Below are 223,565 nucleotides of genomic sequence, written 5' to 3'. Positions count from 1 at the left end.
TAAACCACCAACTACAACCAGTAGGAGGATCAGTTTTTTCATAGTCATACCCTTTCGTTGGGTACAACTAGAACACGAGGTGGAATCGCTGACAAACAAAAAGGGCGACACCCCTGCCGCCCTGATACCCCAAGGACGTTCCGGTTAATGACGCCGGAACATCCAAACCCTGACACAGCTTTAGGCAATCGTCAGCATAAATTCGTTCTGGCCGATTTCGGCGCGCATTAGGTCAATCGCCATCCGGCTGTCGGTGACCATCGACTGTAGTTGTGTGATCTGAAGGCCGAGGCCAGGCAGGATGCAGCCCAGCGTGTCTTTGTGGGTGTTCCCCGAATGGATTAGGATGGCGTCGCGTCCCGGAACGCTTAGGAGCTGCCAGACGCGCTTAAACTTAACCGGACTGTTAGGCTCCCAGCCATGGGGAATACAGCGATATGTTCCGACCGGGATTGCGCTGTTGCCCCGCGCGTTGTTTCGCCATTCGTCCTCAAGCGTGTAAATCAGTTTAGACAAGCCATCCAAACGTCCGACCACCGCTCCATTGGCGGTGATGTGTCGGGTAAGCTTAAGGGTCTTCATCCGAACAAAGCCCGTCCAATGGCTTTCAAGAATGACGGGTTGGCGATGGAAGCGCCCGTGATGGCACCCCCACCGCCGATCCCTGCCATCCATCCCCAGAACCGATTTTCGTAGCGGTCGATCCTGGTATGAGCGCTTTGGGCAATAACCCGCACTTCCTCAAGTTCGTCGTCGGTGTCCTCTTTGGTGCGATTCATATCGGCGCGGATGGCGGCAGTCTGAATGTGCATTTCATTGCGGAGTGCGCGCACCTCTTCGAGGATGACGTGGATCAGTGATGGATCGTTGCGAGTGTTCATTGCTCAGTTTGCTATGGGTTATTCTTCTTCCGGCGGCGGGGGCAGGAACAGCATGTCTGTATCGAGGATGTGAATAGCGTTATCGCTGAACATCTCATACCAGCGCTCATATGGCTCATCATTGAGAAGGCGGGCCGGGACCACATACATGTTAAGAAGGGTACCAAAGCCGAGAAGGTTCGACAGAGGATTGTCGATCTTGCGCGGATTTACTCCCGCGTCGGCGTAGTTGAGTAGCATGGCCGCAGCACGTTCCGTGGCATCCAGGACGATGAAAGCTTGCACTGGCATCGTGAGTTCTTTCGTTAGTTTGCACCAATTGCCGTCAGGTAGTCTTTGATGGCATTACACAGAGCCAGCATTTCGGCATCTGTCATTCCCGCACCAGCGAAAGCTGCCGCAATGCGTCGGTTTGAGAAATTGGAGATAGTGCCGTTGTTATTCCACGCACACATGACCGCCGTAGTTGACAGCGGCACTACGCTTGGCCGAGAGACTGACTCCACGAAAGCTCCGTTCCTATAGGCTGAGAACGACCCTGCGCTGTTTCGTGTGGAGGATGACAAACCTAGGCCGCTCGCCATGGTGGTGACGGTACTGTTGGAGTTCGTCGCCGACGAACGGAAGATCATTTTCTGGGTCAGGTCGTAAGCGCCCACATTGTGCAAGCGAGATCCGAACTCACGGGTATCAGCCGCGCCAGGGTCAGTGTTCGTGTAAACGCCGATGCTGCAACTGTCTCGTTGGAGTTGAGGTCCAACGAGCGTGTCGTAGCCAGTATCAAGATAGCTGCTTGAGCCGTCGCCTGTGTAGCCCCGATCCACCGTGAACGCAGGACTATTCATAGGTGCCAAGGTGGAACTGCCATTGAGCAAATTAAGCCTAGCTGCTTGGCTGTCATGGGCAGCGGTGAGGTAAAGAATATCCAGCTTTGGCCACACGCCGCCGCTTTTCAGCGTCTTGATGAGCGTTTCGATCAAACCAGCGCGCGCGGGGCTAGGCTGGACTGTCATCCTCGCAACGAACGCAGCCGCGTCCGGATCGAGAGCAGACCCAGCCTGCGGGTTCTCAGGATACCAGATGCTGATGCCGACGCCGCTCATTAGAACTCGGCAATCAAGCCTGCGGTGGCGGTGGTGCCGGTCTTGATGAACTTGCTCACTTGAATATCGTGGCGGGTTCCAGCCAATACAGCATAGGTGATTGACACTCCAGGATTTCCCACCAGCTCAACCACGAGGTTGCCCGCGCTGCCGCAGTAAACCGTCCGCGTCGGCTTATTGGTGGGCATGGATTGATCAGCGGAGGAAAGGTCCACCGGCGAAGCTTCGCGGATGGATTGTTGGCGGTCAAACATGGTGTGGTACTTTCGTTACGCAATTTACGCACGCAACCGCGTTTCGCGCAACGATCTTAAGATGCGCGCACGCGACGTAGAGTAATATTACCAGAGGCAACGTTCCCAGCTAAGAATCGGAACCGCACAGCGTTGATTTTTGCTGCCTGGTCGAACTGAGCCCAAAGGCGCCGCTCATTCATCAACGGCGTCGCGTTCATCCAGAATGCCCGGCTTTCAAGCTGCTTGAAGCTCGTCGTGGACGCGAAATTGTAGGTTCGAATCCAGCCGTTGAGAGTGTTCGCCGCGGTGGAGTTGAATGGGCTGCCAGAGTTATGGGTTAGCGCCAAGTACGCGATGGAGGCCTGCCCGGAATCGTCCGCCTGCTGGTAGCCGGAATTGATCCACGACGTTCCGTTGTTGATGGAGTATTCCATAACGAAGACGTTTGAGCCGGACGCCATCGGTCGAATGCCGACGATATCAAATTCGAGAATACTGTGATTGTCCGGGAGATTGTCGAACAGAAGAACAGGCGAATTGCTCGCTGTTGCTTTTCGATATGGCGACACGCCGACAACCTCCGGCGCCGTCCCGTCCCCTTCAGCCAGAGCGACTGGATTATCACGAAGGCCGCGAGCGACGGACTGCGTGAACGGCCTGTCCTGCGCGAGGGTGGTGTCGGGGATGTTGGTGAAGGTCGTCACGGTAGAATCTTACTTCAGTTGGTTCATATGCGGCAATTACGTAATGGACGGCCCAGCACTGCCATCACTCATCAGCCCAGCGTCATTACTGATGAACATGTAGGTATTTCGCTGCTCAGTGGTGGCAAACGGCCAGTCAGGCGTCGCGTCCGGCGCTATAAGACGGGCAACCCCTTCTGTGTCTGCGACCTGCAAGAGCGTATAGCTGTAGTGACTCCCCTGCTTACTCGGGCTGCACTCGGTCACAAGACAGCGAATAAGGCGGGGTGCGCCGTCCTCCGCTTGGACAAGACGGGATGAAATATCCACCAATTGGCCCGTGCGGAGCGTGGCGTCCTTGGCATCGAGATCAACGGTTATCTGGCGGGGTGTCTCGCGATAGCGACGCAGAAGTCGTAGGCCCACCTCGTCAGCGATCTGCAGCGACGGCACCCAGCGGTTGAGGATGGTCCGGGCGTTGGATGTGCCGTAGGCGTCTTCACCCTCCCCGGTCGCGTCAACCTGAAGCGACACGGCGCGGAAGTTCTCTGCTTTAAGGTCAACAGTTCGACCCGTGGGCAGGAAGTACATAGCGACCTGGCTGGTGCGTTCCTTTGGCAGATCCTTCACCGTGATGGAACCGGCGAGGAAATGCTCCATCTCATTAAGCATTGGCGGTAACGCTCCGGGCAATGGTCGAACGATAGCTTTGAACTTGATCTGGGCGCCAATGTCGTCCCACCAAAGCGCAAACCCAGCGCCCTCAATGATCTCCTTCAGCAGTTCTTTCACCCCGGTCGGCTTGCTCAGAAGGACGGAGGGTACAAAGCTACCAAGCCATGTAACGGCTTCGTCTTCCCATTCGGCGAGCGGAATGTATTGCGGATCAGGACCGGCGTACGTCACGAACAGATCATAAAGGATTGTGGGGATGCCCTTATCCTCGTACCGGACGCATAGCTGAACGGTATCGCCAGCATCATGTTCGTCGCTTTCGGTGCCCTCCGCCGCCCGCCCCAGCCCCATGAGGATGTCGCCGCTCTTCGTGTCGTAGGTGATGATCTCATCGTTCACCCGAACAGTCCCGGAAGCTGGGTAGCCCGATCCTACGCCTGCCGGGACTAGGGTGAGTACACTGGCATCGCCGGGGAGTTTGGCCGACAACACGCCTTTGCTAACGGCAGGAGCCTTCGCTTTCTCGGCGTCGGCAAAGCGCAGTGCGTCTTTTCCAAAAATGCGCACTCGCCCATTGGCGTCCGGCCCCTCTATCCGGTCAATGAAGTAGGTGCGCGTCCGGCTGTAGATGGTTCGGTCGTCATCGACATAGCCTTCTTTGATGCGCATGACCCGGTTTTCGGCGTACTTGTTCCGACCGCGCAGCTTGCCAAAGAAAGTGCCGCGCTCGGAGGGATCATAGGTGCGCTCACCTACATAAGGGTCGATACCCCGATCATGGTATGGGAAATCCCGCAGTTCGACGGACACGGAACCGCTGACGGCGAAGCCTTTGGTGTCGATCTGTACCGGCGCAAGGTCGATATCGGTGATGCAGGGGAAGATCGTTTCGCCAATCGGCAAAAATGAGCTTTCGGAGGCGAAACGGTAAGTCTTTAGCCCTTTGGCATAATGAGCCGTATCCTGACAGGTCGGATAGGTGTTGAAGCATTTCTGGGTTCCGGTGAAGCCGACCGCAGCGGCGCAAGGCGCCACCCCATAGACATTGGTGCAGAAATCCAGATCGAGTTCCACCACCGTCACCGGACGGCGGCCAACACGAACGCGGAGGGTGTCGAAATTCGTCATTCGACCATCCCCAAGATCGGAATGCTGACCCCCATGAAGCCATAGGCGTTATGGGACGGTGACGGAAGATTGCCATCCTCCACATACGCGAAGACAGCCTCGTTAGACTGCGTCACTATGTTCGGCGCGAAGAAGAAAGGCTTTCTCTCTGCATGATCCACAAACTTGAACCAGTTCGCGCGCATCCACGCATCCGACGCATAAGCGATGTTCACCGAGCTGCGCACGCCCTTGGATACGATGCTCCGGCCAAGGAAGGCGCCACCCTCTGACACGCTGTTGGTGACGGTGGTGTTTCGCCCGAATTTTGGCGGCGTCCAACCAAGGTACATGCCATATTCCAGCGACAGACGTGCCCCGAATGAGACGCAGGCGAGGTTGAACACACCCGTGCCAGTTATAACGATCCGCCAGCGGTTCGATGTTTGACTGGTGAACGTCACCAGACGCGGCGTGTTGTCGGTCGGCGTAATAGCAGCGAAGCAATTAGCCCAAGCACTACCCGTCCAGTATTGAAGGCGGATGGTTCCGGCCACTGAAGGAAGGTCGTGATTGAAGAAGGCGAAGTAATCGGCGCTGGCGGCTGTGGCCAAGGTCAAGTCGATATTGATCGTACCGCCCGCCGCAGGCCGGAAGAAATCGCAGGTAATCCAGTCAAAGAGGTTCGCAACCGGAAAGGATGGGTTCTGGCTGGAGGCCACGACTGCCCCGCGCTCCAGCAGGTTTTCGAAGGCTAAGATGGCGTTGGAGGTTGGCATTATGCACCAACCGCGATCTTGAGGTTGCTGCCGTCACCGAGGGCGTCGTTGATGCTTTCGAGGAGCTTGCGGATATTATTCTTCGAGTAGTAGGTCGCATCATCACCATTCAAGGTGATGAAAACCGATTTGTTCTGGCCTGAGCTTTCAAAGCCATTACCCGAGGACGACGTATAACCGCTTCCAGATGCACCGCCATAGCTACTACCGCTCCCGGAATTGCCACCACCGCTCCCCATCGTAGCGAGTTGGGCAATACCAGTAGCGGCGATCAAAGCGACGTTGGCATACCCCATTGCGGTCACGCGCGCCGACGTGGCGCCGGTGGGGTCGTACTTCAGCGCGGCGGCGGCGGCGACGTGGGTTTCGATGGTGGCCTGAGCAATCGCGCGAGCCTTGTCAAACACCAGCATAGCCATGGCGATGGCCTTGTTCTTCCCGGCGAACACCTGAAGCAGCGCCATGGTGCTGTTCAGCACGTTCTCCCGCATGCTGACTTCGAGCTGGCCCGCCCGCTCCCGCATCTCGATCTCTTTTTGGGTCGCGTCTTCACGGATGCGCGTCAGCTCATCTTGATAGGCGATCTCAGCTTCAAGGCTCAGGTCGCGGTACTCTTGCTCGGTGATGGCTTTGGCTTCGAGCGCTTCTTCCAAGACCTTCTGCTGCTTCTCGATATCGAGCGCGGACTGCTCTTCAGGGTCAGCGAACCCGTAAGCCATGGAGTCGACCTGCCCGCGCAGGCGATCACGCATCTGTTCTTGCTGCTTCGCTGCCTTTTCACGGGCCTTTTTCTCATTCTCGGATACGCCTATCGGCGCGACCGTGCCAAGCGTGTAACTTCCGCTTACGGCCGGAGCCTTCACTTGCGTCTGAGCAGCCGCCGCAGCCTTTTCGGTTTGCTGCCGGGCTTGCTGGATCGCTTGCGTCCCGGCCGAACCGAACAGTGCGCCGAAGGCGGAGTTGCCCACCGCCTCAATCATACGGTTGGCGGCGGCGACCACGCTGCCGATTGCAGATGCGGCCTTCAACGCGAACTCCGCGATCTTCGCCATCCCGCTGATGAGGGTGCCCAGACCGGATGCAAGTTCCGGGTCGCTTATCGCTGCGGTGAGGCTGTTGACCGATTCAACGACGACATCGAGCAGGCCGCTTGAGGCGATCTGCGTCTGCATCTTGAAGAACGCATTGCCCAGCCGGTTGAACGCAGCCTGCGCCCCTTGGCTGGCTTCTTCTACCGCGCCACCCATTTCGCGCCGTACCGCCTCACCGAAGCGGGGGAGGAAATCTGCAGAGATCACTTGGCCGTCAGCGACCCTTTTTGAGAATTCCGCAGCGGTCTTGCCCATGGCCTTTGCTGCGATTTCAAACGCACCAGGCAGTGCGTCGCCGAGCTGTCCGCGCAGCTCTTCCATGCTCACCACGCCCTTACCGGCCATCTGCTCCAGCGCTTTGAACACCAGATTCACCTGCTCGGTCGGCAGGCGCAGGGAGACAGCGGCTTCGGTCACGCCGGTGAAAATGTCTTTCGTTTGCTGGAGCGTCAGGCCGGCGCGGAGCGCGGAGGCTGAGAAGCCAGCGAAACCATTGGAGGCGGATTGGATGTCGATGCCAAGCCGGTCGGCTTCCGCAGCGACGTAGGCCAGAGCGTCGGCCGCGACATTGGCGTCACCCGTGGCCGCAAGCATCCGGCTGCGCATCGCCTCCAGTTGCACACCGGCATCCACTATACCCTTCCCGATCTCGAATGCTTTCCATGCCAAGCCGAGGCTGATGATCGCCGTACGGGCGCGGATGATTGCGGCTTGGAAGCCGTCAACATCGGACGAGGCCTTGTTGCTGAAACGGCTTACGTCGCTCGCGGCAGTCTGGAGGGAGGTCTGGAGGCCCTTGATGTCGGCCCGAAGCTCAACGACGAGGGCTTCTAAGGTTTGGCTCACGCATCGGACATTCTATTGGTTTGTATCCGGGCTTCTTCAGCCGCCTTCGCCGTCAGGTACTCGTCGCGCGTCACCGGCTCAGACATGTCGACGCCAGTGGATTCGAGGTGTCCCTTCATGGCGGCGGTGTATTCGTAGAACACTGCGTTCCAGAACACGTCAGGCGGCCACTTCAGGATGCCGAGGGCGGTGGACATGATGTCCTCCCACGGTAGCTCCGTTACTGGGGCGCCGCCGCCCCCTCCGGCTTTCCCACGGTTACACCGTTCAGCGAACGGCTGACAAACTCCACCACCGGAATGCTGACGGCACCCATGCCAGCTTCGAGGATCGCGTCGCCAACCTGTTCGAAGCTCAAGCGGGTGTCCTTGTTGCCGACCAGGCCGTGGTAGATGATCAAGGCAGAATCCGTGATCGAGATGTCCCCGGCCGCCACCTGATTGATGATGGCGGTCATGCTCTTGCCCAGCGCTTTCTCGATGGCGAGGATGGCGGAGAAGGATGCGCGCATGATGCGCTTCTCACCGGCGAGGGTGATTTCGATTTCGTTGCGAAGAGCGTTGTCCATTAGGTGATTGTCACCACGCCAGCGGATTCAAGCGTCAGATTATAAGTGACGCTGCCGTTGTAAGAGCCCGCCTCTTCGAAGGAGGCGATCATGAATTCCCCCTCATAAGTCTTCACGGCGGTGCCCGGCACGACGACCTGGAATCTCTTATGGACGTTGGTGTTGGCGGCGACGCGGATGGCGGTGGCAGCGGCGTCCTCGATATAGATGCCCTGCAACTTGATGCTGGTGGAGCTGACACCCGCATTTTCCAGCAGCTTACGGATACCGGAGTCGTCTGAGTTGGTGATGTCTACCGGCTCGTTATTGATGGTGAGTGTAACTTCGCGGGAGCCACCAATGGTCACGTACGTGGTGCCGGTGGTGTTGAATTTGACGAGCAGCAGCCGTCCTTTTTGTGCAGGCACTGGAAATATACTTTCGTTATGGTTGTAGATTAAGGCGCAAACACCCTTGGTTGCAACTTAAATCACGACAACTTTCAGCTCGCAGACGGACTGCCACGTCTTCCCGTCATCTTCGATGAAGGCATCACTCAGGCCTGAATACTCGCACTTGATGAGGTCGCCTTCTTCCAGCACGAGTACCGCTTCATTGCGGTCGAGCAATTCGACCGCAGCCTTGCGGATCTGAAGCGCCTCTTTGGAGCCGGGCTTGCGGCTGAAAGCCTGAATGCGGAGCTGGTGCGTCTGTCCGCTAAAATCGTTGGCGGCGAAAGGCTCGCTCTGGACGGACACGACAATGTACGGGAATTCTTCCCGTTGCGGCACGTCGGCGAAGACACGCTCGCTGACCAGCGCGGCGACGGCCGGTGCTTCCTTCAGTGCCTTAATGGCGGCCTTTATGACTGCGAGAGCGGTATCAGCCACGGGCGGCCTTTCGCAGCGCTTCGTCAACCGCCGCCTTCACCCTCGCCACCATCTTCTCTTCGTTGGCCTTGAATGTCGGCCGCAACCACGGGCGGGCCTGCATCCGACTAGTCCCGTATTCGAGGTACCGGCCGTAAGCGAGCTTGGTACCGAAGAAGGCGCGCAGCTTGTCGGACGAGAGCTTGAAAAAAAGCGAGGCAACCAGCTGGCCGGTGTCGCTCTTCGGAAACTCCCCTGGTGCAGAGGCCTGATGGCTCACCGTCCGGCGCCGGTAAACCCGGCCACCGCGCCCACCGCCCTGAATCTTCTGCTTGGCGTGGGCATCAAGGGCGATGACGGAGCCAGCCAGCGCGGCGCCAATGCCCGAGCGGGCATCTAGCGGCAATTGCTGCAGCTTGCGGATCAGCTTGACGGCGTTGCGGACGGTCATGACGGCTCGCCCTCCACGCAGAACAGCTGCTGGAATTCCGTGCCTTCCGTCTTCATGTCGCCGGACAGGTTGCGGACGGCGGTGATGTTGTAGGTACGGGTGCCGACCTTCACCCGGTTCTTGGCGGCTTGGGTCGTGTCGGACAGGTCGGCGCGGTAGCGGATGGTGATGCGGGCGTCGACGCGGCTTTGCAGCTGCGCGTTTACGTAGATTTCGCGCCCCGCCATGGGCTCAACAACCGCCCAAGCGGAAAAGGCGTCCTGCCACGTTTCCTCACGCCCACCGGCGTCGTCGTCGGTCGCAACGAACGACTGCACCGCAATTCGCGTGTTGGCGGATGAAGCGAAATCGGCACCGCACTTGCACATTAGTAGGCGCCGAATGCCCCAGCCGCCCGGAACGGGTCATACAGCGCTTTGGCGCCCTCGGGGATCTCGGCGCACACCTTGTTGGAGTAGCTGGCGGCGACGTGCTGCAGGATGCCTTGGCGGATCGGCTCGGGCACCTCTTCAGCACTCTCCCAACCAGCGACGAATTCAATGGCGACGGCCGCACGATCGCGGAGGCTGGTCGGCCAGCTCTGGCCTTCGTTCAGCAAAATCTCATTGTCGGCCAGTGTGTAGGTGGCGGCAGGTACGGGGGCGGCCACGTTGCCGGAGTTGGTAGTGGCGATGCTGGAAATCTCTTGGATGGGACCGCGCGAGAGCGCAATGGCGCGCATCCCGGCGCTAAGGTACGGCGGCAGGCCCGGAACGCTGCACTCAGCGGTAAAGCTATCCATGGTCAGGCGCCATTTCTGGGTAATGAAGGACCGCTTGGTGTATTCCTCGCCCATGCGGCGGGCGGACTTGATGAGCATCGACATAAGGCCGTCGTCTTCGTTCCCGTCGATGCGGAGGTACGTCTTCACGTCAGCCAACGCCACCGGCTCAAGGGCGGGTGGCGTTAGCAACGTGTAGGCACGGGCATTGAACAAGTTTAGCGGGCCTTGTTCTTCGGAGCGCCGAGAATCGCCTTGTTCTGTGGAGCAACCGGGACAGCCTTGGCGTCAACGGCGGTGCCGTCTTCCTTCAGCTTGCCCTCTTTGATCAGTTCGGCGCGCTTCTCGTCGCTCACCTTCTCAATCGGCAGGAGTTCAGCTTCGGTCTTGCCGGTCGGGATCTCGCCGATGAAGACGGCGCCGTCCTTGTCGGTGTAGAGCTGGCCGGCCACGATAGGCTCCACGGTGGTAGCGTCATCGCCGGCCTTCTCGGCTACCTTTTCTTCGATGAAGGCGTTGCCGAGAGCTTCAGACACCTCATAGGTCTCGTCCTTCTCGTAGAACTTGGTGGTCACACCGTCATTGCTGCCGAGCTTCCCGGTCAGCATTTTCACTTTCATGTTCATCGCATGATGCTTTCGTTGTTAAAGCTGGGGCGGTTTCCCGCCCCTACCCCGCTTAGGCGACAGGCCCGACAGTCGGGCGGCCGAGCAGTGCGGTCGCACCAACAGTCGCGCCAGAGGTGACGCCGGTGCTGGTGACGTTCAGGCGCACGTAGCGCTTGTTGCCGACGTAGCCGAACTTCTTGATCGTCTGGGCGGCGTTGATGGAGTTGCCGCCAGTCGGCGCGATCAGGTCGTCAGCAGCCGGGGTGGCGGCATCGGACAGATCAGCGGTGTCACCGTGCTGGATAGATCCAGCAAACGTCCCATCGGTACGGGCGCCGACGTTCAGGAGGAACGTCAAGGCGTTGAACCCTTGGGTGTCGATGATGATGCCGTTAGTGGTGACATTGGACGCGATGGCCGCCGTGTTGAGAGCAACACGGGGGGCCACTGCGCTAGCTTGATCGAACTGCATAATTCGAGACTTTCGCTGTTATTGTTTGCGGGAGGCTTAGGAGACGGACATCCGCAGGAGCTTGATCGCTTCGAAGTTGGTCACTTCGCCGCCAGTGCGCTTCTCGGAGTAGAACTTCGTGGTACCTGGAGCCGTCACCTGGTCGCGCATCATGGACACGGCAGTGCGGTCGATGATGGTGTACGCTGCGCTGAAGTCACCATAGGCGATAGCCAGAGCGTTCGTCGCAATGACCGGCATGTCGTCGGCCAGATACACTGGCTTTTCGAGCAGCGTCAGCGTCGGCCCAAGGACGGTGCCTTGCGGGCCGGTGTGCGGCTGAAGGTTGAAGAAGCGGAATACGTTGGTGCCGGACAGCTTCAGGATTTCCACGAAGGTCGAGCGCTTCATCATGAACGAGGCGCGAGCCTGGTATTTCTCCTTCAAGCTACCCATCAGGCCGATAAGACCCTCTTCCGTCACCTTGGTGGTGCTGCCGTTGGCGATTTGCTCGATGGCGCCGCGCTGATACTGACTAGCAACGCTCCAGTTCGGGTAATTCAGGATCCCGCGCGGGCGGCTCACACCGTCGCCGGTGATGAAGGCGGTGTTCTCGGCGCGACCGAACTTGTCGGAGAGCTTACCGGCAAGCCACGCTTCCACATCGATGGAGCTGTCAGCCAGCATTTCGTTAGTGATGCGCGGATAGGCGGCGAGCTTCTTGGCAACGATTTCGAGGCGGCCGAGGCTCGGAGTACCGGTCTCGGTGATGACATCGCCTTCACCCAGCCAAGTCGCGCCAGCCTCATCATCATCAATGATGATCTCGACGCTCTTGTTGTTCGTCTTTACGACGTTGGCAACCTGACGCATCGGGGAGGTTTCGAACACGCGGGTCTGGATGATGCCGAGCATCTGCGTGTGAACCAGATAACCACCGCTGGCGAGGTTGTCCGTAGACATTGCCTTGACCATGTCGGGGGTCATCAGGTTGGTGTCGCCGCGCTTGCGGAGGAAGTCGCTGAAGGCTTCGCGCTTGGCACGGGTTTCGGCGTCTTCGCCCTTGTGCCCGCTTTCTAGCTCACCGCCTACGCGCTCAAGAACGGCCTGAAGGACGCCTTGGCTCTTTTGCAGCTCGATGATCTGGTCCGCGATAGCATTCGCGGCCTTATCGACCTCACCCTTGATTTTGGCGTCCGTGTCAGCCGCAGCTTTTTCTTGGGCTTGCTGGAGTGCAGCAAAGCCCGTCTTCAGCTCATTACCGAGCTGAGCAATCTTCTCCATGTCCACGAGGAAGAAACTTTCGTAATTGGTCTATAGCGCCTTGCAGCGCGTCCTGAGCCAATGCGGCTTCCCCACCCTCACGGTGTCTCTGCAATGCATTGAAGCCTTTCGAAGCGATCAATTTCGCCTCCGACTGGCTGTATTTGCCTGCCTCTCGCAGGAAATCTTCAAAGTCCCGGATATTTCCGGGGGCCGACTTAACGGCGGAAACTGTGGCGTCCTCATTCGCCGGGAATGTCACGATGGACACCTCGTAAAGGCGCACCTTCTTGAGGTGGTTTACGCCGGTTTCGCGGTCTACCTCTTCCTCTAGCGTGCGGTAGCCGATGGACAGGCCGGAAATGGCGCCCTGCTTCAGGAGCGCATAAGCCTCGCGCGCCGCCTGCACTTCGAGGTTAAGCTGCCCTTTGACAAACAGGCCATGCTCGTCCTCGCGAACCTCAACGTAGATGCCGCCGACCATCCAGCTAGAGTGCTGGAGCAGTAGTTTCGGCATCCCATGTTTCTCAAGGCTTTCAGTAAAAGCGCCACGTTCGACAACATCGCGGTAGCTGTCCACGGTGCCGAATACGGAGCCGTAGCCCTCAAACTCACCGCTGTTATCACCGCCAATGGCCTTGATCTTGGCGTCGAGTTCGAGATGCTTATGCTTATTCATAGGTGTATTACGCACACAACGCTCAACTTCTGGCAACATCTATTCTTCTTCCCGATACGTGAGGACACACCGGCAATTGATGCAGTTGGCTGCACCACCCCGAGGGTCGCCGGGACGCTTCATGAGCGCGCTACCTACACGAAAGTCACCATCAAGTGGCACGGGTGGGTGCGATGACATGACGGCGTGGTTGGAGCGCGTTCGTTCGTCATGCACCGGGAGCCAAGCCTTGAGCAAAACCAGCCCGTTATCCCGGCCGAGCTTCGCCGCCCCCTCCTCACTTGCAAACATCATGGCGCCGTGGATCTCGGTGCGGGCAATTGTGTCGGCACGGTAGGCGCTGAGGGCCTGGACGCGGAGCAACCTGGCAGCAACCTGCACCGGATTAAATTCTTCCTCCGCTGAGAGAGCCTGCTGGATGATGCGCTGCATGTCGCTGCGCGTCGTGGCCGCCGTCTCCCGCGCTCGCTGCGCACCGAACTCGGTGATCCAGCGCCGAATGAGGAACAGCCACAGCTTCTCCCAATCCTCTTTCCGTTGGAGTGGCCGTGAGGACTTGATGCCCCCCTGCACCTCTTTCAGCGCGAGCCGGATGGCTATGCCGTCATATCGAGCGGCGATGCTGGCCATGTTGCCAGCGTGGGTGTCGAAACCGATGTCGGAAAGCTGGCGGGTAATGGGGAAGTTCGCGGAAGCTTCGGCGATGTACCGATCCTTCTCCGCCTCCACCGCCTTGGCGAACGGTCCCTCCACGGCGCGCATGAGCTTGTCCCACCGTGCGAGCGGGTCACCAGCCTTGCGACAAAAGAGGATCAATTCAGGCGGCTTTCTTGCCGCCAAAATCGAGAGCGAGACAGTCGGCCACCTCTTGAGCAGTGAAGCCCGCCGCCTTCATGGCCTTCACCAGCTCGTCGGCATCTTTCCCCTCCTCTGCCCCCATGGGTTTGAGGGAGCCAGGCACATACAGAACGTCACCACCGTCGAGGGCATCATATCCCATCTCGGCGCGGGCTTCGTTCGGGGTGAGTAACCCACCACCCACCGCGTTCTTCATTCGGGTAAACATACGCTCCCGTTTTGCCTCAAGCGCTGGAACGCTATCGGCGTTGTACTCAAGGCTGATGTTTTCCTTGCCGTGATAGAACAGCGGCGTAAGGAAATCCGACAGCTTGCCGATCATAACGTTCAGCAGCGGCAGGACGGTATCCGTCCATAGCCGCTCTTGAGCGGCGTCCATATTGGAGAAGGTGGCCGCTTCCATGGTGAGCAACGGGAGAGGCACGCCGTAGACCAGACCCATGTTCTTCGCAGCGGCTGACATGCTGTTCTGGAAATCCATGTCCTTCGGGTTGAGCGACAGGGGCGTGAACTTCACCCCTCCGGTCAGCAACGGGATCTCACCAGCATTCGCGCCGCCTTGGAACGAGCGTTTAAACCACTTCCGCAGCTGGTCCACGGTGGTTTCGTTCACGGTTCCGGTGGCCTCTAGCACACCGGACGGCCGCGCGCTGTTCTCAAGCAGGGCGTTGTTCCACTTGGCCCCCGAATTGTGGATGTCCACGTCACGAGCGGCCGGGCTGAGAGGCGACAGGCCACGCCATGGGTCATTCGGATTGAAGGTCTTGATGTGGAGGATCTGGCTGGTGCCGTCCACGATGTTCACCGGGTAGCGCTTCTTCGCCTCCCCGCTCCCGTACACGTAGGCTTTCGGCACATTGCCCATGGTGGACTTCTCGACCCCCATGACGGAGGGGTTGAGGATGTGCAGCTCCTTCGTCGGCCCCTTTTCCGGCAGCCGGACAATGAAGACCTCACCGGCGACCAGATACCAAGCCACCATGGCCTTGGAGAATTCCTCCCAAGTCTGCATGGGGTTGGGCTTGGCCAGCAGCTTCAAAAGCGGGCCGTTCAGCGCGACATCCTTCTCGCCCTTCTCGCTGAGGGTATGAACCTCCAGCTTCACGCTGGCGGCGGCCTCCGCAATCTTGGCGGCGCAGGCGAATACGATGGGGTTCTGGGCATAGCCTTCGGTGGCATATGCTTTCAGCTCCTGTGGGAGCGTGCCGAATAGACCGTCGATGAAAATGGAAGTGCCAGAGAGGTTCGGTGCAGCTTTTCCAAACAGCCGGTCAATAAATCTCACGCTATAGAACAATCACTTGTGGTTGGGCGGGACGGCGGCTGTAGCCATAGACTGCCAGAGCGAGCGACATGACGCAGTCGTCGTGACTGCCTTCTGGTGCGCTGTATCTCACGCCTGTCCGGGTGTACTCGTACTCGAAGCTTTCCAGCTCGGAGACAATTACCCCATCAGGATACTGCACGGTCCCCTGCTGGATGGCAACTGATAACCCCTCCATGAGCATCTGCTTGCTGGCGGAGCTGAACTTGAACCCTTGGAAGTTGCTGGCCTCCCCGCCCGTGTCGCGCTGAAGCTCTTCCACGATGGGATCGCCGACGCCGGTGCTGTCGATAAACGTGGGAACTTTGCCGCAGATCATGCGGATGCGGCCCATGGTTTCCTTCCACGGCAGCTGAAAGCGGGCGATGAAGCAAACCCGCCCATCTTCGTCCAGGCCGATGATCACGGTCCAGTCCACCGACTTGGCCAAGTCTACTCCGAACACCACCGGTGGCTTGTTCGATTCCAGTGCAATATTCTGATGGATGAACTTCAGCCCGAACGGGTTGCCGCCGTCGTCGGACGCCTCGCACAGGTACAACTCCTTGAACACCGCCTCCGGCAGCGCGCGCCGGGCATCGTCCAGCTCTTCCATAGGGAAAACACCGGCAGCGACGGCATCGAGTGCGGTGATCTTCCGGTAGATGTGACCCGGCTCATTCGCCTCAGCCTTCCGGCACCCGATGAAAAACCAGTTCTTCCGGCCCTTCACGTTCCCAATGATGCGGACATGGCCGCGCGTGGCGGTCAGGGTCGATCGGATGGCGTGAAAGGCCTCCACCCGCATACGACTGGCTTCGTCCAGCACCGCCGCCCACACGTCTTCCCCATACAGGCTGTCGGTCTTCTCCCCTGACTTGAACCGGATGACCGCCCCGTTGATGAGGGTGATGCACTCTTTCCCCTCTGACGCGATGATGCTGCGGATGTAGAACGGGGGAATGCCGCGCTTGAGGCGCTTGAAGGCGATGGACGCCACCGCCGACACCGGCGCCACCCACCAGAACTCCCGCCCCTCTTTCCCGATGAAAACCGCCTGCTCCACGATCCACGCCATGCAGGACACGGTCTTGCCGGACTTGGTGCTGCCCTCAATCCACGCATAGCGGAAGTCGTTGAAGAAAGCCTCCGACTGGAGCTTGTAGAGCTTCGGGCGTTCGTAGGTGAATGCGGCCACGGGGCCGGACTAGCTGTTGTCGATTTTCAGCGTGAAGACCGGGGGCGCGTCCTTATCGGCAGAGTGCTGAACCTCTTGCTTGTCCTTCCAGTTATGGAAGCGGTTCTTCTTATTGAAGATGTAAGTGGTGGCGTTGAAGTCCTTACCGAGGAAGATGCCACGTTGACCTGCGGCCGCCCACCACGCTTCGGCAAGCAGCCTCCCCTCTTTTACGGCTTCCGAAAAGAGGGGCTCACGCTTCTGAAGCGCGTCAAACAAATCATTGCTCATGGCACGAGCAGGAGGGATGGCTAAAGCAACCTTCACCTCGGCATCAGAGCCACCGTCACCGTAGATGGCGTGCATCACGTCTCGCCAATTGGGGATCAGGTCATCGAGAACGACCGCAGGACGCCCAACGGCGTTTTCCTCAGCAGCAGCGGTCTCATTACTCACAGGATAACGATGCCGCACCCCTCGATACTTGGCAACAACTTCTGATAAGTTACAGTGATTCAGTACAGCGGGCGGGGCACCATGAGCGACGACAATAATTCCGATTACATCTTCCCGTTGCCACCGGAAAGCCCATGGCAGCGTATAGTGCGCCTGCTCCAGAGGACTCTACCATCGACCCTCACTACCTTCGCGCTTGCTTTTACCGTCTTCACGGTTGGAAATTACCTGGTCGACCGGACAACCGAAGCTGAGAAGTTCTGGCAGTTGCCGAACGAAGAATGGGAAATGACCCTGACGAAGCTGGATGCGACCAACAAGGCACTCAGCGAACTTGCTCCTATGCTCCAGTCAAACCCTGACGCGTTGAAGCTATTGGAAGCATCGCGTCTGAACGTCGCAGACTCCATCAGCGTATTGAGGTCGCTACCGTATGTCGAACGGCGTGCGGAGATTATTCCGTCCTTCGTGTCTACCGCTTATGCGCAGGCGGAGGCAACGGCGGAGCGTGCTACCAAAGACGCGACCTTGCGCTGGATCGCATTCGGACTGATTGGCTTCGTTGCCACTGTCTATGTCGTTACGCTCGTCATGTACGGTTTGATGAAAGACAAGACGAAGTACCCATTCATGGAGCGCACGCTTAATCAGATCATGGGTTTCTTACTTGGCCTGATCACAGGCGTCCTTTCTGGTCAATTGGGATAGAACTGACTGCCGAGGTACTTTTTATGAGCAACTATTTGAAGCGGCTTGCCATTAAGTTTGCCATGCTGAAGCCAGCGCCTGATCGTATTCCTTTGTCCAACATGGAGCGCGTAAGACAACGCGACTATTTTGTGGTGAATTTCGGCCCGAAGGGAGATAATCAGCGCTTCCTTGTGCGCGAAGTTCTTCCCCAAGGCTTTGGCGGCTTATGGTTCTTAGGAAGCGGCTCAGAAAGCGAAGAGCGAACGATCCCCAACTCAGACCTGCGCCTATACCAAATCAGGATCACCCATTACTTTGGGGAACTGGAAATCCGGTACACTTCGGCTATTGAGTTTATTCTGAAACATGCCATCCGGTACGAATACATTCCGTACTGGCGCGAACGTGCAGCGCGGTTCTTCTTTAACCGGAGGCCGTTGGATGAAACGCGGCGGATACTGGTTCTCCGACTCATGCTCGACCGTCACCTGAACGGTAATCCGCTTGGGTCGGCACTCGACGTGATGTCTGAATTCTATGGGCACAGGTGGCACCACCACCCACAACAGGCGCAGCTTTACAGATATTATGAACTGATGTTGGCGTCGTTCGTAGAGGCTGGAGAGTTGACGATGGGTCAGGGCGGCAGGTTGGAGGTCGCTGCGACCGCACTCAATACTCTACATTCCTTCAACGAAGACGAGCGGCGACACGGCGGAACAATGTCTGTTCAAAGATGGATGCTTATTGTCACGGCTATGGTGGGCATCGCTACGGCAGCACAGGCTTACAGTGCCTTGTTTCCACCACCGCGAGGTGATGTCATTTCTACACTGGATTAAACGCGCTGCCCCCTCGTATCTCGATTGAGGTTCCTATATTGTTCACGGGTTGATTCACGCTCAGGAGCCAGCATGACCGAACGTCTGTATGTCGTTACCGCTGAATTCATAAACGTCGAACAGGATGGGCAAGATCCGCAGGACGGAAGCCCCCTGCAAATGGCCTACAAGACCCGAGAAACTTGGGCATTTCCCGCCACCACCCCGATTGGAGAAATCATGGATGCGGTGAACGAGGTCAGCTACGCCAGCATCTCGGTTACAATTACGGAGGATCGGGTGTCCGCTAAAAAGATCCGAGATGAAAAAAGCGCCGCGTTCCGCGCCAAGAATCCTGAGTTCGATCACTAGGGCGCTGCCCTGCGCTCGCATCAAGTCGCTTTCGCCCGCAAGCGGTTCCCCGCAAAGTAACTTGACGCTTGCCACCCGCTACTCGCCGTGAGGCAGGATTGTATGGGCAAACCCTTGCCTGTTTCAGAAGGGGTCTTGGCCTGCCTTTACCTTGGCGATGACGCCCGCAATCATCTTTGGCTCCTCCTTCTGGGATTCGTTCAAATAGCCTTGCGCAAACGCCCGGCTTTCTATTTTGGAAATAGCCTCGTAGAGCGCGTAGCGAGTGGAGTTGCAGGCAGATGAGGCGATGATTCCCAGCTCAAGCGGCGAGCCTTCAGCCTTAGAATAAATTGCGCTCTGGCGCCCAAGGCACTTTTGATGCTCTGCGTACTCCGGCAGGGAGTTGACGCTGACCTTTGGCCGCGCCTCCCCGCTGGTTTCACATCCCGCCAGCGCAATGGCGACGAACCCCAACGCAACAATTTGCTTCATATCTTTGCCCAATCAGCTCGATTCCACTGCAGCCTAATTCCCATTGGGGCACAAGCCATCGCATCCTTCGAGATCCTACATAGTAACTCCTGAATCAAATAAGACTCCTTCATGGAGCCCTAGGTGTGGAACCAGGATTCATGCAGATTCGCTGGGCATGTCCTGAGCGGGTCAGTATTCAACGGTGACGTATGGTTTATGGCCCAGAAGCTTGAGGTGATCTGGTCTGAGGTACAGCTTGGTCGGAAAGTTATCCATGAGGTCGTATTTCCGTATCAAGGGTTTGAACGCCCGCCCCTCTTCCATAAGGCTGTTGTAAAAGATGATGCCGGTCTCGTAGTTAGAAAGCTGCGCCCTCAAAAGCCGGACGTAATGTTTCTTCTCGTCATCCGTCAGTGTGCTCGCATCAATCGACTTAACGATGTTGAACACGACCCGAAAATAATGCGGAAGGATGTGCGAGAAGACTCCGTACACTGTTGCGTAGGCACGGCCGACCTTCTCGAACTCGCCCGAAACCATCGACGGGCCGTAATTGTTGCGAAGTATGATGTGCATGTCGCGGAAACAGTCTTTGCCTTTCGCGACCCGCTTATGATCTTCATCAACGATCTCAAATTCGTTCACCATTGAATTAAGCAGGGTCACCATCTGAAAGAAGGACGCGTCAAACATTTGGCGAGCAGCCTGGTCCCGCGCCTCCCTGGTCGCGTCCTGCTGCATGACGATGGTGATGAGAAGACCAGCAATAGTAAGGAAGCTCAGAATCGGGTTCGTTACGCCACCAAAGAAATCACCAAACTGACCGGGCTCCCTGCCTGCTAAAGTGATCGCTGCTGTGACGCAAAGCATAACAATGACCAGACACCCCGCAAATACAAAAAAGAATAGAAGGAATGGACGGTAATTTTTATCCGTCGGATAAAACATTGCCTCGCCTACACGCTTAAACGCAAAAACGACGGCCGCAACGGCGCCAATGGCGACTGACGCCAAGGCTATGTAAGCAATGATGATTTGCACTATTATCTACCCCTGAGTAAGCGTAATAGGCGGCACCATGCACAACCTTCGTGTGCATCAGATTAATGCCTTATCGCGATGCGGCCCTTTTATCGCCCTACCATCCGGCAGGCTTATGGGAGCGGTAGAGTGACCAGGCTAAGTCAAGAACCCAGCAGCACACGGCGAGGCGCGGGGTGTTGGCGATGAGGAGCGGTTGCTTATCCATTTACTTCCCCTCCATAAATTTGTCTTTGCGCACATAGACGATGCGCTTTTCGAGGCCGAGGTGGTCGAGGATCTGCGGGTTTGGCAGCTCCCGGCCATTCACAAGCTGGGACACAGCCTGGTAGCGGACGCCCATCTCATTAGCGGTCGCGGTCGTGCCGCCCTTCCCGTTCTTCTCCACCATAGCGCGGACGTGTGCCGCCACATCTTCGGCGCTGGTGCATTTGATAGTTTGGAATTTCAAGTCTTGGTCTTTCGTTGATTATTTCAGCCAGTCGCCGCGCAGGTCTTCCGGGTCGAGCCAGAACTCTTTGACCAGCCCCCCGCTCTTGGACTTAAAGGTGCGGCACTTCACCGTGACGCCTTGCTGGCGGAGGTGCTTGCGCACTTCGCGGAGTCGGCGATCGGCTCCCATGGCTGACAGAGCTGTGACGCGCTTACCCTTTTTCAGCATGTCCAGGATGACGCCGCATTGGCTGTTGGCAGAGAAGGAGCGCACCCGCTGTTGGGATTCCGCCTCGCCTGCCGCGTAGTCTTTGGGGCAGCGCTGGGGCTTATGGAAGAAGATGCTCAGGAGGGATTTGAGTTTCATCTACTTGCCCTCAGCCTTAGCAATGGCGACAACGACCTGACGCGCAGTTGCAGATACACTGCTTTCATTCCAGTCATGGAAATCACGCGCGGCCTTTAGCGCAGCAAGCAATTCATCATGCGCGTTGCAGGCACGGACGATGAACGCAGCGTTAGACTTGCGCTCTTTAACTGTTGGAGACGTTGGTGTTCCATCAAAAAGAACCGCAATATGTCTTCCATCTCCTTTTACGAAATCCTGAGCTTCGTTCAGAAACCAAGGCGTCGGAGTGTGTGTGGTAGTCATCACGCCAGCTCCCCGTTCAGGCCGTGGCCTTCGAGAACGTCGATTTCAGCATAACATGCGACATTGCTAAAATTATCAGCTTTAGCGGCCTCAAGCGTCTTGTAGATATGTGAACAACAAGCGACCAAAGAGTGATCACCGCCTTTTGCCCAAATCGCTACCCACCCCTTGATCCGCTTCGGCTCGACCCATTCTGCTACGAGGTCAAGACGGTGTTCGAGTTCTAAAGTAAAGGCGCCATTCAAATCCCAACCCTGAACGCCCTCATCAACGACTACTCCGATGGCGCGTATATGGCTTCCGTCTGGGAATGGGTTAATCCCCGATACAAACGCCTTCCTCCCATCACGCGTCCGGTAAAACTTCCCTGCTTCTAACGTCAGGGCTTGTGCTTCATTCATGTCCTCTCTTTCTCTTGGGGTTGATTAGATGGCCAGCGCCGCAAGCAGCAGGCCAGCGCACACAGCCAGAATGATGCCGGTGCGGTTCTTCTTCGTCGCTGGGCGCAACGCTCCGGCATAAGTGAAGATGGGTTGGTTGATGTCGTACATAGTCGTGAGGCTTTCCTTGGTTATGGATGAATCCTCACACGTATATTTTAAGTTGTAAATCTTTCTTTATTCTTTTTTTAGTTGAACAATACATCAACCCGGCGCAATATACTTTCGTGCCGGGCGCACACCCCAATAAACCAAGGAAAGAATACTATGTGAGCAAGACAGCAGAGGCGTTCACTAATGGAACCGCCAACGTCACAGAGGCCCTGATTGCCATTCAGGCGAAACTCGAACCACTCCGTGCCAACGCCAAAAGCCACCACGGCGCTTTCGCCAACCTTCAAGGGGTCATGGCAGCACTTCAACCGCACCTAGTCGAACATAAGCTGGCAATTATTCAACGGCCCGTCGCAAGCCCGTCAGGAAGCTGCACGCTGGAAACCATTCTGCGGCACGCACCAACCAGCGAAGAAATCGTCAGCACAATCACTATCCCCATGCAGCGTCAGAACGACCCGCAGGCATATGGTGCGGCCATGACCTATGGACGCCGCTATTCGCTCCTTTGCCTGTTTGGCATGGTGACTGAGGACGACAATGCGGATTCTAGCTCCTACACGCTGGAGAAGCTTTTGCGTGAGCTTTCGTCTGCCGCGAACATCGATGAACTGAACAACATCAAGCAAAAGCATTTCGAGGCGGGTTTATTGTCCGACCGCTTCTGGAGCACGGTCTACAAGGTTCTGTTTGACCGCAAGTTCCTCAACCTGTCCCGTGCAGCGCAGGACGAATAATGGACAAATCCGCTCAGATCCGCGAATGGGCCGAGACTGCTTTGCAGACCTTGGCCCCAATGTCGCTAAATGATCGGCAGCTATGGATGGCGACCGCCCACGCCGGAGAAAAGTATTTCAACTGGCGCAAGGTTTCTTACGCTTGCAGCCTTTTCCCGGATTTACGCGAACGATTTACAAAACTGGGAGTCGTTGTGCGATGAGCGACACATACACACTGTTCAAACGCCGATTTGAGCGTCGGGCGTTGGCCCGTCTGATTGATGAAAAATACAATAGTCTTTACGGGTTTTCGCGAGACATTGGTGTGGCTAATTACCGTGTGCAGGATTGGTTCTTGAACGGCAAGAAACCTAGTCCGAAAACAGTTGTCCGTATCTGCGAAGTCTTACGATGCAGTGTGGACGAAATAGCGCCCAAACTGGATGCGCCTGCCTTACCAAATAAGAAGTCAGAGATTTACTTAGGTCGAGCCAGGTACTTTCAAACCGGACGCGCCTAGCTTCTCCCGCGTGGCTTCCAACAACTCCCGCTGGGAGCCATATTTTTTCTCCCACGGTTTCTTGCCCATCATGTGAATGGCGTTTCGGGAGTGTTGGTGGTGATTGTCGCACAGCGGAATGACGCAATCGTCGGGAGCCTTCTGCCCCATACCGCGCCACTCAATTCCAATGGGATGATGGCAGGTTATGCGGCCACCGCACTCATGCCCCCAATCCTCCGCGACCGCACACGCCAAAGCGGCGACGCGTTCGAAGTGGGCTTTAGAGGATTTCACCCAAGGATTTTGACGAGTTCCTTCTGATCGTCAAGCGTAAGCATGTTGCGCGGGAGCGGAGACATATAGTCTCGTTTGCCCATCCGCCGCTTCACCGTGCGGGTTTCGTCCTCATCAAAGGCGTAGACAGAGCGCCTGCCCTGCCCGATCACGGCGTCATTTATGTCGCGCATCAGGCGGCTGAGCGGTATTCGCTGGAGTCCTCGCCCTATTCCGTGATTCATAAAAGCCACGAAAACGAGCCGAGGACTGAGTGGCAGGGCAAAATGGCCATCAGGCCGACCAAGACCGTTGCTCATGATCAGCGGATGGTCGGAGGTGAGAATTTTCCTGTTCGGCCTCGTGGATGTGTCGAGTAACCACCAGTCGGCGCCGCTCATTAACTTCAACACATTCTGGTTCTGGATAAGCTTGGTAATCATGATGACGGCCTGCCTCTCCGGTAGTGTTGGACTGCGCTGAAGCATGTATTCTTCAAGCGTCGGCGGCCAGCCGTCTTTCTTCAGCTCTTCGTATTTTCCTTGGAACTCAGGGTCCGGGGAGAGGAAATCCGACCGCACCTTGTATTTGAAGGCTTTCACCGCCTCCGGCGTCCGCATGACGAGGGAGAGTAGGAAGCGCGCCCAGGCATGGCGAATGTGCGGCTCCGTGGGGATATTCCCGGCCAGCATCATGTCCCGCGCGGTCGCAGCGTGCTTGTCAACGGCGCCCATAAAGATGCGCTCAACGTTTTGTTGGGTCGCTTTGGTTGCACCGGGCACACGGTAGAGGTTCTCCACGAAGCCGGTTTCCATCTTCCCGCGCCGCTTGATTTCAAGCCTTGGGATCTGCTCGTGCGGGTACTTTAGCCGCCTAAATTCAGTCAGCTTGTTATCGGTTTCCCGATTTACCCATGGCTCAAGGTAGAACTGCGGAATGTAATGGTGTTTCAAGGGCGCCTCCCAGCGCTCCCTTTATACCATTTATTCCAGTTGACGCCTTTACCCCGTTCGCGTGGATCGAACCATTCTCCACCGTATTTTTCGAGGAAAGCTTCAGCCCCCTGCTTCGTGGCAAAACAGTGAATGTTGTAATGCTCATCTTCAAAGAAGACCGAATGCCCTCTGTCGCACCGCATCAGGCGGTTCTTGTGACAGAACTCGGCCATTTCCGCCCACCGCTTTCGCGAAGAGAGGGATTCCCGGAGGGCGATTTGATGGGGCCAGCCGCGATCAATGGCGCTGGCGGTGAGTTCACCTTTGCGTCTGTTCATCCTCCTCTTTGTTCACTTTTTGTTCTTTTAGTCAATACTCTCTGGACCTTGTACAAAGCGTATTTCCATCTTATCTCGCGCTGAGCGGAGGAGATGAGCATTGATAACAAGCTACCTTGATTTGATGGCAAGCGGATTCCCCGTCGAACGTGCTGTAAGAGTGGTTCGGCATGAGGTGGGTCACTGGATTGTGGGCCAGTATCATGGGTTCAAGAGTGGTCCTATTGAAATCACAATGCTGCGTGGGGACGGGCACCGTGGAAGCGCTCAAATTGAGACCGATTGTGACCTACGATCCGTTGAACTGCTCGACAGCTACCTTCGGCGCCGCATCAGTACGTTATTCGCAGGAGCGCTCGCGGAATCGCTAGGCGAAGACGGAAAGGTCAACAACCAATATGCTGCGAGAGAACTTGAAATTGGTGGCGCTCAAAACGACCACAAAGGCATCCGGGAATTGCTGCGCGTTCTGCGGGGCATGACTTTTGGTGCCCCGCCCTCCGATGAAACAAAGGCCAACAAGCAGCTACAGACACTTAGCGACGATATCTGGAAAGACACCGCTGAAATCATCGAGACTAACCACGAACTAATCGGCGAACTAACTCGCACGATCATGGAACGGGCCGAGAAAGTGGACAAGAAGTTCGGATATCGTGCGCCCACATTTCGCAAGATACCCGCGCTGGCGGCTTGGATCGAGTCACTGCCCAAGCACTAAGCCGCCGAAACCCACTGCTGCAACAACAGCCTCCGGCCCATCACCTGGCTACCCGCCGCTTGCCGCACGCTGGTAATGAACGCAGCCAGCGACGGCATTTTCGAATCGCCCCGAATCGCCCATCTAGCAGCCTTGCGGATGGCGTACAGGGGGAATTCGCCCAGTTGCTCGCCCCACACCTCAACCTGGGCGACGGACTTGGCCGTGTCCCCAGTGTAGATGTTGAAGGCGGCAAACAGCTTCGCGATCTCTACGCCGAGTTCAGGCCGGCGCTTGCCAGCAGGTTCCATAAGCTCAGAAAGGGATCTCAGTGCCGTCGAAACGATGGTCATCAACTCCGCTGTCGCCTCCGGCTTGGGAACGCGAGGAAATACCTCCATCCCCGTCCGGGCTTTGGTTTCCTCCGCCGCGAGCCACAAAGCTACCGAGGGCGGCAGCAAGTCCCCCACCAGCAGCTCCGCCAGCTTGGCGGCTTCCTCCGCCGTTCTGGGCTTCTCTATCGCACCAATTCTCCCAAGTGCCACGCCAGTCTTTCTTGAGGGGTTTGCGGCAATCAACGCTGTTCCAGTAGCGGGAGAAGGCACGCCAGACGACGTTGAGGCGGGCAGCGTCCCATCCGTATTCGTTGCGGGGATAGGTTGCCCATTCGGCTGGTGGGAGGCCTCCAGTGTCTTGGAGAAACTGGCTAAGGCGGATTGCAGGCATTGCACGGGAGGATGCTTTCGTTTTGGGAGATACAGAGGGATCTTCGTCAGTATTGTTTTGGTCAGTATTACTAGTGGCGGGTTTTCCGTCGCGGGTTTCCCGTGACGGGTTTTCCGCTACGGCTCCTACGTCACGGCTAGTCATCAGCTCGTAATCGTAGGCGGTGAAGCGATTGGTGCCCTCCTCCCGGCCACCCGAGCGGCGGAGCCAGCCAGCCTTAACCAGCTCATCGAGACCAGAGCGAACAGCTTCTTTGCCGTCGCGGCTCTCCTTCGCCAGAGCGCCTTCGTAGAACGTCCAGCCGTCCGGCTTGCTGTACATGAGGGCATAGAGACCCTTTGCTTTGAAACTGATGCACGCGTCAGTCAGGAGGTTGTTGGGCACCTGAGTGAACGGTGCCCTCTGCTTGGTCAGCTTATTCATCAGCGGCTACCCGCTTGAATTCGACCGCCCATACCCATGGGTTGGCGTCCCAGCTTCCTTGGCCGTTTGCGCAATTTAACTCAGTGGCAAACCACGTCTTGGCTGTTTCGTCTCGGTCGATATAACGTCCGGCCCATTCTGCGGGGTATGGGCACCCTTCTGCACGGGCATCCTTCTCTGAAATATCTTGCAACCGCTCCACCCGCACGCTGACGATTTCAAGCAGGATGCGGGAGGCCCAGCGTGGCATTTGGGAGCTTGAACACCAGTCCCATTCCCCAAGAAAGTTCACGCGCTCATCAGCCTGGTAAATGAACGCTCCAGGGAATAGTGTTTGCGTGTCTTGAATTGAAAAGGTGCCCTGCTGCGGCATCCAACTCCAAGTCTCCCGCCCCCACAGGCGGTCGCCTACTTCTCCGAACGGACAATCGAAATGGCCGACTGCAACGACCATGTCCGGTCCGTGGCCACCTTGCGTCCATGCCATGCGACCGGAGCGTAGGCGGCGCTGGAACACCTCTTTGCAGAATGGCTGAGGTTTGATGATACGGCGGAGCTGCGTTTGTCTGCCGTCTAAGATGCCACGAACGTCGTGGGCTTTAAGAATGATGGATCGTTCCACATCCCGATACTTTCTTTGTTTTGCCTCCCGAACGGCAGTCAATTAGGCGGGATGCGGGTTCGGGTCCGCACCCCTTGCCCGTCACGATGATTCAGGTTGTGGATTACGGCAATAGAAAACAATCCACAGGCGCAACGCCGAACTAATATGCTAAATAAAACAAGGTGGCTTCGCGGGGTGTGCTTTGGACTGGCAGACGTTTTCATCGAGTTGGGGCTTTAACTACGCGGCACTGCTTGGATTCTTGGTAACCGCAGGGCTTGCCCTCTGGACTTACATATCGCTCCCAAGGTCCCGACTGGCGTATGACATGCAACACTCCATCATCATCGGTCGAAACCAGACCGCGTTTTCTGGCGATTTAGAGGTGACCTATCGCGGTGCCCCGATCACGCGAGCAACGCTGACTCGCCTTTACATTTGGAATGACGGCAACCAAACAATTAGACGCGGGGACATCGCGCCAAAATTCCCGCTGGTGGTTTCCGTTCCGGGAGGTGAGTTTTTCTTGCGCGCTCAGATCTCGCAAGTTGCCCACGAAGCGATGGACGTCAGCCTTACCGATGGCGATGAAGCTTCTGAATCCCTTACCTTCGAGTACATTGAGCCGCGCCAAGGTTTCGTGTGTGAGATTCTCCACACTGCATCGCCAAAGGATTTCGCGTTCTCTGGTATCTTGATAGGCGCTAAAGAACCTGTTGCAAAAGAACTATCACAAGCTGCGACTTCCCTTCCAGTCGCGATTATGGTGATCATTCTCTCTATAGGGATGGTATTCGTGCTGACCACGCTCCACGGATCGATGTTCAAGGGTGATGAAAGCTTCTCGTCCTACCTATTTGGCACCGGGGTCATGATCTTGTTCGGGTGTTCCTTTCTATTTACTTGTTATCGTATTGTTCGAGACGCATTACCCAAAGCCAACTTTGGTAAGACGCTAAACACTACGAACCACTAAGCATCGCTAAACCTTTTGACTGTACGCTCCCTAAAGCGCAGAATCACGATGTAATCCTTTAGAGGAGACGCATCATGAATACCCTTTTCCGCGAAGCAATACGCGATGATCTAGAAGCTCAGTTCGAGCTTCCATACCTACCTCCCCCACTTACGAAGAACCGCGCGAAGGATTTTACTTGCTTTCCCGGTCCCGGAGCCTGCGACGAATGCCCCCGCCGTCCTCGTATTATATGCAAGGCGGATCGAAAGGAGCGTGATCTGATCTAGGCAACAGGAAAGACGCCTATACCTGTCCCTTTCCGCGTTGGGGGTTATCAATGCGGCCAGATCCCCGCCCTGTTCCTCCCGATGAGGCGGGCTAACCTGCCCCGCAGCGCAAATGCTGTGGGGCTTTTTCGTTTAAGGAGCCACAAATGCGAATGTTTCTCTATCTCGACAAAGAAGGTGCCATGAAGCCGGAAAGGTATGACTACTACCTGTCCCGCATGGGGATCTTTACTCCTGCCCTCCCGGATGGTCTGCCGATGGGTGGTGAAGTGACGGTAATGCTGGAGGCTGACGAAGATCAACAGCCATTCCCGCCTCAGCAGGACGCTCTCCGTCAAATGCTGAGCCTGTGCCGTCACGAGGTCAATTATGCCTTTCGTCCCACGGTCTATGAAATGCAGGACAGTGAGGACGGTTGGTATAGCCGGACATACCCATGATTATCGTGGTGTTCGACTCCTGGCGTCCCTACCCGCGCAACTTTGATGTGTTCATCACCCACGAAGGAAAGGCACTGGAGCAGCTTGCGGCGTTCTGCGAGGACGACGGCATCATACAGGTCATACTTGAACGTGGCCCGGTTGAGTTTCCGAGCTATGCTCAGGTGGACGCCCTTGGTAAGTTGATGCGGGAACACGGCATTAACCAGAAGAACTTCATGGCCTTCTATATGCAAGGCGAGGTGATGTTCTGATCGCCCCTTTAATACCCCTTTACCGAGATTCGGTTGAGGGGTATTTCTGGCTTCTTTTCTCGGAGCGCGGCAATGATTATCGAGCTTTATGATAGCAGGAAAGATTTTCCCAGAGGCTTTGAGTTCTTCATCACAGCGGAAGGTGACCTTATGTCGAAAAGCCCGTCACCCGTTATAAAGCGCGACTTGATGCAAGTGGTTTTGGAGCATAGAACTGATGAGTTTCCAACATACCAGCAAGAATTGACCCTTGTGAGGCTTGAAAGCGTTTATGCGGAATATCGACCGCTTACTGTGGCCTTTTACAATAAGGAGGAGTGGAAGCCTTAAAGGGTTTAACTCTGTCGTCTTATACCCTTGACGGCGAGTCAGACAATTGCGATTCTGCGGACGCACTGTGGCGCAGAGTTTATATGCGCGGGCGATGGTGTCGTACGCACCGACCGTAGAGGCAGCTTTTGCCGGAGTAACGACCGGATAGTGCATCTGATTAAGGCCCCATCCTCTGCCCACCTTATGAGTGAAGCAAGTTGGGGCTTTCTGATTCCACGAGGTTCATGATGGAGCTTATTCTTGGCCTGTTGGCCGTTTACCTGTTCGTGCAGGCCGCAGCCATTCTGGTAGGTGCCCTTGAAGGATGGGGGCTGCTTATCGTGATTAGCGTGCTCGTCTTGATAGGTATGTATCTGTCACCGGGTTAATGCGCCCGTGCCCTTTGGGCACCCACCCACACCGCCCAAGCGGGCGCAGTGGGCAGAGTCCGGGGCTACCCCGAGTTATTAGCCGCCAGCCGCGTGTCTGGTGGCACCGTCAAGCTTTGAGCTTGAATCGATCCATTCCGGCGCGGTCTTTAACGCCGTACTTCTCAGCCCACTTCGGCACTGCACCTCGACCCATCCACGTTTCCCCATCCGGCCCACGATGCGTCACCTGTGGTGAAGAGCGTTTCGCAGCGGGCTTGGAGGACGAGATAGCATCGAGTGCGGAAAGCTCTTTCAGGAGCGCGGCGCGCTTCTCCTCTACCTTTTGGTCACGGAGCCGGGTGGCTTTCTCGATCAGGTCGTTCAGTTCTTCCAGACCAAGGCCGGAAAGGTCGATGCTTGCCATTGGGCGGCTCCCTATGAATCGTTGCTTATAGGTATCATGGAATCCTGAGAGCGCAAGAAACACGCCAGCTATGGAGGGCGCGTGCTTCTTGCTTGTGCCTGCCCGGTACAACTGTGGATATTTTATTATTCTTTTTTCTTTACAACTTAAAGTATATGTCTCACTATCCTTTCACCAAGGAAAGAAACCCACCATGTACTGCCCAGACCAAGCCAACATCGACCCGCGTAATCCAAACAACTACCCCGTATCCGAGGTCAGCTTTATTGTTGCCGACTACAAAGCCGGAAGCGCTGGCAACGTCACCATCATCGACGTTCTGAACAAGCCTTTCTCTAGCCAAGAAGACGCGGTTGCCGCCATCCAACAACTCATCACCTTCCACGGCGACGAGCTTGATGTGGTCGAATGCGCCGAAGATGACCAGATGGTTGTCGAGTGCTTCGAGTGGGACGCCGACACAAGCCGCTATTTGAAGGCTTAGGCCATGAACGACGCCAGCTTCTTCCACCTACTCACACTAGAGGGGAAGGCGCTGGCTCCCCCTCCTCCCGCAATGACGCGGAATGAGAAGCTGGCTTGGCTGGAGGAGAATACTAAGCGTCACCGCATGGGCGCTGTAGACCGCACCGAGTTCCTGGAGGAGCAGGTGCAGAGAATGAATAATGAAAGAATGAGAAGTGAGTAAACAAGACCCTGCACCAAGCTGCGTTGCCTGTCCGTGGTGCAAAACAAAGCCAGTATTTGAATTTATGCGAGACCCCGGTGATAAGCATGACGTTCTGTATTGTCCGAACTTTGAAAACGAGGATGAAAGCAACAACTGCCGGGTGATGCCGATGATTCGACAAGGCATTCGCGAGGAGCGAAAGCACATGTCTGACCGGTGGAATGCGCTCTACGATATGGTTCCCCGCTCCGCAGAGGCGGCGCTTGCGGCGGACGTGGAGCGGCTGCGGACAGCAATTGGGTATGCGACTGCTCGCCTGGAGGATGATGAGATTGACCAAGCGCTGAACACTCTCAAGGTGGTACGCGGCGACAATGTTCGTGACCACTACCCTGACGATAACAGTCGGACAGCCGTCAAGCAGTTGCAGGACGCGGTAAAAAGATTAGCGGCACCAATCGACTACGCTGACGCGTTATTGCGGTACATCGAACAATTGGAGCGCCGAGCCCTCTCATAACCGAAGCTGGAGTGCTAGGACGCATTGGACCACCTTGATGTAGGTCTCACCAGAGGTGGTCCGCGCCTATTCACATCACGAACCCGGTCGATGGTTCGATCCCGAGGCTGGAAGAGTATGGTAGACCATCTTCCCTGCCTGTCGCCGAAATAACAGACGCCCCTTCCCCGATTTTACGGTTCTACCCATCAGGATTTCGCCCTGAAGCTCTAACGCACCTACCAAGTGCGATTCCCGGAGAGCGATGGTTATCTCCCTTTGAGGGACTTTGCCGGGTCAATCAAAATGTTGGCCAAAATAACCTCCTTTGTTTGACGATTCCGATTTGGGAGCGGCTTGTGGGGCTTTCAAGTACTCGGAGGGCACAAGTGTAAATCATCTTATATTTTTCCGACGGCGGGCATCCCGCCCAAAGGAAAAAGAGATGGCATACGAAATCTACGAGAATGGAAAGGCCACTGGCCTGATTTACTCCGACCGCGAGGTGGCGAGAGCCATAGCCCGCGACATGGAGCGTGAAGGCTCTAAACGCATCGAGGTCCGACCGGCGTAACGCAAGAAGCGCATCACGGAGGGAAAGCCGTGGTGCGCTTTTTTTTGCCATTGGAGGTCGGCAAACTGCTGGCGCGCAGGTGGCGCGCAAACATGCGCCACCGGGTGAGTTTTGGTGCCCCTTTGTGCACTTGCGCGCCACTTAGGACATTCTAATATTGTAGCATTAACAACATACTAGTGTTTCACAATCTGTATGCAATGCTATCGTTCCAGAAGCGATCGAGGCGCTGCAGCAGCTTGTTCATTTCGGAGAACTCACCGGTGCCGATGCCGCCGACCTTTTCGATCGAGCCGACGTGGCGTTCATAAAGGCGGGCAACCGTTTCGGCGATTTCCTGGCCCTTTTCGGTCAGGCTGATGCGAACCGAGCGGCGATCGACGCGAGAGCGCTGGTGGTTGATGAGACCAAGGTCGACCAGCTTCTTGACGTTGTAGGAAACGTTTGAGCCGAGATAATAACCACGCGAACGAAGCTCGCCGGCGGTCAGTTCAGAATTGCCGATGTTGAACAGCAGCAGGGCCTGAACGGCGTTGACGTCATCGCGACCCTGACGGTCGAACTCATCCTTGATGACATCGAGGAGACGGCGGTGGAGACGTTCCACCAGATGCAGCGACTCCATGTAGAGCGAGCGGATGGTATCTTCATGTGCATCGGCAACAACGGCCTGGGGCTTAACTTTGCTATTGATCATGACTGCCTCACTGTTTTGTTTGGCGGTGTGTTTGTTTGTCTCCCGCCTTGAGTGAGAACCTAATCAATGCGCATAAAATTCTACTTAAAAGCTACGATTAACAAATGGTTACCTGCATTTTGCCTGGAGGCCCCAACTTGTGGCGAAGCGGGAATGCCTGACAGGCGATCGTTATAAATCAATGGGTTAAATATGAAATTCGGCCGCAAATCAGGCCGAATTGCTTTATTCTTATGGTAAATCAATTCTTGCCCGTTCTTCATTCTGGCGCTGATCCAGCCAGAAAGCGACCAGGAATAGTATATAAATGGTTGCCACGAGACCGTGCATGACGGGCACCAGCGTGTTGGCGCCGAAGATGTGGGGCCACACCTTGTACATCGCGATCTGCGTGCCCGCGCCCATCACCCACATGACAGCGCCCCAGGAGGCGCCGAGCCAAAGGCCGAGCGCCGCGACCGGGAAAATGACGGCAAGCGCGCTGCCGGCCACACGCCAGGGCAGGTTCAGCATATCGAACCTGCCGTGACCGCCCAGAGAATAGCCCGTCAGCATTGCCCAATATTGCAGCCCGAACCAGAAACACGAAACCGCGACCAGCCTCATGAAGACCAGAAACAGGATTTCAGTGAGCGGGCGCTTCGGCAAAGGTTGAGAATCAGGTTCCATGGCCGGAAGATACGGTCTCGACGAACGGGCGACCAGCCCATATTGAATTCCGCCGCCTGCCTTGTCAAAGCATCATCGTCATTGCCGGACGGCAATGAGGGAAGATTGTCGCATTCGCATGCGCCGCGCTTCATGGTATGCAGCCTTCCAAATTTGATCGAAGGACATTCTGACATGCAGGACAAAACCCACCTGGTCGACGAGATCACCGGCCATCGCCGCATGCGTCGCAATCGCAAGGCGGATTGGACGCGCCGTCTGGTACAGGAAAGCCGCCTCACTGTGGACGACCTGATCTGGCCGGTCTTCATCGTGCCGGGCAGCAATATTCTGGAGCCCATTCCGGCGATGCCTGGCGTCAACCGCATGAGCGTCGACAGACTGGTCGAAGCGGCGAAGGAAGCCGCCGATCTCGGCATTCCGGCAATCGCCACCTTCCCGAATGTCGAGATGGAATTGCGGGACGAGACCGGCTCGAACGCGCTTGAGGCCAATAACCTCATCAATCAGGCGACAGCCGCCGTCAAGAAAGCCGTTCCCAATATTGGCATGATCACCGACGTGGCGCTCGACCCATTCACCAGCCACGGGCATGACGGCATTCTGCGCGGCAACGAGATCGTCAACGACGAGACCGTGGAACAGGTCGTCAAGGCGGCGATCCTGCAGGCGGAAGCCGGATCGGACATTATTTCTCCTTCTGAGATGATGGACGGCCGTATCGGCGCCATCCGCCGCGGCCTTGATGCGGCCGGGCACCAGAATGTCGGGATCATGGCCTACGCGACAAAGTTCTCATCCGGCTATTACGGCCCCTATCGCGAGGCGATTTCCACCGCCGGCCTGCTGAAGGGCGACAAGGCAAGCTATTACATCAGCCCTGCCAACGGCATGGAGGCCATCCGCGACGCGGCGCTCGATGTGGAAGAAGGCGCGGACATGCTGATGGTCAAGCCCGGCCTGCCCTATCTCGACATCTGCTGGCGGCTGAAGGAGAATTTCGGCCTGCCGACCTTTGCCTATCAGGTCTCCGGCGAATATACCCAGATCAAGGCTGCGGCGATGAACGGCTGGATCGACGGCGAGCGGGTGATGATGGAAACGCTTCTCTGTTTCAAGCGTGCAGGTTGCGACGGCATTCTGACTTATTTCGCCATCGAAGCCGCACGCAAACTCAACAGGGGCTAAGGCCAGCGCTTATTGTATTCGGTGGTTCCTTACCCATATTGTTGCTGACACGGCACTCATGCCGAGCTGTCAGTTCTTTCAGGAGAAAACGACCGATGAGCCTCGACCAGAACCCCACCTATGCCGCACCGGATGACTGGCGCGCCTATAGCGGCGTCCTGAGCCGGCGGGTCTTTGCGTTCCTGATCGATTACGCAATCGTTCTCCTCCTGTGCATCCCGGCCGCCGTGATTGTCATCTTCCTCGGCATTATCACGCTGGGTCTCGGCTTCATTCTCCTGCCTTCGCTCTTCATTATCGTTGCGGTACTCTATTTTGGCATGACGCTCGGAGGCCCGTCGCAGGCCACCCCCGGTATGCGGGCGATGGGGATTGCGATGGCGCGCATGGACGGGCGGCGAATCGATTTCCTGCTGTCCACCGTTCACATCGTGCTTTTCTGGGTCATCAACTCGGTTTTGACGCCGCTGATCCTGCTTGCCGGCCTGTTTACGGAGCGCTCGCGCCTTGTTCACGACTTCCTGCTCGGCACCGTCATCGTCAGAACACGCTAATATTACGGAATGCCACGGAAACGTGGCTTTCACGCCGCCAAATACCTCATCCCGCAGTTGACGTTTTCCGTCATTTTGCCATTCTGTGACATTATGCATGTCGCTTGAAGCGCCGCCGTCAGCCCCGTGAAATCGCGGCGCGCTTTATAACAGACGCAGGAGGCGATCACGGTTCGATGAACACGCAGGCGACGCCCTCTCCACAATTCTATCTTACGGCGCCGGCCACCTGCCCCTATCTGCCGAACCAGATGGAGCGGAAGGTCTTCACCCATCTGGTTGGCCCGCGCGCCTCGGAAATGAACGACCTTCTGACCCAGGGCGGTTTCAGGCGCTCGCAGAACATCGCTTATCGTCCGGCCTGCGAAAACTGCCGCGCCTGTGTTTCCGTGCGGATCCTGACCGAGCAGTTTCAACCGACGAAATCGATGCGACGCGTTCTTGCCGCCAACAAGGATGTCGTCGCCACGGTGCATGCGGCCGAGCCTTCCACCGAACAGTTTGCCCTGTTTCGCCGCTACCTCGACCACCGCCACCAGTCTGGCGGCATGTCCGACATGTCGGCGCTGGATTATGCGATCATGGTGGAAGACACACATGTGAACACCCGCATCATCGAATACCGCGTCCGCGAGCCCGGCTCCGGCATCGATTCCAGCAAACGCGGCGAGCTTCTGGCCGTGGCGCTCAGCGACGTGATGAGCGACGGCCTGTCGATGGTCTATTCCTTCTTCAATCCGGAACTCGAGAAGCGCTCGCTTGGCACCTACATGATCATCGATCATATCACCCGCACCCACGCGCTCGGCCTGCCACACGTCTATCTCGGCTATTGGGTCGATGGCTCTGAAAAGATGGGCTATAAGACCCGCTACCACCCGCAGGAGCATCTGACGCCGCGCGGGTGGGAGGTTTATACGCCGGATCCAGTTTGATCGAAGTATTGCAACTCCGTTGCGACAGAGACTAAGCAATGTTATAACGCCGTTATAACATGGAGTCTCTAGCTATGAACGTGACGGTCCGCAGAATTGGTAATTCCGAAGGCATCATTATCCCCAAGGAAGTTCTGGAACGCATGGGCGTTAAGGCAGGCGACACGCTTGATCTTAACGAAAGCAACGGTGAACTGCGTGTGCGCGTTGCAGACGAAGCCTTCGCACGTCAACTAGAACATGCACGTATCTTCATGGATAAATACAAGGTAGCCTTGAAGAAACTTGCTGAATGACAGAGTTTATTTTCCTAGACGTCAAGACCGTCAAGCAGCTCCACAAAATGCAAATCGACAATTTCGGGGGCATTCATGGACTGCGTGATGAGGGCATGCTGGATTCAGCCTTAAACCGACCCATCAACAAAGCTGGCCATGGCAGCAACCACGTCTGCGATCTCGCGGCGGCCTATCTTTTTGGACTGGCGAGAAATCATGCGTTTCTGGATGGCAATAAGCGGATCGCTATCGTGACCGCCGGTGTTTTCCTGATGGAAAACGGCTTCATGATCCAAACGGAAGAAGCACATCTCTACCAATTCGTTATGGCCGTCGCTTCTGGAGAGATCGATGAGGATGGCGTGAGCCGGTTCCTCAAAGATCATATCGTTCCATACCCGTAACTCTTACCCACCAAATTTCCCGCTGCGCGGAAAGCCCTTCGGCACGGTGCGGCCGGCGGTGGCGCGGTCGGCAAGCCATTCGCGCAGTTCTTCACCCACCTTGTTGAAGAGACGCCCGGCCGTGTCGGACCAGCTGAGGCCGTCGGCAAGCGCGAAACATTTCACATCCACGACGCCGCCGTCCTTGTAACGCTGCAGACGCACGCCCTTGCCGCGCGACATTTCCGGGACCTGCGCCAGCGGGAACGCCAGGAGCTTGCGGTTTTCGCCGACGACAGCGACGTGGTCGCCGGTAACGGGAACCGCGAGCTTGGCCTCATCGGGCATGGATACGTTCATGATCTGCTTGCCCTTGCGGGTATTCGCGACCATTTCGCTTTCCGCCACGACGAAGCCGTTCCCGGCCGTCGAAACGAGCAGCAGCTTGCGCGACGGATCATGCACGAAGGCGGTGAGGACATCCTGATCGTTTTCCATATCGACCATGATGCGGATCGGCTCGCCATGGCCGCGTCCGCCCGGCAGCTTGTCGGCGCCGAGCGTATAGGCCTTACCGCCTGTCGTCAGCAGCAGCAGCTTGTCGGTCGTCTGCGCCGGGAAGGCAAGCTTTGGACCGTCGCCTTCCTTGAAGGTCAGGGTCGAGGTGTCGGACATGTGACCCTTCAGCGCCCGGATCCAGCCCTTCTGCGAGATAACGATGGTGACCGGTTCCTTCTCGATCATCGCCTGCTGAATGGCCTCGATATCGGCGTCAGGAGCGTCGGCAAACTGCGTGCGACGGCGGCCGAGTTCGGTCGCCTTGGCATATTTCTTTTTGACCTCGCCGATTTCCCAGGCGATGGTCTGCCACTGTTTGTCATCAGAGGCGATCAGCGCTTCGATCTCGGCCTTCTCATTCGTCAGTTCGTCGAATTCCTTGCGGATTTCGAATTCCTCGAGCTTGCGCAGGTTGCGCAGCCGCATGTTGAGGATGGATTCGGCCTGCAGGTCCGTCAGCGACCATTTCGCCATCATCACCTGTTTCGGCTCATCCTCCTCGCGGATGATGCGGATCACCTCATCAAGATTAAGATAAGCGACGAGCAGGCCGCCCAGAATTTCCAGTCTGCGGTCAATGGCGGCAAGGCGATGGCGGGAGCGGCGGACCAGCACGTCCTTGCGGTGCGCCAGCCACTCCGTCAGCACCTCGTTCAGCGCCATCACCTTTGGCACCTTGCCGAGCGACAGCACGTTCATGTTGAGCGGCAGGCGGCTTTCCAGATCGGAGAGACGGAAGAGCGATTCCATCAACAGCGTCGCATCGACGGTGCGGCTCTTCGGAACCAAAACGATACGCACATCCTCGGCGGATTCGTCCCTGACATCTTCGAGAAGCGGCAGCTTGCGGGCAATCAGCAGCTCGGCGATTTTCTCGATCAGCCGCGATTTCTGCACCTGGAACGGAATTTCGGTAATGACGATCTGATAACCGCCACGGCCGAGGTCTTCCGTTTCCCATTTGGCGCGCACGCGGAAACCGCCGCGGCCGGTCTTGTAGGCGTCGAGAATATTCTCGCGGCTTTCAACGATCACGCCGCCGGTCGGCAGGTCGGGACCGGGAATGAATTCCACCAGCTTTTCAACGGTCGCATCGGGATGCTTGATGAGGTAAAGCGCTGCGTCACACAGTTCATGCGCATTGTGCGGCGGGATCGACGTCGCCATGCCGACAGCGATACCGGAAGCGCCATTCGCCAGCAGGTTCGGAAACGCACCGGGCAGAACGACCGGCTCGGAATTGGACTCGTCGTAAGTGTCGCGGAAATCGACCGCGTCCTCACCGATACCTTCCAGCAGAAGCTCGGCCACCGCCGTCATCTTGCTTTCGGTATAACGCATTGCGGCGGGGCTGTCGCCGTCGATGTTACCGAAGTTGCCCTGCCCGTCGACCAGCGGATAACGCAGCGAGAAATCCTGCGCCAGACGCGCCAGCGCATCATAGATCGCCTGGTCGCCGTGGGGATGGTAGTTACCCATCACCTCACCGACGATCTTCGCGCATTTGCGGAAGGCGGAATTGGGTCTCAGGCCCATTTCGCTCATCGCATAGACAATGCGGCGATGGACCGGCTTCAGGCCATCGCGGACATCCGGAAGCGCACGATGCATGATCGTGGACAAGGCGTAAGCGAGGTAGCGCTCTTCGAGCGCTGCCTTCAAATCGACCGGATGAATATTATCGTCTCCGCCGGACGGAGGTACAAGATTTTTTCCCATGGTGCTTGACTAGCGGAAATGGCGATTCCCGGCAAGAAACACAGGGGTCGCGGCTGTGGATGAAACCATCCCTTCCATGCGGTTTTTTGTTAACCGCGCTGCAAATGCCGCAATGCCGCCGTCATGGGAATCGATCTAAATACCCTAGACCTTTGATTATCAGCGAATATAAGTATCACCATTAGCATTAAGGCTCGGTTTGCAGCCGTACGTTGAGGGAAGAAACATCATGAGACTGAAATCCACCCGGCAGGTTCTTTTTGCGAGCGCCGCGCTTCTTGCCCTTTCCGCGCCGGCTTTCGCGCTGGATGGTGGGGATGTGCTGAAGAAGATCAATGCGGCCTATGCCGCGCAGGGCGGTCAAATTGATGCAGGCTCCGTCGCCGTCAACGGCTCGACGGTGACGCTGAACGACGTGACCCTCAGCGCCGCTGCCGACCCGGCCAAGAAAATCCCGGTTGGCAATATCACGCTTGATGGCGTCGAGGAAAACAACGGCGGCTACAAGATCAAGAACGCCCGCTTCGACAATATCGACTACAAGCAGGACAAGGTCGAGATCAAGGCCAGCGACATCTACATGTCCGGCCTTGTCATCCCCGCTGATGCCACCACCGGCACCGTCGATGCGCTGATGTTCTACGACGAAGCCCATAGCGGCCCGATTTCCGTGTCCGTCGACGGCAAGCAGGCTTTCTCGCTCGAGGAAACCAGTGCGACGATGTCGGTCAGCGACGACAAGAACTCGATCGGCTTTGACCTCGACGCCTCCGGCTTCAAGGCCGACCTCAGCGACGTCACCGACCCCGCCACCAAGGACGCAATCGAAAAACTGAAGCTGCAGGCGCTTTCCGGCGACATGACCATGAGCGGCAGCTGGGAAGTGGCTTCCGGGACTGTCGATGTCGAGGAATACGCGATCGACCTCGATGATGTCGGCCGCCTGAACATGTCGTTCGGTTTCTCCGGCTACACGCTCGCCTTCATCAAGTCGATGCAGGAAACGGTGAAGGCGCAGGCCGCCAACCCGAACAAGGAACAGGCAGACCAGGCCGCGAGCCTTGCCATGCTCGGCCTGATGCAGCAACTCTCCTTCGTCAACGCCGAGATCAGCTTCGAAGACGCCAGCATCACCAAGCGCGCGATTGACTATGCAGCAAGCCAGCAGGGTATGACGGGCGACCAGCTTGCACAGACCATCAAGGGCATGGCGCCGATCATGATGGCCTCGCTCAACGTTCCCGAATTGCAGAACATGGTGTCGGCGGCGATCAACACCTATATCGACGATCCGAAGAACTTCTCGATCACGGCAGCGCCGGAAAAGCCGGTCCCTTTCCCCATGATCATGGGCGCTGCCATGGGCGCGCCGAACACCTTGCCGAAAATGCTCGGCGTCACGGTGACGGCAAACGAATAAGACGAAAGAGCCCCGGTCCATTGCACCGGGGCTTTCCTTTTGTGCTCAATTAACATCCGGGAATGTCGTCAGCTCCCGATAACTTATCTCACGATCAACGCCAAAAGCGGGTCGCAGCTTGCGTCCCGCTTTTGGGGGCGGCAGTGGCGCTCAGGCCGTTTCGCCCTGTGCGATTATCCTGCCCTCACCTGCAGTGCCCGCTCCCGACCAGTCAACGCGGCGCGTCGCAAACATTGTGGCGGCTATGGCGATGAACGAGATTACCGCGCCGGCCAACAGCGCATATTCATCTTCATTCAGCACCAGATACATGACGCTGTAGGCGAGTGAGAGCACGCCGAACAGGGCAATGCCGTTCCTTCGGCTACGGGTTGCGCTGCCGAGATAAAAGGAGATCAGGACCGCTGTTGAAAGTGCGGCGGCGACATAAGCAATGGTGAATCCCGTGTGCTCCGAAAGCGCCAGGAGAAGTACATAAAAAACGATCAGCGCCAGCCCTGTCAGCACATATTGTAGCCAGTGCACGATGGTGCCGCCCTTGAGTTCGACGATAAAGACGGCAAGGAAAACGAGAGAGATGAACCCGATCGAATATTTCAGTGTCCGCGCGATGATCTGGTAAAATTTCACTGGCTCTACGAGATTGATTGTCATCAGACTGTTGGAGAGCGGCAATCGCGGGCCTTCAACAACCCGATCCAAGCCCCGTGCGAGATACGGAATGGTCCAACTGGCATTGAACTCCGTGGCGGTGATCGTTTTTTCCTCCGGCAAAAACAGGCCTTCGAAACCCGGATGTGGCCAATTGGCTTTTGCGGCAAAACTCGTCGTCTGACCTGCCGGCGCGACGGCGAAACTGCCCGACCCGTTCAGCGAAAAGGCGATATCGAAGGCAAAGCCGGTTTCAATGAGGCTTCTGTCAATCTGCCTATGCACTCCGGCATCGGACATCATTCGCGCCTGCGGGTCGTCATGCGTTGCCGTTGCGGACATGTCCCGCATGCCGGGATCAAATGGCAGAACGGGCCCGCCGTCTATCCGGACCCCTGCGCTGGACCGGATGCCTGTCATGTCAGCGATATTGAGAACCAGGACGGCGTTATCGAGACGGGGCGTGCCAGCAAAACGGGCGAGATCCGTCAGGATGCCGGAACCAAAGCGACCGGCAAGCGCGAGATCGCCTTTATAAACGGGCAAGCTATAGATCGACAGCTGCTTTTCCTCGGTCTTGAGATCAGCCGTGACCTTTAGTGTTTCCGGCATGACAAGCACCCATTCCGTCACACGATCAACGACGCTTTGGCCATTGACCTCGCGGCGGCGTTCCACATCGAAGGGCACGGCAAGATAAGGTCCATTCACCACCTGATCGCCACCCCATCCATGGGCGATCCGTCCGGATACCTCTTGTGCACGCGAGGCGCGTTCTTCCGTCAATGCCCAGACCAGCAGGAGCGGCACCAGCAAGACCATCGAAATGAAGCCGATCATGACAAATTTCGCGCCCGGCGAGCGCAGCCCGGCCGCGAAATGAGTGCGGTGCGTGGCCGGATGCATATGCCCGGCCGCGATGGCAGGGTCTTTTTCCGTTTGATGAACCATTCTGAAATCCTTACCAATATTATCGCGCGAACCGGATTCAACGTTCGGTCGGCGCCGCCCCAAGTTTAAAATCTGCGTTAGACTTGCATCCCCCTGGTGGACGCAGGGCTATACTGGGATCGGATTTCGGCTGATTATGTGCGGAAGTGGGTTCGACTCGCGGTAAAATTGTGTCTTTGCCGCGTTCGCGAGAAAAAGACGGAAAATTCCTCATCCACCAGTGGTGACGGCTAGAGTTTCAGCCGCTCGCGAAAGAAGACCAGCGCTACGGTGACCCCGGTCGCGACACCCACGATCACGTCGATGAAGCGGACAAGGCCGGCAACCTGCGGCCCCATGAGGAGCACGAGCATGGCGGAAGCACCAGCCTGTATCGGTACGACTGGCGGCAGGCCGAACATGGAGGCGAGGATCATTGCGATGAAGGTCGCCGAGGCCAGCCTGATTTCGGCGAAATCATGCGGGACCAGGAGGGCTATTTCCCCGACGAGAATGCCGACGGTGACGCCCACCATCAAGCCGAGGCCCTGACGAACATGGCTTGGAATTCCCGGCGCCAGACAGATGAGCGCGCTGATCGCCGCGAAGACGGGTTGCGGATGGCCTAGCCAGCCATGCGCGACCCAGAACGCAAAAGCGGCCGCAAGTGCGGCCGCCAATGCACGGGTGAAGGCTGCGCGAACACGGTCGAGCAGCGTCTTCAACACGATCAGTCTTTCTTCGACGGAACGACGCGCAGCGCCAGTTCGCGAAGCTGCGTCGGCGTTGCCGGCGACGGCGCGTTCATCAGGAGGTCCTGCGCCTGCTGGTTCATCGGGAACAGCGTGATTTCGCGCAGGTTCTTCGCACCGACCAGCAGCATGACCACACGGTCGATACCGAAAGCGCAACCGCCATGCGGAGGCGCGCCATACTGGAAGGCGCGGTAGAGACCGCCGAAGCGCTCTTCAACGTCGGTCTGCGACAGGCCAACCTTTTCGAAAGCCTTGACCATCAACTCGGGCGACTGGTTACGGATCGAACCGGAGGCGATTTCGAAGCCGTTGCAAACGGCGTCATACTGGAAGGCCTTGATGGAGAGCGGGTCCTGCCCTTCCAGCGCTTCCAGACCACCCTGCGGCATGGAGAAGGGGTTGTGGGCGAAATCGATCTTCTTTTCTTCTTCGTTGTATTCGAAGAAGGGGAAGTCGACGATCCAGCACATTTCGAAGCGGTCGCGATCGATCAGGTTCAGCTCGTCGGCGGCGCGGGTGCGCGCCTCACCGGCAAACTTGTAGAACTTGGCGGGATCACCGGCGACGAAGAAGCAGGCATCACCTGCCTCAAGGCCGAGCTGCTGGCGCAGCGCCTCGGTGCGTTCCTCGCCAATGTTCTTGGCAAGCGGGCCGGAACCGCCGACCTTGCCGTCCTCTTCCTTCCAGAAGATGTAACCAAGGCCGGGCTGACCCTGAGACTGCGCCCAGGCGTTCATGCGGTCGCAGAATGCGCGCGAACCGCCGGTCTTGGCCGGAATTGCCCAGACCTGAACCTTCGGGTTGGAGGCGATCATGTTCGCGAAGACCTTGAAGCCCGAACCATCGAAATGCTCGGTCACGGCCTGCATGACGATCGGGTTGCGCAGGTCCGGCTTGTCGGAGCCGTATTTGCGGATCGCTTCATCATAGGGAATGCGCGGCCACTCTTTGGTGACAGGCTTGCCTTCGGCAAACTTTTCGAAGACAGCAGTCATCATCGGCTCCATCGTGGTCCAGACATCTTCCTGGGTCACGAAGCTCATTTCGACGTCGAGCTGGTAGAATTCGCCCGGCAGGCGGTCGGCGCGCGGGTCTTCATCGCGGAAGCACGGCGCGATCTGGAAGTAACGGTCGAAACCCGCCACCATCAGAAGCTGCTTGTACTGCTGCGGCGCCTGCGGCAGCGCGAAGAACTTGCCCTCATGAATACGCGACGGCACGAGGAAGTCGCGTGCACCTTCCGGCGAGGAGGCCGTGAGGATCGGCGTCGTATATTCGGCAAAGCCGGCATCGGCCATGCCGGTGCGCATGGCGGAGATGATCTGCGTGCGCTTGACAATGTTGTTGTGCAGCGTTTCGCGGCGCAGGTCGAGGAAGCGGTACTTCAGACGGACATCTTCCGGATAGTCAGGCTCGCCGAAGACCGGCAGCGGCAGTTCCTTGGCGACGCCGAGAACCTCGATCTCCTGAGCATAAAGTTCGATCTCGCCGGTCGCCATGCCCTTGTTGACGGTGTCTTCCGAACGCGCCTTGACGAGGCCGTCGATGCGGATGACCCATTCGCCGCGCACGGTTTCCGCAACCTTGAAAGCCGGGCTGTCAGGATCGGCAACCACCTGGGTGATGCCGTAATGGTCGCGAAGGTCGATGAAGAGAACGCCGCCATGATCTCGCACGCGATGAACCCAACCGGAAAGGCGAACGGTTTCGCCGACGTCGGACTTGCGGAGAGCGGCACAGGTGTGGCTGCGGTAACGATGCATTTTTTTATCCTGGAACGTGTCGTGGGCCCGTTGGAGGCCAGATGGGCGGCACTGTCGAAATTTGCCGGAAAAGCGCATGGCCAGCCCGATTTGTCAAGGCAAAGCGCAACAATGTCGCCTTCAGCCTGTCCTTTCCCCCGCCTTGGCTTTAGATAGTGCATATTCAGCCCGCCAAACCGAGTCGGCCCGCAATGAGCCAGATCAGACCCCTCATCCCGCTTCTCGTCACCGCCGGCATCCTGATCGGCGGCAACGGCCTGCAGGGAACCTATATTGCCCTGCGTGGCATCTCCGAAGGTTTTTCCGCCAGCACCATCGGCGTCATCAGCGCCGCCTACAGCATCGGATTCGCACTCGGCTGCGTTTCAGTGACGCGGCTTCTGCGAAAGATCGGTCATATCAGAACATTTGCCACCATGGCAGCGGTCGCCTCGGCCGCTTCCATCGCCATGCCGCTCATCATCCACCCGCTATTCTGGATGCTGATGCGTTTCGTCATCGGCATTGCCGTCGCCTGTCTTTTTGCGGCCATCGAAAGCTGGATCAATGCCCAGGTGACGAATTCCAATCGCGCGCGCACGCTTTCCATCTATCGTTTCGTTGATCTCGGCTCCGTGACGCTGGCGCAATATGTCATTGCCGTGATGGGTGTCGAAGGCCCGGTGGTGTTTTCGCTGATCGCGATAGCGCTGGTGCTGTCTCTGGTGCCGATCTCGCTTGCCGACAAATCCAACCCTGCCCCGCCGAAGCAGATTCCCTTCAACCTTTTCGCCGTCTGGCGAATCTCCCCGCTTGCTGTCGTCGGTTGCGTGGCAGTCGGCCTCAGCATGGCGGCCTTCCGCAACATTGGCCCGATCTATGCCGAACAGATCGGCTTTTCCGTTACCGCCATCGCCACATTCATGAGTGCGGGCATTATTGGCGGTGTGGTGCTGCAATATCCGCTTGGCGTTTATTCCGACCGTTACGACCGGCGCATCATCATTCTCGCCACCACGGCGGCCTCTGTCATCGTCGGGCTGTTTCTCGCTTTCTTCGCCGGTACTGATGAATGGAGCAATATCATCGGCGTCTTCATCTTCGGCGCCTTCGCCCTGCCGCTTTATTCGCTGAGTTCGGCGCATGGCAACGACCACGCCAAGGAAGGCGAACATGCGATGATGTCAGCCGGACTGCTGTTCTTCTGGTCGGTGGGCGCAACCGTGGGGCCGCTTCTCGCCTCCGTCCTGATCGATCAGTTCGGTCCGAAGGCGCTGTTCAGCTATACCGCCGCGATCCAGATCGTTTTCATCGCCTACACCATATATCGGCTGCAGGTGCGCGAGGGCGTTCCGCTTGAGGAGAGGAACTGGCGTTTCAGTTCGCTGTTGCGCACCTCGGCCTATTTCCAGAAGCTCGCCGCACCCGCACCACCTAAAAAGAATGGGTCGGAGCCCAATCCGCCGGAGAAAAACGATCCTTAGGCCTTCAAAAACGGGCTTTGTATTGACATGCGCCCGGCAAAGGGAAAGTAAGACGGATAATTTTCACGAGTGGCCATTTGCAATGATTGAAACGACTGCCGCCCTCGCCGAGGCCTGCACGGAACTGGCGAAATCGGAATTCATCACCATCGACACCGAATTTTTGCGGGAAACCACCTTCTGGCCGGAACTCTGCCTCGTGCAGATGGCAAGCCCGACTCTCGAGGTGCTGGTCGATCCGCTGGCGAAGGGCCTCGATCTTACGCCGCTTTTCGAGTTGATGGCCAATCCCGACGTCGTGAAGGTTTTCCACGCGGCGCGACAGGACATCGAAATCATCTACCATCTCGGCGGGCTTATTCCGCATCCGATCTTCGACACGCAGGTCGCCGCCATGGTCTGCGGTTTCGGCGATTCGATCTCCTACGACCAGCTGGTTCAGAAGATCAAAAACGTGCAGATCGACAAATCCTCGCGTTTCACCGACTGGAGCCGCCGCCCGCTGACCGAAAAGCAGCTGGATTACGCGCTGGCCGACGTGACCCATCTGCGGGATGTCTATCTCTCGCTGAAAGCCCAGCTCGAGCGTGAAGGCCGCTCGCTGTGGCTGACCGAAGAGATGGATATTCTCGAGTCTCGCGACACCTATGACATGCATCCCGACGATGCCTGGCTGCGGCTGAAATCGCGCCTGCGCAAGCCGACCGAGCTTGCCATCCTCAAATTCATCGCCGCCTGGCGCGAGCGTGAGGCGCGCTCCCGCAATGTGCCGCGTTCGCGCGTGCTGAAAGACGATGCGATCTTCGAAATCGCCCAGCAGCAGCCGAAGGATGCCGAGGCGCTGTCGCGGCTTCGCACCATTCCCAAGGGCTGGGAACGCTCCGCGTCCGGCAACGCCATCGTCGAGACGGTGAATGCGGCGCTGGCGCTGCCGAAAGAAGAAATGCCGAAGGCACCGCGTCACAGCCACGCGCCGGAAGGTTCGGGCGCTGCCGTGGAACTGTTGAAGGTTCTGCTGAAGCTGACGGCGGACAAGCACGGCGTCGCCGCCAAGGTCATCGCCAATAGCGACGATCTGGACAAGATCGCCGCCGAGGGCGAAAAGGCAACGGTGGCGGCACTGACCGGTTGGCGGCGGGAGCTTTTCGGCAATGTGGCGCTGAAGCTCATCAATGGTGAGGTCGCCCTGCGTTTTGCCGGCAAGAAGGTCGAAGCTGTAGAGGTTGCGGCGAACGAGTCGTAACCCTCGCTCTTTCCGCGACCTTCTCATACCGCGTATCGCCTCATTCGCTAGCGCTGCATCTGAATGGCGCTGGCCGAACACCCGAATCGCCCGACAGCGCGTCGGGCGACAAAATCGGTGAAGCCATCGACTATACGATATCAACTTAGGCGGGGTGCGGGCCCCGCCCGTTGCGGCAACCGGGCAACAGGCTTTCCGATCCTTTATGCAACCTTACCGATTGCTCACTTTTTCCAGCGCTTTTTCCACATTAATGTCGCATATGACCTGAACAGAAGCTTTGCCCGCAAGGAGCGACGGGCCTGCCCTTCCCGAGATCAAGAATCGACATGAGAAAATTGCTGCCCATTCTGGATTACGTGGTGCTCTTCGTTGCCGTGGCCGGCAGCGGCGTGGCCTACGCCTTCCTGGAATATGGCGGTGGCGCGCTCATCGGCGCGACCTATGCGCTGTTTGCCTGCGCGCCAATCCTCGCCTTCGAGCGCGGTTACATCATGCCCGGCCTGTCGCGGCAGGTCAGCGCCCTGCCGACACCGGTTTACATTGCCGTCGGTCTTGTCATCTATGCCGTTCTCGTCTTCTGCGGGTTCGGGCTGGGCGGCACGATCCTGTGGCTGAGCGGCATCTTTCCCGGCACCTGGAAACGCGCCGTTCATGCCGAAGTACAGACGCTGGTCTTCACGCTCATCGTCTGCGGCATCATCGTCTTCATCATGCGCGTGCGTGAACTTCTTGGCCGCGATATCTTCATCGACCTCATTCTCGGGCGCTATCGCCGACCGGTGAGCGAAGACCGCGTCTTCATCTTCATCGACCTTGTCGGCTCCACCTCCTTCGCCGAAACCCATGGCGACCTGAAGGCACAGGAGTTTCTCGGCGAAATCTTCGCGAGCTATGCCGCACCGGTCAGGAAACACGGCGGCGTCATCGACGATTACATCGGCGACGCCGCGATCATCACCTGGCCATACCATAGGGCGATAAGGCGCGCGGCCTGCGTGCGCTGCGTTTTCGATATTCAGGCGACCATCGAGGAAAAGCGCGACATGTGGCTTTCCCGCTTCGGTGAAGTGCCGCGCCTGCGCTTCGCCATCCATGGCGGACCTGTCATCACTGCGGAAATCGGCGTCGACCATCACAAGATCACCTATTTCGGCGATACGGTGAACACGACCTCCAGACTCGAATCGCTGAGCAAGATGCTTGGCCACCCCGTGCTGATTTCCGCCGACCTCGCCCATCAGCTGGTGCTTCCCAAGGGCGTGCGCAGCGAGTATCTCGGCGAGCACGCGGTCAAGGGCCGTGGTCAGACGCTCGGTGTCTGCACGCTCAGCCAGTATCAGGCCCCCGCCGCTTAGGGCGAAGCAACGTCGCCGTCACCTTCGCCAGCGGCCGCCGTCATCAAAATTCATCAAAGCTTCAAACGGCAATCACCTCTCTGTCATGTGCTGCCCCTATCGCGTCAATCCTGTCTTCAACAGGTACTGACAGGGGTCTCAACATGAAGCACGTTCTTTTCGCCTCTTGCGCGGTTCTCGCGCTCGCTTCCGCATCGCAGGCAGCGGAAAAGGAGTTTCCGGCAAAGCTGGTTTCACATGCCATTCTGCCGGCCAACACCATCATCGCCGCGCCTGCCGATGCGCCGGCACATCTCAAGACCTCCGCCAAGTTCACCACAGCCGACCGCAAGCGCGCCGAAGGCCTCGGCACCGTGCCCGGCAAGGACGGCGTGCGCCTGACGGGCCTTTCCATGCCGTTCAACGGCCAGCCCATGCAGGGCTTTTCCGGCATCAAGGCCATGCCGGACGGCAGCTTCTGGAGCCTTTCCGACAACGGTTTCGGCTCCAAGCTCAATTCGAGCGACGCCATGCTGATGCTTCACCATCTGAAGTTCGACTGGGAAGCCGGCAAGGTCAATGCGCTTGAAACCGTGTTTCTCTCCGACCCTGACATGAAATCGCCCTTCCCCATCGTTCTGGAAGGCACGGAAAAGCGCTACCTGACGGGCGCCGATTTCGATGTCGAATCCATTCAGCCTGTTGCCGACGGTTTCTGGGTGGGTGAGGAATTCGGTCCTTACATCCTGAAATTCACCCGCGACGGCAAGCTGACCGATGTGATCTCCACCAAGGCCGGCGATATCGAGGTGAAGTCTCCCGACCATCCGGCTCTCGCACTGCCTGGCAACCCGACTCAGAAAATGCCCGCTTTCAACCTGAAACGCTCCGGCGGTTATGAAGGCATGGCGCTCTCCAAGGACGGCTCAAAGCTCTACGGCCTTCTCGAAGGACCGCTCTATATGGCGGACGGGCAGGTAGAAAAGACCGAAGACGGCGCGACCGCGCTGCGCATCATCGAACTGGACACCGCCAGGAAAGAGTGGACCGGTCGCAGCTGGCTTTATCCGCTGGCGGAAGGCGGCGAGGCGATCGGTGACTTCAACATGCTGGACGAGACCACTGCCCTCGTCATCGAACGCGACAACGGCGCCGGCACGGCCGACAAGGCCTGCGCCGACCCGAAGGCTCCCACTGCGGACTGCTTCGCCCGCCCAGCCAAGGTCAAGCGCATCTACAAGATCGAATTCAACGACGCCAATGTCGGCAAGGCCGCCCGCAAGATCGGCTATATCGACCTGATGAAGATCTCCGACCCTGATAACAAGAAGCGCCAGGGCGGCGGCAACGGTTTCTACGACATGCCTTTCGTCACCATCGAGAATGTCGACCGCGTCGATGCCACTCATATCATCGTCGGCAATGACAACAACCTGCCTTTCTCTGCCGGGCGGGCGCTGGACAAGGCTGATGACAACGAATTCGTTCTGCTTGAGGTCAAGGACCTGCTCGAGGCGAAGTGAGGCCACGGCTGCCGTCATTTGCATTGACGGTCACCAATGATCCGGACGGAGCGCTGGCAGACACGAACGTCTGCGCGGCGCTCCTTTCCGATTTTCCGGCCGCGACAGAAACATGCTTGCGGAAAAGAAGACGTTTCATGCAGGACCATGCCGAAAGACTGTACTACGCCCTGAAGAGAAGCTGGTCGGGCGAGACCAGCGGCCTCTGGTCGCGCGAAAATCCAGCCAGGGGGCAAGGAAGCGTCACTGCCCTGGTGGTTCAGGACATTTTCGGCGGCGAACTTGCGAAAACCGCTGTCAGCGGCGCGCAACACTTCTACAATATCATTGATGGCGTCCGCTGGGATTTCACCTTCACCCAATTTGATCTGCCGGTGGGTTATCAGGATCATCCCGCCAATCGGACCGAAGTCATGGCGACGATAACGCCGCTGCAATATGCCTATCTCAGCGCCTGCATTCGAAAGGCACTCGGCCACGGCTGAACGGCTTGCAAAAAGGACAGCCCATTGCTGTCGATCCGCACGGCATGGAGGTCAACCGGCGCGCTACACTTCAAGACCAAGATTTATGTTTCCCGCAAAGCGGACACAATCCACGCGATAATATTGCTTGGCGAAATGGCTGTACCGACAGGAGAGACATTTAATGAGCGAGAGTTGTCCGGTTCTGACACCGGCAGAACGGCAGGTTCAGGATATATTGGAACGCAACGAAGCGGCGATGATGGCGAGTGTTCATGCAGCGGTTGAGCGCGCCAGCAAAGAAGTCGCCGAAGCATTCGAGGCGACCGGGTCAGACATGCAGCCACCACCCCGGGATTATTTTGCCGCGGTCGCGCATCAACAGCTCTTTTTGTTGTTATGCGGGGCCGACCCGCAGACCTTTGAGGGCGGCGACCCAGAAATCGCCGGTCACATCATTCGGAATGCTCAAAACATAACGGAGCACTATTGGAAACGATAATGCGCCCGAATGTCGCCGGCAGGTGACGCCGATCTGTAAGGAGAGAATGTCACACGAAGCAGAGACGTGGTCTGAACTTGAGAGGGTATGCCGGTCACGGACGGACTGCTCCGCCGTCTCACGTCATAGGGCCTTCATCATGCCCGGTTAAGCAGGCGCAGAATCGGGAGACTGCAATGGATTCGACCGCACAGATCAAGCGCCCTAAGCTCGCAGAGACCGTCATTCATGCAACAGCCAGCGCAAGAGACTCGAGCATCGGCAGATGCTGCGAGATTTTGGCCGATACCTCGCTGCATAATGTTGAGCTCGGAGACTACTCTTATCTTGGTCCCCGCTGCATGGTGGGGGATGCGATCATCGGGAAGTTCTGCGCCATCGCGGCGGAGGTCAGGATAGGCGCTCCCAACCATCCGATGGACCGGCCATCCATGCACCGTTTCAGCTACTGCCCGGAATATTACTCGGTCGATGCAGTGCGCGACGATGCCTTTTTCGCGCAGCGGAAGCAGGATCGCGCCGTTATCGGTCACGATGTCTGGATCGCGCACGGGGTCATCGTCCTGCCGGGCGTCAAGGTGGGACACGGCGCGGTGCTGGCCGCCGGCGCCGTGGTGACCAGGGACGTGCCGCCCTATACCATCGTCGGCGGCGTACCCGCAAAAATCATTCGCGAGCGCTTTTCACGATCGATTGCGCAGAAGCTTACCGCTATTGCCTGGTGGGACTGGCCCTTCGAGACGATCATGGCGCGGCTTGGCGACTTTCAGTCAAACGATATCGAAGCGTTCTGCGAGCGCTGGTCCTAGCACGGGGCCAATGTCGTTTCTGTCGTGAACAGAAACTCCGCCGCTCCTTATTCGAACACGAAGGCCAGCCGCTTGCCCGTCAGCTTCGCCAGTTGCTGCAAACGTCCGTCCAGCCGCTCGCCGGCAAAATCGCAATAATCATGCGGCACCACAAATTCCAGATCGAGATCCGGATTATCTGTCTTGCGGAATTTCAGGTGATCCACGACACCCGGCATGGAGGCTGAAAAAAGATATACGACGCGCAGCAGGCCGCCCAGCAGTTTGGCGAGTTCCTGCAGACGCTCCCCCGCCATGGCGGCAAGCGGCTCGGTGGTGCCGTTGTCGTTCAGGCCTTCAAAGCGGTAATAATTGGCAAGTGCAATATAGGCGCGCCCGGGATGGGTGATCGCCACGAAGGACGAGTGGGCGATGATATTGAGCGCCTGCAGACCGCGGTAATCGGGATGCGCACGCCAGCTGATGTCGGCCAGCAGGCAGGCGGCCTGCCGATAGCGGCTTTCCTCTTCCGTCTCGTCAATGCCGAAAACCGGGAAGGTGCGACCGCTCCAGTCCGCCAGTTCTCGCGCATGCTCCGGAGAACGGGCGCGCAGAATGGCAAGTTCGTCGGCGGCAACCAGCAGCGGATCGGATTCGCGCTCCGCCTCCGTCAGCAGCGAATAAAGGTAACCCTCGCGTACGCCCTGTGCGGAAAAAGCGATCCTGGCCGGCTTCATCATCTTCAGAACTTCGCGCATGGCGATGGCACCGAATGGCAGGAGCGAGCGGCGGTTCTTGGAGACCGCCTGCCAGGCGGGATCCTTGCTATCCCGGGAGACGATGACCTCCTCGAGGAAATTCAGCATTTCCTCCAGCGGCAATTCATAGCCCTGCATCATGTGCAGGGGATAACCGGATATCTCCATATGCAACTTGGCGATATTTCGCCAGGTGCCGCCGACGGCGTAAAAGGTGCGCCCCTCACCCGCCGCCAGAAGTTTGGCGAAGGATTTGACGTGCTTTCTGGCAATGGTCGCCGCTTTTTCCAGCGAGCCGTCCGATTGCTCCGAAAGCCGCAGACCGCCAAGCGGCAGGGTGATGCCTTCGCCGCAGCTCTTGCCCTTGATGTCGATCAGTTCCAGCGAGCCGCCACCGAGGTCGCCGGCGATGCCATCAGGATCATGGAAACCGCTGATCACGCCATAGGCCGAATAAAGCGCTTCCTTCTCACCCGACAGAACCTCGATCTCGCAGCCGAGGATGGCTTCGGCCTCATGAATGAAATCGGGACCATTTTCCGCTTCTCGGGCCGCGGCCGTGGCCAGCACATAAAGCTGCTGCGCCTGCGCCTGCTCGGAGAGGGCGTGAAAACGCCTGAGCGCCAGGAGCGCGCGGCTCACACCTTCCTCATGCATGCGCCCCGTCAGCGCCAAACCTTTGCCAAGCCCGCAAAGCACCTTTTCGTTGAACAGCACCGCAGGCGCGCGGGAAAGACCTTCATATACGACAAGACGAACGGAGTTCGAGCCAATATCTATGACGGAAACGGGGGCAAGGCCGGTCAGCCGCCCCTGTGCTTCTGATCGAGTCATTCAGCCTGTTTCTTGCGGGACGAAATCAACCCGGCAATCAATTTGGGCGCACTGGATTTCAGGGCTTCACCACGTCCGGAAAGGCTGGGATTGGTCATGAAATAGTGCTGCGCGTTGAACGGTTCTTCGCCTTTACGCACCTCGATGCGCCTCGACGTTCCGTCCGCAAGTATCTCGTAGCTCTGCTGGTTGTCAATGAGATTGCCCAGCATAATCTGTGAAAGAACCTGCTCATGCACGGTGGGATTGGTCAGCGGCACCAGCGTTTCCACGCGGCGGTCAAGATTGCGCGGCATCATGTCGGCGGAGCCGATATAGACCAGCGCCTTGTCCGACGGCAGGCCGAAACCATTGCCGAAGCAGAAGATGCGGCTGTGCTCCAGGAAGCGGCCGACGATGGATTTGACGCGGATATTGTCCGACAGGCCGGGCACCTGCGGGCGCAGGCAGCAGATGCCGCGCACGACGAGGTCCACCTCAACACCGGCGGCGCTGGCATGGTAGAGCGCATCGATAATCTCTGGATCGACAAGCGAATTCATCTTCATCCAGATCGCCGCCGGCGCGCCGCGCTTGGCGTGCTCGATTTCCTCGTGAATATGCTTGAGGATGCGCGCGCGTAGCGTATAGGGCGAGACGGCCAGCTTCATGCCCTCCTCCGGTTCGCCGTAACCCGTGATGAAGTTGAAGATATTCGCCATGTCGTGGGCGATCTTCGGGTTGCAGGTGAAGAAGGACAGGTCGGTATAGATCTTCGCCGTGATCGGGTGATAGTTGCCCGTGCCAAGGTGGCAGTAGGTCCTGAGCTTGCCATCCTCGCGGCGCACCACCATCGACATCTTGGCGTGGGTCTTGAGTTCGATGAAGCCGAACACGACCTGCACGCCGGCGCGCTCCAGATCGCGCGCCCAGCGGATATTTGCTTCCTCGTCGAAACGCGCTTTGAGCTCGACCAGCGCGGTGACGGATTTACCTGCTTCCGCGGCGTCGATCAGCGCGCGAACGATCGGGCTGTCGTTGGAGGTCCGGTAAAGCGTCTGCTTGATGGCGAGTACTTCGGGATCGCGCGCAGCCTGCAGGAGGAACTGCACCACCACGTCGAAGCTTTCATAGGGATGGTGAACCACCATGTCCTTTTCGCGGATAGCAGCGAGGCAATCGCCGGCATGTTCACGAACGCGCTCCGGGAAACGGGCATTGTAGGGCTCGAATTTCAGGTCGTCGCGCGGGGCACGCACGATTTCCGAGATCGTGTTGAGCGCGAGAAGACCGGGCAGAACCGCGACGCGATTATCCGGCACACCGAGTTCGTGCACCACGAACTGCCTCAGCGACTGCGGCATTTCACTGTCGGTCTCGATGCGGATGACGGAACCGCGGCGGCGGCGTTTCAGCGCGCTTTCAAAGAAGCGCACCAGATCTTCGGCCTCTTCCTCCACCTCGATATCGCTATCGCGGATGATGCGGAACGTGCCGGAACCGCGAACGGTATAGCCGGGATAGAGCCGGTGAATGAACAGACCGACCACATCCTCGAGCGTGATGTAGCGGATGGCGTTCTTCTCATCCGGCAGCCGCACGAAGCGGTCGAGCGCCGGCGGCAGGCGCAAAAGCGCCGTCATCGGCTCGCGGCCGTTGACGCTGTCCAGCTGCAGCCCCATGGAAAAGCCGAGATTGGGAATGAAGGGGAACGGGTGCGCCGGATCGATGGAGAGCGGCGTCAGCACCGGGAACATGCGTTCCTCAAACTCGGTCTCCAGCCAGTTGCGATCCTCATCCGAAAGCGCAGCCGGGCGTACGATGTAGATTTCTTCCTTGGCAAGATATTGCTGCAGAACGGCAAGCGAGGCCTGCTGCTCCATCTGCAGGTTGTCGATTTCCTTCAGAATATCTTCGAGCTGTTCTGCCGGGGTCTTGCCGTCCGGGGTCCTGACGGTGATCTTCTGGCGCACCTGGCCTTCGAGGCCGGCGACGCGAACCATGAAGAACTCATCGAGATTGGCCGCCGAGATGGACAGGAAACGCAGCCGCTCCAGCAGCGGGTGATCGGTGTTCAGCGTTTCCTCAAGGACACGGCGGTTGAACTGGAGCCAGGAGAACTCGCGGTTGATGAAACGCGCGGGGCTATCCCAGAGGTTCTCGCCCTCGGTCTGCGGCTGAACCTTATTGAAATCTTCCTGCGCGACAGCGTCCATGCCCTGTTCCATCCCCTGACCAATTTCCAATCCGTGATCCTGCTGCATCCCGCGATCGTCCTTCTTGCCCGTATAACAGTTTGACGACGGAACTGTGACAGTCAATCGTCGTCCGGTCCGTTATGTCTCTCGGCATTGTCCATCGCGTTGAGGACTTCCGCGACCAGTGGGCGGGTGATCCTCGTTCCGCGCGAAAGCGCCAGCCTGTCGATCCGCTCTACGATCGTCTGCGCCGTATCGAGCGAACGTTCCATTCTGTTGACGATGTAGCCTATGAGTTTGTCATCCATGTAAAGCTGCCGGTCAGCGAAGAGCTTCACCAGCACCTGCGCCAGCAGCGCCTCGTCCGGTTCACCCGTTTCCACCACCGTCACGGCCTTGAGGCGCGAGCGCAGATCCGGCAGCGCGACCGGCCAGGCCGACGGCCATTGCCGGCTGGTCATCAGAAGCGTTGTGCCATTCTGGCGTACGCTGTTGATGACATGGAAGAGTTCGGTATCGTCAAAACCACGCCGATCAGCGTCCTCGAACAGCACCGCCCCCCTTTCGGCCGCGCGCGCGGCATCCGCGCCCGCTTGCGGATGAATCTCGCGGGCCTCGCTGATATTTTTCCAGATATTGGCAAGGTGCGATTTTCCGGAACCGGGCGGCCCTGCCAGCACGACCACCGGCGAGGGCCAGTGCGGCCATGCGTCAACGAGGCTGACGGCGGCCTCCAGCGAAGCCGACACGAGGAGATCGTCCCGGCCGGAGGCGGACGGATGCGAAAATGCGAGCGGCAGCTGCTCGGCCTTCGACCGGGCGTTGTCGGTTTTGATTGGGTCAGTCATTGTCAGCTCTGAGAGTCAACCTTGCCGGAGGACGTTTCCCTTTCTTCCAGGGTGAGGTTGGCTTCCCAGGGAAGGTTGGCGGCGTGCCCGTGGTAAAGATCGCTTTCAAGATACCGTGACAAGGCGAAGCGGACAAGCACGCCGACCGCCGCCGCAGCCGGCACCGCGACGAGAAGCCCGACGAAGCCGAAAAGCGCGCCGAAAGCGAAGAGGGCAAACATCAGCCAGACAGGATGCAGGCCGACGCTGCTGCCGACAAGTTTCGGCTGCAGGATGTTGCCTTCGATGAACTGGCCGGAAAAGAACACGACCAGGGTCAGTACGACATAGAGATAATCCGGCCAGAACTGCACGATGGCGACGCCAACCGCCAGGATCAGGCCGACCATGGAGCCGATATAGGGAATGAAGCTGATGAGGCCCGAAAAAAGGCCGATCAAAAGGCCGAAATTAAGCCCGACCAGCGACAGGCCGACGGCGTAATAAACCCCGAGAATGAGGCAGAGCGAGCCCTGCCCACGCACGAAACCGGCAATGGTCTTGTCCATGTCGCGGGCGATCTGGCGCACCGTGTGCACGTAATCGCGCGGTATCCAGCTGTCGACCTTGTCGATCATCCGGTCCCAGTCAAGCAACAGGTAAAAGGCGACGACGGGGGTGACCACCAGGAGCGACACGACATCGACCAGCGATTTGCCGGAATTCCATATCTGCGTCAGCAATGTGCCGATGAAACCTGCACCTTCGGTGAGGAGTTTCGAGAAGTTCTCCTTTACCGCATCGATCTGGCTGCTCACCCAGTCCGGCAGGAGATTGGTATCCGCGCCGGCGATCAGCTGCTGCAGCGATGAGATATATTGCGGGATGCGCGTGATGAATTCCGAGGCCTGGGCGGCAATGAGCGGAATGATGATGATGAGCGACAGCGCGAAGACCAGCACGAAGGAGATGAGAATGACGACCGTGGCCATCAGCCGGCTGAGGCCGCGCCTCTCCAGCCAGTCGGCCACCGGATCGAGAAAATACGCAAGCGCCATGCCAGCCACGAAAGGCAGGAGAATGGAGCTGAAGACCATCAGGAAGAGGATAAAGACGGCAAGCACGCCGATCCAGAAAAACACCTGCCGGCGCAGGCTGGTACCGCTTACATGGGGTTGCATCCGTTCATCCTTCTGTCACCGCATCGTCATCCCGCATCATGGAGATAGGATGGGCGTGGGCACATGGTCAAGACTGCGTCGGCAAAGGGATAAGGGGGGCTGAAAAAGCCGACAACGCAGAATATCCGGTCCCACCTTCGCCGCATTGCGGCAAATGCTGCCGAGAGCGGCCATCGCGGAACGTCAAAGCCGGTAAAAACCGGAGGTTTTGCCACTCAAACCCTTGCATCAGGCCCCGTCCCGTGCGAATGGCGACGCCAAAGGAACCAGCGGAGACGAGAGCCATGAGCCAGTCGGGCAAGAACGGTCTTACCTATAGTGACGCAGGGGTGGATATCGACGCCGGCAATCTGATGGTCGAGAAGATCAAACCGGCGGTGCGTTCCACGCGACGTCCCGGCGCGGACGGCGAAATCGGCGGCTTCGGCGGCCTGTTCGATCTGAAAGCCGCTGGCTTCACCGACCCGGTTCTGGTGGCCGCCAATGACGGCGTCGGCACCAAGCTGAAGATCGCCATCGACGCAAACTATCACGACACCGTCGGTATCGATCTCGTCGCCATGTGCGTCAACGATCTCGTGGTTCAGGGTGCAGAACCGCTGTTCTTCCTCGATTATTTTGCCACCGGCAAGCTCGATCCCGACCAGGGCGCTGCGATCGTTTCCGGCATCGCCGCCGGCTGCCGCGAATCCGGTTGTGCGCTGATCGGCGGCGAAACCGCTGAAATGCCGGGAATGTACTCAGATGGCGATTACGACCTCGCGGGCTTTGCCGTGGGCGCGGCCGAACGCGGCCAGCTTCTGCCCGCCGGCGACATTTCCGAGGGCGACGTCATTCTTGGCCTGTCCTCATCCGGCGTCCACTCCAACGGCTTCTCGCTGGTGCGCAAGATCGTATCGATCTCCGGACTCGACTGGGATGCACCTGCTCCCTTCGCCGATGGCAAGAAGCTGGGCGAAGCGCTGCTGACTCCAACCCGCATCTATGTGAAGCCGCTCCTGAAGGCGATCCGCGAGACCGGCGCGCTGAAGGCACTGGCGCATATTACCGGCGGCGGTTTCCCGGAGAATATTCCGCGCGTTCTGCCCAAACATCTCGCCGCCGAGATCGACCTCGAAGCGATAGAGGTTCCTGCCGTCTTCTCCTGGCTTGCGAAAACCGGTGGTGTCGAAGCAAAGGAAATGCTGCGCACCTTCAATTGCGGCGTCGGCATGATCGTCGTGGTTTCGGCTGAAAATGCCGAAAAGGTCACCGAAGTTCTGACGGCCCAAGGCGAGACCGTCTTCCCGCTCGGCCGCATGGTCGCCCGTGAAGAAGGCGCGCATGGCACCATCTACAAGGGCGCCCTCGCCCTATGATGCCCGCCGCCCTGTCGTCCGGCCGCAAACGTGTCGTCGTTTTCATCTCCGGCAGCGGCTCCAACATGGTGTCGCTGGTAAAGGCCTGCCAGACGGCGGATTTTCCGGCGGAAATCGCCTGCGTGATCTCGGACAAGGCAACTGCCGGCGGGCTGGAAAAGGCACGGGGTTTCGGCATTCCGACCCTCGTCTTCGAACGCAGGACCTATGCGAGCAAGACGGAACATGAGGGCGCCATTCTGGCCGCTCTTGGGGAGATTGCGCCTGACATCGTCTGTCTCGCCGGCTATATGCGGCTGATCTCGGGGGATTTCATTGCCCCCTATGAAGGCCGCATCATCAATATCCACCCTTCCCTGCTGCCGCTTTTCCCCGGTTTGCATACGCATCAGCGTGCCATCGACAGCGGCATGAAGATTTCCGGCTGCACGGTGCATTTCGTCACCGAAGGCATGGATGAGGGGCCGACGATTGCGCAGGGGGCTGTGCCGGTTCTTTCCGACGACACGGCCGATACCCTGGCTGCGCGGATCCTCACCGTCGAGCACCAGCTCTATCCACTGGCGCTGAAATTACTCGCCGAAGGCAAGGTACGGATGGAAGGCGGAAAAGCCGTTTTCGACAAGAGCGAAAGTAAAGCAGAGTATTCCATCCTTGTTTCTGCCTCGTGATGTAGCTATTTCTAAAGTACATAGATAAATCAGAATTGGTATCTTCGGTGAAATAAACCGATCATTTACCATAATCGTCTTTAATGACCGCAACGGCCTCTACTTCAGGCCCTCCGGACGTTCAGGAGCGATTATGCGATTTTCGAGATTTCCCCTGTCGCTTTCTGCGGCTTTACTGATGGGTACCTGCCTGCCACTCGCCGCCGAACAAAACGGCATTACGGCTTCACTGGATGCCGGCGTTCTCAACATTAAGGCAACGGAAAAATTCTATAGCGGCAGCCATAAAAACAGTCAGCTCGACTGGAAAACGACAAACGCAATGGCTCTGCGCGGATCGCTTGGATTTGAGCTTTCACCCGATTGGCGCATCAAAACGGAAGGTCGTATCGGCTTTGCAGGTGATGGCTTCATGACCGACTACGATTGGCTCAGCCCGTTTTACAGAGATACATCGAAGAATGGATGGAGCCACCGTTCAGAGCACGGCGACACGCGGCTGGACCACTACCTGACTGGAAGTATAGAATTAAACCGCACCCTGCTGGAGGACCCGCTGCAACATCTCAGCGCCGGCATCGGCTTTCGTTACACCGATGTGCAATGGTCCTCATATGGCGGAAACTACATCTACAGCTCCCGAGGTTTCCGCGATAATGTCGGTGAGTTCGGAAACAGCGAAAAAGCGATTACTTACAGACAGCAAATACCGGTGTTTTACGGCAACCTGAGCGGTGGACGTAAATTCGGCAACTGGTCGCTGAATGCGGGTCTTGAAGGCGGCGCAATGGTCTATGCAAAAGCCACGGACGATCATTGGATGCGTTCGCTACGTTTTGCCGATAAATTCGACATAGGCGGGATGTTCGGAGCGAAAGCGGGCATAGCCTATGACCTGACTGACAATGCCTCCCTCTATCTCGACGGCGCTTACGAATATACCAGTTTTTCTCGCGGCGATAAAACCGCTACGCCATTCGGAAGCTCAGCCGGCCTCGTCTACAATAACGCGGGGGGCGGCGATATGCAGTCTCTTTTCGTAGGCGCTGGTGTCAAAGGCCGGTTTTAATCACCAAGGTTGAAGGCGGGGACGAGTTGGTGGTTAAGCTCGAAGATGAGGTCGTAGAGTGTCTGGTCAAAGTCAACACCCCTCAGACCCCTCCCAAGCTCAATGCCGCTATACGGGCCGAGCGCTCAGGGCGCTCAGGGCGCTCAAACGTAACCGCGGATAAAATTACGCTCTGGAAAGAAGACGGTCGCGATTCAACATCGCCCATTGCAGCAGAATGATCGTCTTCGAATCCGTGATTTCACCCGAGGCGATCATTCCGAAGGCTTCGTCGAGACCGTAGGTCAGAACCTCGATATCTTCGCCTTCATCCTCCAGCCCGCCGCCGCTGCCGGCCTGCACGTCGAGATCGATGCGGGCGACGAAGAGACTGACCTTTTCAGTCAGCGTGCCAGGGCTGGCATACATGTCGAAGAGGTATTCAACCTTTTCGACGGCGTAACCGGATTCCTCCATCGCCTCGCGGCGGATTGCATCAGCGGCATCGTCGCCATCGAGAAGCCCTGCCGGAACTTCGATCATGAAGTTCGGGTCGCCGTTGACGAAGGCGGCGGGGCGAAACTGGCGTACCATTACCACGCTGTCGCGTTTCGGGTCATAAAGGAGAATGGCGGCGGCGAGGCCGTGATCATGGACCTCCCTCACAATACGGATCGTCTTGCCGTCAGGCATGCGCTGGTCAAAAACGAGCTTCTGCAAATGCACGAAGCCCTTCCAGACGGTTTCCTTTTCCACCAGCCGGATCCGGTCAGTCGCGGCAGCGGGCGACTTTAAGAGCGACACGTTCATAAGAGTCTCCGAAAGATGATGAAATCTCAGGCTGTCAGGGAGGCGCGGTTCAAGGCCGCCCATTGCAGCAGCATGATCGTCTTGCCATCGCATATCTCGCCCGTCTCGATCATCTTCATGGCGTCGTCCAGCGGGATTTCCACGACCTCGATATCCTCGTCCTCATGGGCCGCACCGCCGCCTTCTTCGACACGATCCGAAGATTCGACAATCGCGGCGAAGAAATGAATGATCTCGGTGACAGAACCGGGCGACATGAACGATTTGAAGAGGAACCGCACGTCCCTCACGACGTAGCCCGTTTCTTCCGTCACCTCGCGGCGGATGGCTTCGGCCGGATTATCGCCGTCCAGCAGGCCGGCCGGGGCTTCAAGGAGCCAGCCGTGATGACCGTTCACATGGGCCGGCATGCGAAACTGCCGTACCAGAACAATCGTCTGGCGTCGTGGATCAAACAGCAGGATCGTCGCGCCGTTGCCACGGTCATAGGCTTCGCGCCTGATGACTTTCGTTTCGCCACGGGAATTGGTGTAATTGTAGGTTATGTTGCGGAGGTGATACCAGTTCTTTGAAAGCGTTTCGTCTTTCAGAATTTCAATTTTCACGTTGTCGAACTTCGTCATTCAAAATCTTCCGTCAGCTCTTGCGCAGCCAAACCTTGTTGTCGTGAAATGCCGCGCCGCCATAGGGAGCGACGGCGTCGGCACCGGTCAGCACGTTGATGCCCTCGCCGTCCAGATGCGCCTTGTTCGGCCATAGCCCTTCGGCAATGAGCACTCCCGGCCTAGCACCTTCCACGATTTTCGCGTGGAGCCGGACCTCGCCTCGCCCGTTGCCGATGCGGACGATGTCGCCATCAGAAATGCCGTTGATGGCGGCATCCTCAGGACAGATCATCACTTCCGGGCGACCTTCCTTCTGCACGGATGTTTTGGTTTCCGCGAAAGTGGAATTCAGGAAGTTGCGCGCCGGCGATGTCGCCAGTCGGAAGGGATGGTCAGCATCCGCAACCTCGATGACATCGACCTGATCCGGGAATTTCGGAAATTCCGACACCGGCCCCATCACGCCAATGTTCTTCGGCGGTTTGTTGGGAGACGGCCCTGTTGCCCAATCGGGGCTGAAACGGAACTTCCCGTCACCGTAACCGAAGCCTTCAAGATAATGCGCGACCTCGAACGGTGGCTGCGCATCGATCCATTTCTCTTCGGCGAGCGTATCGAAGTCGCCCCAGCCACTGACTTTCAGCATATGATCGACATGATCGCGCGCTGAAAGGCCAAAGCCCGGCATGTGGTCGATCCCGAGACGCTTTGCCAGCTCCTCGATGACGAAGAGGTTGGTACGCACCGTTTCGGGCGGCTCCACCAGTTTGGGCCCAAGCAGAATGTGATTCTGGCCGCCGGCGCGGTAAATATCGTCATGTTCGAGGAACATGGTGGCGGGCAGCACGATATCGGCAAGCTCGGCCGTTTCCGTCATGAATTGCTCATGCACGGCGACGAAGAGATCATCGCGCAGGAAGCCCTGCTTCACCAGCCTCTGTTCGGGCGCGACATTGACCGGATTGGTGTTCTGGATGAGCAGCGCCGTCACCGGGCCGCCGTGGCGCAGCGCTTCGGCGTCGCCCGTCAGCACGCGGCCGATCTGCGACTGGTCGAGCTGGCGCACGTCGGGGTCGGCATAGGCCGTGCCCATGAGCTCCGCCTTGTTGAGCCGGAAGATGTCGCCATTATTGTGGAACGCGCCGCCGCCCTCATATTGCCAGGAACCGAGCACCGTGGCGATCGAAAGCGCTGCATGCATGGCGACCGCGCCGTTGCGCTGTCGGGCAAAGCCATATCCGAGCCGGAAGAAGGTCTTTTTCGTGACACCAACCAGCCTCGCGAAATCCTCGATCTCGTCGACCGAAAGGCCCGTGATCTCTGATGCCCACTGCGGCGTCTTCGTCTTCAAATGCGCCTCGAGCCCGGCTGGGTCGTCGGCGAAGCGCGCCATGTAACCACGGTCGGCGTAACCGTCGCGGAAGGCGATGTGCATTACGGCGCATGCCAGCGCCGCATCCGTGCCGGGTCGGACGACGAGGCGCATATCCGCCTGTTTCATGGTCGGATTGTCATAGATATCGACCACGACGATCTTCGCGCCGCGTTCCTTGCGGGCCTTGACCGCATGGGTCATGACATTGACCTGCGTGGCGACCGCATTGGTGCCCCAGATGACAACGACATCGGCCTTGCCGATCTCGCGCGGATCGGGGCCGCGCAAGGCGCCCGTGCCCATCACATAGCCGGTCCAGGCCATGTTGGTGCAAATCGAGCCGAAGAAGCCCGAATATTTCTTGGCGTGGCGCAGCCGCTCGATGGAGTCGCGCTGCACCTGCCCCATGGTGCCCGCATAGAAATAGGGCCAGATGGCCTCCGCGCCGTGCCGGGCTTCTGCCTTCACAAAAGCGTCGGCGATCTCGTCCAGCGCCGCTTCCCAGGAAATTTCCTGCCAGTCACCCGCCCCTTTTGCGCCCTTGCGGCGCTTCGGGGTCAGCAGACGACCGGGATGATAGATGCGCTCGGAATACCGCGCCACCTTGGCGCAGATCACGCCGGCGGTATAGGTGTTGGCATTGGCGCCGCGCACACGACCGATGCGGCCATCGGCATTGATATCGACCTCCAGCGCGCACGCGCTCGGACAGTCATGCGGGCAGACCGTGTGTCCGATACGGACTTCGGCCTTCAGGGCGGCTTTTTCAGCGGAAATCGGGGTCGCAACGTTCATGTCTTTTGTATATTGCATCAACGATGCGGCAAAAAGGCCGAAGTGACGTCCATCAAGAATATTCATCCTGGCCATTCATCCGGATAAACGGCAAGCGAGGCACATCCATGAACTACCGCCACATATATCACGCCGGCAATTTCGCGGATGTCCTCAAACATGCCGTTCTCGCCCGCCTCGTGCGTTACCTGCAGAACAAGGACAAGGCCTTTCGGGTACTGGACACCCATGCCGGCATTGGTCTTTACGACCTGGCGTCTGAAGAGGCGCAGAAAACCGGCGAATGGCAGACCGGCATCGGAAAGCTGATGGAGGGTGATCTGCCCGACCCTATCGCCGAGCTGCTGGAGCCCTATCTTGCCGCCGTAAAGGAACTCAATCCTGAAGGCGGTGTCAAATTCTACCCCGGCTCACCGAAACTCGCGCGTATGCTGTTTCGCCCGCAGGACCGCCTTTCGGCCATGGAACTGCACCCGGATGACAGCCGCGCGCTCGCGCGGCTATTCGAAGGTGACTATCAGGTGCGGGTGACCGAGCTCGATGGCTGGCTGTCGCTTGGCGCGCATCTGCCGCCGAAAGAAAAACGCGGCCTCATCCTCGTTGATCCGCCATTCGAGCTGGAGAATGAATATCAGCGCCTGGCCGATGGTTTGAACAAAGCCTACCGACGTTTTTCCACTGGCACATATTGCCTGTGGTATCCGCTCAAGAAAGGCGCGCCGATCAAGGATTTCCACGAGCGGCTGCAATCCTTCGAGATTCCGAAGATGCTATGCGCGGAACTTTCCGTCAGGAGCGACCGGCTGGATGGGCTGAGCGGCTCCGGCCTCATCATCGTCAATCCGCCCTACACGCTGAAAGAAGAGCTGCACACGTTGCTGCCTTACCTCAAGACAAGGCTGGCGCAGGACAGGTTTGCCTCGCAACGCGCCTTCTGGCTGCGCGGCGAGGAAAAGCCGGAAGACGGCTGAGTTACCTCAACCCTTCCCTTTTCTGCGCCGCGGCCAGCTGTGATCTTTCGAAGAAGAGGATCACGAACAGCGCCATGATGAAGGGGATGATGAGGTAAAACAGGCGGAAGACCAGGAGCGCCGCGATGACGTCGGCCGGGTTCATGTCCGGCAGGCCGGTGACGAAGACGAGTTCCAGCACGCCCAATCCGCCCGGCGCATGCGAAATGAGCGCTGCGGAAAACGACACCAGAAATATGCCGAGAATGACCATATAGCCGGGATTGCCGGCTTCCGGCAGCGCGAAATAGATGATGCCCGCCGCGCCGATCAGCTCGATGGGGCCAATGACCAGTTGCTGCGCCACAAGCTTCGGCGCCGGGTATGGCAACACGAAGGAGCCGATCTTCAGAGGCTTCAGCCTGAGCAGGCTGCCGAGAACATAAAGGCTGACGAAAAAGAGCAGCACGACGCCTGTCGTGGTCGAGGCTTCGACCGGCAGTATGCCCGTGAACCGTTCAGTGATGTCAGGCTCGTAAAGCAGCACCAGTCCGATCAGCATGATCGTGCCGATGAGAAAGGTGAAAGAGCAGAGGCCGACGAGAACGCCCACTTCCGCCACACTTAGTCCCTTCGACGTATACGCCCGATATCGCACCACGGCGCCCGAAAACACCGACGCGCCGACATTGTGGGACAGCGCATAGGTGGTGAAGGAGGTGAGCGTGATGAAGAGCCAGTTCACCTTGCGGCCAAGATGCTGCAACGCGATGCGGTCATAACCGGCAAGCGCGGCATAGGCCAGCAGGGTGGAGAGACCCGAACACAACCAGTCCCGCACCCGAATGGCCTTCAGGCTGTCCCAGAGATCATCGAGCGACAGGCCGCGCAATTCGTGAAAGAGCAACCAGGCGGAAAAACCGATCGTCGCAAAGCCAACGACGGGCCAGATATATTTCTTGAATTTCATGCGGTCATGCCCGCCTATTTCCTCCAGCTTCACCCCAGCCTGTTCCGTCTTTTGCGGAGATTCGTTCGACTCTATTCGTTATGCGGCGAAGCTTTCAACCTTTTCATCAAAGATTGGCGGTTTGCCCCGTTCACAAGTTGATGTAAGACCGGATCGTCGCCTGCCGGCGATATGAGGTCGTCCATTTTCCGGGGAACGTACACGGAATGAAGCGTTATGCCGGTTTCATCGCCCTGGGCCTTCTGTCGCTCGGCGCCTTATGGTTCGCGCAGCAAAATCCGGCCCCAACCACACCGGCCGACCGGCAGACACAATCCCAATCGGAGACCGCCGGCAATTCCGGGCCGGACGCTCCAGGCCGCGCGGTTTCTCAAGCGAAGCCGGATAAGAGGCCTCCGCCACGCGGAAGCGGCTTCGATTTTTATGTGCTCTCGCTTTCATGGTCACCGGCATTCTGCGCCAGTTCCGAAGGCTCTGGCAACCGACAGCAGTGCGGCAGCGACAGGCGTTACGGATTCGTGGTGCACGGGCTGTGGCCGCAGAACGAAAACGGCTATCCCGAATTCTGCCGAAGCGACGAGCCTGAGCGTGTTCCGGACGCGATTGGCCGCACCATGTTCGACATCATGCCCTCCATGGGCCTGATCGGCCATCAGTGGCGCAAACACGGCTCCTGTTCCGGCCTGTCGCAGCGAGACTATTTCTCGGCGACGCGGGCCGCCTTCGAGGCCATCCGGCTGCCGGAGAGAATCGCTTCCGGCGCCGAAACAGCCGCGCTTTCAGCCGATGCGATAGAAACCGCCTTCACCGATGCCAATCCCGGCCTGTCGAAACGCGGCATTTCCATCAGCTGCGATGGCAAGCGCCTCGAAGAAGTGCGCATCTGCCTTAACCGTGACATGACATTCCGCGACTGCCCGGAGCTTGACCGCAAGGGCTGCCGCGCGAGTTCAACCGAAATCATCCCCATTCGCTGATCAACCCACAGGGACCCAACCATGGAACTGCTCTATTCGCCCGCCTCCCCCTACTCCGCCAAGGTGCGCATGGCGGCCCGTCATCTCGACATCGACATAACCTCCGTTCGCGTTGACACCAACGCCGAGCCGGCCACGCTGATGGACAATAATCCGCTGGGAAAGATTCCGGTGCTGCTGCTTGATGATGGCGAATCGGTCTACGACAGCGTGGCCATCATGCATTATCTCGACCGTCTTTCAGGCGGCAAACTCTACCCCAAAAAGAGCGGCAAGCGCACGGATGTGGAAATTCTGGAGGCGCTGTGCGACGGCATCATGGATTGCCTGCTGGCCATCGTCTACGAGCGCCGTTTCCGACCGGAAGAGAAAATTCACCAGCCCTGGATCGACAAGCAGTGGAGCAAGGTGGTGCGCGGGCTCGACCATCTCAACGCCAACCTGCCGAAGACCGGCAAGAAGCTGCACGGCGGCCATTTCGCGCTGGCTGCGATGATCGGTTATCTAGACCTGCGTTTTGCGGGCGAGTGGGCCGAAGGGCACGATGCGCTGGCGGCATGGCCGGAAACCTTCGGCAAGCGTTTCGAGGCCTATACGGAAATGAAGGCCGCCGCCTGACGTGACCGCGCAGAACACCCGGCTTTTTGCCGGGCGTTCAACGGCAAATTACAGACACAAAAAAGCCGGGGCATGACCCCGGCTTTTCTTTGACCGATCCGGAAAGGATCAGAACTTGACGCCGATACCGGCCTTGACCGAGTGGTCGTCATAACCGCGCGAGAAGGCGTCGTTGCCGAGCGTGTAGTCCTTCTTCTGGTAATCGCTGTAGCGATATTCCAGACGGGCGGTGATGTTGTCGGTCACCATAGCTTCTACACCGGCACCAACCGTGTAACCGAGAGCCGTGGCGCTGTCCTTGTTGACGCCGTCACGAACCTTGTTGTCGGAGACAGCAAGACCGGCCGTACCATAGAGCAGGAACGGGTTCATGTCGTAACCAACGCGGCCACGCAGCGAGCCGTTGACGCCCTGCTTGCCTTCGACCGAGCGACCTGCGACCGTACCGGCGGAACCGCGCTCGTCACCCATGTTGACGTCAGCTTCGGCACCGTAAACGATCTGGCCATTCTGCCAGTTGTAACCGCCGTACAGACCGCCGCCAGCGCCCTTGGCGTCACGGCCGTCGTTGCTGGAGCTGAAACGGCCCCAGTCGTAGTTGACGGTACCACCGAGGTAAGCGCCGGACCAGTCCTTGACCGGTGCTGGCTGGTCGTAGGAAACCGGTGCCTGCGGCACTTCGTTTACGGCGTCAGCGGCGTGAGCAGCCGAAAAGCCAGCGGCGGCCATGGTCGAAGCCATAAGGGTTGCTACGAAAATACGCATGTTATTCTCCTTTCAGGACCGCTCTGCACTCAAAACATTGTTTTCAGACGCGGCATAATTCGTCGGGTTGATCGCCCCTCTGGAAACCGAATTTGATGGGAGAATGCGGAGATCAAAGAGCCAAAATGTGAATTGTTTGGGGCAGACGCGTGACTAGAATTAGACGTTGCCTAATTGCCACAAGGGTTTTATTAACCCTAACAGAAGGCTAAACAAAAATAGATCGCCTTTAAACTTCGTTATATTAAAATTAAACCGAAATTGCATTGTGAATAAAAAATCGCCCAATTCTTTTCGGGCCGAGTGACAGCTTGCGATTTGCATTTATATCCAGCAAATAGGGCGTGTATGAGCAAATGCAGGTCCGCTGTGAAAGAAGATATACCGAAGACAGTCTTGATTACCGGGGCCGCGCGGCGGCTTGGGCGCGCTATCGCCACCGATCTGGCCAGCCACGGCTTTGCGATCGCAGTCCATGCCAATGAATCGATCGCGCAGGCGGAGGAATTCGCTAACGAAATAAGGCAGAAAGGTGGCAGGGCTGCAGCCGTTCAGGCGGACCTGACACAATCAGCCCCGACAGCGGCGCTGATCGAAAAGGCGTCTTCCGCCCTCGGCCCCATCGGCGTCATCGTCAACAATGCGTCTGTTTTTCTCGGCGACACGGCGGAAGCGCCTGACCCTGATATCTTCGATGCGCATTTTGCCGTGCATGTGCGGGCGCCTTCCCTCATCGCCGCCGCCTTTGTCGAGCAATTGCCCGCCGATAAATCCGGGCTGATCGTCAATATCATCGACCAGCGTGTGCTTGCGCTCACGCCACGCTTTTATTCCTACACCCTTTCGAAATCAGCGCTTTGGACCGCCACACGGACGATGGCGCAGAGCTTCGCGCCGCGCGTCAGGGTGAATGCCATCGGGCCTGGGCCCACCTTCAAAAGCGAAAGACAGGCGCCCGAGGACTTTCAGGCGCAGATCGACGGCCTTATATTAAAGCGTGGTCCTGCGCCGGACGAATTCGGGCGGACGATTCGCTTTCTTTACGACACGCCGTCGGTCACCGGACAAATGATCGCGCTCGACGGCGGCCAGCATCTTGGCTGGGAAACCCCTGACGTGGCGGAGATACCTGAATGAACGGAAAGAAGCTGCCTGATGGCGGTATTCTCTTCGATGACACCGACGACGAAGATGACGATGCAAGCCTTGTCGCAACGGAAACGGCCGAGGCTCCGCGCGACGTCGCCGGCATGGACTGGAATGCGGGATGGAAGAACGAATCCGGCCTGAAGGGCATGGACCTCATTGGCGAATTCGTCAAACACCTGCCCAATGCGCCGGGTGTCTATCGCATGTTCAACGAGGCGGGCGACGTGCTTTACGTCGGCAAGGCACGCTCGTTGAAGAAGCGCGTCGGCAACTATGCGCAGGGCCGCGTGCATTCCAACCGCATCGCCCAGATGGTGCGTCACACAACGCACATGGAATTCGTCACCACCCGCACGGAGACCGAGGCGCTTCTTTTGGAAGCGAATCTAATCAAGCGCTTGCGGCCGCGATTTAACGTACTTCTGCGCGACGACAAGTCCTTCCCCTATATTCTCATCACCGCCGACAACCGTGCCCCAGCGATCTTCAAGCACCGGGGAGCAAGGGCGCGCAAGGGCGACTATTTCGGACCCTTCGCGTCCGCCGGCGCGGTTGGCCGCACGATCAATTCGCTGCAGCGCGCCTTCTTGATACGCACCTGCACAGACAGTGTGTTCGAAACCCGCACCCGTCCCTGTCTTCTGTACCAGATCAAGCGCTGTTCCGGGCCCTGTACGCATGAGATCAGCGACGAGGGCTACGCGGAACTGGTCAAGGAAGCCAAGGATTTCCTGTCCGGCAAGAGCCAGAGCGTCAAGACCGCAATTGCGCGACAAATGAACGAGGCTTCCGAAGACCTCGATTTCGAGCGCGCCGCCATCTATCGCGACCGGCTGGCGGCACTTTCGCACGTACAGAGCCACCAGGGCATCAACCCCGCCGGCATTGAAGAGGCGGATGTCTTCGCCATCCACCACGAAGGCGGCATTTCCTGCATTCAGGTGTTCTTTTTCCGCACCGGCCAGAACTGGGGCAACCGCGCCTATTTCCCCAAGGCCGATCCGTCCCTGCCCGGCTCGGAAATTCTCAACGCGTTTCTGGCGCAGTTCTACGACGACAAGCCGGTGCCGAAACAGATCCTGCTTTCCGAAACGGTGGAGGAACAGGAACTGCTGGCGGCCGCCCTCGGGGAGAAAGCCGGGCACAAGGTCACGATCAGCGTGCCGCAGCGCGGCGAGAAGAAGGACATTACCGATCACGTGCTTGCCAACGCCCGCGAGGCGCACGGCCGCAAGCTCGCGGAAACATCGTCTCAGGCGCGGCTGCTGAAGGGCTTTGCCGAGACTTTCGGCCTTGCCTACGTGCCTCGGCGGATCGAAATCTACGATAACTCGCACATCATGGGCACCAATGCGGTCGGCGGCATGGTGGTGGCGGGGCCGGAAGGTTTCGTGAAGAACCAGTATCGCAAGTTCAATATCAAATCGACCGACATCACGCCGGGCGACGATTTCGGCATGATGCGGGAGGTGATGACCCGCCGCTTCTCACGCCTGCTGAAAGAAGAAGGAAAGCCGGATCGCGAGCGCATACCGACAGCAGAAGAAGCTGCCGACATGCCCTTCCCCGCCTGGCCGGATGTGATCCTGATCGATGGTGGTCAGGGGCAGATGACGGCGGTGCGGGCCATCCTCGACGAACTCGGCATTCGCGACTGCGTGACCGCCATCGGCGTCGCCAAAGGCGTGGACCGCGAGGCGGGCCGTGAACGTTTCTTCGCGGACGGGCGCAGCGATTTTTCCCTGCCGCCACGTGATCCCGTGCTCTACTTCATTCAGCGCATGCGTGACGAGGCGCACCGTTTCGCGATCGGATCGCACCGGGCCCGGCGCAAGAAGGAAATGGTGCGCAATCCGCTGGACGAAATCTCGGGAATCGGACCGGGGCGCAAACGTTCGTTGCTGCAGCATTTTGGAACCGCCAAGGCGGTTTCCCGCGCGGGCCTCAATGACCTGATGGCCGTCACCGGCATTTCCGAGACGGTGGCGCGACAAATTTACAATCACTTCCACGAGAGCGGCAGCGATTGACGCAGAACGGCGGGGCTGACCTGCTAAAAAAACATAATCACGTGTTGACGCTATGCCCTAGCGGCGGCATCAAGGCAGCTGATCTCAGACTGACAGGTTTCCCCATGGCTTCGCGCGCATACAGCATTCCCAACCTCCTCACTTATGGCCGGATTCTCGCTGTTCCGGTCATTGTCCTTTGCTTTTACGTTGAAGGAAAACTGGAGAGTTCGGATTTTGCGCGCTGGACGGCACTGTGGCTGTTCATCATCGCCTCGCTGACCGATTTCCTCGACGGTTATCTGGCACGCATCTGGAACCAGACGTCGAATATCGGCCGCATGCTGGACCCGATCGCTGACAAGCTGCTGGTCGCATCCGTCCTGCTTCTGATGGCGGCCGACGGTACCATTGCCGGCTGGTCGCTCTGGGCGGCCATCACCATTCTCTGCCGTGAAATTCTTGTTTCCGGCCTGCGCGAATATCTGGCGGCGCTGAAGGTCAGCGTTCCCGTCACCCGCATCGCCAAATGGAAGACCACCATCCAGATGGTCGCCATCGCTTTCCTGCTCGCGGGTCCTGCTGGCGACAAGGTTCTGCCATACACGACCGAGATGGGCATCACGCTTCTCTGGCTGGCCGCAGCGCTCACCATGTATACCGGTTATGATTACTTCAAGGCTGGCCTCAAGCACATCGTGGACGAAGAATGATGACACGGATCGTTTATTTCGCCTGGGTTCGCGAGAAGATCGGCACGGATGAAGAGGAGCTGGACCTCCCTTCCTCCATCACTACGGCCGGCGAGCTGATTGCCTGGCTTGCGACGCGCGGTGAAAATTACGAGGCTGCCTTCGAATTTCCCAATGTCATCCGCGTTGCGGTCAATCAGGAACACGTCGAGCATGATGAAAGCATCGTCGGCGCGCGCGAGATCGGCATTTTTCCGCCGATGACGGGGGGATGAGCGAATGCAGCCGACCGTCCGTGTCCAGGCAGAGGATTTCGACGCTGCGGAAGAAACCCGCCGGCTGACGGAAGGTGACAGGAGCATCGGCGCGGTTGTCGCCTTCACCGGGCTCTGCCGGGATGATGGCGGCACGCTCGCGGCGCTGGAACTGGAACATTATCCCGGCATGGCGGAAGCGGAAATGACGCGCATCGCCAAGCTCGCGATGAAACGCTTCGGCCTGCTTGGCCTCACCGCCATCCATCGCCACGGCAAGATCGCCACGGGCGAAAATATCGTCCTCGTTATCGCCGCTTCATCGCATCGACAGGCGGCCTTCGATGGCGCGAATTTCGTGATGGACTACTTGAAGACATCCGCGCCGTTCTGGAAAAAGGAACATGGCAAGGATGGAACGGCGGGCGAGTGGGTTGCGGCAAAGACAACCGACGATACGGCCAGGGAAAAGTGGCGATAACGCCTTGCTCTTCCCGCATGGTCCGGTTGAAGCGGGCACCGCTTTCGTCAATGCCCTAAGGCGCTTCAACCCTGCTGCGCATGATAACCAGCCAGCCGACCAGCATCGCGAGGACCATCGCATCCCGCCAGGCGGCCGGTCCGTAACCGACCCAGAGAGTTTCCGCAAAACCGACGGCGGCGGCCCCAAGCCCACAGATGAGCGGACTGGCATAACCGCCCGCCGCAGAAATCAGCACCACCTTCAGGCCAAAGACCAGACCGGCCCCGAAATCCATGGTGCCGTAATAAAATGTGGCCAGCACGCCCGCGATGGCGGCGACGAGACCCGCCGCGCAATAGGACATGAGAAATATCCGGCCTGCATTTACCCCGCACAAGGCTGCAGCAAAAGCATCGTCCGACACTGCCTTCCAGCGCCTGCCGAAAGCGGAGCGGCCAAGATAAAACGATCCGGCGAGAATGAGCAGGCTGAAGGCCATCGTATTCAGCATTTGCATCGGCGTCAGCGTCACGGCGAAGCCGCCATCGGCCCAGAAACGTATCGGCTCCGACAAAAGCGGCGGGAGCCATAATTGCCGTGTATCGGCGGCCAGCCTTGCACTTTCCGTCAGCGCTATCAACACCCCGATGGAAGCGACCGTCACCGCGTTGGGAGAGGCTTTCGCTAACGGCCGCATCACCACCCTGCCGATGAAACCCGCCGCCCACAGCCCGCCGAACAGGCCCGCCCCTGCCCCCAGCGCCAATGTCGCCGGCAGAACAAGCCACAGGCGGCTCCAGCCGAAATCGGCAAAAAGCAGGCAGGTCTGGCCAGCAAAGGCGAATATGGCGCCATAGGTGACATCGGCGCGTCTGGTGACTGAAAAGGCGATGGCGTAACCAAAGGCCAGAACCGCATAAAGCGCGGCGACCGGCACGGCATTCAGCAATTGTTGCAGGAAATAAGCCAAGCGCGTCCTCCCGGTGTGATTATAACTATTAAAACCTGTTTTGATAGTTATAATGTGCGGCATGACCTTTCGCTGGACAGAACATCGTTTCGCGGGCGGCGCATTGGCGCTGGATGTTGCCAACAGCGTGATCCTGCGTTCAGACGCCGCTAGATCGGTAGACCGCTTCGCCGTGCCCGAGCAGATCGCCACCTTTGCCGAAGCGGCGACACGGCTTGGTGCGGAGCGAGAAAGATTTCCCCCCCTCGTCGCGCCCGACGAAGAGAGACGGCCGGTTCTTTTCGATCTGCGCGAGGCAATCGACGATTATTTTCGCTCGTCCATCGCCGATGGCGGCGAGGACGACGGGAAACTGGCGCAGTTTCTCTTCGCTTGCGGCGCCGCCCTGCGCATGTTCCCGAAGGCAGAACATCTCGCCAATGCCACCGCCCACTCCGCACTGTCGCTGCTTGCGGACGAACCACGGCAGCGGTTGAGAATCTGCGGCAATTGCGGCTGGCTGTTCATCGACCGCAGCAGGAACAGAAGCCGGATCTGGTGCGATATGGCGGTGTGCGGCAACCGGCAGAAAGCCAGCCGGCACTATCACCGCACGAAGGAGACGCGGTCATGAAGAGAACCGGCCTGCCATTGCTGGCAATGGTGGCGATACTCACCCTTTCCGGCTGTCAGCGCGAAGAACCGCGCGAGGTGGCGAAAGTTTCCGGCCGCATGTTCGTCTTCAACTATCGCGTGGCCATCGCCACCTATCTGGTGACGCTGCAGCGTATTGCCCCCATTCGCGATGGCAGCAGCGTTGAAGCAAGATTCGAAAACCCTCGCGGAGGGCCCGACCTCACCACCCGCGAGAAGATTTTTCCGAAGGACGAAAGGATCACCGTTCAGAGCCCGCCGGTCGAATGTGTGAAGCAGGATCGGCCCTACAGGGTCACCGTCCGCATCAAAGGGCCGGATGGCGATATTCTGCAGACGATCGAGACCACCATCCGCTCCGATACCGACCAGTCAGCTCTCCCCGCCAAGCCGCTGGTCGTCGGCCCGCTCTATACGCCCAATCCGGAGGTGTTTAAACCTGACGGAACGATTGATATGCGGCCGGCTCAGGGGTGCCCGGCGTCGTAGGGACTGACGGAGCGAGTGCAACCTCTCCTCGTGCCTGTGCTTGTCACAGGAATGATGATGAAGGCGGGTGCGGCGTCCCCTTATCGCAACAAAAAACAAAAAACGGAGCCTTTCGGCTCCGCTTCTTCGAGTCTTTTCAGCGGCTTCGAGCAATCGCCTGATAGAGCGATTCAAGCCGTTGAGACTTTGAATCAGCCGACGATTTCGGTTTCGGCGAACCAGTAGGCGATTTCCTGAGCGGCGGTTTCCGGAGCGTCGGAACCGTGAACGGAGTTTTCGCCGATGGAAAGCGCGAAGGTCTTGCGGATGGTGCCTTCAGCGGCCTGGGCCGGGTTGGTGGCGCCCATGATTTCGCGGTTCTTGAGGATGGCGTTTTCGCCTTCCAGAACCTGAACGATGGTCGGGCCGGAAGTCATGCCTTCAACGAGTTCGCCGAAGAAGGGGCGCTCCTTGTGGACGGCGTAGAAGCCTTCGGCTTCGCGCTTGCTCATCCAGACGCGCTTGGAGGCGACGACGCGCAGGCCGTTGTCTTCAAATACCTTGGTGATCGCGCCCGTGAGGTTACGCTTGGTTGCGTCCGGCTTGATCATCGAAAATGTGCGTTCAATCGCCATGTGTCCGTTTCCTTTTCCTTCAGAGAAAGTGGGCGGTCTTTACCCGCCCAAAGGCCCGAAAACAAGGGGGATCAATGAGATTGCGGCACTGACGGCAGACATTTCACGCCGCTGTCACACTGCGGCCCCTTGCATCGTAAAGATCGAGGCACCCTTCGAACCAGTCGCGCACAGGGTCATTATCTGAAAACAGATCAGCACCGGTGGTGATCCTCGCCCATTGCAGCGCGCCGAAAACGATGTAATCCGAAAAAAGCGGCGACGTGCCGCCGATGAAGGGCTGAAAACTCAGCATCCGGCGGATGGGAGCGAGCAAGGCAGGAAAGGCGGCGATCTCGTCTTCGCGGTTGGCGACGACATCCTCGAGCGGGCGGCCAAGCGCCCTTGTCCGGCTTTCGCGGAAATAACGACGATCCGGCTCATCCAGCATATTGTGGATATCCAGCACGGCGATACGGACGATGGCCGGATGCAGCTGTGTTTGGGACCAGCTTTCGACAAAGCGCGCCATGGCCTTGCCGCCCTCCCCATCGAACAATGACGGCCGCTCCGGGTAGGCCTCGTCCAGATAAAGGGCAATCTCGAAACTGTCGCTCACCAGGCGGTCGCCGTCCCGCAGGATCGGCACCGTCTTCGAAAAACCATCCTCCACGGTCGGGATGACGGTGAAGGGCAACGGACGCTCTTCGAAATCCAGTCCCTTATGCGCCAACGAAAACACGGTTTTCCAGCAATGGGGGGAAAATGGCCTGGAGACATCGCTTCCGCAGAGCGAATAGAGGGTTCGGGAATTCGTCATGGGCTGCACCTTCTCTGCAATAACGACCAAGCGATATAAAATCGGCGGGAGCCGGAAATCAAATCAGCATTTGTCATGTTATCAATCAAAGGACGTTTGAAAGGTTCCGTTCGCCAAGGGCCGAAATAAAACCTGGAGATGATGAATTTCGCTCGCAGGTTTAGCCAATTTTAAGCCGTCTCGCCTATGATTTGGCCATTCCGAAAACGGTTATTTCGTTCGATTGATAAGACCATCGATACTGGAGCTGACAGCGATGACATCTGCTGGCGATAAAAAACGCGAACAGGCGAGAAGTAGTCTTGTCCTTACCAAGGTCGCGCAGTTCATCGCCAGGATGAATATTGCACCATTGCCGCGCAATTACGAATTGATCTATGAAATATTGTCGGGCCATAACCCGGCCATGGGCCGAGACATCCTGGCGCTCGGTAATGCGCCGCAACAGCACGAGATCGATCTGGTTGGCCAGAGGCACAATTTGCCCGGCTTCTCCCGCATCGAAGCGGAACAGATGGCCAGCGAGGCCTTTGGAACGCTGAAACAGATTTCCGCAAGGCTGGAAGCTGGCCAGAGGCGCACGGAAGCCTTCATCGGACGCCTTGGCGAAGACGAAACTGTTGGGTCCCCGGCCACCGATCGCGTCGCCCGATTGCTGGACGACATCCACGAGGAACAGACCAGCCTAAGGCATTTCATCTCCATGGGGCTGATGAAAATACATGACGTCGAAAGGCGGCGCGCCGAACTGCAGGCCGGTTCCCTGCGCGACGTGCTGACGGCGCTGCCCAACCGGGCGGCTTTCCTCGAAAAACTCGGAGAGCTTTTTGCCGGAGACAGGGCCGCCTCCGCGACATCGCTGATGCTCCTCAATATCGACCATTTCCGCGAGATCAACGCCAAATACGGCCCCGCCGCCGGAGACAAGGCCCTGCGGCGGCTTGCTGGGCTCTTTCGCAAGACGATCAAGAAGGATGATTTTGTCGCCCGCATCGGCGGCAACGAATTTGCTTTCCTGTTTGCAGGCGTTGCGCAAAACACGGCTGAGGCGATCGCTGAACGTCTGCGGCAAAGCGTCGAAGCCTTGCGCTTCGTGACGAGTGAGGGCGGCGGCGAGCATCTGACGGTTTCAATCGGCGTCGCCTCGGTGGACGGCACCGCAACGCCCGCGGAATTCTTCAGCCAGGCTGAATTGGCCCTGCTTTGCGCCCGGTGCGGCACCCGCAACTGCGTCGTCGGTTATTGCAGGGACCTCGCGCAGCACAATCGCGACAGCTATCTCGCGCAGTTGGGTTGCTAGGACATTTCGGCAAGCCTTCAGGATGGGCTTATATCCGGAAAACGAGCTGCCATCCCGCGCCTTGTCCCCGTTTGCCGCCTCTTCATTTCCGACCTCATAACTGCCGCGGTGTGGCGTGCCTGCTCTTGCCTTGGTCACACAGTTCGGCCAAAACGACGCCATGATTACGATTACCGATCTTTCGGCCCGCATCGCCGGGCGTCTGCTCCTTGACCACGCCAGCGTGACGCTTCCCGCCGGTGTGAAGGCGGGCCTCGTCGGCCGCAACGGTGCCGGCAAATCCACCCTTTTCCGCATCATCACCGGCGATCTCGCGGCAGAGGGCGGTTCGGTGACCATTCCGAAACAGGCCCGCATCGGCCAGGTGGCGCAGGAAGCGCCGGGCACGGAGGAATCTCTCATCTCCATCGTGCTTTCCGCTGACAAGGAGCGCAGCGCGCTTTTAGCGGAGGCGGAGACCGCAACCGATCCGCATCGTATCGCAGAGATCCAGATGCGGCTTGTCGATATCGATGCCCATTCGGCGGAAGCGCGTGCATCGAGCATTCTTGCCGGTCTCGGTTTCGATCATGAAGCGCAACTCCGCCCAGCCTCCTCCTTTTCAGGCGGCTGGCGCATGCGTGTGGCGCTCGCCTCGGTGCTGTTTGCCGAGCCAGATCTGCTGCTGCTCGATGAGCCGACCAACTATCTCGACCTTGAGGGCACGCTGTGGCTGGAAGAATATATCCGCCGCTATCCGCACACCGTCATCATCATCAGCCATGATCGCGATCTGCTGAACAACGCCGTCAATTCCATCGTGCATCTCGACCAGAAGAAGCTGGCCTTTTATCGCGGCGGCTACGATCAGTTCGAGCGGCAGAAGGCCGAGGCCGACGAATTGCAGATGAAAGCCAAGGCGAAAAACGACGCCGCGCGCAAGCACCTGCAGAGCTTCATCGACCGTTTCCGCGCCAAGGCCACCAAGGCCCGTCAGGCGCAGAGCCGCATCAAGGCCCTGGAGCGCATGGGCACCGTCGCCGCCGTGATCGAAGATCATGTGCAGCCGATCACGTTTCCCGAGCCGGAAAAACAGCCGGCCTCGCCGATCGTTGCCATCAATGGCGGCGCTGTCGGCTATGAACCGGGCAAGTCCATTCTGAAACACCTCAACCTGCGCATCGACAATGACGATCGCATTGCGCTGCTCGGCTCCAACGGCAACGGCAAATCCACTTTTGCGAAGTTCATTTCCGGCCGTCTCGCCCCGCAGGCGGGTGATCTTCGCGTCGCGCCCGGCCTCAAGATCGGCTTCTTCGCGCAGCATCAGCTCGACGATCTGGTGCCGGATGAAACTCCGGTCGAACATGTGCGCAAGCTGATGCCGCTGGCACCGGAGGCGCAGGTGCGGTCACGCGTGGCGCAGATGGGGCTTGCGACGGAAAAGATGGCGACGGCTGCCAAAGACCTTTCCGGTGGCGAAAAGGCTCGCCTGCTGATGGGCCTTGCTGCCTTCCACGCACCCAACCTCTTGATCCTCGACGAACCGACCAACCATCTCGATATCGACAGCCGCCGGGCGCTGATCGAGGCGCTGAATGATTATAATGGCGCGGTGATCCTCATTTCCCACGACCGCCATCTTATTGAGGCGACCGTTGACCGGCTGTGGTTGGTGGCCGACGGGACGGTCAAGACGTTTGAAGGCGACATGGAGGAATATCGCGATCTCGTCGTTTCCTCCGGTAAAAAGAAGGACGACAAGAGCGACGCCGTTGCCGATCAGGCTTCCAAGGCCGATCAGCGCAAGGCAAGCGCGGAAAAGCGTGCCCAACTCGCGCCGTTGAAGAAAAAGATCAACGAAATCGAATCCCTGACGGCAAAGCTTGAGAAACTGATTCAGACGCTCGACACCGAACTGGCCGACCCGGCACTATATGAAAAAGCCCCTGCCAAAGCCGCTCAGAAAGTCAAGGAGCGTGGCGAAGCCGCTGCCAGGCTATCGGATGCGGAAGAGCAATGGCTGATGCTTTCCAGTGAATACGAGGAAGCAATGGCCGGCTGATGCGCGACGGCACAGGAGCGGCGGCCTCTTGCGAAGCCGCCGTATCGCATTGACGAAACTTACTTCGCACCGATCGTGTTCAGACCTTCACGCGCACATTCGGCATCGATTGCACCCGACGGCGCGCCTCCAACGCCAATACCGCCGACGAGCGCGTCGCCGATCTTGATCGGCAGCCCGCCTGCCTGAATGACCATGCGCTCATCCATGTTGCGGAGGCCATCATTGGCGGGCTTGGAAGCGATGAATTCGGCGATCTCGCCAATGTCACGGCCGAGCGATGCGGCAGCGAATGCCTTGCCGGTGGCGCTGGAGACCGTGTGCGGACCTGAACCATCTGCTTTCAGGACGGTCTTTACGGCGCCGTCGCGGGCGACGATGGCAACGGTGACAGCGTTGCCCTTGGCCGAGCAGGCCTGAAGTGCCGCACTGGCAGCCTTTTCCGCCAATTCGAGTGGCAGGTAAGGTGCGGTCGGCAGCGTCTGCGCCAGGGCGACCGAAGGAGCGAGCAGAGTGGAAACAACGAGAAGGTTGCGGATCATGAAAAGGTCCTCTTGCTTGATGAGGACTGCAGTTTAAGCGGATGGCGTTGAGCCGCGAATCCGTAAGACTTTCCGGCTGCTCGGTAGTTCTACCGATCCGCACCCGCTTCCAGCCAAAGTCTTGTCATTTCCGCCTGCGAGGTTGTGCCGAGCTTCAGGCCAATGGCGGCGCGATGGCTGTCCACCGTGCGTGGCGACAGACCAAGTCCGTCTGCGATCTGGCGCGAGGTATAACCGAGCGCGATGCGTTCAAGTATCTCCCGCTCCCGCGCGGTCAGCAGTGACAGGAGTGCCAAATTCTCCGCCTGCAGCGCTTTTGCGTCAAGCGTGCGGGCCAATATCCGGTGCGCTTTCTGGATCGCATCGATGAGATCCTGTTCGTCGACCGGCTTGGAGAGAAAATCCACCGCCCCATTGTGGAAGGCTCGGCGGCAGGCTTCGATGTTGCCGTGACCGGAAATGATGATGACCGGCCAGTCTATCCCCTCTTCCGTCAGTTTCTCCTGCAATTTCAATCCGGTTATGGCGGGCATGCGAATATCGAGGATCAGGCAGCCCGGCTCGAGGGCGGCAAGCTGGCTGAGAAACGCCACGGGATCAGCAAAGCCCTTCGCCTTTATGCCGACGGTGGAGAGAAGCAGGATGAGCGCCTTGCGCACGGCGTCATCGTCATCAACCAGATAGACGGGCAGCGTCATGGGTCCCGTGCCTCCGGTGCAAGCGGGAGGACAACCCGGAAATGGGCACCATTCTCACTCGCGACGTATCGGATTTCACCGCTGGCGCGTTCCACCAGCCTCTGGCTGAGGGCAAGCCCCAGCCCCATTCCGTTGTTTTTCGTGGTGGTGAAAGGTGTGAACAACCGGTCGCGCAGCTCGGGCGCTACGCCGGGGCCGTTATCGGCAACATCGAGAACGGCGAAATCACCGTTCCGGCTCAATCCTGCCGTGATCGCACGTCTGCCTTCAATGGCAGTGAGTGCGTCAAGCGCGTTGCGCAGCAAATTGAACATGACCTGTTCTATTTCGACGGGATCGACCCGCACCGGAAGCGGTACTTCCGGCATCGCGATATCAATGCTGGCCTCATGCCGGGCCGCTTCGCCGGCAAGCAGCGCATCGACATTGCGCAGGGCGGCGCGCAGGTCATGCGCCGCGACCGGCTGGCGGTGCGGCAGCGACCAGTTGCGGAACCGGTCGAGCATATTCGCGGCGCACCGCGCCTGATCGATCATATCGTCGAGAGCACCGGAAAGAGCCGTGACATCCTGACGGGCAAGCAGCCGCCTCCCCGCCTGCGCCTGCGCCAATATCGCCGTCAGGGGCTGGGTAAGCTCGTGGGCAAGGCCGCTCGCCATTTCTCCGAGAGCGTTAACCCGCGAGGCGTGGGTCAGTCTCGCTTCCATGCCGCTCAGTTCGGCGCGTCTTTCGGCGGCGCGCATGCGCGTCCTCTGTCTTGTCATGACAATACCGAGCACGAAAACGACGCTTGCGCCAGCCACGCCCGCCAGCAGGGCGCGGCCGGGCAAAAGGTCCCGCCAGGTGATTGCGAGCGCGACTTCCAGTGTCAGAGGCTGGCTGGCGCTGCTGAGCTGCCGGACATATTGCGGCGCTTCCGGCATCGTGGGTGGGCCGAGAAGGACTGTCCCGCCAGGCATTTTAAGACGGATCACCGCCTGTTTTTCCGACCAGAACGCAGCGTCGGACGCGAGAAGCCGCCCGGCATCGACGGCAAGCACCAGCACCTTCGAGGCCGACCCGCTATTGGGGCTGCGCTTGACGATCATGTAATGGCCGGGTCTGAGATCGCTCGCCACCAGAGCCGGCCGGCCGGTAAAGACCGATGCCGCCTCGCGGATCGTCGCTGCCAGCTCGCTCTCCAGCGGCCGTGTGCCGACAACAGGCCCCGCCTCGTTGAGGGAAACCAGCTGGACCTCGTCAATACGCGGGTAAAATTGCAGAATGGGTGCCGCGACATCGAGCAAGAGGCGATAATCCGCCCCCTGCTGCGCCTGCGCCACCGCCGAAAGCGCCGTCACATGGGCATCATGCTGATCGGCCCGGCGGGATGCCTCAGCCTGCAACGCATCGCTCTGCCGTGCCAATTCGCCGAGCAGGCTGACATATTGATAAGCCGCCAGTCCGGACACGACGGCTGCCATAAGCAGTGCCCAGACCAGAAACAACTTGAGAAACGGCCGCCCCGACAGCGGCCATGGCGCGTGCGCCATGCGCCGGCTGCCGGAAAGGGAATGGGCGGTGGCATCAAGTGAGCGGCCGGCCGCAGCAGCGCCCCTGGCCGCTTCGTTCGGTCGGCGCTCGACCGGCGTTCCGGGCATGTCGTTCCATGCATCGTTTTTTTCAAGCATCGGCTCGCCCGCATGACCGACAGAGCGGATCATGACATTCGTTTAACAGGTGACTTTTCTCAGCACAGACAGTGAGAACATTCAATCCGGCCCCAGCCGAATTTACCCCTGATTATCATTGGCGCGGGAAGATGTGGGCGGTGCCCTTGGCGCTAGGCACACGCCCTGCGGGACTGCAGCCGCGCGAGCGGCACGGCGGGGGAATAAAGATAACCCTGCCCGAAGCGAATGCCCATCTGCATGAGAAGCCTGCTCTGCTCCTCGGTTTCTATACCTTCCGTCACCAGCTTAGCGCCATAACGCTCCGCGCTCTCGAAGGCGAGCGCAATGGCCTCCCGGAACCGCGATTGATCCAGCCTCGACGTCATCCAGTGATCGATCTTGACCTCTTCAAACGGGAACCGCGCCAGCAAAGTGAGCGCGGCATAACCGGTCCCGAAATCATCGAGCGCCAGCCGCACGCCGGCGGCGAACAGCGCATCGAAATTCTGCTGCACGACGTCGTTGGTCGGAATCCTGCTCATCTCCGTCACTTCGATCGCCAGGCGATGCGCCGGCACCGCCATTTCCTGCAGCAGCGCCACGACCCGGTCAGCAAAGTGCACGGTTGCAAAGGACGAAGCGGAAATATTTACCGCGAGATGAAAATCCGCATCGAGATCATGCAGATCACGAAGGTCGTGCACCACGGCTTCGATCGTCGACCATTCGAATTCCGCCAGCAACCGATGACGTTCGGCGATCTCCAGCACATAATAGGGCGAAAGCGCCTGCCCCCGCGCATCGACCGCGCGCAGCAACGCCTCAGCACCGATCATGCGGCGATTGCGCATTTCGAATTTCGGCTGATAGCAAATGGGCGGCCTGCCGGATTTGATCCAGTTGACGAGCATCTGCCGCACCGTCTCGTCCCGTGTCGCCTTCTCGGCAAAGGAAAAGGGGAAAATCTGCACGGGATGATCGCTTCCCTTGAGCGCCAGGCTGAGATGTCTGAAGAACGAGGCCACGTTCTGCCGGGAAAGCCTGTCCAGACTTGCCGCGCCTATTTTGAGATGCGGTACCGGCCCCGCCTCCGCCGAGCGGCAAAAGGTGCTCAACCCCTCATGCAGATGCATCATGAGTTTCGTACCTTCGGATTTCTCCAGCGAAATCTCCCGCATGACAATAGCAAGTGTCGTATCGCCGAACATGAAGCTGCAAGGTGCATGGGCGCTGCACAGCAGGCCGTATTCCCCATCGCAGATTTCCCGCGCCAGCCTGGGCCAGAAAATATCGCTCCAGTCCTCCCCCTCGCAGGCGGCGACATCGGCAATATTGACGATCTCGATCAGAACGAGGGCGTGCGAAACGGCCGGCTCCTGCCGCATGACCGTTTCCATATGGTGCTTGAGGGCGCGCCTGTTGGGCAGTCCGGTCAATGAATCCGTCCGCGCCGCCAACTCGCGTTTCTTTGCCTCGTCGCGCGCGCGCGCCTCGCTGCGCAGCAGGATGAACAGGCAGACGATCATCGGCAGGCCAACGGCGACAGCTCCCAGCGTTCGGCGGCCTATTGCGCTCAAGAACAGCGTCTGGTCGATCAGACCAAACACGAACGAGATTGTGATGGCAAGCAGCGCGGCCATGAATCTGACGGCGAAGACGGTGAGAATATCCCGAGTTCCCAGATCGGCGAGGCGTCGGTCGCGCATCCAGCCATACATGATGATGCCGCAGGCCGAAATGACGACCATGTCCTGCAGGGCCGCAAAAAACAGCACGGGGCCGCCGAACACGAAACGCCCGGCCGCGACGAGGGACAGGCTGATAAGCCCGCCCTGCCATGAGCCCAGCACCCCCGCGAGAAACAGCAGATCGGAGCGGATGTAAGGCTTGGAGGGCAGCTTGATGAATTCGGAAACAAGCAGCGTCAGCAGAAAACCTGTCATTCCGAAGACGAGGCCATAGTAGATTTTATAGCGGGGATCCTCGAGGGCGATGTTCCGCCGCAGAAGGATCAGCACGGACACCATGCCAACCACCGCGGCCGCCTGAAGCAGCAGGAATGGAAGTTCGGCAGCGGACGCTGCCGCTTGTGCGGCGATCAATTCCATCATCTGCATTCCCCGATTATTATGTGTTCTTGCCCCGGAATTCCGGTGGCCGGCCTTCAACAATCCCGCTTGCGCGGGGCAAAATTTATGGCGCCGCCAAGCCATCAGCCCTATCCGGACATCATGGCCTCGACCCCGTACAGCTCCGCCGGCATTCCCATATGCCCGGAGGCCAGCACCAGCCGGTCACGGCCCTGGCGCTTTGCCTCGTAAAGCGCCATATCGGCCCGGTTCACCATCTCGTATATGATTTCCCTGCCGTCGCCGGAAACGGCAATGCCGAGGCTGACGGTGACGATTTTCTGTCTGTCTGGACGGTTGAGATGGGGGATGGCCTCGTCGATTACGGCCAGTCTCAGTCTTTCGCCAACGGCAAGCGCAGCGGAAGCGGTACAATCGGCAAGCAGAACGACAAATTCTTCCCCACCGTAACGGGCTATGAAACTTCTGTCGCCATCGTCCCTGCGCAGGGCGCCACGCAGCCTGCCGGCAATCCTGCGCAGGCAGTCATCGCCGGCGACGTGGCCTTCTGCGTCATTGTAGTTCTTGAAATAATCGACATCGAGAAGGATGAGCGCCCGCGGCCGGCCGCTACCGACCGATACCTCGTTCGCCGCCTCGTCGAAGCTGCGGCGATTGCGAATTCCGGTGAGCTGGTCGGTATTGGAAAGCTGCTGAAGCTCGTGATTTGCACTTTGAATCCGCTGCAGCAGGGTCTTCTCCCGCAGAGAGGCCAGATAGTCCTTTCTTTCCACCTGCTCGATGCGGTAGGCCGCAAACAGCGAGACGGCGCTGATGCCAGCGGAACACATGATGGCCGGTAGCTTGGCCACCTCGCTCGTGACCGTGACATATTCCATGCCGACGATGAAAACCGCCATGCAGCCAACCGTGCCCATGACCGCAAGCGGAAACGGTTTGCGATGTATCGTATTCATATAAAGGACGACGGTGACGATACCCACGTAATATTCGCTCGCCGACGAGGTTTGCGCATTGGCATAGATGAACATGATCGAGGCGACGACCAACATGCAACCCAGTCCGTGCAGGACCTCATGCGCCACGCCGTCCGGCCGCATCCTGATCGCATAATATCGGGCGGGGAAATAAAGAAAGAGAAGCGGTGTGATGATCATCAGGCGGACTGTCAGATCCAGCCAGATGATTTCCGGCACCAGACTGATGTCCACGAATACGTAGAGATTGTAGAGGATGATGCCGAAGATCAATCCGTATGTATTGAATTGCCGGCTGCTTTCGTTGACTTTCTGAACGAAGCCAGACAGACGGTCAGCCTTGAATAAAACCACCACGACCCGCTCTTTAAAATATACTCAAGTTAAAAATACATAAAACTCTAACAAAACGAGAATATACCTAAAAAATTGGATTAAGACAGCCCGGCCATCGAAAACATCACTGAAAATTACAAAGAAATATTTTCATGATCAAGCATTGCACGGTCGATAATGTGTATCGAAAGTTTCCGTGAAGTCATCGTCTTGAAAAGACGCGTCGCGCCGAAACGATCGCCTTGCTCCTGCGGGCGTTTCTGCTAAAAACCTGTAAAAATCACACTTTATCTTAGGCAGCACTCACACACGGGTTCCACTTCATGTCAGCCACCAAGCTTGCCATCGTCGGCGTCGGCAAAATCGTTCGCGACCAGCATCTTCCCGCCATTGCAGGCAATCCGGATTTTGAATTGATCTGCACCGCAAGCCGCCATGGCACGGTGGATGGCGTCGCATCCTACGGCACCATCGAGGCGATGCTCGAGGCCGTACCCGATATCAACGCCGTCTCTCTGTGCATGCCGCCGCAATATCGTTATGAGGCAGCCTATGCGGCACTGAATGCCGGCAAGCACGTCTTCCTCGAAAAGCCGCCGGGCGCGACGCTTTCGGAGGTACAGGATCTCGTCCGCCTCGCGGATTCTAAAGGCCTGTCACTGTTTGCAAGCTGGCATTCGCGTTATGCACCTGGCGTCGAGGCTGCCAAGGCGTTTTTAGCCTCCACGACGATCAACAGCGTTCATGTGATCTGGAAAGAAGATGTGCGCCACTGGCATCCGAACCAGGAATGGATCTGGCAGGCGGGTGGTCTCGGCGTGTTCGATCCCGGCATCAATGCGCTTTCCATCATCACCCATATCCTGCCGCGCGCGCTGTTCCTGACCAGGGCGACGCTCGAATTCCCGGAAAACCGCGACGCGCCGATCGCGGCCGACCTGCATTTCTCGGACGTGACAAAAATGCCCGTCCATGCCGAGTTCGACTGGCGTCAGACCGGCAAGCAGAGCTGGGACATCGTGGCCGAGACCGCCGCGGGGCGGATGGTGCTTTCGGAAGGCGGGGCGAAGCTTTCGATCAATGGTGAGGAAAAACTATCCCAGCCGGAACGGGAATATCCGGCCCTTTACGAGCGCTTCGCCGAGATCATCAAGTCAGGCCGCTCGGACGTCGATCTTGCGCCGCTGACCCATGTGGCCGATGCTTTCCTGCTCGGCCGCCACAAATTCGTGGATTCTTTCTACGACTGAGCAGCGAAACGCTTCTCAAGGCAATCTTTCAGAGGGCGCGGCTGACAAACCGGTCGCGCCCCGATTTTTTGGCCTGATACAGGGCTTCATCGACGCTCCGCAGCAGCGTCGCGCGATCCGCGCCCGCCTGCGGCGCGATGGCGCCGCCGATGCTGAGGCGCGCAAGCACGCTCTCACCCTCCACATGAAACGGTTGCCGAAACGCGTGGAGCAGTTTTTCCGCAAGGCCGTTGATGAGCGTGGATGAATCCGGACGCGGCACGAATATTGCGAATTCGTCGCCCCCCATGCGCACCACCACATCATCTTCTCTTACAGCATCGCGGATTCGGGTGGATGCTTCGACCAGCACCCTGTCTCCTGCCGCATGGCCAAGCGTGTCATTGATGGTCTTGAAGCCGTCGAGATCGAGATAGAGAACACCGAAAGTGTCTTTCTCGCAAAGCGCGGCGCCAAGTTCCAGATCAACGATCGCGTCCAGAGCCTTGCGATTATAAAAGCCCGTCAGCGGATCGGTCATGGCCGCATCGCGCAGTTCCCGGGCGGCAAGGCTCATGGTGAAGTTCGCTTTCTGCAATCTCAAAAGCGCGCCCGCGAGTGTCGCAAAATACTGGAGATTATCGACCTCCGCAGCGGTGTACTCCCGAACGTGCGGGTCGAGCAGACAAAAAGTCCCGACCACCAGACCGGGTTCGAGTTCGATCGGGGCGCCGGCGTAGGACCGCAGGTCGGGCGCGCCCTTTACATAAGGCAAAGAGCCGAATTCAGGATGAGCGCTCAGATCCGTAACAGTCAGAATATTCTGCGTGACGACCACACGGTCGCAGATCGCGATGTCACGGGGGCATTCCTGGAACTGCAGCCCTGCCTGCTCGGCAATGTGGAGCCAGTCCTCATCCAGAATATGCACGGCCGCGCGTGCCACCCCGAATACGCCCTGCGCCAGTTGCGAGATCGCCTTCAATTCAGCGGTTTCCGCATTCTTGAAAGCCACAACGGACCGCACTGCTACCAGTCGTTCCAGCTCCAGATCCGGTCGTGGCATCATCTGTCCCATCGCATATCCCCTCTGTCTGCTGATAACGCGTCTGAAAGCGTACATGTTGCATGCGTTCATAAAACAACCGCCACGGGCGACACCACATGCGATTTCTTACCGGCCATTTTCCCGTTGCAAAGGTAGTCAGACGGGGGACGGGTCATGCCTTTTTCTGCCAGCGCCCTTCCGGCGATTGCTGCCAGTAGGTCAGCGAATGCCCCTCAGTTTTCAGCCTTTTCCAGTGGTTTCGCGCCATTTCGGTTTGGTAGGCATCGTATCCGTCGAACATGAAGACGATGCGTTCATAAGCCTCCACTGCCGGGGGCTCGGCGCCATCAACGAGAAAACGAACACTCGCGGCGTTGGCGTTCCCGTCCGATGCCGTCAGGAGAATCGGCTGGTTTTGCGGTACTGGCGAAGTGTCGGTGGCGTGCGGAAGGAAGCTGTCGTCGCGGAACGTCCAGAGATGCGTGTCGAGGAAGTCCCGGCGCTCCTCGCCCACTGTCTGGACCGCGACCTTCCAGCCGCGTTCCAGCGATTTCTCGAGCAAGGGCGGCAGCGCGTCCTCCAGCTTCGATTCCGTCAGGTGATAGAACAGAATTTCAGTCATGCGCTGGCGTGCCGCTCCGCTCGTCTCAATCTTCGTAATGGGCGCGAACGAGTTCGTTCAGAAGACGCACGCCGTAACCCGATCCCCAGGACTGGTTGATCTCGGTGAGCGGCGAGCCCATGGCTGTCCCGGCGATATCGAGATGCGCCCACGGTGTTTCACCCACGAAGCGCTTGAGGAACTGCGCAGCGGTGACGGAGCCCGCCAGGCGGCCCGAGCTGTTTTTCATGTCGGCAAATTTGGAATCGATGATCTTGTCGTAATCCTTGTGGAGCGGCATGCGCCACAGTTTTTCAGCTGTCACCTCGCCGGCCTGCGAAAGCCGCGTTGCCAGTTCATCGTCGTTGGAGAACAATCCGGCCTGCAGATTGCCGAGCGCCACGGTGATCGCGCCCGTCAGTGTTGCGAGATTGATCATGAATTTCGGATTGAAACGCTCCTTGGTGTACCAGAGCGCATCGGCCAGAACCAGCCGTCCTTCGGCGTCGGTATTGATGATCTCGATGGTCTGGCCGGACATGGAAGTCACGATGTCGCCGGGGCGCTGGGCGTTGCCATCAGGCATGTTCTCGACAAGGCCGATGACACCGATAACGTTTGCCTTGGCCTTGCGGGCCGCAAGCGCATGCATCAAGCCGGTTACGGCTGCAGCACCACCCATGTCACCCTTCATGTCTTCCATGTTGAGGCCGGGCTTCAGCGAAATGCCGCCGGTATCGAAAACGACCCCCTTGCCGACAAAGGCAACGGGTTCATCCTTTTTGGAGCCGCCGTTCCATTGCATGACCGCAAGCCGCGGCGGACGGGCCGAACCCTGCGCCACGCCGAGAAGGGCATTCATGCCAAGCTTCTTCAGTTCCTTTTCGCCAAGGACCTCCACCTCGACGCCGAGCTTGCGCAACTCTTCCGCCTTTTCGGCGAATTCGACCGGGCCGAGAACGTTCGGAGGGAGATTGACGAGATCGCGCGCCAGTATAACGCCGCCCGCAACCGCCTCGGAGACGGCAAAAGCCTTTTCCGCTTCCTGATGGGCGGCCGTGACGATGATGATCTCCACCTTCTTCGGCGTCTTTTCGTCCTCGGACTTTTTCTTGGTCTTGTAGACATCGAAGCTGTAGGCGCGCAGCAGAAGACCAAGCACGAAATCCGCCGCCGCCTGAGCGCCAACCTCTACGCCCGGCGCATCGAGATAGACAACGACCTTGTCCGCCTTCTTGAAATGGGCAGCCGCCGTACCGCCGGCACGCAGCCAGTCATGGGCGACCAGCTTCGACGGCTTTCCGATTCCGATGACCAGCAGCCGGTCGGCAGCGGAACCCTGCGGCGCGATAACATCGAGCGTCGTCATGGATTTTGCGGAAAAGCCCGCGATCTTCGCCGCCCTTTCGATCACACCACCCGGATCGGCTTCGGAAGCACCGGCGACGGCCTTCGCATCACCCGAGGCCTGCAGCATCACGGTCAGGGCATTTTCCAGCGGGGCGGAATTGGCGAAAGATATATCGAATTTGGCGGACATGTTTTCCTGCTCTTCTTCTACGACTTGCACGATGCGCATGATCATGGCCTTTTCGGCCCCGGGCGCAACCCCGCATTCTTTAAAGCCCCACAGCCGTTAAAGGAAATGCATTTTTAGTGAATGCGAACTCACGTCATGAAACCGACAGCTTGTTCCACAAAAAGACACAGGCGGCGGAAAAATTGTCGCGCAAAACATATTTGTGAGCCTGCCGGAATAGCCAATTGCAAACGATGCGATTAGATAGGCGGAAACTCGGCGAGCGATCGCAGGGAAAAACAATGTCGAACAGGGCCGTATGAAGCTTCTCGAGAACTATATCCTGCGGCGGACAACGCAGATGTTTCTGGTCGCGCTGTTGCCGGTGCTGGCCATCATCTGGACCATCCAGGTTCTCCAGAGAATCAATCTCGTGACCGATACGGGCCAGTCGATGGGTTCCTTCATGGCGCTCGCGACGATGATCCTGCCGACGCTCATTCCCGTCGTGCTGCCTTTCGCGCTCGTCATCGGCATCACCCAGATTTTCACGACGATGAACAATGATTCCGAGCTCGCGATCATCGATGCGGCCGGATCTCCGCGTTCGATCATGTATCGCCCGGTTCTCATTCTGGCCGCCGTCCTGAGCGCGCTTTCCTTCACCATCACCAATTTCGTCGAGCCGCCTGCCCGCAGTTCGGCCCGGCAGATGGTGGCTGCGGCCTATGCCGACCTTCTCTCCTCCGTGATCGAGGAGAAGACGTTCCGTACCATCCAGGACGGCCTTTACGTGCAGATTGCCCAACGGCAGGGCCGTATTCTCAAGGGACTGTTCGTTGCCGACCGCCGCGATCCCAATTTCGATCTCATTTATTATGCCAAGGAAGGCATGATCGACGAAAGCGGTACGTCGCTCACCATGCGCGACGGCGAGGTGCAGCAGAAGACGCCTGACGGCAAGGTCTCGATCGTCAAGTTCCTGTCCTATGCCTTCGACCTTTCGACCATGTCGGAAAAGCAGGATTCGGAGCCTTCGCTCTCTCCGGGCGACGCCAGCCTCGGTTTCCTTCTCTCGCCCGATGAAAACAATGCGAGCTACAAGCGCTCGCCGGAGACGTTCCGCAGCGAATTGCACAAGCGACTGTCGGACTGGATGTTCGCCTTTTCTTTTGCGCTGATATCGCTGGTCATCGCCGCCGACGCCCGTTCGCACCGCGAGGCGCGCATGCATCCGATGGTCGCGGCGCTGGTGACGGCTTTCGTGCTTCGCTGGCTCGGTTTTTACGTCACGAACCAGGTGAAGCAGAGCGCAGCCTTCATTCCTCTGGTCTATGCCGTTCCGGGCCTCAGCGGTGCTGCGGCCGCCTTCGTGCTGATCACCGGCCGTAAACCGAAAATGCCGAGGATGGTAACCGATGCGGCGGGCCGGTTGCGCCGTCTCTTCTCCAGCCGGCTGGCGCGCAATTCGGGGAGCGGCAACGCATGATCTTCAACACGCTCGCCCGGTACTTCCTGAAACGATATCTCATCACGGCCATCTGGTTCGTGATCGGCGTATCCTCGATCATTTACCTTGCCGACTTCAGCGAAACGGCGCGGCGTATGTCCGGCCTGCCCGGCTATTCCGTTCCGGCCGCGCTTGGCCTGACAGCGCTTCGCCTGCCGTTGATCCTGCAGCAGACCATACCATTCATTGCGCTGTTCGTCGGCATGACGACGCTGATCTCGCTCAACCGGCGCTACGAACTGGTCGTGACGCGCGCCGCCGGCATTTCCGCCTGGCAGTTCATTCTCCCCTTCGTGCTCGGCGCGGTCCTCATCGGCATCCTGTCGGTCACTGTCCTGAACCCCATCGCAGCGTGGGGCCAGAACAAGTCCCTCGCCATGGAAGCCGGCCTGCGAAACGAAGCAGGCGGCGGCCGCCAGCAGGAGATCATTCCGTGGATGCGCCAGTCGAGCGGCGGCCGTGACACGATCATCGGCGCCAAGAGCTTCGAAGACAACGGAACGATGCTTCTCGACGTGGTTCTCATCGACCTCGACAAGGACGGAAACATCGTCTCGCGGAAGGATGCGAAGTCGGCTAAATTGGAAGATGGTTACTGGCTTCTTAACGGCGTTTCTGAAACGCGGGCCGGACATGTGCCAGTTCGGCAAGAGAGCATGCAGATCAGTACCAATCTGAGACGGGAATTCGTCCAAGAGCGCATGACACAGACGGAAACTGTTGCTTTCTTTGACCTTTCTCACAAGATCGAAGTTGCAAAGTCCTTTGGACTATCTTCAAAGGCGCTTGAGACGCAGTATCATTTCCTGCTATCGACGCCCCTGCTTCTGGTTGCGATGACCTTGATCGCCGCGACCGTTTCATTAAAGTTCAGCCGCTTCGCCCAGTCGCGCTCCGTGATTCTGGGTGGAATCGTTTCCGGCTTCGTGCTTTATGTAGTAACCGTGCTCGTAAGGGCATTCGGGAGTGGTGGTGTTGTCCCTCCTACCGTCGCGGTCTGGGTTCCAGTCATCGTGGCGTTGGCTTTGGGGGCAACCATTCTGCTTCATCAGGAGGACGGCTAAGTGGCGGTAATTGACCGCGGGAATATCAGGCGGCTTTGGACGGCCCTTCTGACAGGTGCCGCTGTGTGCGCGTATTTGGCATCCAGCCCGGTCGCTTTCGGCCAGGATGGTTTGCTTGCGTCGGCAAGCCAAGACGATTCGAAACTCCTGCTTACAGCAAATGAACTGACCTATAACCGCGATTCCCAGCGCGTCATCGCGAAGGGCGTGGTTCGCATGAAATATTCGGGCTACCGTATGGTGGCCCAGCAAGTGGAATATAACCAGCAGACCGGTCGCGTGGTCGCCCATGGCAACATCGAGCTGATCGAGCCGGGTGGCAACAAGATCTATGCCGACGAGATGGACGTGACCGACGACTTCGGTCAGGGCTTCGTCAACGCATTGCGCGTCGAGACCACGGACAATACCCGCATTGCCGGGGAAAGCGCCGAGCGCCTTGAAGGCGACCTGATGGTCCTCAACAACGGTGTCTACACCGCGTGTCTGCCCTGCGCCGAGCGCCCGGAAAAGGCGCCGCTGTGGCAGGTAAAGGCCGAGCGCGTCATTCAGGACGGCAAGACCCATACGGTGCGGCTGGAAAAAGCACGTCTGCAGCTTTTCGGCCATTCGATCGCCTATATCCCGTTCCTGACGGTGCCGGACAATACGGTGAAGCGGAAGTCGGGCTTCCTGTTCCCGCAGATGAGCATGACCAACAAGCTCGGCTTCGGTATCGGTGTCCCCTATTTCCAGGTTCTTTCCGATACGTCCGACCTCACGGTCACACCGACCTACTACACAAAACAGGGCCTGCTTCTTCAGGCTGAGTTGCGCCAGCGTTTCGAAACCGGCATGCACACGCTGACGATCGCCGGCATCAGCCAGCAGTCCTCGGATACGTTCATTGCCGGAACGAGTGACGCGCTGAACGATCAGCGCGGCATGGTTGCCAGCAAGGGCGATTTCAGCATCAACCCGCGCTGGGCCTTCGGCTGGGACGCCATGGTGCAGTCGGATAACAATTTTTCGCGTACCTACAGCCTGAAAGGCTACAAGAACGACGTCCAGACCAATCAGATTTATCTGACAGGCACTGGCGAACGTAACAGCTTCGACGCCCGCGGTTATTACTTCAACGTTCAGGACACGGATAATTCCGAGCTCAAGGAACGTAAGCAGGCGATCGTTCATCCGGTCGTTGACTATCGTTACTTCCTGCCGGATCCGATCTATGGCGGCGAGCTCTCGCTGACTACGAACTTCACGAGCATCAGCCGTTCGACGCAGGATTCCTACGCGATGGGCGGCTTCCCGCGCTTCAACGGTCTGGAAGGCTCTTACACGCGCTGGACCACGGAAGCGGAATGGAAGCGCACCATCACGATGGATAGCGGTCTTCAGATCACGCCGATCCTTGCGGCGCGCGGCGACGCGTTGTGGACCGACATGACTGCGGCAAGCTTCACCTCCGGCGGCACATCCTATGCCTATGAAGGCATGATCCATGACGATGCTGCCTTGCGCGGCATGGTCACCGGTGGCCTTGAGGTGCGTTATCCCTGGCTGTTCACGGCTCTCAACAGCAGCCACGTGATCGAGCCCATCGCGCAGATTTTCGTGCGGCCGAACGAGCAATATTCCGGTCGTTTCCCGAACGAGGACTCACAAGCCTTTGTGTTCGACGCCACAAACCTGTTTGAGCGCGACAAATTTTCGGGCTTCGACCGGATCGAAGGCGGCACACGAGCCAATCTCGGCTTCCGTTACAACGGTACTTTCGACAATGGTTACGGTGTTCGCGCCATTGCTGGCCAGTCCTTCCATCTCGCTGGCGATAATTCCTTCGCCTCCTATGATCTTCTGAATGTCGGCGCCGATTCCGGCCTCGAATCCGATCGTTCGGATTATGTCGCCATGGCTGCATTCGATGCACCTATCGGTCTTTCGCTGTCCTCGAGCCTGCGTCTCGACAAGGACAATTTCGAAATCAACCGGTCTGAAACGGGCATCAGCTATTCGGATCGCCGCATCAACGGCAGGCTCAGCTATACGCAGGTCAAGGCGCAGCCGAAATACGGCTATAACGAAGACCGCGATATCATCCAGGCATCCGGTTCACTGCGCATGGACGATAACTGGTCGCTGTTCGGCTCGATCAACTACGATCTGAACGGCAAGTTTGCCGCCGAACGCCGGATTGGCATCGCCTATCAGGACGAATGCACGATCTTGACGGTCAGCTATTCCGACGAAGGCAATGTCAACTCCAGCCGCCAGGCCGCCAATGACTGGTCGATCAATGCCCGTCTTGCCTTCCGTACCCTTGGCGATATCAGCGTCGGCTCCGCGAACGAAGACTGGAACGACATGGATATTGGCTGGAAGCCGAACAATTACTGAGTTTAAAGGCGGGCCGCACAGCATTGTGGCCTGCCTTTTTGCTATCAGACCAGTAGTAGTCACGGTTTTGCCGCAACAACGCGCCAGTGTCGACCCGGCATGACAGTATCGGGTTTCTTTCAACAAACCGACACATTGCCGTTTTGCGGATCACGATGATATATACGTGGCAAATTCGCGGTGCGGATGCACATGTGCAGGTCTGAAAGGCGGGGGAAGGCAAAATCCCTGTTACCAGACGAACAGATTGGCGGGACAGGGCAACAGGACCCTGCCTGACGAAAGGGAGAAGGATATGATGAATTTCGGAAAGTCGGCTTTGCGTGGCGCTGCTTTTGCCTTTGCGATATTCGCCGTTCCCATGGCCATCGTGCCTTATGCCGGTCAGGCCTTTGCCGATAACACCGTGAAGATCGTCGTCAACAAGACCCCGATCACCAATGACGACATTTCCAAGCGCGTCGCCTTCCTGAAGCTGCAGCGCCAGTCCGGCAACCTCAATGAAAAGGCGCGTGAGCAGCTTGTCGATGAAGCGCTGAAGCGCGAAGAAATCGCCCGCGTCAAAATGTCGGTCAGTACGGAGGATGTCGATGCTGCCTTCGCGCGATTTGCCGGCAACAACAAGATGAAGCCGGAGCAGTTGACGAAGGTGCTGGCGCAGGCGGGTGTTGGCGCCGACCACTTCAAGGCCTTCATCGCCGTTCAGATGAGCTGGCCGCGCCTTGTGAACGCCCGTTATGGCGCGCGCGGCAAGATGTCAACGCAGGATCTGGTCACCCGCCTGAAGGAGCGAGGCGACAAACCGGTCACCACGGAATATTTCCTGCAGCAGGTCATCTTCGTTATCCCGGAAGCAAAGCGCAACGCCATCACTGGCAAGCGCAAGGCGGAGGCTGAAGCCTCGCGCAAACGTTATCCCGGCTGCGACCAGGCGATGAGCTTTGCCGCGACCATGCGTGATGTGGCAATCAAGGACCTCGGCCGCATTCTGGCGCCTGAGTTGCCGGAAGACTGGAAGGCTCTGGTAGAAAAGACCAAGGAAGGCGGCACCACCGGCACACGCGTGACCGAAAAGGGCGTCGAATATCTGGCCATCTGCAAGCAGCGCCAGGTTTCCGACGACTATGCGGCGGAAATGGTGTTCAAGTCCGAAGACCTGATGAAGGCCAAGGAAGGCGAAAACCCGAACGAAAAGAAGTACATGGATGAGCTGCGCAAGAAGGCGCAGATCGTCAACACCTGATATTGATACAAGAGCCGGGTCTTTCCGTGACATATGCATCCCTGCCGCTTGCCCTGACACAGGGAGATCCAGCCGGTATCGGCCCCGATATCGCCATTACCGCCTGGGCGAAGCGCCGGGAAAACGGTGTGCCCCCCTTCATCTTCATCGGCGACCCCGATGTGGTGGCAAGCCGCGCGGCGCTGATCGGCGTGCCGCTCAATATCGAGACCTGCGATGCGGACAGTGCCGTTGGCCTTTTCGAAAACGCGTTTCCGATCCTACCTCTTTCCGTCGGCTTCGACGTGCAGGCGGGGCAACCGCATGTCGGCGCTGCCCATGCCACGATCAAGGCCATCGAAACCGCCGTTTCGCTGACGGTCGAGGGCAAGGCTGCGGCCGTTGTCACCAATCCCATCGCGAAATCGGTGCTTTACGAGGCTGGCTTCGGTTTCCCCGGTCACACGGAGTTTCTGGCTGATCTCGCCTTCCGCCAGACCGGTGAACAAGTCACGCCTGTCATGATGATCGCCGGCCCCAAGGTCCGTGTCGTGCCGGTGACGATCCATATTCCCGTGAAAGATGTGCCGGCCGCGCTGACGGAAGAATTGATCGTCACGACCTGCCGGATCATCGATGCCGATCTGCGACGGAAATTCGGCATCGAGGCTCCGCGTCTGGCGGTTGCCGGGCTGAACCCGCACGCGGGTGAAGACGGCGCACTCGGCACGGAGGATCGCGATATCGTTCACCCCGCGACCATGCGGCTGCGCAAGGATGGGATCGATGCGTTCGGTCCCCTGCCCGCCGACACCATGTTCCACGATGCCGCCCGCAAGCGTTATGACGTGGCAGTGTGCATGTATCACGATCAGGCGCTCATTCCCGCCAAGGCGCTGGGCTTCGACGATTCGGTCAACGTCACACTCGGGCTGCCCTTCATCCGCACCTCGCCAGACCATGGCACTGCCTTTGGTATTGCCGGCCAGGGCATCGCCAATGAGGCGAGCCTCGTGGCGGCACTCAAGATGGCGGCGGACATTTCCCTCCGCAGCCGGGCCGGCGCATAATGGCGGCCATCGACGGACTACCACCGCTACGGGACGTCATCCAGCGTCATGGGCTCGATGCGAAGAAATCGCTCGGACAGAACTTCCTGTTCGACCTCAATCTTACCCAGAAGATCGCCAGAACGGCGGGACCGCTCGAAGGCGTGACTGTCATTGAGGTCGGGCCCGGTCCCGGCGGCCTCACCCGCGCTATTCTTTCGCTCGGGGCGAAAAAGGTCATCGCTGTCGAACGGGACAGTCGCTGCCTGCCGGCACTGGCGGAAATCGAGGCGCATTACCCCGGACGGCTTGAGGTCATAGAGGGAGACGCCCTGCAGACCGATTTCGAGGCTCTGGTCCCCGTCGGCGAGCCGGTGCGCATCATCGCCAACCTGCCTTACAATGTCGGCACGCAGTTGCTGGTCAATTGGCTTCTGCCGAAGCAATGGCCGCCCTTCTGGCTCTCCATGACGCTGATGTTCCAGAAGGAAGTCGGGCAGCGCATCGTGGCGGAAGAAGGCGACAACCATTATGGCCGCCTTGGCGTTCTCGCCGGCTGGCGTACGGTTGCCGAAATGGCCTTCGATGTCCCGCCACAGGCCTTCAGCCCGCCACCGAAGGTAACCTCCACCGTCGTGCATCTGCTGCCGAAGGACAAGCCGCTGCCCTGCGACGTCGCCAAGCTCGAAAAAGTGACCGAAGCCGCCTTCGGTCAGCGCCGCAAGATGTTGCGCCAGAGCGTGAAAAGCCTCGGCGGCGAGGCGCTGCTTGAAAAGGCTGGTATCGATCCCACGCGGCGGGCGGAGACGCTCTCAGTGGAGGAATTCGTGACACTGGCGAATTGCCTGTAACATCTGGCAGATGTTCGCCGTTCCGAACGGAAGCAACGGTTCCTGGACACCTGCGAATGGAGGAGCAAGTGCGTGGAGAATGCCGGTTTTCACTATAAGCTTGATATTCCCGCTGAAACGCCGGATTGCGCTGTCATCTTGCTGCATGGATCGGGACGAACGGAAGACGACCTCATTTCTTTTGGCCGCGCCGTCTTTCCCAAGGGTGCGTTATATGCGCCGAGGGGCGCGGTTCCCTGGGAGAATGGTTTCGCATTTTTTCGCAGAAAACCCGACAGAGAACTCGATATCGACGATCTGAAACATCAGGCAACCAGACTGTGCGGCTTCGTTGCCTTTGTATGTCAGCAGACGACGCAAGAACCCCTTCTCGTCGGATACTCGAACGGCGCGATCATCGCGGCTGAAACCATGTGCCGGGCGCATCATCTGTCGAAAGGCGCCATCCTGCTTCGTCCGTTGTCTCCGAGAAAAGACCAGCCTCTTCCGAACCTCGCGGGGTACCCCGTACTTCTGCTTGCAGGCGTCAACGACGACCGGCGTCACCCCTCCGACGCTCCGCATTTGGCCGAGCAACTGGTCTCAGCCGGGGCTGATGCCGTGCTCGAAATGATCAATGCAGGTCATGGCTGGGCGGAAGACGCGGCGGACGAGCGATTGTCACGGCAATGGCTGGCGCGCGGACTCATCGCGTAAATCAGAGCTTCGGCTCTTCCTCCAGCAAAGCCCGTACGAAATCGAACATGCCATGGCGGCGGTCTCGGCGGACGCGTTCGGCTTTGACGATTGCTTCGACGGCCTCGAAAGCGGCCTGCAGGTCGTCATTGAGAATGACGTAGTCATAGTCGCGCCAGTGCTCGATTTCGGCGCGGGAATTGAGAAGCCGGGTCTTGATCACCTCTTCGGTGTCTTCGGCGCGGCGGTGCAGGCGCGATTGCAGTTCGGTCATGGTCGGCGGCAGGATGAAGATCGAGACCACGTCTGCCTTCATCTTGTCCTGCAACTGCTCGGCACCCTGCCAGTCGATATCGAACAGCATGTCGCGGCCGGCGGCCATGGCATCTTCCACCGGCTCGCGCGGCGTGCCGTAGAAATTGCCGTGAACCTCGGCCCATTCCAGCAATTCCTCATTATCACGCATGCGCTCGAAATCGCGCTTGGAGATGAAGTGGTAGTGAATGCCCTCGATCTCGCTCTGCCGGCGAGCGCGTGTGGTGACGCTGACGGAAAGGCTGATATTCTTGTCTTTCTCAAGCAGGTTGCGCGCGATCGTGGATTTGCCCGCGCCGGAAGGCGAAGAAATCACCAGCATCAGCCCCCTGCGGGCGATCGTGACGGGAGAAATATTCACCGGGGCCATGGGTCTACTCCAGATTTTGGACCTGCTCGCGGAACTGGTCGATAACCACTTTCAGCTCTATACCTGCTGCGGTTACCGCACTGGCGTTCGATTTGGAACAGATTGTATTCGACTCACGGTTAAATTCCTGTGCAAGAAAATCGAGCTTACGGCCAGCCGGACCGCCATTGGCCAAAAGCTCTCGCGAGGCCTGCACATGGGCATGCAGCCGATCGATCTCTTCGCGCAGATCCGCCTTGGTGGCGATCAGCGCCGCCTCGGCATGAAGGCGGTCACGATCAAGCCCGTGCATGCCATCGCCAATCAGCGCAATCTGCTGAGCAAGCCTCGCCGCGATCTGCTCCGGGTGACGGGAGGGATCGCTTTCAATGATGTTCACAAGCTGCTCGATCCGGTCGATATGACCGGAAAGGATGGCGAACAGAGATGCCCCTTCCCGCTCGCGCATGTCCTTCAGCTTTTCGACTGCAACAGCGAAGCCAGCCAGCACATCGCCGTTGCGCGCAGCCAGCGCCTCCGCATCGTCTTCCGCCTCGCGAAAATCGACCAGACCGCGCAACGTAAGCAGCGTATCGAAGCTCAATGGCTTGTTGTCGACGACATCGCCCAGTTCCTTCTTGAGCGCCAGAACCGCGGCGAGAGCATCGCGATTGATGACCGCCTCGAGCCGGTTCTCGGCAACTGAGAGCGCCAGTCCCGCCTGGATATTGCCGCGGGAAAGATGCGCGCCCGCGATTTCCCTCAGCCCGGTTTCCAAGGCTTCCAGACCGGCAGGCAGACGCAGGCGCAGATCCAGCCCCTTGCCGTTTACCGAGCGTAATTCCCACGCCCAGCGGTAGCGGCCGGAGGTGCCTTCGCTGCGCGCGAAGCCGGTCATCGATTGCAACGTCATATATGGAATCCCCCCGTCATGCCGTACAAAACCGGGCCTTGTGGTCACAAGGCCCGGCCGTGATTTATCAGTTAGTTATTGGCCGGTTTTTCCGCCTCTGCACCACCAGGCTGACCATCCACGACAACTTCGGGATTCGCTCCGGCAGCCGCCTTTTCGGCCTCGATTTTGCGCCACCGGCGCACATTGGCATTGTGCTCATCCAGCGTCTTTGCGAACACATGACCGCCCGTACCATCGGCCACGAAATAAAGATCATCCGTGCGCCATGGGTTGGCAACCGCCTCCAGTGCGGCCCGGCCGGGATTGGCGATGGGCGATGGTGGCAAGCCTTTGATCACGTAAGTGTTGAACGGCGTCTGTTTCTGGAGATCCGATTGATAAATCGGCCTATCCGAAGGTTTGCCGTCGCCGCCGAACAGACCATAGATGATCGTCGGGTCGGATTGCAGACGCATGCCCTTTTTCAGGCGGTTGTAGAAGACCGAGGCAACATGGGCGCGCTCGTCATCCTTGCCGGTTTCCTTTTCGACGATCGAGGCCAGCGTCACGAACTCCTCGACGGTCTTGATCGGCAGGTCGGGATCACGCCGTTCCCAGATCATGTCGATCAGCTTGTCCTGCGCCGCGCTCATCTGATTGATGATTTCTTCGCGCTTGGTGCCACGGGTGAAGCGGTAAGTATCCGGACGCAGACTACCCTCCGGTGGCAAGGTGGCGGGAAGTTCACCATCCAGAACCTCGTCGGCAGCAAGGCGGGCGAACATCTGCTTGACCGTCAACCCCTCAGGCAGCGACACGGAATAAAGGATCGACTTGCCCGATTCCAGCAGCATCAGGATGTCCTTCATCGATGCGCCGGCCTTGATCTCATATTCGCCGGTCTTCAACGTCTGGTCCTTTTGCAGATAGCTGCCGGCCATCAGACGGAAAACGCGTGCGTTGGAAATGATGTCGTTGCGCTCGAGATTATTGGCGATCTCAATGAGACCGGCACCATTACGCACGGTGAAATGTGTATTCGTTTCAAGCGGCCCCGGCTCCTGAAACGCATTGATCATGTAATAAAAGGCGGCGATCGCCAGGACGCAAACGGCAACGGCAAGCGTCATCAGGAAGTTCAGGAAGATGACAAGCTGGCCATGGGCCTTGCGGGAGCGCTTCGGCGGCGCCGGCACCTTTTCCGGCCGCAAGGCTTCCGTCGGGGATTTCGGAATGATCGGACCGCGATTGCCTTCGCCCGCGCCGTTTTGTCCGTATGGTCCCTGGCTGTTCTGGTTCGTGTCGCTCACCGTCGGTCCTTTTCAGTTCGGCGTTGTCAGCGCTTTTTGCGCAGGTAATGCGGCAAAAACAGGTTCGGAATGGCTTCCTGCACCACATAAAGACACCGTGAAGCCTTCTTGTTCTGCCTCACGAATATCACCTCGGACAAAGCCGATGGGGGAAAGATACCTGTGGTCCGAAATCGAGCAGACCGGCAAACTCTCCCAATCAATGACTACAATATCGGCGCGAAAACCGGAATGGCTTTCGCAAGCCGAACCACGTTCTTCTAAGGAAAGAACATTCTTTTAAAGCGTCCGGCAGGAGAGCGCCGCACCGCCGGGGACGGTATTCGGCGCGGACGCCATCGCGACGGCCACAGCCGCCGCGACTTACGCTTCGTAACGGCGCAGCACGAGGGAGGCGTTTGTGCCACCGAAGCCGAAGGAATTCGAAAGCGCCACATTGACCTGCCGCTTGCGCGCCTTGTGCGGCACAAGATCGATCTTGGTCTCGACATCGGGATTGTCGAGATTCAGCGTCGGCGGAACGATGTTGTCGCGGATTGCAAGCGTAGCGAAGATCGCCTCTATGGCGCCCGCCGCACCGAGCAGATGGCCGGTGGCCGACTTGGTGGAAGACATGGAAATCTTCGAGGCCGATTCGCCGACAAGACGCTCGACAGCTCCAAGCTCAATGGTATCGGCCATGGTGGATGTGCCGTGGGCATTGATATAGTCGATATCGTCAGGCGTCAGGCCCGCCCGCTTCAGCGCCATCGACATGCAGCGGTAGGCGCCTTCGCCATCTTCGGACGGTGCCGTGATGTGATAGGCATCACCAGAAAGGCCGTAACCGACCACTTCCGCATAGATCTTCGCGCCGCGCGCCTTGGCGTGCTCCAGCTCTTCCAGAACGACGATGCCAGCACCCTCACCCATGACGAAACCATCGCGGTCGCGGTCATAAGGGCGCGAGGCTTTTTCCGGATTGTCATTGTGCTGGGTGGAAAGGGCCTTGCAGGCCGCAAAACCGGCAAGCGCGATGCGGCAGACCGGCGATTCGGCGCCACCAGCGACCATGACATCGGCATCGCCAAGCGCGATCAGCCGGGCTGCATCGCCAATGGCATGTGCACCGGTCGAGCAGGCGGTCACGACAGCGTGGTTCGGTCCGCGCAGCTTGTGGCGGATGGAAACCTGGCCGGATACGAGATTGATCAGGCGGCCGGGAATGAAAAACGGGGAAATGCGACGCGGGCCCTTGTCGCGCAGCGTATAACCGGCCTCGACGATGCCTTCCAGACCACCGATGCCGGAGCCGATCAGAACGCCGGTTGCGATCTGGTCTTCGTCGGTTTCAGGATGCCAGTCTGCATCAGCAAGCGCCATGTCGGCGGCAGCCATGCCGTAGAGGATGAAGGGATCGATCTTGCGCTGTTCCTTGGGTTCCATCCAGTCATCGGCATTGAAGGTGCCGTTGGAACCATCGCCCACGGGAATGCGGCAGGCGATCTTTGCAGGAAGGTCTTCGACTTCGAATTCAGTCACGAGACGGGCGCCGTTCTGGCCGGCCAACAGCCGTTCCCAGGTCACTTCCGTTCCACATCCAAGAGGAGATACCATGCCGGTACCGGTGATAACGACACGCCTCATCGCCAATGCTCCGCCCTTATCCAAATCATCGGTCTTCTGCGACATCGGGCACCACGGGGTGTTCACGCAATGGCGCAGCATTTCAAAATCACGGCATGAGAATCGCGGCTACCGTTCCGGGCCGTAACCTCATGCATCGCCGGGAAACGAGCACCTGTCGGAGCACGTGCCACCGGCCGATAAAACATTGGCCCGGACAAGCCGGGCCAAGACGGGAGGATATTGCACCTCCCCATGCGGGTCGATCAGGCCTGGGCCTTCTCGATGAACTTGACAGCGTCGCCGACGGTCAGGATCGAATCCGCAGCGTCGTCGGGAATTTCAACGCCGAATTCTTCTTCGAAAGCCATGACCAGTTCAACGGTATCGAGCGAATCAGCGCCCAGATCGTCAATGAAGCTGGCGCCTTCAACAACCTTGTCGGCGTCAACGCCAAGATGATCAATTACAATTTTCTTTACGCGTTCTGCGATATCGCTCATGTCGGTTTCCTCGACCTTTATTTTGAAGGGAATGCCTCGCGGCACCCTGCCCTGTTAGAAGCCCTCATGCGCCGTTCAAATCCGGCACTGCGGGCAAACCCGTTCAACCCGGTCCAAGCTAGACATCGTCACGCAAAATCGCAACGGCTTCCTGTCTCTCCGGGACGACTGTTCACAGTCTTGGCCCGCTTAACATGGTTTCAATCGGTCGAAAAGCCTGAAAACGCGCTAAGCACAGCGTATGACAGGCAATTTCGCCGAAAATCGGTCAGCGGGGCCTTGCGGCGCCAGCTACCCAAGAAGGTGCTTAAACAGCGCCGCAATCCTTTTCATGACGGACTTACGTGCCGTCAGATCATCGCCATGCCGCCGTTGACGTGCAGGGTCTGGCCGGTCATGTAGGCCGCTTCGTTGGAAGCGAGATAAAGCACGGCAGAGGCGACTTCGGCACCCGTGCCCATGCGCTTCATGGGAATGGCACCCATGATGGCGTCTTTCTGCTTGTCGTTGAGCTTGCCGGTCATCGCGCTTTCGATGAAGCCCGGGGCTACGCAGTTGACGGTAACGTTGCGGGTGGCGATTTCCTGCGCCAGCGACTTGGAAAAGCCGATCATGCCGGCCTTGGAAGCGCAATAGTTAGCCTGGCCGGGGTTACCGGTGACGCCGACGATGGAGGTGATGTTGATGATGCGGCCAAAACGGCGGCGCATCATCGGATGCGTCAGCTCGCGCGTCAGGCGGAACATCGCCGTCAGGTTCACTTCGATGACGTTATCCCAGTCTTCGTCGCTCATGCGAACGAACAGGCCATCCTTGGTGATGCCGGCGTTGTTGACGAGGATATCGACGCCTTCCAGCTCGGCTTCAGCCTTTTCACCGAGCGCTTTGACTTCAGCGCGGTCGGCAAGGTTGGCCGGGAAAATCTTGACGCGGTCGCCAAGTTCCGCCGCCAGCGCCTCAAGCTTTTCAACGCGCGTGCCGTGCAGGCCGACAGTTGCGCCCTGTTTGTGCAGAAGGCGGGCGATTTCTTCGCCGATGCCGCCGGTCGCGCCGGTTACGAGGGCCTTGCGGCCTGTCAGATCAAACATGTCCTATTCCTTCTTTAGAGCTTCGGACTGAAAATGTTGAGCGTTGTTGCGCCCTGAGGAATGTGGCTGCGGGAGAAATCCCGCCTCAGCCGATAAGCGTGGCGAGAAGCTGATCGATATCGGCAGCACCGTTGACGGCAACGCCATTCACCGTCTTGTCGATACGGCGGGCAAGGCCCGTCAGCACCTTGCCGGAACCGATTTCGTAAAGCTGGGTCACGTTGTTGGCGGCGAACCATTCCACCGTCTCACGCCAGCGCACCTGGCCCGTCACCTGCTCGACCAGCAGGCCGGCGATCTCGTTGGCGTCGGAAACGGGGGCGGCACGCACATTGGCGATGACAGGAACGACCGGATTGTGCTTTTCGACTTTGGCCAGCGCCTCGCGCATGGCTTCCGCCGCCGGCGCCATCAGCGCGGAGTGGAAGGGAGCGGAGACCGGCAGCATGATGGCGCGCTTGGCGCCCTTTTCGGAAGCGATTGCCGCTGCCTTTTCGACAGCCGCCTTGCTGCCTGATATAACCAGCTGGCCACCGCCATTGTCGTTGGCGACCTGGCACACGCCGAGAATGCCAGCCTCATCGCAAATGGCGGAAACGGCATCGTGCTCAAGCCCGATGATTGCGGCCATCGCGCCCTCACCCACCGGCACGGCGGCCTGCATGGCATTGCCGCGGATGCGCAGAAGACGGGCGGTATCGGCAACCGAGAAAGTACCGGCGGCACAGAGCGCCGAATATTCGCCGAGGGAGTGGCCCGCGACATAAGAAACGGTATCGGACAGTTTTAATCCGCGCGCCTCAAGAACGCGCATGACCGCCAGGGAGACGGCCATGAGCGCCGGCTGGGCATTGGCCGTCAGCGTCAGCGTCTCTTCAGGGCCGTTCCACATGATGTCGGAAAGCTTCTGGTCGAGCGCCTCATCGACTTCCTGAAACACGGCGCGTGCTTCCGGATAGCTATCCGCCAGCTCCTTGCCCATGCCAACAGCCTGGCTTCCCTGACCGGGAAATGTGAATGCAATACCCATGGGATGTCGTCCTTCTTGTCTGGCCTTGCCTTTATTCTTGTCGACTTCCATTCACATTCCCACCAGCGAAGTCAAGGCTTGAGGCCGCCTGCCGGCCCGGTGTGAGGGGTTTTGTCGTGCTGTTTTCCCCTTTCTTTTCATCATATTTTTTCTTGCACTGCGGCAATTCCCCATTACTTTCACACCACCTTCCAAACTATCTGGCCAAGCACCGGGACATTTCCATGAAACAGAGACTATTGGGCCGCACGGATATTTCCGTGTCTGAAATCTGCCTCGGCACCATGACATGGGGCACACAGAATACCGAAGCCGAAGCGCATGCGCAGATGGATTACGCCGTCGAAAACGGCGTGAATTTCTTCGATACGGCAGAGCTTTACCCCACCACGCCCGTTTCCGCGGAGACCCAGGGCCGGACGGAAGATTATATCGGCTCGTGGTTTGAAAAGACTGGAAAGCGCGATCAGGTCGTGCTCGCGACCAAGGTTGCCGGCTCAGGACGCGATTACATTCGTGGCGGTCGCGATATCGACGCAGCCGCAATCCGTGAGGCTGTCGATACCAGCCTCCAGCGCCTCAAGACCGACTATATAGACCTCTACCAAATCCACTGGCCGAATCGCGGCACCTATCATTTCCGCGGCGCATGGAGCTTTGACGCTTCCGGTCAGGACACGGCGCGCACGCTTGCCGAAATCACCGAAAAGCTGGAAACGCTCGGCGAACTGGTAAAGGCCGGAAAAATCCGCGCCATTGGCCTTTCCAACGAAAGCGCCTGGGGCACGCAAAAATATATCGACATCGCCGAAGCCAAGGGCCTGCCGCGCGTCGCCACGATCCAGAACGAATATAACCTGCTCTATCGCAGCTTCGATCTGGACATGGCGGAAGTCGCCCACCATGAAGATGTCGGCCTGCTCGCCTATTCACCGCTGGCAGCAGGGCTGCTGACCGGCAAATACCAGAACGGCGCCCGTCCCGCCGGTTCACGCGGAACCATCAACAAGGATCTCGGTGGCCGCCTGCAGCCGCTTCAGGAAGCACCGGTAAAGGCCTATCTGGAGCTTGCCGCCGCGCATGGTATCGACCCCGCAAAGCTCGCCATTGCCTTCTGCCTGACGCGCCCCTTCATGGCATCCGTCATCATCGGCGCCACCACGATGGAGCAGCTGAAGGTTGATATTGCGGCAGCGGATGTCACTCTTTCCGAGGACGTGCTGAAGGGCATCGCAGCCATTCACCGGCAATATCCAATGCCGATCTGATGATCGAACGGCGCGCTTTTTCGCCTCTGCCCTTGCATTCCGGGCAAAAATCCGTATAAGCGCGCTGTTCACAACACCCGGTCCAATTGGCTGGTGGCTGAACGGAGGGCTGGTTCCGGTGACGGAACAGCAGGAACCATAAGGTTTTTCCGGCCTCCCGTGTCTCCGCTCTCGACCGTCTCGAACAACGCTTTTCTTGCTTTAAGGCTCACGCCTTTTCAGGAGCAGTCGTTGAGGCTTAGCGCCGTTGCCGGGTGAAGGACGAAACGCAAGAAAGGCAAAGCTTAAATGGCTCTTTACGAACACATCTTCCTTGCCCGGCAGGATATTTCTGCCCAGCAGGTCGACGCACTTGTCGAGCAGTACAAGGGCGTTATCGAATCGTTCGGCGGCAAAGTCGGACGCATCGAGAACTGGGGTCTGAAGTCCCTCACCTACCGCATCAAGAAGAACCGCAAGGCTCACTACGCTCTCATGGACATCGACGCTCCGGCGGCCGCCATCCATGAAGTCGAGCGCCAGATGCGCATCAACGAAGACGTTCTTCGCTACATGACCATCGCCGTCGAAGCCCACGAAGAAGGCCCGTCCGCGATGATGCAGAAGCGCGACCGTGACGACCGTCCGCGCCGCGATGGCGACCGTCCGGACCGTGGCCCGCGTGAAGATCGTGGTCCCCGCGAAGACCGTCCGCGCCGTCCGCGCGAAGACCGTGCATAAGGAGAATTGACCAATGGCTGACGCATCCTCTTCCCAGGCACGCCGCCCGTTCCACCGCCGTCGCAAGACGTGCCCCTTCTCCGGCGCCAACGCTCCGAAGATCGACTACAAGGACGTACGTCTCCTGCAGCGCTACATTTCCGAGCGCGGCAAGATCGTTCCTTCCCGCATCACGGCCGTTTCCCAGAAGAAGCAGCGCGAACTCGCCCAGGCGATCAAGCGCGCCCGTTTCCTCGGCCTGCTGCCCTACGTTGTAGCGTAATGAATTGAAGCGGGGCTGCGTTTAGCGCGGCCTCGCTTTTCCAGATCCTTCCGCGTTGGGCGCGGATCGATACTCTAAATCCCATGTTGGGGATGAGGCTCTCACGAGCGATCCTCTAACTGCTTAGTTTCAGCAGGACAGCGAAGTGCAAAAGTTGAACCAGACAGTGCTGATCTCCGGCGTTCTCGCCGGCATATGCGCCGCGTTTTTAACGCTTGGCGCAACGGCACAGTCGTCCTTTTCCTTCCTGCTCTATGCCGGTTCCGCCATGCCGATCCTGATCGCAGGCATGGGCTGGGGTAATCGCGCCGCCATCGTCGCCATCATCACCACCGCCATCATCGGTGCGCTGGTCATGTCGCCGCTGTTTGCGCTGACCATCGCGATCTTCACGCTGATCCCGGCGGGCTGGCTTTCGCATCTCGCCAATCTGGCGCGCCCGGCTTCCGAAATCGGCGGCCCGGATGATCTGCTTGCCTGGTATCCGCTCTCCGGCATCGTGCTGCACCTGTGCATTCTGGTTTCGGTCGCCGTCGTCATTCTTGGCTGGATGATCGGTTACGGCCCTGATCTGGTCGCGCGCATGGTCGATATCATGATGACCTCGGTGCAGAACCGCGAACCGCTGTTCGAACCCAATGCAGAGGCGCTGGCGCAAACGAAATCGCTGCTGGTGCTGATGCTGCCGATCGTTCAGGGCGGCCTCTGGGTCATCCTTCTGTTTGCGGCCTATTATTTCGCGACCCGGCTGGTCGGCTCTTTCGGCAAGGGCCTGCGCCCGCGTGAGGACATTCCCTCGGCACTGCGCATGCATCGCAACGCGATCTTCATTTTCCTGGCCGGCATTCTCGCCATGTTCCTTGGCGGCGTGGCGGCCATGATCGGCGCGGTCATCTGCGGCACCTTTGGCGCGGGCTTCCTGATGGCGGGTTATGCCTCGCTGCACAAGCGCGCCCGCGGCAAGGACTGGCGCCTGCCGGTCCTCATTCTGGCATATCTCTCGGCGGTCTTTGTCTTTCCGCTGTTCATCATTCTCGTGTTCGGCCTCAGCGACGTGCGCAGCACGATCTCCCTGACGCCGGCGCGGAAAACCGACACTACGAACGAAACCAAACCATAGAAAGGATCAAGAAGATGGACGTTATTCTTCTCGAACGCATCAACAAGCTCGGCCAGATGGGCGAAACCGTCAAGGTTCGCGACGGCTATGCCCGTAACTTCCTGCTGCCGCAGGGCAAGGCGCTGCGCGCCAACGCCGCCAACAAGACCCGTTTCGAAACCGAGCGCGCAACGCTCGAAGCTCGTAACCTCGAGCGCAAGTCGGAAGCCCAGAAGGTTGCCGAAGCACTCGAAGGCAAGTCCTTCATCGTTGTCCGTTCGGCTGGCGAAACCGGTCAGCTGTACGGTTCTGTTGCTGCCCGCGACGTCGTTGAAATCCTGGCTGCCGAAGGCTTCAACATCGGCCGCAACCAGGTGGAGCTGAACACGCCGATCAAGACCATCGGCCTGCACAACGTTACCCTGCACCTGCACGCCGAAGTCGAGCTGCAGGTCGAGCTGAACGTTGCCCGTTCGGCTGAAGAAGCTGAGCGTCAGGCCAAGGGCGAAAGCCTCACCTCCGCTGACGCCATCTACGGCGTTGACGAGGACGCGCTGCGTCCGGAAGACTTCTTCGATCCGGAAGCTGACCGCGACGGCGACGACGAGTAAGATCTGGCCTAACGGTCAAAGGAAAACCCCTGATGGCGACATCCGGGGTTTTTTGTTTGCGTGGTCTGAGTTTGCAGAGGGGTTATCCCTCCGCAAACTCAACGCCAGACTACCTTGCCGCCGTCTCCGCCCCATCGGGCGCCTTGCTCTTGTCCACATGCACCACCACAGACATGCCCGGCGAAAGTTCTGCCGCCAGCGGCTGATCCGCGTCGATGGTGATGCGCACACCGAGACGCTGGGCGATTTTCACGAAATTGCCGGTCGCATTGTCGGGCTTGATGACGGCGAATTCCGAACCCGTGGCGGGCGAAAAACGCTCCACATGGCCGGTCAGCCTCCGGCGATGCAGCGCATCGACGGAAATCGTCACCGGTTGGCCGACCTGCATGCCCGCAAGCTGGGTCTCCTTGAAATTGGCGATAACCCAGACATCATGCGGCACAACGGCCATCAGCTGCGTGCCGGCGGTGACATATTGGCCAGTGCGCACGCCGATTTCGCCGAGCCTGCCATCCACGGGCGCACGGATTTCGGTATTGGCGAGGTCGATCCGGGCAAGCTCGACGGCCGCTTCGGCATTTGCGACCGCAGCCTGCAGCGAACTGCGGTTAACGATGATGGTCTGCAGATCCTGCCGTGAAACCTCAAGGGCGGCTTTTGCCTGCGAGAGCGATGCCCGCGCCTTTTCCAGTGCGGCATGGGCTTCTTCCTGAAGGCTGGAAGTTCCCACGCCGCTTTTTATGAGATTATCCTGCCGGTCGGATGCCAGTTGGGCCTGTTTCAGCGAGGCTTCGGCGCTGTCGACCGCGGCCTGGCTGGAAAGAATATGGGCATTGGCCGCATTTTCCTGCTGGCGTGAATTATCGAGAGCCGCCTTTTGCGTATCGAGTGTTGCTTCCGCCTGCGCCTGTTTCTGGCGATAGATGCGGTCATCAATCTTCGCCAGCAAAGCACCCTGCTTCACCTCCTGATAATCTTTCACCGGCACATCCACGACATATCCGCTAACCTGCGGGCTCATGGTCGTGACGTAACCGCGCACGAAGGCGTTGTCGGTCATTTCCACGGTGGAGAGAAAGGGCGGCAGCCGCCAGGCGTAAAGCACGAGCGCAACACCGGCGAAACCGCCGAGCAGCACGAGAATGGAAACGGGAGTAAAAAACTTCTTCAACATTTTGGCACTCTTGGAACGTTCAAGACTGGGGGGCCGGTGCGGCATCGATATCCTCCCGGAAAAGGAAGGGGCGGATGCGCAACCATGCGAGGTGGATCAAAAGCGCGGCCAGCGCCAGCGCGGAAACGACGGAGATGAGCAGGAACGTGTCATTATAGGCAAGCACATAGGCTTCCCGGCTGACCTGCTGGCCAAGAAGCGACAACCCCTCCGCCTTCAGCAATGCCGGATCGGTGATGACATGGCTGTAAGCACCGGAAAGCTGGGAGACACGCTGGGCAACGAGAGGGTTGGTGAGCAGAATGTTCTCCACCAGCACATTGGAGTGGAATTTCTCCCGCAGCGTTACGAAACTGCCGAGCAGGCCCGTCATCAGCATGGAACCGGTGATCTGCGTAAACAGGAAGATGGTGATGAAGTTCACCAGATAAGGCGCACCCCGGGCCAGTGCTGCGCCGAAACCCTTCGCCATGACAGGCGGCAGGAACATGGCCGCACCGAAGGCGATCATCATCTGGCTGAGATACATCTGTTCGGGGCGGGTGAGGTTCGTCGACTGGCTGTCCATAAAGGAACCAGCCGCGATCAGTGTCAGCGCAATGACATGGGCGGTTTCGACATATTTCGTTAACATCAGCCATGCGCAGGCCGCCCCGCCAAGAATGGTGGCAAGCAGCACGAGGGCATAAAGCATGGTGGTCTGGTCGTTGAGCAAGCCAAGCTGCTGATAGAAGCTGACCGCGGTGGAGGATTGTTCCGACGAGACCGCCCGGTAGACAAGCAGGACGGCAATGGCGTGCAGGTTGGTTTTGGAGAAAATCCAGCGCAGGTCGAGCAACGGGTTCTTACGCGGCAATTCGATGAAAGCCATCAGTGTCAGAAGCGCGATGGATGTCGCCAGCAGCGCGCCAAGCCACCAGGTTTCGAACCACCAGTAGAACCGGCCGAGCGTCAGCATGACTGCAAGGCAACCGAGACCGCCCGCAAACAAGAGATAGCTGAGGATATCCATACGCTCGATCACCTTCGCACGCGGCGGCGGTGTGACCTTGAGGACGTAAATCATGGCGAAGGAAATCAGCGCAAAACCGACCTCCATCGAATAAAGGGCATTCCAGCCATCGATCGCCAGCAGCGAGGGTGACACCATGCGCGCAAGCGGCGCCGACAACAGCGTACCTGTCAGTGCAATGCTGAATCCCAGCGAGAATTTTCGCGCGGGCGGAAAGGCCTCAAGAATATAGAGAAAGCCGAGCGAGGAAATCGGCGCGGCGGCCATGCCGCTGACGAAGCGGATGACGATGGCCGAATGCAGGTCCGTCACGAAGAGGTTGAGGCAGGAAGCAACCACGAAGGCGATGATCGAAAGTTCGGCGAAGGGCCGCAGGCCATATTGCGCGCGCACCTTGAACAAGGCGATGGAAAAGGTGGCATAGGGCGCCATATAGGCAGCGGATAACCAGGCGACCTCGGCCACCGTCGCCGAAAACTCGCCCTGCAGCTGGTAGATATTGGCCATGACGAGGTTCATGCCGAGGCCCTGCGTAATGAAAAACGACAGGCCTGCAAAAATGAAACACAGCCGCAGCCACAATGGCCGCTCCACCGTCTGAGGTGCAGCTGCGGCAGACGGAGCCTGCGTGCCGCTGCCGGCGCCGGCGTCCGGTGATTGAGCCGGGCCCGTCGTTTCTATGGGGCCATTGGCGGGCCTGTCCTTTTCGGCGGCGTCCGACGCTGCCGTTAGCGGTAAAGAGGTGCTCACGATTGCGCCCTCCCCGCTGCAAGATTTTGCAGATTGGCCGAAAGCCGCCGCATGACATCCAGCGCCATTGCCAGCTCCTGCGAGGAGATATCGGCGGCGATTTCCGAACGCAGCGACTTTGCCATTTCCTGCACCGTCTGCGAGGTTTCTTCGCCCTCCGCCGTCATGTGAATACGTTTGGCACGCCGGTCGTTCTCATCGGATCGGCGTTCGATGAGGTTCTGCTTCTCCATGCCATCAAGCACCCGCACCAGTGTCGGCGTCTCGATTTCCATTTCCTCGGCAAGCTCCGTCTGCGTCAACGGTCCGCGCCGCGAGAGCGCGAAAAGCGCACGCGCACGCGCCAGCGTCAGCCCGCTTTCCCCTACCCGCGCATCGAAAAACGCGCGCAGTTTGCGGGTGAAAGCGGAAACTTCATCGAGAAGCTGTTCCTTGTCGGTCTCGCGGGACATGTCAGCAAGCCTTATAATTAGTACACTACTTATTTTCTGCCTATTTATTCGTAAGGCTGACGATTTTCAAGTTTCTTTCGTGCCGGGTCTGCCATGCGGTAAACTCATGGCGGCGAATCACGTTGCCGGGAAATTTCCCGCTTTGTCCCCATCCCGCCTGTGGATTGCTGGGGACAACTGAAGATGTGATCCGACTTCGCTCAGCGGACGTCGGCCTGCCATGGAGTGTTGCAACAATATCATTGACTGCAATGGCACAGAAAGCCAAACCCGAGGTGTAAGAACAGGCAAAGGGAGATCGCGCAAACCATGAACGACGCTGTGAGAAAGATCACCCCCGCGCAACCGGCGGAACCGCATTACCGCGAAGCGCCGAACAATATCGAGGCCGAACAGGCGCTGCTCGGCGCCATCCTCGTCAATAACGACGCCTATTACCGCGTATCGGACTTCTTGAAGCCCGTGCACCTCTACGAACCGCTGCACCGCAAGATTTTCGAGGTGGCAGGCGATATCATCCGCATGGGCAAGACCGCCAATCCGGTGACGATCAAGACCTTCCTGCCGGCCGACGACAAGATCGGCGACCTGACGGTGGCGCAGTATCTCGCGCGTCTGGCGGCAGAAGCCGTGTCGATCATCAACGCGGAAGATTACGGCCGGGCGATCTATGATCTGGCGCTGCGCCGCGCGCTGATCCAGATCGGCGAGGATGTCGTCAACATCGCCTATGACGCGCCGCTCGACATGCCGCCGCAGGCACAGATCGAAGACACCGAACGGCGCCTGTTCGAACTGGCGGAAACCGGCCGTTACGACGGCGGCTTCCAGTCGTTCAACGACGCGGTGGCGCTGGCGATCGACATGGCGGGCGCGGCTTTCGAGCGCGACGGTAACCTCTCCGGCATCTCCACCGGCATCCACTCGCTTGACGCCCGCATGGGTGGCTTGCAGCGTTCCGACCTTATCGTGCTTGCCGGTCGTCCGGGTATGGGCAAGACCTCGCTTGCGACCAACATCGCCTACAATATCGCCGCTTCCTATGAGCAGGAAGTGCAGCCAGACGGTTCGTTCAAGGCGAAAAATGGCGGCGTTGTCGGTTTCTACTCGCTCGAAATGTCCTCCGAACAGCTGGCAACGCGTATCATTTCAGAGCAGACCGAAGTTTCCTCGTCGAAAATCCGTCGCGGTGACATCACCGAGGCCGATTTCGAAAAACTCGTCGCCTGCTCACAGATGATGCAGAAGGTGCCGCTTTACATCGACCAGACCGGTGGTATCTCGATTGCCCAGCTTTCCGCGCGCGCCCGCCGCCTGAAGCGCCAGCGCGGCCTCGATGTTCTGGTGGTCGACTACGTTCAGCTGATGACCGGCTCCGGCAAGAGCGGCGAAAACCGCGTGCAGGAAATCACCCAGATCACCACGGGCCTGAAGGCGTTGGGCAAGGAACTCAATGTTCCGATCATCGCGCTGTCACAGCTCTCCCGTGCGGTGGAGAGCCGCGAAGACAAGCGCCCGCAGCTTTCCGACCTGCGTGAATCAGGTTCCATCGAGCAGGACGCCGACGTGGTGCTGTTCGTGTTCCGCGAGGAATATTACGTCAAGAACATGGAGCCGCGCGATCCTGCCGATCCGAAATATGCCGAGTGGGAAGCGCTGTTCGACAAGGTAAAAGGCACGGCTGACGTCATCATCGCCAAGCAGCGTCACGGACCGACTGGCACCGTGAAGCTTGCCTTCCAGTCCGAATTCACCCGCTTTACGGACCTGGCCGATCCAAGCTTCAGCCAATACGAAGAACATTGAGGCGACAATAATGGCCGGGAGGGTATGTTTACCGTCTCGGCTATTTCCCACGTTCCCGAAACAAGGCTCGAGTCCTTTCAAGACGTTGGTGGCCTTTTCTCACAATCCGATTCCACGCATCAGCGCCACGCCAGCAACACCGAGCGTTGCGGCCGGCAGAAGGCTGAGGCGCAGCGCCGCAACCGCGGTAATTGCGCAGGCGATAGTTTCCGCCGGCCCGCTGGCGAGCGCCGTCGGCGTCACCACGGCCATCAGGACGGCGGGCGGCACCACGCCAAGCGCCTTTTTCAAGCGCGGTGTCAGCGTAAAATGAGTGACCAGCAACAGGCCGCCAAGGCGCGTGGCGACGGTTGCCGCCATCATGGCAAGGATTGTCAGCAGCGTATTCGGGTCGAGCGTCATGCCGGCTGCTCCGCCTGTTCCTCGTGGCCGAAGGCGGCGACTGCGAGACCCGCCAGCGCGCCGGCGGCGATATACCAGGCGCCGGGAACCAGCGCGTGGGTGAGACAGGCGGCGGCGGCGCTTGCCAGAAGCACGAAACCGGTTTCCCTGCCCTTCCAGAACCCCATGAGCAGCACGATGAAGACGGCGGGAAAGGCGAAATCCAGACCGATGACCGACATATCCCCCACCACTGAGCCGAGCAGCGCGCCGGCAAGGGTTGCGAGGTTCCAGACGAGATAGATCGAGAGCGCAGCGCCGGTGAAAAAGGCCGCCGTCAGCCTGTTTGCAATAACACGAAACTCCGACAACGCCCAGGATTCATCCGTCAGCACCAGCATGGCCGCATATTTCCGCCAGCCCCGGAAATCGTCCAGCTTGCCAGCGATGGAAGCGCTCATCAGCACGTGGCGCAGATTGACGAGCAGCGCCGCAAAGCCGAGCGCGCTCCAGCTAGCCGGATGGGCCCATAAGTCCATCGCCACGAATTGCGAGCCGCCGGCGAAGACCAGCAGCGACATCAGCGAGGCTTCGAGCGGCGACAGGCCCTTGCCGATGGCGACCGCGCCAAACACGACGCCGATCGGCACCATGGCCACGAGCAATGGCGCGGCGGCCCGTAATCCCGCGACGAATTCCGTCCTTTTGTCCCATATCGACATCGCTTTCTCCCTTTCAGGAGAGCGATTACGCGTAAGACATCCACCGGTCTTGTACGAAAGTGACGTCACACAGGAATGCGTGTGCCGGCATCACCCCATGCGAAACTGGCCCGGGGTAATGCCGGTGCGCGCCTTGAAATGCCGGGTGAAATGCGCCTGGTCCGCAAAACCGCACATCGCCGCCACCTCGGCCGGCATCTCGCCGGCGCGCAGAAGCCGACGCGCCCTGCGGATGCGCACGTCGGTCAGATAGGCGTGCGGGGTGATGTGGAACTCTTTCCTGAAAGCACGGATAAGGTGTGCGCGGCTGAGACCGGCAATGGAAGCCAGTTCCTCAAGGCCGATATCGGTCTCGTAATTGTCGGAAAGGTAGTCGCGGGCGGTGTAAACCGCCGTTTTCTCGCGCGTTTCGACCGGCAGAATAATGGCGCTGCCATACCTGCCGAAAAGGGCGGCGAGAACCGAGAACATGCCCTCATCCGCCTCGAGGGCACCGGATTTCTCCTCCAGACGCCGGTGCGCCATCTGAAAGGCGGCCGCCATCTGCGGATCGCGCGGCAGAAACTTCGGGAATGAAGGCGTACCGTGGAAGGCCCTGCCTGTCACATCCTCGATGATATCGCGCAGCAGTGCGGTGTCGGGATAGATCATCCGGTAACGGTAACCGCCGCCGCCTGGTGCACCATCGTGAATCTCGTCGGGATTGATGAGATAGAGATGCCCCGGCCCCGTCTGTTCGGTAGTGCCCTGAATGGTGGAAATCTGCGAGCCACTTTCGATGGCGCCTATCGAAAACGTGTCATGGGCGTGAGGCGAATATTCATGGGTGAGAAACGTAGCACTCAGGCATTCCATGCCGCCAAAACGTCCGTCCCGCCAGAAACGCGTGGTTTCCGTCGTGGCGACGGGCATGAAATCGAGGGCCTGTTCCTGCGAAACATTGTGCATGAGCGAAGTTTAGAGCATTCGATCCTTACCGTCTTGAACAAAAGTGCTAGGGTCTGGTCGGTTCCAAAATCAACCGGACGCATGGCATGACAGACGACTTCGAGGATACATTCGCTGAAACCGAAACCGACGCTTTCGAACACGCGCCACTGCGGCTGACCGTCGATCTCGGTGCGCTGGCCGATAATTGGCGGGACATGAGGAGACGCTCCGGTAAGGCGCGGACAGCGGCCGTCGTGAAGGCCGATGCCTATGGCCTCGGCATCGAGGATTGCGGCGCAGCGCTCTACCACGCCGGCGCGCGCGACTTCTTCGTGGCAACGGTTGCCGAGGGTGAGACCCTGCGTTCCTATGCACCTGAAGCACGCATCTTCGTCCTGTCAGGCATCTGGCAGGGCCAGGAACGGCAGGTCTTCGACAATGATCTGGTGCCGGTTCTCGCCTCCGAGGAGCAACTCTCCTTCTGGATGGCGACGGTGGCCGAGCGTGGCGATCACCCCTGCGCACTGCATGTGGACACCGGCTTCAACCGTCTCGGACTGCCGCTCGACGATGCGCTGTTTCTGGCCGACGACGTGACCCGGCCGGCAAGTTTTGACCCGGTTCTGGTGCTGTCCCATCTCGCCTGTGCCGACACGCCCTCCTCGCCGATGAACAGGGCTCAGCTCGAATCATTCCGGACGGTTAGCACTGCTTTCGAAGGTATCGAATCAAGCCTCTCGGCTTCCGCCGGTATCTTTCTCGGCCCGGATTATCATTTCGACCTTACCCGTCCCGGCATAGCGCTCTATGGCGGAGAGGCGGTCAACGACGTTGCAAATCCCATGCGGCCGGTCGCCAAAGCCGAAGCGCGCATCATCCAGATCCGCGATGCGGGCGAAGGCCAGACCGTCAGTTATGGCGGCACCTTTCTGCTGAAACGCGCAAGCCGCCTCGCCATCGCGACTGTCGGTTACGCGGACGGATACCAGCGTTCGCTGTCCGGTTCCGGCATTCCGCTGCGCGAAATGGGCCATGGCGGCGCATACGGTGTCGTCAACGGCTACAAGGTGCCGGTTGCTGGCCGCGTCACCATGGACCTCACCATCTTCGACGTGACGGATGTTCCGGCCAATGCCATTCGAACCGGAGACTATGTCGAGCTTTTCGGTCCCAATGTGCCCGTAGACGAGAGTGCACGGGCGGCAGGAACGATCGGCTATGAGATGTTGACAGGACTTGGTCTGCGATATGAGCGGCAATATCTGATGGCGGATGACTGAGACGCGCCTTTAGCGCTTGGAAAGCTCACGCGACCTGTGTTAAAAGAGAACAAAGGGAGATCGAAATGCCCGAAATCCATTTGAGCGAGCAGGACGAGAAATTCATCGAGGAGCAGGTGGCGGCTGGCGTCTATAGCGATGCGGATGCAGTGATTTCTGCTGGACTTCGCTTGCTGGGCAGCGATGAGGGAAAGAAAGCGGCACTCAAGCTGCTGCTGCAGGAAGGAATTGATGATGCTGACGCCGGCCGTGTTCACAGCTATCGGTCGCGAGATGCTTTCCTGAGCGACATCAAGAACCTGTCCGCGCAACAAAAAACGGGGACCGATCATTAATATCCGGACCGTTATCTGGACCGCGCGGGCAAGGCAGGACGTCGCTGAAGATCACGCCTATATCGCAGTGGAAAATCCGGCCGCGGCCGACCGTCTCGCGCTTGAAATTTTTGACAAGGTCGAATCGCTAGCGGCGCTCGGCCTGTCCGGCGTCTCACGAAGCTGCTATGGAGCAGGGCTTCGCAGCATTGCCTATCGGGGCCGCGTGATTTTCTTCCGCATCAACGAGAATGAGCTTACGGTCCTGCGCGTCCTCCACGGCCACCAAGACATCTCCGCAGAACATTTCAAACAAGAAGAAAACTGACATAGATGGCCAAAGCCAAGACTCAATTCGTGTGCCAGAACTGCGGCACGGTTCATACCCGATGGGCGGGAAAATGCGAAGGCTGCGGCGAGTGGAATACCATCGTCGAGGAAGACCCGATGGGCGGCATCGGATCCGGCCCGGGCAAGGCTCCCAAGAAGGGCCGGCCAGTCACACTCACCTCGCTTTCCGGTGAAATCGAAGAAGCCCCCCGCATCCCGACCGGCATCAGCGAACTTGATCGGGCGACCGGCGGCGGTTTCGTGCGCGGTTCGGCCGTTCTGATCGGTGGGGATCCCGGCATCGGCAAATCGACGCTCCTCATGCAGGCGGCCGCCGCCCTTTCGCGGCGCGGCCATCGCATCATCTATGTCTCCGGCGAAGAGGCGGTGGCGCAGGTGCGTCTGCGTGCGCAACGTCTGGGGGCTGCGGAAACCGATGTGCTTCTGGCGGCGGAAACCAATGTCGAGGATATTCTGGCGACGATTTCCGAAGGCAAGCGGCCCGATCTCGTCATCATCGATTCCATCCAGACATTGTGGAGCGATACCGCCGATTCCGCCCCCGGCACGGTGACACAGGTGCGCACCGGCGTGCAGGCGATGATCCGTTTCGCCAAGCAGACAGGCGCGACCATGGTGCTTGTCGGCCATGTCACCAAGGAAGGCCAGATCGCTGGCCCGCGCGTGGTGGAGCACATGGTCGATGCCGTCCTTTATTTCGAAGGTGACCGCGGCCACCATTACCGCATCCTTCGAACCGTCAAGAACCGCTTCGGGCCGACCGATGAAATCGGCGTGTTCGAAATGTCGGATCGCGGCCTCAGGGAAGTGTCCAATCCATCCGAACTGTTTCTGGGAGAACGCAACGAAAAATCACCGGGCGCTGCGGTTTTTGCCGGCATCGAGGGGACACGCCCCGTGCTCGTTGAAGTGCAGGCGCTGGTCGCGCCAACCTCGCTCGGTACACCGCGCCGCGCGGTGGTCGGCTGGGATTCGTCGCGACTCGCCATGATTCTCGCGGTATTGGAGGCCCATTGCGGCGTGAAGCTCGGTCAGCACGATGTCTATCTCAACGTCGCCGGAGGCTACCGGATTTCCGAGCCGGCCGCCGATATGGCTATTGCTTCTGCGCTGGTTTCCTCGCTTGCCGGTCTTGCCCTGCCCGCCGATTGCGTCTATTTCGGCGAAATCAGCCTGTCGGGCGCGGTGCGCCCGGTCTCGCATACGGGCCAGCGATTGAAAGAAGCTGAAAAACTCGGCTTTTCCGCCGCACTTCTGCCTTCTGCTTCGGCTGAATTGCCGAAAGGCGGCAAGGGGCGCTGGACGGAAATCGAAAGCCTTCCGGACCTCGTGGCCCGCATCGCCGGCTCCGGCAACCGGTTCAAACAGGTTGAGGACTACGAATATTGATCCTTTCGCCAAAGGAAACAGTGGTGTAAGAGGATCGCAAAATTGGCAAGGCAGCGCCTGACAGGGCGTCGCACCTCCGGAGTTGGTATATGCCCATTACAATTTTCGACGGCATCGTCATCGCCGTTGTTCTTTTCTCCGCCATTCTCGCGATGGTCCGCGGTTTTTCCCGCGAAATCCTGTCGATTGCGAGCTGGGCCGGTTCGGTCGCCGCCGCCTATTATCTTTATCCGGTCCTGCTGCCCTATGCGCGCAACTATACCGATGACGACAAGATCGCCATTGCCGGTTCGGCGGGCGTCGTTTTCCTCGTCTCGCTGATCGTGATTTCCTTCATCACCTCGCGTATTGCCGATTTCATCATCGACAGCCGCATCGGCGCACTGGATCGCACGCTGGGCTTCCTGTTCGGCGCGGCGCGCGGCATCCTGCTTCTAGTGGTTGCGGTCGCCTTCTGGAACTGGCTGGTGGATGTGAAGACGCAGCCGGAATGGGTGACGCAGGCGAAGTCCAAGCCCTTCCTTGACGGGCTGGTTGGCAAGCTGGAGGCGGTTCTGCCTGACGATATCGAGCCGCAGATTCGCGCTCGCATCCTTGGAAAACCGCAGGAACAGACGACCACGCAGGCGCCTGCCGAAGATGTGCCGGCAACAAATCTGCCGGCAACGAATAATTGACACAGTGTCGCGTCTTGCAATGCATGCAAGGCGCGCTATTTGTGCTAAATATCAAGCACGACACAGACGGACCGACCGGGAGAGATACTCGCCGGCGAGGTCTTTCTTTTTTCTCGGTAGAGAGCAAGGGCAAGCCGCATGATTGAGCCGCTTTCGCATTCCAAGTTTCCTGAGGCCACTTTCAAGGAAGAGATCGACGGCGATACGCTGCATGAAGAATGCGGCGTTTTCGGCATTCTCGGCCATGCCGACGCCTCGGCGCTGACCGCGCTCGGCCTGCATGCCCTGCAGCATCGCGGCCAGGAAGCAGCCGGCATCGTCTCCTTCGATGGCAAGCGCTTCCATCAGGAACGCCATATGGGCCTCGTCGGCGATCATTACACCGATCCGGCAACGCTTGCCCGCCTGCCCGGCTCCATCGCCATCGGCCACACCCGTTATTCCACCACGGGCGAAGTGGCGATGCGCAACGTACAGCCGCTGTTTGCCGAACTGGAAGAAGGCGGTATTTCGATTGCCCATAACGGCAACTTCACCAACGGCCTGACGCTGCGCCGCCAGATCATTGCGACGGGCGCCATCTGTCAGTCGACCTCGGATACCGAAGTCGTGCTGCACCTCATCGCCCGCTCCCGTCATTCCTCCACCGCCGACCGTTTCATCGATGCCATCAGGCAGATGGAAGGCGGTTATTCGATGCTGGCGATGACCCGCACCAAGCTGATTGCCGCGCGTGACCCGATCGGTATCCGCCCGCTGGTCATGGGCGAGCTGGACGGCAAGCCGATCTTCTGTTCGGAGACCTGTGCTCTCGATATCATCGGCGCGAAATTCGTGCGCGACGTTGAAAACGGCGAAGTCATCATCTGCGAGATCCAGCCTGACGGTTCGATCACCATCGATGCGCGCAAGCCGTCGAAGCCGCAGCCGGAGCGTCTCTGCCTGTTCGAATATGTCTATTTCGCCCGCCCCGATTCCGTCGTTGGCGGCCGCAACGTCTACACGACGCGCAAGAACATGGGCATGAACCTTGCCAAGGAAGCGCCGCTCGACGCCGACGTCGTGGTTCCGGTTCCCGATGGCGGCACGCCGGCAGCGCTCGGTTTTGCGCAGGAGAGCGGCATTCCCTTCGAATACGGTATCATCCGCAACCATTATGTCGGCCGCACCTTCATCGAGCCGACCCAGCAGATCCGCGCCTTCGGTGTCAAGCTCAAGCATTCCGCCAATCGGGCGATGATCGAAGGCAAGCGCGTGGTGCTGGTGGACGATTCCATCGTGCGCGGCACGACCTCGGTCAAGATCGTGCAGATGATCCGCGAGGCCGGCGCCAAGGAAGTGCATATCCGCGTTGCCAGCCCGATGATCTTCCATCCGGATTTCTACGGCATCGACACGCCTGATGCCGACAAGCTGCTGGCGAACCAGTATGCGGATGTCGAGGCGATGGCGAAATATATCGGCGCCGATTCGCTGGCGTTCCTGTCGATAGACGGGCTTTATCGCGCGGTGGGCGGTGAAAACCGCAATCCGGCGCGGCCGCAGTTCACCGACCACTATTTCACCGGCGATTATCCGACCCGCCTCCTCGACAAGAACGGCGAGGCGATGGGCAGCAAGATTTCCATGCTGGCCAGCAACGGCTGATAATCCCGACAGAACAAGCGGCCACCGGTCTCCGGTGGCCGCTTTTTTCTTGCCTTTTATCAGCCCGCGAGCTGCGGCAATTTAATTGCTTGCAGCAGGCGGCTGCGGCTTCGTACAAGGAAGCGCAATCATTTCGGGGGAGACCATGACTATCGATCTCAAGGGCCGCATTGCTCTCGTCACCGGCGCGTCGCGCGGCATCGGCTATTTCACCGCGCTGGAGCTGGCCAGGGCCGGCGCGCATGTCATCGCCTGCGCCCGCACGGTGGGCGGCCTTGAGGAACTGGACGACGCCATCAAGGCCGTCGGCGGCACCGCGACGCTGGTTCCCTTCGATCTCTCCGACATGAAAGCCATCGATGCGCTGGGCGCCAATATCTACGAGCGCTGGGGCAAGCTGGATATTCTGGTCGCCAATGCCGGTGTCCTCGGCGTCATCTCGCCGGTCGGCCATATCGAGGCAAAGGTTTTCGAAAGGGTCATGACCATCAACGTCACCGCCACCTGGCGGCTGATCCGCTCGGTCGAGCCGCTGCTTCTCAAATCTGACGCCGGTCGGGCATTGATCCTGTCCTCGGGTGCCGCTCATAGCTGTCGTCCCTTCTGGGGCGTCTACTCCACCTCCAAGGCAGCTGTGGAAGCACTTGCCCGCACCTGGGCGGCGGAGACGCAGAAGAGCGCGCTTCGCGTCAACAGCATCAATCCCGGCGCCACGCGCACGGCAATGCGCGCGCAGGCCATGCCCGGCGAAGATCCCGCCACCGTGCCGCATCCGTCAGAGGTGGCCGCAGCCATCCTGCCGCTTGCTTCGCCCGATCTCAAAGAGACCGGCAAGCTCTTCCTGGTCCGGGAAAACCGGTTCGTGGATTACCGTCCGCCGGAGTGATGCCGGTCGGCGGGTCAGCCAACGTCACGAGAGAAACGCTTGACCGCGCATGACCGCCGCGCCATAACGCAAGTCATGAAAACGACGATCTGCACCTGCTGCTGAAATAATTTTGCTGGTTCGCCACCGGCCGGCTCGTTTTCGTCTCCCGCAAGGTCTTACAGACAAACGGCCCGGTCAGGACAACTGACTGCCTCTAGGGAATTGCCGCATGTCCTTGCGCCTGAAACTTCACAACACGCTGACCCGCGAAAAGGCGGAATTTGCGCCCATCGATCCTGAAAACGTGCGCATGTATGTCTGCGGCCCGACGGTCTATGATTTCGCCCATATCGGCAACGCGCGACCCGTCATCGTGTTCGATGTTCTCTTCCGGCTGCTGCGCCATGTCTATGGCGAAAATCACGTCACCTATGCCCGCAACATCACTGACGTTGATGACAAGATCAATGCGCGGGCGCTGCGGGACTATCCGCATCTGCCGCTCAACGATGCCATCCACGCCGTGACGGAAAAGACGGCTGACCAGTTCCATGCGGACGTCGCGGCACTGGGCTGCCTTCAGCCAAGTGTCGAACCGCGCGCGACCGACAATATCGCACAGATGATCGACATCATCGAGAAACTGATCGCACGCGGCCACGCCTATGCGGCCGGTGGCGAGGTCTTGTTCGACACTCGCTCCATGCCGGATTACGGGCAGCTTTCGAAGCGTCCGCTGGACGAGCAGCAGGCGGGCGCGCGCGTGGCGGTGGATGCCCACAAGAAGAACCCCGGCGATTTCGTGCTGTGGAAGCTTTCCTCCCACAACGAGCCCGGCTGGGAAAGCCCTTGGGGCCGCGGCCGTCCCGGCTGGCATATCGAATGCTCCGCGATGTCCGGCCGCTACCTCGGTGACGTTTTCGACATTCACGGCGGCGGGCTCGACCTCATCTTCCCACATCACGAGAACGAAATCGCCCAGTCCCGTTGCGCGCACGGCACGCATGTCATGGCGAACGTGTGGATGCATAACGGCTTTGTGCAGGTGGAAGGCCGCAAGATGTCGAAGTCCGAGGGCAACTTCGTGACGATCTATGAATTGCTGCACACGGAGAAATTCGGCGGCCGGAAATGGCCGGGCGAGGTTCTGCGTCTTGCGATGCTGATGACGCATTATAGAGAGCCGATCGATTTTTCGGTAAAGCGTCTGGAAGAGGCCGAACGCCTGCTCGCCAAATGGCCAGCGGCGGAAGCCTCCGATGCCGCGCCGGATGAAACCGTGCTCGAGGCGCTTGCCGACGATCTCAACACCGTTGCGGCCGTGCAGGCGCTGCACGCATTGGCGCACGCGGCCAATGTGGACCCATCCAAGCTGCCGGCCTTCGCGGCGAGTGCTGCCCTCTTGGGCGTGCTGCCGAAGAAAACTGAAATGGACGAGGCCATCGTTTCGGCGGTCAACGCTCTGGTGGAATTGCGTCTGGAAATGCTGAAGGCGAAGAACTTTGCAGAGGCCGATCGGTTGCGCGATGAGCTTTCGGAGAAGGGCATTCAGTTGAAGGATGGCAAGGACAAGGAGACCGGGGAGCGGACGACGACCTGGGAGTTGAAGCGGTAGGGCTTGCGTCCAGCGCTTGAGGCTGCGGCTTGCGGTTTACCCCCCTCTGCCCTGCCGGGCATCTCCCCCTCAAGGGGGAGATCGACTCGCCGCTAGGCGTTGCCTATCTCAACGTTTGCGTATTGGGTGCGGTAGTGACCCCTGCTGATCTCCCCCCTTGAGGGGGAGATGCCCGGCAGGGCAGAGGGGGGTAAAGCCCCACGACACACCCTTGCTTTCCCACACGCCGTGCTCCAATCTCGCGGCACCCCATCAAGCTGCGAGCGCATCATGCCCCATGCTAAGGTCGCACCCCAAAACCGGCAGCATGCCCGCGAAATGCGTAAGGTCATGACCGACGCTGAACTAAAGTTCTGGAACGCCATCCGTGCTCATCGCCTTGACGGTCTCTCTTTCAGACGCCAACTCCCAGTTGCCGGATATATCGTTGATTTCGCCTGCCCGTCGCATAAGATCATTGTCGAACTGGATGGGTTTCAGCACGCGGAAGACTCTGCGGCAGAGTACGACAAGAGAAGAACACGAACACTCGAGGAACTCGGCTGGACCATCCTCCGCTTCTGGAACCACGAGGTCCTCACAGACTTAGATAATGTCTGTCTCCACATTATCAGAACGATCCGGGAGGACCGAAGATGACGACATATACCGGCGGATGCCAATGCGGCGCGGTCCGTTTTCGCGCCACTGGCGACCTGAAAGACAGTTCCATTTGCCATTGCCGCATGTGCCAGAAGGCTTTCGGGGCTTATTACGCGCCACTGGTTTCAGTTCGCAATGTGGAGTTCACATGGACGCGCGGCGAGCCGAAACGCTTCCAGTCCTCCAGCGTCGTGAAGCGCGGCTTTTGCCCCGAATGCGGCACGCCGCTAACCTATGAGGCTCCGGATGGCATTGCGGTGGCGGCCGGCGCCTTCGACGATCCCGCCGCGCTGCCGCCAACCATCCAGTGGGGCGTGGAACGGAAGATCGATTTTGTCGACAACCTCCACACCCTGCCCGCCGTTGCGACCGAGGACGACCTGACGCAGGTGGACTACCTTGCCAATCTCGTTTCCTATCAGCACCCCGACCACGACACCGAAAACTGGCCACCGGAGAACAGACAATGAGCGAAACGGGTTTTTCCGGCGGCTGCCAGTGCGGCGCCGTGCGGTTCCATGCGGGCAAGCTCGGCAGGGCCTCCATCTGCCACTGCCGCATGTGCCAGAAACATTTCGGCAATTTCTTTGGCGCACTTGTGACTGCCGATCAGGCACATCTGACCTGGACACGCGGCCAGCCTGCCCTCTTCCGCTCGTCGCAGAAAATCCATCGCGGTTTCTGCAACAAGTGCGGCACACCGCTGACCTATCATTATCCCGGCGGCGTGGAGATCGCGATCGGCGCTTTCGACCATCCCGAGAAGATAGAGCCGCAGGTGCAGGTGAACATCCACAAGCGTATGCCGTGGATCGAGCAGCTGTTCGCCAAACCGGCAGTCGAACAGGGCGTCGATGAGGCCGAGATCACCTCCTACCAACATCCGGATCATGACACGGCCGAATGGCCGCCTGAGGAACGATAAAACATGACTGAAGAACTGCGCGGCTTTTATCCAGACATCGAACCCTTCGAGACCGGCATGCTCGACGTGGGTGACGGCCACACGATCTATTGGGAGCGGGTGGGCACACGCGGCGCTAAGCCGGCGGTCTTCCTGCACGGGGGCCCGGGCGGCGGGGTAAATCCCACCCATCGCCGGGTATTCGATCCCGATCTTTACGATGTCATCCTGTTCGATCAGCGCGGCTGCGGTCGCTCCACGCCACACGCGGAACTCGAAGCCAACACCACATGGCATCTGGTTGCCGATATTGAACGGCTGCGTGAACTCTGCGGCTTCGAGAAATGGCTGGTGTTCGGCGGCTCCTGGGGTTCGACGCTGGCGCTCGCCTATGCCGAAACCCATCCGGACCGCGTCAGCGAACTGGTCCTGCGCGGTATCTACACCGTCACCCGGCCGGAACTCGACTGGTACTACCAGTTCGGCGTCTCTGAAATCTATCCGGATCAATGGGAAAAATTCATCGCACCCATTCCCGAATCCGAACGCGGCGAGATGATGCAGGCCTATAATCGCTATCTCACAGGCACTGACGAAACGAAGAAGCTGGAATGCGCGAAAGCATGGAGCCAATGGGAGGGCGCGACCATTGCACTCGTCACCGATCCCGACCGCGTCGAGGATTTCGGTGAAGACAAATACGCGATTGCCTTCGCCCGCATCGAAAACCACTTCTTCGTTAATGGCGGCTGGCTTGAGGAAGGACAATTGCTGCGCGATGCCGGCAAGCTCAGGAATATTCCCGGTGTCATCGTGCATGGACGTTACGACATGCCCTGCCCGCTGAAATATGCCTGGCAGCTGGCCAAGGCCTGGCCAGACGCGGATTTCCACATTATCGAGGCCGCGGGACATGCGATGAGCGAGCCCGGCATTCTCGACCAGCTGATCCGCGCCAACGACCGTTTTGCCGGGAAATAGTATTTATTTCAGCACGTTGTGGCGGCAGGATAAGATGATGATTCACGCAGGGGTTTCCTGCGGGGATCATCTACCCGGCGCTGATCAGCACGTTTGAAAGGCAAAACGCCTTTTATTCATGCAGTTTTTCTCATGAACCCTTCACGGAAATGAATTGGCCGCCATTGTGCCGATCCGTTATAAAACGCCATCCGAACAATTGGCGGTACTCCCATGGCACTCGACAAAACGCTTCCAGCCCAAGAGGGCGGCGACAGCGCGCGCGGTTTTGCTTTCGCGCTTTCCGCATATCTTTTGTGGGGTTTCCTGCCCTTCTACATGAAGGCGGTTGCACATATTTCACCGATCGAGGTCATCGTGCATCGCGTCGTCTGGTCGGTGCCGATCGCAGCGGTGGTGCTGATCGTGCTCGGGCGCACGGCTGAAATCCGTACGGCGCTGAGGAGTTCGAAGATGCTTGCGATGGCGAGTCTTACGGCTGCGCTCATCAGCATCAACTGGGGCGTCTACATCTGGTCGATCGGCGCGGGCCGCGCACTTGATGCCGCGCTCGGCTATTTCATCAATCCGCTGTTCAGCATCTTCCTCGGTGCCGTACTGCTGAAGGAAAAACTCTATCCGGCGCAGATCGCCGCCATCAGCCTCGTGGCGGTTGCGGTGGCCATCCTCACCTGGCATGCGGGCAGCCTGCCGTGGGTTTCCATAGCGCTCACCGTTTCCTGGGGCTTTTACGCCTTTTTCCGCAAAACCCTGCCCATAGGCGCGACGCAGGGCTTCCTGCTGGAAGTCATGCTGCTGTCTATTCCCGCCGTGCTGGTCATGATCTGGCTTGCGTTCAGCGGACAGGCGCATTTCATGGGCGGCAATTCCGCCGATACCTGGCTTCTGGCGGCAAGCGGTCTCATCACCGCCGTTCCCCTCATTCTCTATGGCAATGGTGCGAAACTGCTGAAGCTCTCCACCATCGGCATCATGCAATATATCGCGCCGACGATGATCTTCCTGATAGCCATTTTCGTCTTCAAGGAGCCGTTCGACATGGTGCGTCTGGCGGCTTTCGCAATGATCTGGGTGGCGCTTGCGATCTACACCGGCTCAAGCCTGCTGCGGCTCAAGCGATGACCAAATCCTTTCTCACTCCTGCTCCCTGAACAGGAGTGAGGTAACCAGGCGTCAGTAATCCACCAGCAATTGCGGGTTTCCCTCATAGCCGAAGCGCGGTTTGACACCGAGAAGGCCCGCCGTCTGGGCGATGATCTCGCGCGTCATGGGGGCCGCTGTCGAGGCTGCCGTGCGGCCGCCGTTCACGCCGGTCCTTGGCGCATCGATCATGGTCAGCACGACATATTTCGGCTTGTGCATGGGAAAACCGGCCACGAAGGCGTTGAAATTGATGTCCTTGGCGTAACGGCCATTGATCACCTTGTCTGCCGTCCCCGTCTTGCCGCCGACATGAAACCCCTCCACCTGTGCGCCACGGCCGGAACCCTTGATGCCGTTCCAGTTGAACAGGTAACGCATGTCGGCGCTCGTCCTGTCGTTGATGACGCTGCGCGCGAGCGATGCCGCAGCCTCTTTCGAACGCGGCAGGAAGGTCGGAGAGATCAGGCTTCCGCCATTGATAAGGGCTGCAGCGGCCACCGCCGTCTGCAACGGAGTGGTAGCAACGCCATGGCCGAAGGAGATGGTGACGGAATTGATCTTCTTCCAGTTTCTCGGCTGGGTCGGCGTGGCAACGCCGGGCATTTCCGTGTCCATTCTGGTCAGCAGACCAAGCTTCGTCAGGAATTGTTGATGGCCCTCGACACCGACCCTGTCAGCCACCGCCGCCGTGCCGATATTCGATGAAAATTGAAACACTTCCGGAATGGAGAGCGGCCGGTTTCTTCCCTTGAAATCCCTGATGGTGAAGCCGCCCATGCGGATCGGCCGCGACGCATCCACCACCGAATTGAGCGTAATCGCCCCGGCATCCAGACCCATGGCGAGCGTGAAGCTCTTGAATGTGGAGCCCATCTCGAAGGTGGCGTTGCTCATCCTGTTGAACCAGCCTTTTTCATACTCCTTGTCGACGCTGCCATCAGCGAGGGTGCGGGAAGGTTCGTTCGGATCGTAATCCGGGACGGAAGCCATGGCCAGCACTTCGCCCGTCTCCACATCCACGATCACCGAGCCGGCGGCTTCGGCCTGATAGGCACTTTTCGCCTTCACGACCACGTCGCGAACGATGTTCTGTACTCTGAGATCGATGGACAGCCGCACCGGTTCCAGTGGCGTGCCGCTGGCAAGACCCACAGCGCGCAGATCGGCCAGCCCCTGCTGGTCCAGGTAACGCTCCATACCGGCGAGACCCTGATTGTCGACATTGACGTGGCCGATAATATGCGAAGCGGTTGGGCCGCCCGGATAAAACCGCCGTTTTTCCGGACGGAAACCGATGCCCGGTATGCCGAGATTGAGAATATCCGCCTGCTGCCGCGGCGTCAGCTGGCGTCGCAACCACTGGAAGCCTGTATCCGAACGCAATCTACGATGCGTCTCGCGCCAGTCCAGATTGGGAATAACGGTCGCGAGTTTTTCCACCACCTCGTCCGGATCGACGATCCTGCGCGGATCCGCATAAAGCGATACCATGTTGAGATCGGTCGCTAGAAGCGTGCCGTTGCGGTCGACGATGTCAGGCCGTGAGGCGATGGCGTTGACGCCCGTGTTGATCCATGCGGTGGAAACGGGTTCGGCGAGCCCATATTGAACGAGGCGCGCCGCGGCGGCGGCGTAAATCGTAATGAAGACAGCGATGATGATCGCAAGCCGCGTCTTTGCCTCCGCCCGGCGGCGGGCGACCGAACCGAAGACGACCTCCCTGCCCCGCAGCGGGTTTCTCTTGATAATGAAATGCGTCCGGCTCTTCAGCCGCATCACGAAAGCAATCATTGCCGATGACACCCACCCGAGGCGGCGGAGCAAAATTCCGCGATAACCAACGCCTGGGAAACGGTGACACAGGATCACTCGCCGGGCCACGAAAAGGACGGGCGGAAGGATGCCGCCGTTAAATCTATATTAATATACATTTAAAATTGTAACGAGCCGCCCGAGCGGCCGTTAACAATCGCCGGGCCTACAGGCGCGAAATCACCGAAGGATCGCCTTCAGGGTTCTGCTGCGCCAGCGCGCGGTCGATGATGGCGGGCACGATGTCCTTCACCTCGTCAATGATGAGCGGGTTGAGAAGATGCGCGCGGTGGATGAAGCCCTGGTCGCGCATATGTTGCACGAGTTCCAGCATCGGGTTCCAGAAACCGTTGATATTGGCAAAGACCATTGGCTTCGCGTGACGGCCGAGCTGCGCCCAGGTCATGATCTCGACGATCTCTTCCAGCGTGCCGACACCGCCCGGCAGGGTGACGAAAGCATCCGAGCGCTCGAACATCATGTGTTTGCGCTCGTGCATGTCCTTTGTGATGACAAGCTCGTTCAATTGTCCGAGAGAATGGCGTGTTGCCTCCATATCGACCAGAAATTCCGGTATGATGCCCGTCACTTCGCCGCCATTGGAAAGAACGCCGCTGGCAACTGCGCCCATGATGCCCTTGGTGCCGCCACCATAAATCAGGCGAATGCCGTTTTCGGCAATGGATTTCCCAAGCGCACGGCCTGCTTCCATGTGGGCGGGATCACGTCCGGGCTGGGAGCCGCAATAAACGCAGATGGATCGAATCGCTGTATTTTTGTCCGTCATGAAGGGAAGGAACTATGTGCGATGCGGCACGTCAAGAAAATTTGGGAAATCCCTTGCAAATATGGCCTTTTGGCCACTCACCGCTTGTCTGGCGCTAGGTAAGACGCTAGCAATCTCAACTCGTGTGAAAAGCTTGAATTATCCGGAGCACCCAGGATGAAAAACAATAAAGCCGGTTTGCTGGCGCTGATCGTGTTGGGGATTGCATCCCTGCTCATGATCTTTTTCGTCCTGCCGCGGATTTCAAACGACGGCAAGCCGATCGGCGACGCCATCAACGAGGCGGGCAACGCCGTGAAGAACAGCGTGGAAATGGGCGCCGACAAGGCGGGCGACATCCTGTCCGATGCGGCAGAAGAAACCGCCAATATTGCCGACAAGGTCGGCCGTCTGGCGGCTTCCGCCACACAGTCGATCAAGGATCTGACCACGCTTTTCGCCGACAGCAAGGTTCCCTCCGACGCCGATTTCGCAGCGGCGCGCAAGAAGGTCGAGACCTCGCTCAAGGAACTGACGAATATCGAAATTCCCGAGTCGCTGGATGAAACGACGTCGCGGCTCATCACCACGGCCCGCACCGCCGCCGAGCGCACCACGGCCTTCCTGCGCGGCCTGCCTGACAATGCGGCGGCAGCGGCGGCGCAGGTGCGTCGTCTCGCGGGCGTCTTCGCCGGCACCGACGATGGCGCGCCCGAAGCGGCGAAGCCGGCGGCGGCGCCAGCCGATGCCGCGCAGACCTCTTCCGGCGCGCCGACTTTCGACATCCTGCGCGTCGAGCCTGATGGTTCGGCGGTTGTTGCCGGCAAGGCGCAGCCGGGTGCGAAACTTGAAATCCTGAGCAACGGCAAGGTCGTCGCCCAGACAACGATCGACGGATCCGGCGATTTCGCAGCCGTTTTCGACAATCCCCTGCCGCCCGGCGACCATGAACTGGTGCTTCGTTCGACCGATACCGCCGGCAAGGCGACGCAGTCTGAGGAAGTGGCGACGGTTTCCGTTCCGGAAGGCAAGGCCGGCGAGCTTCTGGCCATGGTTTCAAAGCCCGGCAAGGCAAGCCGGGTCCTCGCCATGCCGGAGGCGGCCCCTCCGGCGCTTAAGCCGCAACCGCCATCACAACAGCCTGCGGCAACGGCTGCGACCAACGCCAATGCTGCCTCCGTACCGCTTGCCGGCGCGGCCGCTGCCGCCGCTCCGTTGACGTCGAGCGTCCAGGTCACTGCCGTCGAGTTCGAGGGATCGAAGATTTTTGTCGCGGGTTCCGCGCCCGCCGGTTCGACGGTTCGCGCGCTGGTCGATGACAGGGAAATCGGCAAGGCCACGACAGAAGCCTCCGGGCATTTTGTCATCGAAGGTGACGTCGATCTCGCCGTTGGCAGCCACATCATCACCGTCGAGGAGCTGAATGACGACGGCACCGCGAAAGTGCGCGTGCGCGTTCCGTTCGAAAGGCCGCAGACCGACCAGGCAACCGTCGCGATGCAGACGCCGTCTGGTTCTTCGTCAGCGGCCACGACTGCAGCGCCGGTCGAAAACCAGAGCACGGCGAGCGACCGCGCCGCTTTCGAAAAGCTGCGCACCGATGTCGCCAAGGCCTTTGGCATCCTCTCCAATCTCTACAGGGACCAGCCGACACCGGCGCTCGATCAGGCAATAGCCGGCCGCTCCGCCGTGGTGATTGCGCTGAAATCGCTTTCGGAGTTCCGCACCGCGGCAGCCACCGAGCCGGACTTCACAGCCTTCGCCGGCGACATCGCCGCCAAGGCGCGCCAGCTGCTGACATCGGTCGAAGCCTGGCCGAATGACGTGGCGGCAATCGGCAAGGGGCTGGCTTCGCTGGCCAGCAGGCTTGCCGAACTCCACATCACCGCGCCGCCCGCTCCCACGCCACAGGCGCCAGCCGGTCCGCAGACCTTCGAGCAGGCGCCGCTGGCCGAAAGCCAGAACAGCGTCATCATCCGCCGTGGTGACACGCTGTGGCAGATTTCGCGCCGCGTCTATGGCCAGGGCGTCCGTTATACCACGATCTATCTCGCCAATGAGGACCAGATCAAAAACCCTGACCTGATCGAGCCCGGCCAGATTTTCGGCGTGCCGAAAGAGGCGCTGCCGAATGCGGAAGAACTTCACCGCAAGCGGCTGAAAGGTGGCTCTTGAGCAACTGAACCGTTGCGGTAAATCCGCAACGATCCTATCTGTGACGCGCGCGGCGGCTTGACCAAAGCCGCCGTCATGCTGTCGGCTTCCGGCAGTGACCGGAGAGTATGATGGCCACGAAGAAAAAAACCATTTCTGCGGATTCCAGCAATCCCACCCAGACGCTGATCAATCTCTGGCCATATATGTGGCCGGAGGGGCGGTGGGATCTGAAGATGCGGGTGGTCTGGGCCACCGTATACCTTGTTGTCGCCAAGCTGGTTCTCATCTCCGTCCCCTATTTCTTCAAATGGGCGACGGACGCGCTGAATGGCAAGCTCGATATGGCGGGGCTGGTCCCGGCCTTCCTGTTGGGCGCGGTCGCCCTTGTCATCGCCTATAATCTGACGCGGCTGATACAGGTCGGGCTTAACCAGCTGCGCGATTCGCTTTTCGCCAGCGTCGGTCAGCACGCGGTCCGCCAGCTGGCCTACAGAACATTCGTACACATGCACCGGCTTTCGCTGCGCTTCCATCTGGAGCGCAAGACCGGCGGGCTCTCGCGGGTTATCGAGCGTGGCACCAAGGGCATCGAAACCATTGTCCGCTTCACCATCCTCAACACCGCGCCGACCTTCATCGAATTCCTGCTGACGGCAATCATCTTCTGGGCGTCCTACGGCTTTTCCTACGTTCTCGTCACGGTCATCACCGTCTGGGCCTATATCTGGTTCACTGTCCGGGCCAGCAACTGGCGAATCTCCATCCGCCGCGCGATGAACGACAGCGACACCGATGCCAATACCAAGGCAATCGACTCGCTGCTGAATTTCGAGACCGTCAAATATTTCGGCAATGAAGAGATGGAGGCGCAGCGCTTCGATGTCGCAATGGCGCGTTACGAAAAATCGGCGATCTCGATCTGGACCTCGCTCGGCTGGCTGAACTTCGGTCAGGGTGTGATTTTCGGCCTTGGCTCCACCGTCATGATGGTGATGTCGGCGCTTGCCGTGCAGCGCGGCGAACAGACGATCGGTGATTTCGTCTTCATCAATGCACTTTTGCTGCAGCTTTCCGTGCCGCTCAATTTCATCGGTTTCGTCTATCGCGAAATCCGCCAGGGCCTCGCCGATATCGAGCAGATGTTCGAGCTTCTGGAAGTGGAAGCCGAGGTTACCGACAGGCCGGGTGCGACGCCGCTCGCCGCCGGTCCCGGCGCGATCTCGTTCCGCGACGTGCATTTTGCCTATGATGCCGAGAGACCGATCCTGAAGGGCATTTCCTTCGACGTGCCGGCGGGCAAGACAGTTGCCATTGTCGGGCCTTCGGGTGCAGGAAAATCAACGATCTCGCGGCTGCTCTACCGTTTCTACGATATCCAGGAAGGGGCGATCACGATTGACGGGCAGGATGTCCGCGACGTGACGCAAAAGAGCCTCCGTTCCGTCATCGGCATGGTTCCGCAGGATACGGTGCTGTTCAACGATACACTGGCCTACAATATCCGTTACGGTCGCCCTTCGGCGAATGACGAAGACATCACGGCGGCAGCGGATGCAGCCCAGATCAGCGCCTTCATCGGAAAGCTTCCGGATGGCTACGCCACCATGGTCGGGGAGCGCGGGCTGAAGCTCTCCGGTGGCGAAAAGCAGCGTGTGGCGATTGCCCGGACGATCCTCAAGGCACCGCCGATCCTGATCCTCGACGAGGCGACCTCGGCGCTCGATACGCATACGGAGCAGGAAATCCAGAGCGCGCTTGATATCGTTTCGAAAAACCGCACCACACTGGTCATCGCCCACCGGCTCTCGACGGTGATCGGCGCAGATGAAATCATCGTGCTGAAGGAAGGGCTGATCGCGGAGCGCGGCACGCATACATCCCTGATGGCCCAGAACGGTCTTTACGCCTCGATGTGGAGCCGCCAGCGCGAAGCTATCCGGGCCGAAGAGATGCTGCGCCATGTTCGCGAAACCGACGATCTCGGTGTCGTGGACCGCGGCGAACCAGCGCATTGAGGCGCATAAACGCCTGATAACGGCCCCCGCATGGCAAGGGGACCATTGCCGGGCGGTCCGTTTGGCTGTAACCAGCTAGGCAAAATTTGTCGCACGTCCGTATGGATCATGTCGTATCACGACCACATATAGACGCGACAGACAAAACCGGAGCAAGGAACCATATGAATCTGTTCGACACCATTCGCAACACCATCGTACCGATCCACAAGGAAGGTTATGTCTTCGTAGCCGCTTTCTTCGTGGCATCGCTGGTGCTCGGCTGGATCGCCGAACCGCTGTTCTGGGTCGGCCTGGTGCTGACGGCCTGGTGCGCCTATTTCTTCCGCGATCCCGAGCGCGTGACGCCGCAGGATGACGACCTGATCATCAGCCCCGCCGATGGCAGGGTTTCCGCCGTACAGACCGTCATCCCGCCGCTGGAACTGGAGCTGGGCAAGGAGCCGATGGTGCGCATCTCGGTGTTCATGAACGTCTTCAACTGCCACGTGAACCGTTCGCCGGTCCGCGGCCGCATCGTCAATGTTGCCTACCGTCCCGGCCTGTTTCTCAATGCCGAGGTGGACAAGGCTTCCGAGGACAATGAGCGCAACGGCCTCGTCATCGAAACGTCGCATGGCAAGGTCGGCGTGGTGCAGATCGCCGGCATGGTCGCTCGGCGCATCGTCTGCTGGGTCAAGCCAAACGAGCCCGTCGATGCCGGCGAGCGTTTCGGCCTTATCCGCTTCGGCTCGCGCCTTGACATCTTCCTCCCGGAAGGCTTCCAGCCGCGTGTATCCGTGGGTCAGACGGCAATCGCCGGCGAGACCGTGCTGGCAGAGTTCGGTTCCGCCAAGGGTCCGCTCCTCAGCCGCCGCGGCTGATGACGATCAGGAAAGACATGCGCCATGGAAACGCCGATCGCCGAACCGCCGCAGAACGGAAAACATGAGGGCAGAAAGGATAGCGGCCGCGGGCCGCGCCTGAGAGAAATTCCCTTTCGCCTGCTTGTTCCCAATCTCATCACCGTTCTGGCCATCTGCGCCGGCCTCAGCGGCGTGCGGCTGGCCATCGAAGGGCGTTTCGAACTCGCCGTTGGCATGGTGCTGCTCGCGGCCTTCCTCGACGGCATAGACGGGCGCATCGCCCGCATGATGAAAGCGACGTCCAAATTCGGCGAACAGATGGATAGTCTGGCCGATATCGTCAATTTCGGTGTCGCGCCCGCGCTGGTGGTCTATGCCTATCTTCTCGATCAGGCACGGTCGATCGGTTGGATCGCCGCCCTCATCTATGTCATCGCCGCGGGTCTGCGCCTGGCGCGCTTCAACGTGATGATCGAACGGCCGGTCAAGGCGCCATGGCAGAACGAGTTTTTCGTCGGCGTCCCTGCCCCGATGGGTGCCATGCTGGTGCTGCTGCCGGTCTATCTCGGCTTCCTCGGCGTCGAGCCGGACAAGCCATTCGCTTATGTCGCTGCCGCCTATACCGTGCTGATCGGTTATCTCCTTATCAGCCGCCTCCCGGTCTGGTCGGGGAAATCAGGCACAAGCCGTATCCGCCGCGATCTCGTGCTGCCGATGATCCTCGTCGTCGTTCTCTATGTGGCCATGCTGATGAGCTTCACCTGGGAGGTGCTGGTTCTCACCGTTGCCGCCTATCTCGTCTTCATTCCCATCAGCGCGCGGCTATGGCACCGCCGATACGGGACGCTGACGATCGAAGAGGACGCGCATGACGACGGAAATGGCGGCAATGGCCTCGATCGCAGCATTTAAAACCTTAGGTGTCATTTTTCTTGCTTCACCTATCTGCGCCCTGGCGCAAAATGTCGCACCCTGAACGGCCGGCTTCGCGTTTTCCGCCTCGAATCCGTCAAGATTAGCCGCGAAAGAAGGGGCTCACACGCATCGCAACGGCGTTTGGCGTGAATTGTGGAGAGAGAAAATGACGAACGAGACGAAGGCACAGCCGCAGGCAAAGCCGGACCTCAAAAGCCACTACCGCCCGCTCGGGCTGAAGGCTGTCGCGGCCGCGACGCTGATGTTGAAGCGCAAGCCTGCAGCCAAAACCGCTTGAAAATAAACGATTTTTCTTAAATCGGACAGGTCGACGCGTGATAGGTCAGCTGACCGAAGACGGTCAATCCGGGATAACCGAGCAAAACACGGCGCTGTGAATGGCGCCGTTTTCTTTTGCCGCCGTCATGCGCCATTCCGGTCCGGACCATGGAGCCGATCCGTTATAGTGTAACGTGACTGCAACAAAACCATGCTAAAGTATTCGACTTCCACGAGACGACTGTACGGACAGTCTCGCATCAATTACTGAGAAATTACAAATTTTCTACTTTAGAGATTCATTCCTCTGCGGTTACCAAGATTTTCAATACCGTGACGTGCGGTGGCGAAAGAAAGAAGTTTCGTGGAGACATCATGAAGACGGCCATGGGGGGCTTGGGCGGCATGCAGGATAAAATCCTTCTGATTGAAGATTCCGTTGCTCTGTCCATGCTGCTGAAGACGCGCCTTTCGGAAGAGACGCAAGCCGAGGTGATCCATTGCGACAGCATGGCCGCGGCCGATACCCTGCTGCGCGCCCATGATTTCACGCTGGCGCTGACGGGTCTCAATCTTCCCGACGCTCCGAAGGGTGAAATTCTGGCGCTGCTCTCCGAACGCAAAGTGCCCGCCATCGTCTTCACCGCGACAGTGGATGAGGAGGCCCGCAAGCGTTATGCCGAGAAGAAGATCATCGACTATATCGTCAAGGACGGTCACCGCACCGTCGACGCGGTGGTCAAAACCGTCGACAGGATTTTGACCAACAGGCAGTTTTCCGTTCTGGTGGTCGATGATGCGCGGACCGCGCGCTCCGGCCTCGTGGAAATTCTGGAACGGCAGAACTTCAAGGTCAGCGAGGCGCATTCGGGCAATCGCGCGCTGGAAATCCTGGCGCAGGACCCGTCCATCCAGCTCGTCATCACCGATTATCACATGCCCGATATGGACGGTTACGAACTTACGCGCCGCATTCGCGACAGCCGCTCCTCGGAGGATCTGCGCGTGATCGGCATATCATCCTCCACGGACCGGCTGCTTTCTGCAAGCTTCCTGAAAGCGGGCGCGTCGGATTTCGTCTATCGCCCCTTCGTGCCGGAAGAGTTGCAGTGCCGTATCGACAACAACATAGAAACGCTGAAACAGCTCAAGCGCCTGCGCGAGCTGGCCGAGCGCGATCATCTGACAGGCTTGCCAAACCGCCGCTCCTTTTTCGAGCGCACCCGTGCGCTCATGGACGTTATCAATGACAATGACGAAAATGGCGCCGTCGCCATCCTCGACATCGATCACTTCAAGAAGATCAACGACACGCTGGGGCACGATGCGGGCGACCGGGCTCTAAAAAAGTTGGCGGAGCTTCTGCATGACAAGTGCGACGCGCACCGCCACATTCCCGCCCGTCTGGGCGGCGAGGAATTCGCGGTCTTCCTGCGCGGCCTGGATGCCCACGCCGCCTATGCGTTCTGCGAAGAATTACGCGCCCATGTGGAAAAAAGCGGCCGACAATTGAGCGGCAGCAGCCTCGCACTGACGATTTCGCTCGGCGTCGTAGAGATCGAGAAGGGCGAGCCCTTCGACAACCAGTTGAATGCCGCCGATCAGCTGCTCTATCTCGCCAAGGCGAACGGCCGCAACCGCGTCTATTCCGATATCATGATCCAGGAAGGTTTGCAGAAGATCGGACGGAACGGCTGAGTTTCTCCGGAACTGAGGCATGGGGAGCGAGCGGATGAGGCTTGTTCTTCTCCCCGCCGGGAGAAGCCCGCGGCAGCGGGATGAGGGGGCAAGCCCACCGTATATCTCTGCCGTAGCCCCCCCCTCGACCCTTCGGCAACCTTCCCCCCCTCGGGGAGAAGAATTGGCGGCAATGTCAGAGCTTAGATAACCAGCCTCACACGCTGCGCAAAGACGTCAAAACAGCGACATCTGCCCCTCGTCCTTCGCCGGTTTGATCTTTGCCAGCGGCACGCTTTCCGGCACTGGCTCGATGAGATCGGCGCCGACATTGGCGACCTTGTTGACCTTGTCCGAGACGGGAATCATCTCAAAGAAATCATCCTGAACCGGCCGCATCAGATCGGCGACCTCGCGTGGTTCCTGAGTCTTGCAGTCGAGCCAACGGCTGAAATCCTCAGGCGCGATGACAACGGGCATGCGGTCGTGAATGCGCCCGATGGCGGCATTGGCGGCCGTGGTGAGGATAACGCCGGTATCGACCTCCGAACCATCGGCCGAAGACCATGTCTCCATGAGACCGGCGAAGGCGACGATGCCGCCTTTCTTCGGGCGAATGAAATAGGGCTGCGGTTTGCCGCCCTCTTCCTTCGGCGGACGTCGCCATTCATAAAAGCCGGACGCAGGCACGAGCACACGGCGATGGCGCATGGCGGCGCGGAAGGAGGCCTTGCCGATTGCCGTTTCCGAACGCGCGTTGATGAGCAGCGGAAAATCCTTCGGGTCCTTGACCCATCCGGGCAGGAAACCCCACCGAACCAGCACTGCCCAGCGATTGGGCAGGTTACTGCCGCGCTCCTGCCGTTCACCCTCCATGACAATCAGTATCGGCTGCGTGGGCGCGATATTGAAGCGGGCGGGGAAATCCTCTAGCCCGATCAGGTCAAGATAATCGGCAATCTCTTCCGGCGTCGCTTTCAGGACGAAACGTCCGCACATATGTTTCTCCTCAACCCCGCGGCCCGAACAGGATGATGGTGGCCCCTGCGAGACAGACGGCGCCGCCGGCGATATCCCATTTGTCCGGCGCGTGGCCCTCGACGCCCCAGAGCCACAAAAGCGAAGCGGCGATATAGATGCCGCCATAAGCGGCATACGCCCTGCCTGCGGCCTCCGCTGGCACCAGCGTCAGGAGCCAGGCAAAGGCGGCCAGCGACAACATGCCCGGCAACAATATCCAAGCCGTTCTGCCAAGTTTCAGCCAGGCCCAGAAGGAAAAACAGCCGGCAATTTCGGCAAGAGCCGCCAACGCATAGATAAGATAGACCTTCATTCCACCGTCTTCTGCCTGCACAATCGAACCGATTCTGGACTATAACATCGGCGCAGAAACCGGAATCGATTTTTCCAGACCGTCCGACCGAGACACGCGAAACCTTACATGACCGTTCGTATCAAGCCCCGCCTCGCCTCCTCCGCCATCGTCAGAAATGGCGACCGGCTTTTGCTCGTGCGCCGCATCAATCCGCCCTCGAAGGACATGTTCGCCTTTCCCGGCGGACGGGCCGAGGAAGGCGAAACGCCGGCCGAGACGGCGCTACGTGAACTGCACGAGGAAACCGGCATTGTTGCACGCGATCCGCAACTTTTCGCGACCTACGATCTTCCCTCGCACGATGCAAATGGGACCCTGACGAGCCATTTTTTGCTCTCCGTCTTCACCGTGGAAACGGATGCCGATCCGCTTGTGACCGTCGGTGATGACGCAGCGGACGCAGGCTGGTACACGCTTGCGGAAATCCGCCGACTGCCGGCCCCAGAAAGCGTGGTGGAATGCGCCGAGCGGCTGCTAGCATGATTGCCAGCAGGGCAGAATCGCGATTATCTAGACCCGTCCGCCCGCCGGATGTTCACGAGTATGTGTGGGGCAGAATAAAATTTTGATACGACCAACCATTTTCCTGTCTCTTTTCCTGACCATGCTGCCGACCGGGCAAAACGGCGCCGTTTACGCGCAGCCTTCCAAGGCAGCATCCGAGGCACGTCCTGCGGAAACGGCACCTCCCAAACCCGCGCCCTATGACGACAAGCTGGCACGGCTGTCGGAAATATTGGGTGCGGTGCAATATCTGAGAACGCTGTGCCCTTCTTCCGGACCGGAGGACTGGCGCAAATCGATGGGCGACCTTCTGGCTGCGGACACGGCCAACGAACCTGAACGACGTCAGCGCATGACGGCTGCATTCAACCGTGGATACCGCTCCTTTGCGGCCATTCACACCAGTTGCACACGCGCCGCCATCATGGCAGAAGAGAACTACCGTAACGAAGGGGCAACACTCGCTCAGGAAATCGCGTCCAGGTTCGGAAATTAGAGGATTATTAACCTCTTTTCGCCGCAGCCCGTGCCGTTTTGATAAAAGGCTGCTAGTGTTGTTAACAGGGTGGTAAGGACTTGCCCGCCCTGTCGAGGATGAAAAATGCAGACAAGCCGTAACGAAATCGACGATATGATCGTGCATGAAAAGATGCAGGTCGCTCTGGAACACCAGAACGAGGCATGGGCTGACGGCATGGCCGACGGCATCGAGCCGGAGATCATCGCCGATGCTGCAATCGCTCTGGCCATGCGCGAAACCATCCGGATCCACGGCGAGGCTGGCGCGGAAGCAATGCTGGAATCGCTGCGTCAGCGCATGCTTCAAGGCGAATTTTCTCCGCAGCGGGTGATACAGTAAAGCCGGGGTCTATCATGTCTTGCCTGAGCAAGGGGCTTTTGCGCTCTTCCGCCCTGCTATCCATCGTGCTCGCTCTGACCGCCGGGTCGATTGGCCTGCCGGGTCGAGCCTTTGCGCTTTCCGAGCTGAAGCCGGCCCAGAACAACGAAGGCGAGCCACAGGCTCAGAAGGGCGAACAGCCTGAGCAGACCGCGCCCGCCGAGCCGGACGAAATCGAGGGCGATTCGGAAGGCATCCCCCTGCCCGACCCTCTGGTCGACCGATCTGCCGCCCAGACGAACCAGCAATCGTCCAAGCCGGACAATACCCCCGAAATGTCAGTGGTCATCGAGCACGATATTTCCAAGGCACCGGAAGCCGTACGCAAGCTGCGCCAACAGATCATCGACGCGGCAGCGACGGGCGATATTGAAAAGTTGCGGCCATTCATCGCTGCCGGCCAGAAAGAATTCCGCATCGACGGCAATGACGGCGAAGACCCGATCGCAGCGCTGAAAAGCTATTCAGGAGATACCGACGGGCTGGAAGTGCTGGCAATCATCATCGACCTCCTGTCGACCGGTTACGCCCATATTGATGCAGGCACGCCGGACGAAGCCTATGTCTTCCCCTATTTCGCCGGAAAGCCGCTCAATACGCTGACACCGCCGGAAAAAGTGGAACTGCTGCGCATCATCACCGCCGGCGACCTAGCGGACATGCAGGAATACGGCAATTACAGCTTCTATCGCATCGGCATCTCGCCTGAAGGCAAGTGGAAGTTCTTCACCGCCGGCGATTGATCCTATCCCGGCGCTTGCCGTTCTTTTGCAAAAATCCTAACTGTGCGGAATGAGCGTCCGGCACCGGTACATGTGCTGTTGCCCAGACGCATAGTCTCGACGAACCGAACGGTGACGCCATGCCTTCCGCTTTTCTTGCCGACCGCCGCCTGATCCGGGTTTCCGGCACCGGCGCCGAGGAGTTTCTGAACAATCTCATTACCACCGATGTGAAGCATCTGCCTGAAGGGGAAGCCCGCGCCTGCGCCCTTCTGACCCCTCAAGGCAAGATCCTGTTCGATTTCCTCATCGCGCGCGACGGAACGGACTATCTCATCGAGATCACCGCTTCCGAACAGGAAGCGCTGTTGCGCCGCCTGACGATGTACAAGCTGCGCGCTCCCGTCGATCTGAAAGCGGAAGCCGCCGAAGGTGTGAGCGTTTTCTGGGGGGAACAGGCACCTCAGCCGGCGTTAAGGGACGGCCGTTTCGCCAAGGCGGGGCTCGATCTGTTCCGCGTTCCGGGCGCAACTGCCGCTGGCGACGCAGCCGTCTATGATGAGCTGCGTGTCGAATACGGCATTGCCGAAGCTGGCCGCGACTATGCGCTGCAGGATGCTTTTCCGCATGACGTGCTGATGGATGTGAACGACGGGGTGTCATTCAAGAAGGGCTGCTTTGTCGGCCAGGAAGTTGTATCGCGCATGAAACATCGCGGCACGGCAAGGCGGCGTGTTGTCCTTGTTTCAGCGCAGGACGCCCTCCCCGGCAGCGGCGTGGACATTACCGCACAGGGCAAATCCGTCGGTACGCTCGGCACCGTCTGCGGCAACAAGGCACTCGCCATCGTGCGCATCGACCGCATTGCCGCGGCGCTCGCGTCCGGCACGCCGCTTCTCGCGGAAACTGTTCCCGTCGCCGTTGCCCTGCCCGCCTGGAGCGGTCTTTCCTTCCCGGCGGCCGATCCGGCGGCACAGGCGGAGGAATAGAGGTGGCCTCCGTCAAAGGCCCGCGCGCCTGGCAGCGCATGCTGTCCGGACGGCGGCTCGATCTGCTCGACCCTTCGCCGCTCGACGTGGAAATCGCCGATATTGCCCATGGGCTTGCCCGCGTTGCCCGCTGGAACGGCCAGACGCGTGGCGACCACGCCTTTTCAGTCGCTCAGCACTGCCTCATCGTCGAGACGATCTTCTGCCGCATGTGCACGGCCGCGACCCCCGATGAAATGCAAATGGCGCTTCTGCACGATGCGCCGGAATATGTGATCGGCGACATGATCTCTCCGTTCAAATCCGTGGTCGGCGGCGGTTACAAGACTGTGGAAAAGCGGCTTGAGGCCGCCGTGCATCTGCGCTTCGGCCTGCCGCCGCATGCATCGCGCGAGTTGAAGGACCGCATCAAGAAGGCCGACACGGTCGCCGCCTTTTTCGAGGCGACGGAGCTTGCCGGTTTTTCCACGGCCGAGGCGCAAAAATTTTTCGGCCTGCCACGCGGTATTACCCGCGACATGTTCGACATCACGCCGCTTCCCTCCACGGAAGCGCAAAAGCTGTTCATCCAGCGTTTTGAGGCCATCGAGGCCATGCGCGGGACGAACCCCGGGGGTGCCAAATGACGGCCATCGTGGTTTCACCGCTCGGACGGATCGCGGAAATGGCCGTGAAGCACAAGGCCCGGGAAATGGTGACATTGATCGCCAGGGAGCAGACATTTCACCGCCCCGCGGTTATTGCCGCCGAACGGCATCTGACGCTTGCGATGAACGACATCTCCTTCAAGGGCACCGGCAATCTTATCGCCCCTGACGATGCGCATGTGCTGAAGCTCATCGAGTTCGCGCATGAATGGGATCAGACGGCCCCGTTGCTTATCCATTGCTGGATGGGCGTTTCGCGCTCGCCTGCGGCTGCCGTCATCGCCGCGCTCAGTCTTTACCCTGATCAGGATGAGACTGAACTTGCGCTGCGTCTGCGCGCCGCCTCGCCCTATGCCACTCCGAATGCCCGCATCATCGCCATCGGCGACCGGCTGCTCGGCCGGAAGGGTCGTCTGGAGGCGGCTATCAAGGCGATTGGCAGGGGCGCGGACACAGATGGCAATGTGCCTTTCGTGCTGCCACTTCGCAGTTGACAACCGGTTTTGGCGGAACCCCTTCGGAACGCAGTCGTTACCAACCCTGAACGCAAATAAAATCACGGGACGATTCATGGAACAACAGGCAACGGATATCATTGTCGCATCGCAAGCGGCCGTAAGACAGGCGAGCGCACTGGCGGTGCAATATTCCTTTTCGGTGATCGGTGCACTTCTGCTGTTAATCGTCGGCTGGCTGGCCGCTGCCTTTCTTCAACGCTGGGCCTTTCAGGGCCTGTCGCGCATTCGCGGCTTCGATGCGACGCTCGCCGGATTCTTCGCGGGCGCCATTCGTTATGTCGTCCTCATTCTCGTCATCGTGATGGTGCTGGGCCAATTCGGGGTGCAGACGGCCTCAATTCTGGCGGCCCTCGGCGCCGCCGGTCTTGCCATTGGCCTCGCACTCCAGGGAACGCTGCAGAACATTGCCGCCGGCATCATGCTGCTGGTGCTGCGTCCCTTCCGGGTCGGGGAATATATCGAAACCAGCAGCGTCAGCGGGACGATCATCGAGATCGGACTGTTTGCGACCGAGCTGAAGACCAGCGACGGCCTTTACCGTCTGGCGCCCAACTCGACGCTCTGGAACGTGCCGATCACCAATTTCAGCCGCTTTCCTTCTCGCCGGCACGAATTGAGCCTGACGGTGAAAAACGATGAGAATCTCGCCGCTGCGCAGGACATGCTGATGAATGTCGTACGCTCGGAAAGCCGGGTGCTGCTTGACCCAGCCCCTGTCACCTTTGTCGATTCTGTGAGCGCCGACAGCGCCACCGTCAAGTTGCGTTACTGGGTGCGTAGCGACAGCTATTTCGTGACGACCCGCGATGTGACGAAAGCGATGAAACTCGCGTTCGACGAGCGTAAGGCGGAAGTGAGCGCACAGCCGGCCTGAGACGTCACCCCCATTTTTCTGCAAGCGCGATGGTTGCAAGAGCCGTCGCGCTTTTTCGGTGCCTCGCCCTGTAGCGCACTTGCATCCGGCTGATGCGATCTCTATAGCTTCATACGTAATGTTATTACGTAACTTGTCTTAGGAGAGAGCCGAGACAATGCAGAAGACAATCACCCGCCTCACCGGCGCTGTCGCACTTGGTTCCATGCTGTTGGCGGCGACCACGGCAATGCCTGCCGGTGGCGACAAATCCGCAGCCCACAGCCATGAGCACGGGCACGATCACGGCCATCAGATGACCGAAGCTGAAAAGCAGATCTACAAGGGTTATTTCGAGGATGCCCAGGTGAAACCACGCACACTTTCCGATTGGGAAGGTGACTGGCAATCCGTTTATCCCTACCTGCTGAACGGCTCGCTCGATCCCGTCATGGCGGAAAAGGCGGCTCATGGCGACAAGACGGCCGCCGAATACCGCGCCTATTACGAGGTCGGCTACAAGACTGACGTGAACCGTATCGTCATCAAGAGCGACAGCGTGGCGTTTTATAAAGATGGCAAACCCGCTGAAGGCACCTATGTCAGCGACGGCCACGAAATCCTGACCTACAAGAAGGGCAATCGTGGTGTCCGCTACATCTTCAAGAAAACCGGCGGCGATGAGGCCGCACCGCAATTCATCCAGTTCAGCGATCACTCCATCGCCCCGGTCAAGGCCGGCCATTACCATCTCTATTGGGGCAACGACCGCAAGGCATTGCTGGACGAAGTGACCAATTGGCCAACCTATTATCCGTTCCTGATGGACGGCGTCGATATCGTCAAGGAAATGGCGGCGCATTGAGCTATAGCAGGCTCGCGGCTTTCCGGAGCGTGAGGAATGCCGAGCAAACACGTCTTTCGCCTTCTCCCCGCCGGGGAGAAGGTCGCGGCAGCGGGTTGAGGGGGCAAGCTCTCCGCATATCTCTGCCTTCGCCCCCTGATCTGGCCCTTCGGGCCACCGTCTCCCCGGGGGAAGAAGAAAGATTCACTGCCCCATGGTGGAGCGATGCGCCCAGCCCGTCATGCGCTTTTCGAGCCAGGCCATGATGGCATACATGGCGATGCCTTCCACCGCGAGCATCAGCAGGCCGGCAAAGACCAGCGGCACATTGAACTGGCTCTGCGCCGAACTCATCATGTTGCCGAGGCCATAATTGGAGGCGACGGTTTCCGATACGACCGAGCCGACAAAGGCGAGCGTGATGGCGATTTTGAGCGAGCCGAAGAAATAGGGCATGGACCGCGGAATACCGACCTTCAACATGATGTCCATCTTCTTGGCACCGAGTGCCCGCAGCACGTCTTCGGTTTCCGGCTCAATGGTGGCAAGCCCGGTCGCCACATTAACGACGATCGGGAAGAAGGAGATCAAAAAGGCGGTCAGAACGGCGGGAACCGTGCCGATGCCGAACCAGATGACGAGGATGGGCACCAGCGCCACCTTGGGGATGGCGTTGAAACCGATCATCAGCGGATAAAGCCCGGCATAGATGGTTTTCGACCAGCCAATGAACAGGCCAATAGCAAGACCGGCGACCACGGCAAGGGCAAAGCCCAGCGTCGTCGTATAAAGTGTCTGCAGCGAGTTTTTCCAGATCGGCGACCAATATTGCATGATGGCCTGGCCCACCCTTACCGGGGATGGCAGGATCGTGGGCGGCATTTTCAGCGCATGGACGAGCAGTTCCCACACCACGAAGAGCGCCAGCGTATAAAGCCAGGGAGCGGCTTTCACCCAGTTGACGCGGGCAATCAGCGGCTTCGGCGGTTCGGCCGCCACGGTGCTTTCAACGATCGCGCTCATGCCGCCACCCTCGCCTGCGCGATTTCGCCATGCAGTTCCTGCACCATGTCGTTAAAACCCTTGTCATACATGATGTCGAGCTGGCGCGGGCGTGCAAATGGCACGCGGTGTTCGGCGAGCACCCGGCCCGGCCTCGCACTCATCACGAAAATCTTGTCGGCCAGAAATGTCGCCTCGCGCAGATCGTGGGTCACCAGGATGATCGTGACGCGCTGCGCGGCGTGCAGGTCGCGTATGACGCACCACAATTCCTCGCGGGTGAAGGCATCGAGCGCACCGAAAGGTTCGTCCAGCATCAGCAGTTCCGGTTCGTGAATCAGCGCACGGCAAAGATTGGCGCGCTGCTGCATGCCGCCGGAAAGCTGCCACGGATACTTCGAGCCAAAACCTTTCAGGCCGACGATTTCCAGAAGGCGCTCGGCTTTCGCGACATATTCCGCCTTGTGGGCGCGCAGACGACGGCGATGTTTTTCGACGATCTCCAGCGGCAGCAGGATATTTTCGAGCGTCGTGCGCCAGGGCAGCATCGTCGGGTTCTGAAACGCCATGCCGACAATGGAAACCGGCTCCGTGACCTGCCGTCCGGCGACGATGACATTCCCCTTCTGCGGAATATGCAGCCCCGTCACCAGTTTCATCAGGGTCGACTTACCGCAGCCAGACGGGCCGACCACGGCCGCGAATTCACCCTTGTCGACCGTCAGGTTCAAGCCGGAGACGGCCAGCGTGCCGGCCGACCCGCCGTAGCGCATGTCGACATTATCTATTTCCACGAGATGTGACATCGCGATCCCCATTTTCACGCTGGAACGGGCGCTTATGGCCTTCGTTACTCCCGCCGCAATTCCTTAGGCTGCCGGCCATACCCGGCGTTGCCGCTTGTTTCTTCTTCCCGAGGGGGGAAGGTGGCCCGAAGGGTCGGATGAGGGGGAAACGTCGGCGGTGGACCGAGAGCTTGCCTCCTCATCCCGCTACCGCGGACTTCTCCCCGGCGGGGAGAAGAAACCTGCGGCACCCGCTCATTTTACCCATCAGGGAAGCATGCGTTCTTCCTTGGCCGGCAGGTAGGTCGCGTCGAACACCTGCTCCGCCTTGACGTTGCCCTTCAGGCCCATGGACACCTTGAGCGTCTCCAGCGAGGCGGCAAGCCGGCTTGGCTCGACGCCGCCCATACCGTTTTCCACCACATAGGGCGTCTTGATGTTCATGCTGTTGGCCATGTTCAGGCGTTCAAGCTCAATGGCGCTGTCGAGTGTCTCGTTGCGCTTGAGAACAGCAGCCACGCCTTCTTCGGGGTTCTTGACGGAATCAGCAAAACCCTTCGCCAGCGCTTTCAGGAAACCTTTCACCGCTTCAGGGTTTTTCTCAGCGAAATCAGTGTTTACCAGCACTGCATTGCCATAGAGATTCAAGCCGTGCTCGGCCATCAGAATGGTCGAGATATCATCGTCACCGATGCCCTGCTTCTTGAGATTGAGGATCACCGAAAAGGCAAAACCGAAAACCGCATCGACATCACCCTTGGCGAGCATCGGCTCACGCACCGGGAAACCGATCGATTCGATCTTGATCTTGCCGTCATCGAGACCGGCGACCTGCTTGAAAGCCGGCCATTGCGCAAAAGCGCCATCCGGCGGCGGCGCACCGAGCTTCTTGCCTTCCAGCGATTTCGGATCGCCGGTGACGCCAAGCGACTTGCGGCCAACAACGGCAAAAGTGGGCCGCTCATAAACCATATAGACGGCCTTGACCTTCTGGCTCGGATCCTCATCGAGGAACTTCATCACCGAGTTGATGTCGCCGAAACCCATCTGGTAGGCGCCGGTCGCGACACGCGGAATGGCTTCGACCGAGCCGTTGCCGCTGTCGATGGTGACGTCGAGGCCCTCGGCCTTAAAGTACCCCTTGTCGAGTGCCAGCAGGAAACCGGCGGCCGGACCTTCGAACTTCCAGTCGAGCGTGAATTTCACCGGCGTTTCTGCCCGCGCCTCCCCCGCTGGCAGCGAAAAGCCGGCGGATACACCGATGGCGGTAATGGCCAGAGCTCTGGTCAACAACCTGCGCGTTAAAATCATCTGTTCCCCCTGATGGTTTTGTTGGATTGGTTGCATAAGACCCAATTCCGACCTCCAAGGCAAGACAAAATTGCATACAAAATAGCCGTTATTTTGTATGCTTATTTTATATGCACAATTACTCGCGAGCCAGGCAAAAAGCCGGCATTCTGCACATCGCGCATGCAACGAAGCGAGAGCAGCATCGTTCACGCAGAGAACACAGCGTTCTCATTTGCCGGGGTTGCGGATCAGGGGCAGCGTGAGACAAATAGGCCACGAACAGCAGGCGGCTACAGCGGGGGCAAGATGAATTCTGCACTGGGCATACACCACATCACGATGATCACCCGAAAGGTGCAGGCGAATGTGGATTTTTACGCCGGCTTTCTGGGCTTGCGGCTGGCCAAACGCACGGCGGGCTTCGAAGACGCCATGCAGCTTCATCTGCTCTATGGCGATGACATCGCCTCGCCCGGTTCCCTGCTGACTTTTCTGGTGTGGGAGGACGGTGGCCAAGGCCGTGTGGGTTATGGCCAGACGCTGGAAATTTCCGTGGCGATCGATCCTGCCGCCATCGGCTTCTGGCTGACGCGGGCGCTGAGATTCGGCATCCGGGCGGAAGGTCCCTCCGACGAATTCGGCGAGCCCGTCATTCGGCTGAAAGACCCTGACGGCCTGATCGTCAAGCTGGTCGGCACTCAGGCGTTTGACGATGCCACGCCGCACGTGACGAAAGACATTACCGAAGATGACGCCATTCGCCGCATCTACGGTGCAACCGTGCTGAGCGAAGTGCCGGAAGAAACCGTGGCTTTTCTCGAAAAACACTTCGGATATAGGCAGGTAAGCCAGACGGGCGCAATTCGCCGGCTCGTTTCCGGTAGCGGCGACATTATCGATGTGCGCGACGCCACGGGCTTCTGGTCCAGCGCGCCGGGCACTGGCACGGTGGATCACATAGCCTTCCGCGCAAAAGACATGGATGAGTTGAACTCGGTTCTAACCGGGCTGAAATCACTGAACTCCAGCACCACCAACGCCCATGACCGCAAATATTTCCATTCGCTCTACGTCCGCGAACCGGGCGGGGTATTGATCGAAATGGCGACCGACGGGCCGGGTATGACAGTGGACGAACCGCTGGAATGGCTCGGCGAAAAACTGTTCATCCCGCCGCTCTTCATGAAGGATGAGGCGGATGTGCGTGTCGCCCTGCCGCAATTTGCGATGCCTGGCGAAGAGCGCATCGTCTATCGCGACCTGCCCTTTGTACACCGTTTCTACACGCCCGAAGAGCCTGATGGCAGCACCATGATTCTGCTGCACGGTTCCGGCGGAAGTGAAACAAGCCTGATGCCGCTGGCGCACCGGGCAGCACCGGGCGCGACGCTTCTCGGCGTCCGCGGCCGCAGTACGGAAGAAGGGATTGCCCGGTGGTTCCGGCGTTATCCCGATTTCAGCTTCGACCAGAACGATATCGTCTCGGAAGCGGAAGCCTTCGCCGCATTCGTGGAAGGGGCAATCCGCTCCTATGGGCTCGATCGTTCGAAACTGCGGTTTATCGGCCATTCCAATGGGGCAAACTTCTATGCGGCCTTTGCCGCGCTTTATCCGGAGCTTGCCGGGGACGCCCTGCTGTACCGCCCGATGCCTGTTCTCGAAACATGGCCGGAAAGTGATCTTTCCGGCCGCAGCTTCCTGCTTGTTGCGGGAGAACGCGACAAATACCGCGACGGGGCGAGCGTGCTGCATGACAGGCTTGCGGCAAACGGCGCAAGGGTTGAGGTGGAAACGCTGGAGGATGGGCACGAACTCGGGCTCACGGATATCGAAGTGGCGCGGCGCTGGCTGGCGGATGTTCCCTGATTTTCGGGGGATGCGCATAAGCCGAGCGGATGTCGCCCATTTCTTCTCGCCCAGGGGAGAAAGTGGTCTGAAGGGTCGGTTGAGGGGGGGGGCAAGGCTCTCGGTTTATTTCTACCCTCGCCCCCTCCATCCCACTGCCGCAGACTTCTCCCCTCGGGGAGAAGACGCGGATGCGAGCGCTCGCTCCCCCCGTTACCCACAACCTCATCAACCGGGCCTTGCATAAATTCACCAAAAGGGCTTTAAAAACAGCTTCATAATTGGAGAGTCCGTTTGGAAATCCCGCTGTTTATCCTCGCCCTTGTCGCGGCCTTCATCTACACGCTGGTCGCAAGCATCCGCAATTCAAGCCGCATCAAGTCGCTCGAACGGGAGGTTCACAGCCTCAAGCGGCTGATGGCGGCGGGCGTGGCCGCTCCTGCTGCGGCACTGGCAGAAAACGCGGAAACCGCCGAAAAGACTGATTTCGCAGCAGAGACGGAAGGCCAAACGGCGCTGGAACCAGCGGGCATCCGGGATGAAGACGCCTTCGAGCGTTCAGAAGCCAGCACCGCTGCGGCGGATCAAGACGTGGCGCGCGAAGACGCTCCCGCTGCGCCACTCGCCGATGCCGTATCCGTGGCGGCTTCTGATACCGCGTCTGCTCCGGCAGCGAAAGAAAGCTTCGAAAGCCTGCTCGGCGCGCGCTGGGCGGTTTGGGCGGGCGGGCTGGCGCTGGCGCTCGGCGGCATTTTCCTCGTCAAATATTCAATCGAATCAGGCCTGCTCAGCCCGGCGGTCAGGCTGTCGCTCGCCGCCATTTTCGGCCTCTTTCTCGGGCTTGCCGGTGAAGCGATCCGCCGCAAGGCGGTGCCAGGCATCGCCACCACCTACTCCAATGCCATGATACCGGGTGTGCTCACCGCGGCCGGTGCATTGACGCTGTTCGGTGTGGTTTATGCGGCTTATGGCATCTACGACTATATCGGCCCCGGCACCGCCTTTATCCTGCTTGGCCTCGTCGCCTTCGCCACCATCGGCCTGTCGTTGTTGCACGGACAGGCGCTCGCCGGTCTCGGACTTCTCGGTTCGATGCTGACGCCGGCGCTGATTTCCGCCGAAACGCCGAATATCTGGGCGCTCTTCGTCTTCCTCACCGTCTCTTGGCTCGCAACCGCGGCAGCGGCGCGCCGGCAGGGCTGGACGGTGGTCCCGTCGCTTGCCAATACCGGACTTGGCCTCTGGGCTCTCGGATATATCGGCTTTTCGGATGCAATCAGTGCCGAACCGCCGACTCTTGCCCTGCTCATTATGCTCGCTGGCACGATCTTCCTTTGGCCCGGAAAACAGTACGACACCACGCCTCGGGAAACTGCCGAAACGGCAGCTCCCGAGCGGCGCGCGATTCGCATCATGCGGCTTTTGCTGCGCCCGTCGCTCGCCCTCAACCTCACCGTATCGATGGCGGTGATCCTGCCGGCCATCGGCTTCCTCTTTGCCGAAGGCAGCGTCGATACTCACCCGGCGCTCATCGTTTCAGCGCTTATTGCAGCTCTTGCAGCACTCGGCGCTGCCCGTCACTATGCCGTCTGGCCGGCGATAATCGCCGCGCTCGGCGCGCAGTCTGCGGTGTCGCTCATGTCGCGGCGTGGCATCGATTTTATTGGTCTCGTGAATGATACCGGCGTGACGCTTCCGCCCGTGGGCACAGGCTACGCTGCGGAAATTGCCATGGCGCTCGGCCTTGGGGCTATCTTCGTGCTGTGCGCCTTTTCCTTCCTGAAACGCAAGGGCGCAGAAGATGCGGATTTCGCCCAGCTCTGGGCTGGCATTGCCGCCCTGTTCCCTGTCTGGCTCGCGACGGCGAGCTTCGTCGAATATGGCAATCTCAGCCGCGACTGGCTGCACGCGGCCTATGGTCTCGGCCTTGGCTTCGTGCTGCTTGCCGGTGCTGAATGGCTGCACCGGCGCAACAGTGAGACCTATCGCAAGCCGCTGAACATCCTTGTGCTCGGCTCCTTCGCCGCCTTCGCGCTCTGCCTGCACACGCTGACGGAAGGGCTCGCGACGACAGTGCTGCTGTCCGTCATCGGCTTCCTTTACGTGCTGGCGAGCCGCTACCGCAACTGGGATATACTGCCCTGGGTCATGGCTGTCGCAAGTGTTGCCGTTCTTGGCCGGATCGCCTGGGAGCCGACAATCGTCGGGCCGCAAAATCTCGGCACGACGCCGGTCTTCAACGCGCTGCTGCCGGGCTATGGCATCCCTGCCTTGCTGGCCATCGTCTCCGCGTGGCTGTTGCGCGACTGGCCGGGCATGCGGATCAAGAACTTCCTGCAGGCCATCGCCAGCGTCATGGGACTTCTGGCCGTGGCCATCCTCGTTCGCCACGCAATGAATGGCGGTACGCTCGACAGCAATGTGCCGACGCTCGGCGAGCAGTCGATCTACACGCTGCTGACCATCGGCTTCTCCGGTGTCCTGATGACGCTGGATTTGAAAAGCCCCAGCCCCGTCTTCCGTTACGGCTCGATGATCGCCGGCGTCATCGCCGTCATCAACGTGCTGACGATGCATTTCTTCACGCTCAACCCCTATTTCACCGGCGAGAATACCGGCCGCATCCCGGTCCTCAACCTGCTGCTGATCGGTTACCTTTTGCCGGCATTCGCTTATGGCGGCCTCGCCTATTACGCGCGCGGAAAACGTCCGCCGCCCTATGTCAGCATGCTGGCGGTGGCGGGAGCAGCGCTCGGTTTTGCCTGGGCCACGCTTTCGGTGCGCCGTTTCTGGCAGGGCGAGAATATTGCTGACTGGAAGGGCTTTATGCAGGGCGAGACCTACAGCTATTCGGTGGTCTGGCTGCTGATTGGCGTCCTGCTGCTCGTGCTTGGCTCGCGCTTTAATGCCCGCAGCCTGCGTCTGGCATCGGCCGCCTTCGTGCTGATCTCGGTTGCCAAAGCCTTCCTGATCGACATGAGCAACCTCGAAGGCGTGCTCCGGGCGCTGTCCTTCATCGGGCTCGGCGCGGTGCTCATCGGCATCGGCCTGTTCTACCAGAAAATCCTCACCCGGAAGCCGCAGGCATGATCGCGGCGGAGGCTTTCGCGCCCCATGCGGCGCTTGCGCAGGATTTGATCCCGCACGCCGCCGATGCGGGCGACGGCTCGCATGATCTGGCCCATATTCACCGCGTCTTCCGCAATGCCATGCGCATCCATGCGGGTGAAGGCGGCGATGGCACCGTGCTGGCGGCCAGCGTGCTGCTGCATGATTGTGTGGCCGTGGAGAAAAACTCGCCCTTGCGGGCACAGGCATCACGGCTGGCGGCAGAAAAGGCTTCAGGCATTCTGGCCGGCCTCGGCTGGAAGAAACAGGATATCGACGCCGCCACGCATGCGATCATCACCCACAGCTTTTCCGCCAATATCGAGCCGCAGACACTGGAAGCGAAAATCCTTCAGGATGCCGACAGGCTGGACGCCATCGGTATGGTGGGCGCGGCGCGCTGCTTTTATATTGCCGGACGCATGGGCTCCGCACTTTACGATCCGGTCGACCCCTTGGCGAAGGAACGGCCGCTTGATGACCGCGCTTTTGCCATCGACCATTTCGAGACCAAGCTGTTCAAGCTGGCAGATGGTTTTCGCACAGAGACCGGCAGGCAGATGGCCAGAGCCCGCCATGAGCGGCTGAAACAGGTGCTGGACCTGTTTCTCGATGAAATATGAGGAAGCATGATGCGTGTGACAGAGCTTAATATCTACCCGCTGAAAAGCGCGCGCGGCATTTCCCTCTCGGACAGCGCCGTGTCGGCCGAGGGTCTGCCGGGTGACCGTCGCGCCATGCTTGTGGACCCGTCGGGCCACTTCATCACCCAGCGTGAATTGCCTGCCATTGCCACGGTTCTGGCGCGGCACGAGGACGGGGGCATGTTGCTTTCGCGCGACCAGCATGGCGAGATCGTCGCAAGACCATCCGGCGAGCGCATGGATGTGGCGGTATGGAAATCGATCGTCAGCGCCAATATGGCCGACGCTGTGACCAATGACACGCTCTCGGCATGGCTCGGACGCGAAGTGAAGCTCGCCTTTTTCGATAACGCTTCCAAACGCATCGCGAGCCTCGAGTGGACAGGCAATGAAACGCCCGTCACCTTTGCGGATGGCTACCAGATCCTTGTCACCACCACCGCCTCGCTCGCTGCGCTGAACGACAACATGCGCGAAAATGGCGAAGACGACGTTGGCATGGAGCGGTTCCGGCCCAATATCGTGCTTGAGACGGACGAACCATGGGCGGAAGACGGGTGGGCGGCCATCGAGATCGGCGGCATTCGCTTCGATCTCGTCAAACCCTGCGCCCGCTGCATCATGACCACGCAGGACCAGACGACCGGCTCCCGCGATGTGCCCTCTCCCATGAAGGCCATGGGCCGCATCCGCATGTCCGCAGACCGGCGCGTGCCCGGCCCGCTGTTCGGCTGGAACGTGACACCGCGCGGTGAAGGCAGGCTGTCTGTCGGCGACGTCGCAAAGGTGATCGAGGAAAGGCCCGAAGGCTGGGCGATCAAGAGGCGCTAAGTCAGTCCGGTTCAAACGGAATCCTCTGGGCATCAGGCAGCGCTTTAACCTGTCGTCAAACCCTCGCCCACCTCATTCCTGTGCTTGTCACAGGAATCCAGCCGATGCGCGTCTGCGCGGCGAAACAATCCCTCAGCCCAAAGACTTGGGCTGGCTGGATCTCTGTGAGAAGCACAGAGATGAGGAGGGACGGAGCACTGTGAACAAGGCAAGCTTCGAGCCTGACGCGCCGATCTCAATCTTTGTGCACCCCGGCGATACAACGCAAGGGTCATTTCACGACTTCTTCACACCGACGATCAAAAAGATCGGGCGGCGGTCTTCATGCTTCAGCTCCGGGCGCTCGGCCACCAAAGCCGGATCCGGTCGTGGTTCCGCCAGACGCGTCAGGGTGAAACCAGCAGACAGGAGGCCGTTGACGATAGCTGACACGGTGCGGTGATATTTCACCACATCGTCCGCCATCCAGTTGGAGTGGCGCACGCCCTCGTTCTGGTAGTTGTCGAGTGGCCAGTGCAGGATTTCGCCGTCCTCGCCGTAAAACCAGTCCTGTTTTTCCAGCGCCGTAAAAACGGGATGCTCGATGGAAAAAATGAAATCGCCACCCGACTTCAGCACGGCGAAAATCCTTGCGAATGCCACGTCGAGATCGCGGACGTAATGCAGGGCAAGGGAACTCAGCACCACATCGAAACTCTGCGGTGGAAAATCGATGTCTTCGATAGCGGCGCGGCGATATTCGATGCCGGGCCCACCATTGATCTCGGCGGCGCGGCGCAACATGTTCTCCGAGAGATCGACGCCGACGACATGGCGTGCGCCCTGCTCCGCGGCAAAGCGGCAATGCCAGCCGAAACCGCAACCGAGGTCGAGAAAGGACTTGTCTTTCAGCGGGGGCAGCATGGCGCGCAATTCGTGCCACTCGCCGGCCTGACGCAGACCTTCCACGGAACGCGGCATGGCGCTGTAGCGCTCGAAAAACCCGGGATCGTCGTAGATATTCTGTTTCATCGTCGCCTCTTAGGCCGCATTCCATCAATCGCATGAATAATGGCCGTCAAGAAAAGTCGCTAGTGGGGCCGGCTGACAAAAGATAATATTCATCCCATCATTGTGGAATCCGCGGCATGCTTTGCGCTTCTTTCAGAGGCGGGCGCTGCGAGGGGGGAATATTCATGTCGCAAGCCACTCGCCAGAGCATGCCCTGGCTGATTATCGCAGCCGGGTCGCTGATTGCGGTCATGACGTTCGGCCCCCGCTCCGCCATGGGCTTTTTCCAGTTGCCGATGCTGGCCGATACCGGCTGGGATCGTTCAACCTTCGGTCTTGCCATGGCGCTGCAGAACCTCTTCTGGGGTCTCGGCCAACCCTTCTTCGGCGCCATCGCCGATAAGTTCGGTACGGGCCGCGTGCTCGTGCTCGCCGGCTTTCTTTATGCGACGGGCCTCATCTGCATGTCCTTCGGCACATCGCCCTTCTGGCTGCATTTCGGCGGCGGCGTTCTCGTGGGGCTTGGCATTGCCGCAGGGTCGTTCAGCGTCATCCTTTCCGCCTTCGCCCGCCATGTCACGCCGCAGCAGCGTTCATTCGCCTTTGGTATCGGCACGGCGGCGGGTTCGGCAGGTATGTTCCTGTTTGCACCTATCAGCCAGGGGTTGATTTCCACCTATGGCTGGTCGGACAGTCTCGTCTGGCTCGCCGCCATGATGATGCTGGTGCCGCTGCTCGCCTTTTTCATGCGCGGAAACTCGTCCTCCGGCACCCAGTCGCAGGCGCAGTTCCAGCAGACCGCGGGCGAAGCGCTGAAGGAAGCGCTTGGCCACAAGAGCTATCTGCTGCTGACGACGGGCTTCTTCGTCTGTGGTTTCCAGGTGGCCTTCATCACCGCGCATTTCCCGGCCCATCTCGGCGATATCGGTATCGAACCACGCTACGCGGTGATTGCCATGGCGCTCATCGGCTTCTTCAACATCATCGGATCGCTGGCCGCCGGCGTCATCGCACAGCGTTATTCCAAGCCCTATTTCCTGGCCTATATCTATATTGCCCGTTCCGTGGTCGTGACTGCCTTTCTGCTTTTGCCGCAATCGCCGCTTTCAGTCATTCTCTTTGCTTCCGTCATGGGCATACTCTGGCTCTCCACCGTGCCGCCCACAAATGCGCTGGTGGCCATCATGTTCGGCACACGCCATCTCGGCATGCTCGGCGGCGTCGTGTTCCTCACCCACCAGATCGGCTCGTTCCTCGGCGTCTGGCTGGGCGGCTTTCTTTATGACAGGTTCGGTTCTTACGACCTCGTCTGGTGGCTTGGCGTCGGCATGGGGATTTTTGCGGCCGTCGTGCACTGGCCCATTGAAGAACGCCCCGCCCCACGGCCGGCCTTCGCCCAATAGCGATGGCCCGGAACTAACCGGCCCTGTCCAGTGCGGGCGGCGATCCCCTGCGCTCCAAAGCCTTCAGCGCCGCCTGCACGAAACCGTCGCGGGCGGCGTTTTCATTGAGCCCGCGCGGATCGTAGACATGGCGGTTGAGAAAATGGGCGGTCAGGCGAAAAGCTGCCGCAAGGCTCTCGGGATCAGCGGCTTTCGACTGGCCTTCGCCGAGAAAAGCCGGAAGCGACAGCATCCGGTCCGCATAAGGTGCTCCCGCCGTGCGGCAGACCGCCCTTCCCGTTTTCGGCGAAACATAGATGAGATCGTTGCGCAGCCCCGTCGCCGCACATTCGGTAAGATCAAGCCCGAAACCGAGATCATTCAGCACCGCCAACTCGAAGCGCACGAAAAGTTCGCCTGCATCGGCCGGGTCGTGAAGATTATCGAGAATGATATCGAGCGCCTGATAAAGATGCGGATGCGGATCGCGCTCCGGCAAAAGCCTCAGCAGCGCGCCCATGGCCTGGACGCCGTATACGGCGGTGGCCGTTTCCATCAATTGCGCCGCGCGCAGTTGCAGGGGCTCGATGCGGTATTCTCCGAGATGATCGTCAAGGCGCGCGCGCCAGACGACGTCTACCCGGTTTCCCGCCTGCAGCACCGGCTGCATGCTGCGGGAGCGCCCGGAGCGCACCATGCCGAGATGGCGGCCGCGTGTGCGGGTCATCACCTCGGCGATGACACTCGTCTCGCCATGGCGCTTTACGCCGAGAATGATCGCCTCATCCTGCCACTGCATGAAACCTGTCCGAATTTCGATTCAAGCCCGATCATAACCGATCCGGCGGCGAAACGTTATTCTTTTACGGTAACACGCGCCGCATCGACGAGGCGGAGGACGAAATCGGTGATTTCGTTTTCTCCGAAAGGCTTGCCGAGCAAGGGCGCATGCAGGAGATCTTCGGGGAATCCGGTCGTGTCGCCGTAACCGCTGACAAAACCGAAAGGAATGGACGCAGACCGCAAGTGGCGTGCAAAATCATAGCTTTTACCGTCAGAAAGGCTGACATCGAGAAGCACGCAATCGGCGCCATCCTCTTCGAGAGCCTTCCTCGCCTGCGCAAGCGTCGTGGCGATGATAACGGTCTCCACACCCATCGACTGGAGAACCGCCTCAACATCGAGCGCCACCAGATATTCATCCTCAACGATGATAACCCGTTGTGGCACCATATTTTTCTTCCTAACAAAGAGAGCCGTCAGGCTCGAAGCCGTCGTCTTCGAAACGATTCTCCAGTGAGATATCATGGGAGCAGTCGCAAATTGCGGCTCGCCCGTCATTTAAAAAAGACATGTCGGAAGATCAGATAAACGGTCTCTGCCGCTTGCCGTCGCTTTCCCAGCCCGCAACTTGCGCCAGTCCGGCGTCATCCAGCACCAGACAGCCCTTGTCCGTCCAGCGGATAAGCCCGCGATCGACGAGCTTTCTCAGCGTCTTGTTGGTGTGGACGATGGAGAGGCCGAGCGTATCGGCCACGTGCTGCTGGGTGACAGGAATCGTCGCCTCGCCCTGCAGCAGCGCGACTGCTTTCGCCCTGCTGTAAAGGAAAGCGATAAGGTAGGCCGCGCGCTCAAGCGCCGTGCGCCGGCCGATGCTGAGCAGATGACTGTCGAGCATGCGCTCTTCGCTCGCCGCAATCCATGTCAGATCATAGGCAAGCGTCGGGTGGTCGGTAAAGAGATTGTTGAGGCGCGATCGCTCAAAGACGCACAGCGTGACCGGCGACAAGGCCTCAACCGAGTGCTGCATCTCCCCCATCACCGTGCCCTGCAGGCCGACGAGGTCGCCCGGCATCACGTAATTCAGGATCTGCCGCCGGCCGTCCTCCAAAGTCTTGTAGCGAAATGCCCAGCCCGCAAGCACCGTGTAGAGGTGAGCGCTGTGCGAGCCTTCCATCAGGACGACGGAGCCGCTCTCCACCGCCAATTCCCCCGTCTTGAAACGGGACACGAAATCCAGTTCCGAAGAAGAAAAGTCCCTGAAATGCGGTAGATCGCGCAGCGGGCATTGCTGGCAGGGGGTGGTGGAAATCCCGTTCGGTTTTTTGGGTGACATGAATATCCATCATGAAAAAAGGTTGCGCCCAATTGTTTTTGGAACAACCCGTTCCAAGGATATTCGGTTCCCTGCCGGGCACAAAGACATCGCGCTCCTCCCACCGCGTTTCTGTATCCTCACAGAAACGCGGGAATGACGCGCTTTCAGCCTCGCGGGAATTCCAGCCCCATTTCGCGGAAACGCTCCGGGTCGTCGCCCCAGTTCTCGCGCACCTTGACGAACAGGAAGAGATGCACCGGCTGTTCGAGTATTTCCGAGAGTTCCTTGCGCGAGGCGGTGGAGATCGCCTTGATGGCATCGCCGTTCTTGCCGAGCGCAATCTTTTTCTGGCTGTCGCGCTCGACATAGATCACCTGCTCGATGCGCACTGAGCCATCCTTGCGCTCTTCCCACTTTTCCGTCTCGACATGCGAGGCATAGGGAAGTTCCTGGTGCAGGCGCAGGAACAGCTTTTCGCGGGTGATTTCGGCGGCAAGCTGGCGCATGGGCAGGTCGGAGATCTGGTCTTCCGGATAATACCATGGGCCTTCCGGCAATTCGGCAGCCAGATAGTTCATCAGGTCTTCACAACCGGAGCCATTGGTCGCCGAGATCATGAAGGTGCGGTCGAAGGCGACCGTCTCATTGGCGGCGGCGGCGAGCTTCAGGAGGTCTTCGCGCTTTACCTGGTCGATCTTGTTGAGGCAGAGGATTTTCTTCTGGGGGACGTCCTTCAGGCCTTCGAGAATCGCCTCAGCGTCGCCCTTCAGGCCGCGCTCGCTGTCGATCAAAAGAAGAATGAGATCGGCGTCCTTCGCGCCGCCCCAGGCGGAGGTGACCATGGCGCGGTCCAGCCGACGGCGCGGCTTGAAGATACCGGGCGTGTCCATGAACACGATCTGCGCGTTGTCGTGAATGGCGATGCCGCGCATGACCGCACGCGTCGTCTGCACCTTGTGGCTGACGATGGAAACCTTGGCGCCCACCAACCGGTTTACCAGCGTCGACTTACCGGCATTTGTAGGGCCAATGAGGGCAACGAAGCCGGAGCGGGTCGGAAGGGCATTGTCTTCGCCTGTCGAGGCGGGGTTTTCGTGATCGGTCATGATATCCATTCAAGGTCAGAGGTATTCAACATGCGGCCAGAGGGCTCGCCATGCGCTTGATAGTAAGCTGCCGTCGCCGGTCAGCTCAGTTTCAGGTAGAGCTTTTCTGCCAGACGCCTTCGCGTTCCAGCAATCTGGTTGCCGCCACCTGCTCGGCCGCGCGCTTGGAACGCTCGACGCCGGTTTCCGGCTTTACGCCGGGAATTTCGACAGTCACCGTAAAGCGGGGATCGTGATCCGGTCCGGAGCGATCGTCAACCCGGTAAGATGGGGTGACCGCAAACTTTGCGTGCGCCCATTCCTGCAGTTCCGTTTTCGCGTCACGCCGTCCGGCATCCACGCTCGTGGCACGGCCCTGCCAATATTTCAGAATGAATTTGCGCGACGCATCGAGGCCGCCATCCAGATAGATGGTGGCAATCAGGCTTTCGACGACATCGGCGCGCACGTTCAGCATCGCCTTGCCGGTGAGTTTCTTGACGTCGGATCCGGTGCGGATGAAATTGTGCAGGCCCATCTCGTCAGCGATCGACGCGCAGGATTCGGCGCTGACCAGTTGGTTCAGACGCACCGAAAGCTCACCTTCGGACGCATTGCGGAAGATGGAGAACAGAAGTTCTGCAACGCAGAGACCCAGAACGCGGTCGCCCAGAAACTCCAGACGCTCGTAATTGCCCGCCGCGGCGGAGCGGGCGCTGGCATGGGTCAAGGCCCGGTCGAGCCGGGCCTTTTCCTTGAACTCATATCCGATCAACGCTTCCAGACGGGAAATCTCGTCCGCGGAAAGCGGCTTGGTCTTGCTCATCCCACAACCTTGAACAGGCGGTCCCAACGCATGTTGGCCGGCCATTCCCAAATGCGGCTGAACGGCGTGTCGTTGCCCAAAGAGAAGAAGATGACGCTGGCGCGGCCAATCAGGTTTTCTTCCGGCACGAAACCGACATCGAAGCGGCTATCCAGCGAATTGTCTCTGTTGTCGCCCATCATGAAATAATGGCCTTCGGGGACCACGAATTCGCGGGTGTTGTCGCCGCGCGAGTCGGGCGACTGATCGAGCGTGTCGTAGGTAACGCCATTGTCAAGCGTTTCGCGGAAAACGGGTACGTTGGCGCCCGGATCGGCGCGATAATCCGACGTGAAGGTGCCGTCGGGCTGCTTGGGCACCGGCTGGCCGTTGATGAACAGCACGCCGTTCCTGACCTGAATTCGGTCGCCCGGCAGGCCGACCAGACGCTTGATGTAATCCACTTCAGGATTGGGCGGCAGGCGGAAGACCACGACATCGCCGCGCTTCGGCTTGCTGAACTCCAGAATGCGGCCCGAAAACAGGTTCGGCGAGAAAGGCAGCGAATATTTAGAATAGCCGTAGGAGAATTTGTTGACGAAAAGATAGTCGCCGACCAGCAGCGTCGGCATCATCGAGCCCGACGGGATGGTAAAGGGCTGAAACAGCACGGTGCGGATGACCATCGCCAGCAGCAGCGCCTGAATGATGACCTTGACGTTCTCCCAAAGGGCGTTCTGCTTCTTTTCCGCTTTTTCCGACACTTAAAGACCTGCCTGATTGTTTCCCGGCTTCTTCGATCCAAGAAGCTGACGGGCCGTTGCTTATCGCGCCTGCGGCGGGTGATGCTGTTTCACGCGGCCCGCAACGCTTTCATATTTCTGCGACTTCTCTAGAACCTTTCCAGCCCGAAGGGAAGCGCTTCTGTGACAGCCGTGCAAATAGAGCGCGCCCAACGGTGCCCCAGGCCTCAATCGATCACGGGAAGCGCCTCGATGATCACAAATGCCTGAGCGTAAGGGTGGTCATCCGTGATCGTCAGGTGAATATTGGCGCGATGGCCTGCGGGCAGCATGGCCGCCAGTCGCTCCCCTGCCCCGTTTGTCAGCACCATGGTGGGCTTGCCGCCCGGAAGGTTGACGACGCCCATGTCCTTCCAGAAAACGCCGTTCGCAAGGCCGGTGCCAAGCGCCTTGGAACAGGCCTCCTTGGCGGCGAAACGCTTGGCATAGGACGCGGCGCGGTTCTTGCGGCCATCGGATTTGGCGCGCTCGATTTCGGTGAAACACCGATGGGTGAAACGCTCGCCGAAGCGCTCGATCGATTTTTCAACGCGCCGGATGTCTATCAGGTCGCTTCCCAATCCAATGATCATTTCAACATCTCCAGAGAAGCATTCTTGTTGGCGGCGCGATGCGCGAGATTTTCCATCTTGCGGCGCTGAAAACCGTTGATGAGCCCATAAACGGCGATATAGGCGATGACCGCGCTGATGATGGCTGGCGGAACCGCACCAATGGTCATGGGTTCCAGTACCGGCGTCCATATCTGCCGGAATTCAAGATGGCTAAACAGCGCCACGAAATCCACATGCGCAGCACTTTCCGACGTCTTTCGCCCGAGAATGACATGTCCCAGCTCCCAGGTGGAGGCCCAGATGAAAGGAAATGTCAGCGGATTGGCGAAAGTCGTACCGAGTGCCGCCGCCACGAGGTTGACGCGCATGAGGAAACCGAGCGCCATGGCAATGATGATGTGAACACCGAGAAACGGCATCCACGCCACACCCACACCGATGGCGACACCGGCGGCAATGGAATGGGGAGAGGCGGAAAGCCTGAGCAGGCGCAACTTCATATAGCGCAACGAACGGGAAAAACCCGTTCGCGGCCAGAAGAGGTCGCGAATCTTCTCTGAAAAACCAAGGGGTTCACGGCGGCGAAACGGCATGGGGGCAGTCTATTTCATCACCCCGGCCGAGCCAAGAGCGTGGTAGGCAACAAAGAACTTTTGCCCGGTTATCCCACGCTGATCATTGCAGATGCAGCATACCCAATCAGTCACACTGGACAGCGGCATGGAGGAGACGCGCTGAGGCGCGTATCTCCTGGGCTTGCGGTGCACAGGAAAACACAGGCCATTACCGCCGCGCTATCCGTGTCCATACGCATGGCGATTGGCTGCCATGCGCTCAGCGCATTACCGGCGGAACAGGCCGCGGTCGATTTCGCGCTGACGGAACTCGAGGTCGACATTCGATACCGAGCCGCTGAGATATTCGAATTCGCGTTCCTGGGTGGTCTTGCCACGAACGGCGCGAGCGATCTTGCGAAGCGGAGTAAACATGATTTTCGGTCCTTTCGGTTTGGAACGGGCGTTTCTCATCGGTGTTCATCCACCGGCACGCCGCGTTTCCTTCTCTTCAATTTCTGAGAGGAAAATAGTCGCAAACCGCATTAACCACCAGAGACAGGAAAAGGCCGCTGCCATGCACAGAACGCATAACAGCGGCCTTCCGCTATCTCAAAGGCATCAAAAATGCCTCAATCAAAGGCACGCGTGACCGTGGAGACGCAATCCAGATCCTTGAGCTGCGACAGAAGCTGGTTCAGCTGCCTGAGATCCCAGACTTCCACGTCCAGCGCCAACTCGGAGAAGTCAGTACCGATGCGGACCATGTTCAGCCCGCGAATATTGACGTCGAGCGTTGCGATCGACTGCGCCACCGAGGCAAGCGTGCCCGGCTCGTTCAACGCATTGATCATCACCCGCGCCATGAAGCGCGACTTGTTCGCTTCGTCCAGATCCCACCGCACATCGATCCAGCGTTCCGGCTCGTCATCGAAGCGCTGAAGCGCCGGCGCCTGGATTGGATAGATGGTGATGCCCTTGCCCTTTTCCATGATGCCGACGATGCGGTCCCCCGGAACGGCGCCGGCCGGCCCGAAATGCACGTCGACATTGCCGGAAAGGCCACGAATGGGCAGCGGGTCAGGCCCGTCGAGCATTTCGGCCGCACCGTCATCCTCCAGCGCCGAACGGGACTTGCCCGGTATCTTGAAGACCATGCCCGAGGCGCTGCGCATGTTGAACCAGCCGTCGTCACCGGTCATCTTCACCGTCACGCGCTCGTCCTGATAATCCGGGAATACCGCGCGCAGCACATCGAGCGAGGAAACCTCGCCACGGCCGACGGCCGCGATGGCGTCCTCGACATCCTTCTGCGCCAGCCGATGCAGGACCGGCTTCAGCGCCTCCTTGGAGAAGGCCTTGCCGGCGCGTTCGAAGGTGCGCTCGAGAATGCGATAACCAAGGCCGGAATATTGTTTGCGGATGGCCATACGGGTGGCGCGGCGAATGGCCGAGCGGGCCTTGCCCGTCACCACTACCTCTTCCCATGCGGCGGGCGGCACCTGCACGCCGGAGCGGATGATCTCCACCTCGTCGCCATTGTTCAGCCGGGTGACGAGCGGCATGATCCGGCCGTTGATCTTGGCGCCAACGGTGGTGTCGCCGATATTGGTGTGCACCGCATAGGCAAAATCGATGGGCGTCGCGCCGCGCGGCAGGGCAATCAGCTTGCCCTTGGGCGTGAAGCAGAACACCTGATCCTGAAAGAGTTCCAGCTTGGTATGCTCAAGGAATTCTTCCGGGCTGTCGCCTTCCGCCAGCGATTCGATGGTGTGGCGCAGCCAGGAATAGGCGTTGCTTTCCGGCGAAAGCAGATCGCCCTCCCCGTTTTCGCCGTCCTTGTAGAGCGCGTGGGCGGCAATGCCGAATTCGGCGATCTCATGCATGCGCTTGGTGCGGATCTGCAGCTCGATACGCTGACGCGACGGGCCAACGATGGTGGTGTGGATGGACCGATAGTCGTTCTGCTTCGGCGTGGAGATGTAATCCTTGAAGCGGCCCGGCACCACACGCCAGCGTGTGTGCACGATGCCGAGCGCCCGATAGCAGGAGGGAATGTCGTCGACCAGAATGCGGAAACCGTAGACGTCAGACAGCTGCTCGAAAGAGAGCGACTTCGACTGCATCTTGCGAAACACCGAATAAGGCTTTTTCTGCCGACCCTTGACGCCCGCGCCGATGAGGCCGTTCGCCACGAGCAATTCACGCAGCTCGTCCTCGATCTTCTTGATGAGGCCTTCATTGCGCGTTTCCAGTTCCTGCAAACGGTTTGTCACCGTCTCATAGGCTTCCGGATTGAGATAACGGAAGGACAGGTCCTCCAGCTCGTCGCGCATGTCCTGCATGCCCATGCGGCCGGCGAGCGGCGCATAGATTTCCATGGTTTCCTCGGAAATGCGGCTGCGCTTGTCTGCCGGCATGTATTCCATGGTACGCATGTTGTGCAGGCGATCGGCGAGCTTCACCAGGAGGACGCGCACGTCATCGGAAATGGCGAGCAGCAGCTTGCGCAGGTTCTCCGCCTGTTTCGCCTTGCGGGTTACGAGATCAAGCTTCTTGAGCTTGGTAAGCCCTTCCACCAGCCGGCCGATGTCTTCGCCGAATAATTCGTCGATTTCAGCGCGAGTTGCGGTGGTGTCCTCGATCGTATCGTGCAGCAACGCCACCGCGATGGTCGATTCGTCGAGATGCATTTCGGTGAGGATTGCGGCAACTTCCAGCGGATGGGAGATGTAGGGGTCGCCATTGGCCCGCTTCTGCTGGCCGTGTTTCTGCATCGCGTAAACATAGGCCTTGTTCAGCAGGGCCTCATTCGCATCCGGTTTATATTTTTGAACCCGCTCAACGAGTTCGTATTGCCGCATCATGCGATATTCCACAAAAAGAAAGCGCGCCAACCTTGGGGTCGGCGCACAATGCTGCATCAATAAGGATCAGATTATGACGGCAACTATTGACAGACGGTAACCGCCATCTGCCAAAGGCGTCATAAAACCGGATCAATAATCGTCATTTTTTTCCGGCGGCACAAGGCCTTCGATACCGGCCAGCAGTTCTTCTTCCGACATCTGGTCGAAGGTGACAGTTTCCGGCTGGTCGTCTTCTTCGCTGTCGGCAGCGGCGGCGGCAAGCGTGACCGGATCGGGCTCGGGCTCGTCCACTTCCACGTGCTTCTGCAGCGAATGGATGAGGTCTTCCTTCAGATCGTCGGGAGACAGCGTCTCGTCGGCGATTTCACGCAGCGCAACGACGGGGTTCTTGTCATTATCGCGGTCAACCGTGATGGAAGAGCCCTGAGAAATCTGGCGCGCACGGTGGCTGGCGAGAAGCACCAGCTCGAAACGGTTGTCTACTTTATCAATGCAATCTTCAACTGTGACGCGGGCCATTGCCTGTCCTTTGCGGGTCGTAATGTCGTGGATCAGAGCGCCGTGCGGTCTTCAGGATGCACAAGGGTTGCTCTAACCTATTGAATCTGCGCTTCGTGCCTTGCGGAAAACACCTGGAATTTCTCGCGACGAAGCTTTCCAGCTTCCGATACAGCCATTGGCCGCGGAATTCAAGTTTTTCCTGTCTTTGGCGTCTTTTGGCACCTTATCCTCGATGTTTGGCGCCTGATGAACAAAATGTCTAGAAGAATTGTCTTGGAATAAGGGGGAAGGTAGCTTACTTAAAACGCAACGGCGGTACGCAAAGCGCGTTGATACGACATGATATTTAGCGCTATCGACCGGATATAAAAGCCAGATAATGGCCTTTCCAAAAAAAGGAATGGGATGGAATGTTCGATCCACGGGAGAAAATTGCGCTCTTCATAGATGGAGCCAATCTTTATGCAGCATCGAAAAGCCTGGGATTCGATATCGACTACCGCAAGCTTCTGAAGGCGTTTCAAAAGCGCGGCTATCTGCTGCGCGCCTATTATTACACGGCCCTGATCGAAGATCAGGAATATTCCTCGATCCGCCCGCTGATCGACTGGCTAGACTATAACGGTTACAAGGTCGTGACGAAGCCGGCGAAGGAATTTACCGACGCGCTCGGCCGCCGCAAGATCAAGGGTAACATGGATATCGAACTGGCGGTCGACGCCATGGAGCAGTCCGAAACGGTCGATCACCTGGTGCTGTTTTCCGGCGACGGCGATTTCACCACGCTGGTGGACGCGCTGCAGCGCAAGGGCCGCAAGGTTTCCGTGGTTTCCACCATGGCCACCCAGCCAGCGATGATCGCCGACGACCTGCGCCGCCAGGCCGATCATTTCATCGACCTGATGACGCTGAAAGCCGAAATCGGACGCGACCCGAATGAGCGCCCTGCCCGGCACGCGGAAGGCCCCGAGACGGTCTGATCCCGATTTCGCAATCACCGATATTTCGAAAACGCGTCCGTCTCAAAGACTGGCGCGTTTTTGTTTACCCCCCTATCGGCAGGGAAAAAATTCCCCCCTGAAATTAACAACCGTCAAATCCGGCCGGGGAAAATTATATCTTGGTTAATTTTAGACGTGTCTAAATCAAGTAACGGCACCAACGACATGATTTGGGTGCCAAAGCAGGATGACTAGACATGCATGGCCAAGAAAAAACCGACCGACAGCTCGAAGAAAGACTGAATTTTCTGGGGCTCGGCCACGAGCAGCGACAGAATCTCTCAGACATGAAGGGCGTCATCACCGGCTCTCTCGATGCGTCGCTGGACCGCTTCTATGCGAAAGTGCGCTCGGTGCCGGAGACGGCGAAGTTCTTTGCCAATGACGCACATGTGCAGCACGCCAAGGGCATGCAACTCAAACACTGGACGAGAATCGCCTCCGGTACATTCAACGCGGACTATACAGATGCCGTGACCGCGATCGGCCGCACCCATGCCAGACTGGGGCTGGAGCCGCGATGGTACATTGGCGGTTATGCGCTGATGCTTGACGGCATCGTCAAGGCCCTGATCGAGTCGGAGTTGAAGGGCCTATTCATGGAGAAGAAGGCCAGGAAGGTGAAGGATGCCTTGTCCGCCACCATCAAGGCCGCCCTTCTGGACATGGACTATTCGATTTCCGTCTATCTCGACGTGCTCGCCGCCGAGCGGCATAAGGTAGAGGCCGAACAGGCGCAGATGAAGAAGGAGCAGGACCATATTCTCACGCTCCTCAACAGTGCCCTCGACCGGCTGGCCAACGGCGACCTCAGCTCCAGCATCAACGAAAAGACCGCGCCGCAATTCGAAGGGCTGATCGCCAATTTCAACACCGCCGTCGGCAATCTCGCCGGTGCATTCGCCCAGATCGTGGAGGAAGCGAACAAGATTTCCGGCAATACGCGCGAGCTCACCTCCGCCACCGATGACATGGCCCGCCGGACGGAGCAGCAGGCGGCCGCGCTTGAGGAAACCGCCGCAGCCGTTGAGGAAATCACCACCATTTCCAGGTTGTCGGCGCAACGTTCCGAGGAGGCCAAGGCCATCGTCGAAAGTTCGGCCATCGAAGCAGCACGCTCTCGCAATGTGGTGACGGATGCGGTGAAAGCGATGGGCGCCATCGAGGACTCGTCGCAGAAGATCACCCAGATTATTTCCGTCATTGATGAGATTTCGTTCCAGACCAATCTATTGGCGTTGAACGCCGGCGTGGAAGCCGCGCGCGCCGGCGAGGCTGGCAAGGGTTTCGCCGTCGTCGCGCAGGAAGTGCGTGAACTGGCGCAACGCTCCGCCACCGCCGCAAAGGAAATCAAGACACTGATCGCCAAGTCTTCCGAGGATGTGATGCAGGGCGTTTCGCTGGTGAACAAAACGGGTGAATCCCTGAATACGATCGGCAGCAAGGTCGATCACATCAAGGATCACATCACCTCGCTCACCAAGGCGGCGCAGGAACAATCCGTCGGCATTCAGGAAATCAGTGCGGCGATCAACAGCATGGACAATCTGACGCAGAAGAATGCGGCGATGGTGGAAGAGACCAATGCCGCCACGCACAATCTGAGCGATGTCAGCGCCAACCTCGCGGCGCTTGTCAGCCGGTTCAGCGTTTCGACGACGAAGGCGCATGTGGAGCGGACGTACCGGGCGGCGTGACGGGCGCAGCGGACAGTAACAAACTCCCGTCATCCCGGCCTTGAGCCGGGATCCAGCCAGCCCAAGTCCTTGGGCTGAAAGGGCTCTTCTCACAGCGCAGACGCGCTGCGACTGGATGCCGGATCAAGTCCGGCATGACGGAGGAGCATGCTGCGAAAGGCGGCGAACTTAGGCCGCCCCACCCTTCAACAACCGCGACTTCTGCCGGTTCCAGTCGCGTTCCTTCTCCGTCTCGCGCTTGTCGTGCAGCTTCTTGCCTTTGGCGAGCGCCAGTTCCAGCTTCGCACGGCCCCTGTCGTTGAAGTAAATCTTGAGGGGCACCAGCGTCATGCCTTCGCGGTTGATGCCGGCGCGCAGGCGGTTGATCTCGCGCTTGCTCAGGAGCAGCTTGCGGCGGCGGCGCGGCTCATGGTTGAAACGGTTGGCCTGCAGATATTCCGGCAGGTGGGAATTAATGAGCCAGATTTCATCGCCCTCGTCCGACGCGTAGGATTCGGCAATGTTCGCCTTGCCTTCGCGCAGCGACTTGACCTCGGTGCCGGTCAGCACCAGTCCTGCCTCATAGGTGTCGACGATTTCGTAGTTGAAACGGGCCTTGCGGTTTTCCGCAACGATCTTGTTCACCACGCGCTGGCTGCCTTTGGGGGCCATGATATTTCAATCCCTTGTTTTTCTTATTGCGCCTTCGGCCTGCCGCCGAGAGCGGTTTTCGAACCTCTATTTAGTATCGTCGCCACGAAAAGAAAAGGCGCGCGGGACGGCTTCTGCTGCGAAGCGGTCCATTGCGCGCCTTCCGGCTTTTCAGACCTGTCTCAGTTCATCAGGCCGGCATGCTTCAGCGCCGCATCGATGGCTGCTTCGGTTGCCGGTTCCAGCGTGCTCATCAAGGGCGAACGCACACGGCGGTTGCCGCCGCGCGTCTTCGACAGCGCATATTTTGTGCCGCAGACGCCTGGCTCCATGAAGATGGCCTTGTGCAGCGGCATCAGGCGATCCTGGTACTCCAGCGCCTTGGCATAATCGCCGGCAAGCATCGCCGCCTGGAATTCCGAACAGAGGCGCGGTGCCACGTTGGCCGTGACGGAAATGCAGCCGACACCGCCATGGGCGTTGAAGCCGAGAGCGGTACCGTCTTCACCCGAGAGCTGGACGAAATCCTTGCCGCAGGAAATGCGCTGTTCGGAAACGCGGTCGATCTTGCCCGTCGCGTCCTTGACGCCAACGATGTTCTTATGGGCCTTGACCAGAGCGCCCATGGTTTCCGGCAACATATCCACCACCGAGCGCGGCGGAATATTGTAGATGACGATGGGCAGCTTCACCGCTTCCGCGACGGCGGAGAAATGGGCGAACAGGCCCTTCTGGGTCGGCTTGTTGTAATAGGGGGTAACCACCAGCAGCGCATCCGCACCCGCTTCCTGCGCATGCAGGGCCAGCTCGATCGCTTCATCGGTATTGTTGGAGCCTGCACCCGCAATGACCGGAACCCGTTTCGCCGCAACCTCGATGCACAGTTCAACGACACGTTTGTGCTCGTCGTGGGAAAGCGTCGGGGATTCCCCCGTCGTGCCCACCGGCACAAGTCCGTTACTGCCTTCGGCGATCTGCCATTCCACATGGGCGGCGAAAGCCTTTTCGTCCACGGCGCCATTGTCCGTGAACGGGGTAATGAGGGCGGGAATTGATCCCTTGAACATGCAAAGCTCCTGGCGCCGAGCCGGTTCATGCTTCGGCCGCATTCGATGGTTAAAACCGGCACACATTAGTGCCAGCCCTTGGCGCCGACAAGCGCAAAGGCAGCGTATTTTGTCCGAAATTGTCGGAAGTGTGACAGTGTTCGGGCCGTGATCTGCAAGCGTTAAATGCACATAGCGAAAAGCGACATTGCTCGCGGGCCGGTGAATAAAAGTTGATTGAATTGCAGGGTCGCGCTTAACATTTCATTAAGCCTGAAATCCCAAGATTTACAGGCGGGAGATCAGACCTTTTTTCGGCAATCCCGCTGCAATGTAGCGATATTAGAAGAAAGTCGGCAACTCCGTTACACGATGAAGAACGGCATGAAAAAAACAGTCTGGGGATTGATGGCGGCGGGCCTTGCCGCAACCGTGTGGAACGCGCTGGCCGGGCCGCTGCCCGAGGGCGTCGCGCCGCTTCCCTATGTGAAGCCGGATGCGCCCACCGTTCCCGCTTTCATGCCCGCTTCGCCAGAGGTTACCGGCGCCATTCCCCGCCTTAACCGGCCCGATGATGCGAGCCAGCTGAAGGCAGGCCTCGACGCGCTTTCCGGGCGCGATGCGGCGCGGGCCATCGCGCTGCGCAACGCCATGCCGACCGGCAGTCTGGACCGTCACATCCTCACATGGGCAATCGCCGTTTCGGGCCAGAAGGATGTGCCTTCAGCCGAAATCGCCGCAGCACAGCGCGAACTCGCCGGCTGGCCGGGCGCCGCGACTTTGCGGGCCAATTCCGAAAAAGCGCTTTATCGCGAGGACCCGCCGGCACAGCAGGTGCTTGCTTCATTCGGCGGCAGCAAGCCAGAAACGGCGGAGGGCACGGTGGTTCTCGCCAAGGCGCTGGCCGCCTCCGGCAAGGTCGTGGATTCGCAGCGACTCATTCGCCAGCTGTGGGTGAGCGAAGGCATGGACAAGGATATGGAAGACCGCGTGCTGGCCGCCTTTCCTGCCTATCTGACGGCCGCGGACCACAAGGCGCGCATGGATTATCTGATGTATCGCAGCCGCATCAGCCAGGCGAAACGTTTCGGCGAACTCGGCAAAGCGCAGTCCCTTTACAATGCCTGGGCGGCTGTGCTGCAGCGTTCCGCCAATGCCGGCGCCCTGCTCGGCAAGGTGGATGCCGGCTGGCGCGATGATCCCGCGTTCCTGTTCGCGCGCGTGGAGAACCTGCGCAACCAGCAGAAATATCCGGAAGCGGCGGCTCTTCTGCGGCAGGCGCCGAAGGATACTGCCAAGCTGGTCAATCCCGGCGAATGGTGGAACGAGCGGCGAATCATCGCTCGCGGTCTCGCCGATCTCGGCGATTTTGCCGAAGCCTACCGTATCGTCGCCAATCACAATGCCACATCAGCGGTGGATGTCGCCGATGCCGAGTTTCATGCCGGCTGGTATGCTCTGCGGGCGATGCGCGACCCGGCCACGGCTTCGCGTCATTTCAACGCCCTGCTCCAGACATCAAACCGGCCACTTTCAGCCTCCCGCGCCTATTACTGGCTCGGAAGGACGGCCGAAGCCGGAGGACCCGGCGATGCACGCGACTTCTTTGCAAAGGCGGCAGCCCATCCCGGTACGTTTTACGGCCAGCTTGCCGCTGCACGGATCGGCACGAAGACGCTGAACGTGACCTATCCCAGCCCGAGCAATGGCGACCGAGAACGCTTTGCCGGCCGCGAAGCCGTGCGCGCCATAGACCGCCTGGAGGCGGCAGGTTATGGCTGGCGCGCCGACAGCCTTTACAGGTCGCTGGCCGAACAGCTCGACAGTCCCGGCGAGCTTGCCATTCTGGCGGCGCGGGCTGAGGGCAACGGCAATCATCAGGTCTCGCTGCAGATCGGCAAGACGGCCTTCAGCCGCGGTATCGATGCGGCCGCACTCGCCTATCCGCTCGGCGTCATTCCCGCCAGCGCCAATATTGCCGGCTCCGGAAAGGCGCTTGCCTATGCGATCGCCCGGCAGGAAAGCGCCTTCAACCCCGCCGCCGTCTCCGCCGCCAATGCCCGCGGCCTGCTGCAACTGCTGCCGGGAACCGCCAAGGGCGTGGCCGGCCGCCACGGCCTGCCCTACACGCAGGCGATGCTGACCAGCGACGCGGGCTATAACGCTACACTCGGCGCCCATTATCTCGGCGAGCAGATCGACAGCTTCGGTGGCTCCTACATCCTCACCTTCATCGCCTATAATGCCGGCCCGAAACGTGTGCCGGAATGGATCGCCCGTTATGGCGACCCGCGCGGCAAGCCTATCGATGAGGTGGTCGACTGGATCGAGCGCATCCCGTTCCCCGAAACACGCAACTACGTGCAGCGGGTGATGGAGAATTATCAGGTCTACAAGACGAGGCTCGGCCAACAGGCCGATATCGTTGATGATCTGCGCCATGGGCGCTCCGGGTAAAGGCGTTAATCTTCCGCCAATCGGTGGTCATTCACAGAGCTTCAAGCACCGGTTCGCCCGGTGCTTTTTTGTTTGCGTCGTTGTTATTGCCGTTCAGCACCGGACCCACCAAACGGAAAACCCCGGCATTTCTGCCGGGGTTTCAATCACTGACAATGTCAGATCAGATTAGAAGTCACGCTGAAGACGGACAAAACCGGTAACCTGGTCGTCGCGCTCGTCCTCATCATAGTAATTGGCGGTGATCTTGGTGCTCAGACCGTCGGTGATTTTGTAGTCTACCGTCAGACCTGCAGTCCAGGCATCGCGATTCGACCAGTCGTTCGAAACGATGGCGCTTGCACCAGTATTTACGATGGTGATCTCATCAGAAACATTGCCGAGATACTGCACTGCCGGGGTGATCGTCAGGCGATCAGTTGCCTTGATGGCGTATTCGGCGGCAACTGTCCATTCGGACAGAGCGTAGTAAGCATTGGGGCCAGATGCCCAAACACCAGCAAGTCCAAGGGTGCCAGGTCCGATATCAGCGAATACCATTGCACGGATTGCGCCTTCTTCCTGATCAACGTCATAAGAACCGATCAACTGAAGAGTGGCAGCGCCGAACTTTCCACCTATACCAGCAGTGATGCCGACGTTGTTGTCGGGTTCCTGCGAAAGCGGGAACAGACCACCGACAGCCGGGCCAGTGATTGTTGCGAACTGGCTACCAGTGCCTTCAAGCTCGTCAACCGAAATGCCTGCCCAGAAAGAACCGGTGTCATAGGTGTAGCGAATGGAGTTGAACAGCGTGTTGGAAGAAAGGAGATCCGTCTCACCGGAGAGATCGTCATCCCACCAGCTGTAGAACTTACCGACGCGCAGGCCACCAAGTTCGATAAACGCCTGACGAGCTTCCACGCCGGAAGAGCCAGACTGTCCGTTTTCTGCATCAGCACGGAATTCGATGAAACCACGCAGAGCGCCGAGCTCGGTGTCGGTACGGGTATCAACGTTAAACTGAGCGCGCGTGAACGAATTCCAATCCGAGGTACCGGACTGGTCGCGACCGAAGTTCGTCTGGAAACGAACGTAACCGCTAAACTTCAGGCAGGTTTCGGTGCCAGGAATGTAGAAGAAGCCGGTACCGAAAGCGTCGCAGACGCGAACATATTCCAGGGGCTCGGGCTCAGCAGCGACGATTGCGTCAGCGGCCTGTGCGCCGGATACTGCTGCGAGAGCCGCAGCGGAGCCGATAAGAAGGCTCTTGATGTTCATGGTTGACCTCCAGTCAAACGCTAATTTGCTAAGCAGCGGGTGGGGAGCGCAGATAGATGCGTGCCGCTTATGGAGTTGATTAGAGCCAAAACCGTGCGGCTCGGCAATCTCAATCATGACAAAAGGAAGACAGTAAGGTGTCCTTAGTTTTTCATTGTTGCGAAATAGCTACAATTCTAATAGCCGCGCCTAAAGGCAGCGCGCATTCGTTAACAAACCGTTAATTATCGGTGCATTTCAAAACCTTAGCGAGACCCACGGATGCTTGCCCTGGCTGAGGCAGCGACTTCGAAAATCGCCAAAAATCCGGCGAACAATGTTCAGGGCCAAATATCTTGCCGTTTTAATCGTCGCATTTGCACTGGATTCGCCCTCCCGTTCAGTAATCTCGCGAATCACCATGCACGAACAACGGCGCCCAGTCCTTTTCCTGAGTCGATACTCCCGCAGGATAACAAAAACCCCGGCATTTCTGCCGGGGCTTCCATCACTCACAATATCAGATCAGATTAGAACGAACGCTGAAGGCGAACGAAGCCCTTCCACTGTTCCTGATCAACATCGTCTTCGTCGTAGTAGTTAACTGCGACCTTCGTGGAGAGACCCTGCGTGATCTTGTAGTCGATCGTCAGGCCAGCCTGCCATGCGTCACGGTCAGACCAGTCGTTGGTGACGATTGCGGTGCGGGTCGTGCCAACAATGCCGATACGGTCAGCAACGTTACCGAAGTACTGAGCACCGGGGGTGATGGTCAGCTTGTCGGTTGCCTTGATTGCGTATTCAGCAGCAACTGCCCACTCGGACTCGGCGTAGTAAGCGTTTGCGCCGGAAGCCCAAACACCAGCAAGACCAAGCGTGCCCGGGCCGAGGTCAGCCGTAGCGATCAGGCGAACTGCGCCTTCTTCCTGGTCGATGTCGTAGCCGCCGATGAGCTGCAGCGAAGCGCCACCCAGCTTGGCACCGAGGCCGAGAGCGATACCAACGTTGTTGTCAGGCTCCTGCGAAAGCGGGAACAGACCGCCAACAGCCGGACCCGTGATCGTTGCGAACTGGCTGCCAGTACCTTCGAGCTCGTCAACCGAAACGCCTGCCCAGAAGGAACCTGCGTCGTAAACGTAACGAGCGGAGTTGAACAGAGCGTTCGTGGAGAGAACGTCAGACTCGCCAGAGAGGCCATCGTCCCACCAGCTGTAGAACTTACCGACCTTCAGGCCGCCGAGTTCGATGAAGGCCTGGTCAACGAATACGCTGGACGAGGACGAAGCGCCGTTGTCAGCGTTGCCGCGGAAGCCGATGAAGCCACGCAGAGCGCCGAGCTCGGTGTCGGTGCGGGTGTCAACTTCGAACTGAGCGCGGGTGAAGGAATCCCAGTCAGAAACGCCAGACTTGTCACGACCGAAGTCGGTCTGGAAACGAACGTAACCGCCGAACTTCAGGCAGGTTTCGGTACCGGGGATGTAGAAGAAGCCGGTGCCGAAAGCGTCGCAAACGCGAACGTATTCCAGGGGCTCGGGCTCAGCAGCGACGATGGCGTCAGCGGCCTGTGCGCCGGATACTGCTGCGAGAGCCGCAGCGGAGCCGATCAAAAGGCTCTTGATGTTCATGGTTGACCTCCAGTCAAAGTTTTTAAAAGGGTCTGGGTACTTTCGCTGAAGGACAGCATTCCCTGCCCCATTCCCGTGTTCTCAGAAGCCAAACGATCCACCGCCTCGCTTCTGGTGGTGAAAATACAAAAGGTTTCGCCGCATGCAATCGCCAACATCCGATAAATAGCATTTACGTATATGCTTCATTTCGGTTTGTTGCGGAAACAACACACACCGCCCCGCGTACGGACAAAGGCTTTTACAATACGTTAAGATTTCTGTTGAGAATCCGTTAGTTAGGGCGGTTAACAAGGTATTTCCAATCCACCGGTGTTTTCCGCGATCCCTTGCTACGCAGGCAGCGCTATAGAGATTTTTTGCCTCCGCTGCACACATCGCAGGTGCGGCCGTCATGCGGGGAACGAGCCGGCATCGGAAACGAGCGCGAGCGGCAAGCGATTAACTGGCAATGATTCGAAAAGCGATTCACCCGCCCTGGTCGATTGCGTGCGGCGATGGTTGCTGTTCGACCGGGTCATTGCCGGACATGGCGTAAGCGATGACCGCGATGAGGATGGCGGCCGCGAGGATGGAGAGAACGAGGCGCATTGTCGGTTACCTTCCGCTGGAAGGCAGCCGAACAAGGTCGAAACACGAAAGTTCACGCATTTGCGATATTTGCGGATGATTTGTAGATTAATATCCTGATATCGGTCAGCGATGCCAGCCCGGCCAATGTCAATGAAGCCCGCTATCTCACCTTTATGAATCAGAAGATTATCAAGCGAGAAGTCGACATGGGTGGCAACCGAATCAGCTGTGAACGTGAACGATAGAGGCGCTGAATTGCCTGCTACACCTATACGGCGGCGCAGGACTTGTTCCCACTGGCGTGGATCATTCATCAGTCGCCATACGGTCTTGACGCCTACGACAAGCCTCTCCCCCGCCTGCCGAAGGGGTGAATGCCGTCTTCATTGCACGGAACCGGTCCATGAACTCAGTATATGTGGTGTGGGGCTTAAGAAAGGATCAGCGCTTCGACTGCCTGGTGGCGTGCGGTGATCGTCATTAAATGGCGGAGAGGATGGGATTCGAACCCACGATACGCTTTTGACGTATACTCCCTTAGCAGGGGAGCGCCTTCGACCACTCGGCCACCTCTCCGGTGCGGCCTGATTATTGCGTAAGAAAAATGATTGCAAGGCTTTTTCGCCAAGAAGCCAAAAAACCTGTTGGCCAAATAAACCGCGGGTCAAACTTTACGCCCGGTTGCGGAACTTCTTCAGGGCCCGCACGTTTTCGCCTCGGTAACAAAAGAGGTGTTCTAATGGCTCAGACCAAACTGAATGTTGTCGAAGACACAATCGAAAACCAGATTGCAGAACTGCGTTCGCAGATCGCATCCCTGTCCAAATCCGTTTCCGCCCGTGCGGAAGGTGTTGGCGAGGATGCATCGGAATTTCTGGATGAGGCGCGCGGTCGCGTTCGCAAGGCGGCGCATAATGTCCGGGCGCAGGGCCAGAATGTCGTGGAAGCCGTGAAGGAAAATCCAGGCACCGCCACCTCCCTGCTGACGATCGTCGGCGCACTCGGTTTCGCGATCGGTTATGCGGTGGGCACGAGCACGCAGCAGAGTTCGTCGAACAGCAGCCTTTATCGCTGGCGCTGATGACGAACGGGCATTAAATCAAGGCAAGGCGGGTTTGCCCGCCTTGCCTTTATGCATTGGTGAAAAAAGCAGGAATGAAGGGGGCGAATATGCGGTTCAGCGACGATCTTGAAGCGGCATTGTCTGATTTTGCAAGGGATCACGGCATCGACAGGGACGAGGCAATCCAGCGCATCGTCCGCTCCGCCCTCATCAATGGCGGTTATCTCGCATCCGGCGAGGAAGGTATTCCGCCGGAGAAGCTGAACGCCAGTAACGACGATTGATCAATATCCTGATCCGGACGGCGTCACTACCGGCCCACCCTTGTAGCGGGCGGAAAGCGCACGGAGCGTATTGGCGAATTCCGTGACATCGGCTCCCACGGCAACGAACGACGCGCCGAGTTCCAGATAACGGCGATTATAGGTTTCATTGAAGGTGAGGATGCCGGCGGCCTTGCCAGCCGCGACGATTTTCACGATCGCCGCTTCGATAACCGCCTGCACCGCCGCTTCGTCAATCCTTCCCAGATAACCCATGTCCGCGGCCAGATCCGCCGGGCCGATGAAGACGCCATCCACGCCGTCCACCGCAAGAATATTGTCGAGATCTTCGATTGCCGCGCGGGTTTCCGCCTGCACCAGCAGGCAGACGCTGGCCGAGGCGCTGTCGGCATAATCCGTTATCGTATTAAAAGCGGAAGCACGGGCGACGGCCGCTCCCATGCCGCGAATGCCGCGCGGCGGGTAATGCATGGCGCTGACGAGAGCTTCCGCCTGTGCCGCTGAATCGACCATGGGCACAAGAAGCGTGCGGGCGCCAGCATCCAGAAGCTGCTTGATCATCCAGCTCTCGCCGACAGGCACACGCACCACCGGCTCGGCGGCAGAGGTGGCAAGCGCGCGCAGCTGGTCGATGATGCTGCGCAGGTCGTTCGGCCCGTGCTCTCCGTCGATCACCAGCCAGTCGAAGCCAGCCGTTCCGGCGATTTCCGCCGTGATGGCCTCGCCCATGTCGAGCCACAGGCCAATCTGCGGCTTGCCGGCATGAATGGCGGTTTTGAAACGGTTTTCGGCAGCGGGCATGATATCCTCAGGAGAGCAGTAATTTCAGATCGGCGGACGGATCCGCCAGGATTGTGCGGTCGGGTTGGGCGGCTGTATCGAGCAGTTTCTTACCCGCAACATAGGCCTTGGCGTCATTGACGGCATCGACAGCCACGAAGCGGCCATCACGGAAATACCAGATGGACCAGCTGCCTTCCCTTGCGCCGGGCCTCAAAATCGTCTCGTCGTAACCGAGATTGAAGCCGGCGATCTGCAGCTTCACATCGTACTGATCCGACCAGAACCAGGGTTTCGCGTCGTATACCGCTTCCATGCCGGCCAGTACGGCGGCGGCCGCCTCAGCCTGATCGACCGCGTTCTGGACCGATTCGATCCTCACCTGCTGGCCGTGCCAGGGCAGAAGCGCGCAATCGCCCACCGCATGAATGGCGGGGTCGGATGTGCGGGTATATTCGTCAACCACGATACCGTTACCAACATCGAGACCCGATTCGCGGGCAAGGCGGTCGTTCGGTGTCACGCCGATGCCGACGATGACGAAATCCACGTCGATCGTCGAACCATCCGAAAGTTCGGCCGCAGCAACCCGCCCGTCCATGCCGACGAGGCGCACGAGGCCGGTTTTTTCGCGGATGGAAACGCCCTGGGCCTGATGAATGCCGCGCATGATATCCGCAGTTTCCTTCGCCGCCACGCGCTGGAGAATACGGTCGGCCATTTCGATCAGCGTCACCTCGAGGCCAAGCTTGCGGGCAACGGCGGCAGCTTCAAGGCCAATATAACCGCCGCCAATGACCAGCAGCCTGCGGCCCGGCTTCATCTCCTCCGTCAAGCGGTCGGCGTCGCGCCTGTCACGGACGGTAAGCACGCCGTCGAGATCGCCACCGATGCTGGCGGGCAGCAGCCGGGGCGCGGCCCCGGTCGCAAGAACCAGCCTGTCATAAGAAAGCGTACTGCCGTCCTGCATGCGCACGGTCTTGCCGGCGCGGTCTATCTCCTCCACCCAGGTGGAAAGCCGGATATCGACATTGTTTTCGGCATACCATTCTTCCGGGCGGAACATCAGCCGGTCAAAACTCATCTCGCCGAGGAGGTATTTTTTTGGAGAGCGGCGGCCGCTGATAGGGGTAGGCATCTTCCGAGCCTATGATGGTGATGGCACGCTCGTCCTTCAGCGCCCGGAGCTTCGACGCCAGCGCAAAAGCGGCCTGCCCCGCCCCGACGATTACCAGCCTTCCAGTCACTTTCCACTCCCAGGACAATCACAGCCGGCCGATGACGCCCGAGGCTGCGAAGCGATATTGCGCGATCAGGCGTAACGCCAAGTACGGCCGGCGTCAACCGCACGAGGCTCCAGCCCTGTGCAAGCGTGCCCGATTATCAAAACGGCGCCCGCCTTCTGCAACCAGTCGAGATAATGTGCGTTGTAAACAGGCGAAACACGGGTTGCGTACACAAAGCTGGCCCATGTCGATACGGACTAGAGACAATTGCGGATATTTCCTTCACGCCCTGGCAAGGAAGCCGCTTTAAAATCAGACGGAAGAGGCAATCCGGGAGGTTGTCATGGCTCTACATATGGATATCGGTCAAAACGTCCCGCAGGACGAGATGTATGAGAAATTTCAGATCGACCGGCCCGGCAAGATCACCTTCATAGGGCACCACCTGAGCGCCAAGGATACCATGCGCTGCCTGGTGCGCACCATTTCGCTCTACGGCGCGGAGCTGGATGTCAGTGCCGATCTGGAAATGCCGGTCAACTTCTATCTGGAAATTCTCGGCATCCGCGACGAAATCGGCTGCACGCTGATCCGCCGGGAAGAGGAAAAAGTGACGATCGGCTTCAACATGCTGATCGATGCCGAATTTCTGCACCATGTCCGCCGGCTGAGCTTCGAGACCAGCGTCTGAGCGGCAACCGCGCGTCAGCCCGCCGATCCTTCCGTTGTTCCGTGGCGAACCAAAAATCTGTTGCCAAACACTCATCTAACCCCCGGGCGCGGCTTGCGTCCGGTTTTTTTGCACCTATTGTGAGCCGGGTTTTCAAACACAGGTCCCGGAACTTCTGTCAATGTCCGCTTTTTCACGCCTCACGCCGCTTGCCGCTTCGCTTCCCTCCACCGTTCCCTTCGTCGGCCCGGAGGCCATAGAAAGGAACCGCGGCTTGAAGGTGGAGGCGCGAATCGGTGCAAACGAAAGCGGCTTCGGCCCCGCGCCATCAGTGCTTCTGGCGATGCGCGATGCGGCGGCTGAAACCTGGATGTATAGCGATCCGGAAAATTTCGAGCTGAAGGAAGCGCTTGCCATCCACCACGGGGTTTCGCGCGGCAACATCGCCATAGGCGGCGGAGTGGACGGATTGCTCGGTGAAATCGCCAGGCTGATCGTGGAACCAGGCACGCCTGTTGTCACCTCTTTGGGAGGCTACCCCACCTTCAATTATCACGTGAACGGTTTTGGCGGAAAACTGGTGACCACGCCCTATGTAGACGACCACGAAAACCTCGACGGGCTTCTCGACCTCGTTCACAGGGAAAACGCGCCGCTCGTCTATTTCGCCAATCCGGACAATCCAATGGGAAGCTGGTGGGATGCGAGCGAGGTGGTGGCATTTGCCCGTGCGTTGCCGGAAACCTGCCTGCTCATTCTGGACGAGGCCTATTGCGAAACCGCGCCCGCGAGCGCGGTGCCTGCTATCGACGCGCTGATCGGCCAGCCCAATATCCTGCGCATGCGCACCTTCTCCAAAGCTTACGGGCTCGCCGGCGCCCGCGTGGGTTACGCCATCGGTACGCTTGGCAATGTCGAAGCCTTCGACAAGATCCGCAACCATTTCGGCATGGCGCGTATTTCTATCGCCGGCGCTTTGGCAGCGCTCAAGGACCAGTCCTATCTGCATGAGGTGGTTGGCAAGATTTCCGAGGCACGGGATCGTATTTCCGCTGTCGCCCGCGATAACGGCCTTTCACCGCTGCCCTCCGCTACCAATTTCGTTACCATCGATTGCCACCGCGACGGCGCCTATGCGCGCGCCATAGTTGACGGGCTGATGGACCATGGGGTCTTCATCCGCATGCCGGGCGTGGCCCCGCTTAACCGTTGCATCCGCGTGAGCGTTGGGCCGGGTGACAAGCTCGATCTGTTCGAGCAGGCATTGCCGAAGGTTCTCAAGGCCATCGGGTAAGCTCCCAACCCACCCTCATTCCTGTGTTTGTCACAGGAATGAGGGTTGGAAAGTGCCGCGCGTTACAAGCATCGAATCAACATCCTCCCGCAAGCCCCTGCGCGAGAATCATTTTCCGGCGAAGACACATTACCGAACATAAGAAAACCGCGCCGGCCTTGTTCCTGCCGGTCGCGGTTCGATGTGTCAGCGCAAAAGCTTCGTTTCGGAGCCCTGGCCGCGTTCCCCTTCGGGTTTTACTTTCGTTTGGGCCGGTCGTCGGGACTGGAGGGAACCGGACCGGCAATCTCATGGGTCGCGGGGATGGATCAGTGCATCGTCATCCAGTCGCGGGCGGCGCGAAGGGCTTCGGCCAGTTCCGCTTTCGTCATGTTGCGGGCGAGATCCGCACGGAGAGAAGCCGCTCTTTCCGATCCGCGGATCGCGGCGATGTTAAGCCATTTGTGGGCCGCGATCAGGTCCACCTTGCAGCCCCGGCCGGTCGCATAGACCAGGCCGAGATTGCAAAGGGTGTCGGCGCGGGTTTCGCCACCGGCAGCCATTTCGATATCACTGATGTCAAAGCGTGCCATTGTTTTAATCCCTGTCGTTCTACCTGTTTTCATCGTGCGCCTTCTTGCCGAGGCGTCTTCCGGACTGCCGTCTTTTGCGGCTTTTTTGTCCTTCCGTCCGGCAGGTTTTCCCTGCGCTTTTGATGAGTTCACTATGCCACGAGGCTTTCAACGCTCGCTTAAAAGGCATGATTAATGTGCCGCAAACAAACTGCAAACGATTGGTAAAATTGGGTTTTTGTTAAATATCATTGCCTGCGGAAATTAAGGACTTTCCGGTGAATTTTACGAAAGCTTTACAATTGGATTTAAACCCTTCCTTCACCACGAAAAGAACCCCGATTTTCGAAACTGCTCTCCTTCGCCCTCCCCGCACACGCCAACGCTGCACCGGCACCGCAAATTTCTGTTTCCTTTTACGTGAACGTCAAATACTATCCGCCCTGCCCGTCACGAGGATAAAACGGGCACGGAAGAGCGCGGTGGGAGGAGCAATCGTTGCACCGCACGGCGGCCGCCGGCCAGAGATGGTGGAGGCATGCTGAAGGGAGTTTGATCTGCGCATCGCGTCTTTGGCCGCTACGGCCTGGGAAAAGCCTGCGCGAATTTCGGGAGGAATTTCATGAAGCTTATGATGACGATTGCAGCTGCCCTGTTGATGAGCGGCAATATTGCCTTTGCCGCCGAGGCGATCGAAGGCAACTGGAAGACGGCCAGCGGCGAAACCGCCGTGATCGGCCCCTGCGGCGGTGCTTTCTGCGTGACGCTGAAGACCGGCAAGCATGCCGGAAAACAGATCGGCAAGCTTTCGGGAAAGGGAAACAGCTACTCGGGTGAGATCACCGATCCCGCCAATGACAAGACCTATAGCGGCTCCGGCACCGTTTCGGGGAATTCGCTGAGCATGAAGGGTTGCGTGCTGAAGGTTCTGTGCAAATCGCAGACCTGGACACGGCTGTAATACAGGGAACGGCAGGCGGGCTTTTGTCCCCCAGCCTGCCGTCTCGCGACGCAGAGCGCGGTGGCTGCCAGGAATCGCGCGCAGGCTGCGAACAGACGTCGCATGGAAACCATATATCCGTTTATTATCGCTGCATCCGATGCCAATGAGAGCAACGATATGCGCCCCACCCTTTCGACAATTCTGATCGCGGGCACCTCGCATGTCGGCAAAAGCACGCTGGCCGGCCTGCTCAGCGAAAGGCTGCGCTGCGAGGCGATATCGACCGACAGTCTCGCCCGCCATCCGGGGAGGCCATGGCCGGGTATTCCGGTGCCGGTTGAGGAATATTACACACAGCTGTCGGCGGATACGATCCACTGGTTTCTCAAGGTCCATCACCAGAACATCTGGCCGCTGATCCGCGCGATGATTGACAGCAGATCCGGCACAGGGACTACGACGATCTTCGAGGGCGCCGCCCTGCGACCGGAGTTCATATCGCCTCTCCTCGACAGCACGGTGGCGGGCGTATTTCTTCATGCCGACAATGATTTTCTTCTCGAAAGAATGCGCTCTGAAGCACGCTACCAAGATGCAACGGCGAAGAGGCAGCGGATCATGGACGCCTTCATCGAACGCTCGCTACGTGAGAACACCGAGATGCTGGCATCCGCGCAGGAACACCGGGTGCCGATTGTCGACGTGACCCAAGGTGAAGAATTGGAGAAACTGCTAACCGATCTTGCGCCAGGCGCGGACATCCCCCTGTCCTGAAGCTGGGCATGCGCACCACTGCGGCATCAATCCGCCATGTCACCGCCCGTTAACATCCCTGAACACCATATGAACCGGGGCCTCAGGGTGCGTTCAGTCCGACTATGGCAAAACTCTGTCCATCAACTCCGATAAAGGGGAATGGACATGACAAAGCTGATCAGCCGACTGGCAATCTTCGCGTTTCTCATGGCGATCTTCGCCATGTCCTTCGCCTCGCTCGTCGTTAATCCGAACCGCAGTTTCCAGCGCGTGAATGCCGGTGCGGCAATCGCATGCCAGCACGGCCCGGCGCCCGCCGCCAATTGCCCCGTCGTATTGTGAGGACCGGCCAATGACCACCAGTTTTTCCAACGGCCTGTTCTCCGCACTGCGGCTGATGCTGATGGCCTCGATCTTTCTCGGCCCGGTGGCCGGACTTGCGGTTTACAAGGCCGATCCCCGCCCCGCCTCCAAAGGCGCCGGCTTCGTGCTGCTGATGAGCCTCCAGCGCGGCGCGCTCGGCTGAGTTTCTGCCGCGCCAGCATTGTCCGGCTGCATTTTCGCGTTTCTTTTCAGTTTCTTCGTATTTCTGTCGCTTGCCTGTCGAAATTGGCCTCTTATAATGGGCCATGACAATAGCAAAACCAACGATTCCGCCCCTCACCTTCATCAGTCCAGAGCCTTTCGCGCCGCAGACATTCACGGACCCGAAAGAAGCTGTTGCTGCTTTGAGCGCGCTCTACGAACGCAACACGGCGTTCCTGATCAATTCCTTCACAGACCTTGCCAAGGGCGCGCCGATTGCCGGGCGTTACCGCGCCTGCTACCCGCAGGTCAGCCTCGAGACCGCCACTTTCGGCCATGTCGATTCCCGCCTTTCCTATGGCCACGTGACCGCGCCCGGCGTCTATACGACAACCATCACACGGCCTGAGCTTTTCCGGCACTATCTCAAGGAACAGCTGGGGCTTCTTATGAAGAACCACGGCGTTCCGGTCACGGTGTCGGAATCGGCTACGCCCATTCCGCTGCATTTCGCTTTCGGCGAAGGCGCGTATGTAGAGGCGGCGGCGGCTTCGTCGCTGTCAGACGTGCCGCTGCGTGATCTCTTCGATACGCCCGATCTCAACAATACCGACGATCTCATCGCCAATGGCGAATATGATCAGGTGCCGGGCGAGCCGGCGCCGCTTGCGCCCTTTACGGCGCAGCGCATCGATTATTCGCTGGCGCGCCTCAGCCATTATACGGCGACGAGCGCCAGCCATTTCCAGAACTTCGTGCTGTTCACCAACTACCAGTTCTATATCGACGAATTCGCTGCCTGGGCGAGGCAGATGATGAAGAATGGCGGCGAGGGTTACACGGCCTTTGTGGAGCCGGGCAACATCATCACCCATGCGGGTTCAGATAAGCCCGAGACGGACGCGGTGCTGGCCCGACTGCCGCAGATGCCGGCCTATCACCTGAAGAAAAAAGGACATGCCGGCATTACGCTCGTCAATATCGGCGTCGGCCCCTCCAACGCCAAGACGATCACCGATCACATCGCCGTGCTGCGCCCGCATGCCTGGCTGATGGTCGGCCACTGCGCCGGCCTGCGCAACAGCCAGCGGTTGGGCGACTATGTTCTGGCCCACGCCTATGTGCGCGAGGACCACGTGCTTGACGACGACCTTCCGGTGTGGGTGCCTATCCCGGCGCTTGCCGAAGTGCAGCTGGCGCTGGAAGGTGCAGTCGCCGAAGTCACGGGTTACGAGGGCTTCGAACTGAAGCGCATCATGCGCACCGGCACCGTCGCTACCATCGACAACCGCAACTGGGAGCTCCGTGATCAGGCCGGTCCCGTCAAGCGCCTGTCGCAGTCCCGCGCCATCGCGCTTGACATGGAATCCGCCACCATAGCGGCCAACGGCTTCCGCTTCCGTGTGCCCTACGGCACTCTGCTGTGCGTTTCCGACAAGCCACTGCATGGCGAATTGAAGCTGCCAGGCATGGCGACGGAATTTTACCGCACCCAGGTCGCCCAGCATCTGCAGATCGGCATCCGCGCCGTGCAGAAGCTTGCCGCCATGCCGACGGAAACGCTGCACTCGCGCAAGCTCAGAAGCTTCTACGAGACGGCGTTCCAGTAAAAAGAGATATCGCAGAAGCATGCCTTGGTGTATGATTTTGAAAATCGATACACCAAGGATTATCCATGCGTACGAATATTGATCTTGATGACGCCTTGATCGCCGAAGCGATGGAAATTACCGGCCTTTCGACAAAAAAGGCGACGGTGGAGAAGGCGTTGCGCGATCTGGTGCGAATTCACCGCCAGATGCGTGCCCTCGATGCATTGGAGGGCACGGATTGGGAGGGCAATCTGGACGAGATGCGGACGGATTGGGACGCTGAAACGGATTGGGATGTGAAGAAGGGAAAATGATCGTAGCAGATAGCTCTGCCTGGATCTCATTCATTCGAAAAGACACGCCAGCTCTCTCCGCCAAGTTTCGCGCCTTAATGGCGCAGGGCGAAGTTCTGATCGGCGATATCATTCTTCTTGAGGTGCTTAGAGGCGCACGGGACGGTCATCATGCGCGGCATCTTGAACAAATGCTGGGAGAATTTCCCTGCGTCGCGATGATGTCTCCCCAACTCGCCATCAAGGCTGCCGCAAATTATCGCTTTCTACGCAATCACGGCTATACGATTAGAAAAAGCAACGACCTCATCATCGGCACCTACTGTATTGAGCATGGCCATAAGCTGCTGCAAAACGACCGAGACTTTCAGCCGATGGCCGATCATCTCGGTCTGCAACTGGCATGAGCCTCAAACCACCTTCACGGTCCCCTCCACCCGCACCGGAAAATTCACCGACCGCGCGATGAAGCACTTGTCGTGCGCGTCATGGTGCAGCGCATCCGCCCGGGCGGGATCGCCCTTCGAGATGGTAATGACCGGTTTCAGCACCACTTCGCTGAACTGCCCGGCGCCATCCTTTTCCATGACGAGCGTGCCTTCGGCATCGTCGACATAGTCTTCGACGATGATGCCGTTGACCGAGCAGAAATGCAGGTACCAGAGCTTGTGGCAGGCCGAGAGCGAAGCGACCAGCAGGTCTTCAGGGTTCCAGCGGGCGGGATCGCCACGGAAGGCCGGATCGGACGAGCCGGCTATATCAGCCTTTCCCTCGGTGGAAATCGTGTAGTCGCGTTCGTAGTCGCGATAGCCCGACGTGCCCTTGCCACGATTACCCGTCCACGTCACCTTCACGGCGTAATGGTGTTCCTGTCCTGCCATTTCAGTCCTCCCTTGGCATCTCTTTTCGCATTCTTTAACGGAAAACCGGTGTCCACTTTCCCTAGAATTGCTCGCGCGTATCACGCAGGTGGTCGAGCCCCTTGCGCAACGTCTCTATGATCTCATCCACTTCCGAACGGCTGACGGTCAGCGCCGGCGAAGCCAGCATTCGGTCGCCCGTTGCGCGCATGACGAGGCCGTTTGCAAGGCAATGATTGCGCACCGTTATACCAACATAGTCTGGCTTGCCGAAACGTCTGCGGGTCGCCTTGTCCACCGTGATCTGCAGTCCACCCATCAAGCCGACATTGACGGCTTCGCCCACCAGTTCGTGGTCCTCAAGGCTTTTCCAGCCCTCGGAAAAATAAGGGCCGATATCGTCGCGCACCCGCTCCACCAGCCCCTCCGCTTCGATGATGCGGAGATTTTCCAGCGCGGCGGCGGCGCAGACGGGATGTCCGGAATAGGTGAAGCCGTGGTTGAAATCACCGACCTCGGACAACATCACTTCTGCCACCCGATCCGACACGACCACGCCGCCAATCGGCAGATAACCCGAGGACAGGCCCTTGGCGATGGGGGCAAAGTCCGGCTCCACGCCGAAATACTGGTAGCCGAACCAGGAGCCCAGGCGACCGAAACCGCAGATCACCTCATCGGAGACGAGCAGAATATTGCGCGCCTTGCAGATACGGGCGATTTCCGGCCAGTAGGTCTCCGGCGGTACAATGACGCCACCGGCTCCCTGAATCGGTTCGGCCACGAAAGCAGCAACGTTTTCCTCGCCCAATTCGTCGATTTTCTCATTGAGTTCGCGAGCCACCTTCAGGCCGAATTCGGCCGGAGAAAGATCGCCACCCTCGGCATACCAATAGGGCTGGCCAATATGGGCGACGCCATCGATGGGCAGGCTGCCCTGCTCGTGCATCCACGTCATGCCACCCAGCGAGGCCCCGGCCACCGTCGAGCCGTGGTAGCCGTTGCGGCGGGCGATAACTTTCGTCTTCGCGGGATGGCCGAGGGCCTTCCAGTAGACCCGCGCCATGCGGAACCAGGTATCGGTGGCTTCCGAGCCGGAATTGGTGAAGAACACGTGGTTCATGCCAGGCCCGGCGTGAGAAGCGATCTTCTGCGCCAGCAGCGTCGCGGGCGGCGTGGTGGTGCCGAAAAACGCGTTGTAGTAGGGGAGCTCGTTCATCTGACGCCGTACCACATCGGCGATCTCGCGGCGTCCGTAACCGATATTCACACACCAGAGGCCGGCGAAGGCGTCGAGATATTTCCTGCCGGTGCTGTCGTAGATGAACACCCCTTCCGCGCGCTCGATGATGCGGGTGCCGGCGGCGTTGAGCTTGCCCATGTCTGAAAAGGGATGGAGATGATGGGCGGCATCGATGGCAGCAAGGTTGGAGAGGGGGTTGGAGATTTCATTCATGACAGATCGCACTCCCATAGAAGCGACAGCGCGCACGCCATCGCACCCGCCGACCATGGCCGGGCGGCTTCGATTTGGCAAGACTGGAGGTTTTCAGGGGCTAGGGAGGACACGGCATCGCCGCTTGTTTTTCTCCCCGCCGGCAGAAGAACAGGCGGCGATGGCCTAATTCACGGTCGGTTTGCGCTAAGAGAAGAACGCCCGCCCCACCAGCACCTTCAACTCTCCGGCGTGCACTTCCAGTGCCACGTCGCGTTCCATCGGCAGCAGCTCGCCATCGATGACGCAGCGGACATCATGGCGTTTCTTGGGAAAATGCAGCTCCACATCCGTCACGGTCATGGCTGTCACGGCGGCATTCTGCTTGAACTTGCCGCGCAGAATATCCAGGGCGAGTCTGGCGACACCGGACGGGCGTAACGGATCGGTGAGATAAAAACCCAGATGGCCGCCGGAGACGTTATCCGCCACCAGCAGCGAATTCTGACCGAATTCATTGTTGGAGACGGAAATGGCGGATACCTTTCGATGCTGCGTCCGGCCATCAACGGTGTATTCCACCTCGAAAACAGGCGGGTTGAGGATGACGCTGATGGCGGCACGGATGCTCGCCTTGATCTTGCCGAGACGGGAGGCAAAGGCGAGATTGTTTCGATAGCGCACCATGCGCGAATGCAGGCCCGCGGAAAACTGGTGGACAAAGAGGCGGCCATTGGCGCTGGCGATGTCGACACTGGCAATCTCGCCATTCGCCAGCGTCTCCAGCGCCTGACGAATGTCGAGCGGCAGCTTCAGCGAGCGGGCGAAGAGGTTCATGGTGCCGGCCGGCACGATGCCGAGCGCGATGCCCTGTTTCCAGGCAATGCCGGCAGCCGCCGAAATGGTGCCATCTCCGCCGCCGGCAATGATGCCTTCAATGCCCGGCTCCTCGGCGGCGCGTTCCATTTCCTCGACGACGTCCTTTCCGGAGACAAGACGGCAATCGATCACGTGTCCGGCGCGGGTGAAGACCTCGCGGGCATGATCACAATAGGCTTCCATGTCGGTGGTGCGAAATGTGCCGCCGTCACGATTGAAAATTGCAATGAGCTTCATGTTTCCAACCCGGTCCCGTAACATTCGCAGCCGCGCGTAAATGCCTGGCCTTATATAGAGTTCCGAACACCATCGCGTGAAGATCGTCTTTTGCCGAGAATCGCTCTACCGCAACGCATCATTTCATGTTAGAGGTCACTTAAGGTCATTTTCATGACCGCGCATCTCCAGTCAGGGCAGACCGCTCCCATACGGTCTTGCCCTTTTTTCTGTGGGCCCTTCCCGCTTTCAGGTTACGATGAGCCATTCGAACATCTCCGAAGCCCGCCCTGGCGGGGAGAATGAAACCGTTTACACGGCTGCGCCTGCCGTGGTCCTCTCCCCACTTGCCATTGCGCTTATAGAGCTGGCGCTGGCTGCCGGCGGTTTTGGCATCGGTACCGGCGAATTCGCCATCATGGGCCTTTTGCCCGACGTCGCCTCGACCTATGGCGTCACGGTGCCGGAAGCGGGTTATGTCATCACCGCCTATGCGCTGGGCGTCGTCATTGGCGCGCCGATCATCGCGGTTCTCGCCGCGCGCATCACGCGCCGCACATTGCTTCTCAGTCTGATGGGACTTTTTGCGGCTGGAAACATCCTGAGCGCCGTCGCGCCGGATTTTGTGAGCTTCACCATTCTGCGCTTCATCACCGGCCTGCCACATGGGGCCTATTTTGGCGTTGCGGCGCTCGTGGCGGCCTCGATGGCGCCAATCCACAAGCGCGCCCGCGCTGTTGGCCGCGTCATGCTCGGCCTCACCATCGCCACCCTGCTCGGCACTCCGCTCGCCACCTTCTTCGGCCAGCTGCTGTCCTGGCGCGCGGCTTTCATGCTTGTCGGCGGCATCGCACTTCTGACGGTGGCCCTGCTTTGGCTGTTCCAGCCGCGTGACAGGGTGGAAGAAGGCGCCAGCGTATGGCGCGAACTCGGCGCCTTCCGCCGCGTACAGGTATGGCTGACGCTCGCCATTGCCGCCGTCGGCTTTGGCGGCATGTTCTCGGTCTTCAGCTATATCGCGAAGACCACGACTGACGTGGCGATGATGCCGGTTTCCACGGTCTCCATGGTGCTGGCGCTGTTCGGCATCGGCATGAATGTCGGCAATGTCGTCGGCTCAAGGCTCGCCGATATCTCGCTCAACGGCACGATTGGCGGCATGCTCGCCTTCAACGTGGTGGTCATGGCTGTTTTCGGCACGACGGCGCAGGATCCCTTCATGCTCTGCCTTTGCGTCTTCCTGATCGGCTGCGGTTTTGCCGCCTGCCCGGCCGTACAGACGCGGCTGATGGATGTGGCGCAGGATGCGCAAACGCTGGCTGCCGCCTCGAACCATTCCGCCTTCAACATCGCCAATGCGCTTGGCGCCTGGCTCGGCGGCCTCGTCATAGCCATGGGCTTCGGTTACGCCTCGACGGGTTATGTGGGCGCCGTTCTTTCCCTTCTCGGGCTTGGCGTTTTTCTTGTTTCCGTCACCGTAGAGCGGCGTCAAAAGGCGGCTTGACCCGGCCCTTTCGAAGCTTACGGAAAATTCACAATCGGGCGCTTGACTCTTTCCGGTTTCAGGCGCAACACGGCCTTACGCGCATGCCTTGGGCACGGCGCGGATTTCAACGGAGCATCATTAGATGTCTAGCGACAGTAGCAGTCGATTGCCTTTGCCGAGACCGGCGAACGTGAACTGATCCGACCGCTGTCGGCTCACCACCGCGTTCGCCGTGATCGGCGAATCGACGGAAAGGTGAGCAATCATGAACTTCCACAACCTCTCCCAGAGGGCCAGCAAGGCCGCACGCCTTCTTCGTAGCGGAAATGCCGGCTCCACCACCATTGCCGAACGCGTCGAGCACCTCAACACGATGGATGTCGGCGCTGCCGCAGCCGCCCTTCTCGCCATGCCGCAGGCAAAGGCCGTCGCCATTCTCGACCGGCCGGAACTGCATGGTGCCGCCGCGATCATAGCCGATATTCCGGTCGAACAGGCCGCGCGCCTCGTCAACCTGATGTCGGACGACCGCGTGGCCGACGTCATGGCGGAAATGGCCGAAGAGCCGCGCGCCAAGCTGTTTGCCCGGCTGGACCGCACCACGGCGCTCTCCATCAAGCACCTGATGGGTTACCCGCCGCGCACGGCCGGCTCGATCATGACCACGGAATTCGTTAGCGTGCCGGACAATTGGACGGTGGAACAGACCCTTTCGCACATCCGCGTCGTCGAGCGCTCGCGTGAAACGGTCTATGCCATCTATGTGCTGGCCGAGGACGGGACGCTAACCACCGTCGTGACGCTGCGCCGCCTTTTGACCGGTGAAGCGGGCGCCTCCATTCTTTCGGTCGCATCCAAGGAAGGCATTGTCTGTGCGAGCCCCCTGATGTCACAGGAGGATGTCGCCCGGCTGATCCGCAAGCACGACCTTCTGGCGCTGCCCGTCGTGGATGACCGCTCGCATATTCTCGGCATCGTCACCGTTGACGACGTGATCGACACCATGATCGCCGATACCACGGAAGACGCCCACAAGTTCGGTGGTATGGAGGCGCTGGGCAAGCCCTACATGACGATCGGCTTTCCGGACATGATCCGCAAGCGCGCCGGCTGGCTCGCAGCACTGTTCCTCGGCGAAATGCTGACGGCCAGCGCCATGCAGCATTTCGAAGGCGAGCTGGAAAAGGCCGTGGTGCTGACGCTGTTCATACCGCTCATCATGTCTTCGGGCGGCAACTCCGGTTCGCAGGCCACCTCGCTCATCATCCGGGCGCTGGCGCTGGGCGAACTGAAGCTTTCCGACTGGTGGCGGGTGCTGCTTCGGGAAATCCCGACGGGCCTGACACTCGGCTGCATTCTGGGCGCCATCGGCTTTCTGCGGCTCACGGTCTGGCAGCAGGCTGGCTTCTACGACTACGGTGAGCACTGGCTGCTCGTTGGTGCCACGGTTTTTGCGGCCCTCGTCGGTATCGTCACTTTCGGTTCGCTCGCCGGCTCCATGCTGCCCTTCGTGCTGCAGCGTCTGCGGCTTGATCCCGCCAGCGCTTCGGCCCCCTTCGTCGCCACGCTGGTGGATGTCAGCGGGCTCGTCATCTATTTCTCGGTGGCGCTGGTGATCTTGAGCGGTACATTGCTCTAAACACAAAGGCCCGTTCGAAAGAGCGGGCCTTCTACATTTCGCGGCACGTCATAATCTCTCCTCCGTCATGCCGGACTTGATCCGGCATCCAGCCACGGCGCGTCTGCGCCGTGAGAAGAGTCTATTGCGATCAATGACTTGATCGCGCTGGACCCCGGATCTAGTCCGGGGTGACGGCGTGCGGATGATGCAACTCTGCCAAAAGCATGGTTCCTGGAAAGCCACTCACCCACCCGCGTTGATCACGCCCGTTCCCAGCAGCCCCAAAAGAATGAAGCCGATGACCACGCGGTACCAGACGAAGGGCATGTAGCTTTTGGTCGAAACCAGCTTCAGGAAAACGACGATAACGGCGTAACCGACGATGAAGGCGATCAGGGTCGCGAGGCCTGTCGGACCCCAGCCCACCGGATTGTCTTCGCCGATGCTTTTGAACAGCTGGTAGAAACCGGAGCCGAAGACGGCGGGCACGGCGAGCAGGAAGGAATAACGGGCCGCCGCCTCGCGGGTATAACCCAGAAGCAGGCCGGCGCTGATGGTGCCGCCGGAACGCGAAACGCCGGGGATGAGCGCCATGGCCTGCGCGAAACCGAAGAGGATACCATCACGCCAGATCAGCTGGTTGAGCTTGTAGCGCTTTTTCCCGATCCTGTCGGCGACGCCAAGAACGATACCGAACACGATCAGCATCACGGCAGTAATGTAGAGGTTTCGGAGCGAATGCTCGATGGCGTCCTTGAAGAGAAGGCCGAGCAGCACGATGGGCACGGAGCCGACGATGATCAGCCAGCCGAGACGTGCATCGGCCTTGTCATAGGGGCCGAGACGAAGGTTTTGCCGGAGCCAGGCGGCAGCGATCCGCATGATGTCGGACCAGAAATAGACCAGCACGGCCATTTCCGTGCCGATCTGGGTAATGGCGGTGAAGGCAGCGCCGGGGTCGGCGCCGGAGGGCAGGAACTCCCCGGCGATCCTCAGATGCGCGCTCGACGAAATTGGGAGAAACTCCGTAAGTCCTTGCAAAAGACCGAGAAATCCGGCCTCCATCCAACCCATGCTCATGTGCTTTGATGTCCCTGCTGCGAATCGAGATCGCAGCATTATGCATCAATCGGGGCAAATCCGTGTTGCATCGCACCATGAAAAATGATGTCCCGGCACGCGCTCTTACCCTTGATTTCTTTCAGGCCGCCTTCTCCGCCACCTGCGGAAGCTGCGTGTATTTCGCGCCGTTTTTGCAGACGACGTGCGCATCGCCCCAGCTTTTCAGCGCCGAAATCACCGGCCGCATCGTCTCGCCAAGCGGTGTCAACGCATAATCCACGCGCGGCGGCACGACGGGGAAAACGGTCCGCGAAATCAAACCCGCCTCCTCCAGTTCCCGCAGCTGCTTGGTCAGCATGCGCTGGGTGACACTTGGAATATGGCGGCGCAGTTCGTTGAAGCGCAGGGTCCCCTCATTGATGAGGTGATAGAGGATCACGCCTTTCCATTTGCCATCGAGAAAACTCAGGGCCGATTCCACCGGGCAGCCGGGAAAGTTGCCGGTGAGCTTGGCGCGCGGTCGCGACATCACAGTATCCTTTTTGTATGTATCATCACAAAATGTGCATTCTTGCGATCGTTGTTCATATGTATCAAGTAAGAGGCACGCAAACAAGCAAAGGAGACTTTTCATGCGCGCCATCGGTTACAGGACGAGCCAGCCCATCACCGCCAAGGATGCCCTCATCGACATCGATCTGCCCCAGCCGGAAGCGAAGGGACACGACATTCTGGTGGAGGTGAAAGCCGTTTCGGTAAATCCCGTCGATACCAAGGTACGTCGGAACCAGTCGCCGGAAAACGGCGAGGCCCGTGTGCTCGGCTTCGATGCAGCGGGTGTGGTGAAGGCCGTTGGCGACAAGGTTTCGCTGTTCAAACCGGGTGATGAGGTGTTTTACGCCGGCGTCATCAACCGTCCCGGCTCCAACAGCGAACTCCATCTGGTCGACGAGCGCATCGTCGGTGCCAAGCCAAAGTCCCTGAATTTCGAGGAAGCCGCCGCGCTGCCGCTGACCGCCATCACCGCGTATGAGACCCTATTCGACCGGTTGCGGGTGAATGAACCGGTTCCGGGTGCAGCCAGCGCCGTTCTCGTCATCGGCGGCGCGGGCGGCGTCGGTTCCATCGCCGTTCAGCTTCTGCGGGCGCTGACCGACCTCACCGTGATCGCGACTGCCTCGCGGCCGGAAACGATCGAATGGGTAAAGAAACTCGGCGCGCATCACGTTGTGGATCACAGCAAGCCCATCGCGCCGCAGGTGGAAGCGCTTGGCCTTGGTGCGCCGGGCTTCGTCTTCTCCACCACCCATAGCGACATCCACGCGGCCGACAGCGTGGCGACCATCGCACCGCAGGGCCGTTTCGCCCTGATCGACGATCCGGCTGGCGGTTTCGACATCATGGCGTTCAAGCGCAAATGCATATCCATCCATTGGGAAATGATGTTCGCCCGCGCCGTTTTCCAGACGCCTGACATGATCGAGCAGCACAAGCTGCTCAACCACGTGGCCGAGCTTGTCGATGCCGGCAAGATCAAGACGACGCTGACCGAGGTTTTCGGCACCATCAATGCCGCAAATCTTATCAAGGCGCATGCACTGATCGAGAGCAACAAGGCCAAGGGGAAGATCGTGCTTTCGGGCTTCTGATCGCCGATGAAGCGTTCGCATGGCGAACGCTTCCCTTCCGCTTACGGCGAGGTTCGGGCCGCGCGCAAAACCGCGCGGCCTTTTATCACTCGTCGTCGGGATCTTCCGGGCACGGCCAGGAGGCGGGCGCCGTCAGGCCATTCGGCAGTTTGGTCTTGGCGTCGCCGCAGGCGATGTCGATCTGTTTCTGGTCAAGGCCGGTGGCCGTGGAAAGATCGACCCCCTCGATCCGAGTCAGCAGCAGGAAGGCGCTGGTGAAATCGACCGGGCCACCCAGCTTCGCGCCACCGAACCGGGCCCGCGACAGGTTGGTGAGCGAGAATTTCGAGCCGTTCAGCGTTGCGCCCTCGAAATCGGCGCGGCCGAGTTCAGCCTTGGTGAAATCCGTGCCGTCCAGCTTGGTGTTTTCGAATTTGGTTCGCTGCATTTCGGCATTCACGAATTTCGCGTTGGTGGCGTCGGCGGCGGAAAAATCGCTTCGATAGGCTTCCACCTTCGTCAGATTGGCGCCCTGAAGGTTCGCCTCGCCAAGGGCAGCGCGGATGAGCTTGGCCTTCTCAAGGTTAGCGCCCTTCAGCGACGAACCGCGCAGATCCGTATAAGTGAAATCCGTACCGTAGAGCATCGCCGAGTCGAGATTGCTGCCGCCCAGCATCAGGAGGCGCTTGTTGCATTCGCGCCAGTCTATGCCGGCCATGGCATCGGAACGACAGCTCGCGGCAGCCACCGGATTGCCAGTGAAAGAAAAGGCAGCCATCGCAAGCGCCGCGACGCTGCCAGCCAAGCCTGTCTTCCGCACGATATTCAGCCTTTGAAAGCCGGACATTCCTTCACTCCCTGCCGTCTGGCGACGGCACCTAGGACCATATGCACGTTCAAGGCGTTATCGCATTCACTGCCCGCGATCCACAGGCCACATGATGCTACAACACCCCAACATCCTATATGTAAGAAATCGAAGAGCAATCCACAAATACTGACGGGAATGAGGGCAATGGCGCTGCTCTGGTGCCGTGGCAGACACAATGAACCAGGCGGACCGACGAGCTGCATGACCGCGACGAGCTTTCGCCGACGGAAACGGCGCTCCGCAGAGTATCCGTCCACCTATCGTAAAATCACCCGTTGCAGATGCTCGGGACAAGCCCGAGCATCATGAGGCAGGATCGCTTCACCGTCACATGTTGGCGTAAACCGGCCCCTCGCCGCCCTGCGGCGGCACCCAGTTGATGTTCTGGTTCGGATCCTTGATGTCGCAGGTCTTGCAGTGCACGCAGTTCTGGGCGTTGATGACGTAGACTTCCTGGCCGTCCTTCTCCACCCACTCATAAACGCCGGCTGGACAATAACGGGTGGAGGGACCGGCAAAGACGTCGTGTTCGGAGCGCTTCTGCAGCTCCATGTCCTTCACCTGAAGATGGACCGGCTGGTCCTCTTCATGGTTGGTGGACGACAGGAAGACGGAGGACAGGCGGTCGAAGGTCAGAACGCCATCCGGCTTCGGATAGGCGATCGGCTTGTGTTTGGAGGCGGGCTCCAGGCTCTGCGCATCCGTCTTGCCGTGCTTCAGCGTGCCGAAGAAAGAGAAACCGAACAGCTGGTTCGTCCACATGTCGAGACCGCCGAGGCCGACGCCGATGAGCGTGCCGAACTTCGACCAGAGCGGCTTGACGTTGCGGACCCGCTTCAGGTCCTTGCCGATATCGCCTTCACGCCATTCGGCCTCGATCTCGGTAACCTCGTCATGGGCGCGGCCGGCGGAAATCGCCGCGGCGATCTTTTCCGCCGCGAGCATGCCCGAGAGAACCGCATTATGGCTTCCCTTGATGCGTGGCACGTTGACGAAGCCGGCGGAACAGCCGATCAGCGCGCCGCCCGGGAAGGTGAGCTTCGGCACTGACTGGTAACCACCTTCCGTGATGGCGCGCGCGCCATAGGAAATGCGCTTGCCGCCCTCGAACGTATCGCGGATCGCCGGATGCGTCTTGAACCGCTGGAATTCCTCGAAGGGATAGAGATAGGGGTTCTTGTAATTGAGATGCACCACGAAACCGACGGCGACGAGGTTATCTTCCAGATGATACAGGAAAGAACCACCGCCGGTCTTGAAACCCAGCGGCCAGCCGAAGGAGTGCTGCACGAGGCCCTGCTTGTGCTTCTCCGGCTTGACCTGCCAGAGCTCCTTGATGCCTATGCCGAATTTCTGCGGCTCGCGATCTTTGGACAGGTCGAATCTGGAAATCAGCTGCTTGGCGAGCGATCCGCGCACGCCCTCGCCGATCAACACGTATTTGCCGTGCAGTTCCATGCCGCGGGTGAAGTTCGGGCCCGGCTCGCCATTCTTCTCGATGCCCATATCGCCGGTGGCAACGCCGATGACAGCGCCGTCGTCGTTATAAAGCACTTCCGTGGCGGCAAAGCCAGGATAGATCTCGACGCCGAGCCCTTCCGCCTTTTCCGCCAGCCAGCGACAGACGAGGCCAAGCGAGACGATGTAATTGCCATGATTGTTCATCAATGGCGGCATCATGGCGTTCGGCAGGCGGATGGAGCCCGCCGGCCCCAGGAACAGGAACTGGTCGTCCTTGACCTCGGTCTTGAAGGGATGCCCCTCCTCGTCGCGCCATCCCGGCAGCAGCCTGTCGATGCCGATGGGGTCGACCACGGCGCCGGAGAGGATGTGGGCACCGACTTCCGCGCCCTTTTCCAGCACGACGACCGAGAGCTCCGGCTCCACCTGCTTCAGTCGGATTGCGGCGGCAAGACCGGCCGGACCTGCACCGACGATCACAACGTCGAATTCCATCGCTTCGCGTTCGGGCAGTTCCATCGCTTCCGTCATTTCCATCCTCTCAGATCGCCGGTCCCATCCGGCTGTTGTTATCGTCTTTTCCACACCTGCGACGCACCGCCTGCGCCGGACAAAAAGTCCATCCGCGACACCGTATCCATCAGCATCCGTCTTTGCAAAGCGGCACGCCTTTGTCGAGCTTCTATAGCGGCAAAACATGTCGCACGCCAGTCAATTGTCAGACAACCTGATGATTGTTTATTACTTTTACGTTCACGTAATAATGAGGATATGATCGACGGGGGAATGCGTCAAGGGTTGCGGGCATTGGGCAGGCATAGCCAACCTATAATCAGGCGGCCAAAAGCGATTGATGGGCGGGCCGATCGCATGACAAGGGAGATCGGGACCGCATCTGCGTCAATATGGCCGGTGTCGGACGCAGCGGTTTTGAGCTAATATTCCCAAGAAATATATCGTCACGTCATAGTTGGAAATCCGAAATGTGGGACTTCTTCCCTATCGTCTTCTTGCCGTTCAAAATTCTCGTATTGGGAACGGGCATGTTCTTCGCCATCAAATGGCATCATGATCAGGCGAAGAAGGAAAACGAAACCAAGGGACCGTGAGCGCCGCCAGTTTTAAAGGCGCGGGGCACTTGGCCCACTCCCGGGGACGAAGCAGACCTTGCTTTCCACACCCCGCTCAAACAGCCCATTCTTCATCCGTCGTGAACACGATCGTCAGCCAACGGTCACTCCCCTCGCCGCCTATCGCTTCGCCGATCTCGTCGCGGATCGCATCCCATTCCTCAAGGCGCCGCGGCGGCCAGTTTCTGGGAACGATAAAGAAGAGTTCGATCTGGCGGCCGCGGCCAACCCGGGCCACATAGGAGTAATGCGAGGAAAAGCCGAACTTCGCCACGACCTCCCCCGCCACCTTGTCGACATGCTGTTTGAACTCCAGCGGGGTGACAAGAAGTATGTCGGCCAGCGCCTGTTTCACATTGCCGAGCGGCATGGGAATGATGACGAGGCAGACCAGCGCCAGCACGGCCGGGTCGACATAGGGCGACAGCCATGCCTTCGACGTTCCCGTCAGCCCGTAACCGATGGCGAAAGCGATGAACAGCGCCACGCTCAGCAGCGCGCTCATCAGCCAGCTTTTGGCGTCCAGCGCCACGAAGGCGGATTTCAGCCGTTGGTTCTGCCGTTTGACAAACCATGCCATGGCGAGCGAGACGGCGAAGCTGACGAAGGTGACGATGATGGCGTAATCGAACTCGATCGACCGGCCGCCATCCATCAGGCTGTCGATGGCATTGATGAGCGCGTAAATCGCCGCCCCCATCAGAAGCGTGCCGTTGAGGCCGAGCACCATTGGCTCCAGATGCCAGAAGCCCATGGTGAAGCGCTCCACCAGCCGGCCGCCCGGCCTGGGTGCCGCGGCGGCGGCGATCAGCCGCGCCACGAGCAATGCGAGCACCGTCATGAAAGCATCCGTCAGGGCGTAGACACCGTCGAAGACGACCGCGAAGGAGCCGGAAAACAGGCCCGCCCCGATGCCGAACAACGCCAGCAGAACCGTGACGGCAATCGAGAATTTCAGCAAAGATTGTTCTGTCATGACACTTGTTCGACCTTCAAAACCGGGCCCGCCTTCACAGGGGGATTTTGCTTTTCCTCGAATCGAGAAAACGCCTAACTCTTTGTTTCGGCGCATTTCCAGACGGAAAACCGGGGTCCACTTTTCCTGGAAATGCTCTATAAACACCACATACAGCACTCACAAGACAGGACAAAACCCATGGATTTCGGCATTTCCGGCAAACGCGCCCTCGTTCTCGCCTCTTCACGCGGCCTTGGGCTTGGCATTGCGACGGCGCTGGCAAAGGAGGGTGCAAATGTCCTTCTCGTCGGCAGGAGCGGCGAAAAGCTGGAAGCGAACTGCAAGGCCATCAACGCCCTTGGCAAAGGCAAGGCCGACTGGGTTTGGGGTGATCTTGCCGACGACAATTTTGTCGAGGCCATGGTTCAGGCCGTCAGGGAAAAGCTCGGCGGCATCGACATTCTCGTCAACAATACCGGCGGCCCGACGCCGGGCCTCGCTCAGGAGATGACGGCGGAGAAGCTGGATACGTTCTTCCAGTCGATGGTGCTACGGGTCATCACGCTGACCAATGCGCTTCTGCCCGGCATGAAGGAGCAGGGTTTCGGCCGCATCCTCACCGTCGCCTCGTCAGGCGTATTCGAGCCGATTGCCAATCTCGCCCTTTCCAACACGTTGCGCGGCGCGCTTGTGGGCTGGAGCAAGACGCTGTCCTCCGAAGTGGCCGGTTTCGGCATTACCTCAAACCTGCTTCTGCCCGGCCGCATCCACACCGACCGCATCGATGAGCTCGATGGCGCCAATGCAAAGCGTCTTGGCAAGAGCATCGAGGAAATCCGCGAGGCCTCGGTCAAGAGCATTCCCGCAGGCCGCCTCGGCACGGTGGAGGAGTTCGCTGCCGCCGGCGCTTTCCTCTGCTCGGTGCCCGCAAGCTACATCACCGGCACGATGCTCAGGGTAGATGGCGGCGCGGCAAAGTCGAACTGACGACTGGGTGCTGTCACGACGCCGTTCCGTAAATCACGTAGCGGTTCCGCCCGGTATTCTTGGCTTCATAAAGCGCGGTATCGGCGTGGCGCAAAACGTCGCTTGTACTCTCGCCGGGATTGGCAAAGGCGATCCCGGCGGAGCAGCTGTAGCGAAACTCGGGCATGTCGCGCAGAGGGGCTGCATCGGCCAGTGACGACAGGAGCTGCCGCATCAGGCTTTCGGCGCCGTGCATGCGCGAGCCACTGAGCACCAGCAAAAACTCCTCCCCGCCAATCCTGCCGAGAAGGTCGTCACGCCCGGCAGCGGCGGACAGTCGTCCTGCGAAATCCTTCAGCACGAGATCGCCGTAGGCATGGCCGAAGCGATCGTTGACGCTCTTGAAGTGGTCGATATCCATGATGATGACGGCGAGCGCCTGCGCCTTGTTGGGCCCAAGCAGGTGGTTGAGCGCATCCATGGCGTAACGCCTGTTTCCGAGCCCGGTCAGCTCGTCGCTCAGGGCGGATTTCAGCGCCCTGTCCCGCTCCTGGCGCAGATCGCGCAATTCGATGCCAAGTTCGGAAACATCGGTGACCACGCATAGCATCCAGCCGCCCGGCAGCGTGGTCTCGGTCGTCAGTATCCAGCGCCCGTCATTGAGACTGGTCTCAATGGTCCGGAACGGCAGCTTGCCGCGCCTCGTCTTGGCCGAGCGCAGCCAGAGTTCGAAATCCGATGTCTCGATGGCCGTACCGGTCGCGTTGCGAAAACCACTGCGCATCAGTTCCACCCAGCTCGGAAAATCGCGCTGTCCGATACCGAGCGCGGCGCGGAAGGCACTGTTGGCGAACCGCAACTCATCGCTGCCATCAAACAAAGCGTATCCCTGCTGCGATGCTTCCAGGAGGGCCATAAGCTGCCGGAAGAAAACGCCCATATCGCCGTGAACGACACCGGCATCGTCCGGCGCTGCATCCTCCACTGCATGCTGGCTGATTTTGTGGGGCATATAATTTCCAAAACTAAAAACGACCGAAAACCAAATACAGCATGTCCATATGGACATTCCGAAATTTAATAAATATTTACGCTCGATAGCAAAATGGATACATCTTCAATCCGGTTACTTCGACAAAGCTGACTTTAACAGAATTCCCTTAAAGCCGTCGCCTAGAACTACACAGCTCTTTCTTAAAGGAATTGTAATCCCGTTTACCATGCGTTGCCAGGATTGCCGCAACTTTGCGACTGGCGCGCGGGCACGGGCGTTCGACCGAAAAAAGACCCACGGCGCTTGCCATTCCGCCCGCCCTGTGCAATCAACCGCCCTCCTCTGACATCGGGGTGCCAAGAGCATCCCTTATTTTCACGCCGGGCCATCCAAGGCCGGGCGGGTTCTTCTATCGACACAAGGAATATGGCGATGACGCAAAAGCGGGCTCTCGGCCTCGATTTCGGCACGACAAATACGGTCATGGCTCTTTCCGACAATGGCGGCGCAAGCCATTCCATGCGCTTTACCAGCAGCGCCGGCACGGATGACAGCATGCGCACGGCCCTCTCCTTCATGAAGGACGCCGGCCTCGGCGCGGCCGCCCTGCATGTGGAGGCGGGCCACGCCGCTATCCGCCAGTTCATCGACAATGCCGGCGACTGCCGTTTCCTGCAATCGATCAAGACGTTTGCGGCGTCACCGCTGTTTCAGGGCACGTTGATCTTCGCCAAGCGGCAGAGCTTCGAGGATTTGATGGAAGTGTTCCTGCGCAAGCTGAAGACCTATGCCGGGACGGAATGGCCCGATGATGTATCGACTGTCATTGCCGGCCGGCCGGTGCGTTTTGCCGGCAGCAATCCGGACGAGACGCTGGCGCTTGCCCGATACAACGAGGCGCTGAGCCGGGCCGGTTTCCCCGAAATACACTATGTCTATGAGCCGGTGGCGGCCGCTTATTATTTCGCGCAAAGCCTGAAGAAGGACGCCAACGTGCTGGTGGCGGATTTCGGCGGCGGCACCACCGACTATTCGCTCATCCGTTTCGAAACCCATGCCGGCAAGCTTTCCGCCACCCCCATCGGCCATTCCGGCGTCGGTGTTGCGGGCGATCATTTCGACTTCCGCATGATCGACAATCTGGTGTCGCCGGAGATCGGCAAGGGCAGCAAGTTCAAGAGTTTCGACAAGGTGCTGGATGTGCCCTCCGGCTATTACGTGAATTTCGGCCGCTGGAACCAGCTGTCGATCTTCAAGACCTCGAAGGAATTCACCGATCTGAAGTCGCTGGTGCGCTCGGCGCTGGAGCCGGAAAAGCTGGAAATGTTCATCGACCTCGTTGAGCATGATGAGGGCTACCCGCTCTATCAGGCTATTTCCGCCACCAAGATGGCGCTCTCCTCGGCGGAAGAAGCGGAGTTCAACTTTGCGCCGCTCGGCAAGGCCGGACGCAAGATGGTGAAGCGCAGCGATTTCAACAGCTGGATCGCCGAGGACCTTGCCAAGATAGAAGAAGCGCTCGACGAGGTTCTGGAAAAGACGCAGGTTGCGCCAGATGCGATCGACAAGGTGTTCCTGACCGGCGGAACCTCCTTCGTGCCGGCGGTGCGGGAGCTTTTCACCCGCCGTTTCGACGCCGACCGCATCGAAAGCGGCGGCGAGCTGCTTTCGATTGCCCATGGTCTGGCCATGATCGGCGAAAGCGGCGATATTCAGCGCTGGACAGTGTGATTTGCGGGTTCCCCGGGCGGGGAACATGGGGTAATTTCCGCCCATGATCGCCGCTCAAGACCTCTCCCCGGCCGAACTCGCCGCCCTCCTGCATTTCCATGCGGATGCGGGCGTCGACTGGTTGCTGGAAGAGGCGCCCGTAGACCGTTTTGCCGAATTTGCCGCCGCCCGCCCTGCCCGGTCCGCGCCTGTTGAGGCGGCGGCGACATCTGCACGGCAGACTGAAAGGCCTGCGGATCGCGGCGCCGATGTGCCGCAGCGGCAGGGAGCAACGCGCAGTGCTCCCGCGCGCGGAGCGCCGGCAAGTCCAGCCGTTCCGCAGAATGTCGCCATGCCGGATGAGCAGGCGGTGGCAGCGGCGCGTTTTGCCGCAGAAAGCGCGAGATCGCTTGCCGAACTGAAAACCGCGCTTGAGGGTTTTTCCGGATGCAACCTCAAGAACAGCGCCCGCAATACGATCTTCACCGAAGGTGACGCTTCCTCGGGCATCATGGTCATCGGCCCCATGCCGGATGCGGATGACGATCGCGAGGGCCTGCCCTTTGCCGGCAAGACCGGCCTGCTGCTTGACCGGATGCTGGCGGCCATCGGCCTTGAGCGCAGCACCATCATGCTCGGCAATGTGGTGCCGTGGCGGCCACCGGGCAACCGCCCGCCGACCCAAGCCGAAATGGATATCTGCCGCCCCTTCATCGAGCGCCAGATCGCCCTTGCGGAGCCAAAACACCTGTTGCTTCTGGGCAACTTTACCGCACGTTTCTTCTTTGGCGGCACCGGCACAATCCATACATTGCGCGGACAGTGGCGTGATGTCGCAGCCGGACACCTTGTTTTGCCGGCGCTCGCCAGCCTGCACCCCCAGGAACTATTGAACGCCCCGGCCAGTAAGTCCTTGGCATGGCAGGATTTATTGATGTTTCGGGCAAAGATCGCCGAAGGCTGATTGCCTCATTCCTGCTCAATGTAAATGAATTATGAAAATAGCCATGCGCATTACGCATAACAGCGGCGCATTTGGTCAACTTGCCGAATCCATGCTGCGCTGCGATATACGGCCATGTCTTGGGAGGAATTTCGGTTAAAGGAACCAAGGCAATGACCACTCGCTTCCGTCCGGTGCATTCCGGCTTTGAATCGCTCCGCCTGGCGGGCCTCGGCCCTCGCTCCAGTCAGGGCTACCATCGTTTCGGCGCAGCCGCTAACGAACAGTTGACCGCACGCGCTGCAATGCAGCAGGTCCGCGTGACGCGTCCCTCGGCAGTCTTCGCGGATTTCCGCGAGCGCTGAGAAGCACTCAGGCCGGCTTACACTGGCTTACAGATATGATTGCGCGCTGGCGTCTTTCCTCGGGAAGGCGCCTTTTGCTTTTGTGGGTGTACGATCATAAGTCTCCGTCATGCCGGACCTGATCCGGCATCCAGCCAGCCCAAGTCCTTGGGCTGAAAGAACTCCTTCGCCGCGCGGACGCGCGTCGGCTGGATCCCGGCTCAAGGCCGGGATGACGGAAGCGGTTGCCCTGAAACACCGGCAATAGCGCTCCTCACCCCTGCGGCGTCGAGGCCTTGCGCGCCGCGCGTCGCGCCAATCCCAGCTGATGTTCACGGAAAATGATGAAGATGCCGGCCAGGATCACGATCGCCGTGCCGATGAGCATCGTCAGCGTGGGTATGTCTCCGAAAAGGACGTAGGAAACCACGATGCCGAAGACGATGGAACTGTATTCGAAGGGCGCGATGACCGAGACCTCGGCGTGCCGGTAACTCTCCGTCAGGAAGATTTGCGCGACGCCGCCGCAGATGCCGCTGGTTATCAGAAGCAGGGTCTGCGTCACTGTCAGCACGCTCCAGCCGAAGGGAACGCTGATGAGCGACAGCAGGGTGGCGGTGAGCGAAAAATAAAGCACGATGGTTGGCGTCTTTTCCGTTTCCACCAGTTGCCGCACCTGGATCATCGCCAGCCCGCCAAGGGCGGCACCACACAGCACGGCAATGGCGCCCAGCCCCTCACCCGCGGCAAACCCGCCTTCCCTGAGAAGCGTCATCTTCGGCCAGAGAATGACCAGCACGCCGATCATTCCCACGAAGACTGCACTCCAGCGATAAATGCGCACCTTCTCATTCAGGATAAAGGCGGCAAAAACCACCGCGAGAAGTGGCGAGGCATAACCGATGGCGATGAATTCCGGCAGCGGCAGCATGGTCAGCCCGTAAAAGCCGCAGGCCATTGAGAGGATTCCAAGAAAACCGCGCTTGAAATGGCCGAGGAGATTGTTGGTGTGCAGCGCACTTGCGAGCGCGTGAAGCCAGGCAAGATAAACGACAATCGGAATGATGGCGAAAGCCGAACGAAAGAAGGTGATCTGGCCGGCCGGCACATCCCCCGCGGCCTTTATACAGGTCTGCATGACAAGAAAAAAGCCAACCGAAATCAGCTTCATGCTGATCCCGCGGAAGGGATTCATCGGTTCGGCGTTCATTAGCAGTTACTCATATCGGCTGCGCAGACACGCCATCGGGAGGTTTCATGCGGGGGAGACGACGCGGGGGAATTGGATTTGCGCAAGGCTAGAGCATTCCTCCGGCGCTTTACAACAAAAATTGTGATTTATCCCTGAATTCGGTTGATGGCGTGGAGAAATCGAAGCCTCGCAAGGCAGGCGCGAAGGCAAAAAGTGGCACGCGCTAAAATTTGAAGAAAATAAAATATAATTTCAGCAATCGTTCAACATTTGCTGCGATGGTCCGTTGGTCCGGCAGCGGGGAGGATCGTCTGCATGGCCGGCAAAGCCTTCCATGGCGGGACAGAATGTCCTCCGACGCGCACATGATCGTGACGAATATTCTACCCATTTTACATCCGGGCCTTATGACGACATGATGCCGGGAAGACCACGCAAAGTTATTCAGGGACAGTCATGCGAACAGACACGGGCCAGATCGTTCACCTGGCGGATTACCGCCCCACCGATTTCGTTCTGGAGCGGGTGGATCTCACCTTCGAACTCGACCCTAAAAATACCAAGGTCGAAGCCCGTCTGATCTTCCACCGGCGCGAAAGCGCCGACCGGCATGCACCGCTGGTTCTTGATGGCGACGAGCTGAAGCTTTCCAGCCTGCTGCTCGACCAGGTGGAGCTGCCCGCCGCTCAATATGAGGCCACACCGGACAGCCTGACCATCCGCGACCTTCCCGCTGAATCTCCCTTCGAGATTTGCGTCACCAATTACATCAACCCGCAGGTCAATACGCAGCTGATGGGGCTTTACCGCACCAACGGCGTTTATTGCACCCAATGCGAAGCGGAAGGTTTCCGCCGCATCACCTATTTCCCCGACCGTCCGGATGTTCTGGCGCCTTATACGGTGACGATCATCGCGGCAAAGGAAGGTAATCCGCTGCTGCTCTCGAACGGCAATTTCCTGGGCGGCGGCAATTACGACGAAGGCCGTCACTTCGCGGCCTGGTTCGATCCGCATCCGAAACCGAGCTACCTGTTCGCTCTCGTTGCCGGCGATCTCGGCGTGGTGGAAGATACTTTCACGACCATGTCCGGACGGGAAGTGGCGCTGAAGATTTATGTCGAGCACGGCAAGGAGCCGCGCGCTGCCTATGCCATGGATGCGCTGAAGCGTTCGATGAAATGGGACGAAGAGCGCTTCGGCCGCGAATACGACCTCGACATCTTCATGATCGTCGCCGTGTCGGATTTCAACATGGGCGCGATGGAGAACAAGGGCCTCAACGTCTTCAACGACAAATTCGTGCTGGCCGACCCGGAAACCGCCTCGGATGCGGACTATGCCAATATCGAGCGCATCATTGCGCATGAATATTTCCACAACTGGACAGGCAATCGCATCACCTGCCGTGACTGGTTCCAGCTGTGCCTGAAAGAAGGCCTGACGGTCTATCGCGATCAGGAATTTTCCTCCGACATGCGCTCGCGGCCGGTGAAGCGCATTGCCGATGTGCGCCACCTGAAATCGGAGCAGTTCCCGGAGGATTCCGGTCCGCTGGCGCATCCGCCGCGCCCGGATACCTATCGCGAAATCAACAACTTCTACACGACGACCGTGTATGAAAAAGGTGCCGAAGTCACCCGCATGATCGCCACGATCCTCGGCGCTGAAGACTTCAAAAAGGGCATGGACCTCTATTTTGAACGTCATGACGGCGAAGCTGCAACGGTTGAGGATTTCGTCAGGAGCTTTGCCGATGCCAGCGGTCGCGATCTCTCGCAGTTTTCGCTATGGTACACCGAGGCCGGCACGCCGCTAGTCTCCGTTTCGTCCGCTTACGATGCCGGCAAGGCCACTTTCAGCTTGACGCTGGAACAGACGACCGCGCCGACCCCCGGCCAGCCGGTGAAACAGCCACGCCACATTCCGCTTTCGCTGGCGCTGATCCTCGATAATGGTCAGATCGCCGAACCGCAGGCCGTCGAAGGCGGCGAGTATCGCGACGGCGTACTTCATTTGACCCAGCGCAACCAGACCTTCTCCTTCTCTGGCATTTCCTCGCGGCCGGTGCTGTCGATCAACCGCAGCTTCTCCGCGCCGATCAACCTGCATTTCGAGCAGAATGCTGCCGACCTGGTGCAGATTGCCCGGCATGAGACGGATATGTTCGCGCGTTTCCAGGCGCTGACCGATCTCGCCCTGCCCGTGCTGATCGCCGCCACCAAGGCGGTGCAAAAAGGCGAAGACGTCCGCACCGATGCCGACCTGATCGCGACGCTCATCGAAATCATCGGCGACGACGCGCTTGAACCAGCATTCCGGGCGCAGGCACTCGCCCTGCCCAGCGAGACCGATATCGCCCGCGAACTCGGCGGAAACACGGATCCCGATGCCATCCACAAGGCGCGCAACGCCACGATCACGGCGATTGCGACAGCCGGCCAGGACACACTGCGGCGGCTTGCCGACGATGCTGCCAATGGCGAGGCCTACAGCCCCGATGCCGGAAGCGCCGGGCGGCGTTCACTGCGCAACGGTGCGCTGACCTTCCTCGCCTTTGCCGAGGGAACGCCGGAGCGGGCGGCGAAGGCCTATGCCGGCGCCACCAACATGACCGATCTCGCCCATGCACTCAGCGTGCTGACGCAGCGCTTCCCCGACAGTGCGGAAACGAAGGAAGCGCTTGCCGCTTTCGAAAAACGCTTCGCCGACAATGCACTGGTGCTCGACAAGTGGTTTTCGCTGCAGGCCGCCATTCCCGGCGAAGGCGCTCTTGATCGTATCAAGGCACTGATGAAATCGAAACATTTCATCGCCACCAATCCGAACCGGGTGCGTTCGCTCGTCGGCACGCTCGCCTTTTCCAATCCTACCGGCTTTCATCGTGCCGATGGCGCCGCCTATCGGTTCCTCGCAGAGCAGATCATCGCCATCGACAAACGCAATCCGCAGCTTGCCGCCCGCATTCTCACGTCCATGCGCTCCTGGCGCTCACTTGAGGCAAGCCGCGCCGACCATGCGAAAGCAGCGCTTTCCACCATTGCCGAGGCGAAAGGCCTCTCGACGGATGTGAGCGATATTGTCGGGCGTATCCTGAAGGGCTGACTTTCCGCCGAAGCTCCGACATTCTGACCCATTCCGCGACGCCGTCTTGATTTCCATCAAGGCGGCGTCGTGCATCATGCAGCATCCTTCGTGCGAAGGGCCGCGGTTGGCCCGGGATCAGACAGGAACCTCAGATGACGGATATGTCCAGAACAAGCGCTTCGTTTCAGCGTTTCATCAGCGATGCTCCAGACCATAAGGCGGCGTGGTTTCAGGCCGTGCAGGCTCTCGGGGCCGCGTCCACGCTCGACGTGAAGACACAGAGCCCGATCTACATCGGCATTCTTGCCGCCCTCCGCCTGGAAAGCGGCATCGGTTTTCATGTGATGGAAGCCAAGTCCCACGGCGCGAGCCGCGACGATATCATCAGCGCGGTGCTCACCGGTCTTCCTGCCGCCGGAAATGGCGTGATCAGCGCGCTTGGCCCTGCTCTCGATGCCTTCGACGGAGCCTGAACGTTACACGCGGCATTCCCAAGCAGCCGGAATTGAAGCGCCGGCTCACTGTTTTTCTTCATGAATCCCGCTTTTGCCGAAGCGGAAGCAGACTGTCCCGAAAAAATACGGAGTCGGTTCAAGGGGTTAAAATTCTTTTAACTTTTGCCTCTGGACAGGGCGAATCGCATTTGATTCATTAGAGATATTCGAGCGGCGGCGCTTCGAATCACGGGGACATCTAAAAGGCGGGACAATGACGAACGTGCGGCGGGCGACTGCGGGCGATGAGCGGCCGTGTGCCAAATTTTCTGATCTGGCGGCCTGGGGCGAAAAGCTTTCCAGTGACCTGATGGGTTTGATGAGCGGCGCGGAACGGCCCATGCCGCAGGTCGAGACCCTGCTGAAGCGCCTCATTCCCATTCTCATCCTCGCATTTCTGGTGGTCGTGGCGGCCTCGCGCATGCTGGGCATCGTCGCCGAATACAGCCGCATGGAAGAAGCCGCCCGCCACTCCACGGCTTTGACGGCGCTGACCGCCAAGGCGGCCCTGCTGAACGACGGCACTGTTTTCACCTCGCAGGACCGCACCCGCGCCGAGGCAAGCCTTGTCGCCGCGTTGCCGCAGGGAAGTCTTGCCGATGGTACCATGGTGCTGCTGTCGGGCAGCAACGGTCGTATTTTTGCCGGTTCCGGCAAGGAGGCAATGCTTTACATTGGCACCTCCCTGCCTGCCCTGCTGCCGGAAATCGCCATCGTGCAGCGTTTTCCCGGCGCTCCCGGAACCATCGAGACCAATATAGACGGCCAGCAGCATTACGCGACGATGATCCCCTTCGGAAACGATGGTGCCATGGTCATCGCGGCGCGGTCGCTGCAGCCGATCCGCTCGTTCTGGCGCAGCGAAATCGCCATGAATGTCACGCTGTTCGCGGGCATTTCCTCCATCCTGCTCGTGGTGCTCTATGCCTATTACATGCAGGTGAAGCGCGCCCGCGATGCCGACGACATCTTCGCCGAATCCAACCTGCGGGTAGAGACGGCGCTCTCGCGCGGCCGTTGCGGCCTGTGGGATTTCGACCTTTCCACCCGGCGCATGTTCTGGTCCGGTTCGCTTTACGAGATTCTCGGTATGCCGCCCAGGGCGACACCGCTCTCCTTCTCCGATGCGGCGCGAATGATGCATTCCGAAGACGGCAATCTCTATGAGCTTGCCCGGGCTGTCGGCTGCGGCAACCTGCGCCAGATCGACCAGATCTTCCGCATGCGCCACACCAAGGGCCATTATGTCTGGTTGCGTGCCCGCGCCCAGGTCATCCGCACCAATAATGGGCCGCGTGTCATCGGCATTGCCATGGATGTCACCGAACAGCACCGCCTTGCGCAGCGCTATGCCGAGGCCGACCAGCGCCTTGCCGACGCCATCGAATCCACGTCCGAAGCTTTCGTGCTGTGGGACAAGAACGACCGTCTCGTCATGTGCAACACCCATTACCAGAAGGCCTATGGCCTGCCGGACAGCGTGCTGGTGGCAGGCACGGAGAAATCCACGGTTTATGCCGCAGCAGCCCGGCCGGTCGTCGAACGTCGCGTTGCCGATCCCGATCAGTCCGGCCTGTCCCGCACCACGGAGGTGCAGCTTGCCGACGATCGCTGGCTGCAGATCAACGAACGCCGCACCCGCGATGGCGGCCTCGTCTCGGTCGGCACCGACATCACGCTTCTGAAGCGCCACCAGGAACGGCTGCGCGATTCCGAGCGGCGACTGATGGCCACCATCGGCGATCTCTCCGCCTCGCAGCACAAGCTGGAGCGCCAGAAGACCGAGCTTTCTGACGCCAACGCCAACTACCTTGCCGAAAAAGAGCGCGCCCAGGCCGCCAACCGGGCGAAATCGGAATTCCTTGCCAATATGAGCCATGAGCTGCGCACGCCGCTCAACGCCATCCTCGGCTTCTCCGAAATACTGCTAAACGAGATGTTCGGCCCCGTGGGTTCTCCCAAATATTCCGAATATGCGCGCGACATCCATGACAGTGGCAAACATCTGCTCAACGTCATCAACGATATTCTCGACATGTCGAAGATTGAGGCGGGCCATATGCGCATCAACCGCGAGACCATCGATCTCGCGCCGCTGATCGAAGAGACCCTGCGTCTGACCGCCATCCAGGCCGAACAGAAGAACATCACCGTGCAGCAGAAGGTCTGCGCCGGCCTCACCATGCAGGGCGACCGCCGCGCCATGAAGCAGATCATGCTCAACCTGCTCTCCAACGCCGTGAAATTCACCGGCGACGGCGGCAGCATTGCGCTGCGCACCCATGTGCATGAGGCTGCGATGATCCTCACCATCGCCGACACCGGTATCGGCATTCCGACACAGGCGCTGGAAAAGATCGGTCAGCCCTTTGAGCAGGTGCAGAGCCAATATGCCAAGAGCCAGGGCGGCTCCGGTCTCGGGCTTGCGATTTCCCGCTCGCTGGTGAAGCTGCATGGCGGAACGATGAAAATTCGTTCCTGTGAGGGGCGTGGCACGGTGGTGACGATTATTATTCCGCACGCGGCGGGGCGGTGTGGCACGGTGCATTGAAGCTTGGTGGGTGTGGTTCACCCCCCTCTGCCCTGCCGGGCATCTCCCCCACAGGTGGGGAGATAGATATGCGGCAAGGTTTTGCCCATCTCGACGTTAGAGAATGAAGTGGCGATAGCGCATCTTGCCGATCTCCCTCCTTGTGGGGAAGATGCCCGGCAGGGCAGAGGGGGGTAAGCCACACCCACCGACATCACCCCCCATTCTTCACCACCGCCACAAACGCCTTCCGCACCGCCTTCGACAACCGCTTCACCTCTCCCTCCAGCGTCGGAATATCCGGGCAATCCCCCGCTCGGCACACGAGATCAGTGAGGCCCGCCGGCGCTTCCTTCGGATTGAACGCCCCATCGATACAAAGCCGAACGATCTGCGATATTTCCGTATAAAGCCCCATCGCCGCCATGCAGTCATCGAAGGCCTGCGGCTCCATGACCGGAGCGGCGAGCGCCTGGAGCGCTTCTGCCGTGTTGCGCCCCGGTTCGTGCGCGGCAAGCCCCTTCGCAGGCCCTACCAGCGCCAGATATTGGGCGATGAATTCAAGGTCGATCAGGCCGCCATTGATGAGTTTGAAGTCCCAGTTATTTTCCGGCGGTTTTCCCTGCTCGATGAGGCTGCGCATTTCCAGCACATCGGCCGAGACCTTGGCCACATCCCGCTTTTGCGACAGGACGGAAGCAATGATGCGGCGCGCATCTTCCATCAGCGAGGCATCGCCGCAGATCAGGCGGGCGCGCGACAGCGCCATGTGTTCCCAGGTCCAGGCCTCCTCACGCTGGTATTTTTCGAAGGCGGAAATGCGGGTCGCCACCGGCCCCTTGTTGCCGGAGGGGCGAAGCCGCATGTCGACCTCGTAAAGCACGCCTTCTGCCGTCGGTGCCGACAGGGCGGCAATCAACCGCTGGGTCACGCGGGTGAAATAACGCACCACATCGAGCGGTTTTGCGCCGGTCGATTCATGGGCGGCATCATCATAATCGTAAAGCAGGATGAGATCGACATCCGATCCGGCCGTCAGTTCGAAGGAGCCGAGCTTGCCCATTCCCATCACGGCGACACGGCCGCCGGGATAGGGCCCATGTGCCGCCTCCATCTCCGCCAGCACCGCATTCAACGCCGCCTCGATCACCAGATCGGCAAGATGGGTGAAAGCACGGGCGGCGACTTCGCCACGGATCGCGCCGGTCAGAAGCCTGACGCCGATGAGGAAGCGCTGCTCGGCGGCAAAGATGCGCAGCCGGTCGAGAATATCCTCGTAATGGCGGGCATTGGAGAGGAAACTGCCCATGCGGTGGGCGAGATAATCGCGTGTCGGGATGTCGCTCATCAAAGCCGGGTCCAGCATGCCGTCAAAGACATGCGGGCGGGCGGCGATGATTTCGGCCAGACGCGGCGCGGAGGACATGATCGTTACCAGCAGGTCGAGCAGCGCCGGGTTGTTGCCGAGCAGCGAGAAAAGCTGGATGCCTGCCGGCAGGCCGGAGAGGAAATTGTCGAAGCGCAGCAGCGCCTCGTCGGCCCGCTTGCTCTCACCAAAGGCGCGCAGCAGGTCCGGCGTCAATTCCGTCAGCCGCTCGCGGGCCTCGACCGACTGCGTCGCCCGGTAGCGGCCATTGTGCCAGGTGCGGATGACGCGGGAGATATCCTCCGGCCGCTCGAAACCGAGGGCGGAGAGCGTCTTTAACGTATCGGGATCGTCCTTCTGACCGGTGAACACCAGATTGCCGGCCTCGCCTGACAGTTTCACTTCCTGTTCGAACAGCGCCGAATAACGCCGCTCCACCAGCCGCAGCACCTCTTCCAGCTTTTCCGAGAAGGCCTTGGTATCCTCGAAACCCAGCATGAAGGCGATGCGCTTCAGTTCGGCTTCGGTATCGGGCAGCACATGGGTCTGCTCATCGCGCACCATCTGGATGCGATGTTCCACCTCGCGAAGGAACCAATAGGCATCCGTCAGGCTGTCACGGGTCTCGGCGTCGATCCATTTCGCCTCGGTCAGCGCCGCCAGCGCCTCCTGCGTTGCGCGCACCCGCAGCGCCGGCATTCGGCCGCCGGCGATCAGCTGCTGCGTCTGGGCGAAAAACTCGATCTCGCGGATGCCGCCGCGCCCGAGCTTGACATTGTGGCCCTTCACCGCAATCGCGCCGTGGCCCTTATGGGCGTGGATCTGCCGCTTGATGGAATGAATATCGGCAATCGCCGCATAATCGAGATATTTGCGGAAGATGAAGGGCGTGAGCTCGCGCAGGAAATTCTCACCCGCCTTGATATCGCCCGCCACCGGCCGTGCCTTGATATAGGCAGCGCGTTCCCAGTTCTGGCCCCTGCCCTCGTAATAAAGCAGGGCCGCTTCCACGGGGATGGCGAGCGGTGTGGAGCCCGGGTCTGGCCGCAGCCGCAGATCGGTGCGGAAGACATAACCATCGGCCGTGCGCTCCTGCATGATGCGGACCAGACGGCGCATCATACGTCCGAAATTCTCCGTCGCGTCATAGGGGTCGTCCATGATCCCGGCGGAGGGTTCGAAAAACACTACGGCGTCGATATCGGAGGAATAGTTGAGTTCGCGGGCACCGAGCTTACCCATGCCGAGCACGATGAGGCCCGATCCTTCGCTGGGGGCGGCAACATCCTTCAGTTTCAGCTTGCCACTCTCATGGGCCGACAGCAGAAGATGATCGATGGCAGCGGAGAGTGCTGCATCCGCCATGTCGCTCAGCCAGCGGGTCGTGTCACGCGCAGTGAAGATTCGGGCGAGATCGGCAAGTGCCGCGACGAAGGAGAGCCGCCGTTTGGCGATCCGGAGCCTCGACATTACCTCGTTTTCGCTCGGTATGCCGCCGTCCTCTCCCGGTTTCCAGCAATCGCGCGCCTGACGCACGAGATCGGCGAGCAGTGGCTCCAGAGGTTTTGAAATGGCCAGTGACAACAGCCCCTCATCGGCCGCCGCCATGTCGCGCAGGTAGGGGGAGAGCGTGAAGGCCGCGGCGACGAAGTCTTTCAGGGCGCTTTCGTCGGCAAGCAGCGCGGCCACCGCCGGCTCGCTTCTGCCGATGTCTTTCAGAGTGGAGAGCACGGATTTCAGCTCGGTCTGCGTATAGGGGCGGATCACGCCCGCCAGCACGTCGTTCAGCCGCCTTTCGGCGCTTTCCGGTTTCGTCAATGCTTCTCTCCCTCTCCCGAGCCCATTTGTCCTTCGGCCATACCGGATTTTCAGGACGGGCCGCTCTCCCACGGTAGCCATCCTGCCGTTGCATCACCGAAGCCTGCAGGCACATATCACCTGCGTTGTAACAAATGCGGCGCGCTTTGCGATCAGGAAAACCGCTTTTGCCGAATTTTCCGAAACCCTGCTGGCGCGACCACGGTTTCGGCGGCGCATCGCAATGCCGCGTAATGTCTCCGCAATTGTGCCCACGTAGCGTTCTCCTCAACGAAACCCGACTCCCCGGTTTTCAAACACGCGGTGCTGCAACGGATATGATCATGAAACAGATTTTTACAATGAAATGGCAAAAGAGCCTGTGCGCCATGGCGCTTTGCCTGACGGCGCTGCCGGTGGCACAAGCGGTCTACGCGCCGGTTTTCGCCGCCGATATCGGGAAATCGGACCGCATTGCCGATCCGCAGACCGGTTTCGATAATTCCCGCTACAGCAGTTCCAGCGACTGGAAAATCACGCTCGGTGTCGGCGCCGCCTATGCCCCGAAATATGAGGGGTCGGACAAGCTGGAGGCCGGCGCCGTGCCGCTGGTCTCCGTCGCCTATGGGGACATGTTGAGCATCGATTTCAGCGGCGTCACCGTCAACCTGCTGAACAGCAACGGCTTCCGGCTGGGAGTGAAAGGCGGCTGGGAGCCCGGGCGCAAGGAAAAGGACGACAGGAAAAACCTGCGCGGGATGGGCGATATCAAGGCGGGCGGCGTCATTGGCGGCGTTATCGCCTATGACGCTGAACCCTTCGAAATCTACGCCAAGGTCGACAAGACCATCAATGGCAGCGAGGGCCTGACAGCCTCGATCGGCGCGAGCGTTTCCCATAAGGTCGACCAGTTCATCCTCGGAGCGGACCTCTCCGCCACCTGGGCTGACGACAAGCACATGAAATCCTATTTCGGTGTGACCTCGGCGCAATCCGCCCGTTCGGGCCTGCGTCGCTTCGACGCCAAATCCGGCTTCAAGCGCGTCGACGCCAGCGCTTCCGTCACCTACCTGATGACCGAGAACTGGTCGATCACCGGCACCGGAGGCGTCGGTTTCCTGCTGGGCGATGCCAAGGACAGCCCGCTGTCCAAAAAAGATATCCAGCCGTTTGCGATGGTAGGCCTGGCCTACACATTCTAACGCGAGGATTGTCGTCTGGCGGGGCACAACTCCCCGCCGGAATACACTCGCCGGCTCTCTTCAGCGGCCATTGTCTGGAAAAACCATGGAGACTGTCAGCCCCGGGCAGGCGGTGTTGGAAGCGTCGGTGTCCGAAAGCTCCAGCGACCCGCCATGCAGTTCCATCACCGCCTCCACCAGCGACAGGCCAAGGCCCGTGCCGGGCTTGGAGCGGCTTTCATCCAGCCGCACGAAGCGTTTCAGCACCTCGCCGCGCTTGTCGGCAGGAATACCGGGACCATTATCGGCAACGGAAAGCAGGATTGCGCCAGGGGCCTTTGCCAGACGAACGACGAGTTTTTTGTCACCCTCGCCTTCGCAGGCATATTTCATGGCGTTGTCTATCAGGTTCGAAAGCGCCTGGCCGATCAATTCGCGGTTGCCCTTGACGATGAGGCCCTGTTCGATTTCGGTTTCCAGCGCGAGCCCCGCATCCTCGGCCACCGGCTCGTAGAGTTCGGCGCTGTCTTCGGCAATCGCCGAGACGTCCACTTCAGTCATTTCGGCGGCGATGGAACCGGCCTCTACACGGGAAATCATCAGCAGCGCATTGAAAGTGCGGATAAGCTGGTCGGACTCGGCGATAATGCCTTCAAGGGCTGCGCGGCGTTTCGTTTCGTCATCATCGTCCAGTGCCGCGGCGGCCTTGTTGCGCAAGCGCGTCAGCGGCGTCTTCAGGTCATGGGCGATATTGTCGGAAACCTGCCGCAGGCCTTCATTGAGCTTCTCGATGCGGCCAAGCATGGCGTTAAGCGAGCCGGACAGCCTGTCGAACTCATCACCGGAGCGGCCCTGCGGCAGACGCTGCGAAAGGTCGCCGGCCATGATCTTCTTGGTTGCCGCCGACATGCGGTCGATGCGTTTCAGTGCATTGCGGCCGATGCCGAACCAGATCAGCAGGGCGCCGCCGCTCATGATGGCGAGCGCCACCATCAGGGCATTACGCACCAGGGCGCGGAATTTGGTCGGCTCGCCGAGGTCGCGGCCGATCAGGATGCGCAGCCCGTTGTCCAGAACGAAAACATTGGCCGTGGCAAGATGCTGCACGCTGTCGCCGCTTTCGGAATAACGCTCATAACGGAAGGGAAAGCCGGTCCAGCCTTCCTTGTCGAAAACACCGGGCTGCACGGAGGCGACGTTGCCGGCCAGAATTTCACCATTCGGCCCGGCGATGATGTAAAGGCTCGCTCCCGGCTGACGGGCACGGCGCTCCATCATCCTCAGCAGCGGATTGATACCGCCGCGATTATAGATGCGCTGCACATCCGAGACTTCCTGCAGCACAGCGTCACGCGTCTGCTGGTTCAGCAGCCTTTCGGAAAGCGCAGTGACATAAAAAACAAGGAACGCCGCGCAGAGCGCAAACAGCAGGATATAGAGCGCCGAAAGGCGCACCGCTGTCGACCTGAACAATATTCTGAGGCGGGCCATTTTCGGCAATCAGCCCTCGTCCTTCATCATGTAGCCCGCACCGCGAATGGTCTTCAGCAGCGGCTTCTCGAAGTCCTTCTCGATCTTCGAGCGCAGACGGGAAACATGCACGTCGATGACATTGGTCTGCGGATCGAAATGGTAATCCCAGACATTTTCGAGAAGCATCGTGCGGGTCACCACCTGGCCGGCATTCTTCATCAGATATTCCAGCAGGCGAAATTCGCGCGGCTGAAGGAGGATTTCCTTGCCACCCCGGCGCACATCGTGGGACAGGCGGTCCAACTCGAGATCGCCGACGCGATAGATCATGTCCTGCTCGGGCTTGCCCTTGCGGCGGCCAAGCACTTCGATACGGGCGAGCAGTTCGGAGAAGGCATAGGGTTTCGGCAGATAATCGTCACCGCCGGCACGCAGGCCGGTCACGCGGTCATCCACCTGCCCCAGCGCCGAAAGGATAAGAACCGGCGTCTCGATGCCGCGGCGGCGCAGTTCGCTGATGACGGAAAGCCCGTCGCGGCGCGGCAACATGCGGTCGATCACCATGACGTCGTAGACATTCTCGCAGCCCATGAACAGGCCGCTTTCACCATCGCTGGCGTGGTCGGCGACGATCCCGGCTTCGCGGAACGCCTTGGTCATATAGGCCGCAGCCTCGAGGTCGTCTTCAATGACAAGAATCTTCATGTGCGGGACAATAGCGCCCTCGCCCTTTTCCGCACAACCGGAAACAGATGCGACAGACATTTCCTGAACCTTGTTTTCCATGAGGTTTCCTCCGCGATACTGCCTGGACCGGCATTGCGGGTCCTTTCTTCTCCCCGCCGGGGAAGGGTCGGATGAGGGGGCAAGCGCGCAGTCTATCGCTACCCTTGCCCCCTCATCCCGCCGCCGCGACCTTCTCCCCCTCGGGGAGAAGAAACAAGTGGCACGCGCTCATTCCATATGTTCTGCCTCGTCCTATAGGCGAGACACATTCCTTAGCGACGCCGGCTCCCGAAAGAACCGGCATCGCCTTTCAGCCTATCAACCCTGGTCGATATCCAGAGCGATGAAGCGGCTGCCGTCATCCGTCTGGATCTGGAACAGCGCCTTGGAGCGTCCGTCTTTCTTCGCCTGCTCGAGGATCTTCTCGATATCGGCGGCGGATGCGACCTGCTGGTTGTTGACCGAGGTGATCTTCTCACCCGTCTTCAGGCCACGGGCAGCGGCATCGCTGTCAGGGTCGACATCGGTGATGGCAAGTCCGTTGCCGTCATCGGCGGGGGCCACCGTGACGCCGAGGCTGGACAGCACCTTCTCGCTGGAAGACTGACCGCCCTTGTCGTCGTTCTGGCTCGGGGTCGCCTTGGAGGCATCGTCGCTGGCGAGATCACCGAGCGTCACCGTGACCGACTGAGACTTGCCACCGCGCCACAGCGAGATTTCCACCTTGCTGTTCGGCGCCATGCCGCCGATGCGGCGTGACAGGTCGCGGGCATCCTTGACGGGTTCGCCGTTGACGGCGGTGATGATGTCACCCTGCTTGATGCCTGCCTTGTCGCCCGGCGAGCCGGACTGCGGCGAAACGACCAGGGCGCCCTTGGCTTCGGAAAGGCCGAGCGATTCGGCGATGTCCTTGCTGACGGGCTGGATCTGCACGCCGAGCCAGCCGCGCTCTACCTTGCCGTCCTTCTGCAGGTCGGCGATCACGTCCTTGGCGACCGATGCCGGAATGGCGAAGGCAATGCCGACATTGCCGCCCGAGGGCGAGAAGATGGCGGTGTTGATGCCAACCACTTCACCATTGAGGTTGAAGGCGGGACCGCCCGAGTTGCCGCGGTTCACGGCGGCGTCGATCTGCAGGTAGTCGTCATAGGGGCCGGAGCCGATATCACGGCCACGGGCCGAGATAATGCCGGAAGTCACCGTGCCGCCAAGGCCGAAGGGGTTGCCAACGGCGACGACCCAGTCACCGACGCGGATCTTGCTGTCATCGGCAAACTGAACGTAGGTGAACTTGCGGTTCACATCGACCTTGAGGAGTGCCAGATCGGTGCGCGGATCGCGGCCGACGAGCTTGGCGTCGAGTTCGGTGCCGTCATTCATCACGATTGTATAGGCGGAGCCGTCATCGACGACGTGGTTGTTGGTGACGATGTAACCATCTTCGGAAATGAAGAAGCCGGAGCCCTGAGCGACGGCGCGCAGCGGACCCTTGCCGTCACGGTGGCGATTGGGGCCGCGGTCGGAGCGATCCTGGTTCGGGCCGCCGAATTCCTTGAAGAAGCGCTTGAGCGGATGGTCATCCGGAAGCTGGTCAAGGCCACGGCCACCGAAATTAAAGGAGAAATTGCTGGAATCATCGGAAGCGGGCTGCACGTTCGACTGAACGCGAACGGAGACGACGGCGGGCGATACCGCATCGACCACATTGGCGAAGCTCGGAACCTGCGGCGCAGTCACCTCGACGGGGGCGGCAAAAGAGTGGAGGATAGGTGCGGCAATGCCGGTGGAAAGCATCAGCGCCGCAAGGCCGCCAACCGTCGTGGCCTTCAGGGCTGTCTTCAGCGAGGAATGGCCGTTTTGCGAATGAGACATGGTGTACCTTCTTTCTTCATTCAGACTGGAACCCGTATGACCGGGGAAGCGGTGGATGATGAAGATATAGGAGGCGACACCTTACGGCGAAGTGTCTGAGGAATGAAAAATCCGTAATGTTGAAAAAGAACCGTGGGAAAAAATGAAAAACAATTATTTTTCAATGAGGTTGCGAATTCTTTCTTCTTCATCCGCGCTCAGTTTTTGTGGCTGTTCAAGGGTGGCGCGGCGACGCGAAAAGACGAAGACGGCGAAAATTCCCACAAGGGTGAGGCCGATGGGTGCGCCCCACAAAAGCACGGTGCGCAGGCTGAGGCGCGGTTTGAGAAGCACGAATTCGCCATAGCGCGACACGACATAATCGATGACCGCCTTGTCGCTGTCACCCTCGACCAGCCGTTCGCGCACCAGAACGCGCAGGTCACGCGCCAGTTCGGCGTTGCTGTCATCGATCGACTGGTTCTGGCATACCATGCAGCGAAGCTGGGAGGTGAGGTTGCGGGCTCGCTGTTCGAGCACGGGGTCCTTGAGGACTTCATCCGGGTTGAAGGCGGAAGCGGGAGATGCTGAGACAAGCACAGCGAAGAGAAGCAGAAAACCCGCCAGCATCCGAGGCAATCCCGAAAGAGTGCGGCGCATTTCTTCTCCCCGCCGGGGAGAAGGAGGCCCGAAGGGTCGGATGAGGGGGCCCACGCCAGCCATAACTCTCAGTGTATGCGGCTTCCC

234 protein-coding genes, 1 tRNA gene and 2 pseudogenes (1 of these 237 only partly in view) are annotated in these 223,565 nt (G+C 59.2%); 116 read left to right on the top strand and 121 right to left on the bottom strand.

Annotated features, from left to right (window positions below):
* The 25 genes from AGR2A_RS07595 to AGR2A_RS07475 all read right to left on the bottom strand — a co-directional run.
* Positions 1–42, bottom strand: partial view of a hypothetical protein gene (locus tag AGR2A_RS07595; protein ID WP_139786348.1) — the 5' end (the start) only. Its footprint begins 168 nt before the window's first position; only the first 42 of its 210 coding nucleotides appear in the window; it begins with the start codon at positions 40–42; the stop codon falls past the left edge of the window.
* 138 nt (positions 43–180) lie between these two features.
* The gene (locus tag AGR2A_RS07590) at positions 181–582 is read right to left on the bottom strand and encodes a DUF5675 family protein (RefSeq protein ID WP_080822617.1); all 402 of its coding nucleotides are present in this window, start codon (positions 580–582) and stop codon (positions 181–183) included.
* Positions 579–881 (bottom strand): hypothetical protein, encoded by a 303-nt coding sequence (locus AGR2A_RS07585; RefSeq protein ID WP_080822616.1) that lies wholly within the window; start codon positions 879–881, stop codon positions 579–581. Before AGR2A_RS07585 ends, AGR2A_RS07590 begins: the two co-directional genes overlap by 4 nt.
* 18 nt (positions 882–899) lie before the next feature.
* Positions 900–1,172, bottom strand: coding sequence for a hypothetical protein (locus tag AGR2A_RS07580; RefSeq protein ID WP_080822614.1), 273 nt, complete (start codon positions 1,170–1,172; stop codon positions 900–902).
* Positions 1,173–1,186: 14 nt separating this feature from the next.
* Positions 1,187–1,984: a hypothetical protein gene (locus AGR2A_RS07575; protein ID WP_080822613.1), complete on the bottom strand. Its 798-nt coding sequence runs from the start codon at positions 1,982–1,984 to the stop codon at positions 1,187–1,189.
* Complete coding sequence (locus AGR2A_RS07570) at positions 1,984–2,238, bottom strand: spike base protein, RCAP_Rcc01079 family (RefSeq protein WP_080822612.1); 255 nt, start codon at positions 2,236–2,238, stop codon at positions 1,984–1,986. Before AGR2A_RS07570 ends, AGR2A_RS07575 begins: the two co-directional genes overlap by 1 nt.
* 56 nt (positions 2,239–2,294) lie before the next feature.
* Positions 2,295–2,924, bottom strand: a complete 630-nt coding sequence (locus tag AGR2A_RS07565; RefSeq protein ID WP_080822610.1) for a hypothetical protein — start codon at positions 2,922–2,924, stop codon at positions 2,295–2,297.
* A gap of 36 nt (positions 2,925–2,960) precedes the next feature.
* Positions 2,961–4,706 carry a hypothetical protein gene (locus tag AGR2A_RS07560; RefSeq protein WP_080822608.1) on the bottom strand — a complete coding sequence of 582 codons (1,746 nt, stop codon included), beginning with the start codon at positions 4,704–4,706 and terminating at the stop codon, positions 2,961–2,963.
* Positions 4,703–5,464, bottom strand: coding sequence for a hypothetical protein (locus tag AGR2A_RS07555; RefSeq protein WP_080822606.1), 762 nt, complete (start codon positions 5,462–5,464; stop codon positions 4,703–4,705). Before AGR2A_RS07555 ends, AGR2A_RS07560 begins: the two co-directional genes overlap by 4 nt.
* Positions 5,464–7,401 (bottom strand): tape measure protein, encoded by a 1,938-nt coding sequence (locus AGR2A_RS07550; protein WP_080822604.1) that lies wholly within the window; start codon positions 7,399–7,401, stop codon positions 5,464–5,466. Before AGR2A_RS07550 ends, AGR2A_RS07555 begins: the two co-directional genes overlap by 1 nt.
* Entirely contained in the window at positions 7,398–7,598 is a 201-nt protein-coding gene (locus AGR2A_RS07545) for a phage tail assembly chaperone (protein WP_080822603.1), read from the bottom strand. Before AGR2A_RS07545 ends, AGR2A_RS07550 begins: the two co-directional genes overlap by 4 nt.
* A gap of 23 nt (positions 7,599–7,621) precedes the next feature.
* On the bottom strand, positions 7,622–7,969 hold the full coding sequence (locus tag AGR2A_RS07540; protein WP_080822601.1) for a GTA-gp10 family protein: 348 nt from the start codon (positions 7,967–7,969) through the stop codon (positions 7,622–7,624).
* Positions 7,969–8,376 carry a phage major tail protein, TP901-1 family gene (locus AGR2A_RS07535; protein ID WP_080822599.1) on the bottom strand — a complete coding sequence of 136 codons (408 nt, stop codon included), beginning with the start codon at positions 8,374–8,376 and terminating at the stop codon, positions 7,969–7,971. Before AGR2A_RS07535 ends, AGR2A_RS07540 begins: the two co-directional genes overlap by 1 nt.
* A gap of 57 nt (positions 8,377–8,433) precedes the next feature.
* Positions 8,434–8,838 carry a DUF3168 domain-containing protein gene (locus tag AGR2A_RS07530; RefSeq protein ID WP_167378179.1) on the bottom strand — a complete coding sequence of 135 codons (405 nt, stop codon included), beginning with the start codon at positions 8,836–8,838 and terminating at the stop codon, positions 8,434–8,436.
* Positions 8,831–9,268, bottom strand: a complete 438-nt coding sequence (locus AGR2A_RS07525; protein ID WP_080822596.1) for a hypothetical protein — start codon at positions 9,266–9,268, stop codon at positions 8,831–8,833. Before AGR2A_RS07525 ends, AGR2A_RS07530 begins: the two co-directional genes overlap by 8 nt.
* The gene (locus AGR2A_RS07520; protein WP_080822594.1) at positions 9,265–9,636 is read right to left on the bottom strand and encodes a phage head closure protein; all 372 of its coding nucleotides are present in this window, start codon (positions 9,634–9,636) and stop codon (positions 9,265–9,267) included. The genes AGR2A_RS07525 and AGR2A_RS07520 overlap by 4 nt, the downstream gene beginning before the upstream one ends.
* Positions 9,636–10,244 carry a head-tail connector protein gene (locus AGR2A_RS07515; RefSeq protein WP_080822591.1) on the bottom strand — a complete coding sequence of 203 codons (609 nt, stop codon included), beginning with the start codon at positions 10,242–10,244 and terminating at the stop codon, positions 9,636–9,638. Before AGR2A_RS07515 ends, AGR2A_RS07520 begins: the two co-directional genes overlap by 1 nt.
* Before the next feature lie 2 nt (positions 10,245–10,246).
* A complete protein-coding gene (locus AGR2A_RS07510; protein WP_139786347.1) occupies positions 10,247–10,648 on the bottom strand; it encodes a hypothetical protein in 402 nt (133 codons plus the stop codon).
* A 58-nt stretch (positions 10,649–10,706) separates the two neighbouring features.
* Positions 10,707–11,108: a hypothetical protein gene (locus AGR2A_RS07505; protein ID WP_080822587.1), complete on the bottom strand. Its 402-nt coding sequence runs from the start codon at positions 11,106–11,108 to the stop codon at positions 10,707–10,709.
* Positions 11,109–11,144: 36 nt separating this feature from the next.
* Positions 11,145–12,371, bottom strand: a complete 1,227-nt coding sequence (locus tag AGR2A_RS07500; RefSeq protein WP_080822585.1) for a phage major capsid protein — start codon at positions 12,369–12,371, stop codon at positions 11,145–11,147.
* Positions 12,346–13,068, bottom strand: a complete 723-nt coding sequence (locus AGR2A_RS07495; RefSeq protein WP_198647575.1) for an HK97 family phage prohead protease — start codon at positions 13,066–13,068, stop codon at positions 12,346–12,348. Before AGR2A_RS07495 ends, AGR2A_RS07500 begins: the two co-directional genes overlap by 26 nt.
* A complete protein-coding gene (locus tag AGR2A_RS07490) occupies positions 13,069–13,791 on the bottom strand; it encodes a hypothetical protein (protein WP_139786346.1) in 723 nt (240 codons plus the stop codon). It lies immediately after the preceding gene.
* A 55-nt stretch (positions 13,792–13,846) separates the two neighbouring features.
* On the bottom strand, positions 13,847–15,184 hold the full coding sequence (locus AGR2A_RS07485) for a phage portal protein (RefSeq protein ID WP_080822581.1): 1,338 nt from the start codon (positions 15,182–15,184) through the stop codon (positions 13,847–13,849).
* Entirely contained in the window at positions 15,174–16,388 is a 1,215-nt protein-coding gene (locus AGR2A_RS07480; protein ID WP_080822579.1) for a hypothetical protein, read from the bottom strand. The genes AGR2A_RS07485 and AGR2A_RS07480 overlap by 11 nt, the downstream gene beginning before the upstream one ends.
* Positions 16,389–16,397: 9 nt before the next feature.
* Complete coding sequence (locus AGR2A_RS07475; protein WP_139786345.1) at positions 16,398–16,823, bottom strand: hypothetical protein; 426 nt, start codon at positions 16,821–16,823, stop codon at positions 16,398–16,400.
* 81 nt (positions 16,824–16,904) lie between these two features.
* On the opposite strand from AGR2A_RS07475, the gene AGR2A_RS07470 reads away from it, so the two are divergent.
* The 3 genes from AGR2A_RS07470 to AGR2A_RS07460 all read left to right on the top strand — a co-directional run bounded on the left by AGR2A_RS07470 (position 16,905) and on the right by AGR2A_RS07460 (position 18,706).
* Positions 16,905–17,531, top strand: a complete 627-nt coding sequence (locus tag AGR2A_RS07470; protein WP_080822574.1) for a hypothetical protein — start codon at positions 16,905–16,907, stop codon at positions 17,529–17,531.
* A gap of 23 nt (positions 17,532–17,554) precedes the next feature.
* On the top strand, positions 17,555–18,355 hold the full coding sequence (locus AGR2A_RS07465) for a hypothetical protein (RefSeq protein ID WP_080822571.1): 801 nt from the start codon (positions 17,555–17,557) through the stop codon (positions 18,353–18,355).
* Positions 18,356–18,427: 72 nt separating this feature from the next.
* Positions 18,428–18,706: a hypothetical protein gene (locus tag AGR2A_RS07460; protein ID WP_080822568.1), complete on the top strand. Its 279-nt coding sequence runs from the start codon at positions 18,428–18,430 to the stop codon at positions 18,704–18,706.
* Positions 18,707–18,829: 123 nt separating this feature from the next.
* On the opposite strand, the gene AGR2A_RS07455 is transcribed toward AGR2A_RS07460, so the two are convergent.
* The 7 genes from AGR2A_RS07455 to AGR2A_RS30020 form a co-directional block, all read right to left on the bottom strand.
* Positions 18,830–19,180: a hypothetical protein gene (locus AGR2A_RS07455; RefSeq protein ID WP_080822566.1), complete on the bottom strand. Its 351-nt coding sequence runs from the start codon at positions 19,178–19,180 to the stop codon at positions 18,830–18,832.
* A gap of 171 nt (positions 19,181–19,351) precedes the next feature.
* Positions 19,352–20,203: a putative phage abortive infection protein gene (locus AGR2A_RS07450; RefSeq protein ID WP_080822563.1), complete on the bottom strand. Its 852-nt coding sequence runs from the start codon at positions 20,201–20,203 to the stop codon at positions 19,352–19,354.
* A 208-nt stretch (positions 20,204–20,411) separates the two neighbouring features.
* Positions 20,412–20,654, bottom strand: coding sequence for a hypothetical protein (locus AGR2A_RS07445; RefSeq protein WP_080822561.1), 243 nt, complete (start codon positions 20,652–20,654; stop codon positions 20,412–20,414).
* Positions 20,655–20,672: 18 nt separating this feature from the next.
* The gene (locus AGR2A_RS07440; protein ID WP_080822559.1) at positions 20,673–21,002 is read right to left on the bottom strand and encodes a hypothetical protein; all 330 of its coding nucleotides are present in this window, start codon (positions 21,000–21,002) and stop codon (positions 20,673–20,675) included.
* Entirely contained in the window at positions 21,003–21,287 is a 285-nt protein-coding gene (locus AGR2A_RS07435; protein WP_080822557.1) for a hypothetical protein, read from the bottom strand.
* Positions 21,287–21,688: a hypothetical protein gene (locus tag AGR2A_RS07430; protein WP_080822554.1), complete on the bottom strand. Its 402-nt coding sequence runs from the start codon at positions 21,686–21,688 to the stop codon at positions 21,287–21,289. The genes AGR2A_RS07435 and AGR2A_RS07430 overlap by 1 nt, the downstream gene beginning before the upstream one ends.
* 24 nt (positions 21,689–21,712) lie before the next feature.
* On the bottom strand, positions 21,713–21,838 hold the full coding sequence (locus AGR2A_RS30020) for a hypothetical protein (protein ID WP_272939354.1): 126 nt from the start codon (positions 21,836–21,838) through the stop codon (positions 21,713–21,715).
* Positions 21,839–21,864: 26 nt separating this feature from the next.
* On the opposite strand from AGR2A_RS30020, the gene AGR2A_RS07425 reads away from it, so the two are divergent.
* From AGR2A_RS07425 to AGR2A_RS29510, 3 genes are read left to right on the top strand one after another with little or no spacing between them, the layout of a single operon-like run.
* Positions 21,865–22,578: an ERF family protein gene (locus AGR2A_RS07425; protein ID WP_080822552.1), complete on the top strand. Its 714-nt coding sequence runs from the start codon at positions 21,865–21,867 to the stop codon at positions 22,576–22,578.
* Entirely contained in the window at positions 22,578–22,781 is a 204-nt protein-coding gene (locus AGR2A_RS07420; RefSeq protein ID WP_080822550.1) for a hypothetical protein, read from the top strand. The genes AGR2A_RS07425 and AGR2A_RS07420 overlap by 1 nt, the downstream gene beginning before the upstream one ends.
* The gene (locus AGR2A_RS29510) at positions 22,778–23,080 is read left to right on the top strand and encodes a helix-turn-helix domain-containing protein (protein ID WP_167378166.1); all 303 of its coding nucleotides are present in this window, start codon (positions 22,778–22,780) and stop codon (positions 23,078–23,080) included. Before AGR2A_RS07420 ends, AGR2A_RS29510 begins: the two co-directional genes overlap by 4 nt.
* Before the next feature lie 272 nt (positions 23,081–23,352).
* Here AGR2A_RS29510 and AGR2A_RS07410 read toward each other — a convergent pair whose 3' ends face one another.
* Both AGR2A_RS07410 and AGR2A_RS07405 read right to left on the bottom strand, forming a co-directional pair.
* A complete protein-coding gene (locus AGR2A_RS07410) occupies positions 23,353–24,288 on the bottom strand; it encodes a DUF4238 domain-containing protein (protein ID WP_080822539.1) in 936 nt (311 codons plus the stop codon).
* Complete coding sequence (locus AGR2A_RS07405) at positions 24,285–24,608, bottom strand: hypothetical protein (protein WP_080822535.1); 324 nt, start codon at positions 24,606–24,608, stop codon at positions 24,285–24,287. Before AGR2A_RS07405 ends, AGR2A_RS07410 begins: the two co-directional genes overlap by 4 nt.
* Positions 24,609–24,708: 100 nt before the next feature.
* Between AGR2A_RS07405 and AGR2A_RS07400 the strand changes: the two genes are divergently transcribed.
* The gene (locus AGR2A_RS07400; protein ID WP_139786344.1) at positions 24,709–25,329 is read left to right on the top strand and encodes a hypothetical protein; all 621 of its coding nucleotides are present in this window, start codon (positions 24,709–24,711) and stop codon (positions 25,327–25,329) included.
* Here the strand turns inward: AGR2A_RS07400 and AGR2A_RS30015 are convergent.
* The 3 genes from AGR2A_RS30015 to AGR2A_RS07390 are packed head-to-tail and all read right to left on the bottom strand — an operon-like array spanning position 25,326 to position 26,911.
* A complete protein-coding gene (locus tag AGR2A_RS30015) occupies positions 25,326–25,661 on the bottom strand; it encodes a hypothetical protein (protein ID WP_234825312.1) in 336 nt (111 codons plus the stop codon). The two genes, AGR2A_RS07400 and AGR2A_RS30015, sit on opposite strands and share 4 nt — an antisense overlap.
* The gene (locus AGR2A_RS30010) at positions 25,624–26,457 is read right to left on the bottom strand and encodes a helix-turn-helix domain-containing protein (protein WP_234825311.1); all 834 of its coding nucleotides are present in this window, start codon (positions 26,455–26,457) and stop codon (positions 25,624–25,626) included. The genes AGR2A_RS30015 and AGR2A_RS30010 overlap by 38 nt, the downstream gene beginning before the upstream one ends.
* A complete protein-coding gene (locus AGR2A_RS07390) occupies positions 26,450–26,911 on the bottom strand; it encodes an ASCH domain-containing protein (RefSeq protein ID WP_139786343.1) in 462 nt (153 codons plus the stop codon). Before AGR2A_RS07390 ends, AGR2A_RS30010 begins: the two co-directional genes overlap by 8 nt.
* 478 nt (positions 26,912–27,389) lie before the next feature.
* On the opposite strand from AGR2A_RS07390, the gene AGR2A_RS07385 reads away from it, so the two are divergent.
* From AGR2A_RS07385 to AGR2A_RS29505, 5 genes are all read left to right on the top strand, one after another.
* On the top strand, positions 27,390–28,037 hold the full coding sequence (locus tag AGR2A_RS07385) for a hypothetical protein (RefSeq protein WP_080822529.1): 648 nt from the start codon (positions 27,390–27,392) through the stop codon (positions 28,035–28,037).
* A gap of 421 nt (positions 28,038–28,458) precedes the next feature.
* Entirely contained in the window at positions 28,459–28,746 is a 288-nt protein-coding gene (locus AGR2A_RS07380; RefSeq protein WP_139786342.1) for a hypothetical protein, read from the top strand.
* Positions 28,743–29,000, top strand: coding sequence for a hypothetical protein (locus AGR2A_RS07375; RefSeq protein WP_080822525.1), 258 nt, complete (start codon positions 28,743–28,745; stop codon positions 28,998–29,000). The genes AGR2A_RS07380 and AGR2A_RS07375 overlap by 4 nt, the downstream gene beginning before the upstream one ends.
* Positions 29,001–29,072: 72 nt before the next feature.
* The gene (locus AGR2A_RS07370) at positions 29,073–29,330 is read left to right on the top strand and encodes a hypothetical protein (protein WP_080822523.1); all 258 of its coding nucleotides are present in this window, start codon (positions 29,073–29,075) and stop codon (positions 29,328–29,330) included.
* Between the two features lie 230 nt (positions 29,331–29,560).
* Entirely contained in the window at positions 29,561–29,701 is a 141-nt protein-coding gene (locus tag AGR2A_RS29505; RefSeq protein WP_157952760.1) for a hypothetical protein, read from the top strand.
* A gap of 109 nt (positions 29,702–29,810) precedes the next feature.
* Here AGR2A_RS29505 and AGR2A_RS07365 read toward each other — a convergent pair whose 3' ends face one another.
* Positions 29,811–30,107: a hypothetical protein gene (locus tag AGR2A_RS07365; RefSeq protein ID WP_080822521.1), complete on the bottom strand. Its 297-nt coding sequence runs from the start codon at positions 30,105–30,107 to the stop codon at positions 29,811–29,813.
* Positions 30,108–30,300: 193 nt separating this feature from the next.
* Here AGR2A_RS07365 and AGR2A_RS07360 point away from each other — a divergent pair, with 193 nt between their 5' ends.
* The 3 genes from AGR2A_RS07360 (at position 30,301) to AGR2A_RS30005 (ending at position 31,850) form a co-directional block, all read left to right on the top strand.
* A complete protein-coding gene (locus AGR2A_RS07360) occupies positions 30,301–30,591 on the top strand; it encodes a hypothetical protein (RefSeq protein WP_107327102.1) in 291 nt (96 codons plus the stop codon).
* A 196-nt stretch (positions 30,592–30,787) separates the two neighbouring features.
* A complete protein-coding gene (locus AGR2A_RS07350) occupies positions 30,788–31,297 on the top strand; it encodes a hypothetical protein (RefSeq protein WP_139786341.1) in 510 nt (169 codons plus the stop codon).
* A gap of 424 nt (positions 31,298–31,721) precedes the next feature.
* On the top strand, positions 31,722–31,850 hold the full coding sequence (locus AGR2A_RS30005; RefSeq protein WP_272939353.1) for a hypothetical protein: 129 nt from the start codon (positions 31,722–31,724) through the stop codon (positions 31,848–31,850).
* A 184-nt stretch (positions 31,851–32,034) separates the two neighbouring features.
* On the opposite strand, the gene ldtR is transcribed toward AGR2A_RS30005, so the two are convergent.
* A complete protein-coding gene (gene ldtR / locus AGR2A_RS07340) occupies positions 32,035–32,544 on the bottom strand; it encodes a transcriptional regulator LdtR (protein ID WP_026363448.1) in 510 nt (169 codons plus the stop codon).
* 234 nt (positions 32,545–32,778) lie between these two features.
* Positions 32,779–33,216, bottom strand: coding sequence for a DUF6163 family protein (locus tag AGR2A_RS07335; RefSeq protein WP_006700200.1), 438 nt, complete (start codon positions 33,214–33,216; stop codon positions 32,779–32,781).
* 174 nt (positions 33,217–33,390) lie between these two features.
* Here AGR2A_RS07335 and hemB point away from each other — a divergent pair, with 174 nt between their 5' ends.
* The 5 genes from hemB (at position 33,391) to AGR2A_RS07310 (ending at position 36,575) form a co-directional block, all read left to right on the top strand.
* Entirely contained in the window at positions 33,391–34,404 is a 1,014-nt protein-coding gene (gene hemB, locus AGR2A_RS07330) for a porphobilinogen synthase (protein ID WP_006700199.1), read from the top strand.
* 95 nt (positions 34,405–34,499) lie between these two features.
* A complete protein-coding gene (locus tag AGR2A_RS07325; protein WP_004441165.1) occupies positions 34,500–34,958 on the top strand; it encodes an RDD family protein in 459 nt (152 codons plus the stop codon).
* Positions 34,959–35,134: 176 nt separating this feature from the next.
* Complete coding sequence (locus AGR2A_RS07320) at positions 35,135–35,893, top strand: arginyltransferase (protein ID WP_035207710.1); 759 nt, start codon at positions 35,135–35,137, stop codon at positions 35,891–35,893.
* A gap of 74 nt (positions 35,894–35,967) precedes the next feature.
* Positions 35,968–36,189, top strand: coding sequence for an AbrB/MazE/SpoVT family DNA-binding domain-containing protein (locus AGR2A_RS07315; protein ID WP_022555977.1), 222 nt, complete (start codon positions 35,968–35,970; stop codon positions 36,187–36,189).
* On the top strand, positions 36,186–36,575 hold the full coding sequence (locus AGR2A_RS07310; protein ID WP_022555976.1) for a type II toxin-antitoxin system death-on-curing family toxin: 390 nt from the start codon (positions 36,186–36,188) through the stop codon (positions 36,573–36,575). The genes AGR2A_RS07315 and AGR2A_RS07310 overlap by 4 nt, the downstream gene beginning before the upstream one ends.
* Positions 36,576–36,578: 3 nt before the next feature.
* Here AGR2A_RS07310 and parC read toward each other — a convergent pair whose 3' ends face one another.
* Positions 36,579–38,831 (bottom strand): DNA topoisomerase IV subunit A, encoded by a 2,253-nt coding sequence (gene parC / locus AGR2A_RS07305; RefSeq protein ID WP_004441156.1) that lies wholly within the window; start codon positions 38,829–38,831, stop codon positions 36,579–36,581.
* Between the two features lie 229 nt (positions 38,832–39,060).
* Between parC and AGR2A_RS07300 the strand changes: the two genes are divergently transcribed.
* Positions 39,061–40,251: a hypothetical protein gene (locus tag AGR2A_RS07300; RefSeq protein ID WP_004441154.1), complete on the top strand. Its 1,191-nt coding sequence runs from the start codon at positions 39,061–39,063 to the stop codon at positions 40,249–40,251.
* Between the two features lie 150 nt (positions 40,252–40,401).
* Here AGR2A_RS07300 and creD read toward each other — a convergent pair whose 3' ends face one another.
* The 3 genes from creD to aspS all read right to left on the bottom strand — a co-directional run bounded on the left by creD (position 40,402) and on the right by aspS (position 44,350).
* On the bottom strand, positions 40,402–41,853 hold the full coding sequence (creD, locus tag AGR2A_RS07295) for a cell envelope integrity protein CreD (protein WP_072494903.1): 1,452 nt from the start codon (positions 41,851–41,853) through the stop codon (positions 40,402–40,404).
* 230 nt (positions 41,854–42,083) lie between these two features.
* The gene (locus AGR2A_RS07290; protein WP_072494279.1) at positions 42,084–42,560 is read right to left on the bottom strand and encodes an FUSC family protein; all 477 of its coding nucleotides are present in this window, start codon (positions 42,558–42,560) and stop codon (positions 42,084–42,086) included.
* Between the two features lie 2 nt (positions 42,561–42,562).
* Positions 42,563–44,350 (bottom strand): aspartate--tRNA ligase, encoded by a 1,788-nt coding sequence (gene aspS, locus AGR2A_RS07285; RefSeq protein WP_072494278.1) that lies wholly within the window; start codon positions 44,348–44,350, stop codon positions 42,563–42,565.
* Between the two features lie 191 nt (positions 44,351–44,541).
* On the opposite strand from aspS, the gene AGR2A_RS07280 reads away from it, so the two are divergent.
* From AGR2A_RS07280 to AGR2A_RS07250, 7 genes are all read left to right on the top strand, one after another.
* Positions 44,542–45,813 carry an MFS transporter gene (locus AGR2A_RS07280; protein ID WP_072494277.1) on the top strand — a complete coding sequence of 424 codons (1,272 nt, stop codon included), beginning with the start codon at positions 44,542–44,544 and terminating at the stop codon, positions 45,811–45,813.
* Between the two features lie 82 nt (positions 45,814–45,895).
* Positions 45,896–47,056, top strand: coding sequence for a ribonuclease D (gene rnd, locus AGR2A_RS07275; protein ID WP_037088987.1), 1,161 nt, complete (start codon positions 45,896–45,898; stop codon positions 47,054–47,056).
* A gap of 329 nt (positions 47,057–47,385) precedes the next feature.
* Entirely contained in the window at positions 47,386–48,414 is a 1,029-nt protein-coding gene (locus AGR2A_RS07270; RefSeq protein ID WP_004441145.1) for an adenylate/guanylate cyclase domain-containing protein, read from the top strand.
* 143 nt (positions 48,415–48,557) lie between these two features.
* Positions 48,558–49,916: an esterase-like activity of phytase family protein gene (locus tag AGR2A_RS07265; RefSeq protein ID WP_004441143.1), complete on the top strand. Its 1,359-nt coding sequence runs from the start codon at positions 48,558–48,560 to the stop codon at positions 49,914–49,916.
* 137 nt (positions 49,917–50,053) lie between these two features.
* Positions 50,054–50,401: a YunG family protein gene (locus AGR2A_RS07260; RefSeq protein ID WP_072494902.1), complete on the top strand. Its 348-nt coding sequence runs from the start codon at positions 50,054–50,056 to the stop codon at positions 50,399–50,401.
* Between the two features lie 163 nt (positions 50,402–50,564).
* The gene (locus AGR2A_RS07255) at positions 50,565–50,882 is read left to right on the top strand and encodes a hypothetical protein (protein WP_072494276.1); all 318 of its coding nucleotides are present in this window, start codon (positions 50,565–50,567) and stop codon (positions 50,880–50,882) included.
* Between the two features lie 176 nt (positions 50,883–51,058).
* Positions 51,059–51,691, top strand: coding sequence for an acetyltransferase (locus tag AGR2A_RS07250; RefSeq protein ID WP_072494275.1), 633 nt, complete (start codon positions 51,059–51,061; stop codon positions 51,689–51,691).
* Between the two features lie 47 nt (positions 51,692–51,738).
* On the opposite strand, the gene ppx is transcribed toward AGR2A_RS07250, so the two are convergent.
* The 4 genes from ppx to AGR2A_RS07230 form a co-directional block, all read right to left on the bottom strand.
* Positions 51,739–53,262, bottom strand: coding sequence for an exopolyphosphatase (gene ppx / locus AGR2A_RS07245; protein WP_060942538.1), 1,524 nt, complete (start codon positions 53,260–53,262; stop codon positions 51,739–51,741).
* Positions 53,259–55,457, bottom strand: a complete 2,199-nt coding sequence (locus AGR2A_RS07240; protein WP_034496238.1) for an RNA degradosome polyphosphate kinase — start codon at positions 55,455–55,457, stop codon at positions 53,259–53,261. The genes ppx and AGR2A_RS07240 overlap by 4 nt, the downstream gene beginning before the upstream one ends.
* 101 nt (positions 55,458–55,558) lie before the next feature.
* Complete coding sequence (gene hdaA / locus AGR2A_RS07235) at positions 55,559–56,287, bottom strand: DnaA regulatory inactivator HdaA (RefSeq protein ID WP_072494274.1); 729 nt, start codon at positions 56,285–56,287, stop codon at positions 55,559–55,561.
* A 2-nt stretch (positions 56,288–56,289) separates the two neighbouring features.
* Positions 56,290–57,447, bottom strand: coding sequence for an AI-2E family transporter (locus AGR2A_RS07230; protein ID WP_004441130.1), 1,158 nt, complete (start codon positions 57,445–57,447; stop codon positions 56,290–56,292).
* Between the two features lie 284 nt (positions 57,448–57,731).
* Between AGR2A_RS07230 and purM the strand changes: the two genes are divergently transcribed.
* From purM to AGR2A_RS07215, 3 genes are all read left to right on the top strand, one after another.
* Positions 57,732–58,805 (top strand): phosphoribosylformylglycinamidine cyclo-ligase, encoded by a 1,074-nt coding sequence (gene purM, locus AGR2A_RS07225; protein ID WP_004441129.1) that lies wholly within the window; start codon positions 57,732–57,734, stop codon positions 58,803–58,805.
* Positions 58,802–59,476 (top strand): phosphoribosylglycinamide formyltransferase, encoded by a 675-nt coding sequence (purN, locus tag AGR2A_RS07220; protein ID WP_072494273.1) that lies wholly within the window; start codon positions 58,802–58,804, stop codon positions 59,474–59,476. The genes purM and purN overlap by 4 nt, the downstream gene beginning before the upstream one ends.
* Before the next feature lie 133 nt (positions 59,477–59,609).
* Positions 59,610–60,545 carry an omptin family outer membrane protease gene (locus tag AGR2A_RS07215; protein ID WP_072494272.1) on the top strand — a complete coding sequence of 312 codons (936 nt, stop codon included), beginning with the start codon at positions 59,610–59,612 and terminating at the stop codon, positions 60,543–60,545.
* A 165-nt stretch (positions 60,546–60,710) separates the two neighbouring features.
* Here the strand turns inward: AGR2A_RS07215 and AGR2A_RS07210 are convergent, their stop codons facing one another.
* From AGR2A_RS07210 to AGR2A_RS07200, 3 genes are read right to left on the bottom strand one after another with little or no spacing between them, the layout of a single operon-like run.
* Positions 60,711–61,334: an NUDIX domain-containing protein gene (locus AGR2A_RS07210; RefSeq protein ID WP_072494271.1), complete on the bottom strand. Its 624-nt coding sequence runs from the start codon at positions 61,332–61,334 to the stop codon at positions 60,711–60,713.
* 26 nt (positions 61,335–61,360) lie between these two features.
* Positions 61,361–61,957 (bottom strand): NUDIX domain-containing protein, encoded by a 597-nt coding sequence (locus AGR2A_RS07205; RefSeq protein ID WP_072494270.1) that lies wholly within the window; start codon positions 61,955–61,957, stop codon positions 61,361–61,363.
* Between the two features lie 13 nt (positions 61,958–61,970).
* Positions 61,971–64,175 carry a molybdopterin-containing oxidoreductase family protein gene (locus AGR2A_RS07200; RefSeq protein ID WP_072494269.1) on the bottom strand — a complete coding sequence of 735 codons (2,205 nt, stop codon included), beginning with the start codon at positions 64,173–64,175 and terminating at the stop codon, positions 61,971–61,973.
* Positions 64,176–64,216: 41 nt separating this feature from the next.
* Here AGR2A_RS07200 and AGR2A_RS07195 point away from each other — a divergent pair, with 41 nt between their 5' ends.
* The gene (locus AGR2A_RS07195) at positions 64,217–65,080 is read left to right on the top strand and encodes a 23S rRNA (adenine(2030)-N(6))-methyltransferase RlmJ (RefSeq protein WP_035207691.1); all 864 of its coding nucleotides are present in this window, start codon (positions 64,217–64,219) and stop codon (positions 65,078–65,080) included.
* A 1-nt stretch (position 65,081) separates the two neighbouring features.
* On the opposite strand, the gene AGR2A_RS07190 is transcribed toward AGR2A_RS07195, so the two are convergent.
* Positions 65,082–66,029, bottom strand: a complete 948-nt coding sequence (locus AGR2A_RS07190) for a lysylphosphatidylglycerol synthase domain-containing protein (protein ID WP_004441121.1) — start codon at positions 66,027–66,029, stop codon at positions 65,082–65,084.
* Positions 66,030–66,235: 206 nt separating this feature from the next.
* On the opposite strand from AGR2A_RS07190, the gene AGR2A_RS07185 reads away from it, so the two are divergent.
* Complete coding sequence (locus tag AGR2A_RS07185; protein WP_045534218.1) at positions 66,236–67,006, top strand: ribonuclease T2 family protein; 771 nt, start codon at positions 66,236–66,238, stop codon at positions 67,004–67,006.
* 21 nt (positions 67,007–67,027) lie between these two features.
* A complete protein-coding gene (locus AGR2A_RS07180; RefSeq protein ID WP_072494268.1) occupies positions 67,028–67,624 on the top strand; it encodes a glutathione S-transferase in 597 nt (198 codons plus the stop codon).
* Positions 67,625–67,732: 108 nt separating this feature from the next.
* Here the strand turns inward: AGR2A_RS07180 and AGR2A_RS07175 are convergent, their stop codons facing one another.
* Positions 67,733–68,389, bottom strand: coding sequence for an outer membrane protein (locus tag AGR2A_RS07175; RefSeq protein ID WP_004441118.1), 657 nt, complete (start codon positions 68,387–68,389; stop codon positions 67,733–67,735).
* A gap of 348 nt (positions 68,390–68,737) precedes the next feature.
* Between AGR2A_RS07175 and AGR2A_RS07170 the strand changes: the two genes are divergently transcribed.
* The 5 genes from AGR2A_RS07170 to AGR2A_RS07150 all read left to right on the top strand — a co-directional run bounded on the left by AGR2A_RS07170 (position 68,738) and on the right by AGR2A_RS07150 (position 72,974).
* Positions 68,738–69,526, top strand: coding sequence for an SDR family oxidoreductase (locus tag AGR2A_RS07170; RefSeq protein WP_072494267.1), 789 nt, complete (start codon positions 68,738–68,740; stop codon positions 69,524–69,526).
* A complete protein-coding gene (gene uvrC, locus AGR2A_RS07165; RefSeq protein ID WP_072494266.1) occupies positions 69,523–71,568 on the top strand; it encodes an excinuclease ABC subunit UvrC in 2,046 nt (681 codons plus the stop codon). Before AGR2A_RS07170 ends, uvrC begins: the two co-directional genes overlap by 4 nt.
* A gap of 104 nt (positions 71,569–71,672) precedes the next feature.
* Positions 71,673–72,260 (top strand): CDP-diacylglycerol--glycerol-3-phosphate 3-phosphatidyltransferase, encoded by a 588-nt coding sequence (gene pgsA, locus AGR2A_RS07160; RefSeq protein WP_004441114.1) that lies wholly within the window; start codon positions 71,673–71,675, stop codon positions 72,258–72,260.
* Positions 72,260–72,514 (top strand): molybdopterin converting factor subunit 1, encoded by a 255-nt coding sequence (moaD, locus tag AGR2A_RS07155; RefSeq protein ID WP_006700176.1) that lies wholly within the window; start codon positions 72,260–72,262, stop codon positions 72,512–72,514. Before pgsA ends, moaD begins: the two co-directional genes overlap by 1 nt.
* Before the next feature lie 4 nt (positions 72,515–72,518).
* The gene (locus AGR2A_RS07150) at positions 72,519–72,974 is read left to right on the top strand and encodes a molybdenum cofactor biosynthesis protein MoaE (RefSeq protein WP_072494265.1); all 456 of its coding nucleotides are present in this window, start codon (positions 72,519–72,521) and stop codon (positions 72,972–72,974) included.
* 55 nt (positions 72,975–73,029) lie between these two features.
* Here the strand turns inward: AGR2A_RS07150 and AGR2A_RS07145 are convergent, their stop codons facing one another.
* Positions 73,030–73,926 carry a branched-chain amino acid ABC transporter permease gene (locus tag AGR2A_RS07145; RefSeq protein WP_072494264.1) on the bottom strand — a complete coding sequence of 299 codons (897 nt, stop codon included), beginning with the start codon at positions 73,924–73,926 and terminating at the stop codon, positions 73,030–73,032.
* A gap of 52 nt (positions 73,927–73,978) precedes the next feature.
* Here AGR2A_RS07145 and AGR2A_RS07140 point away from each other — a divergent pair, with 52 nt between their 5' ends.
* Together AGR2A_RS07140 and AGR2A_RS07135 are read left to right on the top strand one after the other, a co-directional pair.
* Positions 73,979–74,539 carry a CGNR zinc finger domain-containing protein gene (locus tag AGR2A_RS07140; protein ID WP_172873451.1) on the top strand — a complete coding sequence of 187 codons (561 nt, stop codon included), beginning with the start codon at positions 73,979–73,981 and terminating at the stop codon, positions 74,537–74,539.
* Positions 74,536–75,048, top strand: coding sequence for a hypothetical protein (locus AGR2A_RS07135; RefSeq protein WP_072494263.1), 513 nt, complete (start codon positions 74,536–74,538; stop codon positions 75,046–75,048). The genes AGR2A_RS07140 and AGR2A_RS07135 overlap by 4 nt, the downstream gene beginning before the upstream one ends.
* 191 nt (positions 75,049–75,239) lie before the next feature.
* Here the strand turns inward: AGR2A_RS07135 and ndk are convergent, their stop codons facing one another.
* Positions 75,240–75,662 carry a nucleoside-diphosphate kinase gene (gene ndk, locus AGR2A_RS07130; protein WP_003496769.1) on the bottom strand — a complete coding sequence of 141 codons (423 nt, stop codon included), beginning with the start codon at positions 75,660–75,662 and terminating at the stop codon, positions 75,240–75,242.
* A gap of 103 nt (positions 75,663–75,765) precedes the next feature.
* On the bottom strand, positions 75,766–76,461 hold the full coding sequence (locus AGR2A_RS07125; RefSeq protein ID WP_004441100.1) for a glutathione S-transferase family protein: 696 nt from the start codon (positions 76,459–76,461) through the stop codon (positions 75,766–75,768).
* 256 nt (positions 76,462–76,717) lie between these two features.
* On the opposite strand from AGR2A_RS07125, the gene AGR2A_RS07120 reads away from it, so the two are divergent.
* Together AGR2A_RS07120 and AGR2A_RS07115 are read left to right on the top strand one after the other, a co-directional pair.
* On the top strand, positions 76,718–77,761 hold the full coding sequence (locus AGR2A_RS07120) for a GGDEF domain-containing protein (RefSeq protein ID WP_072494262.1): 1,044 nt from the start codon (positions 76,718–76,720) through the stop codon (positions 77,759–77,761).
* Between the two features lie 160 nt (positions 77,762–77,921).
* Positions 77,922–79,805 carry an ABC-F family ATP-binding cassette domain-containing protein gene (locus AGR2A_RS07115; protein WP_072494261.1) on the top strand — a complete coding sequence of 628 codons (1,884 nt, stop codon included), beginning with the start codon at positions 77,922–77,924 and terminating at the stop codon, positions 79,803–79,805.
* A gap of 59 nt (positions 79,806–79,864) precedes the next feature.
* Here the strand turns inward: AGR2A_RS07115 and AGR2A_RS07110 are convergent, their stop codons facing one another.
* The 5 genes from AGR2A_RS07110 to AGR2A_RS07090 all read right to left on the bottom strand — a co-directional run bounded on the left by AGR2A_RS07110 (position 79,865) and on the right by AGR2A_RS07090 (position 86,121).
* Positions 79,865–80,347 (bottom strand): GlcG/HbpS family heme-binding protein, encoded by a 483-nt coding sequence (locus tag AGR2A_RS07110; RefSeq protein WP_004441094.1) that lies wholly within the window; start codon positions 80,345–80,347, stop codon positions 79,865–79,867.
* Between the two features lie 89 nt (positions 80,348–80,436).
* Positions 80,437–81,045: a response regulator transcription factor gene (locus AGR2A_RS07105; RefSeq protein ID WP_072494260.1), complete on the bottom strand. Its 609-nt coding sequence runs from the start codon at positions 81,043–81,045 to the stop codon at positions 80,437–80,439.
* Entirely contained in the window at positions 81,042–82,748 is a 1,707-nt protein-coding gene (locus AGR2A_RS07100) for an ATP-binding protein (protein WP_072494259.1), read from the bottom strand. The genes AGR2A_RS07105 and AGR2A_RS07100 overlap by 4 nt, the downstream gene beginning before the upstream one ends.
* A 119-nt stretch (positions 82,749–82,867) precedes the next feature.
* The gene (locus tag AGR2A_RS07095) at positions 82,868–84,808 is read right to left on the bottom strand and encodes an EAL domain-containing protein (protein ID WP_072494900.1); all 1,941 of its coding nucleotides are present in this window, start codon (positions 84,806–84,808) and stop codon (positions 82,868–82,870) included.
* A 107-nt stretch (positions 84,809–84,915) separates the two neighbouring features.
* On the bottom strand, positions 84,916–86,121 hold the full coding sequence (locus AGR2A_RS07090; RefSeq protein ID WP_234797388.1) for a GGDEF domain-containing protein: 1,206 nt from the start codon (positions 86,119–86,121) through the stop codon (positions 84,916–84,918).
* 302 nt (positions 86,122–86,423) lie between these two features.
* Between AGR2A_RS07090 and AGR2A_RS07085 the strand changes: the two genes are divergently transcribed.
* Positions 86,424–87,350, top strand: coding sequence for a Gfo/Idh/MocA family protein (locus AGR2A_RS07085; protein ID WP_004441083.1), 927 nt, complete (start codon positions 86,424–86,426; stop codon positions 87,348–87,350).
* A 28-nt stretch (positions 87,351–87,378) separates the two neighbouring features.
* Here the strand turns inward: AGR2A_RS07085 and AGR2A_RS07080 are convergent, their stop codons facing one another.
* The 3 genes from AGR2A_RS07080 to AGR2A_RS07070 all read right to left on the bottom strand — a co-directional run bounded on the left by AGR2A_RS07080 (position 87,379) and on the right by AGR2A_RS07070 (position 90,518).
* Positions 87,379–88,407 (bottom strand): GGDEF domain-containing protein, encoded by a 1,029-nt coding sequence (locus AGR2A_RS07080; RefSeq protein WP_035207673.1) that lies wholly within the window; start codon positions 88,405–88,407, stop codon positions 87,379–87,381.
* 142 nt (positions 88,408–88,549) lie between these two features.
* On the bottom strand, positions 88,550–88,999 hold the full coding sequence (locus AGR2A_RS07075; RefSeq protein WP_004441079.1) for a DNA polymerase III subunit chi: 450 nt from the start codon (positions 88,997–88,999) through the stop codon (positions 88,550–88,552).
* Between the two features lie 25 nt (positions 89,000–89,024).
* Positions 89,025–90,518: a leucyl aminopeptidase gene (locus AGR2A_RS07070; RefSeq protein WP_072494898.1), complete on the bottom strand. Its 1,494-nt coding sequence runs from the start codon at positions 90,516–90,518 to the stop codon at positions 89,025–89,027.
* Positions 90,519–90,816: 298 nt separating this feature from the next.
* On the opposite strand from AGR2A_RS07070, the gene AGR2A_RS07065 reads away from it, so the two are divergent.
* The 7 genes from AGR2A_RS07065 (at position 90,817) to AGR2A_RS07035 (ending at position 99,271) form a co-directional block, all read left to right on the top strand.
* A complete protein-coding gene (locus tag AGR2A_RS07065; protein ID WP_004441075.1) occupies positions 90,817–91,986 on the top strand; it encodes an LptF/LptG family permease in 1,170 nt (389 codons plus the stop codon).
* Positions 91,983–93,071 carry an LPS export ABC transporter permease LptG gene (gene lptG / locus AGR2A_RS07060; protein ID WP_072494258.1) on the top strand — a complete coding sequence of 363 codons (1,089 nt, stop codon included), beginning with the start codon at positions 91,983–91,985 and terminating at the stop codon, positions 93,069–93,071. Before AGR2A_RS07065 ends, lptG begins: the two co-directional genes overlap by 4 nt.
* Positions 93,072–95,453 (top strand): LPS-assembly protein LptD, encoded by a 2,382-nt coding sequence (locus AGR2A_RS07055; protein WP_045534209.1) that lies wholly within the window; start codon positions 93,072–93,074, stop codon positions 95,451–95,453. It abuts the gene before it with no gap.
* 295 nt (positions 95,454–95,748) lie between these two features.
* On the top strand, positions 95,749–96,696 hold the full coding sequence (locus AGR2A_RS07050; protein ID WP_006700162.1) for a peptidylprolyl isomerase: 948 nt from the start codon (positions 95,749–95,751) through the stop codon (positions 96,694–96,696).
* A 26-nt stretch (positions 96,697–96,722) separates the two neighbouring features.
* Positions 96,723–97,745, top strand: coding sequence for a 4-hydroxythreonine-4-phosphate dehydrogenase PdxA (gene pdxA, locus AGR2A_RS07045; RefSeq protein WP_080823043.1), 1,023 nt, complete (start codon positions 96,723–96,725; stop codon positions 97,743–97,745).
* Positions 97,745–98,575 carry a 16S rRNA (adenine(1518)-N(6)/adenine(1519)-N(6))-dimethyltransferase RsmA gene (gene rsmA / locus AGR2A_RS07040; RefSeq protein ID WP_004441067.1) on the top strand — a complete coding sequence of 277 codons (831 nt, stop codon included), beginning with the start codon at positions 97,745–97,747 and terminating at the stop codon, positions 98,573–98,575. Before pdxA ends, rsmA begins: the two co-directional genes overlap by 1 nt.
* 72 nt (positions 98,576–98,647) lie before the next feature.
* Positions 98,648–99,271: an alpha/beta hydrolase gene (locus AGR2A_RS07035; RefSeq protein ID WP_072494256.1), complete on the top strand. Its 624-nt coding sequence runs from the start codon at positions 98,648–98,650 to the stop codon at positions 99,269–99,271.
* A gap of 1 nt (position 99,272) precedes the next feature.
* Here the strand turns inward: AGR2A_RS07035 and gmk are convergent, their stop codons facing one another.
* The 7 genes from gmk to fabD form a co-directional block, all read right to left on the bottom strand.
* Complete coding sequence (gmk, locus tag AGR2A_RS07030; RefSeq protein WP_004441063.1) at positions 99,273–99,935, bottom strand: guanylate kinase; 663 nt, start codon at positions 99,933–99,935, stop codon at positions 99,273–99,275.
* A 4-nt stretch (positions 99,936–99,939) separates the two neighbouring features.
* A complete protein-coding gene (locus AGR2A_RS07025) occupies positions 99,940–100,827 on the bottom strand; it encodes a YicC/YloC family endoribonuclease (protein ID WP_072494255.1) in 888 nt (295 codons plus the stop codon).
* Between the two features lie 71 nt (positions 100,828–100,898).
* On the bottom strand, positions 100,899–102,119 hold the full coding sequence (mltG, locus tag AGR2A_RS07020; RefSeq protein ID WP_004441060.1) for an endolytic transglycosylase MltG: 1,221 nt from the start codon (positions 102,117–102,119) through the stop codon (positions 100,899–100,901).
* Positions 102,120–102,482: 363 nt separating this feature from the next.
* Entirely contained in the window at positions 102,483–103,745 is a 1,263-nt protein-coding gene (gene fabF, locus AGR2A_RS07015; RefSeq protein ID WP_004441057.1) for a beta-ketoacyl-ACP synthase II, read from the bottom strand.
* A gap of 245 nt (positions 103,746–103,990) precedes the next feature.
* Positions 103,991–104,227 carry an acyl carrier protein gene (locus AGR2A_RS07010; RefSeq protein ID WP_003502080.1) on the bottom strand — a complete coding sequence of 79 codons (237 nt, stop codon included), beginning with the start codon at positions 104,225–104,227 and terminating at the stop codon, positions 103,991–103,993.
* Between the two features lie 350 nt (positions 104,228–104,577).
* Positions 104,578–105,315 (bottom strand): 3-oxoacyl-[acyl-carrier-protein] reductase, encoded by a 738-nt coding sequence (fabG, locus tag AGR2A_RS07005; protein ID WP_035207662.1) that lies wholly within the window; start codon positions 105,313–105,315, stop codon positions 104,578–104,580.
* 85 nt (positions 105,316–105,400) lie between these two features.
* Positions 105,401–106,345 carry an ACP S-malonyltransferase gene (gene fabD / locus AGR2A_RS07000; protein ID WP_072494897.1) on the bottom strand — a complete coding sequence of 315 codons (945 nt, stop codon included), beginning with the start codon at positions 106,343–106,345 and terminating at the stop codon, positions 105,401–105,403.
* Between the two features lie 224 nt (positions 106,346–106,569).
* Between fabD and AGR2A_RS06995 the strand changes: the two genes are divergently transcribed.
* From AGR2A_RS06995 to rplI, 5 genes are all read left to right on the top strand, one after another.
* A complete protein-coding gene (locus tag AGR2A_RS06995) occupies positions 106,570–107,613 on the top strand; it encodes an aldo/keto reductase (protein WP_072494254.1) in 1,044 nt (347 codons plus the stop codon).
* Between the two features lie 288 nt (positions 107,614–107,901).
* Complete coding sequence (gene rpsF, locus AGR2A_RS06985; RefSeq protein WP_004441041.1) at positions 107,902–108,333, top strand: 30S ribosomal protein S6; 432 nt, start codon at positions 107,902–107,904, stop codon at positions 108,331–108,333.
* Between the two features lie 13 nt (positions 108,334–108,346).
* Complete coding sequence (gene rpsR / locus AGR2A_RS06980; RefSeq protein ID WP_003502063.1) at positions 108,347–108,595, top strand: 30S ribosomal protein S18; 249 nt, start codon at positions 108,347–108,349, stop codon at positions 108,593–108,595.
* A 145-nt stretch (positions 108,596–108,740) separates the two neighbouring features.
* Positions 108,741–109,715 (top strand): hypothetical protein, encoded by a 975-nt coding sequence (locus AGR2A_RS06975; RefSeq protein ID WP_004441038.1) that lies wholly within the window; start codon positions 108,741–108,743, stop codon positions 109,713–109,715.
* Positions 109,716–109,729: 14 nt separating this feature from the next.
* Positions 109,730–110,305: a 50S ribosomal protein L9 gene (rplI, locus tag AGR2A_RS06970; RefSeq protein ID WP_004441037.1), complete on the top strand. Its 576-nt coding sequence runs from the start codon at positions 109,730–109,732 to the stop codon at positions 110,303–110,305.
* Positions 110,306–110,414: 109 nt separating this feature from the next.
* Here rplI and AGR2A_RS06965 read toward each other — a convergent pair whose 3' ends face one another.
* The 3 genes from AGR2A_RS06965 to AGR2A_RS06955 are packed head-to-tail and all read right to left on the bottom strand — an operon-like array spanning position 110,415 to position 113,696.
* Positions 110,415–111,482 (bottom strand): HlyD family secretion protein, encoded by a 1,068-nt coding sequence (locus AGR2A_RS06965; RefSeq protein WP_072494896.1) that lies wholly within the window; start codon positions 111,480–111,482, stop codon positions 110,415–110,417.
* Between the two features lie 19 nt (positions 111,483–111,501).
* A complete protein-coding gene (locus AGR2A_RS06960; protein WP_072494253.1) occupies positions 111,502–113,244 on the bottom strand; it encodes an MFS transporter in 1,743 nt (580 codons plus the stop codon).
* Positions 113,241–113,696, bottom strand: a complete 456-nt coding sequence (locus tag AGR2A_RS06955; protein ID WP_004441032.1) for a MarR family winged helix-turn-helix transcriptional regulator — start codon at positions 113,694–113,696, stop codon at positions 113,241–113,243. The genes AGR2A_RS06960 and AGR2A_RS06955 overlap by 4 nt, the downstream gene beginning before the upstream one ends.
* A gap of 309 nt (positions 113,697–114,005) precedes the next feature.
* Here AGR2A_RS06955 and AGR2A_RS06950 point away from each other — a divergent pair, with 309 nt between their 5' ends.
* Complete coding sequence (locus AGR2A_RS06950; protein ID WP_004441029.1) at positions 114,006–115,502, top strand: replicative DNA helicase; 1,497 nt, start codon at positions 114,006–114,008, stop codon at positions 115,500–115,502.
* A gap of 99 nt (positions 115,503–115,601) precedes the next feature.
* Here AGR2A_RS06950 and AGR2A_RS06945 read toward each other — a convergent pair whose 3' ends face one another.
* The 3 genes from AGR2A_RS06945 to AGR2A_RS06935 form a co-directional block, all read right to left on the bottom strand.
* Positions 115,602–115,904: an AzlD family protein gene (locus AGR2A_RS06945; RefSeq protein ID WP_072494252.1), complete on the bottom strand. Its 303-nt coding sequence runs from the start codon at positions 115,902–115,904 to the stop codon at positions 115,602–115,604.
* On the bottom strand, positions 115,901–116,605 hold the full coding sequence (locus AGR2A_RS06940; protein WP_072494251.1) for an AzlC family ABC transporter permease: 705 nt from the start codon (positions 116,603–116,605) through the stop codon (positions 115,901–115,903). The genes AGR2A_RS06945 and AGR2A_RS06940 overlap by 4 nt, the downstream gene beginning before the upstream one ends.
* Positions 116,606–116,695: 90 nt before the next feature.
* Entirely contained in the window at positions 116,696–117,553 is an 858-nt protein-coding gene (locus AGR2A_RS06935) for an AraC family transcriptional regulator (protein ID WP_072494250.1), read from the bottom strand.
* Between the two features lie 86 nt (positions 117,554–117,639).
* Here AGR2A_RS06935 and alr point away from each other — a divergent pair, with 86 nt between their 5' ends.
* From alr to rarD, 13 genes are all read left to right on the top strand, one after another.
* Positions 117,640–118,815, top strand: a complete 1,176-nt coding sequence (gene alr / locus AGR2A_RS06930) for an alanine racemase (protein WP_072494249.1) — start codon at positions 117,640–117,642, stop codon at positions 118,813–118,815.
* A gap of 65 nt (positions 118,816–118,880) precedes the next feature.
* Positions 118,881–119,150: a type II toxin-antitoxin system ParD family antitoxin gene (locus tag AGR2A_RS06925; RefSeq protein ID WP_006700150.1), complete on the top strand. Its 270-nt coding sequence runs from the start codon at positions 118,881–118,883 to the stop codon at positions 119,148–119,150.
* The gene (locus tag AGR2A_RS06920) at positions 119,143–119,457 is read left to right on the top strand and encodes a type II toxin-antitoxin system RelE/ParE family toxin (RefSeq protein WP_313475785.1); all 315 of its coding nucleotides are present in this window, start codon (positions 119,143–119,145) and stop codon (positions 119,455–119,457) included. The genes AGR2A_RS06925 and AGR2A_RS06920 overlap by 8 nt, the downstream gene beginning before the upstream one ends.
* Positions 119,458–119,462: 5 nt before the next feature.
* Entirely contained in the window at positions 119,463–120,869 is a 1,407-nt protein-coding gene (gene radA / locus AGR2A_RS06915; RefSeq protein ID WP_072494247.1) for a DNA repair protein RadA, read from the top strand.
* Between the two features lie 89 nt (positions 120,870–120,958).
* A complete protein-coding gene (locus tag AGR2A_RS06910; protein WP_072494246.1) occupies positions 120,959–121,546 on the top strand; it encodes a CvpA family protein in 588 nt (195 codons plus the stop codon).
* Positions 121,547–121,684: 138 nt separating this feature from the next.
* A complete protein-coding gene (gene purF, locus AGR2A_RS06905) occupies positions 121,685–123,193 on the top strand; it encodes an amidophosphoribosyltransferase (protein WP_072494245.1) in 1,509 nt (502 codons plus the stop codon).
* Positions 123,194–123,338: 145 nt separating this feature from the next.
* The gene (locus AGR2A_RS06900; RefSeq protein WP_006700145.1) at positions 123,339–124,079 is read left to right on the top strand and encodes an SDR family NAD(P)-dependent oxidoreductase; all 741 of its coding nucleotides are present in this window, start codon (positions 123,339–123,341) and stop codon (positions 124,077–124,079) included.
* Positions 124,080–124,290: 211 nt separating this feature from the next.
* Positions 124,291–125,676 carry a cysteine--tRNA ligase gene (gene cysS, locus AGR2A_RS06895; protein WP_072494244.1) on the top strand — a complete coding sequence of 462 codons (1,386 nt, stop codon included), beginning with the start codon at positions 124,291–124,293 and terminating at the stop codon, positions 125,674–125,676.
* 330 nt (positions 125,677–126,006) lie between these two features.
* Positions 126,007–126,315: an endonuclease domain-containing protein gene (locus AGR2A_RS06885; RefSeq protein ID WP_234797411.1), complete on the top strand. Its 309-nt coding sequence runs from the start codon at positions 126,007–126,009 to the stop codon at positions 126,313–126,315.
* Positions 126,312–126,788, top strand: coding sequence for a GFA family protein (locus tag AGR2A_RS06880; RefSeq protein WP_072494242.1), 477 nt, complete (start codon positions 126,312–126,314; stop codon positions 126,786–126,788). Before AGR2A_RS06885 ends, AGR2A_RS06880 begins: the two co-directional genes overlap by 4 nt.
* Complete coding sequence (locus AGR2A_RS06875; protein WP_004441005.1) at positions 126,785–127,243, top strand: GFA family protein; 459 nt, start codon at positions 126,785–126,787, stop codon at positions 127,241–127,243. The genes AGR2A_RS06880 and AGR2A_RS06875 overlap by 4 nt, the downstream gene beginning before the upstream one ends.
* Positions 127,244–127,246: 3 nt before the next feature.
* Entirely contained in the window at positions 127,247–128,203 is a 957-nt protein-coding gene (gene pip, locus AGR2A_RS06870) for a prolyl aminopeptidase (protein WP_072494241.1), read from the top strand.
* Between the two features lie 213 nt (positions 128,204–128,416).
* Positions 128,417–129,325 carry an EamA family transporter RarD gene (gene rarD / locus AGR2A_RS06865; protein ID WP_072494240.1) on the top strand — a complete coding sequence of 303 codons (909 nt, stop codon included), beginning with the start codon at positions 128,417–128,419 and terminating at the stop codon, positions 129,323–129,325.
* A gap of 51 nt (positions 129,326–129,376) precedes the next feature.
* Here the strand turns inward: rarD and AGR2A_RS06860 are convergent, their stop codons facing one another.
* Together AGR2A_RS06860 and AGR2A_RS06855 are read right to left on the bottom strand one after the other, a co-directional pair.
* On the bottom strand, positions 129,377–131,137 hold the full coding sequence (locus AGR2A_RS06860; RefSeq protein ID WP_072494239.1) for a peptidoglycan D,D-transpeptidase FtsI family protein: 1,761 nt from the start codon (positions 131,135–131,137) through the stop codon (positions 129,377–129,379).
* 187 nt (positions 131,138–131,324) lie between these two features.
* Complete coding sequence (locus tag AGR2A_RS06855) at positions 131,325–131,945, bottom strand: TIGR00730 family Rossman fold protein (protein WP_072494238.1); 621 nt, start codon at positions 131,943–131,945, stop codon at positions 131,325–131,327.
* Positions 131,946–132,101: 156 nt separating this feature from the next.
* Between AGR2A_RS06855 and AGR2A_RS06850 the strand changes: the two genes are divergently transcribed.
* The 6 genes from AGR2A_RS06850 (at position 132,102) to AGR2A_RS06830 (ending at position 139,833) form a co-directional block, all read left to right on the top strand.
* Positions 132,102–134,099 carry a LysM peptidoglycan-binding domain-containing protein gene (locus AGR2A_RS06850; RefSeq protein WP_072494237.1) on the top strand — a complete coding sequence of 666 codons (1,998 nt, stop codon included), beginning with the start codon at positions 132,102–132,104 and terminating at the stop codon, positions 134,097–134,099.
* A 110-nt stretch (positions 134,100–134,209) separates the two neighbouring features.
* Positions 134,210–136,096 carry an ABCB family ABC transporter ATP-binding protein/permease gene (locus AGR2A_RS06845; protein ID WP_037088933.1) on the top strand — a complete coding sequence of 629 codons (1,887 nt, stop codon included), beginning with the start codon at positions 134,210–134,212 and terminating at the stop codon, positions 136,094–136,096.
* Positions 136,097–136,197: 101 nt separating this feature from the next.
* Positions 136,198–136,959 carry a phosphatidylserine decarboxylase gene (locus AGR2A_RS06840; RefSeq protein WP_153775372.1) on the top strand — a complete coding sequence of 254 codons (762 nt, stop codon included), beginning with the start codon at positions 136,198–136,200 and terminating at the stop codon, positions 136,957–136,959.
* A 24-nt stretch (positions 136,960–136,983) separates the two neighbouring features.
* Positions 136,984–137,853: a CDP-diacylglycerol--serine O-phosphatidyltransferase gene (gene pssA / locus AGR2A_RS06835; protein WP_004440987.1), complete on the top strand. Its 870-nt coding sequence runs from the start codon at positions 136,984–136,986 to the stop codon at positions 137,851–137,853.
* 169 nt (positions 137,854–138,022) lie between these two features.
* Positions 138,023–138,154 carry a hypothetical protein gene (locus AGR2A_RS30000; RefSeq protein ID WP_022555915.1) on the top strand — a complete coding sequence of 44 codons (132 nt, stop codon included), beginning with the start codon at positions 138,023–138,025 and terminating at the stop codon, positions 138,152–138,154.
* A 386-nt stretch (positions 138,155–138,540) separates the two neighbouring features.
* Positions 138,541–139,833 carry a GGDEF domain-containing response regulator gene (locus AGR2A_RS06830; protein WP_034496256.1) on the top strand — a complete coding sequence of 431 codons (1,293 nt, stop codon included), beginning with the start codon at positions 138,541–138,543 and terminating at the stop codon, positions 139,831–139,833.
* 216 nt (positions 139,834–140,049) lie between these two features.
* Here the strand turns inward: AGR2A_RS06830 and AGR2A_RS06825 are convergent, their stop codons facing one another.
* A complete protein-coding gene (locus AGR2A_RS06825) occupies positions 140,050–140,811 on the bottom strand; it encodes an SOS response-associated peptidase (RefSeq protein WP_072494236.1) in 762 nt (253 codons plus the stop codon).
* Positions 140,812–140,821: 10 nt separating this feature from the next.
* Positions 140,822–141,145 carry a YnfA family protein gene (locus tag AGR2A_RS06820; RefSeq protein ID WP_072494235.1) on the bottom strand — a complete coding sequence of 108 codons (324 nt, stop codon included), beginning with the start codon at positions 141,143–141,145 and terminating at the stop codon, positions 140,822–140,824.
* Between the two features lie 108 nt (positions 141,146–141,253).
* Between AGR2A_RS06820 and AGR2A_RS06815 the strand changes: the two genes are divergently transcribed.
* The 9 genes from AGR2A_RS06815 (at position 141,254) to AGR2A_RS06775 (ending at position 147,183) form a co-directional block, all read left to right on the top strand.
* Complete coding sequence (locus AGR2A_RS06815; RefSeq protein ID WP_035210146.1) at positions 141,254–141,670, top strand: NUDIX hydrolase; 417 nt, start codon at positions 141,254–141,256, stop codon at positions 141,668–141,670.
* Positions 141,671–141,752: 82 nt separating this feature from the next.
* Positions 141,753–142,187, top strand: coding sequence for a TIGR02301 family protein (locus AGR2A_RS06810; protein WP_037088929.1), 435 nt, complete (start codon positions 141,753–141,755; stop codon positions 142,185–142,187).
* Positions 142,188–142,292: 105 nt separating this feature from the next.
* Positions 142,293–142,550: a hypothetical protein gene (locus AGR2A_RS06805; protein WP_003501987.1), complete on the top strand. Its 258-nt coding sequence runs from the start codon at positions 142,293–142,295 to the stop codon at positions 142,548–142,550.
* Between the two features lie 14 nt (positions 142,551–142,564).
* On the top strand, positions 142,565–143,332 hold the full coding sequence (locus AGR2A_RS06800; protein WP_072494234.1) for a hypothetical protein: 768 nt from the start codon (positions 142,565–142,567) through the stop codon (positions 143,330–143,332).
* Positions 143,333–143,451: 119 nt separating this feature from the next.
* A complete protein-coding gene (gene ygfZ / locus AGR2A_RS06795; RefSeq protein ID WP_072494233.1) occupies positions 143,452–144,300 on the top strand; it encodes a CAF17-like 4Fe-4S cluster assembly/insertion protein YgfZ in 849 nt (282 codons plus the stop codon).
* A gap of 2 nt (positions 144,301–144,302) precedes the next feature.
* The gene (locus AGR2A_RS06790) at positions 144,303–144,926 is read left to right on the top strand and encodes a YfbR-like 5'-deoxynucleotidase (protein WP_006699404.1); all 624 of its coding nucleotides are present in this window, start codon (positions 144,303–144,305) and stop codon (positions 144,924–144,926) included.
* The gene (locus AGR2A_RS06785) at positions 144,923–145,441 is read left to right on the top strand and encodes a tyrosine phosphatase family protein (RefSeq protein ID WP_004440958.1); all 519 of its coding nucleotides are present in this window, start codon (positions 144,923–144,925) and stop codon (positions 145,439–145,441) included. Before AGR2A_RS06790 ends, AGR2A_RS06785 begins: the two co-directional genes overlap by 4 nt.
* A gap of 76 nt (positions 145,442–145,517) precedes the next feature.
* On the top strand, positions 145,518–146,339 hold the full coding sequence (locus AGR2A_RS06780) for a mechanosensitive ion channel family protein (protein ID WP_072494232.1): 822 nt from the start codon (positions 145,518–145,520) through the stop codon (positions 146,337–146,339).
* A gap of 157 nt (positions 146,340–146,496) precedes the next feature.
* The gene (locus AGR2A_RS06775; RefSeq protein WP_072494231.1) at positions 146,497–147,183 is read left to right on the top strand and encodes a ZinT family metal-binding protein; all 687 of its coding nucleotides are present in this window, start codon (positions 146,497–146,499) and stop codon (positions 147,181–147,183) included.
* A 183-nt stretch (positions 147,184–147,366) separates the two neighbouring features.
* Here AGR2A_RS06775 and AGR2A_RS06770 read toward each other — a convergent pair whose 3' ends face one another.
* The 3 genes from AGR2A_RS06770 to AGR2A_RS06760 all read right to left on the bottom strand — a co-directional run bounded on the left by AGR2A_RS06770 (position 147,367) and on the right by AGR2A_RS06760 (position 150,260).
* Positions 147,367–148,185, bottom strand: a complete 819-nt coding sequence (locus tag AGR2A_RS06770; RefSeq protein WP_004440949.1) for an ABC transporter permease — start codon at positions 148,183–148,185, stop codon at positions 147,367–147,369.
* Positions 148,182–148,970 (bottom strand): ABC transporter ATP-binding protein, encoded by a 789-nt coding sequence (locus tag AGR2A_RS06765; protein ID WP_004440947.1) that lies wholly within the window; start codon positions 148,968–148,970, stop codon positions 148,182–148,184. Before AGR2A_RS06765 ends, AGR2A_RS06770 begins: the two co-directional genes overlap by 4 nt.
* 246 nt (positions 148,971–149,216) lie before the next feature.
* A complete protein-coding gene (locus AGR2A_RS06760; RefSeq protein ID WP_072494230.1) occupies positions 149,217–150,260 on the bottom strand; it encodes an ABC transporter substrate-binding protein in 1,044 nt (347 codons plus the stop codon).
* Between the two features lie 288 nt (positions 150,261–150,548).
* On the opposite strand from AGR2A_RS06760, the gene AGR2A_RS06755 reads away from it, so the two are divergent.
* The 4 genes from AGR2A_RS06755 (at position 150,549) to AGR2A_RS06740 (ending at position 156,670) form a co-directional block, all read left to right on the top strand.
* A complete protein-coding gene (locus AGR2A_RS06755) occupies positions 150,549–152,108 on the top strand; it encodes a VOC family protein (RefSeq protein ID WP_072528698.1) in 1,560 nt (519 codons plus the stop codon).
* A gap of 273 nt (positions 152,109–152,381) precedes the next feature.
* Entirely contained in the window at positions 152,382–155,177 is a 2,796-nt protein-coding gene (locus AGR2A_RS06750) for a DUF2339 domain-containing protein (protein WP_072494229.1), read from the top strand.
* On the top strand, positions 155,174–155,818 hold the full coding sequence (locus tag AGR2A_RS06745) for an HD domain-containing protein (RefSeq protein WP_022555905.1): 645 nt from the start codon (positions 155,174–155,176) through the stop codon (positions 155,816–155,818). Before AGR2A_RS06750 ends, AGR2A_RS06745 begins: the two co-directional genes overlap by 4 nt.
* A 9-nt stretch (positions 155,819–155,827) precedes the next feature.
* Positions 155,828–156,670, top strand: coding sequence for an MOSC domain-containing protein (locus AGR2A_RS06740; RefSeq protein WP_072494894.1), 843 nt, complete (start codon positions 155,828–155,830; stop codon positions 156,668–156,670).
* A gap of 276 nt (positions 156,671–156,946) precedes the next feature.
* Here the strand turns inward: AGR2A_RS06740 and AGR2A_RS06730 are convergent, their stop codons facing one another.
* Positions 156,947–157,681 carry a class I SAM-dependent methyltransferase gene (locus AGR2A_RS06730; RefSeq protein ID WP_022555903.1) on the bottom strand — a complete coding sequence of 245 codons (735 nt, stop codon included), beginning with the start codon at positions 157,679–157,681 and terminating at the stop codon, positions 156,947–156,949.
* A gap of 164 nt (positions 157,682–157,845) precedes the next feature.
* Between AGR2A_RS06730 and AGR2A_RS06725 the strand changes: the two genes are divergently transcribed.
* Positions 157,846–159,063: an MFS transporter gene (locus tag AGR2A_RS06725; protein ID WP_072494228.1), complete on the top strand. Its 1,218-nt coding sequence runs from the start codon at positions 157,846–157,848 to the stop codon at positions 159,061–159,063.
* Between the two features lie 13 nt (positions 159,064–159,076).
* Here AGR2A_RS06725 and recO read toward each other — a convergent pair whose 3' ends face one another.
* From recO to rpoZ, 11 genes are all read right to left on the bottom strand, one after another.
* The gene (gene recO / locus AGR2A_RS06720; RefSeq protein WP_006699397.1) at positions 159,077–159,841 is read right to left on the bottom strand and encodes a DNA repair protein RecO; all 765 of its coding nucleotides are present in this window, start codon (positions 159,839–159,841) and stop codon (positions 159,077–159,079) included.
* A gap of 56 nt (positions 159,842–159,897) precedes the next feature.
* A complete protein-coding gene (locus tag AGR2A_RS06715; RefSeq protein WP_004440922.1) occupies positions 159,898–160,275 on the bottom strand; it encodes a response regulator in 378 nt (125 codons plus the stop codon).
* Between the two features lie 130 nt (positions 160,276–160,405).
* Positions 160,406–161,158 carry a Crp/Fnr family transcriptional regulator gene (locus AGR2A_RS06710; RefSeq protein WP_072494227.1) on the bottom strand — a complete coding sequence of 251 codons (753 nt, stop codon included), beginning with the start codon at positions 161,156–161,158 and terminating at the stop codon, positions 160,406–160,408.
* A 146-nt stretch (positions 161,159–161,304) separates the two neighbouring features.
* Positions 161,305–162,255 (bottom strand): GTPase Era, encoded by a 951-nt coding sequence (era, locus tag AGR2A_RS06705; RefSeq protein WP_022555902.1) that lies wholly within the window; start codon positions 162,253–162,255, stop codon positions 161,305–161,307.
* Between the two features lie 82 nt (positions 162,256–162,337).
* Positions 162,338–163,051 carry a ribonuclease III gene (gene rnc / locus AGR2A_RS06700; RefSeq protein ID WP_004440914.1) on the bottom strand — a complete coding sequence of 238 codons (714 nt, stop codon included), beginning with the start codon at positions 163,049–163,051 and terminating at the stop codon, positions 162,338–162,340.
* Positions 163,048–163,794, bottom strand: a complete 747-nt coding sequence (lepB, locus tag AGR2A_RS06695; protein WP_072494226.1) for a signal peptidase I — start codon at positions 163,792–163,794, stop codon at positions 163,048–163,050. The genes rnc and lepB overlap by 4 nt, the downstream gene beginning before the upstream one ends.
* Positions 163,795–164,000: 206 nt before the next feature.
* A complete protein-coding gene (gene acpS, locus AGR2A_RS06690; protein ID WP_072494225.1) occupies positions 164,001–164,405 on the bottom strand; it encodes a holo-ACP synthase in 405 nt (134 codons plus the stop codon).
* Positions 164,402–164,980, bottom strand: coding sequence for a DUF2062 domain-containing protein (locus AGR2A_RS06685; protein WP_006699396.1), 579 nt, complete (start codon positions 164,978–164,980; stop codon positions 164,402–164,404). Before AGR2A_RS06685 ends, acpS begins: the two co-directional genes overlap by 4 nt.
* A 249-nt stretch (positions 164,981–165,229) precedes the next feature.
* On the bottom strand, positions 165,230–165,376 hold the full coding sequence (locus AGR2A_RS06680; protein ID WP_003496944.1) for a hypothetical protein: 147 nt from the start codon (positions 165,374–165,376) through the stop codon (positions 165,230–165,232).
* A 197-nt stretch (positions 165,377–165,573) separates the two neighbouring features.
* Positions 165,574–167,808: a RelA/SpoT family protein gene (locus AGR2A_RS06670; protein WP_004440906.1), complete on the bottom strand. Its 2,235-nt coding sequence runs from the start codon at positions 167,806–167,808 to the stop codon at positions 165,574–165,576.
* A 132-nt stretch (positions 167,809–167,940) separates the two neighbouring features.
* A complete protein-coding gene (gene rpoZ / locus AGR2A_RS06665) occupies positions 167,941–168,330 on the bottom strand; it encodes a DNA-directed RNA polymerase subunit omega (RefSeq protein WP_003521126.1) in 390 nt (129 codons plus the stop codon).
* Positions 168,331–168,722: 392 nt separating this feature from the next.
* On the opposite strand from rpoZ, the gene AGR2A_RS06660 reads away from it, so the two are divergent.
* Positions 168,723–169,292, top strand: a complete 570-nt coding sequence (locus AGR2A_RS06660; RefSeq protein WP_004440903.1) for an NYN domain-containing protein — start codon at positions 168,723–168,725, stop codon at positions 169,290–169,292.
* A 218-nt stretch (positions 169,293–169,510) separates the two neighbouring features.
* Positions 169,511–171,010, top strand: a complete 1,500-nt coding sequence (locus AGR2A_RS06655; protein WP_037088914.1) for a globin-coupled sensor protein — start codon at positions 169,511–169,513, stop codon at positions 171,008–171,010.
* A gap of 168 nt (positions 171,011–171,178) precedes the next feature.
* Here AGR2A_RS06655 and smpB read toward each other — a convergent pair whose 3' ends face one another.
* Together smpB and dapA are read right to left on the bottom strand one after the other, a co-directional pair.
* Positions 171,179–171,661 carry an SsrA-binding protein SmpB gene (gene smpB, locus AGR2A_RS06650; protein WP_004440898.1) on the bottom strand — a complete coding sequence of 161 codons (483 nt, stop codon included), beginning with the start codon at positions 171,659–171,661 and terminating at the stop codon, positions 171,179–171,181.
* 161 nt (positions 171,662–171,822) lie between these two features.
* The gene (dapA, locus tag AGR2A_RS06645) at positions 171,823–172,707 is read right to left on the bottom strand and encodes a 4-hydroxy-tetrahydrodipicolinate synthase (protein WP_004440897.1); all 885 of its coding nucleotides are present in this window, start codon (positions 172,705–172,707) and stop codon (positions 171,823–171,825) included.
* A 363-nt stretch (positions 172,708–173,070) separates the two neighbouring features.
* Here dapA and AGR2A_RS06635 point away from each other — a divergent pair, with 363 nt between their 5' ends.
* Complete coding sequence (locus AGR2A_RS06635) at positions 173,071–175,143, top strand: lytic transglycosylase domain-containing protein (protein ID WP_072494223.1); 2,073 nt, start codon at positions 173,071–173,073, stop codon at positions 175,141–175,143.
* Positions 175,144–175,311: 168 nt separating this feature from the next.
* Here AGR2A_RS06635 and AGR2A_RS06630 read toward each other — a convergent pair whose 3' ends face one another.
* The 5 genes and pseudogenes from AGR2A_RS06630 to AGR2A_RS06610 form a co-directional block, all read right to left on the bottom strand.
* Positions 175,312–176,403 carry a porin gene (locus AGR2A_RS06630; RefSeq protein WP_022555897.1) on the bottom strand — a complete coding sequence of 364 codons (1,092 nt, stop codon included), beginning with the start codon at positions 176,401–176,403 and terminating at the stop codon, positions 175,312–175,314.
* 509 nt (positions 176,404–176,912) lie between these two features.
* Positions 176,913–178,007 (bottom strand): porin, encoded by a 1,095-nt coding sequence (locus AGR2A_RS06625; RefSeq protein WP_072528695.1) that lies wholly within the window; start codon positions 178,005–178,007, stop codon positions 176,913–176,915.
* A 468-nt stretch (positions 178,008–178,475) separates the two neighbouring features.
* Positions 178,476–178,598, bottom strand: a complete 123-nt coding sequence (locus AGR2A_RS29995; RefSeq protein ID WP_272936976.1) for a hypothetical protein — start codon at positions 178,596–178,598, stop codon at positions 178,476–178,478.
* Positions 178,599–178,687: 89 nt separating this feature from the next.
* Positions 178,688–178,804: pseudogene (locus AGR2A_RS29990) on the bottom strand (phosphotransferase); the annotation flags it as partial.
* Positions 178,805–179,065: 261 nt separating this feature from the next.
* Positions 179,066–179,156 (bottom strand) — tRNA-Ser (locus tag AGR2A_RS06610).
* A gap of 163 nt (positions 179,157–179,319) precedes the next feature.
* On the opposite strand from AGR2A_RS06610, the gene AGR2A_RS06605 reads away from it, so the two are divergent.
* Both AGR2A_RS06605 and AGR2A_RS29500 read left to right on the top strand, forming a co-directional pair.
* On the top strand, positions 179,320–179,661 hold the full coding sequence (locus AGR2A_RS06605) for a hypothetical protein (RefSeq protein ID WP_004440887.1): 342 nt from the start codon (positions 179,320–179,322) through the stop codon (positions 179,659–179,661).
* 89 nt (positions 179,662–179,750) lie between these two features.
* Positions 179,751–179,927: a hypothetical protein gene (locus tag AGR2A_RS29500; RefSeq protein WP_004440886.1), complete on the top strand. Its 177-nt coding sequence runs from the start codon at positions 179,751–179,753 to the stop codon at positions 179,925–179,927.
* On the opposite strand, the gene AGR2A_RS06595 is transcribed toward AGR2A_RS29500, so the two are convergent.
* Positions 179,928–180,728 carry an aldolase/citrate lyase family protein gene (locus AGR2A_RS06595; RefSeq protein ID WP_006699388.1) on the bottom strand — a complete coding sequence of 267 codons (801 nt, stop codon included), beginning with the start codon at positions 180,726–180,728 and terminating at the stop codon, positions 179,928–179,930.
* A gap of 7 nt (positions 180,729–180,735) precedes the next feature.
* Positions 180,736–181,954, bottom strand: a pseudogene (locus AGR2A_RS06590) (NAD(P)/FAD-dependent oxidoreductase).
* Positions 181,955–182,276: 322 nt separating this feature from the next.
* Here AGR2A_RS06590 and AGR2A_RS06585 point away from each other — a divergent pair.
* A complete protein-coding gene (locus tag AGR2A_RS06585) occupies positions 182,277–182,624 on the top strand; it encodes a hypothetical protein (protein ID WP_004440878.1) in 348 nt (115 codons plus the stop codon).
* A 160-nt stretch (positions 182,625–182,784) separates the two neighbouring features.
* On the top strand, positions 182,785–183,897 hold the full coding sequence (locus AGR2A_RS06580) for a pyridoxal phosphate-dependent aminotransferase (protein ID WP_072494220.1): 1,113 nt from the start codon (positions 182,785–182,787) through the stop codon (positions 183,895–183,897).
* A gap of 308 nt (positions 183,898–184,205) precedes the next feature.
* Here the strand turns inward: AGR2A_RS06580 and AGR2A_RS06575 are convergent, their stop codons facing one another.
* Complete coding sequence (locus AGR2A_RS06575) at positions 184,206–184,469, bottom strand: sel1 repeat family protein (RefSeq protein WP_004440874.1); 264 nt, start codon at positions 184,467–184,469, stop codon at positions 184,206–184,208.
* A 601-nt stretch (positions 184,470–185,070) separates the two neighbouring features.
* Between AGR2A_RS06575 and AGR2A_RS06570 the strand changes: the two genes are divergently transcribed.
* From AGR2A_RS06570 to vapC, 7 genes are all read left to right on the top strand, one after another.
* Entirely contained in the window at positions 185,071–185,409 is a 339-nt protein-coding gene (locus AGR2A_RS06570) for a DUF2147 domain-containing protein (protein WP_004440872.1), read from the top strand.
* A 159-nt stretch (positions 185,410–185,568) separates the two neighbouring features.
* Positions 185,569–186,165 carry an AAA family ATPase gene (locus AGR2A_RS06565; RefSeq protein ID WP_072494893.1) on the top strand — a complete coding sequence of 199 codons (597 nt, stop codon included), beginning with the start codon at positions 185,569–185,571 and terminating at the stop codon, positions 186,163–186,165.
* Between the two features lie 141 nt (positions 186,166–186,306).
* The gene (locus AGR2A_RS29495; RefSeq protein WP_035210174.1) at positions 186,307–186,489 is read left to right on the top strand and encodes a hypothetical protein; all 183 of its coding nucleotides are present in this window, start codon (positions 186,307–186,309) and stop codon (positions 186,487–186,489) included.
* A 10-nt stretch (positions 186,490–186,499) separates the two neighbouring features.
* Positions 186,500–186,673: a hypothetical protein gene (locus tag AGR2A_RS29490; RefSeq protein WP_004440867.1), complete on the top strand. Its 174-nt coding sequence runs from the start codon at positions 186,500–186,502 to the stop codon at positions 186,671–186,673.
* 103 nt (positions 186,674–186,776) lie between these two features.
* Positions 186,777–188,282, top strand: coding sequence for an AMP nucleosidase (gene amn, locus AGR2A_RS06555; protein ID WP_004440865.1), 1,506 nt, complete (start codon positions 186,777–186,779; stop codon positions 188,280–188,282).
* Between the two features lie 65 nt (positions 188,283–188,347).
* Positions 188,348–188,578 carry a type II toxin-antitoxin system VapB family antitoxin gene (locus AGR2A_RS06550; RefSeq protein ID WP_006699381.1) on the top strand — a complete coding sequence of 77 codons (231 nt, stop codon included), beginning with the start codon at positions 188,348–188,350 and terminating at the stop codon, positions 188,576–188,578.
* Complete coding sequence (gene vapC / locus AGR2A_RS06545) at positions 188,575–188,964, top strand: type II toxin-antitoxin system VapC family toxin (protein ID WP_072494219.1); 390 nt, start codon at positions 188,575–188,577, stop codon at positions 188,962–188,964. The genes AGR2A_RS06550 and vapC overlap by 4 nt, the downstream gene beginning before the upstream one ends.
* A gap of 3 nt (positions 188,965–188,967) precedes the next feature.
* Here vapC and AGR2A_RS06540 read toward each other — a convergent pair whose 3' ends face one another.
* The 3 genes from AGR2A_RS06540 to AGR2A_RS06530 all read right to left on the bottom strand — a co-directional run bounded on the left by AGR2A_RS06540 (position 188,968) and on the right by AGR2A_RS06530 (position 191,968).
* The gene (locus AGR2A_RS06540; RefSeq protein ID WP_004440860.1) at positions 188,968–189,438 is read right to left on the bottom strand and encodes an OsmC family protein; all 471 of its coding nucleotides are present in this window, start codon (positions 189,436–189,438) and stop codon (positions 188,968–188,970) included.
* Between the two features lie 61 nt (positions 189,439–189,499).
* Positions 189,500–190,873: an aspartate aminotransferase family protein gene (locus AGR2A_RS06535; protein WP_072494892.1), complete on the bottom strand. Its 1,374-nt coding sequence runs from the start codon at positions 190,871–190,873 to the stop codon at positions 189,500–189,502.
* A gap of 186 nt (positions 190,874–191,059) precedes the next feature.
* A complete protein-coding gene (locus tag AGR2A_RS06530; RefSeq protein ID WP_072494218.1) occupies positions 191,060–191,968 on the bottom strand; it encodes a diacylglycerol/lipid kinase family protein in 909 nt (302 codons plus the stop codon).
* Between the two features lie 238 nt (positions 191,969–192,206).
* Here AGR2A_RS06530 and AGR2A_RS06525 point away from each other — a divergent pair, with 238 nt between their 5' ends.
* Entirely contained in the window at positions 192,207–193,451 is a 1,245-nt protein-coding gene (locus AGR2A_RS06525; RefSeq protein WP_072494217.1) for an MFS transporter, read from the top strand.
* A 247-nt stretch (positions 193,452–193,698) separates the two neighbouring features.
* On the top strand, positions 193,699–195,072 hold the full coding sequence (gene mgtE / locus AGR2A_RS06520; protein ID WP_006699376.1) for a magnesium transporter: 1,374 nt from the start codon (positions 193,699–193,701) through the stop codon (positions 195,070–195,072).
* A 225-nt stretch (positions 195,073–195,297) separates the two neighbouring features.
* Here mgtE and AGR2A_RS06515 read toward each other — a convergent pair whose 3' ends face one another.
* Positions 195,298–196,134 carry an undecaprenyl-diphosphate phosphatase gene (locus tag AGR2A_RS06515; protein ID WP_042936481.1) on the bottom strand — a complete coding sequence of 279 codons (837 nt, stop codon included), beginning with the start codon at positions 196,132–196,134 and terminating at the stop codon, positions 195,298–195,300.
* Positions 196,135–196,255: 121 nt separating this feature from the next.
* Entirely contained in the window at positions 196,256–196,645 is a 390-nt protein-coding gene (locus AGR2A_RS06510) for a winged helix-turn-helix transcriptional regulator (RefSeq protein ID WP_004440851.1), read from the bottom strand.
* A 103-nt stretch (positions 196,646–196,748) separates the two neighbouring features.
* Here AGR2A_RS06510 and AGR2A_RS06505 point away from each other — a divergent pair, with 103 nt between their 5' ends.
* Positions 196,749–197,765 carry a zinc-binding alcohol dehydrogenase family protein gene (locus AGR2A_RS06505; RefSeq protein ID WP_072494215.1) on the top strand — a complete coding sequence of 339 codons (1,017 nt, stop codon included), beginning with the start codon at positions 196,749–196,751 and terminating at the stop codon, positions 197,763–197,765.
* An 85-nt stretch (positions 197,766–197,850) separates the two neighbouring features.
* On the opposite strand, the gene AGR2A_RS06500 is transcribed toward AGR2A_RS06505, so the two are convergent.
* Both AGR2A_RS06500 and AGR2A_RS06495 read right to left on the bottom strand, forming a co-directional pair.
* A complete protein-coding gene (locus AGR2A_RS06500; RefSeq protein WP_004440847.1) occupies positions 197,851–198,591 on the bottom strand; it encodes a pentapeptide repeat-containing protein in 741 nt (246 codons plus the stop codon).
* 351 nt (positions 198,592–198,942) lie between these two features.
* Positions 198,943–200,607, bottom strand: a complete 1,665-nt coding sequence (locus tag AGR2A_RS06495) for an electron transfer flavoprotein-ubiquinone oxidoreductase (RefSeq protein WP_004440845.1) — start codon at positions 200,605–200,607, stop codon at positions 198,943–198,945.
* Positions 200,608–201,059: 452 nt separating this feature from the next.
* Between AGR2A_RS06495 and AGR2A_RS29985 the strand changes: the two genes are divergently transcribed.
* On the top strand, positions 201,060–201,185 hold the full coding sequence (locus AGR2A_RS29985; protein ID WP_004440843.1) for a hypothetical protein: 126 nt from the start codon (positions 201,060–201,062) through the stop codon (positions 201,183–201,185).
* A gap of 76 nt (positions 201,186–201,261) precedes the next feature.
* Here AGR2A_RS29985 and AGR2A_RS06485 read toward each other — a convergent pair whose 3' ends face one another.
* A complete protein-coding gene (locus AGR2A_RS06485; protein ID WP_072494214.1) occupies positions 201,262–202,182 on the bottom strand; it encodes a cation diffusion facilitator family transporter in 921 nt (306 codons plus the stop codon).
* 180 nt (positions 202,183–202,362) lie between these two features.
* On the opposite strand from AGR2A_RS06485, the gene AGR2A_RS06480 reads away from it, so the two are divergent.
* On the top strand, positions 202,363–203,151 hold the full coding sequence (locus tag AGR2A_RS06480; RefSeq protein ID WP_004440837.1) for an SDR family oxidoreductase: 789 nt from the start codon (positions 202,363–202,365) through the stop codon (positions 203,149–203,151).
* Between the two features lie 13 nt (positions 203,152–203,164).
* On the opposite strand, the gene AGR2A_RS06475 is transcribed toward AGR2A_RS06480, so the two are convergent.
* Positions 203,165–204,142, bottom strand: coding sequence for a sensor domain-containing diguanylate cyclase (locus AGR2A_RS06475; RefSeq protein WP_072494213.1), 978 nt, complete (start codon positions 204,140–204,142; stop codon positions 203,165–203,167).
* A gap of 414 nt (positions 204,143–204,556) precedes the next feature.
* Here AGR2A_RS06475 and AGR2A_RS06470 point away from each other — a divergent pair, with 414 nt between their 5' ends.
* The 3 genes from AGR2A_RS06470 (at position 204,557) to AGR2A_RS06455 (ending at position 207,142) form a co-directional block, all read left to right on the top strand.
* Positions 204,557–205,855 carry an Hsp70 family protein gene (locus AGR2A_RS06470; protein ID WP_006699368.1) on the top strand — a complete coding sequence of 433 codons (1,299 nt, stop codon included), beginning with the start codon at positions 204,557–204,559 and terminating at the stop codon, positions 205,853–205,855.
* Between the two features lie 43 nt (positions 205,856–205,898).
* Positions 205,899–206,798 carry a uracil-DNA glycosylase gene (locus AGR2A_RS06465; RefSeq protein ID WP_072494212.1) on the top strand — a complete coding sequence of 300 codons (900 nt, stop codon included), beginning with the start codon at positions 205,899–205,901 and terminating at the stop codon, positions 206,796–206,798.
* Positions 206,799–206,950: 152 nt separating this feature from the next.
* Entirely contained in the window at positions 206,951–207,142 is a 192-nt protein-coding gene (locus AGR2A_RS06455) for a hypothetical protein (RefSeq protein WP_004440829.1), read from the top strand.
* 253 nt (positions 207,143–207,395) lie between these two features.
* On the opposite strand, the gene AGR2A_RS06450 is transcribed toward AGR2A_RS06455, so the two are convergent.
* Positions 207,396–208,331, bottom strand: coding sequence for a DMT family transporter (locus tag AGR2A_RS06450; protein WP_072494211.1), 936 nt, complete (start codon positions 208,329–208,331; stop codon positions 207,396–207,398).
* Positions 208,332–208,769: 438 nt separating this feature from the next.
* On the opposite strand from AGR2A_RS06450, the gene pepN reads away from it, so the two are divergent.
* From pepN to AGR2A_RS06435, 3 genes are all read left to right on the top strand, one after another.
* Positions 208,770–211,418, top strand: coding sequence for an aminopeptidase N (pepN, locus tag AGR2A_RS06445; protein WP_004440825.1), 2,649 nt, complete (start codon positions 208,770–208,772; stop codon positions 211,416–211,418).
* Positions 211,419–211,552: 134 nt separating this feature from the next.
* Positions 211,553–211,873, top strand: coding sequence for a carboxymuconolactone decarboxylase family protein (locus AGR2A_RS06440; protein WP_072494210.1), 321 nt, complete (start codon positions 211,553–211,555; stop codon positions 211,871–211,873).
* A 235-nt stretch (positions 211,874–212,108) separates the two neighbouring features.
* Positions 212,109–214,445 (top strand): PAS domain-containing sensor histidine kinase, encoded by a 2,337-nt coding sequence (locus AGR2A_RS06435; protein ID WP_072494209.1) that lies wholly within the window; start codon positions 212,109–212,111, stop codon positions 214,443–214,445.
* A gap of 193 nt (positions 214,446–214,638) precedes the next feature.
* Here the strand turns inward: AGR2A_RS06435 and AGR2A_RS06430 are convergent, their stop codons facing one another.
* Positions 214,639–217,608: a bifunctional [glutamine synthetase] adenylyltransferase/[glutamine synthetase]-adenylyl-L-tyrosine phosphorylase gene (locus AGR2A_RS06430; protein ID WP_072494208.1), complete on the bottom strand. Its 2,970-nt coding sequence runs from the start codon at positions 217,606–217,608 to the stop codon at positions 214,639–214,641.
* A 317-nt stretch (positions 217,609–217,925) separates the two neighbouring features.
* On the opposite strand from AGR2A_RS06430, the gene AGR2A_RS06425 reads away from it, so the two are divergent.
* Positions 217,926–218,789, top strand: coding sequence for a MipA/OmpV family protein (locus AGR2A_RS06425; RefSeq protein ID WP_072494207.1), 864 nt, complete (start codon positions 217,926–217,928; stop codon positions 218,787–218,789).
* Positions 218,790–218,849: 60 nt separating this feature from the next.
* Here the strand turns inward: AGR2A_RS06425 and AGR2A_RS06420 are convergent, their stop codons facing one another.
* The 4 genes from AGR2A_RS06420 to AGR2A_RS06405 all read right to left on the bottom strand — a co-directional run bounded on the left by AGR2A_RS06420 (position 218,850) and on the right by AGR2A_RS06405 (position 223,448).
* Positions 218,850–220,259, bottom strand: coding sequence for a sensor histidine kinase (locus tag AGR2A_RS06420; RefSeq protein ID WP_048902668.1), 1,410 nt, complete (start codon positions 220,257–220,259; stop codon positions 218,850–218,852).
* Positions 220,260–220,268: 9 nt separating this feature from the next.
* On the bottom strand, positions 220,269–221,027 hold the full coding sequence (locus AGR2A_RS06415) for a response regulator transcription factor (RefSeq protein ID WP_004440811.1): 759 nt from the start codon (positions 221,025–221,027) through the stop codon (positions 220,269–220,271).
* 258 nt (positions 221,028–221,285) lie between these two features.
* The gene (locus AGR2A_RS06410; protein WP_080822505.1) at positions 221,286–222,839 is read right to left on the bottom strand and encodes a Do family serine endopeptidase; all 1,554 of its coding nucleotides are present in this window, start codon (positions 222,837–222,839) and stop codon (positions 221,286–221,288) included.
* 153 nt (positions 222,840–222,992) lie between these two features.
* Positions 222,993–223,448: a cytochrome c-type biogenesis protein gene (locus AGR2A_RS06405; RefSeq protein ID WP_034495871.1), complete on the bottom strand. Its 456-nt coding sequence runs from the start codon at positions 223,446–223,448 to the stop codon at positions 222,993–222,995.
* Positions 223,449–223,565: the final 117 nt, after the last annotated feature.

The organism is Agrobacterium genomosp. 2 str. CFBP 5494 (assembly GCF_900013495.1).
Taxonomy (GTDB): Bacteria; Pseudomonadota; Alphaproteobacteria; order Rhizobiales; family Rhizobiaceae; genus Agrobacterium; species Agrobacterium pusense.
This window is presented reverse-complemented; position numbering and strand designations above follow the sequence as displayed.

Coding starts and splice junctions, on each gene's coding strand:
- AGR2A_RS07590 (WP_080822617.1), bottom strand. CDS start 582: ATGAAGACCCTTAAGCTTACCCGACACATCACCGCCAATGGAGCGGTG.
- AGR2A_RS07585 (WP_080822616.1), bottom strand. CDS start 881: ATGAACACTCGCAACGATCCATCACTGATCCACGTCATCCTCGAAGAG.
- AGR2A_RS07580 (WP_080822614.1), bottom strand. CDS start 1,172: ATGCCAGTGCAAGCTTTCATCGTCCTGGATGCCACGGAACGTGCTGCG.
- AGR2A_RS07575 (WP_080822613.1), bottom strand. CDS start 1,984: ATGAGCGGCGTCGGCATCAGCATCTGGTATCCTGAGAACCCGCAGGCT.
- AGR2A_RS07570 (WP_080822612.1), bottom strand. CDS start 2,238: ATGTTTGACCGCCAACAATCCATCCGCGAAGCTTCGCCGGTGGACCTT.
- AGR2A_RS07560 (WP_080822608.1), bottom strand. CDS start 4,706: ATGACGAATTTCGACACCCTCCGCGTTCGTGTTGGCCGCCGTCCGGTG.
- AGR2A_RS07555 (WP_080822606.1), bottom strand. CDS start 5,464: ATGCCAACCTCCAACGCCATCTTAGCCTTCGAAAACCTGCTGGAGCGC.
- AGR2A_RS07545 (WP_080822603.1), bottom strand. CDS start 7,598: ATGTCCACCGCCCTCGGCATCCTGAAGTGGCCGCCTGACGTGTTCTGG.
- AGR2A_RS07540 (WP_080822601.1), bottom strand. CDS start 7,969: ATGGACAACGCTCTTCGCAACGAAATCGAAATCACCCTCGCCGGTGAG.
- AGR2A_RS07525 (WP_080822596.1), bottom strand. CDS start 9,268: ATGACCGTCCGCAACGCCGTCAAGCTGATCCGCAAGCTGCAGCAATTG.
- AGR2A_RS07520 (WP_080822594.1), bottom strand. CDS start 9,636: ATGTGCAAGTGCGGTGCCGATTTCGCTTCATCCGCCAACACGCGAATT.
- AGR2A_RS07510 (WP_139786347.1), bottom strand. CDS start 10,648: ATGAAAGTGAAAATGCTGACCGGGAAGCTCGGCAGCAATGACGGTGTG.
- AGR2A_RS07505 (WP_080822587.1), bottom strand. CDS start 11,108: ATGCAGTTCGATCAAGCTAGCGCAGTGGCCCCCCGTGTTGCTCTCAAC.
- AGR2A_RS07500 (WP_080822585.1), bottom strand. CDS start 12,371: ATGGAGAAGATTGCTCAGCTCGGTAATGAGCTGAAGACGGGCTTTGCT.
- AGR2A_RS07495 (WP_198647575.1), bottom strand. CDS start 13,068: ATGTTGCCAGAAGTTGAGCGTTGTGTGCGTAATACACCTATGAATAAG.
- AGR2A_RS07490 (WP_139786346.1), bottom strand. CDS start 13,791: ATGCGCGCCGTGGAGGGACCGTTCGCCAAGGCGGTGGAGGCGGAGAAG.
- AGR2A_RS07470 (WP_080822574.1), top strand. CDS start 16,905: ATGAGCGACGACAATAATTCCGATTACATCTTCCCGTTGCCACCGGAA.
- AGR2A_RS07465 (WP_080822571.1), top strand. CDS start 17,555: ATGAGCAACTATTTGAAGCGGCTTGCCATTAAGTTTGCCATGCTGAAG.
- AGR2A_RS07460 (WP_080822568.1), top strand. CDS start 18,428: ATGACCGAACGTCTGTATGTCGTTACCGCTGAATTCATAAACGTCGAA.
- AGR2A_RS07455 (WP_080822566.1), bottom strand. CDS start 19,180: ATGAAGCAAATTGTTGCGTTGGGGTTCGTCGCCATTGCGCTGGCGGGA.
- AGR2A_RS07440 (WP_080822559.1), bottom strand. CDS start 21,002: ATGAAACTCAAATCCCTCCTGAGCATCTTCTTCCATAAGCCCCAGCGC.
- AGR2A_RS07435 (WP_080822557.1), bottom strand. CDS start 21,287: ATGACTACCACACACACTCCGACGCCTTGGTTTCTGAACGAAGCTCAG.
- AGR2A_RS07430 (WP_080822554.1), bottom strand. CDS start 21,688: ATGAATGAAGCACAAGCCCTGACGTTAGAAGCAGGGAAGTTTTACCGG.
- AGR2A_RS30020 (WP_272939354.1), bottom strand. CDS start 21,838: ATGTACGACATCAACCAACCCATCTTCACTTATGCCGGAGCGTTGCGC.
- AGR2A_RS07425 (WP_080822552.1), top strand. CDS start 21,865: ATGAATCCTCACACGTATATTTTAAGTTGTAAATCTTTCTTTATTCTT.
- AGR2A_RS07420 (WP_080822550.1), top strand. CDS start 22,578: ATGGACAAATCCGCTCAGATCCGCGAATGGGCCGAGACTGCTTTGCAG.
- AGR2A_RS29510 (WP_167378166.1), top strand. CDS start 22,778: ATGAGCGACACATACACACTGTTCAAACGCCGATTTGAGCGTCGGGCG.
- AGR2A_RS07405 (WP_080822535.1), bottom strand. CDS start 24,608: ATGAACAGACGCAAAGGTGAACTCACCGCCAGCGCCATTGATCGCGGC.
- AGR2A_RS30015 (WP_234825312.1), bottom strand. CDS start 25,661: ATGACCATCGTTTCGACGGCACTGAGATCCCTTTCTGAGCTTATGGAA.
- AGR2A_RS30010 (WP_234825311.1), bottom strand. CDS start 26,457: ATGAATAAGCTGACCAAGCAGAGGGCACCGTTCACTCAGGTGCCCAAC.
- AGR2A_RS07390 (WP_139786343.1), bottom strand. CDS start 26,911: ATGGTCGTTGCAGTCGGCCATTTCGATTGTCCGTTCGGAGAAGTAGGC.
- AGR2A_RS07385 (WP_080822529.1), top strand. CDS start 27,390: ATGCAACACTCCATCATCATCGGTCGAAACCAGACCGCGTTTTCTGGC.
- AGR2A_RS07380 (WP_139786342.1), top strand. CDS start 28,459: ATGTTTCTCTATCTCGACAAAGAAGGTGCCATGAAGCCGGAAAGGTAT.
- AGR2A_RS07375 (WP_080822525.1), top strand. CDS start 28,743: ATGATTATCGTGGTGTTCGACTCCTGGCGTCCCTACCCGCGCAACTTT.
- AGR2A_RS07370 (WP_080822523.1), top strand. CDS start 29,073: ATGATTATCGAGCTTTATGATAGCAGGAAAGATTTTCCCAGAGGCTTT.
- AGR2A_RS29505 (WP_157952760.1), top strand. CDS start 29,561: ATGGAGCTTATTCTTGGCCTGTTGGCCGTTTACCTGTTCGTGCAGGCC.
- AGR2A_RS07365 (WP_080822521.1), bottom strand. CDS start 30,107: ATGGCAAGCATCGACCTTTCCGGCCTTGGTCTGGAAGAACTGAACGAC.
- AGR2A_RS07360 (WP_107327102.1), top strand. CDS start 30,301: ATGTACTGCCCAGACCAAGCCAACATCGACCCGCGTAATCCAAACAAC.
- AGR2A_RS30005 (WP_272939353.1), top strand. CDS start 31,722: ATGGCATACGAAATCTACGAGAATGGAAAGGCCACTGGCCTGATTTAC.
- AGR2A_RS07335 (WP_006700200.1), bottom strand. CDS start 33,216: ATGGAACCTGATTCTCAACCTTTGCCGAAGCGCCCGCTCACTGAAATC.
- hemB (WP_006700199.1), top strand. CDS start 33,391: ATGCAGGACAAAACCCACCTGGTCGACGAGATCACCGGCCATCGCCGC.
- AGR2A_RS07325 (WP_004441165.1), top strand. CDS start 34,500: ATGAGCCTCGACCAGAACCCCACCTATGCCGCACCGGATGACTGGCGC.
- AGR2A_RS07320 (WP_035207710.1), top strand. CDS start 35,135: ATGAACACGCAGGCGACGCCCTCTCCACAATTCTATCTTACGGCGCCG.
- AGR2A_RS07315 (WP_022555977.1), top strand. CDS start 35,968: ATGAACGTGACGGTCCGCAGAATTGGTAATTCCGAAGGCATCATTATC.
- AGR2A_RS07310 (WP_022555976.1), top strand. CDS start 36,186: ATGACAGAGTTTATTTTCCTAGACGTCAAGACCGTCAAGCAGCTCCAC.
- parC (WP_004441156.1), bottom strand. CDS start 38,831: ATGGGAAAAAATCTTGTACCTCCGTCCGGCGGAGACGATAATATTCAT.
- AGR2A_RS07300 (WP_004441154.1), top strand. CDS start 39,061: ATGAGACTGAAATCCACCCGGCAGGTTCTTTTTGCGAGCGCCGCGCTT.
- creD (WP_072494903.1), bottom strand. CDS start 41,853: ATGGTTCATCAAACGGAAAAAGACCCTGCCATCGCGGCCGGGCATATG.
- aspS (WP_072494278.1), bottom strand. CDS start 44,350: ATGCATCGTTACCGCAGCCACACCTGTGCCGCTCTCCGCAAGTCCGAC.
- AGR2A_RS07280 (WP_072494277.1), top strand. CDS start 44,542: ATGAGCCAGATCAGACCCCTCATCCCGCTTCTCGTCACCGCCGGCATC.
- rnd (WP_037088987.1), top strand. CDS start 45,896: ATGATTGAAACGACTGCCGCCCTCGCCGAGGCCTGCACGGAACTGGCG.
- AGR2A_RS07270 (WP_004441145.1), top strand. CDS start 47,386: ATGAGAAAATTGCTGCCCATTCTGGATTACGTGGTGCTCTTCGTTGCC.
- AGR2A_RS07265 (WP_004441143.1), top strand. CDS start 48,558: ATGAAGCACGTTCTTTTCGCCTCTTGCGCGGTTCTCGCGCTCGCTTCC.
- AGR2A_RS07260 (WP_072494902.1), top strand. CDS start 50,054: ATGCAGGACCATGCCGAAAGACTGTACTACGCCCTGAAGAGAAGCTGG.
- AGR2A_RS07255 (WP_072494276.1), top strand. CDS start 50,565: ATGAGCGAGAGTTGTCCGGTTCTGACACCGGCAGAACGGCAGGTTCAG.
- AGR2A_RS07250 (WP_072494275.1), top strand. CDS start 51,059: ATGGATTCGACCGCACAGATCAAGCGCCCTAAGCTCGCAGAGACCGTC.
- ppx (WP_060942538.1), bottom strand. CDS start 53,262: ATGACTCGATCAGAAGCACAGGGGCGGCTGACCGGCCTTGCCCCCGTT.
- AGR2A_RS07240 (WP_034496238.1), bottom strand. CDS start 55,457: ATGGACGCTGTCGCGCAGGAAGATTTCAATAAGGTTCAGCCGCAGACC.
- hdaA (WP_072494274.1), bottom strand. CDS start 56,287: ATGACTGACCCAATCAAAACCGACAACGCCCGGTCGAAGGCCGAGCAG.
- AGR2A_RS07230 (WP_004441130.1), bottom strand. CDS start 57,447: ATGCAACCCCATGTAAGCGGTACCAGCCTGCGCCGGCAGGTGTTTTTC.
- purM (WP_004441129.1), top strand. CDS start 57,732: ATGAGCCAGTCGGGCAAGAACGGTCTTACCTATAGTGACGCAGGGGTG.
- purN (WP_072494273.1), top strand. CDS start 58,802: ATGATGCCCGCCGCCCTGTCGTCCGGCCGCAAACGTGTCGTCGTTTTC.
- AGR2A_RS07215 (WP_072494272.1), top strand. CDS start 59,610: ATGCGATTTTCGAGATTTCCCCTGTCGCTTTCTGCGGCTTTACTGATG.
- AGR2A_RS07210 (WP_072494271.1), bottom strand. CDS start 61,334: ATGAACGTGTCGCTCTTAAAGTCGCCCGCTGCCGCGACTGACCGGATC.
- AGR2A_RS07205 (WP_072494270.1), bottom strand. CDS start 61,957: ATGACGAAGTTCGACAACGTGAAAATTGAAATTCTGAAAGACGAAACG.
- AGR2A_RS07200 (WP_072494269.1), bottom strand. CDS start 64,175: ATGAATATTCTTGATGGACGTCACTTCGGCCTTTTTGCCGCATCGTTG.
- AGR2A_RS07195 (WP_035207691.1), top strand. CDS start 64,217: ATGAACTACCGCCACATATATCACGCCGGCAATTTCGCGGATGTCCTC.
- AGR2A_RS07190 (WP_004441121.1), bottom strand. CDS start 66,029: ATGAAATTCAAGAAATATATCTGGCCCGTCGTTGGCTTTGCGACGATC.
- AGR2A_RS07185 (WP_045534218.1), top strand. CDS start 66,236: ATGAAGCGTTATGCCGGTTTCATCGCCCTGGGCCTTCTGTCGCTCGGC.
- AGR2A_RS07180 (WP_072494268.1), top strand. CDS start 67,028: ATGGAACTGCTCTATTCGCCCGCCTCCCCCTACTCCGCCAAGGTGCGC.
- AGR2A_RS07175 (WP_004441118.1), bottom strand. CDS start 68,389: ATGCGTATTTTCGTAGCAACCCTTATGGCTTCGACCATGGCCGCCGCT.
- AGR2A_RS07170 (WP_072494267.1), top strand. CDS start 68,738: ATGAGCAAATGCAGGTCCGCTGTGAAAGAAGATATACCGAAGACAGTC.
- uvrC (WP_072494266.1), top strand. CDS start 69,523: ATGAACGGAAAGAAGCTGCCTGATGGCGGTATTCTCTTCGATGACACC.
- pgsA (WP_004441114.1), top strand. CDS start 71,673: ATGGCTTCGCGCGCATACAGCATTCCCAACCTCCTCACTTATGGCCGG.
- moaD (WP_006700176.1), top strand. CDS start 72,260: ATGACACGGATCGTTTATTTCGCCTGGGTTCGCGAGAAGATCGGCACG.
- AGR2A_RS07150 (WP_072494265.1), top strand. CDS start 72,519: ATGCAGCCGACCGTCCGTGTCCAGGCAGAGGATTTCGACGCTGCGGAA.
- AGR2A_RS07140 (WP_172873451.1), top strand. CDS start 73,979: ATGTGCGGCATGACCTTTCGCTGGACAGAACATCGTTTCGCGGGCGGC.
- AGR2A_RS07135 (WP_072494263.1), top strand. CDS start 74,536: ATGAAGAGAACCGGCCTGCCATTGCTGGCAATGGTGGCGATACTCACC.
- ndk (WP_003496769.1), bottom strand. CDS start 75,662: ATGGCGATTGAACGCACATTTTCGATGATCAAGCCGGACGCAACCAAG.
- AGR2A_RS07125 (WP_004441100.1), bottom strand. CDS start 76,461: ATGACGAATTCCCGAACCCTCTATTCGCTCTGCGGAAGCGATGTCTCC.
- AGR2A_RS07120 (WP_072494262.1), top strand. CDS start 76,718: ATGACATCTGCTGGCGATAAAAAACGCGAACAGGCGAGAAGTAGTCTT.
- AGR2A_RS07115 (WP_072494261.1), top strand. CDS start 77,922: ATGATTACGATTACCGATCTTTCGGCCCGCATCGCCGGGCGTCTGCTC.
- AGR2A_RS07110 (WP_004441094.1), bottom strand. CDS start 80,347: ATGATCCGCAACCTTCTCGTTGTTTCCACTCTGCTCGCTCCTTCGGTC.
- AGR2A_RS07105 (WP_072494260.1), bottom strand. CDS start 81,045: ATGACGCTGCCCGTCTATCTGGTTGATGACGATGACGCCGTGCGCAAG.
- AGR2A_RS07100 (WP_072494259.1), bottom strand. CDS start 82,748: ATGATCCGCTCTGTCGGTCATGCGGGCGAGCCGATGCTTGAAAAAAAC.
- AGR2A_RS07095 (WP_072494900.1), bottom strand. CDS start 84,808: ATGATGGAATTGATCGCCGCACAAGCGGCAGCGTCCGCTGCCGAACTT.
- AGR2A_RS07085 (WP_004441083.1), top strand. CDS start 86,424: ATGTCAGCCACCAAGCTTGCCATCGTCGGCGTCGGCAAAATCGTTCGC.
- AGR2A_RS07080 (WP_035207673.1), bottom strand. CDS start 88,407: ATGGGACAGATGATGCCACGACCGGATCTGGAGCTGGAACGACTGGTA.
- AGR2A_RS07075 (WP_004441079.1), bottom strand. CDS start 88,999: ATGACTGAAATTCTGTTCTATCACCTGACGGAATCGAAGCTGGAGGAC.
- AGR2A_RS07070 (WP_072494898.1), bottom strand. CDS start 90,518: ATGTCCGCCAAATTCGATATATCTTTCGCCAATTCCGCCCCGCTGGAA.
- AGR2A_RS07065 (WP_004441075.1), top strand. CDS start 90,817: ATGAAGCTTCTCGAGAACTATATCCTGCGGCGGACAACGCAGATGTTT.
- lptG (WP_072494258.1), top strand. CDS start 91,983: ATGATCTTCAACACGCTCGCCCGGTACTTCCTGAAACGATATCTCATC.
- AGR2A_RS07050 (WP_006700162.1), top strand. CDS start 95,749: ATGATGAATTTCGGAAAGTCGGCTTTGCGTGGCGCTGCTTTTGCCTTT.
- rsmA (WP_004441067.1), top strand. CDS start 97,745: ATGGCGGCCATCGACGGACTACCACCGCTACGGGACGTCATCCAGCGT.
- gmk (WP_004441063.1), bottom strand. CDS start 99,935: ATGGCCCCGGTGAATATTTCTCCCGTCACGATCGCCCGCAGGGGGCTG.
- AGR2A_RS07025 (WP_072494255.1), bottom strand. CDS start 100,827: ATGACGTTGCAATCGATGACCGGCTTCGCGCGCAGCGAAGGCACCTCC.
- fabF (WP_004441057.1), bottom strand. CDS start 103,745: ATGAGGCGTGTCGTTATCACCGGTACCGGCATGGTATCTCCTCTTGGA.
- AGR2A_RS07010 (WP_003502080.1), bottom strand. CDS start 104,227: ATGAGCGATATCGCAGAACGCGTAAAGAAAATTGTAATTGATCATCTT.
- fabG (WP_035207662.1), bottom strand. CDS start 105,315: ATGTTTGATCTGACAGGCCGCAAGGCCCTCGTAACCGGCGCGACCGGC.
- fabD (WP_072494897.1), bottom strand. CDS start 106,345: ATGGGTATTGCATTCACATTTCCCGGTCAGGGAAGCCAGGCTGTTGGC.
- AGR2A_RS06995 (WP_072494254.1), top strand. CDS start 106,570: ATGAAACAGAGACTATTGGGCCGCACGGATATTTCCGTGTCTGAAATC.
- rpsF (WP_004441041.1), top strand. CDS start 107,902: ATGGCTCTTTACGAACACATCTTCCTTGCCCGGCAGGATATTTCTGCC.
- rpsR (WP_003502063.1), top strand. CDS start 108,347: ATGGCTGACGCATCCTCTTCCCAGGCACGCCGCCCGTTCCACCGCCGT.
- rplI (WP_004441037.1), top strand. CDS start 109,730: ATGGACGTTATTCTTCTCGAACGCATCAACAAGCTCGGCCAGATGGGC.
- AGR2A_RS06965 (WP_072494896.1), bottom strand. CDS start 111,482: ATGTTGAAGAAGTTTTTTACTCCCGTTTCCATTCTCGTGCTGCTCGGC.
- AGR2A_RS06955 (WP_004441032.1), bottom strand. CDS start 113,696: ATGTCCCGCGAGACCGACAAGGAACAGCTTCTCGATGAAGTTTCCGCT.
- AGR2A_RS06950 (WP_004441029.1), top strand. CDS start 114,006: ATGAACGACGCTGTGAGAAAGATCACCCCCGCGCAACCGGCGGAACCG.
- AGR2A_RS06945 (WP_072494252.1), bottom strand. CDS start 115,904: ATGACGCTCGACCCGAATACGCTGCTGACAATCCTTGCCATGATGGCG.
- AGR2A_RS06940 (WP_072494251.1), bottom strand. CDS start 116,605: ATGTCGATATGGGACAAAAGGACGGAATTCGTCGCGGGATTACGGGCC.
- AGR2A_RS06935 (WP_072494250.1), bottom strand. CDS start 117,553: ATGCACAATGTTTCGCAGGAACAGGCCCTCGATTTCATGCCCGTCGCC.
- alr (WP_072494249.1), top strand. CDS start 117,640: ATGACAGACGACTTCGAGGATACATTCGCTGAAACCGAAACCGACGCT.
- AGR2A_RS06925 (WP_006700150.1), top strand. CDS start 118,881: ATGCCCGAAATCCATTTGAGCGAGCAGGACGAGAAATTCATCGAGGAG.
- radA (WP_072494247.1), top strand. CDS start 119,463: ATGGCCAAAGCCAAGACTCAATTCGTGTGCCAGAACTGCGGCACGGTT.
- AGR2A_RS06910 (WP_072494246.1), top strand. CDS start 120,959: ATGCCCATTACAATTTTCGACGGCATCGTCATCGCCGTTGTTCTTTTC.
- purF (WP_072494245.1), top strand. CDS start 121,685: ATGATTGAGCCGCTTTCGCATTCCAAGTTTCCTGAGGCCACTTTCAAG.
- AGR2A_RS06900 (WP_006700145.1), top strand. CDS start 123,339: ATGACTATCGATCTCAAGGGCCGCATTGCTCTCGTCACCGGCGCGTCG.
- cysS (WP_072494244.1), top strand. CDS start 124,291: ATGTCCTTGCGCCTGAAACTTCACAACACGCTGACCCGCGAAAAGGCG.
- AGR2A_RS06885 (WP_234797411.1), top strand. CDS start 126,007: ATGACCGACGCTGAACTAAAGTTCTGGAACGCCATCCGTGCTCATCGC.
- AGR2A_RS06880 (WP_072494242.1), top strand. CDS start 126,312: ATGACGACATATACCGGCGGATGCCAATGCGGCGCGGTCCGTTTTCGC.
- AGR2A_RS06875 (WP_004441005.1), top strand. CDS start 126,785: ATGAGCGAAACGGGTTTTTCCGGCGGCTGCCAGTGCGGCGCCGTGCGG.
- pip (WP_072494241.1), top strand. CDS start 127,247: ATGACTGAAGAACTGCGCGGCTTTTATCCAGACATCGAACCCTTCGAG.
- rarD (WP_072494240.1), top strand. CDS start 128,417: ATGGCACTCGACAAAACGCTTCCAGCCCAAGAGGGCGGCGACAGCGCG.
- AGR2A_RS06860 (WP_072494239.1), bottom strand. CDS start 131,137: ATGATTGCTTTCGTGATGCGGCTGAAGAGCCGGACGCATTTCATTATC.
- AGR2A_RS06855 (WP_072494238.1), bottom strand. CDS start 131,945: ATGACGGACAAAAATACAGCGATTCGATCCATCTGCGTTTATTGCGGC.
- AGR2A_RS06850 (WP_072494237.1), top strand. CDS start 132,102: ATGAAAAACAATAAAGCCGGTTTGCTGGCGCTGATCGTGTTGGGGATT.
- AGR2A_RS06845 (WP_037088933.1), top strand. CDS start 134,210: ATGGCCACGAAGAAAAAAACCATTTCTGCGGATTCCAGCAATCCCACC.
- AGR2A_RS06840 (WP_153775372.1), top strand. CDS start 136,198: ATGGATCATGTCGTATCACGACCACATATAGACGCGACAGACAAAACC.
- pssA (WP_004440987.1), top strand. CDS start 136,984: ATGGAAACGCCGATCGCCGAACCGCCGCAGAACGGAAAACATGAGGGC.
- AGR2A_RS30000 (WP_022555915.1), top strand. CDS start 138,023: ATGACGAACGAGACGAAGGCACAGCCGCAGGCAAAGCCGGACCTCAAA.
- AGR2A_RS06830 (WP_034496256.1), top strand. CDS start 138,541: ATGCAGGATAAAATCCTTCTGATTGAAGATTCCGTTGCTCTGTCCATG.
- AGR2A_RS06825 (WP_072494236.1), bottom strand. CDS start 140,811: ATGTGCGGACGTTTCGTCCTGAAAGCGACGCCGGAAGAGATTGCCGAT.
- AGR2A_RS06820 (WP_072494235.1), bottom strand. CDS start 141,145: ATGAAGGTCTATCTTATCTATGCGTTGGCGGCTCTTGCCGAAATTGCC.
- AGR2A_RS06815 (WP_035210146.1), top strand. CDS start 141,254: ATGACCGTTCGTATCAAGCCCCGCCTCGCCTCCTCCGCCATCGTCAGA.
- AGR2A_RS06805 (WP_003501987.1), top strand. CDS start 142,293: ATGCAGACAAGCCGTAACGAAATCGACGATATGATCGTGCATGAAAAG.
- AGR2A_RS06800 (WP_072494234.1), top strand. CDS start 142,565: ATGTCTTGCCTGAGCAAGGGGCTTTTGCGCTCTTCCGCCCTGCTATCC.
- ygfZ (WP_072494233.1), top strand. CDS start 143,452: ATGCCTTCCGCTTTTCTTGCCGACCGCCGCCTGATCCGGGTTTCCGGC.
- AGR2A_RS06785 (WP_004440958.1), top strand. CDS start 144,923: ATGACGGCCATCGTGGTTTCACCGCTCGGACGGATCGCGGAAATGGCC.
- AGR2A_RS06780 (WP_072494232.1), top strand. CDS start 145,518: ATGGAACAACAGGCAACGGATATCATTGTCGCATCGCAAGCGGCCGTA.
- AGR2A_RS06775 (WP_072494231.1), top strand. CDS start 146,497: ATGCAGAAGACAATCACCCGCCTCACCGGCGCTGTCGCACTTGGTTCC.
- AGR2A_RS06770 (WP_004440949.1), bottom strand. CDS start 148,185: ATGAGCGCGATCGTTGAAAGCACCGTGGCGGCCGAACCGCCGAAGCCG.
- AGR2A_RS06765 (WP_004440947.1), bottom strand. CDS start 148,970: ATGTCACATCTCGTGGAAATAGATAATGTCGACATGCGCTACGGCGGG.
- AGR2A_RS06760 (WP_072494230.1), bottom strand. CDS start 150,260: ATGATTTTAACGCGCAGGTTGTTGACCAGAGCTCTGGCCATTACCGCC.
- AGR2A_RS06755 (WP_072528698.1), top strand. CDS start 150,549: ATGAATTCTGCACTGGGCATACACCACATCACGATGATCACCCGAAAG.
- AGR2A_RS06745 (WP_022555905.1), top strand. CDS start 155,174: ATGATCGCGGCGGAGGCTTTCGCGCCCCATGCGGCGCTTGCGCAGGAT.
- AGR2A_RS06740 (WP_072494894.1), top strand. CDS start 155,828: ATGCGTGTGACAGAGCTTAATATCTACCCGCTGAAAAGCGCGCGCGGC.
- AGR2A_RS06730 (WP_022555903.1), bottom strand. CDS start 157,681: ATGAAACAGAATATCTACGACGATCCCGGGTTTTTCGAGCGCTACAGC.
- AGR2A_RS06725 (WP_072494228.1), top strand. CDS start 157,846: ATGTCGCAAGCCACTCGCCAGAGCATGCCCTGGCTGATTATCGCAGCC.
- recO (WP_006699397.1), bottom strand. CDS start 159,841: ATGCAGTGGCAGGATGAGGCGATCATTCTCGGCGTAAAGCGCCATGGC.
- AGR2A_RS06715 (WP_004440922.1), bottom strand. CDS start 160,275: ATGGTGCCACAACGGGTTATCATCGTTGAGGATGAATATCTGGTGGCG.
- AGR2A_RS06710 (WP_072494227.1), bottom strand. CDS start 161,158: ATGTCACCCAAAAAACCGAACGGGATTTCCACCACCCCCTGCCAGCAA.
- era (WP_022555902.1), bottom strand. CDS start 162,255: ATGGATATCATGACCGATCACGAAAACCCCGCCTCGACAGGCGAAGAC.
- rnc (WP_004440914.1), bottom strand. CDS start 163,051: ATGAGCAAGACCAAGCCGCTTTCCGCGGACGAGATTTCCCGTCTGGAA.
- acpS (WP_072494225.1), bottom strand. CDS start 164,405: ATGATCATTGGATTGGGAAGCGACCTGATAGACATCCGGCGCGTTGAA.
- AGR2A_RS06685 (WP_006699396.1), bottom strand. CDS start 164,980: ATGCCGTTTCGCCGCCGTGAACCCCTTGGTTTTTCAGAGAAGATTCGC.
- AGR2A_RS06680 (WP_003496944.1), bottom strand. CDS start 165,376: ATGTTTACTCCGCTTCGCAAGATCGCTCGCGCCGTTCGTGGCAAGACC.
- AGR2A_RS06670 (WP_004440906.1), bottom strand. CDS start 167,808: ATGATGCGGCAATACGAACTCGTTGAGCGGGTTCAAAAATATAAACCG.
- rpoZ (WP_003521126.1), bottom strand. CDS start 168,330: ATGGCCCGCGTCACAGTTGAAGATTGCATTGATAAAGTAGACAACCGT.
- AGR2A_RS06660 (WP_004440903.1), top strand. CDS start 168,723: ATGTTCGATCCACGGGAGAAAATTGCGCTCTTCATAGATGGAGCCAAT.
- AGR2A_RS06655 (WP_037088914.1), top strand. CDS start 169,511: ATGCATGGCCAAGAAAAAACCGACCGACAGCTCGAAGAAAGACTGAAT.
- smpB (WP_004440898.1), bottom strand. CDS start 171,661: ATGGCCCCCAAAGGCAGCCAGCGCGTGGTGAACAAGATCGTTGCGGAA.
- dapA (WP_004440897.1), bottom strand. CDS start 172,707: ATGTTCAAGGGATCAATTCCCGCCCTCATTACCCCGTTCACGGACAAT.
- AGR2A_RS06635 (WP_072494223.1), top strand. CDS start 173,071: ATGAAAAAAACAGTCTGGGGATTGATGGCGGCGGGCCTTGCCGCAACC.
- AGR2A_RS06630 (WP_022555897.1), bottom strand. CDS start 176,403: ATGAACATCAAGAGCCTTCTTATCGGCTCCGCTGCGGCTCTCGCAGCA.
- AGR2A_RS06625 (WP_072528695.1), bottom strand. CDS start 178,007: ATGAACATCAAGAGCCTTTTGATCGGCTCCGCTGCGGCTCTCGCAGCA.
- AGR2A_RS29995 (WP_272936976.1), bottom strand. CDS start 178,598: ATGCGCCTCGTTCTCTCCATCCTCGCGGCCGCCATCCTCATCGCGGTC.
- AGR2A_RS06605 (WP_004440887.1), top strand. CDS start 179,320: ATGGCTCAGACCAAACTGAATGTTGTCGAAGACACAATCGAAAACCAG.
- AGR2A_RS29500 (WP_004440886.1), top strand. CDS start 179,751: ATGCGGTTCAGCGACGATCTTGAAGCGGCATTGTCTGATTTTGCAAGG.
- AGR2A_RS06595 (WP_006699388.1), bottom strand. CDS start 180,728: ATGCCCGCTGCCGAAAACCGTTTCAAAACCGCCATTCATGCCGGCAAG.
- AGR2A_RS06585 (WP_004440878.1), top strand. CDS start 182,277: ATGGCTCTACATATGGATATCGGTCAAAACGTCCCGCAGGACGAGATG.
- AGR2A_RS06580 (WP_072494220.1), top strand. CDS start 182,785: ATGTCCGCTTTTTCACGCCTCACGCCGCTTGCCGCTTCGCTTCCCTCC.
- AGR2A_RS06575 (WP_004440874.1), bottom strand. CDS start 184,469: ATGGCACGCTTTGACATCAGTGATATCGAAATGGCTGCCGGTGGCGAA.
- AGR2A_RS06570 (WP_004440872.1), top strand. CDS start 185,071: ATGAAGCTTATGATGACGATTGCAGCTGCCCTGTTGATGAGCGGCAAT.
- AGR2A_RS06565 (WP_072494893.1), top strand. CDS start 185,569: ATGCGCCCCACCCTTTCGACAATTCTGATCGCGGGCACCTCGCATGTC.
- AGR2A_RS29495 (WP_035210174.1), top strand. CDS start 186,307: ATGGACATGACAAAGCTGATCAGCCGACTGGCAATCTTCGCGTTTCTC.
- AGR2A_RS29490 (WP_004440867.1), top strand. CDS start 186,500: ATGACCACCAGTTTTTCCAACGGCCTGTTCTCCGCACTGCGGCTGATG.
- amn (WP_004440865.1), top strand. CDS start 186,777: ATGACAATAGCAAAACCAACGATTCCGCCCCTCACCTTCATCAGTCCA.
- AGR2A_RS06550 (WP_006699381.1), top strand. CDS start 188,348: ATGCGTACGAATATTGATCTTGATGACGCCTTGATCGCCGAAGCGATG.
- vapC (WP_072494219.1), top strand. CDS start 188,575: ATGATCGTAGCAGATAGCTCTGCCTGGATCTCATTCATTCGAAAAGAC.
- AGR2A_RS06540 (WP_004440860.1), bottom strand. CDS start 189,438: ATGGCAGGACAGGAACACCATTACGCCGTGAAGGTGACGTGGACGGGT.
- AGR2A_RS06535 (WP_072494892.1), bottom strand. CDS start 190,873: ATGAATGAAATCTCCAACCCCCTCTCCAACCTTGCTGCCATCGATGCC.
- AGR2A_RS06530 (WP_072494218.1), bottom strand. CDS start 191,968: ATGAAGCTCATTGCAATTTTCAATCGTGACGGCGGCACATTTCGCACC.
- AGR2A_RS06525 (WP_072494217.1), top strand. CDS start 192,207: ATGAGCCATTCGAACATCTCCGAAGCCCGCCCTGGCGGGGAGAATGAA.
- mgtE (WP_006699376.1), top strand. CDS start 193,699: ATGAACTTCCACAACCTCTCCCAGAGGGCCAGCAAGGCCGCACGCCTT.
- AGR2A_RS06515 (WP_042936481.1), bottom strand. CDS start 196,134: ATGAGCATGGGTTGGATGGAGGCCGGATTTCTCGGTCTTTTGCAAGGA.
- AGR2A_RS06510 (WP_004440851.1), bottom strand. CDS start 196,645: ATGTCGCGACCGCGCGCCAAGCTCACCGGCAACTTTCCCGGCTGCCCG.
- AGR2A_RS06505 (WP_072494215.1), top strand. CDS start 196,749: ATGCGCGCCATCGGTTACAGGACGAGCCAGCCCATCACCGCCAAGGAT.
- AGR2A_RS06500 (WP_004440847.1), bottom strand. CDS start 198,591: ATGTCCGGCTTTCAAAGGCTGAATATCGTGCGGAAGACAGGCTTGGCT.
- AGR2A_RS06495 (WP_004440845.1), bottom strand. CDS start 200,607: ATGACGGAAGCGATGGAACTGCCCGAACGCGAAGCGATGGAATTCGAC.
- AGR2A_RS29985 (WP_004440843.1), top strand. CDS start 201,060: ATGTGGGACTTCTTCCCTATCGTCTTCTTGCCGTTCAAAATTCTCGTA.
- AGR2A_RS06485 (WP_072494214.1), bottom strand. CDS start 202,182: ATGACAGAACAATCTTTGCTGAAATTCTCGATTGCCGTCACGGTTCTG.
- AGR2A_RS06480 (WP_004440837.1), top strand. CDS start 202,363: ATGGATTTCGGCATTTCCGGCAAACGCGCCCTCGTTCTCGCCTCTTCA.
- AGR2A_RS06475 (WP_072494213.1), bottom strand. CDS start 204,142: ATGCCCCACAAAATCAGCCAGCATGCAGTGGAGGATGCAGCGCCGGAC.
- AGR2A_RS06470 (WP_006699368.1), top strand. CDS start 204,557: ATGACGCAAAAGCGGGCTCTCGGCCTCGATTTCGGCACGACAAATACG.
- AGR2A_RS06465 (WP_072494212.1), top strand. CDS start 205,899: ATGATCGCCGCTCAAGACCTCTCCCCGGCCGAACTCGCCGCCCTCCTG.
- AGR2A_RS06455 (WP_004440829.1), top strand. CDS start 206,951: ATGACCACTCGCTTCCGTCCGGTGCATTCCGGCTTTGAATCGCTCCGC.
- AGR2A_RS06450 (WP_072494211.1), bottom strand. CDS start 208,331: ATGAACGCCGAACCGATGAATCCCTTCCGCGGGATCAGCATGAAGCTG.
- pepN (WP_004440825.1), top strand. CDS start 208,770: ATGCGAACAGACACGGGCCAGATCGTTCACCTGGCGGATTACCGCCCC.
- AGR2A_RS06440 (WP_072494210.1), top strand. CDS start 211,553: ATGACGGATATGTCCAGAACAAGCGCTTCGTTTCAGCGTTTCATCAGC.
- AGR2A_RS06435 (WP_072494209.1), top strand. CDS start 212,109: ATGACGAACGTGCGGCGGGCGACTGCGGGCGATGAGCGGCCGTGTGCC.
- AGR2A_RS06425 (WP_072494207.1), top strand. CDS start 217,926: ATGATCATGAAACAGATTTTTACAATGAAATGGCAAAAGAGCCTGTGC.
- AGR2A_RS06420 (WP_048902668.1), bottom strand. CDS start 220,259: ATGGCCCGCCTCAGAATATTGTTCAGGTCGACAGCGGTGCGCCTTTCG.
- AGR2A_RS06415 (WP_004440811.1), bottom strand. CDS start 221,027: ATGGAAAACAAGGTTCAGGAAATGTCTGTCGCATCTGTTTCCGGTTGT.
- AGR2A_RS06410 (WP_080822505.1), bottom strand. CDS start 222,839: ATGTCTCATTCGCAAAACGGCCATTCCTCGCTGAAGACAGCCCTGAAG.
- AGR2A_RS06405 (WP_034495871.1), bottom strand. CDS start 223,448: ATGCTGGCGGGTTTTCTGCTTCTCTTCGCTGTGCTTGTCTCAGCATCT.